This is a genomic window from Nitrospirillum pindoramense (assembly GCF_007827955.1).
GTDB classification, from domain to species: Bacteria; Pseudomonadota; Alphaproteobacteria; order Azospirillales; family Azospirillaceae; genus Nitrospirillum; species Nitrospirillum amazonense_B.
Window position 1 is genome coordinate 55,820 of the sequence record NZ_VITR01000013.1, and the last position, 166,813, is coordinate 222,632.

The 166,813-nt window shown below is 68.2% G+C and carries 154 protein-coding genes, 5 tRNA genes, 1 rRNA gene and 1 riboswitch (1 of these 161 only partly in view); of the genes, 104 read left to right on the forward strand and 56 right to left on the reverse strand.

Annotated elements, in window-relative coordinates:
• The 4 genes from dnaN to FBZ90_RS20310 all read left to right on the forward strand — a co-directional run.
• Positions 1-416, forward strand: the 3' end of a protein-coding gene (dnaN, locus tag FBZ90_RS20295) for a DNA polymerase III subunit beta (protein ID WP_145734815.1). 709 nt of this gene lie to the left of the window's left edge; the window shows 416 of its 1,125 coding nt (coding positions 710-1,125); its start codon lies beyond the left edge, outside the window; the stop codon is at positions 414-416.
• 57 nt (positions 417-473) lie between these two features.
• The gene (gene recF / locus FBZ90_RS20300) at positions 474-1,721 is read left to right on the forward strand and encodes a DNA replication/repair protein RecF (RefSeq protein WP_145734816.1); all 1,248 of its coding nucleotides are present in this window, start codon (positions 474-476) and stop codon (positions 1,719-1,721) included.
• Positions 1,722-1,850: 129 nt separating this feature from the next.
• The gene (gene gyrB / locus FBZ90_RS20305; RefSeq protein ID WP_145734817.1) at positions 1,851-4,373 is read left to right on the forward strand and encodes a DNA topoisomerase (ATP-hydrolyzing) subunit B; all 2,523 of its coding nucleotides are present in this window, start codon (positions 1,851-1,853) and stop codon (positions 4,371-4,373) included.
• A gap of 247 nt (positions 4,374-4,620) precedes the next feature.
• Entirely contained in the window at positions 4,621-4,953 is a 333-nt protein-coding gene (locus FBZ90_RS20310; protein WP_145734818.1) for a cupredoxin domain-containing protein, read from the forward strand.
• Between the two features lie 16 nt (positions 4,954-4,969).
• Here FBZ90_RS20310 and FBZ90_RS20315 read toward each other — a convergent pair whose 3' ends face one another.
• Together FBZ90_RS20315 and FBZ90_RS20320 are read right to left on the reverse strand one after the other, a co-directional pair.
• Positions 4,970-5,665, reverse strand: a complete 696-nt coding sequence (locus FBZ90_RS20315; protein ID WP_145734819.1) for an anti-sigma factor — start codon at positions 5,663-5,665, stop codon at positions 4,970-4,972.
• Positions 5,662-6,273: a sigma-70 family RNA polymerase sigma factor gene (locus tag FBZ90_RS20320; protein ID WP_246130581.1), complete on the reverse strand. Its 612-nt coding sequence runs from the start codon at positions 6,271-6,273 to the stop codon at positions 5,662-5,664. The genes FBZ90_RS20315 and FBZ90_RS20320 overlap by 4 nt, the downstream gene beginning before the upstream one ends.
• Positions 6,274-6,495: 222 nt before the next feature.
• Between FBZ90_RS20320 and FBZ90_RS20325 the strand changes: the two genes are divergently transcribed.
• The 3 genes from FBZ90_RS20325 (at position 6,496) to FBZ90_RS20335 (ending at position 8,488) form a co-directional block, all read left to right on the forward strand.
• Entirely contained in the window at positions 6,496-7,332 is an 837-nt protein-coding gene (locus FBZ90_RS20325) for a DUF3034 family protein (protein ID WP_211102215.1), read from the forward strand.
• Positions 7,333-7,360: 28 nt separating this feature from the next.
• On the forward strand, positions 7,361-7,810 hold the full coding sequence (locus FBZ90_RS20330) for a group I truncated hemoglobin (protein WP_211102216.1): 450 nt from the start codon (positions 7,361-7,363) through the stop codon (positions 7,808-7,810).
• Positions 7,811-7,933: 123 nt separating this feature from the next.
• Positions 7,934-8,488: a fasciclin domain-containing protein gene (locus FBZ90_RS20335; RefSeq protein WP_246130582.1), complete on the forward strand. Its 555-nt coding sequence runs from the start codon at positions 7,934-7,936 to the stop codon at positions 8,486-8,488.
• Between the two features lie 125 nt (positions 8,489-8,613).
• Here FBZ90_RS20335 and FBZ90_RS20340 read toward each other — a convergent pair whose 3' ends face one another.
• The gene (locus FBZ90_RS20340) at positions 8,614-9,162 is read right to left on the reverse strand and encodes a cupin domain-containing protein (RefSeq protein WP_145734822.1); all 549 of its coding nucleotides are present in this window, start codon (positions 9,160-9,162) and stop codon (positions 8,614-8,616) included.
• Entirely contained in the window at positions 9,159-9,722 is a 564-nt protein-coding gene (locus tag FBZ90_RS20345; RefSeq protein ID WP_145734823.1) for a sigma-70 family RNA polymerase sigma factor, read from the reverse strand. The genes FBZ90_RS20340 and FBZ90_RS20345 overlap by 4 nt, the downstream gene beginning before the upstream one ends.
• A gap of 232 nt (positions 9,723-9,954) precedes the next feature.
• Here FBZ90_RS20345 and FBZ90_RS20350 point away from each other — a divergent pair, with 232 nt between their 5' ends.
• The 3 genes from FBZ90_RS20350 (at position 9,955) to FBZ90_RS20360 (ending at position 11,701) form a co-directional block, all read left to right on the forward strand.
• Positions 9,955-10,260 carry a cupredoxin domain-containing protein gene (locus FBZ90_RS20350; RefSeq protein WP_186455956.1) on the forward strand — a complete coding sequence of 102 codons (306 nt, stop codon included), beginning with the start codon at positions 9,955-9,957 and terminating at the stop codon, positions 10,258-10,260.
• Between the two features lie 159 nt (positions 10,261-10,419).
• Positions 10,420-10,938, forward strand: coding sequence for an isoprenylcysteine carboxylmethyltransferase family protein (locus tag FBZ90_RS20355; protein ID WP_145734825.1), 519 nt, complete (start codon positions 10,420-10,422; stop codon positions 10,936-10,938).
• 109 nt (positions 10,939-11,047) lie between these two features.
• On the forward strand, positions 11,048-11,701 hold the full coding sequence (locus tag FBZ90_RS20360; RefSeq protein ID WP_145734826.1) for an exopolysaccharide biosynthesis protein: 654 nt from the start codon (positions 11,048-11,050) through the stop codon (positions 11,699-11,701).
• Positions 11,702-11,998: 297 nt separating this feature from the next.
• Here FBZ90_RS20360 and FBZ90_RS20365 read toward each other — a convergent pair whose 3' ends face one another.
• A complete protein-coding gene (locus tag FBZ90_RS20365) occupies positions 11,999-13,081 on the reverse strand; it encodes a hypothetical protein (RefSeq protein WP_246130584.1) in 1,083 nt (360 codons plus the stop codon).
• A gap of 310 nt (positions 13,082-13,391) precedes the next feature.
• On the opposite strand from FBZ90_RS20365, the gene FBZ90_RS28710 reads away from it, so the two are divergent.
• Positions 13,392-15,857 (forward strand): GAF domain-containing sensor histidine kinase, encoded by a 2,466-nt coding sequence (locus tag FBZ90_RS28710; protein ID WP_145734827.1) that lies wholly within the window; start codon positions 13,392-13,394, stop codon positions 15,855-15,857.
• 92 nt (positions 15,858-15,949) lie between these two features.
• Here the strand turns inward: FBZ90_RS28710 and FBZ90_RS20375 are convergent, their stop codons facing one another.
• Positions 15,950-17,080, reverse strand: coding sequence for a type III PLP-dependent enzyme (locus FBZ90_RS20375; protein WP_145734828.1), 1,131 nt, complete (start codon positions 17,078-17,080; stop codon positions 15,950-15,952).
• 997 nt (positions 17,081-18,077) lie between these two features.
• On the opposite strand from FBZ90_RS20375, the gene ccmA reads away from it, so the two are divergent.
• The 13 genes from ccmA (at position 18,078) to upp (ending at position 28,869) form a co-directional block, all read left to right on the forward strand.
• Entirely contained in the window at positions 18,078-18,767 is a 690-nt protein-coding gene (gene ccmA / locus FBZ90_RS20380) for a heme ABC exporter ATP-binding protein CcmA (protein ID WP_145734829.1), read from the forward strand.
• Positions 18,767-19,423, forward strand: coding sequence for a heme exporter protein CcmB (gene ccmB, locus FBZ90_RS20385; protein WP_145734830.1), 657 nt, complete (start codon positions 18,767-18,769; stop codon positions 19,421-19,423). Before ccmA ends, ccmB begins: the two co-directional genes overlap by 1 nt.
• 69 nt (positions 19,424-19,492) lie before the next feature.
• The gene (locus tag FBZ90_RS20390; RefSeq protein WP_211102217.1) at positions 19,493-19,774 is read left to right on the forward strand and encodes a type II toxin-antitoxin system TacA family antitoxin; all 282 of its coding nucleotides are present in this window, start codon (positions 19,493-19,495) and stop codon (positions 19,772-19,774) included.
• A 13-nt stretch (positions 19,775-19,787) separates the two neighbouring features.
• A complete protein-coding gene (locus tag FBZ90_RS20395) occupies positions 19,788-20,273 on the forward strand; it encodes a GNAT family N-acetyltransferase (protein WP_145734831.1) in 486 nt (161 codons plus the stop codon).
• Between the two features lie 99 nt (positions 20,274-20,372).
• Entirely contained in the window at positions 20,373-21,089 is a 717-nt protein-coding gene (locus tag FBZ90_RS20400) for a heme ABC transporter permease (protein WP_145734832.1), read from the forward strand.
• 156 nt (positions 21,090-21,245) lie between these two features.
• Complete coding sequence (ccmD, locus tag FBZ90_RS20405; RefSeq protein ID WP_145734833.1) at positions 21,246-21,482, forward strand: heme exporter protein CcmD; 237 nt, start codon at positions 21,246-21,248, stop codon at positions 21,480-21,482.
• The gene (gene ccmE / locus FBZ90_RS20410) at positions 21,479-21,985 is read left to right on the forward strand and encodes a cytochrome c maturation protein CcmE (RefSeq protein WP_145734834.1); all 507 of its coding nucleotides are present in this window, start codon (positions 21,479-21,481) and stop codon (positions 21,983-21,985) included. Before ccmD ends, ccmE begins: the two co-directional genes overlap by 4 nt.
• Positions 21,986-22,008: 23 nt before the next feature.
• Positions 22,009-24,006 carry a heme lyase CcmF/NrfE family subunit gene (locus FBZ90_RS20415; protein WP_145734835.1) on the forward strand — a complete coding sequence of 666 codons (1,998 nt, stop codon included), beginning with the start codon at positions 22,009-22,011 and terminating at the stop codon, positions 24,004-24,006.
• Between the two features lie 10 nt (positions 24,007-24,016).
• A complete protein-coding gene (locus FBZ90_RS20420) occupies positions 24,017-24,562 on the forward strand; it encodes a DsbE family thiol:disulfide interchange protein (RefSeq protein WP_145734836.1) in 546 nt (181 codons plus the stop codon).
• 182 nt (positions 24,563-24,744) lie between these two features.
• On the forward strand, positions 24,745-25,257 hold the full coding sequence (locus FBZ90_RS20425; RefSeq protein WP_246130586.1) for a cytochrome c-type biogenesis protein: 513 nt from the start codon (positions 24,745-24,747) through the stop codon (positions 25,255-25,257).
• A complete protein-coding gene (ccmI, locus tag FBZ90_RS20430; RefSeq protein ID WP_145734838.1) occupies positions 25,254-26,924 on the forward strand; it encodes a c-type cytochrome biogenesis protein CcmI in 1,671 nt (556 codons plus the stop codon). The genes FBZ90_RS20425 and ccmI overlap by 4 nt, the downstream gene beginning before the upstream one ends.
• Before the next feature lie 196 nt (positions 26,925-27,120).
• Entirely contained in the window at positions 27,121-28,002 is an 882-nt protein-coding gene (locus FBZ90_RS20435; protein ID WP_145734839.1) for a diguanylate cyclase, read from the forward strand.
• A 216-nt stretch (positions 28,003-28,218) separates the two neighbouring features.
• Positions 28,219-28,869: a uracil phosphoribosyltransferase gene (gene upp, locus FBZ90_RS20440; protein ID WP_145734840.1), complete on the forward strand. Its 651-nt coding sequence runs from the start codon at positions 28,219-28,221 to the stop codon at positions 28,867-28,869.
• A 74-nt stretch (positions 28,870-28,943) separates the two neighbouring features.
• On the opposite strand, the gene FBZ90_RS20445 is transcribed toward upp, so the two are convergent.
• A complete protein-coding gene (locus FBZ90_RS20445; RefSeq protein WP_145734841.1) occupies positions 28,944-30,323 on the reverse strand; it encodes a hypothetical protein in 1,380 nt (459 codons plus the stop codon).
• A 268-nt stretch (positions 30,324-30,591) separates the two neighbouring features.
• Between FBZ90_RS20445 and FBZ90_RS20450 the strand changes: the two genes are divergently transcribed.
• Positions 30,592-31,902, forward strand: a complete 1,311-nt coding sequence (locus tag FBZ90_RS20450; protein WP_145734842.1) for a hypothetical protein — start codon at positions 30,592-30,594, stop codon at positions 31,900-31,902.
• A gap of 47 nt (positions 31,903-31,949) precedes the next feature.
• On the opposite strand, the gene FBZ90_RS20455 is transcribed toward FBZ90_RS20450, so the two are convergent.
• Positions 31,950-33,239: a hemolysin family protein gene (locus FBZ90_RS20455; RefSeq protein WP_145734843.1), complete on the reverse strand. Its 1,290-nt coding sequence runs from the start codon at positions 33,237-33,239 to the stop codon at positions 31,950-31,952.
• 288 nt (positions 33,240-33,527) lie between these two features.
• On the opposite strand from FBZ90_RS20455, the gene groES reads away from it, so the two are divergent.
• Together groES and groL are read left to right on the forward strand one after the other, a co-directional pair.
• Entirely contained in the window at positions 33,528-33,815 is a 288-nt protein-coding gene (groES, locus tag FBZ90_RS20460; protein ID WP_040848135.1) for a co-chaperone GroES, read from the forward strand.
• A gap of 120 nt (positions 33,816-33,935) precedes the next feature.
• Positions 33,936-35,567, forward strand: a complete 1,632-nt coding sequence (gene groL / locus FBZ90_RS20465) for a chaperonin GroEL (protein WP_145734844.1) — start codon at positions 33,936-33,938, stop codon at positions 35,565-35,567.
• A 199-nt stretch (positions 35,568-35,766) separates the two neighbouring features.
• Here groL and FBZ90_RS20470 read toward each other — a convergent pair whose 3' ends face one another.
• Entirely contained in the window at positions 35,767-36,012 is a 246-nt protein-coding gene (locus FBZ90_RS20470) for a DUF1150 family protein (protein ID WP_145734845.1), read from the reverse strand.
• An 88-nt stretch (positions 36,013-36,100) separates the two neighbouring features.
• Entirely contained in the window at positions 36,101-36,571 is a 471-nt protein-coding gene (locus FBZ90_RS20475) for an Hsp20 family protein (RefSeq protein WP_145734846.1), read from the reverse strand.
• Positions 36,572-37,374: 803 nt separating this feature from the next.
• Here FBZ90_RS20475 and FBZ90_RS20480 point away from each other — a divergent pair.
• Positions 37,375-37,965 (forward strand): hypothetical protein, encoded by a 591-nt coding sequence (locus FBZ90_RS20480; RefSeq protein ID WP_145734847.1) that lies wholly within the window; start codon positions 37,375-37,377, stop codon positions 37,963-37,965.
• A gap of 139 nt (positions 37,966-38,104) precedes the next feature.
• Here the strand turns inward: FBZ90_RS20480 and folE are convergent, their stop codons facing one another.
• Both folE and apaG read right to left on the reverse strand, forming a co-directional pair.
• A complete protein-coding gene (folE, locus tag FBZ90_RS20485) occupies positions 38,105-38,740 on the reverse strand; it encodes a GTP cyclohydrolase I FolE (protein ID WP_246130621.1) in 636 nt (211 codons plus the stop codon).
• A gap of 190 nt (positions 38,741-38,930) precedes the next feature.
• Positions 38,931-39,323, reverse strand: a complete 393-nt coding sequence (gene apaG / locus FBZ90_RS20490) for a Co2+/Mg2+ efflux protein ApaG (protein WP_145734849.1) — start codon at positions 39,321-39,323, stop codon at positions 38,931-38,933.
• Positions 39,324-39,838: 515 nt separating this feature from the next.
• Here apaG and FBZ90_RS20495 point away from each other — a divergent pair.
• From FBZ90_RS20495 to FBZ90_RS20540, 10 genes are all read left to right on the forward strand, one after another.
• Positions 39,839-40,438 carry a GNAT family N-acetyltransferase gene (locus FBZ90_RS20495; protein WP_145734850.1) on the forward strand — a complete coding sequence of 200 codons (600 nt, stop codon included), beginning with the start codon at positions 39,839-39,841 and terminating at the stop codon, positions 40,436-40,438.
• A gap of 138 nt (positions 40,439-40,576) precedes the next feature.
• Positions 40,577-40,650 (forward strand) — tRNA-Gly (locus tag FBZ90_RS20500).
• Positions 40,651-41,111: 461 nt separating this feature from the next.
• Complete coding sequence (locus FBZ90_RS20505) at positions 41,112-42,194, forward strand: YeiH family protein (protein ID WP_145734851.1); 1,083 nt, start codon at positions 41,112-41,114, stop codon at positions 42,192-42,194.
• A 40-nt stretch (positions 42,195-42,234) separates the two neighbouring features.
• Complete coding sequence (locus FBZ90_RS20510; RefSeq protein WP_145734852.1) at positions 42,235-43,236, forward strand: MBL fold metallo-hydrolase; 1,002 nt, start codon at positions 42,235-42,237, stop codon at positions 43,234-43,236.
• A 19-nt stretch (positions 43,237-43,255) separates the two neighbouring features.
• Positions 43,256-43,549, forward strand: a complete 294-nt coding sequence (locus tag FBZ90_RS20515) for a hypothetical protein (protein ID WP_145734853.1) — start codon at positions 43,256-43,258, stop codon at positions 43,547-43,549.
• Positions 43,537-44,382, forward strand: coding sequence for an MbnB/TglH/ChrH family RiPP precursor modification enzyme (locus tag FBZ90_RS20520; RefSeq protein WP_145734854.1), 846 nt, complete (start codon positions 43,537-43,539; stop codon positions 44,380-44,382). Before FBZ90_RS20515 ends, FBZ90_RS20520 begins: the two co-directional genes overlap by 13 nt.
• Positions 44,369-45,076 carry an HvfC/BufC family peptide modification chaperone gene (locus FBZ90_RS20525; RefSeq protein ID WP_211102218.1) on the forward strand — a complete coding sequence of 236 codons (708 nt, stop codon included), beginning with the start codon at positions 44,369-44,371 and terminating at the stop codon, positions 45,074-45,076. The genes FBZ90_RS20520 and FBZ90_RS20525 overlap by 14 nt, the downstream gene beginning before the upstream one ends.
• Positions 45,073-45,681 (forward strand): HvfX family Cu-binding RiPP maturation protein, encoded by a 609-nt coding sequence (locus FBZ90_RS20530; protein ID WP_145734855.1) that lies wholly within the window; start codon positions 45,073-45,075, stop codon positions 45,679-45,681. Before FBZ90_RS20525 ends, FBZ90_RS20530 begins: the two co-directional genes overlap by 4 nt.
• Positions 45,682-45,927: 246 nt before the next feature.
• Complete coding sequence (locus tag FBZ90_RS20535; protein ID WP_145734856.1) at positions 45,928-46,650, forward strand: Bax inhibitor-1/YccA family protein; 723 nt, start codon at positions 45,928-45,930, stop codon at positions 46,648-46,650.
• Positions 46,651-46,731: 81 nt separating this feature from the next.
• Positions 46,732-47,640 carry an SAM hydrolase/SAM-dependent halogenase family protein gene (locus tag FBZ90_RS20540; RefSeq protein WP_246130594.1) on the forward strand — a complete coding sequence of 303 codons (909 nt, stop codon included), beginning with the start codon at positions 46,732-46,734 and terminating at the stop codon, positions 47,638-47,640.
• Between the two features lie 136 nt (positions 47,641-47,776).
• Here FBZ90_RS20540 and FBZ90_RS20545 read toward each other — a convergent pair whose 3' ends face one another.
• Positions 47,777-48,481 carry an HAD-IB family phosphatase gene (locus tag FBZ90_RS20545; protein ID WP_145734857.1) on the reverse strand — a complete coding sequence of 235 codons (705 nt, stop codon included), beginning with the start codon at positions 48,479-48,481 and terminating at the stop codon, positions 47,777-47,779.
• 128 nt (positions 48,482-48,609) lie between these two features.
• On the opposite strand from FBZ90_RS20545, the gene FBZ90_RS20550 reads away from it, so the two are divergent.
• The 3 genes from FBZ90_RS20550 (at position 48,610) to FBZ90_RS20560 (ending at position 51,082) form a co-directional block, all read left to right on the forward strand.
• The gene (locus tag FBZ90_RS20550; RefSeq protein WP_420872612.1) at positions 48,610-49,638 is read left to right on the forward strand and encodes a nucleoside hydrolase; all 1,029 of its coding nucleotides are present in this window, start codon (positions 48,610-48,612) and stop codon (positions 49,636-49,638) included.
• A gap of 104 nt (positions 49,639-49,742) precedes the next feature.
• Positions 49,743-50,288 carry a hypothetical protein gene (locus FBZ90_RS20555; RefSeq protein ID WP_145734858.1) on the forward strand — a complete coding sequence of 182 codons (546 nt, stop codon included), beginning with the start codon at positions 49,743-49,745 and terminating at the stop codon, positions 50,286-50,288.
• Between the two features lie 248 nt (positions 50,289-50,536).
• Entirely contained in the window at positions 50,537-51,082 is a 546-nt protein-coding gene (locus FBZ90_RS20560) for a hypothetical protein (RefSeq protein ID WP_145734859.1), read from the forward strand.
• A gap of 101 nt (positions 51,083-51,183) precedes the next feature.
• Here the strand turns inward: FBZ90_RS20560 and FBZ90_RS20565 are convergent, their stop codons facing one another.
• Positions 51,184-51,597: a bactofilin family protein gene (locus FBZ90_RS20565; RefSeq protein ID WP_145734860.1), complete on the reverse strand. Its 414-nt coding sequence runs from the start codon at positions 51,595-51,597 to the stop codon at positions 51,184-51,186.
• Positions 51,598-52,087: 490 nt separating this feature from the next.
• On the opposite strand from FBZ90_RS20565, the gene FBZ90_RS20570 reads away from it, so the two are divergent.
• The 4 genes from FBZ90_RS20570 to msrA all read left to right on the forward strand — a co-directional run bounded on the left by FBZ90_RS20570 (position 52,088) and on the right by msrA (position 55,881).
• A complete protein-coding gene (locus tag FBZ90_RS20570) occupies positions 52,088-53,260 on the forward strand; it encodes an aspartate aminotransferase family protein (RefSeq protein ID WP_145734861.1) in 1,173 nt (390 codons plus the stop codon).
• Between the two features lie 13 nt (positions 53,261-53,273).
• On the forward strand, positions 53,274-54,200 hold the full coding sequence (argF, locus tag FBZ90_RS20575) for an ornithine carbamoyltransferase (RefSeq protein WP_145734862.1): 927 nt from the start codon (positions 53,274-53,276) through the stop codon (positions 54,198-54,200).
• Positions 54,201-54,299: 99 nt separating this feature from the next.
• Positions 54,300-55,265 carry an Hsp33 family molecular chaperone HslO gene (hslO, locus tag FBZ90_RS20580; RefSeq protein WP_145734863.1) on the forward strand — a complete coding sequence of 322 codons (966 nt, stop codon included), beginning with the start codon at positions 54,300-54,302 and terminating at the stop codon, positions 55,263-55,265.
• A 103-nt stretch (positions 55,266-55,368) separates the two neighbouring features.
• A complete protein-coding gene (msrA, locus tag FBZ90_RS20585; RefSeq protein WP_477529317.1) occupies positions 55,369-55,881 on the forward strand; it encodes a peptide-methionine (S)-S-oxide reductase MsrA in 513 nt (170 codons plus the stop codon).
• A gap of 60 nt (positions 55,882-55,941) precedes the next feature.
• Here msrA and FBZ90_RS20590 read toward each other — a convergent pair whose 3' ends face one another.
• Positions 55,942-57,825 (reverse strand): M14 family metallopeptidase, encoded by a 1,884-nt coding sequence (locus FBZ90_RS20590; protein WP_246130595.1) that lies wholly within the window; start codon positions 57,823-57,825, stop codon positions 55,942-55,944.
• A gap of 216 nt (positions 57,826-58,041) precedes the next feature.
• Between FBZ90_RS20590 and FBZ90_RS20595 the strand changes: the two genes are divergently transcribed.
• Positions 58,042-59,373 carry an ATP-binding protein gene (locus FBZ90_RS20595; RefSeq protein WP_145734864.1) on the forward strand — a complete coding sequence of 444 codons (1,332 nt, stop codon included), beginning with the start codon at positions 58,042-58,044 and terminating at the stop codon, positions 59,371-59,373.
• On the forward strand, positions 59,370-61,640 hold the full coding sequence (locus FBZ90_RS20600; RefSeq protein WP_145734865.1) for a tetratricopeptide repeat protein: 2,271 nt from the start codon (positions 59,370-59,372) through the stop codon (positions 61,638-61,640). The genes FBZ90_RS20595 and FBZ90_RS20600 overlap by 4 nt, the downstream gene beginning before the upstream one ends.
• Positions 61,641-61,700: 60 nt before the next feature.
• Here the strand turns inward: FBZ90_RS20600 and FBZ90_RS20605 are convergent.
• The 3 genes from FBZ90_RS20605 to FBZ90_RS20615 all read right to left on the reverse strand — a co-directional run bounded on the left by FBZ90_RS20605 (position 61,701) and on the right by FBZ90_RS20615 (position 62,667).
• Positions 61,701-61,776: transfer RNA gene (locus FBZ90_RS20605), tRNA-Ala, on the reverse strand.
• Positions 61,777-62,038: 262 nt separating this feature from the next.
• A tRNA-Ala gene (locus tag FBZ90_RS20610) sits at positions 62,039-62,114 on the reverse strand.
• A gap of 148 nt (positions 62,115-62,262) precedes the next feature.
• The gene (locus tag FBZ90_RS20615) at positions 62,263-62,667 is read right to left on the reverse strand and encodes a TIGR02300 family protein (protein WP_145734866.1); all 405 of its coding nucleotides are present in this window, start codon (positions 62,665-62,667) and stop codon (positions 62,263-62,265) included.
• Between the two features lie 279 nt (positions 62,668-62,946).
• Here FBZ90_RS20615 and FBZ90_RS20620 point away from each other — a divergent pair, with 279 nt between their 5' ends.
• The 5 genes from FBZ90_RS20620 (at position 62,947) to FBZ90_RS20640 (ending at position 68,121) form a co-directional block, all read left to right on the forward strand.
• Entirely contained in the window at positions 62,947-64,284 is a 1,338-nt protein-coding gene (locus FBZ90_RS20620) for a 3-phosphoshikimate 1-carboxyvinyltransferase (RefSeq protein WP_186455957.1), read from the forward strand.
• 105 nt (positions 64,285-64,389) lie between these two features.
• Positions 64,390-65,097: a (d)CMP kinase gene (gene cmk, locus FBZ90_RS20625; RefSeq protein ID WP_420872613.1), complete on the forward strand. Its 708-nt coding sequence runs from the start codon at positions 64,390-64,392 to the stop codon at positions 65,095-65,097.
• A gap of 147 nt (positions 65,098-65,244) precedes the next feature.
• Complete coding sequence (gene rpsA / locus FBZ90_RS20630) at positions 65,245-66,969, forward strand: 30S ribosomal protein S1 (protein WP_145734868.1); 1,725 nt, start codon at positions 65,245-65,247, stop codon at positions 66,967-66,969.
• Between the two features lie 377 nt (positions 66,970-67,346).
• Complete coding sequence (ihfB, locus tag FBZ90_RS20635) at positions 67,347-67,628, forward strand: integration host factor subunit beta (RefSeq protein WP_044564159.1); 282 nt, start codon at positions 67,347-67,349, stop codon at positions 67,626-67,628.
• Between the two features lie 118 nt (positions 67,629-67,746).
• A complete protein-coding gene (locus tag FBZ90_RS20640; protein ID WP_186455958.1) occupies positions 67,747-68,121 on the forward strand; it encodes a lipopolysaccharide assembly protein LapA domain-containing protein in 375 nt (124 codons plus the stop codon).
• Positions 68,122-68,269: 148 nt separating this feature from the next.
• Here FBZ90_RS20640 and bla read toward each other — a convergent pair whose 3' ends face one another.
• Both bla and FBZ90_RS20650 read right to left on the reverse strand, forming a co-directional pair.
• Positions 68,270-69,196 (reverse strand): subclass B3 metallo-beta-lactamase, encoded by a 927-nt coding sequence (gene bla / locus FBZ90_RS20645; RefSeq protein ID WP_145734870.1) that lies wholly within the window; start codon positions 69,194-69,196, stop codon positions 68,270-68,272.
• Positions 69,197-69,307: 111 nt separating this feature from the next.
• The gene (locus tag FBZ90_RS20650) at positions 69,308-70,117 is read right to left on the reverse strand and encodes a tRNA-uridine aminocarboxypropyltransferase (RefSeq protein WP_145734871.1); all 810 of its coding nucleotides are present in this window, start codon (positions 70,115-70,117) and stop codon (positions 69,308-69,310) included.
• A gap of 218 nt (positions 70,118-70,335) precedes the next feature.
• Here FBZ90_RS20650 and FBZ90_RS20655 point away from each other — a divergent pair, with 218 nt between their 5' ends.
• On the forward strand, positions 70,336-70,755 hold the full coding sequence (locus FBZ90_RS20655; RefSeq protein ID WP_145734872.1) for a metallopeptidase family protein: 420 nt from the start codon (positions 70,336-70,338) through the stop codon (positions 70,753-70,755).
• Positions 70,756-70,831: 76 nt separating this feature from the next.
• Positions 70,832-71,227, forward strand: coding sequence for an MAPEG family protein (locus FBZ90_RS20660; protein WP_186455959.1), 396 nt, complete (start codon positions 70,832-70,834; stop codon positions 71,225-71,227).
• A gap of 1 nt (position 71,228) precedes the next feature.
• On the opposite strand, the gene FBZ90_RS20665 is transcribed toward FBZ90_RS20660, so the two are convergent.
• The 3 genes from FBZ90_RS20665 to FBZ90_RS20675 all read right to left on the reverse strand — a co-directional run bounded on the left by FBZ90_RS20665 (position 71,229) and on the right by FBZ90_RS20675 (position 73,841).
• Positions 71,229-71,774, reverse strand: a complete 546-nt coding sequence (locus tag FBZ90_RS20665) for a DUF3299 domain-containing protein (protein ID WP_145734874.1) — start codon at positions 71,772-71,774, stop codon at positions 71,229-71,231.
• Between the two features lie 145 nt (positions 71,775-71,919).
• Entirely contained in the window at positions 71,920-73,161 is a 1,242-nt protein-coding gene (locus tag FBZ90_RS20670) for an ABC transporter permease (protein ID WP_145734875.1), read from the reverse strand.
• Complete coding sequence (locus FBZ90_RS20675; RefSeq protein ID WP_145734876.1) at positions 73,158-73,841, reverse strand: ABC transporter ATP-binding protein; 684 nt, start codon at positions 73,839-73,841, stop codon at positions 73,158-73,160. The genes FBZ90_RS20670 and FBZ90_RS20675 overlap by 4 nt, the downstream gene beginning before the upstream one ends.
• Before the next feature lie 221 nt (positions 73,842-74,062).
• Between FBZ90_RS20675 and FBZ90_RS20680 the strand changes: the two genes are divergently transcribed.
• Together FBZ90_RS20680 and mutS are read left to right on the forward strand one after the other, a co-directional pair.
• On the forward strand, positions 74,063-74,563 hold the full coding sequence (locus tag FBZ90_RS20680) for a low molecular weight protein-tyrosine-phosphatase (protein ID WP_246130596.1): 501 nt from the start codon (positions 74,063-74,065) through the stop codon (positions 74,561-74,563).
• A 135-nt stretch (positions 74,564-74,698) separates the two neighbouring features.
• Positions 74,699-77,341, forward strand: a complete 2,643-nt coding sequence (gene mutS, locus FBZ90_RS20685; RefSeq protein WP_145734955.1) for a DNA mismatch repair protein MutS — start codon at positions 74,699-74,701, stop codon at positions 77,339-77,341.
• Between the two features lie 30 nt (positions 77,342-77,371).
• Here the strand turns inward: mutS and FBZ90_RS20690 are convergent, their stop codons facing one another.
• Positions 77,372-77,860 (reverse strand): FxsA family protein, encoded by a 489-nt coding sequence (locus tag FBZ90_RS20690; RefSeq protein WP_145734878.1) that lies wholly within the window; start codon positions 77,858-77,860, stop codon positions 77,372-77,374.
• A 157-nt stretch (positions 77,861-78,017) separates the two neighbouring features.
• Here FBZ90_RS20690 and FBZ90_RS20695 point away from each other — a divergent pair, with 157 nt between their 5' ends.
• The 7 genes from FBZ90_RS20695 to purB all read left to right on the forward strand — a co-directional run bounded on the left by FBZ90_RS20695 (position 78,018) and on the right by purB (position 83,321).
• Positions 78,018-78,746: a Tim44/TimA family putative adaptor protein gene (locus tag FBZ90_RS20695; protein ID WP_145734879.1), complete on the forward strand. Its 729-nt coding sequence runs from the start codon at positions 78,018-78,020 to the stop codon at positions 78,744-78,746.
• Positions 78,747-78,884: 138 nt separating this feature from the next.
• Positions 78,885-80,123, forward strand: a complete 1,239-nt coding sequence (gene mltA, locus FBZ90_RS20700) for a murein transglycosylase A (RefSeq protein WP_145734880.1) — start codon at positions 78,885-78,887, stop codon at positions 80,121-80,123.
• Positions 80,120-80,695 (forward strand): Smr/MutS family protein, encoded by a 576-nt coding sequence (locus FBZ90_RS28715; protein WP_145734881.1) that lies wholly within the window; start codon positions 80,120-80,122, stop codon positions 80,693-80,695. The genes mltA and FBZ90_RS28715 overlap by 4 nt, the downstream gene beginning before the upstream one ends.
• Positions 80,692-81,045 carry a helix-turn-helix domain-containing protein gene (locus tag FBZ90_RS20710; protein ID WP_145734882.1) on the forward strand — a complete coding sequence of 118 codons (354 nt, stop codon included), beginning with the start codon at positions 80,692-80,694 and terminating at the stop codon, positions 81,043-81,045. Before FBZ90_RS28715 ends, FBZ90_RS20710 begins: the two co-directional genes overlap by 4 nt.
• Positions 81,046-81,237: 192 nt before the next feature.
• Positions 81,238-81,660: a Fur family transcriptional regulator gene (locus FBZ90_RS20715; protein ID WP_044564144.1), complete on the forward strand. Its 423-nt coding sequence runs from the start codon at positions 81,238-81,240 to the stop codon at positions 81,658-81,660.
• 24 nt (positions 81,661-81,684) lie between these two features.
• Complete coding sequence (locus tag FBZ90_RS20720; protein WP_145734883.1) at positions 81,685-81,894, forward strand: hypothetical protein; 210 nt, start codon at positions 81,685-81,687, stop codon at positions 81,892-81,894.
• Between the two features lie 131 nt (positions 81,895-82,025).
• Entirely contained in the window at positions 82,026-83,321 is a 1,296-nt protein-coding gene (purB, locus tag FBZ90_RS20725; protein WP_145734884.1) for an adenylosuccinate lyase, read from the forward strand.
• Between the two features lie 207 nt (positions 83,322-83,528).
• On the opposite strand, the gene FBZ90_RS20730 is transcribed toward purB, so the two are convergent.
• The gene (locus tag FBZ90_RS20730; RefSeq protein WP_145734885.1) at positions 83,529-83,849 is read right to left on the reverse strand and encodes a DUF1476 domain-containing protein; all 321 of its coding nucleotides are present in this window, start codon (positions 83,847-83,849) and stop codon (positions 83,529-83,531) included.
• A gap of 173 nt (positions 83,850-84,022) precedes the next feature.
• Here FBZ90_RS20730 and FBZ90_RS20735 point away from each other — a divergent pair, with 173 nt between their 5' ends.
• The 3 genes from FBZ90_RS20735 (at position 84,023) to purS (ending at position 86,060) form a co-directional block, all read left to right on the forward strand.
• The gene (locus tag FBZ90_RS20735; RefSeq protein ID WP_145734886.1) at positions 84,023-84,808 is read left to right on the forward strand and encodes an NRDE family protein; all 786 of its coding nucleotides are present in this window, start codon (positions 84,023-84,025) and stop codon (positions 84,806-84,808) included.
• A gap of 174 nt (positions 84,809-84,982) precedes the next feature.
• A complete protein-coding gene (gene purC / locus FBZ90_RS20740; protein WP_145611017.1) occupies positions 84,983-85,741 on the forward strand; it encodes a phosphoribosylaminoimidazolesuccinocarboxamide synthase in 759 nt (252 codons plus the stop codon).
• Between the two features lie 79 nt (positions 85,742-85,820).
• A complete protein-coding gene (purS, locus tag FBZ90_RS20745; RefSeq protein WP_145734887.1) occupies positions 85,821-86,060 on the forward strand; it encodes a phosphoribosylformylglycinamidine synthase subunit PurS in 240 nt (79 codons plus the stop codon).
• A gap of 167 nt (positions 86,061-86,227) precedes the next feature.
• On the opposite strand, the gene FBZ90_RS20750 is transcribed toward purS, so the two are convergent.
• The gene (locus FBZ90_RS20750; protein ID WP_145734888.1) at positions 86,228-86,857 is read right to left on the reverse strand and encodes a TetR/AcrR family transcriptional regulator C-terminal domain-containing protein; all 630 of its coding nucleotides are present in this window, start codon (positions 86,855-86,857) and stop codon (positions 86,228-86,230) included.
• Positions 86,858-86,941: 84 nt separating this feature from the next.
• On the opposite strand from FBZ90_RS20750, the gene FBZ90_RS20755 reads away from it, so the two are divergent.
• Positions 86,942-88,159 (forward strand): TCR/Tet family MFS transporter, encoded by a 1,218-nt coding sequence (locus FBZ90_RS20755; protein ID WP_145734889.1) that lies wholly within the window; start codon positions 86,942-86,944, stop codon positions 88,157-88,159.
• A gap of 9 nt (positions 88,160-88,168) precedes the next feature.
• Here the strand turns inward: FBZ90_RS20755 and FBZ90_RS20760 are convergent, their stop codons facing one another.
• The gene (locus tag FBZ90_RS20760; RefSeq protein WP_145734890.1) at positions 88,169-88,666 is read right to left on the reverse strand and encodes a MarR family winged helix-turn-helix transcriptional regulator; all 498 of its coding nucleotides are present in this window, start codon (positions 88,664-88,666) and stop codon (positions 88,169-88,171) included.
• Between the two features lie 154 nt (positions 88,667-88,820).
• Here FBZ90_RS20760 and FBZ90_RS20765 point away from each other — a divergent pair, with 154 nt between their 5' ends.
• Together FBZ90_RS20765 and FBZ90_RS20770 are read left to right on the forward strand one after the other, a co-directional pair.
• Positions 88,821-90,608: a redoxin family protein gene (locus tag FBZ90_RS20765; RefSeq protein ID WP_145734891.1), complete on the forward strand. Its 1,788-nt coding sequence runs from the start codon at positions 88,821-88,823 to the stop codon at positions 90,606-90,608.
• 44 nt (positions 90,609-90,652) lie between these two features.
• The gene (locus FBZ90_RS20770) at positions 90,653-91,693 is read left to right on the forward strand and encodes an alpha/beta fold hydrolase (RefSeq protein ID WP_145734892.1); all 1,041 of its coding nucleotides are present in this window, start codon (positions 90,653-90,655) and stop codon (positions 91,691-91,693) included.
• Positions 91,694-91,788: 95 nt separating this feature from the next.
• Here the strand turns inward: FBZ90_RS20770 and radC are convergent, their stop codons facing one another.
• Positions 91,789-92,535, reverse strand: coding sequence for a RadC family protein (gene radC, locus FBZ90_RS20775; protein ID WP_145734893.1), 747 nt, complete (start codon positions 92,533-92,535; stop codon positions 91,789-91,791).
• A 254-nt stretch (positions 92,536-92,789) separates the two neighbouring features.
• On the opposite strand from radC, the gene FBZ90_RS20780 reads away from it, so the two are divergent.
• Positions 92,790-93,257: a hypothetical protein gene (locus FBZ90_RS20780; protein ID WP_145734894.1), complete on the forward strand. Its 468-nt coding sequence runs from the start codon at positions 92,790-92,792 to the stop codon at positions 93,255-93,257.
• A gap of 66 nt (positions 93,258-93,323) precedes the next feature.
• Here FBZ90_RS20780 and map read toward each other — a convergent pair whose 3' ends face one another.
• Positions 93,324-94,169 (reverse strand): type I methionyl aminopeptidase, encoded by an 846-nt coding sequence (map, locus tag FBZ90_RS20785; protein WP_145734895.1) that lies wholly within the window; start codon positions 94,167-94,169, stop codon positions 93,324-93,326.
• 253 nt (positions 94,170-94,422) lie between these two features.
• Here map and FBZ90_RS20790 point away from each other — a divergent pair, with 253 nt between their 5' ends.
• Positions 94,423-95,199 carry a competence/damage-inducible protein A gene (locus tag FBZ90_RS20790; RefSeq protein ID WP_145734896.1) on the forward strand — a complete coding sequence of 259 codons (777 nt, stop codon included), beginning with the start codon at positions 94,423-94,425 and terminating at the stop codon, positions 95,197-95,199.
• Positions 95,200-95,286: 87 nt separating this feature from the next.
• A tRNA-Leu gene (locus tag FBZ90_RS20795) sits at positions 95,287-95,373 on the forward strand.
• A 25-nt stretch (positions 95,374-95,398) separates the two neighbouring features.
• Here FBZ90_RS20795 and FBZ90_RS20800 read toward each other — a convergent pair.
• A complete protein-coding gene (locus FBZ90_RS20800) occupies positions 95,399-95,659 on the reverse strand; it encodes a hypothetical protein (protein ID WP_145734897.1) in 261 nt (86 codons plus the stop codon).
• 196 nt (positions 95,660-95,855) lie between these two features.
• On the opposite strand from FBZ90_RS20800, the gene FBZ90_RS20805 reads away from it, so the two are divergent.
• Entirely contained in the window at positions 95,856-96,956 is a 1,101-nt protein-coding gene (locus FBZ90_RS20805; RefSeq protein ID WP_186455960.1) for a patatin-like phospholipase family protein, read from the forward strand.
• 62 nt (positions 96,957-97,018) lie between these two features.
• Here the strand turns inward: FBZ90_RS20805 and FBZ90_RS20810 are convergent, their stop codons facing one another.
• Positions 97,019-97,441 carry a YccF domain-containing protein gene (locus FBZ90_RS20810; protein ID WP_145734899.1) on the reverse strand — a complete coding sequence of 141 codons (423 nt, stop codon included), beginning with the start codon at positions 97,439-97,441 and terminating at the stop codon, positions 97,019-97,021.
• Positions 97,442-97,665: 224 nt separating this feature from the next.
• On the opposite strand from FBZ90_RS20810, the gene FBZ90_RS20815 reads away from it, so the two are divergent.
• Together FBZ90_RS20815 and FBZ90_RS20820 are read left to right on the forward strand one after the other, a co-directional pair.
• Positions 97,666-98,949, forward strand: coding sequence for a PQQ-dependent sugar dehydrogenase (locus FBZ90_RS20815; RefSeq protein ID WP_145734900.1), 1,284 nt, complete (start codon positions 97,666-97,668; stop codon positions 98,947-98,949).
• Between the two features lie 145 nt (positions 98,950-99,094).
• On the forward strand, positions 99,095-99,379 hold the full coding sequence (locus tag FBZ90_RS20820) for a hypothetical protein (RefSeq protein ID WP_145734901.1): 285 nt from the start codon (positions 99,095-99,097) through the stop codon (positions 99,377-99,379).
• A 114-nt stretch (positions 99,380-99,493) separates the two neighbouring features.
• On the opposite strand, the gene FBZ90_RS20825 is transcribed toward FBZ90_RS20820, so the two are convergent.
• Entirely contained in the window at positions 99,494-100,228 is a 735-nt protein-coding gene (locus tag FBZ90_RS20825; RefSeq protein ID WP_246130597.1) for an HAD family hydrolase, read from the reverse strand.
• A gap of 165 nt (positions 100,229-100,393) precedes the next feature.
• Here FBZ90_RS20825 and FBZ90_RS20830 point away from each other — a divergent pair, with 165 nt between their 5' ends.
• The 3 genes from FBZ90_RS20830 to FBZ90_RS20840 all read left to right on the forward strand — a co-directional run bounded on the left by FBZ90_RS20830 (position 100,394) and on the right by FBZ90_RS20840 (position 104,108).
• On the forward strand, positions 100,394-102,499 hold the full coding sequence (locus FBZ90_RS20830) for a S9 family peptidase (protein WP_145734902.1): 2,106 nt from the start codon (positions 100,394-100,396) through the stop codon (positions 102,497-102,499).
• A gap of 96 nt (positions 102,500-102,595) precedes the next feature.
• The gene (locus FBZ90_RS20835) at positions 102,596-103,666 is read left to right on the forward strand and encodes a COX15/CtaA family protein (protein ID WP_246130599.1); all 1,071 of its coding nucleotides are present in this window, start codon (positions 102,596-102,598) and stop codon (positions 103,664-103,666) included.
• Positions 103,667-103,700: 34 nt separating this feature from the next.
• Complete coding sequence (locus FBZ90_RS20840) at positions 103,701-104,108, forward strand: hypothetical protein (RefSeq protein WP_145734903.1); 408 nt, start codon at positions 103,701-103,703, stop codon at positions 104,106-104,108.
• Positions 104,109-104,176: 68 nt separating this feature from the next.
• On the opposite strand, the gene FBZ90_RS20845 is transcribed toward FBZ90_RS20840, so the two are convergent.
• A complete protein-coding gene (locus FBZ90_RS20845; RefSeq protein WP_145734904.1) occupies positions 104,177-104,779 on the reverse strand; it encodes a DJ-1/PfpI family protein in 603 nt (200 codons plus the stop codon).
• A gap of 352 nt (positions 104,780-105,131) precedes the next feature.
• On the reverse strand, positions 105,132-105,992 hold the full coding sequence (gene motA, locus FBZ90_RS20850) for a flagellar motor stator protein MotA (protein ID WP_145734905.1): 861 nt from the start codon (positions 105,990-105,992) through the stop codon (positions 105,132-105,134).
• A 200-nt stretch (positions 105,993-106,192) separates the two neighbouring features.
• Positions 106,193-106,302: riboswitch (TPP riboswitch) on the forward strand.
• Positions 106,303-106,353: 51 nt separating this feature from the next.
• On the opposite strand from motA, the gene thiO reads away from it, so the two are divergent.
• Genes thiO through FBZ90_RS20870 form a run of 4 tightly spaced genes read left to right on the forward strand, consistent with a single transcriptional unit; the run spans position 106,354 to position 109,053 of the window.
• Complete coding sequence (gene thiO / locus FBZ90_RS20855; RefSeq protein ID WP_338121749.1) at positions 106,354-107,478, forward strand: glycine oxidase ThiO; 1,125 nt, start codon at positions 106,354-106,356, stop codon at positions 107,476-107,478.
• A 15-nt stretch (positions 107,479-107,493) separates the two neighbouring features.
• Positions 107,494-107,697 (forward strand): sulfur carrier protein ThiS, encoded by a 204-nt coding sequence (thiS, locus tag FBZ90_RS20860; RefSeq protein WP_145734906.1) that lies wholly within the window; start codon positions 107,494-107,496, stop codon positions 107,695-107,697.
• On the forward strand, positions 107,690-108,463 hold the full coding sequence (gene thiG, locus FBZ90_RS20865; protein WP_186455962.1) for a thiazole synthase: 774 nt from the start codon (positions 107,690-107,692) through the stop codon (positions 108,461-108,463). Before thiS ends, thiG begins: the two co-directional genes overlap by 8 nt.
• A gap of 2 nt (positions 108,464-108,465) precedes the next feature.
• Positions 108,466-109,053, forward strand: a complete 588-nt coding sequence (locus FBZ90_RS20870; RefSeq protein ID WP_145734907.1) for a thiamine phosphate synthase — start codon at positions 108,466-108,468, stop codon at positions 109,051-109,053.
• Positions 109,054-109,203: 150 nt separating this feature from the next.
• Here the strand turns inward: FBZ90_RS20870 and polA are convergent, their stop codons facing one another.
• From polA to FBZ90_RS20890, 4 genes are all read right to left on the reverse strand, one after another.
• The gene (gene polA, locus FBZ90_RS20875) at positions 109,204-112,230 is read right to left on the reverse strand and encodes a DNA polymerase I (protein WP_211102224.1); all 3,027 of its coding nucleotides are present in this window, start codon (positions 112,228-112,230) and stop codon (positions 109,204-109,206) included.
• A 180-nt stretch (positions 112,231-112,410) separates the two neighbouring features.
• Positions 112,411-112,487, reverse strand: a tRNA-Arg gene (locus FBZ90_RS20880).
• Positions 112,488-112,577: 90 nt separating this feature from the next.
• Positions 112,578-112,934, reverse strand: a complete 357-nt coding sequence (locus tag FBZ90_RS20885) for a hypothetical protein (RefSeq protein WP_145734909.1) — start codon at positions 112,932-112,934, stop codon at positions 112,578-112,580.
• Between the two features lie 261 nt (positions 112,935-113,195).
• Positions 113,196-116,003, reverse strand: a complete 2,808-nt coding sequence (locus tag FBZ90_RS20890; RefSeq protein WP_145734910.1) for a M1 family metallopeptidase — start codon at positions 116,001-116,003, stop codon at positions 113,196-113,198.
• 797 nt (positions 116,004-116,800) lie between these two features.
• Between FBZ90_RS20890 and FBZ90_RS20895 the strand changes: the two genes are divergently transcribed.
• Both FBZ90_RS20895 and greB read left to right on the forward strand, forming a co-directional pair.
• Positions 116,801-118,927, forward strand: coding sequence for a methyl-accepting chemotaxis protein (locus FBZ90_RS20895; protein ID WP_145734911.1), 2,127 nt, complete (start codon positions 116,801-116,803; stop codon positions 118,925-118,927).
• Positions 118,928-119,062: 135 nt separating this feature from the next.
• Entirely contained in the window at positions 119,063-119,602 is a 540-nt protein-coding gene (greB, locus tag FBZ90_RS20900; RefSeq protein WP_145734912.1) for a transcription elongation factor GreB, read from the forward strand.
• Between the two features lie 33 nt (positions 119,603-119,635).
• Here greB and FBZ90_RS20905 read toward each other — a convergent pair whose 3' ends face one another.
• Genes FBZ90_RS20905 through secA form a run of 3 tightly spaced genes read right to left on the reverse strand, consistent with a single transcriptional unit; the run spans position 119,636 to position 123,239 of the window.
• Complete coding sequence (locus FBZ90_RS20905; protein WP_145734913.1) at positions 119,636-120,172, reverse strand: hypothetical protein; 537 nt, start codon at positions 120,170-120,172, stop codon at positions 119,636-119,638.
• Positions 120,169-120,429, reverse strand: coding sequence for a hypothetical protein (locus tag FBZ90_RS20910; protein WP_145734914.1), 261 nt, complete (start codon positions 120,427-120,429; stop codon positions 120,169-120,171). The genes FBZ90_RS20905 and FBZ90_RS20910 overlap by 4 nt, the downstream gene beginning before the upstream one ends.
• 50 nt (positions 120,430-120,479) lie before the next feature.
• The gene (secA, locus tag FBZ90_RS20915; protein WP_145734915.1) at positions 120,480-123,239 is read right to left on the reverse strand and encodes a preprotein translocase subunit SecA; all 2,760 of its coding nucleotides are present in this window, start codon (positions 123,237-123,239) and stop codon (positions 120,480-120,482) included.
• A 495-nt stretch (positions 123,240-123,734) separates the two neighbouring features.
• Between secA and FBZ90_RS20920 the strand changes: the two genes are divergently transcribed.
• The 3 genes from FBZ90_RS20920 to FBZ90_RS20930 all read left to right on the forward strand — a co-directional run bounded on the left by FBZ90_RS20920 (position 123,735) and on the right by FBZ90_RS20930 (position 126,786).
• A complete protein-coding gene (locus FBZ90_RS20920; RefSeq protein ID WP_246130603.1) occupies positions 123,735-124,682 on the forward strand; it encodes a peptidylprolyl isomerase in 948 nt (315 codons plus the stop codon).
• 264 nt (positions 124,683-124,946) lie between these two features.
• Positions 124,947-126,179, forward strand: coding sequence for a bifunctional glutamate N-acetyltransferase/amino-acid acetyltransferase ArgJ (gene argJ, locus FBZ90_RS20925; RefSeq protein WP_145734916.1), 1,233 nt, complete (start codon positions 124,947-124,949; stop codon positions 126,177-126,179).
• Positions 126,180-126,345: 166 nt separating this feature from the next.
• Positions 126,346-126,786, forward strand: coding sequence for a (deoxy)nucleoside triphosphate pyrophosphohydrolase (locus FBZ90_RS20930; protein WP_145734917.1), 441 nt, complete (start codon positions 126,346-126,348; stop codon positions 126,784-126,786).
• 11 nt (positions 126,787-126,797) lie between these two features.
• On the opposite strand, the gene FBZ90_RS20935 is transcribed toward FBZ90_RS20930, so the two are convergent.
• Positions 126,798-128,477 carry a methyl-accepting chemotaxis protein gene (locus FBZ90_RS20935; RefSeq protein WP_145734918.1) on the reverse strand — a complete coding sequence of 560 codons (1,680 nt, stop codon included), beginning with the start codon at positions 128,475-128,477 and terminating at the stop codon, positions 126,798-126,800.
• A 158-nt stretch (positions 128,478-128,635) separates the two neighbouring features.
• Positions 128,636-129,559, reverse strand: coding sequence for a methyltransferase domain-containing protein (locus FBZ90_RS20940; RefSeq protein WP_145734919.1), 924 nt, complete (start codon positions 129,557-129,559; stop codon positions 128,636-128,638).
• A gap of 101 nt (positions 129,560-129,660) precedes the next feature.
• Here FBZ90_RS20940 and FBZ90_RS20945 point away from each other — a divergent pair, with 101 nt between their 5' ends.
• The 3 genes from FBZ90_RS20945 to FBZ90_RS20955 all read left to right on the forward strand — a co-directional run bounded on the left by FBZ90_RS20945 (position 129,661) and on the right by FBZ90_RS20955 (position 131,646).
• On the forward strand, positions 129,661-130,419 hold the full coding sequence (locus tag FBZ90_RS20945; RefSeq protein ID WP_246130605.1) for a ComF family protein: 759 nt from the start codon (positions 129,661-129,663) through the stop codon (positions 130,417-130,419).
• Between the two features lie 103 nt (positions 130,420-130,522).
• Positions 130,523-130,801, forward strand: a complete 279-nt coding sequence (grxC, locus tag FBZ90_RS20950; protein ID WP_145734920.1) for a glutaredoxin 3 — start codon at positions 130,523-130,525, stop codon at positions 130,799-130,801.
• 2 nt (positions 130,802-130,803) lie between these two features.
• On the forward strand, positions 130,804-131,646 hold the full coding sequence (locus tag FBZ90_RS20955) for a carbon-nitrogen hydrolase family protein (protein WP_145734921.1): 843 nt from the start codon (positions 130,804-130,806) through the stop codon (positions 131,644-131,646).
• Between the two features lie 6 nt (positions 131,647-131,652).
• Here FBZ90_RS20955 and mazF read toward each other — a convergent pair whose 3' ends face one another.
• The 3 genes from mazF to hppD form a co-directional block, all read right to left on the reverse strand.
• Positions 131,653-131,985 carry an endoribonuclease MazF gene (mazF, locus tag FBZ90_RS20960; RefSeq protein WP_145734922.1) on the reverse strand — a complete coding sequence of 111 codons (333 nt, stop codon included), beginning with the start codon at positions 131,983-131,985 and terminating at the stop codon, positions 131,653-131,655.
• The gene (locus FBZ90_RS20965) at positions 131,985-132,227 is read right to left on the reverse strand and encodes an AbrB/MazE/SpoVT family DNA-binding domain-containing protein (protein ID WP_145619310.1); all 243 of its coding nucleotides are present in this window, start codon (positions 132,225-132,227) and stop codon (positions 131,985-131,987) included. Before FBZ90_RS20965 ends, mazF begins: the two co-directional genes overlap by 1 nt.
• A 154-nt stretch (positions 132,228-132,381) precedes the next feature.
• Positions 132,382-133,530, reverse strand: a complete 1,149-nt coding sequence (gene hppD, locus FBZ90_RS20970; protein ID WP_246130607.1) for a 4-hydroxyphenylpyruvate dioxygenase — start codon at positions 133,528-133,530, stop codon at positions 132,382-132,384.
• A gap of 138 nt (positions 133,531-133,668) precedes the next feature.
• Here hppD and FBZ90_RS20975 point away from each other — a divergent pair, with 138 nt between their 5' ends.
• Both FBZ90_RS20975 and phhA read left to right on the forward strand, forming a co-directional pair.
• A complete protein-coding gene (locus tag FBZ90_RS20975; protein WP_145734923.1) occupies positions 133,669-134,160 on the forward strand; it encodes an Lrp/AsnC family transcriptional regulator in 492 nt (163 codons plus the stop codon).
• Between the two features lie 146 nt (positions 134,161-134,306).
• Positions 134,307-135,194 carry a phenylalanine 4-monooxygenase gene (phhA, locus tag FBZ90_RS20980; protein WP_145734924.1) on the forward strand — a complete coding sequence of 296 codons (888 nt, stop codon included), beginning with the start codon at positions 134,307-134,309 and terminating at the stop codon, positions 135,192-135,194.
• A gap of 9 nt (positions 135,195-135,203) precedes the next feature.
• Here phhA and FBZ90_RS20985 read toward each other — a convergent pair whose 3' ends face one another.
• On the reverse strand, positions 135,204-135,884 hold the full coding sequence (locus FBZ90_RS20985) for an SDR family NAD(P)-dependent oxidoreductase (RefSeq protein ID WP_186455963.1): 681 nt from the start codon (positions 135,882-135,884) through the stop codon (positions 135,204-135,206).
• Between the two features lie 71 nt (positions 135,885-135,955).
• On the reverse strand, positions 135,956-139,321 hold the full coding sequence (locus FBZ90_RS20990; RefSeq protein ID WP_211102225.1) for an SIS domain-containing protein: 3,366 nt from the start codon (positions 139,319-139,321) through the stop codon (positions 135,956-135,958).
• A gap of 246 nt (positions 139,322-139,567) precedes the next feature.
• On the opposite strand from FBZ90_RS20990, the gene FBZ90_RS20995 reads away from it, so the two are divergent.
• Positions 139,568-139,915 carry an ArsC/Spx/MgsR family protein gene (locus FBZ90_RS20995; protein WP_145734926.1) on the forward strand — a complete coding sequence of 116 codons (348 nt, stop codon included), beginning with the start codon at positions 139,568-139,570 and terminating at the stop codon, positions 139,913-139,915.
• Between the two features lie 57 nt (positions 139,916-139,972).
• Here the strand turns inward: FBZ90_RS20995 and FBZ90_RS21000 are convergent, their stop codons facing one another.
• Positions 139,973-141,913, reverse strand: coding sequence for an ATP-binding protein (locus FBZ90_RS21000; RefSeq protein ID WP_145734927.1), 1,941 nt, complete (start codon positions 141,911-141,913; stop codon positions 139,973-139,975).
• A 322-nt stretch (positions 141,914-142,235) separates the two neighbouring features.
• Between FBZ90_RS21000 and FBZ90_RS21005 the strand changes: the two genes are divergently transcribed.
• From FBZ90_RS21005 to FBZ90_RS21015, 3 genes are all read left to right on the forward strand, one after another.
• Positions 142,236-144,488 carry a sensor histidine kinase gene (locus FBZ90_RS21005; protein ID WP_145734928.1) on the forward strand — a complete coding sequence of 751 codons (2,253 nt, stop codon included), beginning with the start codon at positions 142,236-142,238 and terminating at the stop codon, positions 144,486-144,488.
• A gap of 37 nt (positions 144,489-144,525) precedes the next feature.
• Positions 144,526-145,044: a hypothetical protein gene (locus tag FBZ90_RS21010; RefSeq protein ID WP_145734929.1), complete on the forward strand. Its 519-nt coding sequence runs from the start codon at positions 144,526-144,528 to the stop codon at positions 145,042-145,044.
• Between the two features lie 238 nt (positions 145,045-145,282).
• Positions 145,283-146,557 carry a dicarboxylate/amino acid:cation symporter gene (locus tag FBZ90_RS21015; protein ID WP_145734930.1) on the forward strand — a complete coding sequence of 425 codons (1,275 nt, stop codon included), beginning with the start codon at positions 145,283-145,285 and terminating at the stop codon, positions 146,555-146,557.
• Positions 146,558-146,672: 115 nt separating this feature from the next.
• Here FBZ90_RS21015 and FBZ90_RS21020 read toward each other — a convergent pair whose 3' ends face one another.
• The 4 genes from FBZ90_RS21020 to htpG form a co-directional block, all read right to left on the reverse strand.
• Positions 146,673-147,110, reverse strand: a complete 438-nt coding sequence (locus tag FBZ90_RS21020; protein ID WP_145734931.1) for a hypothetical protein — start codon at positions 147,108-147,110, stop codon at positions 146,673-146,675.
• Positions 147,111-147,226: 116 nt separating this feature from the next.
• Positions 147,227-147,970, reverse strand: a complete 744-nt coding sequence (gene mepK, locus FBZ90_RS21025; RefSeq protein WP_246130613.1) for a peptidoglycan L,D-endopeptidase MepK — start codon at positions 147,968-147,970, stop codon at positions 147,227-147,229.
• A 204-nt stretch (positions 147,971-148,174) separates the two neighbouring features.
• Positions 148,175-150,133 (reverse strand): L,D-transpeptidase family protein, encoded by a 1,959-nt coding sequence (locus FBZ90_RS21030; protein WP_246130639.1) that lies wholly within the window; start codon positions 150,131-150,133, stop codon positions 148,175-148,177.
• A 371-nt stretch (positions 150,134-150,504) separates the two neighbouring features.
• Complete coding sequence (gene htpG / locus FBZ90_RS21035; RefSeq protein ID WP_145734933.1) at positions 150,505-152,397, reverse strand: molecular chaperone HtpG; 1,893 nt, start codon at positions 152,395-152,397, stop codon at positions 150,505-150,507.
• 199 nt (positions 152,398-152,596) lie between these two features.
• On the opposite strand from htpG, the gene FBZ90_RS21040 reads away from it, so the two are divergent.
• Positions 152,597-153,304 carry a protein-L-isoaspartate(D-aspartate) O-methyltransferase gene (locus FBZ90_RS21040; protein ID WP_211102227.1) on the forward strand — a complete coding sequence of 236 codons (708 nt, stop codon included), beginning with the start codon at positions 152,597-152,599 and terminating at the stop codon, positions 153,302-153,304.
• A gap of 53 nt (positions 153,305-153,357) precedes the next feature.
• On the opposite strand, the gene FBZ90_RS21045 is transcribed toward FBZ90_RS21040, so the two are convergent.
• Positions 153,358-154,746: a DUF2125 domain-containing protein gene (locus tag FBZ90_RS21045; protein ID WP_145734934.1), complete on the reverse strand. Its 1,389-nt coding sequence runs from the start codon at positions 154,744-154,746 to the stop codon at positions 153,358-153,360.
• A gap of 293 nt (positions 154,747-155,039) precedes the next feature.
• Between FBZ90_RS21045 and FBZ90_RS21050 the strand changes: the two genes are divergently transcribed.
• From FBZ90_RS21050 to FBZ90_RS21065, 4 genes are all read left to right on the forward strand, one after another.
• Entirely contained in the window at positions 155,040-157,676 is a 2,637-nt protein-coding gene (locus FBZ90_RS21050) for a helicase-related protein (protein WP_145734935.1), read from the forward strand.
• A gap of 12 nt (positions 157,677-157,688) precedes the next feature.
• On the forward strand, positions 157,689-158,045 hold the full coding sequence (locus FBZ90_RS21055; RefSeq protein WP_145734936.1) for an RNA-binding S4 domain-containing protein: 357 nt from the start codon (positions 157,689-157,691) through the stop codon (positions 158,043-158,045).
• A 128-nt stretch (positions 158,046-158,173) separates the two neighbouring features.
• Positions 158,174-159,505 (forward strand): M48 family metallopeptidase, encoded by a 1,332-nt coding sequence (locus FBZ90_RS21060; protein WP_145734937.1) that lies wholly within the window; start codon positions 158,174-158,176, stop codon positions 159,503-159,505.
• Positions 159,502-159,867 (forward strand): MmcQ/YjbR family DNA-binding protein, encoded by a 366-nt coding sequence (locus FBZ90_RS21065; protein ID WP_211102229.1) that lies wholly within the window; start codon positions 159,502-159,504, stop codon positions 159,865-159,867. The genes FBZ90_RS21060 and FBZ90_RS21065 overlap by 4 nt, the downstream gene beginning before the upstream one ends.
• Before the next feature lie 12 nt (positions 159,868-159,879).
• Here FBZ90_RS21065 and FBZ90_RS21070 read toward each other — a convergent pair whose 3' ends face one another.
• Entirely contained in the window at positions 159,880-160,644 is a 765-nt protein-coding gene (locus FBZ90_RS21070) for an MOSC domain-containing protein (RefSeq protein WP_145734938.1), read from the reverse strand.
• 216 nt (positions 160,645-160,860) lie between these two features.
• Here FBZ90_RS21070 and clpB point away from each other — a divergent pair, with 216 nt between their 5' ends.
• Positions 160,861-163,506, forward strand: coding sequence for an ATP-dependent chaperone ClpB (gene clpB / locus FBZ90_RS21075; RefSeq protein WP_145734939.1), 2,646 nt, complete (start codon positions 160,861-160,863; stop codon positions 163,504-163,506).
• Positions 163,507-164,131: 625 nt separating this feature from the next.
• On the opposite strand, the gene FBZ90_RS21080 is transcribed toward clpB, so the two are convergent.
• The gene (locus FBZ90_RS21080) at positions 164,132-165,565 is read right to left on the reverse strand and encodes a M23 family metallopeptidase (protein WP_145734940.1); all 1,434 of its coding nucleotides are present in this window, start codon (positions 165,563-165,565) and stop codon (positions 164,132-164,134) included.
• 600 nt (positions 165,566-166,165) lie between these two features.
• On the opposite strand from FBZ90_RS21080, the gene FBZ90_RS27950 reads away from it, so the two are divergent.
• On the forward strand, positions 166,166-166,384 hold the full coding sequence (locus FBZ90_RS27950) for a hypothetical protein (protein ID WP_186455964.1): 219 nt from the start codon (positions 166,166-166,168) through the stop codon (positions 166,382-166,384).
• Positions 166,385-166,726: 342 nt separating this feature from the next.
• Positions 166,727-166,813, forward strand: a 16S ribosomal RNA gene (locus FBZ90_RS21085); the annotation flags it as partial.

Sequence of the window (166,813 nt, forward strand, 5' to 3'; positions counted from 1 at the left end):
GCATCGTGCTGACCAGCAAGCTGATCGACGGCACCTTCCCGGACTATGAGCGCGTCATCCCCACGGGCAACGACAAGGTGATGGAGGTCAACGCCGGCCAGTTCGCCGCCGCCGTCGACCGCGTCGCCACCATCTCCACGGAAAAGAGCCGGGCGGTGAAGCTCAGCCTGGACCGCGGCATCCTGACCCTCTCGGCCTCCAGCCCCGAGGCCGGCTCGGCCACGGAAGAGATCGAGGTCAGCTACGACAACACGGCGCTCGAGATCGGCTTCAACAGCCGCTACCTGCTGGACATCACCCAGCAGATCGAGGGCGAGGGCGTGCGCTTCACCCTGGCCGACGCAGGCTCGCCCACCGTGGTGCGCGACGTGGCCGACGGCTCGGCCCTGTACGTCCTCATGCCGATGCGCGTCTGAGGCCGGGCGCACGTGATTGCGGGGCGGCGGTAGCGGTTGCTGGCCAATATGGGCGCCATGTCCACAGACGAGCCGCCCCTGACGGGGACGCCGGCGGGCCCCCTTGATGGGGCCGCGCCCTCGGTCCTTTCCGGGGGCGTGTCCGGGTCCGCTCCCCTTGCGGCCCTGGCCGTCACGCGCCTGACCGTCACCCGCTTCCGCTCCTACGCCCACGCCCGCCTGCTGCTGGACCGCCGCCCTGTGGCGCTGACGGGCCCCAACGGCGCCGGCAAGACCAATTTGCTGGAGGCGGTCAGCTTCCTCGCCCCCGGCCGCGGCCTGCGCCGGGCCAAGCTGGGCGATGTGGAGCGGATGCAGGCCCCGGACGAGTCCTGGGAGACGCGGGGCTGGGCCGTGGCGGCGGAGGTGGCGACGCCCCTGGGCACGGTGGAGATCGGTACCGGCCGCGACCCCGCCGGCGCGCCGGGCAGCGAACGTCGCGTGGTGCATATCGATGGCCGCCCGGCCAAAAGCCAGATGGCCCTGGCGCAATACGTTTCCTGCGTCTGGCTGACGCCGCAGATGGACCGCCTGTTCGTGGAGGGGGCCGCCGGCCGCCGCCGCTTCCTGGACCGGCTGGTGTTCGGCTTCGATCCGGACCATGCCGGCCGGCTCAGCCGCTTCGAACAGGCCATGCGTGACCGCATCCGCCTGCTGCGCGAGGGGGGCGACCCCGCCTGGCTGACGGTGCTGGAGGACCAGATGGCCACCAGCGGCGTCGCCGTGGCCGCCGCCCGCCGCGATGTCACCGCCCGCCTGGCCGCCGCCTGCCGGCGGGGCGTGGGCCCGTTTCCAGCACCCGGCCTGGCGCTCACCGGCACGGTGGACTCCTGGCTGGCCGACCGGCCGGCGCTGGAGGCGGAGGACACGCTGCGCCGGGCCCTGGCGGAGTCGCGGCGCCTCGACGCGCACGCCGGCACCACCACCGTGGGCCCGCACCGCAGCGACTTGGCCGTGACCTACCTGGCCAAGGGCATCCCGGCGGAACTGGGCTCCACGGGGGAGCAGAAGGCCCTGCTGATCGCCATCGTCCTGGCCAACGCCCGGCTGATGGCGGCGGAGGGGGCGGCACCGCCCCTGCTGCTGCTGGACGAGGTGGCGGCCCATCTGGACGCGGAGCGGCGCACCGCCCTGTTCCAGGAGGTGCTGGCCACCGGGTCCCAGGCGTGGATGACCGGCACCGACGCCGCCACCTTCGCCGAGCTGGGCACGGCGGCGACCCATGTGCGGGTCGCGGACGGCGGTGCCGTGGCGGGGGCGGGATAGCCCGCCCGGCCCTTCAGGACCCCTGTGGGGGATTCCCCCTGCGAGGGATTCAGCGGAGTGGGGGCAGTGTTCCCCCTTGGTAATGACGGTTTTGCCCCTGGGCGACGCGATATCTGGTAGAGTGTATCCATGGCACAAGAAGCTCTGACGACCCCCGACACCGCCGCCGAGGATTATGGCGCCAGCTCCATCAAAGTGCTGAAAGGCCTTGATGCGGTGCGCAAGCGTCCCGGCATGTACATTGGCGACACGGACGATGGTTCCGGCCTGCACCACATGGTGTACGAGGTCGTGGACAACGCCATCGACGAGGCGCTGGCCGGCTATTGCACGCGGGTGGACGTCATCCTGAATCCCGACGGCTCGTGCACCGTGCGCGACGACGGCCGCGGCATCCCGGTGGACATCCACGCGGAAGAGGGCGTGTCGGCGGCCGAGGTCATCATGACCCAGCTGCACGCCGGCGGTAAGTTCGACCAGAACAGCTACAAGGTCTCCGGCGGCCTGCACGGCGTGGGCGTCTCTGTCGTGAACGCCCTGTCGGAAATCCTGGACCTGCGCATCTGGCGCCAGGGCCGGGTGTGGGAGATGCGCTTCGCCCATGGCGAGGCGCAGGCGCCGCTGGCCAACACCGGCGCCGCGCCGCTGAAGGCCGATGGCCGCCCCCTGTCGGGGACGGAGGTGACCTTCCTGCCGTCCAAGGCCACCTTCACCAAGACCGAATTCGATTACCAGACCCTGGAACACCGCCTGCGCGAGCTGGCCTTCCTGAACTCCGGCGTCACCCTGTACCTGACCGACGCGCGGGGCGTGGAGCCCAAGTCGTGCGAGCTGCATTACGAGGGTGGGCTGGAGGCCTTCGTGCAGTGGCTGGACCGGTCCAAGACGCCGCTGCACAAGCCGGGCATCGCGCTCCGCGCCGAGCGGCAGAGCGACCTGGGCGGCACCATCGGCGTGGAAGTGGCGCTACAGTGGAACGACAGCTATCACGAGAGCACGCTGTGCTTCACCAACAACATCCCGCAGCGTGACGGCGGCACCCACCTGGCCGGCTTCCGCGCCGCGCTGACCCGCACGCTGAACAACTACGCCAACGAATCCGGCATCGCGAAGAGGGAGAAGGTGAACCTCTCCGGCGACGACATGCGCGAGGGGCTGACCTGCGTGCTGTCGGTGAAGGTGCCCGATCCCAAATTCTCCAGCCAGACCAAGGACAAGCTGGTCTCCTCCGAGGTCCGCCCGGTGGTCGAGGCGGTGGTGGCGGAGGCGCTGGCGATGTGGCTGGAGGAGCATCCGGCCGACGCCAAGCGCATCATCGGCAAGGTGGTCGAGGCCGCCGCCGCCCGCGAGGCGGCGCGCAAGGCGCGCGAGCTGACGCGGCGCAAGGGCGCCCTGGACATGGCCTCGCTGCCCGGCAAGCTGGCGGACTGTCAGGAACGGGACCCGGCCTTGAGCGAACTGTTCCTGGTGGAGGGTGACTCGGCCGGCGGCTCCGCCAAGCAGGGCCGCTCGCGCCAGTTCCAGGCCATCCTGCCCTTGCGCGGCAAGATCCTGAACGTGGAGCGCGCGCGCTTCGACAAGATGTTGTCCTCGGCCGAGATCGGCACCCTGATCGCGGCACTCGGCACCGGCATCGGGCGGGAGGAGTTCAACGCGGAAAAGGCGCGCTATCACAAGGTCATCATCATGACCGACGCCGACGTGGACGGCGCGCACATCCGTACCCTGCTGCTGACCTTCTTCTACCGCCAGATGCCCGAGCTGATCGAGCGCGGCTACCTCTACATCGCCCAGCCGCCGCTGTACCGCGTGAAGCGCGGCACGGCCAAGGAACGCTATCTGAAGGACGACCGGGCGCTGGACGATTACCTGATCGGCCAGGGGCTGGAGGACGTGACCCTCAAGGCGCAGGACGGCGCCGAGCGCCAGGGCGGTGAGCTGCGCGACGTGGTGGAGCAGGCCCGCGCCGCCCGCCACCAGCTGCAGGCCCTGGCCCGCAAGGTGGGCAACCCCGCCGTGGTGGAGCAGGCGGCCGTGGCCGGCGCCCTGTCCATGGCGCTGTTGACCGACGACGCCCGCGCCGATGAGCTGGCCCGCGTGGTCGCCGCCCGCCTGAACCGCATCGAGGCCGAGGCGGCGCAGGCGGCCGGCAACGCCGGCGAGGGCGCCACCGTGGGCGTGGGCGCCTGGCAGGGGGAACGGGCGCGCGAGGGCGGGCTGATGCTGTTCCGCACCAGCCGCGGCGTCACCCACCGCCACATCCTGGACGCCGACGTGCTGAAGAGTGTGGAGGCCCGGCGCCTGGACGCCATGGCCGACTTCCTGAAGACGGTCTTCACCGACGCCGCCACCCTGACCTACCGCGGCCGCACCACCCGCGCCATCGTCGGCCCCGTCGGCCTGATGGACGCGGTGCTGGAACAGGGCCGCCAGGGCCTGTCCATCCAGCGCTACAAGGGCCTGGGCGAGATGAACCCGGACCAGCTATGGGAAACCACCCTGGACCCCAAGATCCGCTCGCTGCTGCAGGTCAAGGTCAGCCACGTCGACGAGGCGGAAGAGGTGTTCTCCACCCTCATGGGCGACATCGTGGAACCCCGCCGCGACTTCATCCAGGCCAACGCGCTCAAGGTGGCGAACCTGGACGTGTGATCCGGTTCAGGTGTTGTGAGCTGACCCATAGCGGGAGAAACAGTGGTTTTCTCACGCTATGGGCCTTGGGTTTCAGGGCCGCTTTTTCGCCGCCGTCGCTGCGGCTGAAGGGCTAAGGAGGAGCGAGCCGGCTTCACCGGGGCCGGCCTCACGCGCATTTTTATCGGGCCGTCTGCATCCGCCCGGCCTGTCCAGACGTAAGGCGTAGGACGCCAATCCGTAGTGGGCAGATTCCGGGAGACATGCCATGCGCCACCTTGCCGCTGTTGTTGTGACGTTGACCCTGGGCTTGGGGACGGCCCAGGCGGCCACCGTCGTCGTCACACAGAAGAATCATGCCTTCGTGCCGAGCAAGATTGAGATCGCCACGGGCGACACCATCCTTTTCCGCAACGAGGATACGGTGCCGCACCAGGTCGTTTCCCACACGCCGATATTTCAATTCGACCTTGATCTTGAGCGCCCCGGCGAGGAGCGGTCCCAGGTTTTCACTCAGCCGGGGACGATCGTCGTCGGCTGCGACCTCCACAGCAATATGGAAGTGATCGTGACCGTCACGCCGGGCCCCGCAGGAAAGTAGGCGAGCCGCCGCCCCCTCAGGGGAGGCGGCGCATGGCGCCGGAATATAGGACGGGCCCGGTTGGGGCCCCGGTCGGCGAGCCGCCCTTGGGCTCCAGGCTGATGGCCAGCACCAGCTTGCCGCTGCCAGCCAGGGCCTTGTCGGCGACCGGAAGCACCCGCCCTGGTGCGATCACCCCCACCGCCCGCGGCGGGGCGCCATCGGCGATCAGCCACAATTCCAGATCCCGGTCGGCTGGTGTGGTCACACCCGCCAAGGCGACGGGCTCCAGCCACCGTCCCCTGCCTTCAACCAACCAGCCGACGCGGCCATCGCTGGCGGCGGTCAAGAGCGCCATGTAGCGGGGCCCATCCCCGCGTAGGGCGGCGGGCACGAGCAGCGTGACGGTGAGAAGTGCGGCGGCGGCACCCGCCGTCATCCACCGCCAGACGGGTGGGGCATTCCATTGCCGCCGCAGCCACGCCCGCCAGCCCGGTACAGCCGCCGGTGGAAGCTGCGCCTCGATCCTTCGCCACAGCGTCGCGGGCGGCGCCACCGCCGGCACCGCCGCCAGAAGGGGGGCCAGCCGTCTTTCCCAATCGGCCACCGCGTGTCGCAAGGCGCCATGGCCGGGCAGGGCGTCCGCCACCGCCTTGGCCTGCTGGGCGTTCAAGGTGCCCAGCACGTATTCGCCAGCCAGGAGATCCAGTTCCTCGAAATCGTCCGGAATCATGGCGCCAAACACTCCTTCAAGGAAGCGAGCCCGCGTCTTATCCATGACTTGACCGTGCCCAGGGGCGTGGCCAGGTGCTCGGCCACTTGCGCATGGGATAGGCCGTTGACGAAAGCCAGGGTGATGGCGCTGCGGCCCTTGTCATCCAATCGTTCCAGGCAGCGGCGCAGCCGGACGGCGTCGCGGGCGGTTTCCAGAAGCTCCAAGGGGCCGGGGCCGTCGTCGACGCCGTCCGGTATGGTATCAACCAGCGTTTCGCGCCCCAGACGCCGGGCCATGTCGAGTGCGCGGTAGCGCACGATGGATGCCATCCAGCCACCGCCTGAACCCATGGTCGGGCTGAAGCTGGCGGCGTTCCGCCAGATCTGCACAAAGGCGTCCTGAACGGCATCGGCCGCCGCATCCGGGCGGCGCACGATGCGGAGGGCCAGGCCGTACAGGCGCGGCGATTCCCGTTCATACAGGTGCCGCAGGGCGACGCGGTCGCCACCGGCGACCTGCCTGATCAGCGCGTCCAGCGTCCCCCCGGCCGCCAGGTCCTTCGGTGTCATGCCGCCCCCGTCACCGGGATTGGGGTGGCGGGATGCCGCCACCGCGTCGTTCCCCATCAGTCGGCCCCTTTGCGATCCGTCACTTCCTTGCCCGCCCTCCGGGATGCCTTCGGCGCCAGCAGGGCTCGTTCCATCCCCTTTACGGCGCGCTGAGACTTTTGGATGCGCACGCGCTGCATCCAATCAACCGGCACAGGCGTATGGGCAGGAAACCATCGCAACACCAGGGAGCCTGCTCCAATGAAGTCTCAATTATTAATCGCCTTGTTGGGGGGGCTGATGGCATGCAGCCTGCCAGCGGTGGCCGCGTCCGACATCGGTGCCGGCGGCAAGCTGACGGCAACGGGCGGTGTGACCCAGCTGGAAGGGGCGGCCGGCGGCGGCCTGACGCCGTGGGCCCTCATCGGTGGCTACGACACCGGCGATCAGATCCGGCCCAACGCCTTCTACACGCGGGTGCAATCGGGCAGCTACCACCTCAACGCCTATGGGGCCATGGTCGGATTGTATGACCGCGTGGAGTTGTCCTTCGCCCGTCAGTCCTTCGATACCGAGGACGTTGGCGGCCTGTTGGGTCTGGGCAAGGGGTACACCTTCAACCAGAACATTGTCGGCGCCAAGGTCCGCGTGGCCGGCGATGCCATTCTGGATCAGGACAGCTGGCTGCCGCAGATCGCCGTCGGTTTGCAGTACAAACATAATGACCGGGGCGCCGTTCTGCGGGCGATCGGCGCCCGCCACGACAGTGGTACGGACTTCTATATCTCCGCCACCAAACTTTTCCTGGCTCAAAGCCTGTTGGTGGACGGCACGGTGCGGTTCACCAAGGCCAACCAGATCGGCATTCTCGGCTTCGGCGGCAAGGACGACGACTACCACGTCGAGCCCGAAGGCAGCGTCGCCTACCTCCTGTCCCGCAACTTCCTGGTGGGCGCCGAATACCGCAAGAAGCCCGATAACCTGGCCATCGCCCATGAGGACGATTGGTACGACCTGTTCGTCGCCTGGGTTCCCACCAAGAACGTCTCGCTGACCCTGGCCTTCGCGCCGTTGGGCAACATCGTCATCCGTGACCATCAGAACGCGGCCTACCTGTCCCTTCAGGTCGGATTCTGAGCGCCATCACCCAAAAGGAAATGTTCCGATGAGCCATCTCTCGCGCCTGGCCAAGCCCATGGCCACCGTTTGTCTCGCCCTGTCCCTCGCCACCTTCCTCACGGGCCCCGCGGCCAAGGCTGATGAGGCCACCTTCCAGGCGTTCGGCGGCAAGGCCGGCTTGCAAAGCCTCATGGAGGACTTCATGACCAACCTGCTGGCGGATCCCCGGACGCGGCCCTTCTTTGAGAAGGCCAATCAAACCCGCGTCAAGGCGCAATTGGTCGACCAATTTTGCCAGGCTCTCGGCGGTCCGTGCCAATACAAGGGTTTGGACATGAAGTCCGCCCACCAGGGCTTGCCCTCCATCACGCGGGAGCATTTCAACGCCTTGGTGGAAGACCTGCAGGACGCCATGGACAAGCATAAGGTCCCGTTCAGCGCCCAGAACAAGCTGTTGGCGGAGCTGGCCCCCCTGCACCGGGATATTGAGCACTAAGTCCGCCCCGCGCGGTCGAGACGCCGGCCACCCCATCCGTGTGGGGTGATTCCCGGCAGGCTTTCTCAGCAATCCCGATTTTCTCAAGATTAGAATCAAGGAAAAATGAAGATGAATAGATCCATGATCGCGGTGATGGCGATATCTTTACTTGCCACCATGCCAACCGTTGCCGCTCCCGCCTTCGCCCAGGAAAAAGCGGTCGAGGTTGGCGGTGCCCCGATGTACCCGTCCAGGACCATTATCCAGAACGCGGTCAATTCCAAGGACCACACCACCCTGGTGACGGCGGTCAAGGCCGCCGGCCTCGTTGAAACCCTGGAAGGGGCCGGCCCATTCACCGTCTTTGCCCCAACCAACACGGCGTTCGAAAAGTTGCCGCGGGCGACAGTCGATGGCCTGTTGCAACCTGAGGCCAAGTCCACCTTGACCGGGCTGCTCACCTATCACGTGGTGTCCGGCAAGCTTTCCGCCGCGGACCTTATGGCCAAGGTGGCTGCCGGGCATGGCAAAGGGGTGTTGACCACTGTGCAGGGCGGTCAGTTGGTGGTCACCCAGAAGGGTAAGATGTTGATGTTGACCGATCAGCGGGGCGGCATGGCCACCATTTCCATCGCCGACGTGAACCAGTCCAACGGCGTCATCCACGTCATTGATGGCGTGCTGATGCCCGGCTGATCACGCGGCGCCCGCCGGCCCGGCCGGCCTCTCCTCCTCCGGCCGCGGGACGGCTTCCTTGCTGGGCGGCCTTGGCTGCCCAGCCTTTATGCCAGACCAGACTTTATGCCGGTGTGGGAAACGGATCAGCCGACGGACACCAGCAGCAGGCAGCCTTGCTGGCTGACGGCGGTGGCATGCCAGGTGGTGTGCCGGGCGACATGGAAATCACCCGCCTCCAGAAGCAGGTCGCCGAAACGCAAGTCACCTTCGATGACCAGGCATTCCTCATCGCCACCGGCATGGGCATGGGACTGATAGGGCGCGCCCGGTTCCATGCGGATAAGCATGGTGCGGCGTCCGGTGCGCCCGTCCACGCGCAGCAGCTTGGATCGCACCCCAGGGGATAGGGGCAGCCAGACGCCATCTTGGTGACGCACGGTGTCGGTTCCCGGCGCGGCCGCCAGGTCCGCCGCTTCACGGTCGATGCGGGCGAGAATGGGGCCCAGCAAACCGGCGGGCGGCGGCTCCGCCAAGGCCAAATCCAGCGCGCCCAGCTGTGCCTCGATCCGCGCCAGCTCCTGGTCCGTGTCGGGGGCCGCATCCGGGGCAGCGACCCGGTATTGGCGCGCCCGGCGGTCACCCCGCATCAGGCCTAACAGATAGTCGGCGATGTCGGCATCCGCGCTCTTCACGCCAAGCACTCCTTCAGCTTCAGCACGGCGCGGCGGACCCAGCTCTTGACCGATCCCAAGGGCGCGCCGACGCGCTCGGCCAATTCTTCAAAGGTCAAGCCCTGAAGATACGTCAAAAGCACCAGCCGCCGCGACCGTTCCGTCAGCAACCCCAGGCAACGCCGCAGATCCAAGGCCAGTCCGGGATCCGGCTGATGGGCCAGCCTGACGTCAACCGCTGCCAGGACGGCATCGTCGTCCAGGGACATGGTGGCGCCGACGGGTTTATCCAAGAGCGACAGGACATGGTTTCGGGTAAGCACCACCATCCAAGCGAAGGCGCTGCCCCGCGTGGGATCGAACAGCGGCGCCTTTTGCCAGATGCGGACGAACACGTCCTGAAGCAAGTCGGCAGCCCGGTCGCGGTCCCGCGCCAGACGCAGGCAAACGCTGTAGAGGGTCGGTGCCGCCGCCCGGTAAAGCGCCTCGAACGCGCCACGGTCGCCCTTGGCCGTCGCCAAAAGAAGGGCCGTCACGGCGGAGGTCTCGTCGATCGCTTGGGCGTCGGAGGGCAGGGGCATGGGAGGGGGGTTCCAGCGAAGCAGAGGATCGCCAATGATAATATATCTTCCCGGTTAGGCAATGGCGTGCCGGGTCCGGCCGATGGATATCATTGTTCTGGTGCTCATTTCGGGACGCGATCGTGCATCCAAATCTTTCCGTCATCAGTAATGTGTCTATGCGCCCTAATCACGGGTCGCGCATTTTGAACCAGGATGCATCATGCAAAGTCACAAAGTCTTGTTGACGGCTATGGCCGCTGCCGTGTTTGTCGTGGACTTCGCCCAGGCCGCCACCGTCGTGGTGATCGAGAAGGACCGCACCTTGGCTCCCGCCCATCTGCAAATCGCCCAAGGCGATACCGTCGTGTTTCGTAACGAGGACGGCATGCCGCACCGGTTGACCTTGCGCGCGGCTAGCCGGACCTGGAGCCTGGATACCCAACGCCAGGGGCAGGAAAGGACGCAGGACTTCACCGAGACCGGCCATATCGACGTGATGTGCGATTTCCATCCGCAAATGACCATGAGCATCGATGTCGCCAAAGGCCTCCCCTAAAGCACGCCAGGGGTATGGGCTCCACGCCACGCGCTCCGGGTCAGCTGGGCAATAAGCGGGGCCATTGCCATCCTATCGCGACGGTACAATGGGCCGGGGCGGCGGCGGCATGCTATTGATGCGCCGTCCGTTTTCGTCCTTTGGGGGGCCCCTGCCGCCATGACCGCGCTGATCCTGTTCGTCGTCCTTGCCCTCGCCTACCGCTTCGCCCTGCTGGCGGTGTCCGTCCGGCATGAAAAGGCGCTGCGCGCCGATGGGGCGGTGGAGCATGGGGCGCGCAACACCCTGGCGCTGACCATCGCCCATATCGCCTTCCACCTGTCGGCGACGGTGGAGGGGCTGGTGCGGGGGGCGCCCATCGACGCGGTCAGCGGCTTCGGCTTCGCCATCTATTTGTTCGGCGCCGTCATGCTGCTGGTGGTGGTGCGGCTGCTGGGGCGGCTGTGGACGGTGAAGTTGTTGATCGCCACCGACCACCAGTTGGTGACCCACCCGCTGTTCCGATTGGTGCGGCACCCCAATTACTTCCTGAACATCCTGCCGGAACTGGTGGGCTTCGCCCTGACGCTGCACGCCTATTACACCCTGGTCATCGGCTTGGCCGTCTACCTCGTCCCCCTGACCCTCCGCATCCGGCAGGAGGAGCGGGCCATGCGCGAGACCTTCGCCGCCTACTGATCCGGAAAAGTTGGCTGGGAAAAATCGCTGGACCGGAGGGCGGGGCGCCCCCACTTGAATGGCGGTCCCCTGTGGATGGGGGCATTAGGGACGGACGCAGAGGGACAGCATGACCGCGGGTGAGGCCACTGACAGTCACGCTGCCGCCACCGACCCCCGGCCCGCCAAGGTGTCCGACATCCTGCAGGCCCTGGCGGCGGAGGAGGGGCGGGAGCGCGTGGCCATCGGCGACCTGCTGACGGCGCTCAGCGACCGGGCGGTGGGTGCCCTCATCTTCGTCTTCGCCCTGCCCAACGCCCTGCCCATGCCACCCGGCACTTCCTCCGTCCTGGGCCTGCCGCTGCTGTTCCTGACGGCGCAGCTGGCGCTGGGGCGGCGCCCCTGGCTGCCGCGCTTCATCGCCGACCGCTCGCTGGCGCGCAAGGACTTCGCCGCCATGATGGCCAAGGTGGCCCCCTGGCTGGCCAAGGCGGAGCGCATGTTGCGGCCGCGCCTGGGCGTGGTGGCACGCCCACCGGCGGAAAACGCCGTGGGCGCCCTGTGCTTCCTGCTGGCCCTGATCCTGTTCCTGCCCATCCCCCTGGGCAACATGCTGCCCGCCGTGGCCATCAGCGTCGTGGCCCTGGGCGTGCTGGAGCGTGACGGGGTGTGGGTGCTGCTGGGCCTGGGCACCGGCATCGCCGCCGTGGCCGTGGTCTGGGGCGTGCTGCTGGCCCTGCTGAAAAGCGGGCTGTTCGTGCTGGAGCACGCGCTGGGGATGTGAGCCGGCGCCTCATACTAAGTAGCGATGATCCTGACCTATGGCCAGGCCCATCGCCCTCAATCGCCGGCGCCGCCATCCGGCGGCTTGGCTTCCGCGCCTTATGGCGCGCGGCGGCAGTCGCCGCCGATACCAAGGAGCGATGAATGGGAATTATCGCTCCTTGGTATCACTCAAGGTTCGCGGTAGCCCGTGACCGCGGGCGCCGGAGATTTCCGGGGAGCCAAAGGCGGACTGGAAATCGAGGTCAAGGCAAGGACGCGGATGCGTCCGCCCGCCGACTGAGGGACGCTCTGAACCTCACGAGGTGCCGGCGGCGGACTTCTCGATGCGGTTGATGTGGTCCAGGCCGGGTAGGATTTCGGAGCGCACGAACTCCACCCGCTTCATGGGGCCGCCGCCGCCATGGGGGAAGCGCGCCTTCCACAGGGCCATCTTCACCGCCAGCCCGCACAGCACGCCGCCGATGGTGACATGGTGGGCCGAGATCTGCGCGCGGACGGAGCGGAAGCTGTCGGCGTTGATGTCGTGCCAGAAATCCTTGCTGCGCCGGTCGAACGCCTCGAACCGCCCGGTGATGGAGGTGGTGATGCCCGTCAGCATGCGCATGACGTCGCCGATCATCTTCATCATCAGGCGGTCGCGGGTGACCATCTCGCTCTTGGTCGCCTCATTCACCCAGCCCATGAAGCGCTGCACCTCCGGCACCAGGCCGTCCAGGCAGCTGCGGAAATAGGCCAGCGACAGGAAGACGTCGCCATATTCTTCCAGGAAGCTGGGAATGTCCTGAAGCTGCACGTTCAGTTTCTGCGACAGCAGGGTCAGGTTGCGCAGCGCCTCTTCCCGGTCGGGGTTGGCCAGCAGCTCGAACAGGTCGGCGATGTCGTTGATGGGGCGCTGCTCCGACCCGTACACCTGCTGGATCAGGGGCAGGGTGAAGTCGCGCATGTAGGTGGTCAGTTCCAACCGCTTGCCCGCCGACAGGCGCAAGTAGGTCACATCCTCCACCGGGATGCCCAGGCGGCGCAGCTCGATGCGCAGGCTGTAGACGTCGTAGCTGTTCAGTTGCGTCAGCCGGTGGATCTGCGCCATGTCCACGCGCATTTCCTTGGGATGCGACGGGTACATCGTCGCCAAATGTTCCGGGTTGATCTGGCCGCTGCCGGCCGACCGGTCCTGAAACACCTCCACCACCGTCTCCAGCCGCGCGTTCTTGATCAGCCGCGCCCGTTTCAGGCCGGGCGTCTGCACCGGGATCATGCCCAGGGGCAGGATGTGCAGGGCGTCGCGGTCGTCGTCCGCGAACAGCACCTCAGCCTCGGCGGCCACCGGCACATCACCGGGGGCGACCTCATCATCGGAAGGGGCGGGCGAGGAGGTCAACGGCGGCGGGGTCCGGGGGCATGGGACAGGGGGTCGGGGCCGCGCGGCGGCGACCCCGACCCTGCGTCAGGTATAGACGATGGCCTGTGTGGTCAAGGGCGGTATTCGACGGGAGGGGGCGGCAGGGCGGCGGCCCCGTCGTCATGCCGGGGCGCGATGGCTGGCGGCGGACCCCACCCCCATGGACATTTGCGCCCCGCCGGCACGACGCCTACAGTTATGCACAGGCAGAGGGTGCGCGCCTTGGAATCACTTCGCCAATGAGATGCTTCGTGGGGATAACGGCCGGGTCTGGACCATGCGCCGGTCGATGATGGCTGCCCTCGCGGGCCTGGCGGTCCTGCAGCTGGGGCTGGCCGCCGCCGACATGCGCGCCGCCTGGGGGACGGCCCGCGACGCCCAATCGGCGCACCTGCTGGTGGTGGCCGCGCGGGACATGGCGGGGGCTATGGATGCCCAGTCGTCACAGTGGACCGCGGCCGCCCTGGCCCTGCGCGCGCCGGGTGCCGCCTTGGTGGAGGAGTTGGCGCAACGCCGGCGACAGGCGGACCGGGCGCTGGACGCGGCCTTGGATGCCCTGCCGCCCCTTCCGGCGTTGGAGGGCGCGCGCCAGCGGCTGGCCGGCGTGCGCCAGGAACTGGCGGGCCTGCGCCGGGCGGCGGACCAGTCCTTGAACCAGCCCTTCCCAGTTCCTGCAACTTCCAGAGCCCCCGATTCACCGCCGCTGCGCGACTGGCTGGCCGGGGAACGGGCCCTGGCCACGGCGGAAAGCCGCATGGTGCGCGAGCTGGTCGCCCTGGCCGCTCAGGATTTGCCCAATCCGGATGCGGATATCGCGGCGGACGCGCTGGCGGCCCGCCGTGACGCCGACCTCGCCTGGGCGGATGCGGTGACCGGCGCGTCCGCCGCCGCGTCCACCGCCCTGCTGCTGGATTGGCGCGGCGCCACCATGCCGGCGTCCGACGTCGGCGTGACGGCCGCCATGGCGCGCTTCGCCACCGCGCTTGCCGGGCAAGGGCCCAGCGGCCCAGAGGCGGTTCAACAGGCGGGTCAACAGGCGGCACCGGGGGCGGCTCAGGCGGCCCTGGCCGACATCGGGGCCGTGGCCACACGGGCGCTGGACCGCTGGGCGGCCGTGCCGCCCCCCGCACCCGCCTGGGCGGCGGTGGCGGCCGGCGCCCCCCTGGCCGGCGCCGCCCTGCTGACGCTGGTGATCCTGGTGGCCCTGCGGCAGGGCGTGTTCGGCGCCGTCTCGCGCACCGCGCGTCTGATGCGCGACCTGGCGGAGGGGCGGGTGGCCCCGTCGCCGGCCCCCGTGCCGGGCACAGGGCGGGACGAGACGGTGGCGGAACTGCACAGCGCCCTGGCCCTCTATTGGTCCCACGCCCGCCGCATCGAGCGCGAGACCCAGCGGCGGGAGCGGGCGGAGCGCCTGCTGACGGTGGAACGCAAGGTGTTGGGCATGACCGCCGGCCGCGCGCCCCTGTCGACGGTGCTGTCGGCCCTGTGTTCCGGCATGGAGGCGGATCTGGAGGGAGGGCTCTGCTCCATCGTGCTGGTCGACGCGGACGGGCGGCACATCCGCACCGGGGCGGCCCCCAGCCTGCCCGCGTCCTTCGCCCGCGCGGTCGACGGCGCGCCGGTGGGGCCGGTGGCCGGGTCCTGCGGCACCGCCATCCACCGGGGCGAGCCCGTCATCGTCACCGACATCGCCAACGATCCCCTATGGCAGGACTACCGCGCCGCCGCGGCGGAGGCCGACCTGGCCGCCTGCTGGTCCATCCCCATTCTGGCGGGCGACGGCCACGCGCTGGGCGCCTTCGCCATCTATTTCCGATCGCCCCGGTCACCGGAAGGCTGGATGCTGGACCTGGCGCGCCGCGCCAGCCGCCTGGCCACCGTGGCCATTTCGGCCGAACGCGGGGCGGAGGAGCTGGAGCGCGCCAAGGCCGCCGCCGAGTTGGGCAACCGCACCAAGACCGAGTTCCTGGCCAACATGAGCCACGAGCTGCGTACGCCCCTGAACGCCATCATCGGTTTCGCCGAGGTGCTGGAGGGGGATTTGCGCCGGGCCCCGGACCAGGTGACCAACGCCGGCTATGCCGGCGACATCGTGGCCAGCGGGCGCCACCTGCTGGCCATCATCAATGACATCCTGGACGTTTCGAAGATCGAGGCGGGCAAGGTCGAGTTGCGGGAACGGGTCTGCGATGTGGCCGCCCTGGTGGCCGGGTGTGAGCGGATCGCCCGGGGCCGTGCCCTGGAAAAGCGCATCGATCTGGTCACCACCATGGCCCCGGACCTGCCGCCGCTGCTGGCGGACGATGTTAAGATCAAGCAGATCCTGCTGAACCTGCTGTCCAACGCCGTGAAGTTCACCGAAGCCGGCGGCAGGGTGTCGCTGACCGCCACCATCAATGCCGAGGCGCAGATGGTCATCGCCGTCAGCGACACGGGCATCGGCATCGCGGATGCCGACCTGTCCAAGGTCTTCGTGCCCTTCCAGCAGATCGACAACGTCTACGCCCGCACCACACAGGGCACCGGCCTGGGTCTGTCCCTGTCCAAGGGGCTGGCCGAGCTGCATGGCGGCCGTCTGGACATCGTCTCGCGGCTAGGACAGGGGACCACCGTGTCCCTGGTCCTGCCCAGCCAGCGCCTGTTGACCGGCGGTGTCGGCGACACCGGCCGGGTCAACTCGGTCCCCGGTGCCGTGCCTTCCGCCGCCCTGGCGCCCGCTGTTTTGGCGGCCGCCTTGGGCGACAAGGGCGCCTGAAGTAAACGAAACCCCCGGAAGCGGGGCTTCCGGGGGTTCGAAACCAAACGCCTCATGGCCCAGCCAAAGGCCAGGGGCACCGCATCTGGGGATCAGATGTAGTAGGAGGCCAGCGGCGAGAAGCCGTTGAAGTTCACGGCCGAGTAGGTGGTGGTGTAGGCGCCCGTCGCCAGGATGTCGACCTTGTCGCCGATGCGCAGGTCCACCGGCAGCCGGTATTCGGCCTTCTCATACAGCACGTCGGCGCTGTCGCAGGTCGGGCCGGCCAGGATGACCGGCTCCGCATCGCCGCCGTCGTGGGGCGTCTGGATGGGATACTTGATGGCCTCGTCCATGGTCTCGGCCAAGCCGCCGAACTTGCCGATGTCCAGATAGACCCAGCGGCGGTCGTCGCGGTGCGACTTGCGCGAGATCAGCACCACTTCCGAGCGGATGACCCCGGCGTTGCCCACCATGCTGCGACCCGGTTCGATGATGGTTTCGGGCAGGCGGTTGCCGAAATGCTTGCGCAGCGAGGCCTCGATGGCGTTGCCGTACTCACCCTCGCTGGGAATGTCCTTCAGGTAGCGGGTGGCGAAGCCGCCGCCCAGGTTCACCATGCGCAGCATCACGCCCTGCTCTTCCAGGGTGCGGAAGATCTCGGCGGTCTGGGCCAGGGCCTTGTCCCACTGGGTCAGGTCGCGCTGCTGCGAGCCGACGTGGAAGGACACGCCATACGGCACGACGTTCAGGGTGGAGGCGGCCAGCAGCAGCTCCGCCGCCATGTCCGGCTCGCAGCCGAACTTGCGCGACAGCGGCCAGTCGGCACCTTCGCCTGAGGTCAGGATGCGGCAGAACACACGGGCGCCGGGGGCGTGCTCGGCGATCTTCTCCAGCTCTTCCCGGCTGTCGAAGGCGAACAGGCTGATGCCCAGGGCGTGGGCGCGGGCGATGTCCGACGCCTTCTTGATGGTGTTGCCGAAGCTGATGCGGTCGGCGGTGGCGCCGGCCTCCAGGCAATACTGGATTTCCGGCAGGCTGGCGGTGTCGAAGCAGGAGCCCTGCTCCACCAGCAGCTTCAGGATCTCCGGCGCCGGGTTGGCCTTCACGGCATAGAAGATGCGGGCCTCGGGCAGGGCGTCGCGCAGGTTGCCGTAGTTACCGGCCACGACGTCCAGGTCAACCACCAGGCAGGGGGTGGCGGGCGTGTTCTCAGCGAAAAAACGAGCGATCTTCTCGGTCATCGATGACTCCGAGGCCAAAAGGCATATCAGGGGATGGATCGGGAATGGGGGCTTGGCCGGGCAATGGCCCGGGTCCGTTCACTTAACCGGGCAGCGGCCCGGGTCCGTTCAAGCGTGCCGATGAAGCGGCCGGCCCGAACGGGTCAGATACTGGAGATATGCCCAGGCGGCGCGAGGAAAACGCAAAGCACCGGCCCGGTCTGACTGACGACCGCCTGATCATGGCCCACCCGACTCTGCATCAGAGCGGGGGCAGGGGATCGAGGAAAGGCGGGCGCGTGCCCACCGACAACAACATCAACCATCGTAGCCTCCAATTCGCCGCCTTGCTTAAGGGACGGACGAGGATACGCGTTACGTCGTTGCATAACCGACGGGGGGACCATTCCGCCCGGGGCCATAGGCACGTGCGCTGCGACTACGCGCTATATAAGATGGAAAGCCGGGGTTGCACAGCGATTTTTTTCGGGCGGCGGCGGGCCTGCGACGACATGGCCAGGCGGGCGTTTCGGTGGCGCGGGCGCCTTATCACAAATCTCAATTTCGCCACTTTTGCGGCCCAAATTGGCCATGTCGCGGTGGCCTTATGCGCATAGAGGACGACGCGACATTGACCCCCTGCCGGGGTCGGAAGCCCCTCCCGCCCGGTCTCCCCCGACCGGCCTACCGGAGGTGTCCTCTCCAGCCTGCCCCGGCTGGTCTATCAAACGGCCACCGCACCTGCCCCCCGCGGTGGCCGTTTTTCTTTTTATCGGTTCCCTCAGGCGCCGGGCGCGGGCATCCGCCCGCTGGGCTTGTCCTCCCTTTCCAGTTCACTACGTTCCCCGGAAAGGTCCGGCGGCCACGGTCGTGGCCTTGTCGCTGCGCTCCGTTTCGCGCCCCACAAAGGTTTGGCGACTCACGGGCCTCATCACCGGCGGGTATTGATCCAGCGCTTTGTGCCGCCGCCGCCTGCGGCCTATAGTCGGGGCCCTTTCGACTCCGGCGCCCAGGGCCCATGATCTCAACCGCTCTCTTCACCGGCCATGACCTGCTGTGCCTGCGCGGCGGGCGCCTGGTGTTCCAGGATCTGGACTTCCAATTGGCCGCGGGTGGCTGCCTCACCCTGGTCGGCCCCAACGGCAGCGGCAAGTCCACACTGCTGCGCCTGATGGCCGGTTTGCTGAAGCCCCTGCGCGGTATCATCGCCTGGGATGGCGTGTCCTTGGGCCAGGACCCGGAGGCGCACCGCGCCCGCCTGCACTATGTCGGCCACCTGGACGCGGTGAAGGCCAGCTTCACCTGCCGGGAGATGCTGGCCTTCTGGGCGGGCTTGCGCGGTGGGGGCGGCATGGGCGTGGCCGGGGTGGACGCGGCCCTGGCCGCCTTCGCCATCGATGCCATCGCCGACGTGCCGGGCCGTTTCCTATCCGCCGGGCAGCGCCGCCGCCTGTCCCTGGCGCGCCTGGTGGCGGCGCCGGCGCCCCTGTGGTTGCTGGATGAACCCACCGTGGGTCTGGACCGTGCCTCCGTCGCCCTGCTGGAGGACGCCATCGCCCGCCACCGCGCCCAGGGCGGGCGGGTCGTGCTGTCCACCCACATCGACCTGGCGACTCCGGGCGGGGACGTCCTGGACCTGGCCGCCTTCACGCCGGTCGAGGAGGACGAAAGCCTGGACGGCTGCGATGGGGCGGAGGACGCCGCCTGATGCTCCGTCTCATCCTGCGCGACCTGCGCCTGGTGTTGCGCCAGGGCAGCGACGCCACCGCCGCCCTGATGTTCTTCGTGCTGTGCGTGGTGCTGTTCCCCTTCGGCGTGGGGCCGGAACCCAACGTGCTGACCCGCATCGCCCCCGGCGTGCTGCTGATCGCGGCCCTGTTGGCGGCGCTGTTGTCCATGGAGCGGCTGTTCCAGGGGGACTTTGAAGACGGCAGCCTGGAACTGCTGCTGCTGTCGCCGCTGCCGGCGGAGGGGGTGGCCGTCGCCAAGGTGGCCGCCCACTGGCTGGTGACGGGCGTGCCCCTGATGCTGGTGGCGCCCCTGCTGGCCCTGTTGCTGCGCATGCCGGTGGATCAACTGGGCCTGCTGGTCGGCACCCTGGCCCTGGTCACGCCCCTGCTCAGCCTCATCGGCGCCGTTGGGGCCGCCCTGACCCTCGGTGCCCGGCGCAGCGGCGTGCTGCTGCCCCTGCTGGTGCTGCCGCTGTACATCCCCGTGCTGATCTTCGCCGCCGCCGGCCTGGACGCAGGCCTGTCCGGCCTCTCCCCCCGGCCGCACTTGCTGCTGCTGGGTGGCATGCTGTGCGGCGCGCTGGTCCTGGCCCCGCTGGCCATCGCCGCCGCGCTGCGGGCGGCGCATGAGTAAGCGCGACTGAAGCTAGATACACATTGTGTATCTTGGTGTGCTATGGTGGCCTCAATAGAAAGGGCCATCATGACCAAGCCATCCATGGAAACCCATGCGAAGCCGGTGAACCTGCGCATTCGTGAGGATGTTCGCCGGATGATAGACCGCGCGGCCGGCTTGCGCGGCAAAACCCGGTCGGACTTCATGATCGAGGCGGCCTATCGCGCCGCTGAAGACACGCTGCTGGACCAGGCGCTGGTGCGGGTCGACGTCGACAGCTATGGGCACTATCTCGCCATCCTGGACCAGCCACCCGGCGGTGAAGGGTTCGAGCGGCTGATGAAGGCGCCCAAGCCGTGGCGCGTGTGACGCCTGATCTCCCGTGACGCTCACGGCGCCAACGCCGCTTGGCGAGCTCCATGACCTCGACCAGTTCCAAAGCGGCCATGACACGCTGGATCATTGGCTGCGGCGGCGCGCTCGCGCCAATCAGGTCAGCGGCGCTTCCCGCACCTATGTCGTTGCCGAAGGCCGGCGGGTGGTCGGCTATTACTGCCTTGCGTCCGGGGCGCTGGATATATCCGACGCGCCGGGCGCTATCCGCCGCAACATGCCCGATCCCGTTCCCATGGCGGTACTCGGCCGCCTGGCGGTCGACCGGACCTGGCAGGGCAGGGGGCTGGGTGCCGCGTTGTTGCAGGACGCGGTGCTGCGCAGTTCGCACGCCGCGTCAATCCTGGGGATACGCGGCCTGCTCGTCCACGCGATCTCGGATGCGGCGAAGGCGTTTTATGAGCACTACGGCTTCCTCAGCACACCCAATCATCCGCTGACGCTCGTGCTGTCGCTCAAGGCCCACGATCCCTAAGAGGGGATCATTCGCCCCCTACATCATTGGGCGTGATCCATATCAATTTACGGCGTATCCCGATGGCAAAGGCCGGCGGGCGTGATACATAACGGGGCCATGCATCGCTTCGCCAACCCCGCCCGCTTTCTGAAGATCGCCAACGCCGTGCTGCCGTGGGTGGCCGGCCTGTCGGTGGTCTGTTTCGCGGCCGGGCTGTATCTGGGCCTGATCGCCTCGCCGCCGGACTACCAGCAGGGCGACACCGTCCGGATCATGTACATCCATGTGCCCGCCGCGTGGATGAGCATGTTCACCTACAGCACCATGGCCGTGGCCGCCGCCGCCGCCCTGGTGTGGAAGCATCCCCTGGCCGAGGTCTACGCCAAGGCGGCCGCCCCCCTGGGGGCTGGCTTCACCGCCCTGTGCCTGCTGACCGGGTCGCTGTGGGGGGCGCCCATGTGGGGCACATGGTGGGTGTGGGACGCGCGGCTGACCAGTGTGCTGGTGCTGTTCTTCCTCTACCTCGGCTACATGGCCCTGGTGGACGCCTTCGACGATCCGGCGCGGGGGAACAAGGCCGGCAACATCCTGTTGCTGGTGGGGGCCGTGAACGTGCCCATCATCAAGTTTTCGGTGGAGTGGTGGAACACCCTGCACCAGCCGGCCAGCGTGTTCCGCCTGGGCGGGCCCACCATCGCCGCCAGCATGCTGTGGCCCCTGTTGCTGTTGGCCGTGGCCTTCCAGAGCTATTTCTTCGCCGTCGTCATCCTGCGCATTCGGGCCGGGCTGGCCGCGCGCCGGGTCCAGACCCTGCGCCTGGGCCAGGCGGGCTGAGTCCTTGGACGATGCTCTCGGGATGGCCGGGCAACAGGATCGGCGGCGGTCGTTACGGCAGCGTGATGGTTTTGCGGCGTGGTGGTTTGACGGCTGTTCCGGCATTCCGGCCCCTCAAGCGGGCCTCTGGATGGCGGGCCTTTGGGTGAGAGTGTGATGGACGGGTTCCTGTCGATGGGCGGATACGCCGCCTATGTGTGGTCATCCTACGGGGCGGCCGCCGTGATCCTGGTGGGTCTGCTGGTGCTCAGCCTGTCCGGCCTGCGCCGGGTGGAGCGCACCCTGGCCACGCTGGAGGCGGCAAAGCCGCGGCGCCGGCGCGACGCCAAGACGGGCCCTGCCGCCACGGCCACCCCTGCCACCGGTACCCAAGCCGCCGAGACCACGCCATGACCCGCAAGCGCCGCCGCCTGATGATCCTGGTGCTGGCCCTGCTGGGCCTGGGCACCGCCACGGCCCTGACCCTGTCGGCCTTCCGCGACAACATCGTCTTCTTCTACAGCCCGTCCGACCTGGCGGCCAAGCCGCCGGGCGGACGCACGGTGCGCATCGGCGGGCTGGTCGAGGCGGGCAGCCTGAAGCGCGAGGGCGGGATGACCGTCACCTTCCAGGTGACCGACACCGCCAAGTCGCTGCCCGTCACCTACACCGGCATCCTGCCCGACCTGTTCCGCGAGGGGCAGGGCGTGGTGGCGGAGGGTAAGCTGGGCCCTGACGGCGTGTTCACCGCGACCGAGCTGCTGGCCAAGCATGATGAGAAATACATGCCGCCCGACGTGGCGGACGCCCTGAAACGGGCCGGCCATCCCGGCAAGCCCGGCGACACGTCCTCTGGTGGCGCCCCTGTCGCGGCGGGGGAGGAGCATCAGACCTCCACCCTGCGCACCCATCCCTGAACGCTCATTCCGGACGACGCCTCATGATCCCCGAGCTTGGACACTACGCGCTGATACTGGCGCTGGTCGTGGCCCTGGTGCAGTCCGTCATCCCGTTGTGGGGGGCGGCCCGCGGCGACCGGGGGATGATGGAGGTGGGGCGCACCGCCGCCTATTGCCAGTTCGCCGCCCTGGCGCTGGCCTTCGGTGCCCTGACCTATGCCCATGTCGTGTCGGACTTCAGCGTCCTGAACGTGGTGGAGAACAGCCACACCGACAAGCCGATGCTCTACAAGGTGGCCGGCGTCTGGGGCAACCATGAGGGCTCGCTGGTCCTGTGGGTGTTCATCCTGGCCCTGTTCGGCGCGATGGTGGCCGCCTTCGGCCGCAACCTGCCGGCATCGCTGCGGGCCCGCGTCCTGGCGGTCCAGGGCATGATCGGCGTCGGCTTCCTGTGGTTCATGGTCGCCACCAGCAATCCCTTCACCCGGGTTGATCCGGCGCCACTGAACGGCCACGACCTGAACCCCCTGCTGCAGGACCCGGGCCTGGCCTTCCACCCGCCCTTCCTCTACCTGGGCTATGTCGGCTTCAGCCTCTGCTTCTCCTTTGCCGCCGGCGCGCTGATCGAGGGGCGGGTGGACGCCGCCTGGGCCCGCTGGGTGCGGCCGTGGACGCTGATCGCCTGGTCGTCGCTGACGCTGGGCATCGCCATGGGGTCGTGGTGGTCCTATTATACACTGGGCTGGGGCGGCTGGTGGTTCTGGGACCCGGTGGAAAACGCCAGCCTCATGCCCTGGCTGGCCGGCACGGCGCTGCTGCATTCCGCCATCGTGGTGGAAAAGCGCGACACGCTGAAAAGCTGGACCATCCTGCTGGCCATCGTCACCTTCACCCTGTCGCTCATGGGCACCTTCCTGGTGCGCTCCGGCGTGCTGACCTCGGTCCACGCCTTCGCCTCCGACCCAGCGCGCGGCGTCTTCATCCTGGCGCTGCTGGTGGTGGCGACTGGCGGCGGCCTGCTGCTCTACGCCTTGCGGGCCCCCATCCTGAAGGCCGGCGGCCTGTTCGCCCCCATCAGCCGCGAGGGCGGGCTGGTGCTGAACAACCTGCTGCTGTCCACCGCCTGCGCCACCGTCTTCCTGGGCACCCTCTATCCCCTGTTCATGGACGCGGTCGGCGGGGGCAAGATTTCCATCGGCCCGCCCTTCTTCAACGCCACCTTCGTGCCCCTGATGGTGCCAGTGGTCGCGGTCATGGCGATGGGCCCCCTGCTGTCGTGGAAGCGGGCGGACCTGGCCGGCGTGCTGGGCCGGTTGAAGATCGCGGCGCTGGTGGGCGTGGTGGCCGCCTTGGCCGGGTTGTGGCTGGCGGGCACCAAGCCAGTGCTGGCCCTTCTGGCCCTGGGCCTGGCCGGCTGGGCCGCCATGGGCGCCGTGGTGGACGTGACCGACCGCATCCGTCTGTTCCGCATCCCCTTGGCCGACAGCTTCAGCCGTGCCCGCCATCTGCCGCGGGGCGCCTGGGGCACCGCCCTGGCGCATGCCGGGCTGGGCGTGGCGGTGGCCGGCATGGTCGGCACCTCCGCCTGGACGTCCGAGGCCATCCAGGTGCTGCACATCGGCCAGTCGGTGGACGTGGCCGGCTACAGCTTCCGCCTGGACAGCGTGGCGGAGGCCCCGGGCCCCAACTACACAGCGCGCCGCGCCGTGCTGACCGTCACCCGCCACGGCGACTTCGTGGCCACCCTGGCGCCGGAGCAGCGCTTCTACCCCGTCACGCGCATGACGACGACCGGCGCCGCCATCCACACCAATTTCTTCAGTGACCTCTACGCCGTGGTGGGCGAACCGGCGCCGGACGGCACCGGCTACAACACCCGCTTTTACCGCCACCCCCTGGTGCCGTGGATATGGGTGGGTTCCATCCTCATGATGGCCGGCGGGCTGGTCAGCCTGTCCGACCGCCGCCTGCGCGTGGGCGTGCCGCTGAAGCGCACCGTGCCCCGCACCGCCGCCCTGCCGCCGGCCCCCGCCGAATAAGGTCCCCCGCATGCGCCGCCTGATGTTCCTGATCCCCCTGGTGCTGTTCCTGGGCCTTGCCGGCTGGTTCGGCGTGCGCCTGAAGCAGATCGACCAGGGCGACACCCCCGACCGCCTGCCCTCCGTCATGATCGACAAGCCGGTCCCGGCCTTCGACCTGCCGCCCCTGGTGGAGGGACAGCCGGGCGTGGCATCCAAGGAACTGGCGGATGGCAAGGTCCGGTTGGTGAACTTCTGGGCCAGCTGGTGCGCCCCCTGCCGCGCCGAACATCCCATCCTCATGCGTCTGGCGGGGCAGGGGGTGGATATCCGCGGCATCGACTACAAGGATAAGGCGGCGGATGGCCAAGCCATCCTGGCCCGCGACGGCAACCCCTACGCCGCTGTGGCCCGGGACGAGAGTGGCCGTACGGCCATCGATTTCGGCGTCTATGGCGTGCCGGAAACCTATGTCATCGACCGCCAGGGCCGCATCCGCTACCGCCAGGTGGGCCCCATCACGCCGCAGGATTTGCAGAACCGCATCCTGCCCCTGATCAATGAGCTGTCGAAATGAGGCGGGCGCAAATGATACGCGCGGTGTTTGATCGTAACCGCTCAAACACCGTCCCTCATGCGCCGGGCGCCCGCATCCGCGGGCTTGGCTTGTCCTCAGTTTCCAGTCCACTGCGTTCCCCGGAAACTTCCGGCGGCCCCCCTGTTTACACGTCTAAGGGTCGGGGCCTACGGCGGCCCAAGTTGAAACTTCGGGCCGCTGATGTCCGGCGGGCATTGGCCGCGTTGGTCCTGGCGGCCACGCTGCTGTCGGGCCCCCTGGCCCGCGCCGTGCAGCCGGATGAGATGCTGGCCGACCCGGCGCTGGAGGCGCGGGCGCGTACCATTTCCAAGGACTTGCGCTGCCTGGTCTGCCAGAATCAGTCCATCGACGACAGCGACGCCCCCCTGGCGCGCGACCTGCGCCTGCTGTTGCGCGAACGGCTGGTGAAGGGCGACAGCGACGCCCAGGCCGTGGCCTTCCTGACCGACCGCTACGGCGACTATGTCCTGCTGCGTCCGCCGGTTCGGCCATCGACCTACCTGTTATGGTTCGGGCCCTTCGCCCTGCTGGTCGTGGGCGGTGGCATCCTGCTGTGGCGCGGCCGGCGCGGCACGGTGGGGGCCGAGGCGGTGGCGCCGCCCCTGTCGGCGGAGGAAAAGGCCCATCTGGCCCTGCTGATGGATGACAAGAACGAAGGGAAGGGGCGGCCATGATGGCGTTCTGGATCGCCGCCGCCCTGCTGACGGCGGGTGTGCTGCTGGCGCTGCTGCGTCCGCTGATGAGGCGTTCCGTGGGGGTGGAGGCGCCGGGTGCCGAAGGCATGCCGGAGGTCGCCATCTACAAGGACCAGTTGGCGGAGATCGAGCGCGATGTGGCGCGCGGCCTGCTGACCGATGACCAGGCCGCCGCCGCCCGGACGGAAGTCAGCCGCCGCCTGCTGGCCGCCGATGCCCGGGTCCAGGCCGCGCGCGCGGCCGGGGCGGCGACGCCCACCCCGCCGGCCAAACCATCGCGCCTGCTGGCCACGGCCCTGATGGCGGCGGTGCCGCTGCTGGCCATGGGCATCTACCTGCGTCTGGGCAGTCCGGATCTGCCGGGCCAGCCTGCGGCCAGCCGCACGGACCAGGGCGCGAACGCCCAGGCCCAGGCCGTGCTGCGCACCCTGCAGGCCCGGGTCGCGGACCATCCCAAGGATCTGGAGGCGTGGAAGGCCCTGGCCACCACCCAGGGCATGCTGGGCCAGAACGACAAGGCCGCCGCCTCCTGGGCCCAGGCCGTCGACTTGGCGCCGGATGATGCCAACCTGCAGGCGTCGCGCGCCGAGGCGCTGGTGCTGTCAGCCGATGGCGTGGTGGGCCCGGAGGCCAAGCAGGCCCTGGCCAAGGCCCTGGCGCTGAACCCCAAGGAGCCCCGCGCGCGCTATTACGACGGCTTGGCCGTGCGCCAGGCCGGCGACCTCAAGGGCGCCATCACCCGCTGGTCCGCCTTGCTGGCGGAAAGCCCGGCGGATGCGCCCTGGGTGCCCTTCCTGCGCGGCCAGTTGGGGGAGACGGCGACCGAGGCCGGCATGGACCCGGCGGCGGTGACGCCGCAGCCCCTGCCCCCTGCTGGTCCGCCCGCCACTTCCACGCCTGCCCCCGGTGCCACCGCGCCAGGTCCCACGGCTGACGACGTGGCCGCCGCCTCCACCATGTCCGGCGACGACCGCAACGCCATGATCCGGGGCATGGTGCAGCGCCTGGCCGACCGTCTGAAAGCGCAGCCCGACGATGGCGAGGGCTGGTCCCGCCTGGCCCGTGCCTATCGCGTGCTGGGGGAGAACGACAAGGCGGCGGAGGCCGAGGCCAACGCCAAGCGCTATGGCGCCGCCACCGCCGCCGCGCCGGGTACGACCGCCGGCGCCGTTCCGCCGGGCATGCCGGACCCGACCACCATGACGCCGGAACAGCGCTCGGCCACGGTGAAGTCGCTGCTGGCCCAGTTCCAGGCGGCGGCGGAGAAGGAACCGGACAAGCCCGAGGGCTGGGCGCGGCTGGCCCAGGCCTATGAGGCGACGGGTGACGTGGCCAAAACGCGGGAGGCTTGGGCCAAGGCCGTGGCCGCCGCCCCCGACGACGCCCAGATCAACCTGGCCTATGCCCGCGTGCTGCTGCCGGCCGACGGCGGCCATCCGCCGCCCGCCTTCTTCACGGCCCTCCGGGTGGTGCTGAAATCCTCGCCCAACAATCCCCAGGCCCTGTGGTACCTGGGATTGGACGCGGCGGAGAATGGCCGCAAGGCGGAGGCGAAAGACCTGTGGGGCCGCTTGCTGCCCCTGTTGCCGGAAGGGTCCGACGACCGCAAGGAACTGGAAGGCCGGCTGAAGGCCCTGGGGACCTGACCTTAACAACCGGGCTAAGCGGCAAGGGGGGGGCGGGCGGTAGGTGTTGCGCCGCCGCCACCCTATCCCTTGGTGTGAGGTCATGCCCGATGCAAACCATAGGTGAATGACCTAAAGTGCGGGTAATGTCCGCGTATGCCGCCGGTGCGCCTATCCTTGCGGCATATGCCCCCGTCACCAGGATCGTTTTTCCGCGATGAATGAGTCCCCCCTGCCTTCCGCCGCCGGTTTGGCCGGTGTGGTGGACGAGCATCTCCGGTGGATAGGCCAGTGGCACCGCGCGGCGTTCTTCAACCAGGGCGACGGCGTCGTCCTGCCCGTGCCGACGGCTTTTCCCGCCTGGGTGCGCGGCGCCTCGGGCAGCGAGCTGGCGGACCAGCCCGCCATCGACCGCCTGATCTCTCTGCATGACCAGATGCACCGCATGGCCCGCCTGGTGCACATGCGGGCCTGCGAGGGGCAGCCGCCGTCGCTGGCCGCCTATGAGGCGGTGATCGAGAAATTTGACGAGTTCATGGGCTTGCTGCGCCGGGTGGAGCGAGCGTTCAGCGTGGCCGGCAGCGGCATCGACCCGCTCACCGGCCTACGCAACCGCACCGGCCTGCGCGAGGAGATGGAGCGGGAGGCCAACCGCTACCGCCGCACCGGCCGCCCCTTCTGCGTGGCGCTGTGCGATCTCGACAAGTTCAAGTCGGTCAATGACACCTATGGGCACGAGGCGGGCGACCGTGTGCTGATGGCCGCGGCCGGCGCCATCAACCGGGGCATCCGCAGCTTTGACGAGGCCTTCCGCCTGGGTGGCGAGGAAATCCTGATCCTGCTGAAGGACGCCACCGTCATGGACGGCTATGCCGTGGTGGAGCGGCTGCGCCAGGATATGGAGGCGCTGCCGGTGGCCATCGGCGGCGGGCGCACCATCCACTTCACCGCCAGCTTCGGCTTGGCCGAGGCGCAGCCCGATGGCGACCCGGAGGATCTGGTGGCGGAGGCCGATGCCGCCCTGTACACGGCCAAGCATCAAGGCCGGAACCGGGTGGTCAGCGCGGGCGCGCCGCCCCGGGTCGCGGGGTTGCCGTGAGTCCAGGCTGCGGGGCAGCCATGAGTCCAGGCTGCGGGGCAGCCATGAGGCTTGACCAACTGGTCAGGATCATCCGGCCGGGGTAACCGATGACCTCTCCAGCCGGTGTTTTTGGTCACCCGTGTCGTTACCCCCTGTCGCGATGGTGGCGCCAAGGCGCGCCGTCCGCTAGCTTGGAACCAATTCCACCTTTGCCGATCCGTGGTTTAGCCGCCCATGCGCACCGTCCCCGAATTCCCCAACCTGTTCGTCGCCGACCACCCGCTGATCCAGCACAAGCTGTCGCACATGCGGGACAAGCGGCGCTCGACCATGGGCTTCCGCCAACTGCTGCGGGAGATCGCGCTGCTGATGGGGTATGAGCTGACGCGCGACCTGCCGTTGACCACGGAACGGATCGAGACGCCGCTGGTGGAGATGGACGCCCCGGTGATCGAAGGCAAGAAGGTCGCCGTCGTTCCCATCCTGCGCGCCGGTCTGGTGATGGCCGAGGGTCTGCTGGAGCTGATGCCCGGCGCCCGCGAGGGCCATATCGGCCTCTACCGCGACCATGACACCAAGCAGCCGGTGGAATACCTGGTGAAACTGCCGGCCGCGCAGGGCCGCACCTTCATCCTGGTCGATCCCATGCTTGCCACCGGCAATTCCGCCGTGCATGCGGTGGACGTGCTGAACCGCCATGGCGTGGCCGATGACCAGGTTCGCTTCATGGCCCTGGTGTCGGCACCGGAGGGGGTGCGCGTCTTCCACGACGCCCACCCGGACGTGAAGGTCTACACCGCCGCCCTGGACAGCCACCTGACCGACGACGCCTACATCGTCCCCGGCCTGGGCGATGCCGGGGATCGCTTGTTCGGCACCAAGTAGCGTCGAAACCGGGACCTTGGGAACCGGGCTGGGGAACCGGGGCTGGGCCCCGGTTCCCGTCTTGAGGGCAGGCGTCAGGCCTCGCGGATCATCACCATGCCCAGGGCGGTGGGGATGTAGACCGTGCCGTCTGGCCCGATGGACAGCGCGGAGTAGTGATTGTCGAACAGGACGCCGCTGCCCACCTTGGCGCTCCAGGCGATGGCCCCGGTTTCCGCGTAAACCGCCGTCAGGAACCAGTCGTGGCGGCCGTCCTCAATCTTGAGGCTGTAGGTGTAGAGCAGGCCGGTGACCAGCGACAGCTTGGACACCACGGAGGGCACCGTGACATGCCCGTTCTCCCAGGCCACCGTGCCGGGACAGGGCAGGTTGTCATACCGCACGCGGGCCATTCCGGGCACCACGGGCCGGGTGGACACACCGTTGCTGTACCCGTAGTTGTTTTCCACGAAGAAGCTGCCCGTGCAGCCGATCAGGGAATTCTCCGTATCGCTGTGCCCCTTGGGGAAGACAGGAACCTGGGCCACGATGCGGTTGCCCGGCACCTCCTTCTCCCGCCGATAGACGACGACATGCATTTGGGGATAGGCGTTGTCGGCGATGCCGCAATAGCTTTCCCCGGGGGCCGTCCCCACCAGGGTCGGCGTCGTGCCCGTGCCCCAGCTTTGCTGGCCGGGCTTCTGCGCCAGCCCGCGGTCGTAGCTATAGCACCATGTCACTTGCGGGCGGGTGCCGGTGGCCGGCACGTCGAAGCGGTAGAGCGCATAGTCGCTGGCGATGAACACGCCGCCCGTCTCGTCAACGGCGAAGGAGTTGCCGATGGTCTGCGGCGCGTCCAGCGTCAGGGTCCAGCAGGCGCCGGAGTCGGGGTCGACATAGCCGACGATGCCGCTGTCGGTGATCCACCACAACCGGCCGCTCCAGTCCGGCAGGGTGGACAGGATGCTGGCGGTGGAGTCGCCGATGCTGCTGGCCAGGTCATAGATGCGAACCACGCGGAAGCCTTCATTCCCCTCCGGCACGGCGACCACCCAGATTTGCTGGTTGGCGGTGGGCAGGACGGCCTGGTTGCGCTCGTTCAGATAGATATAGCCCCCGCCGCCGAAGCCAGTGCTGCCGCCCTTGCCCGAGGGCAGGTCCATGGCGGCCAGAACCTCCAGCGTGCCGGGGTCCAGCAGCAGCAGGCGCCGACTGTCCGGCCCGATGCAGACGGTGACCAGGCGGCCCTGAGGGTCATAGGTGATGGAGGCGCCTTCGCCACCCAGCGACTTGTAGGTCACCACCAGCTTGCCGCCCAGAGGCCCTGCCCAGCCGTAGGTGTCCGACATGAAGGCGTCGTTGTGCATGTTGCTACGGCCGTTGGGCGCCATATAGGGATTTTGCGGCGGCGGTTCCGCCGCGATGGGCAGGGGTTCCACACGCGGGACGACGACGGTGCTGACCTCGATGGACATGGGGCTGCTCCTGGCGGCTGGCGGGCGCATATCTCCCGCTGATAATCGAACTTAATGACGCGTTTACGTCATTAAGTTGCATCCTATGGCAGGACGCTATTTTTAATCCGGCCTATTGTCCAGTGGCATGGGCGCATATACAACCTTAAGGATACTATCGCGCCTGAATCACCACGCGCGCCTTAAGGGAGACTGTTCCATGTCAGACCCTTGTCCCGAGTCAGCCGCCTTCGTTCCTGGGCCAAGCGATGGCCCCTGGTATCGGACCATGATGCCGTTCGAGCATTTCGACTCGATCCGGAGCCAGCAATTCCCCCACAGCTGCGATGTGGCCCAGTTGACGGGCACGGCCCGCGCCAAGGTGGCGGTCCGCCTTGCCCCCGGCCACTACCCCAACCCCTACAACATCGTCACCCGTGAGCGGGGGGAGCTGTTCATCTACGGGGGCTATGTCGGCGATAAACCAGAGTCCGACGACGACAATGAGGAGGCCGGGTCCTATGTGGCGCGGCTGGATGCGGACACGCTGGAGGAGCGCTGGCGCGTCCACTTCAAGGTGCCCTTTGAGCATTATTTCGACTGGCCCGGGGTGTTGGGCGTCCACGGCAACGGCTTCCTGTACGTCGTCACCGGCGCCAAGCTGGCCAAGATCGACCCCGCGACGGGGGCCCACCGCACCATAGACCTGCCCGAACACCCCGGCGGTTTCGGGGCCGCCTACAACGGCTTCGTCATTTCCCGCAGCGGCGACATCATTGCCAAGTCGCTGGAACGGGGCCGCCCGCTGGTGAATTCCTTACCGGGGCTCTATGCGGTGAAGGACAGCGGTATCCCCGCCTTCCTGGTCTCGGTGGATGCCGACACCCTGGAAATAAAGGCCGTCGTCGAAACGCCGGAGCCGGTCCTGGGCCGGGTCATGGTGGATGGGCAGGCGCCCGACGAATTCGTCTACCTGCCGGGACTGACGCACGTGTGGCGCTATCGGCTGGGACCGGACAGCCTGACGCTCGATCCCAGCTGGAACCCGCAATATGTTTTCCCGGGTGAACAGCCCGGCCCGGCCTGCGGCATGCTGAACGGCTGGGTGGTGGTGCAGACGAATTTCCTGGAGGCGAAGAAGCCCCTGCGCATTTCCGCCTTTCACAGCGGCAACGCCGCCCTCAACCATCATCACGTGCCGTTTCCCCACGGCGCGCCCAGTGAGGAATACTCCAAACCCGCCCTGGATGCGGCCCATAACCGCATCTACACCAGCGATGAAAAAGTCGGGCTGGTGACGGCGCTGGATTTCAAGGCGGATGTGGGCTTCGTCCCGGTCTGGCAGCAGCCGCAAACCATGGACTCGTTTTGGGCGGTGGTGGGACCGCGACAGCGCCGCAACATCATCGGCACCGACTATCTGGACTGCCAGGACTATGTGGTGTGGCGCGATGCGGATACGGGCGTTGAACTGGCCCGCTCCGGTCCGCTGGATGCCCGGCTCAACGGCAATATCGTGGCCATCGGCTTCGATGGCCGCTTCTATTACCTGGGCGTCAATGATGGCACGGTGAACGAGCTGACCCTGAAGCCGGCCTGAGGCCGGCATCCGGTCGGGAGTAGGCCGGTGCGAGTGGCCCCGCCGGGTCACTCCGCCGGCGGGATCACCAGGATCTTGTCGATGCGGCGGCCGTCCATGTCCACCACCTCGAAGCGATAGCCCGCGTGGGCGACGCCCTCGCCCACGCGGGGCAGGTGGCCCAGCTTGAACAGCAGGAAGCCGGCCAGGGTCAGGTAGTCGCCCCCGTCGCGCAGGCCCGGCAGGTCCAGGACGTGCGCCGCCTCCTCGATGTCCATGCGACCGTCGATCAGCATGGAGCCATCCTCGCGCCGCACGAACTCGTCCTCGTCCACGTCGTGGGCCTCGGGCAGGTCGCCGGCGATGGATTCCAGGATGTCCGTGAGGGTGACGATGCCCTCGGCGCTGCCATACTCGTCCACCACCAGGGCCATCTGCTGGCCGGAGGAGCGGAACAGTTCCAGCAGGCGCATGACCTGGGTGCCGTCATGGACGATCAGCGCGGGGTTGGCCAGCTTGCCCAAGTCCGGCGTCTCGCCCGCCAGCACGGCGTCCAGCACCGCCTTGGCGTGCAGCACGCCCACCACCTCATCCAGGCTGCCGCGGCAGATGGGGAAGCGGCTGTGGTGGCTTTCCTGGATTTCCTTGGTCAACTGCGCCACGTCATCGTCCAGGTCCAGCCACATGACGTCCAGGCGCGGGGTCATGATGGCGCGCGCCGGCCGGTCGGACAGGCCCAGCACGCTTTCGATCATGCGGCGTTCCTCCGGCTCGAACACGCCGGCGGCCGTACCCTCGGCGATCAGGCTCTTGACCTCCTCCTCGGTGACGGCGTTCTCCGGCTTGCCGGCGGCGCCAAACAGCTTCAGCACCAGTTCGGTGGTGGCGCCCAGGAACCAGGCCACGGGGGAGGCGATGCGCGATAGTCCCTGCAGGAAAGGCGCGGTCAGCACGGCGATGCGTTCCGTGGCGAACAGGGCCAGGCGCTTGGGCACCAGTTCGCCCACGATCAGCGACAGCAGGGTGATGCACACCACCACCAAGGCCACGGCGATGCTGTCGGCGTGGGGGGCCAGCGCCGGCACGGCCGCCAGGCTTTCCGCCAGCGGGCCGGACAGCGTGGCGCTGCCGAACGCGCCCTCCACGATGGCGATCATGGTGATGCCGATCTGCACCGTGGACAGGAAGTGCGAGGGGCTCTCCTGCAGGGCCAGCGCCGTGCGGGCGCCGCGCTGGCCTTTTTCCGCCATGGCCGTCAGCCGGCTGCGCCGGGCGGATAGGACGGCCAGTTCGGACATGGCGAAAAAGCCGTTCAACAGAATCAGCAGAACCAGGATGGCGATTTGCAGGTAAAGCATCAGGGCGGCGTCGGGGCCTGTCGGGAGGGGATACACGCGGCACGATAGCATGGACGGACAGTCTGTCGCGTCCCCGCCATCACAGGGCAGCCAAGTTTTACGGCTTATGCCTTCAAAGCGGGCGCGTGACCACATCCGGGTCATGACGTTTTGACGATCGGCGGCCCCGTCCTGCGCAGCGCCCTTGATTCCCATCCGGACTCGTATTATCTCCGCTAGCACTCACCGGGGTTGAGTGCTAACAGCAGGCTCAGCCCCACAGCTTTTGCCTTTTAAGGGAGAGATCCTATGAAGTTCCGTCCGCTGCACGACCGCGTGGTGGTGCGCCGCGTCGAGAGTGAGCAGAAGACCGCCGGCGGCATCATCATCCCCGACACCGTCAAGGAAAAGCCCCAGGAGGGCGAGGTCGTCGCCGTGGGCCCCGGCGCCCGTGACGAGCAGGGCAAGCTGATCGCCCTGGACGTGAAGGCTGGTGATCGCGTGCTGTTCGGCAAGTGGTCGGGCACCGAGGTCAAGATCGATGGGGCCGAATACCTCATCATGAAGGAATCCGACATCCTGGGCATCGTCGCCTGATTGGATGACCGGGCTGGCTGACCGCCCCCAACAGTGTTTGGACGGGTCGCCGCCCTCTCGTGTTCCCCTCAAAGCCATCGCGGGCCTCATGAGGCCCCGGAAATTCAAGGAAGAGAGATTATGGCTGCCAAGGAAGTGAAGTTTGGCGTCGACGCCCGCAACCGCATGCTGCGCGGCGTGGACATCCTGGCCGACGCCGTGAAGGTGACCCTGGGCCCCAAGGGCCGCAACGTCGTCATCGAGAAGAGCTTCGGCGCTCCGCGTATCACCAAGGACGGCGTCAGCGTCGCCAAGGAGATCGAGCTGTCGGACAAGTTCGAGAACATGGGCGCCCAGATGGTGCGCGAAGTGGCCTCGAAGACCAACGACATCGCCGGTGACGGCACCACCACCGCCACCGTGCTGGCCCAGGCCATCGTCCGCGAAGGCGCCAAGGCCGTGGCCGCCGGCCTGAACCCGATGGACGTGAAGCGCGGCATCGACCTGGCCGTTACCGCCGTCATCAACGACATCAAGGGCCGTTCCAAGAAGATCTCGACCAACGCCGAGATCGCTCAGGTCGGCACCATCTCCGCCAATGGCGAGGCCGAAATCGGCGAGATGATCGCCCGCGCCATGGAGAAGGTGGGCAACGAGGGCGTCATCACGGTGGAAGAGGCCAAGAGCTTCGACACCGAACTGGAAGTCGTCGAGGGCATGCAGTTCGACCGCGGCTACCTGTCGCCGTACTTCGTGACCAACGCCGACAAGATGACGGCTGAGCTGGAAAGCCCGTACATCCTGCTGCACGAGAAGAAGCTGGGCAGCCTGCAGCCGCTGCTGCCGGTGCTGGAAGCCGTCGTGCAGTCCGGCCGTCCGCTGCTGATCGTGTCGGAAGACGTTGAAGGCGAGGCGCTGGCCACCCTGGTGGTGAACAAGCTGCGCGGCGGCCTGAAGATCGCCGCCGTGAAGGCCCCGGGCTTCGGCGACCGCCGCAAGGCGATGCTGGAAGACATGGCCATCCTGACCGGCGGCCAGGTCATCTCCGAAGACCTGGGCATCAAGCTTGAGAACGTGTCGCTGGACATGCTGGGCACCGCCAAGAAGGTGGTGATCACGAAGGACGCGACCACGATCGTGGACGGCGTCGGCGCCAAGGCTGACATCGAGGCCCGCATCGGCCAGATCAAGGCGCAGATCGAGGAGACCACCTCGGACTACGACCGTGAGAAGCTGCAGGAGCGTCTGGCGAAGCTGGCGGGCGGCGTTGCCGTCATCCGCGTCGGCGGCGCCACCGAGGTCGAGGTGAAGGAGCGCAAGGACCGCGTTGACGACGCCATGCACGCCACCCGCGCCGCGGTGGAAGAGGGCGTGGTCGCCGGCGGCGGCACCGCCCTGCTGTACGCGACCAAGGCCCTGGACGGCCTGAAGCCGGCCAACGACGACCAGCGCGTGGGCGTGGACATCATCCGCAAGGCCCTGCAGGCCCCGGTCCGTCAGATCGCCTTCAACGCCGGCACCGACGGTTCCATCGTCGTCGGCAAGCTGCTGGACCAGTCCAGCGCCGACTTCGGCTACAACGCCCAGACCGGTGAGTTCGGTGACATGTTCGCCTTCGGCGTCATCGACCCGACGAAGGTGGTCCGCACCGCCCTGCAGGACGCGGCCTCCGTGTCCGGCCTGCTGATCACCACCGAGGCGATGGTCGCCGAGAAGCCCGAGAAGAAGGCCGCTCCGGCCGGCGCCCCGGGCATGGGTGACATGGACTTCTAATTCGTCCCCAAGACGAATCGGAAATGCAGGGGCCGGCTTCCGCAAGGGGGCCGGCCCTTTTTCATAGGCGCGCGGCATGACGCACGGCGCGGCGCATATGAAACACGGGCGCATATGAAAAGAGCGCGTGCGGGGCGTCCCACACGCGCTCTGACCCTTAAAGGATGTCCAGCAGGACTAACCCCACATGGGGGGGCGCTCAATGCACGCGCTGGGGCTCCATGTCGTGCTGGCGGACCGAGGCCAGCGCCACGTCGGACGACGCGGCCATGGCCAGCGGCGTGCCATCGGCGGCGTGGATGGCATAGCCCAGGACCCCCTGGGTCACCACCGGCTTCACATAGGCCAGGACATTGACGCCGAAGGCGGCGAAGTCCTGGGCGGAGAGATGGCGCAGGGCGTCGGCGCTCAGCGCCTGGAATTCGGTGTCGAAGCTGTCGGTCATGATGATCACTCGCTTTTCGCAACGTGAAGAAAAGACAGGCTCTTTCAAGCCCTGTCAGGATAAGGGCGGAAAATGGCCCAATGACGGATCAAGCGGGGCTTTTATCGGGCGAAACGTCGATGGTCTGCGGCTGGGCCGCGCCGTCGGCGGCGCCGCTGATCTTGATGGTGCGGACCTTGGGTTCCGGGATGGGCCGGCGCAGGTCGATGTGCAGCAGGCCATTATCCAGGCTGGCGCCCAGCACCTCGATGCCGTCGGCCAGGACGAAGCTGCGCTGGAACTGCCGGGCGGCGATGCCGCGGTGCAGATAGATGCGCGATTTGTCGTCCTGCTGGCGGCCACGAATGATCAGCTGGTTATCTTCCGTCTGCACCTGCAGGTCGTCGAAGGTGAACCCGGCCACGGCCAGCGAGATGCGCAAACCGTCCTCGCCAATCTGTTCGATGTTGTAGGGCGGGTATCCCTCCGCGGCGGATTTGGAAATCCGGTCCAGCGTGCGCTCGAACTGGTCGAAGCCCAATAGGAAGGGGCTGTTCAGGAATGACACACGGGTATTCATGGTGGCGGCAACCTCCTCCAACGAGCGAGTATGCGGGGGCGGCCTCAGCGGGGCTCACCAGAGCCCGGCGCCTTCGGCCCGCTGCTCGGCGGCCCGGAACGGCACCGCCTGAGTGATACATGGGTACCGCCTCCCACGGTTCAAGACAAGCGTCCACGCGCGCTCCACCGGTGCGCGGGCGGTGGCGCGGCCGGGTGGCGACAGGGCGCGTCCCGAGGGGGGGCGGCGTCGTTCCCCCTCCTTGTGATGGCCCCCTGCTTGTGATGGCCCGCTGCTTGTGATGGCCCGCTGCTTGTGATGGCCCGCTGCTTGTGATGGCCCGCTGCTTGTGATGATTGTCATCGCGACCGGCGCATGTCTTTCGGTCAGGGCCGGGGCTGGGAGTCAGATACCCCCAGAAACTGTGGATAAGTCTGTGAGCGGGTGGTGCCGGGGCCAGGAGTCCTGGGCCTTCGCACCCTTTGCCTGGAAAATAGGCAATAAAATCAACTCATTGAAAATAAACACCTTTCGTGAAATTGCGGCTGCTCCTCCCGGGTTATTTCCTTCTAGTCGGTGGGTTCTGAGGACGCCGATTCGGCCTTGACAGGGATGTGGACCATCCGTGCCCCCGGCACGGCTGGGGCGGGCGGGAAGATCCTTGGGGTTAGGCCCCCCGTCAGGGCCCCGAGTCGCGTCGCCATCGCCCTTACCCTGACCTTGGTCGGGGGATATTCCGGGTGTGGCGCTTGATCGGCCGGCGGGCTCATGACACAAGCATTGCCATCTACAATTTCGGCTTACTGCCTTTTTCGAGGTGACCCATGCGTCGTCTGTTCGTGGCCCTTGTCCTCGGTCTGCTGGTGATGGCGCCCTCCGGCATGGGGGTGCGGTCCGCCTGGGCCCAGTCCGGCGGCTTCGGCTTCGCCGATGAGACGCCCATCACCCTGAACGTCGCCGAGATCGAGGTGGTGAACGACTATGTGTCGCCCATGAAGCCGCCCAACATCGAATACCAGCTACAGCTGACGCCGGCCGAGGTGGTGCGCCTGTGGGTGCAGGACCGGCTGAAGGCCGCCGGCTCCAGCGGCAAGGCCCGTGTCATCATCAAGAACGCCAGCATCGTCGAGGTGAACCTGCCCCGCACCACCGGCATCAAGGGCTGGTTCACCACCGACCAGTCGCAACGCTATGACGGCCGGCTCGACGTGGAAGTCCAGGTGGACATGCCCGCCAAGGGCTATGCCGGCAGCACGTCGGTGGTGGTCAGCGCCAGCCAGTCGGTGTCCGAGGATGTGACCCTGAACCAGCGGGAAAAGACCTGGTCGCAACTGGTGCGCGACATGGCGCACGACATGGACGCCCAGCTGGCCAAGGGCATCCGCGACAACCTGTTCTCGGCGATGATTCTTTAAGCCTTGTCCCGAACGCCGGGCGCCGGCTTTTACGGCCGTGCCCCGGGCCCGGGCGCGTGAACGAAAAAGGCCGGGGGCGGTGATGCCCCCGGCCTTTTTCATGAACGCCCTATGGAGGAGCGCCCTTTGGGCGGCTGCCTCAGAACATGCTCCCGGCCTGGCCCGGGGTGCCGATCATGGCCAGGAATTCGCGGCGGGTGCTGGGGTCGTTGCGGAAGGCGCCCAGCATGCGGCTGGTGACCATGGAGACGCCGGGCTTGTGGACGCCGCGGGTGGTCATGCACTGGTGCGACGCCTCGATCACCACGGCCACGCCCAGGGGCTGCAGCACCTCATCGATGGTGTTGGCGATCTGGGAGGTCATCTTCTCCTGGATCTGCAGGCGCTTGGCATAGACCTCGACCACCCGCGCCAGCTTCGAGATGCCGACGACGCGCGAGCGGGGCAGGTAGGCCACATGGGCGACGCCGATGATCGGCACCATGTGGTGCTCGCAATAGCTTTCGAAACGGATGTCGCGCAGCACGACCATCTCGTCGTAGCCGTCCGTCTCCTCGAAGGTGCGCGCCAGCAGCTCCATGGGATCGGAGGCATAGCCGGCGAAGAACTCCTCATAGCTGCGCACCACGCGGTCCGGGGTGCCCAGCAGACCCTCGCGGGTGGGATCGTCGCCCGCCCAGCGCAGCAGGGTGCGCACCGCCTCTTCCGCTTCCTCGCGGCTGGGGCGGCCTTGAGTGGTGGGGACGGAGCGGCGCCCGTGGACCGGCCCGGACACGACGGTGTCGGCGAGGGTTTTCTTGGCGTGGGACACGGTGTTTCTCCCTTGGACGGGCTGGCGTGGAGGCGAGGGGGCCGGACGAAAGGGCCGGTCCCCCGATGCAGGCATTCATGAAGGGTGCCGGCCGTGCCGTCTGTGACGGTTCTCGGACCCGGTATCCGCCTTTATCTACGGGCGAGGGGGCGTGTCAGTTCAGCGCCCCGCGCTCATGGGGGCTATCCAATGAAAAGGCGGGGATGCGCACGTCGAAGCGCGTCCCGTCCGTGCGCTCCATCTGATAGCTGCCGACCATGATGCCTGAGGGCGTGCCCAGGGGGGTGCCGCTGGTGTACTCGAAGGACTGGCCGGGGCTCAGCACCGGCTGTTCCCCCACCACGCCGGCGCCCCGCACCTCCTGCACCCGGCCGCGGGCGTCGGTGATGTGCCAGTAGCGGGTGCGCAGGCGCACCGTTTCGGCCCCGGTATTCTCGATTCGCACGGTGTAGGCCCAGACATAATGACCCTCGCGGGGCGAGGACTGGTCCTCCAGGAATTCCGGGCGCACGCTGACCCGGATGGCGTGGGTGGTTTCACTGTACATCGGACATGTCTTTCAGGGCGTTCCCAGGGCCTTTCCCGTGTCGCCGGCCCGCGCCTGGTGACGCCGGCGCCGGCCTGATCCGCGACAAATCTCCTGCTCCATCCTTCTTAGGCCTGTTCGTGACCAATCTCCAGACCCTTGGGGCACCGATGCCGCCGCGCTCGCCCCAGGTGGGCGACCAGGTGTCCCCCGCCATGTGCTTGAGCCAGGGGGCGGCCAGCATTGCGGGGCGCGGGATGCCGATCCCAGCGCAGCGATGGCCTGGGTGCAAAAACACGCTTGCGCCCGGGGGGGCTTGGCCTCATATAGGCCCTCAGGTGCAACTACCGACGGCGCGTTATATGTACGCCAGCCTCCTCCTTCGACGACGACCCTGCGGTCGCCTGCTGTGCGGGCGACAGGGTCGTATCACGGCCGGACGCTGACGCGTCGCCTCATCCTGGCGACGCCCCTCGGTTCCGGTCTCTAGGCGCCCACCGCGCCATCGTTTTAGAGAACCGGGACACCCCAATCGTATGATCCTGACGACTGAGCTGCCGGCGCACGCCGGCGCCATCGAACGCCTGCTCGACACCGCCTTCGGACCGAAGCGCAAAGCCAAGACCGTTTACCGCCTGCGCCGGGGCGTGGCCCCCGTGGCCGACCTGTGCATGGTCGCCCTGGATGAGACCGCCCCCGGCTATTCCGCTGCCCAGCCGCGCCTGGTGGCCTCCATCCGCTACTGGCCGGTGATGGCCGCCGACGGCACGATGACCCTGATGCTGGGCCCCATCGCCGTGGCCGAGGATTACCGGTCCGCCGGCCTGGGCGGTCAGCTCATCCGCGCCAGCCTGGCCCGGGCCCAGGCCCTGGGCTATCCCAGCGTGCTGCTGGTGGGCGACGCCCCCTATTACAACCGCTTCGGCTTCACCCGCCAGCCGGTGCTGGGCCTGAAGCTGCCGGGCCCGGTGGAACTGGAACGCTTCCTCGGCCTGGAATTCGTCCCCGGCGCGCTCAGCAACGCCCACGGCATGCTGGGCCGCGTCCCGACCCGCACGACGGCCGCCGCCGAAGCTGCAGCCGGTGAAACCGGCGTCACCAAGCTGGCCCGCCAGCGCCGGAGGGCGGTTCGCTGACCCATCCGGCCCCCCGGCCAATTGCAACGGCCGGGACCCGTGAGCGGGTTATCGCGCGTGCCAAGCGCCGTTTCAGCCTCTCAAGGCTTACTGCCGCTTGAACGCCGCCCCGGAAAGCCCTATAAGCTCCTTCCCGGCGCGGGTGTAGCTCAATGGTAGAGCAGAAGCTTCCCAAGCTTACGACGAGGGTTCGATTCCCTTCACCCGCTCCAACAACTTCCCTAGAAAATCAGTCCCTTAGCGCCCCGGCACTATGCCGGGTGGGGCCGCGTTGTGCCTGATTCTGCCCCCAAGCAGGCTTAACCGGCGCTTACACGATGGCGGTATAAGCGGGTTGGAAGCCATCTCCGCGAATCGCCTTTCTCGCACCGCCCCCTATAAGCGCCTTTGTGTAAGCAAGGGATGCCCCGCCATGGCCCGCGACCAAGACCCGTCGTGGATGTGCCGCGGTGGCCCCTGCTTGTTCTCCTCTGCAAGCGGCTGAAATGATCAGGCTGGTGTGCCGCCCCTCCCGCGCGTCCTCGATTCCGCGTCGCAAAGCCGGTATTCGGGGCCCTTATTCACGGCAGCCGGCTTCATTGAACGATCTATTTATAAGATCAAAATCATAACAATTAGCTGTTAGATAGATTGGTTCGACAGACGCACATGTGTCCCAACAAGGAGACACATCGTGACCAAGCAAAGCCCGTCCCTGTTCCACCGCCTTCCCGCCCTCAAGGTGCTGCCTGGCCTCGCGCTCTGTCTGGCGGTCACGGGGGCGGCTTTCGTCCTGCAGGAAATCGAAACGGCCTTGTTCGGGCGGGCCTGGCTTGAGGCGCTGGTGCTCGCCATCCTGATCGGCACCGTCGTCCGCACTGCCTGGACGCCGGACCGCCGCTGGTTTCCTGGCATCTCGTTCAGCGCCAAGTTCCTGCTGGAACTCGCCGTTATCCTGCTGGGCGCCTCGGTCAGTGCCGCCACGATCCTCGCCGCCGGGCCTGGACTGCTCCTGGGCATCGCCGGCGTGGTGGGGGCCGCCATCGCGGCGAGCTTCTTCATCGGCCGTCTGCTCCGCCTGCCTCCGCGCATGGCCCTACTGGTGGCCTGCGGCAATTCTATCTGTGGCAACTCGGCCATCGCCGCAGTGGCGCCGGTCATCGGCGCCGACGGCGACGATGTCGCGGCCTCAATCGGCTTCACCGCCGTCCTGGGTGTGGTGGTCGTACTGGGGCTGCCGCTGGTCGGCCTCGCGCTGCATCTGGACGGGCTGCAATACGGCACCCTGGCGGGCCTGACCGTCTATGCCGTGCCGCAGGTGATCGCGGCCGCGGCGCCCGCTGGCGCCACCGCCATCCAGATGGGCACGCTGGTCAAGCTGGTGCGCGTGCTGATGCTGGGCCCGGTGTGCCTGGCCCTGTCGCTGATCGCGCCGAAACTGCGTGAGGAAACCGACGAGATGCCGCCGCACGTCACCGCCGGCGAGCGCCCGGCGCGCGGCCGCACGCCCATCCATCACCTGGTGCCATGGTTCATCGTCGGCTTCCTGGCCCTGGTGGCGCTGCGTTCCTTCGGCTTGATCCCGCATGCCGTGCAAGCGCCGGCCAATGAGATGGCGACGCTGCTGACCGTCGTGTCCATGGCCGCCCTTGGCCTGGGCGTGGACATCCGCACGGTGGCGCAGGCCGGCGGGCGGGTCACGGCGGCGGTTGTGCTGTCACTTCTGGTGCTCGGAGGCATCAGCCTCGGCCTCATCCATCTGCTGGGGGTGGCCTGAACCAGGCCGCCCCTCCTTATCCACCGCAGCGGAGTTCATCATGACGCGGTCCCTTCCCCTTTTCTCCCTCGTCGCCGCCTTGGCCCTGGCCGCTGGGCCAAGCCTCGCCGCCCCGCCCGCCGGCAGCCCGGCACAGCCTGCCCAGGCTTCCGCGGCCGCCCAAGCGCCGGCCGCGGAAGCCCCGGTGACCTGCAAGAGCGGCATCGCCCTTCAGCTTCTCGGTTCGGGCGGTCCGATTTCCGATGACGGCCGCGCCTCGTCCGGGGCGGTGATCTGGATCGACGGCAAGGCGCGGCTGTTGATCGACGCCGGCGGCGGCACTTACCTGCGCTACGGCCAGTCGGGTGCGCGCCTTGAAGACCTGGATTTCATCGGTATCTCGCATTTCCACACCGATCACGTCGCCGATTTGCCGGCGATCCTCAAGGGCGCCTATTTCCTCAGCGGAAACCATGAGGTGCAGCTGGTCGGGCCGAGCGGCGACGCGAACTTCCCCAGCATGACCACCTTCTTCGATCGTGAGTTCGGCCGGGGGCATGGCGCGTTCGAATATCTGTCGGGGCTGTCAAACGCCTCGGACGGGCTGCAACTGGCGGTCCACCCAAGCGACGTGAATGTCGCCAGCCCCGGCGCCACCCGCGTCTGGCAGGGAGACGGCGTTACGGTTTACGCCTTCGGCATTCCGCATGGCGATGTTCCCGCCCTCGCCTTCCGCATTGAAACCCCGCAGGGCGTGATCGTGCTTTCCGCCGACCAGAATGGCAGCCGGAAGGAGTTCGTCGATTTCGCGCGCGGCGCCGACATCCTGATGATGCCAGCCGCGATCGACGACGACGCCGACGCGCAGTCCCGTTTCCTCCACGCGACGCCCACAATCGTCGGCAAGATCGCCGCGGCCGTGAACCCCAAGATGCTGGTCCTCGACCACTTCATGGGCCGGTCCCTGAGGGACAAGGACAAGAATGTCGGGGTCATCCGGCAGTTCTACACGGGCCCGGTCTATGCCGGCCGCGACCTTTCCTGTTTCCCCCTGTCCCATTGAGATCAAAGGAGAGCATGCCATGAAGCACGGAATCATCCTCGGTATTGCCGCCGCCTCGCTGCTGACCGCCCAGGCCTTCGCGGCGCCGCAGCCGCCCGTTCCCGCTTCGGCCAGCCAACCAGCCAAGGGCGGTGGCAAGTGCGCCAGCGGCAAGTGCGGAACCGAGAAGATCTATAGCCAGACCAAGCTGCAGCATGATCCGAACGGTGAGCTTGTCCGCGCCCGCGACGGCAAGTGCGGCCTGACCGGCAATGGCTATGACGTGACGGAGAACAGCCGCACCCGGCTGGCGGAGGGCGTATGCGGCCGATAACGCCCGGGCATCGCGGGCTCGGGCTTCGGCCCGAGTTCGTCGACACGCTCCTCGAGACGCCGGCAGTCGATGGGGTGGACTTCCTGGAAATCGCCCCTGAAAACTGGATGCACGTCGGCGGCCGCAAACGCGACCAACTGGACCGGATCGCTGGTCGCTACCCCCTGGTCGCGCATGGTCTGAGCCTATCGATCGGCGATACCCAGCCGCTCAATACCCCCTTCGTGCGCGAGGTTCGCCGTTTCCTCGACGACTATCACATTGATATCTATAGCGACCATCTCAGCGCCTCGCGGGACGGCACGGGATATCTCTATGATCTCCTGCCCATCCCCCGCCGGGCCGAAAATCTGGACTATCTCGCGGGCCGCATCCGGCAGGTGCAGGATATCACGGGTCGGCAACTGGTCCTGGAGAACATCTCCGCCTATCACGGCTATCCCGGGGAAATGCCCGAGGGCGCCTTCCTGGCCGAACTGGCTGGGCGATGCGGATGCGGCATCCTGCTGGACATCAACAACGCCTATGTCAACGCACGGAACCGGGGCACGGACGTTCGCGCCTTCCTCGCGGAGTTGCCGACGCAGGCGCTGGTCTACTACCACATCGCCGGCCATCTTGAGTTGGGCGACGGGATGCTGCTCGACACGCATGGAACACCCGTCGCCGACGCGGTCATGCGGCTCGCCCGCGAGGTTTGGGCAACGCATGGGCCGCGCCCCCTGCTGCTGGAGCGCGACAATTTTGTGCCGGCGCTGGATGTGTTGCTGGGCGACCTCGACGCCGTCGCGGCCGTCCTCCGGGAGGGGGAGGACCGCCATGTCCACGCCTGATGCCGGGCCGCCGCCGCTCATGGCCGAGGAACTGGCCGCGTTCTGCCAGGACGCGCGGCGCGGCCGCGTTCGACTGTACGGCCAATTGCTGCGTGAAAATATCGCCGAAGCGCTGCGCTCCAGCTTCCCGCTGTTCGTCCAGCGGTTCGGTAGCGTCGCGCTGGAGGACGCGATCGACGCCTTTATCACCCTGCACCCGGCGCTGCGTCCCCAATTCCACCATATAGCGACCGAGTTCGTTGTCTTCGCCCAACGCGGGCGCCTGCTGTCCCCCCGGCTGACGGCTTTGCTTGAATATGAGTGGGCGCTGTTGGCGGCGGAGATCGATCCGGCGCGGGTGTCGCCGGAGGGCGCCGCTGGCGCGTACATCCGGCTGAACCCCACCGCGCGGCTTGTCCTGCTTCCGTTCGACCCATCTGCAGCCGCTGAACCTGGTGTCGAGGGTGCGGGGGGCGACGAGCGTCCCTACGCCTTGTTCCGCACCGCCGACCACCGGGTGCTCATCCAGCCGCTGACATTCCAGGACTGCCTGGTGGTCGAACAGATCCGCGACGCGGGGGCGATGCTTCCGGAAACGCTGACCGATCTGCTGGTGGCCGATCTGTCCCCACCCGACCTTCAGACCAGTCTGGCACACGGTCTCGCGTGCGGCCTGTTCTGCGTGACGCCTGAGCCCATCGGAGAACCATCATGAAGCTGATCCCCCTTATCACCACCGCCTTGGACAAGGCGCGTACGCTGGATTTCCTCGCGCCGCTCGCCATCCGCCTGTATCTGCTGCCCACCTTCTATGAAGGGGCCCATGCGAAGATCACCGGCTTCGCGGGGCTGGTGCAGTGGTTCGGCTCCCCGGTGGCGCAGGGCGGCTTGAACCTGCCCGCGCCGCTGCTGATGGCCGTCTTCGCCACCGCGGCCGAAACCGCCGGCTGTGTCTGCCTGACGCTGGGGCTGTTCACGCGCCTGGTCTCGATCCCGCTGATGGTGACGATGACCGTCGCCGGGTTGTCGGTTCATTGGTCGCATGGCTGGGCGGCGATCGCGGGCAAGACTGCGGAATCGACCCTGCGGCTGCAAGGTTTCATGGAATGGCTGGCTCAGAACTTCCCTGGCCGATTCAACTACATTACCCAGCTTGGCGACCCGGTGATCCTGAACAACGGCATCGAATTCACGGCGACCTACGTCATTATGCTCGCGGCCTTGTTCTTCTACGGTGGCGGAAAGTACGTCAGCCTTGATTATTGGCTGGCCCGCACCTCCGCGAATCCGCGCACGGACTTGTCCCGCGCCGGCGCGTGAGCCAGCCCGGCCGGTGCGCCGACTGGATGGGACGGCCGCTTCCGGAACGCGGCCGTTTCCGCCCGCCGGGTCCTTGCCAGGATCCCACCGCCTCACTGCCGCCACGGTTCCTCCCCACATTACAAGTGTGTAACCCGTCCGGGGCTTGGTCGCTTTCCCGTTGAATCGCCGGGCCAGTGGGACAATATGGAAATCGCGGCCCATGGGGGTCGCCTGGGTTTAACCTGGGATCATTCGAGGAACGTCATGGCTATTGGACCCTACAATCGTTTTGCGTCGAGCACCGGCGCTTACGACCGGGCCCTGTTCGATGAGGGCCTGCGCCAGCACATGCTGCGCGTTTTCAACTACATGACCGTCGGCCTGATCGTCACCGGCCTTGTCGCCTTCTTCGGGGCCCAGTCCCCGGCCCTGGTGGCGGCCATCTTCGGCACCCCGCTGAAGTGGGTGGTTATGCTGGCGCCGATCGGCTTCGTGTTGGCGTTGTCGGCCGGCATCAACCGCATGTCGTCAGGCACGCTGCGCACCGTCTTCTTCGCCTACTGCGCCGTCATGGGCCTGTCGCTCATGAGCCTGTTCCTGGTGTTCACCGGCGCCAGCATCGCCCGTGTGTTCTTCATCTCCGCCGCCACCTTCGCCGGCGCCTCGCTGTACGGCTACACCGCCAAGCGCGACCTGACGCAGTTCGGCTCGTTCCTGATCATGGGCGTCATCGGCCTGGTCATCGCCAGCCTGGTCAACATCTTCCTGGCCTCCAGCGCGCTGCAGTTCGCGGTGTCGGTGCTGGGTGTGCTGATCTTCACGGGCCTGACCGCCTATGACAGCCAGCGCATCAAGGAGATGTATGCCGAGTCCTGGGGGGTCGAGGCCAACACCAAGCTGGCCGTCATGGGCGCGCTGAGCCTGTACCTGGACTTCATCAACATCTTCATCTCCCTGATGCAGCTGATGGGCGACCGCCGCAACTAAGCGGAACCCGCCAGCAACCAAAGGGTTGAGGGGCCGTCCGGGCAACCGGGCGGCCCTTTCCTTTGAGGGCCGCCGCCGGCCATGATGGGGCGCGTTCCGTCCGTCGCCGCCAAGAGGTCCGCCGCCATGATCTTCCTCTACACCGACTTCGGCTGGTCCGGCCCCTATGTCGGCCAGATGCGGGCGGCGCTGGTGGCGCGCGCGCCGGCGGGCACCCCCATCATCGACCTGATGCACGACGCCCCGGCCTTCGATCCCCTGGCCGCCGGTCGTCTGCTGGCCGCCATCCTGCCCGCCACCCTGGCGGCGTTGCCGCTCGTCACCATTCCCGCCGTCTTCCTGGCCGTGGTCGACCCCGGCGTGGGCACGCACCGCCGGCCGCTGGCCATACGCCTCTCGGGCAAGCTGGGGCGCCCCGTCTGGCTGGTGGGGCCGGACAACGGCCTGTTCCAGCCCGTGATCCATGACACCATCGCCACTGGCGGGTTGGCCGAGGCGTGGGAGATCACCTGGCGGCCCCCGGTCCTGTCCGTGTCCTTCCATGGCCGCGACCTGTTCGCGCCCGTGGCGGCTCGGGTGGCCGAGGGTCGGGATATGGGCGATTGGGCCCGTCCCCTGGCCGTGGACGACCTGGCGGACGACCTGGCGGGCGCGGCGCCCTCGGGGGAAAGAGGGGAGGGCGACACGGTCGGGAACGGCCGAATCCTCTATATCGACGGCTATGGCAACGGCTGGACCGGGTTGCGCCCCACCGGGGCGCTGGACGGCAGCGTGGCACCCGATGCCCGGCTGTGGGTGGGTGGTCCCGAGGGGGGCCGGGCGGTGGAACCCGCCCGCACCTTCGGCGCCGTGCCCCAGGGGGCCGCCTTCTGGTACGTCAATTCCAGCGGGTTGGTGGAGATCGCCGTGAATCAGGGCCGCGCCGATGAGGCGCTGGGCTTCACCCTGGGCTCCCCCGTCGGGGTGCGGGCCCCTTACATCAAGCTATAGGCGGCAAACGGTAGATGGCGATCCAAACGGAGGCCCCGACCGGGGCCGCCGGAGTTTTGTGGGGAGCGAAGCGGACCGCAAAACGAGGACGGGCCAAGCCAGCGGATGCTGGCGCCCGGCGCTTGAGGGCGAAAACCTAATGCGCCGTCGGCACCACGGTGGCCTCATCCATCAGGGCCAGGAAGGGCAGGTCGCTGGGCTGGTTGCCATAGCCCCAGCGGCGGCCATAGGGTCCCGTCTCCCGCATCCACAGCGCCAGGCGGCGCGCCTTCTCCGCCCGCACGCAGTTGCCGGCCACCATTTCCCCCGTCAGCAGACCGTCGTCGCCCACCGCCATTTCCGTGCCCAGCAGGTCATGCACCGGCAGGTCGGCCAGCAGGGTGGGCATGTACAGGGTCAGGGCCCCGGTCGCCACCAGCACGCGATGCCCCTGGTCGGCGTGCCGCAGCAGGGTGTCGCGCAACGGGGTGTTCCAACGCACCCAGGCCGCCATGTCCGCCGCCGCCGCCTGAGCCCGCGCCAGGGGCACCCCCGCCAGGCAGCGGCGCAACAGCCGGCGCTTGAACGCCGTTCTGAAATCATCGTCGGCATCGGCGGGGTGGCCCCCCTTCACCAGGGCGGCGCGGCCGGGCAGGCGGCGGGAGGCGGCACCCGCGGCGCTGCGGGCCAGGTGGCGGCGCAGCGTCTCGCCCCCCGCCACCCGCGCCAGGAAGGGCAGCAAGCTGTCGCCCCGCACCAGCGTGCCGTCGAAGTCGAACACCGCCAGGCCGGGCAGGCCCTCCGCCGGCGGGACGGCGCCCGCTGGGGCCTCAACGGTCGGACGGGCGATGGGCTGGGACATGGGGCGGCTCAAGGGACAAGGCGGGCACGAGGGGGCGCGGCGGGGGAGGGACGGTCTGTCGCACCCCCTGGGCACTCCGCGCCATAAAACGGGGTGGGCCGCTTCCTCTCAAGGGTTTTTCGCGCTAAGTGTCGGCCTTTCCGCCCAAGACCGACGGCAGTGCCATGATCACCACACCCACGGCCCCCACGACCCCTACCGCCGCCGAGGCGGCCAAGCCTTACAAGATCATCATCGACACGGACCCCGGCCAGGATGACGCCGTCGCCATCCTGCTGGCGCTGGCCAGCCCGGAGGATGTGGAGGTGCTGGGCATCACCGCCGTGGCCGGCAACGCGCCCCTGCCCTGGACGGAGAAGAACGCCCGCCGGGTGTGCGAACTGGCGGGCCGGCCCGATGTTAAGGTGTTCGCCGGGTGCGACCGGCCCCTGGTGCGCCTGCTGCACACGGCGCCGGAGGTGCATGGCGACACCGGCCTGGATGGCCCGGTGCTGCCCGAGCCCACCATGCCCCTGCAGGCGCAGCACGCCGTCGACTTCATCATCGAGACGGTGATGCGGGAGGAGCCGGGCAGCGTCACCCTCTGCCCCCTGGGGCCGCTGACCAACGTGGCCCGCGCCCTGGTGAAGGAGCCCGCGATCGCCACCCGGCTGCGCCAGATCGTGCTGATGGGCGGCGCACAGATGGAGGGCGGCAATTCCACCCCCTGCGCCGAGTTCAACATCTATGTCGACCCGCACGCTGCCGACATCGTTTTCAAGTCGGGCGTGCCCATCGTCATGTTTCCGCTGGACGTCACCCACCAGGTGCTGACGGCCCGCCGCCACATGGACCGCATCCAGGCCGTGGGCAACCGTGTGTCCCAGGCGACGTATGAGATGCTGGACTTCTACCAGCGCTATGACGAGCACAAGTACGGCACCGATGGCGGCCCGCTGCACGATCCCTGCGTCATCGCCTGGCTGATCCGGCCGGAGATTTTCCAGGGCAAGACGGTGAATGTGGAAATCGAGACGGCCAGCCCGCTGACCACCGGCCAGACGGTCATCGACCGCTGGAACACCACGGGCCGCCCGCGTAACGCCACCGTCATGCTGAAGGCCGACAGCGACGCCTTCTTCGACCTGCTGGTGGAACGCTTGACGCGCTTCGGCTGATACGGCGTCTCAGGCTTAGGGTGCAATCAGCAGCTGCACGATATTTGCAAGGTTGTCGTCCTGGGTGGGGGCCGCCCCCACCTCTTTTTGGTAAACAGGGGACGATGATGGCTGCAATGATCGTCGCGGAGGGGGGCTCCGCCGCCGCGGGCGGGACGGGGGCCGCCGCTGACAAGAAGACTCAGGACAAGAAGGCCGAGGACCAGAAGACGGACAGCGAGTTCGCCGCGTTGCTGAAGGGGGGGAAAGATGACCCGAAGGCGACGTTGGCGGAAATCACCACCGGGGGTGTGCCGGGCTACTGGGCTTGGCGGCTCAAGGAATTGAAGGCCGAGATCGCCAGCCGCGTCATGGGCCAGATGGGGGTCACCCGCCAAGGTCTGGCCGCCATGTCCGACGATGACAGGGCCGGGGTCGAGCGCCTCATCATGCGCGAAGTGGCGCGCGTCGTCAGGGAAATGACCACCGGGCAGACGCGCAAGGGACCGGGACTGGAGGATGCCCCACCCGACGCCGGCACCCTGTTGGAGGATACCGGCGGCCAGGCCAGTGGGGACGCGGGGGCTGCGGTCCAGCCCCGGACAGCCAGCCGTGGCCTGGACGAATCCACGCTGTCGGGGATGCTGGCGCAACAGGAAGTGGCCGGCTGAGCATGGCCGACAGATCGGCAATAGTTGCCGATCTGTCGGAATCCTTTGCCGGGGCGGACGGCGCTGCCTGCCTGGCTATTTGGGAGAAGGCGGCGGTTCTCCTGATTTTTCGGCTGGCCCGTCGCGGCCCGCAACTTGCTTGAAATCGTGGGCGGGCCGTAGGTTGCCGCCTGCCCCGTCGGGCAGGGGCTTGCACCCGGCCGAGGTCTATCCGCATCGTCATTTCATGGGACAGGAGGCTGAAGGCCATGTCGTTCCTGAACACCGGAAACCATACCCAGGCCAACGCCTATGGCGGATTCGGCGCCACGGGTGCCGGTGCCGCCGGTTCGACCGGGGCGCAGGGCGGTGGCCTGTCCGTCAGCCAGACCGATGGCGCCTTCGCCAACATGCTGAAGGGCGAAGACGACCCCCAGACCCTGCTGAAGGACATGACCAGCGGTGGTGTCCAAGGGTACTGGTCCTATCAGATCAAGCAGATGAAGCAGAAGATCGCGGAGGAGACGGTGCAGTCCAAGGGGCTGACCGCCCAGGGCATCGCCGCCCTGCCCGCCGATCAGCGCGCCGACCTGGAACGCCAGATCATGCGCGAGGTGGAGCAGAAGGTCCGCCAGATGACCGCCGGCGGCAAGGAGGGCCTGGACGAAGCATCCAAGGCGGGGGGCGGACAGATGAATGGCGGCGGGGCGCAGATGGCTGCCAACGGCAACCAGACCGGCGCCCGCAGCGGCGTGCCCATCGCCGGGGGCGACACGCTGCAGGGCATCCTGGCCACCCAGGAGGCTGTGGGTTAGGGGACCGGCACGGCCGGCCCAAAAGCGAAGGGGCGACCCGAAGGCCGCCCCCGAAACCCGCGCGCCGATCACGCCGGCGCGTCACCTGATCATGGAACCGTTCAGTGCGACTTGCCGCTCTGGATGGTGCCGGAGATCGAGCCGCCGTCGGCGATGCTGATGCGGCCATAGCGGATGGTGCCGTCGACCTGGCCGGTCTCACCGATGGACAGGGTGCCGGTCACCTCGATGGTGCCGGTGGCGTGGCCGGAAACCTTCATGCTTTCCACCACGGCGGTCCCTTCGAAATGGCCGCCCTCGGCCACTTCCAGGACCTTCACCTCATTCAGCGTCACATCGACGAGGCGACCGGCGACATGCAGGGTGTGGCAATGGGAAATCTTGGCGCCCTCGATCCGCGCCTCGGGCGAGATGGTGGTGACGCCGCCGCCCACGTCGGGCGCGCCGTCCGCCTGCGGTGCGCCGTTCAGGCCCGGCCGCAGAAAGCTGCGCGGATCGAGGATGTCACTGGCCATCGGTCCCCCTCATAGTCCGGCGCAGGCCGGCATCATATGAACCCAGCCGGCGCAGGCCGGCATCGTATCAAAACAGCCGGCGCAGGCCGGCATCGTATCAACGTTCCCGGCACAGGCCGGCATCCCAAGAACAACTCCGGCACGGGCCGGCGCCTGTTCCCCACACGGCACCGCCCCACCCGCGAAAACGGGCCGGACACCCGGAAACTCTTAAGCGTTTCTGAGGCTTTTCGCAACATCTCCCGGGCCATGGGCGGGCTATGGGCGGTGCATGCATGGGCGTGCCCTTTTGGGTCGTTACCGCCGTCGCCGGGCATCTGCATTCCGGGCGCATGGCAGGGCCGTCCAGGATAGGGCCGGTTGCGATTGACGAAGGGCTTGCGGCACACAATAGTCGGCGGTTCAAAACCCCCGTCGGCGCGCCGGGGGACCCCCACGCTTTGTTATAATTCCGTGTAACGCGCCTCAGAAAATAAAGGAGTGTCAGGCCGTGATTCCTGTCGTGATGCCGACCTATTCCCGGATCGACGTTGTGTTCGAGCGGGGTGAGGGCTGCTTCCTCTACGACACGACCGGCCGACGATTCCTGGATTTCACCAGCGGCATCGCGGTGAACGCCCTTGGCCATGCCCACCCCTACCTGGTGGAAAAGCTGACCGAGCAGGCGCACAAGCTGTGGCACACCTCCAACCTGTTCCGCGTGGCGGGGCAGGAGAAGCTGGCCGGCCGCCTCAAGGAACTCACCTTCGCCGACACCATGTTCTTCACCAATTCCGGTGTCGAGGCCTGGGAATGCGGCGTGAAGCTGGTCCGCAAGTACCACTATGAGACCGGCCATCCGGAGAAGACCCGCTTCATCGTCGCCGGCGGCAACTTCCACGGCCGCACCATGACGGCCATCGCCGCCAGCGGCCAGGACAAGATGGTGAAGGGCTTCGGGCCGCTGCTCGACAGTTTCGACCGCGTCGCCTACGACGACGTCGAGGCGGTGAAGGCCGCCGTGACGCCGCAGACCGCCGCCATCCTGGTGGAGCCCATTCTGGGCGAGGGCGGCATCCGCCCCGCCAGCCTGGGTTATCTGAAGGCCTTGCGCGCCATCGCCGATGAACATGGCCTGCTGTTGTTCTTCGATGAGATCCAGTGCGGCGTGGGCCGTACCGGCAAGCTGTTCGCCTATGAATGGGCGGGGGTGACCCCCGATGTCATGTGCATCGCCAAGGGCATCGGCGGCGGCTTCCCGCTGGGCGCCTGCCTGGCCACCGAAAAGGCGGCCCAGGGCATGGTGGCCGGCACCCACGGCAGCACCTTCGGCGGCAACCCCCTAGCCATGGCCGTGGGCAACGCGGTGCTGGACGTGGTGCTGCAGCCGGGCTTCCTGGACAACGTCATCGCCAAGGGCGCCCTGCTGGAGGGCAAGTTGGACGATCTCGTGAAGCGCCATCCCTCCGTGCTGGACAGCGTGCGCGGCAAGGGCCTGATCCTGGGCCTGAAGTGTGTCGTTCCCGCGGGCGACCTGGTCACCGCCCTGCGCGATAACGGCATGCTGGTGGTGTCCGCCGCCGACAACGTCATCCGCATCCTGCCACCGCTGATCGTGGGCGAGGCCGAGATCAACGAGGCCGTGGCCATCCTGGACCGCACCTGCGCGGCCCTGGCGGCCTGAGGGGAGCCCAATCATGACCGCGACGACCAAGAAGGTCCGGCATTTCCTGGATATCAGTGATTTCGACACGGCCACGCTGCGCGAAATCCTGAACCGGGGCCGGGACCTGAAGAAGACCAACGGCACGGCCCAGCATCCCCAGCCCTTCCGGGGCCTGACGCTGGCGACCATTTTCGAGAAGCCGTCCACCCGCACCCGCGTCTCGTTCGAGGTGGGGATGCGCCAGCTGGGGGGCGACGTCATCACCCTGACGGGGCGCGAAATCCAGCTGGGCCATGGCGAGACCATCGCCGACACCGCCCGGGTGCTGTCGCGCTTCGTCAGCGTCATCATGATCCGCACGGATCATGAGACCAAGGTGCACGAGATGGCGGGGGCGGCCAGCATCCCCGTCATCAACGGCCTGACCGACACTTCCCACCCCTGCCAGATCATGGCGGACATCATGACGTTCGAGGAGAAGCGCGGACCCATCGAGGGCCGCGTCGTCTGCTGGAGCGGCGATGCCAACAACGTCTGCCAAAGCTGGATTCATGCGGCCGCCCGTTTCGGCTTCGAAATGAGGGTTGCGGCGCCGAAAAGCCTGCAGCCCACGGCCGACACCATCGCCTGGGCGGCGCGCGAAGGCGCCCGCCTGGTGGTGACGGACGATCCCAAGGCCGCGGCCGAGGGGGCGGACATCGTGGTGACCGACACCTGGGTGTCCATGCATCACAAGGATGCGCCTGCGCGCACGGCAATGCTGGCCCCCTTCCAGGTCAATGACGGGCTGATGAAACTGGCATCCCCCGACGCCATATTCATGCATTGCCTGCCGGCCCATCGGGAGGAGGAGGTGACCACCTCCATCATCGACGGGCCGCAGTCCGTCGTCTGGGACGAGGCGGAGAACCGCCTGCACGCCCAGAAGGGCATCCTGGCCTGGTGCCTGAACGCCTGATCGTTCCGGTATCGAAGCAAGGTTGCCTGGCTTTGAGGTTCCATAAGGCCCCGATCGGTTGACCCCGGTCGGGCGCCTTTATTTTTGGGGTAAGCGACCATGACCACCGCCGCCGTTTCCACCCTTGAGTCCTCCCCCGTTGCGCGGGACACCGACGTGGTGCAGCCCTTCCAGCTGGACCGGTCCAACCTGCGCGGCCGCATGGTGCGCTTAGGATCCGTGCTGGACGAGATTCTGAGCCGCCACGCCTATCCGGGGCCTGTCGCGCAGATGCTGGCGGAGACGATCACGCTGGCGAGCACGCTGGCGGCGGCGTTGAAGTATGAGGGCGTGTTCACCCTGCAGACCAAAGGCGACGGGCCTATCAAGCTGATGGTGGCCGACGTCACCAGCGCCGGTGCCGTGCGCGGTTACGCCCAGTTCGACGAGGACGCGCTGAAGGCCGCCCTGACGGCGGATGTCGAGGCGGCGCCCGTGCCCGCCTTGCTGGGCAAAGGGTATCTGGCCTTCACCGTCGACCAGGGGGAGCACACCCAGCGCTACCAGGGTATCGTCGGTCTGGACGGTGCCCGCATGGATGACTGCGTGCGCCACTATTTCACCCAGTCGGAACAGCTGGCCACGGGCATTGTCGTCCATGCTGGCCGCAGCGACGACGGCAACTGGGCCGGCGGCGCCATCATGCTGCAGGCTCTGCCCGATGAGGATGCCGGCAGCGTGGCGTCGGACGCCAAGCCCAGCGATTTGGAGGACGATTGGCGGCGGGCCATGGCCCTGCTGTCCACCGTCACCCCGGGTGAGGTGCTGGACCCGGCCCTGTCGGTGAACGACGTGCTGTACCGCCTGTTCCATGAGGAGGAGGTGCGCGCCTACGACCCCCACGGCCTGAACGCCCAGTGCCGCTGCTCGCGTGAGCGGGTGGTGACGGTGCTGCAGTCCCTGCCGCGCGAGGAGGTGGCGGAGCTGAAGGTCGACGGCGCGGTGGATGTGGCGTGCGAGTTCTGCAGCACCCACTACCGCTTCGACGATGCGGAGATCGAGGCCATTTACGGCCCGGCCTCCTGAGTGGAACGCTTTCGGTTGGGGTTCGCTTCGGCATCGCCGTTGAAGCGGACCCCGCCAGCGCTTACCTGCAGTGCCTGACTGTTTGCCGATCCCAAGGATGAAGATGATGACGACCGAAACCGCGACGCTGGCTGGTGGCTGCTTCTGGGGTATGGAGGATCTGATCCGCAAGGTGCCGGGCGTGGTCGACACCCGCGTCGGCTATATCGGCGGCGCGCTGAGCAACCCGACCTATAAGGAAGTTAAGACCGGCACCACCGGCCATGCCGAGGCCATCGAGATCACCTTCGATCCGGCCAAGCTGACCTATCGCCGGCTGATCGAGTTCTTTTTCCAGATTCATGACCCGACGACCGCCAACCGCCAGGGCAACGACATCGGCAGCCAATACCGCAGCGCCATTTTCTATGCCTCGCCCGAGCAGAAGGCGGCGGCGGAGGAAGTGACGGCCGAGGTCGACGCCTCCGGCCGCTGGCCGGGCAAGGTCGTCACCCAGATCGTGCCGGCCGGCCCCTTCTGGGAGGCGGAGGACTACCACCAGGATTATCTGGAAAAGAACATCGGCGGCTACACCTGCCACTGGGTGCGGCCCGACTGGGTGCTGACCGGCAAGTAAGCCGCGTCCAGATGCTGGAATGAAAGGCCGCCCTCCTCATCGGGGGCGGCCTTTTCGCATTCAGCGCTCCATCTCCCGCCCCGCCATCTCCCGCCCCACGGGATAGCGCAGATAGGCGGTGTCGCTGTAAGGCGTGCGCTCGTAGAACCAGGTCAGGCGCTGGTCCGGGCTGCCGGCGAAGGCGGGGTCGGCCTTCAGCTTGGCCTCGAACTCCGCTTTCAGGGCGGGGCTGGCCGCCAGCATGCGCTCCGCCAGCGGGGCGATGGCGTAGGGCTCGATATACTCGGTGCGTTGCAGGATTTCGGGGAAGAAGCCCCAGGCCAGGAACGACTCGCTGCTTTCGGCCTCCAGCAGCGCCGCCGCCAAATCGCCCAGCGGCTGGTCCGTGGGCACGCGTACGCTGCCCTTGGGATAGCGCACCGTGCGCGTCTCATGCGCGTAACCGGCCTTCGCCAGCATGACATGGCCCTCGTTGGCTTCTATGGCCAGCGCGGGCTCCACCAGCCGCACGCTGTCGACGGCGACGTCGCGCGGCCGGTCCAGCGTTTCCAGGACCAGACCGTGCAGGCGCAGCCGCTCGATGATCTCGGGCTTGGTGGCCGGCACCCAATAGGCCCGCGGCCGGGCGACACTGACGCTGACGTGGTCGCCGTAGACAGGCATGCGCACGGTGGGGCCCGGCCGGCCCAGCCAGCGCACCTCCGTTCCGCCTGAGGCGGGGGACAGGTAATCCTCGTGCCGCATGGTCTTGAAATCGATATCGCCGGCGGGTGTCTTCTCCGCCTCGAACGCCACGGGAATGGGATCGGGACGCCGGGCCCGGTCGGATGCCGTGGCCTGGCGCAGGGCCGCACCCTGGTTCGCCAGCAGGGTCAGCGCCCGCTCGACCAGGATATAGGTGCCCAGCACGCGCTGGCGGTAGGGCTTCAGCGCATGGTTCTCCACCAGCACGGTGGGGATATGGGCCAGATTGCCGTAACCGACGGAGAAGCGCAGGGGCGTGGTGCCGCCGGTGATGCCGCCCTCCGGCTTGCGGCCGTCGGCTTCCATCACCAGCGGGCCGGGGATGTGCCCGGCCTTGGTCAGGGCCTCGGTCTCCGCTGCCTTGAACGGGCCGGCCAGCCAGCGGTCGATGGCCGGGGAGAACGGGGCCCCGGCGCCCATATCGTCGCCAGGGGCCTCGTCATTGCCGAAGGTGATGTCATAGGCATAGTCCATGCCGTCGGTGACATGGATGTCCAGGTACAGGTCGGGCTGGTACCTGATGATCAGGGCTATCATGGCCCGCATCTCCGGCGCGTCCAGCTTGCCGTAGTCGCGGTTCAGGTTCAGGTTCTGCGCCGTGGTGCGCCAGCCCTGGTTCATGGGGCCGCGCTGGTTGGGCCGGTTATAGGCGCCCGCGCGCTCATGCCCATCGACGTTGAAGATGGGCACGAACAGCAGGTTCACGCCGTCCAGCAGGCCGTCCTTGCCGCGCTGGGTGATGTCGCGCAGCAGCATCAGGCCCGCGTCCTTGCCGTCGATCTCACCGGCGTGGATGCCGGCCTGCACCAGCAACAGGGGCTTGGCCGGGTCCGGCTTGCCGTCCACCAGGCCCTTGGCCGCCAGCACCGCCACCATCTCCCGCCCCTCGGGTGAGACGCCGAACACCTCCTGCCGCAACAGGGGGGACGCCGCGACCAGTCGGTCGATGAAGGCGCGGGTCTCGTCATAGCTGGGCGTGGCCGTCAGGCCGGTCAGCTCTGCCGGCGTGGCCCAGGGATCGCCCGCCTTCACCACCAGCTTTTCCGAGGCGCCGCGCCAGGAGGGCACGGGCGGCAGGAAGTCGGTATCCCAGGGCGCGCGTCCACCGCCGGTCTCCCGCGCGGCCGGCGCGGCCAGGGCCGGCGCGGCGGCGGACAGCATCAGGACGGCGCAGAGCGCCAGGCGATGAGGGCGGGGCATGGGCGGGGACTCGAGGAAAGCGGGGAGAGGGACTGGCGGACGGGGCGCTTGACCATGGCCCGTCCACCGGCTGAGGTGCAAGGCGGAATGGAGGATGGCGCGGTACGGATAGCTTTTGAAAGGGGACGCGCTTAAAATCTTAAAGCTATCCAATGGGATTGCCCTCCAATGGGATTGCCCTCCAATGGGATTGCCCTCCAACGGGATTGAGAGTCCATGTCCGCCTATAAGCCGCCTCTCGATATCCTTGAAGTACTTCATCGTATCGAGTTTGAAGAAGCGCTTGAGCCCGACGACCCCCGCCGCGTCGACACGGCCGAGGCGCGCGGCAGCCAAAAGACCTTGACCCGCCTGGCGCGGAAGCTGGGCTTCCTGATGGACCAGGACCGTTTCCTGCCACCCCTGCAAAAGCATGTGCTGTTCTTCGGCCATGTCGGTACAGGCAAGACGACGGAGCTGAAGTTCTACGGCGCGCGCCTCAAGGACAGCCGGCGTTTCTTGCCGGTTGAGGTGGACGTCGCCAGCGTCCTGGACCGTAACAACCTCCAATACGCCGATCTGCTGATGGCCATGGCCAGCGCGCTGTTACAGGCGCTTGAGCGGGAGGGGATCTCGCTGCCGGACGGCGACGTGAGCGAGCTTGTGGATTGGTTCGCGGAGAAGGTCGAGAAACGCGAGGAGGTTCAGGAATTTACAACCGAGGTCAAGTCCGGCGCCGATGTCGAGGTCGGCGTGCCCCTGCTGACCAAGCTGTTCCTGAAATTCAGCGCGGCCTTCAAGGCGAACGCCACTTATAAGGAGGAACTGCGGCGCGTCATCCGCAATACCTTCACGCAGTTGGCCGGCGCCTTCAACCGCCTGATCCGCGGCGCGGAAGGGGCGCTGGCCAAGCGGTGGGGCAAGGACGCGGTGCGTGTCCTGTTCATCGTCGACGGCACCGACAAGTTGCGGGCCGAGGACAGGCGGCGCCTGTTCGTCGAGGATGCCGAATTGCTTTTGGCGGTGGAGGCGCTGGCGGTCTACACCGCCCCCATCGCCCTGAAATATGAGGACGCGATGGGGGGTCGGCTGGATGCCGATCTCGTGCTGCCCATGATCAAACTTCAGGACAAGGACGGCACCCGGTGCGAGCCCGGCTGGCGGGTGATGCGCGAACTGCTGCTGAAGCGCGCGGACCGATCCCTGTTCGTGGAGGAGGCCGATATCGAGCGCCTGATCGAGCACAGCGGTGGCCACCCGCGAGAGCTGCTGCGCCTGCTGCAACTGTGCTGCGAGTTCGCGGACGACAGGATAGACGCCGGCGTCGTGGCGCAGGCCGTGGCTCAGCTCGCCAGTGAATACCGCCGCCTGCTGGAGCCGGAGGATTACGCCCGGCTGGTTCTGGTCGATAGCCATCCCGTGGATGTCGGCAACGATGAACATGTCCGGCGCTTGCTCTATTGCCTCGCCCTGCTGGAATACAATGACGGATCATGGCGGCGCAGCCACCCGGTTATCCGGACGCTGGACGGTTATCACCGTGCGGCGGCCCGGCCGGCGGCGACATGAACGAGGACGCCGGATCACGGTCCGCCGATGCCCCGCGCGGCGTGGGGGATGGTTTGCCGCCGGCGTGCCAACTGGGCCTTGCCCGCCTCGCCAAGCTGATCCGGGCGCGTCCCGGAAAATTCCAGTTCCTGGTGCTGGATTGCCGCGATGAGCCCCTGCGGGACCGGGTGATCCAAGGTTTGGACGATATCCTTCGCATGATCGGCCAGCCCGCCGCGCGGCTGCGCCTGGACCATTCCGATGTCGCCGCCGTCGAGCGGGATTTGCTTGCCCTCGCCGGTACGCACGCCGTGATCCACGTCATCGGGGGCGCGTCCTGGTTCACCCCCGCCCGCTGGGATGATTTCAACATCCGGCGCGAGGCTGTGGCCCAGCGGGTCCGCGCCGCCCTGCTGTTCTGGCTGGACGAGAGCGCCATCGCCGACCTGGCCGAAACCGCCATCGATCTTTGGGCCTGGCGGGCGGCGGTGATCACCTTCACCGATGGGGCGCGGACGGCGGCCCTGGTCGACGCGGCCGGGCCGCCAAGCCCGCCTCTGCCGGACTTCAGGGAAATTGACAACCGCGCGCGCGCTGAACGCGTGGCCCGCATCGACTATTTGGGCACGGTCCTGCGCGAACCTGACCTTCCCAGCGATGTCCGCATCGGCCTGGCGGTGGAAAGGGGGGACTTGGCGCACAGCATCGGTGACATCGACACCGCCGAATCGGCGTATCGCGAGGCCGCGTCGGTGGCGACGGACGAGGGGAACCACGCCGCCGTCCAGGGCCGGGTTGCCGACATCCTGCAGATGCGGGGGGACTTGGACGAGGCGCTTCGCATCCGACGCGAGGAGCAACTCCCCGTCTATGAGCGCCTGGGCGACGTGCGCGAGCGCGCGGTGACCATGGGCAGGATCGCCGACATCCTCACCACCCGTGGTCAGACCGACGAGGCGCTTCGCATCCGACGCGAGGAGGAACTCCCCGTTTATGAGCGCCTGGGCGACGTGCGCTCGCGCGCGGTGACCATGGGCCAGATCGCCGACATCCTCACCACCCGCGGCCAGACCGACGAGGCCCTCCGCTTATGGCGCGAAGACGTTCTTCCAGCCTTTGATCGCCTGGCCGACGTGCGCTCGCGCGCGGTGACCATGGGCAAGATCGCCGACATCCTCACCACCCGCGGCCAGACCGACGAGGCCCTCCGCTTATGGCGCGAAGACGTTCTTCCCGCCTTTGACCGCCTGGGCGATGTGCGCTCGCGCGCGGTGACCATGGGCCAGATCGCCGACATCCTCACCACCCGCGGCCAGACCGACGAGGCGCTTCGCATCCGACGCGAGGAGGAACTCCCCGTTTATGAGCGCCTGGGCGACGTGGGCTCGCGCGCGGTGACCATGGGCAAGATCGCCGACATCCTCACCACCCGTGGTCAGACCGACGAGGCCCTCCGCTTATGGCGCGAAGACGTTCTTCCAGCCTTTGACCGCCTGGGCGACGTGCGCGAGCGCGCGGTGACCATGGGCAAGATCGCCGACATCCTCACCACCCGTGGTCAGACCGACGGGGCGCTTCGCATCCGACGCGAGGAGCAACTCCCCGTTTATGAGCGCCTGGGCGACGTGCGCTCGCGCGCGGTGACCATGGGCAAGATCGCCGACATCCTCACCACCCGCGGCCAGACCGACGAGGCGCTTCGCATCCGACGCGAGGAGGAACTACCCGTCTATGATCGCCTGGGCGACGTGCGCTCGCGCGCGGTGACCATGGGCAAGATCGCCGACATCCTCACCACCCGTGGTCAGACCGACGAGGCCCTCCGCTTATGGCGCGAAGACGTTCTTCCAGCCTTTGATCGCCTGGGCGACGTGCGCTCGCGCGCGGTGACCAAGGGCAGGATCGCCGACATCCTCACCACCCGCGGCCAGACCGACGAGGCGCTTCGCATCCGACGCGAGGAGGAACTCCCCGTCTATGAGCGCCTGGGCGACGTGCGCTCGCGCGCGGTGACCATGGGCAAGATCGCCGACATCCTCACCACCCGCGGCCAGACCGACGAGGCGCTTCGCATCCGACGTGAGGAGGAACTACCCGTCTATGAGCGCCTGGGCGCCAAGCGTGAGTGGGCAATGACGATGGGGCAGATCGCGGACATGCTGCAAGCGCGGGGCGAAATCGATGAGGCGCGCCGCGTCCGGCGGGAGATGGCGAGTCGCTCGAGCATTGGCCATCGGGAAGAGCGCCTACGGGCGGCGGGGGCGACAGGGGCGGATGGGGCCAGTTGATGGGGCCGCCCCGCAAACGCGAAAGCCCGGCTGGGCTTTCGCCAACCGGGCTTTCGGATTTGGTGGAGCTAAGCGGGATCGAACCGCTGACCTCTACAATGCCATTGTAGCGCTCTCCCAGCTGAGCTATAGCCCCGAACCTTTTAAGTCGGTCCCGCCATCTGGGCTCCCCGAGGGGAGGGCGGCGGTGAGGCCGGGAATATGCGCAGATGCGGGGCGGAGATCAAGCGTTCAATTTCGCCCGCGACCCTGGCATGTCTTTCAATCATGTGACAGCCGCTTCCGCGCCCAGGTCGCCCGCAAAAGCCATGACATCCAAGAAAAACGCCGACTGTCCCCAGTCGATGGCGTAGGAAAAACAAAAGGCCGGCTGAGTCGTCAGCCGGCCTTTTGAATTTTGGTGGAGCTAAGCGGGATCGAACCGCTGACCTCTACAATGCCATTGTAGCGCTCTCCCAGCTGAGCTATAGCCCCAAAACCATTTTTAACTCGTACCGCGCCGCCTGGGGGCTGGCGTGGTGTGGGCGGGAATATGCTCAGATGCGTCGGCCGGATCAAGGGAAAAATTCGGGAATTCGAACTTTTTTTGCTGCGCGGCCAACGCCCTGATTTTCCTCACACTTTAGCGGTCCTCGTCGCCACCTTCGACGTCGACCACCTCACCCACGTCATCCTCGTCGCCCAGTTCCTCGGCGTCCTCCAGCAGGACGTCCTCGTCATCGTCGCCGGGGACATCGTCGGCGACCTCGGCCTCTTCCAGGTCATCGACCTCCAGATCGACCTCGGCTTCCTCCAGGACTTCTTCCTTCTCCTCGTCCTCGACCTCGACGCCGGTGTCCTCGTCATCCAGGACGGGCTTCTTGGTGTCGTCGGCCAGGATCGGGCGCGCCCGGCGGGACTTCAGCAGCGCCTCCGGATCGAACACGGTCGAGCACGAGGGGCAGGTCGGCGGGTTCTTCCGCATGTCGTAATAGCGGGTGCCGCAGTTCGGGCAGATCCGCTTCGTGCCCCATTCCGGTTTCGCCACGGCAATCCTCCATGAAAACACGCGTGGCGACGGCCCGGGCCGGCCATATCCACGCCTCATATAAAAAGGTACAGGAGCGGGCGTTTGCCATGAAGCCCGGCCCCTGTCAAACGTGAATCCGCGAACACACCCCCAAGGGTGCGCTTTCGCCCCGTGCGATGGCGCGCGCGGCCCCCGCCGGCGGTCGCTGGCGCCTTGCGCCGCCGCCGGGGCGGGGCCATCCTTCCCGGTGTATCTCCTTCCAGCCCAGGGACTCCATTCCTCTCAATGGTCGCCCACATGTCCGCCTCCGCCCACCCTGACGCCATGCCCACCTGGACCTCCGCCCCGGTTTCCACAATCAGTGGTTATGCGGCGGTACCGGGCGATCCGGCCGTGGCCGTCCGCGCCCTGGTCCTGGCGGCCCTCACCGTGGGGGAAAGCCGGGTGGCTGGCGCGCCCCTGGCTGGGCTGGGGCCGCTGGTCCAGGCGTTGCGCACCCTGGGCGCGCGGGTCGAGGACGGCGGGGAGGGCGCCTGGCATGTGCGTGGCGTGGGCGTGGGGGGGCTGCGTCAGGCGGCGGGGCTGCTGGATCTGGAAGGTGACGGCCTGGCCTTCGCCCTGTTGTCCGGGGTGCTGGCGACGCAGGCGGGGGAAACCTTCCTCACCACCCGCCATCCCGGCGCGGCGGCCTTCCTGAAGGCGACCCTGCCGCCGCTGGCCCGCATGGGGGCGGCTTTCACCCCCGCCGGCGACGGCCTGGGCGGCGTCCGCCCGCCGCTGCTGCTGCGCGGCACGGCCCGCGCGGTGCCGGTGGACCACAGGCCGCTGGCGCCGGTGGCCTGCGATGCCAAGTCCGCCCTGCTGCTGGCGGCCCTCAACATCGCCGGCCGCACCACGGTGGTGGAGGAGACGCCCACCGCCGATCATACCGAACGCCTGCTGCGCCAGTTCGGCGCCGCCCTCGTCACCCGGCGCCAGCCGGATGGCGCCTGGGCCGTCAGCGTGGATGGCCAGCGGGAGCTGCGGCCCGCCGTGGTGGCCCTGCCGGGGGACGCTGCCTTGGCCGGTGCGGCCTTGGCGGCGGCGATGCTGCGGCCGGGCTCGGATGTCACCCTGACGGGCGTTGGCGTCGGGGAACATCGCGGCGCTCTGTTCCCGGTGCTGCGCGCCATGGGCGCCGACCTGACGATGCGCCCCACCGCCACCACCGGGGCGGGGGAACCCATGGCCGACCTGCGGCTGTCCGCATCCGGGCGGGCGATGCCCGGCGGTGAGGTCGAGGCCGGGGCCCTCACCCAAGGGGAACTGGCGCTCGCGGCGGTGGTGGCCGCGCGCACCCTGGGAACCACCACACTGCGCGGCTTGGCGCCTGGGGCGGTTCGCGCGGCGGCGGCGCTGGTCCCGGTTCTGGCCGCCTGCGGCGTCTCCGCGACGGCGGGCGCCGACGTCCTGGTCATCACCGGCGACGGTCAGCCCCCCACCGGCGGAGCCACGGTGACCGTGGGCGCCGAGATGGCGCCCGCCTTCCTGGCGCTGGGCGCCGCCGCGGCCCGCCCCATCGCCGTGCGCGCGGACACCGGCCCGGACGCCGCGCGCCTGTTGAACATGCTGGGCGCCGCGATCACGCCAGGATGACAGGGGCCGCCTGGGCCGCTCGCCCGCGCTTGCCAGGTGGGGGCGGGCGGTGTTAGCCACGCGCCAGTCCACCGGCGCCCCTCCCGACCAGCAGGCCCCCGTCCCATGACCACGCTGATGACCTCGTCCCCCTCCTTCATCGTCGCCATCGATGGCCCGGCCGCCAGCGGCAAGGGCACCCTGGCCCGCCGCTTGGCCGCCACCCTCGGGTTCGCCCATCTGGATACCGGCGCGCTGTACCGCGCGGTGGGGTTGTCGCTGCTGCGGGCCGGCCATGCGCCGGAGGACGGGGCGGCCGCCATCGCCGCCGCCCGCGGCCTGGACGCCGCCACCGTCCTGCCCCTGATGAATGACCCGGCGCTGCGCCAGGACGTGGTGGCGGTGGCCGCCTCCAAGGTCTCGGTGGTGCCCGAGGTGCGGGCCGCCCTGTTGGATTTCCAGCGGGATTTCGCCAACCACCCGCCCGGCGGCGCGCCCGGAACAGTGTCCCGGGGGGCGGTGCTGGACGGCCGCGACGTGGGCACGGTGGTCTGCCCCCAGGCGCCGGCCAAGCTGTTCGTGACCGCCGACGTTGAGGTGCGCGCCCGTCGCCGTTTGTCGGAGTTGCGCAATACTGGCGCGGAGGCTATATACGATGCCGTCCTGGAGGACATGAAAGTCCGTGATGCGCGTGACAGTCAACGGGCGGTGGCACCGCTGAAGCCCGCTGTCGACGCGTTTTTGCTTGATACGTCCATGATGGATGCCGACCAGGCGTTCATCGCCGCCATGGACTTCATCCGCTCCAGACCCGCGTTTCCCGACTTCCTTTAAAACGGACGGTTAGGCCGCGCGGCCCCCAACTCAACCCAAGTCGCCGGGCATGGTGTCCGACGCCATGGGCCAAGTTAACCTCCTGTCGGCCGGGCGTCTGCCGGGGGGTTGGAACGGGCCTGTGCTGGATCCACTCAAGGAGTTTAAATGGCCCAGGTTTCCGCCGCCAAGTCCCAAGACCGTGGGATGAAGGAAAGTTTCGCCGCCCTTCTGGAAGAGTCGCTCGGCACGAGCGAGAGCCTCGAAGGTACGGTGGTCAAGGGCACCGTTCTCAGCATCGAGAACGACATGGTGCTCATCGACGTTGGCCTGAAGTCCGAAGGCCGGGTCGCGCTGAAGGAATTCGCCGTCCCCGGTCAGCCGGTTGAGCTGAAGGTTGGCGACACGGTCGAGGTTTACCTCGAGCGCATGGAAGACAAGCACGGCGAAGCCATGCTGTCGCGCGAGAAGGCCAAGCGCGAAGAGGCCTGGACCCAGCTGGAGCGCGCGTTCACCGAACAGCAGCGCGTCACCGGCATCATCTTCGGCCGCGTCAAGGGCGGTTTCACGGTCGACCTGTCGGGCGCCGTGGCCTTCCTGCCGGGCAGCCAGGTGGACATCCGCCCGGTGCGCGACATCTCCCCGCTGATGGGCACCCCGCAGCCCTTCCAGATCCTGAAGATGGACCGCTCGCGCGGCAACATCGTCGTGTCGCGTCGCGCCGTTCTGGAAGAGAGCCGCGCCGAGGCCCGTTCGGAGCTGGTGGCCAACCTGAAGGAAGGCCAGGTTCTGCAGGGCGTGGTCAAGAACATCACCGACTACGGCGCGTTCGTGGATCTGGGTGGTGTCGACGGCCTGCTGCACGTCACCGACATCGCCTGGCGCCGCATCAACCATCCGTCGGAAGCCCTGCAGATCGGCCAGACCGTCACGGTCCAGGTCGTCCGCTTCAACTCCGAAACCCAGCGCATCAGCCTGGGCATGAAGCAGCTTGAGGCTGATCCGTGGGAAGGCGTGGAAGCCAAGTACCCGGTCGGCGCCAAGTTCAAGGGCCGCGTCACCAACATCACCGACTACGGCGCCTTCGTGGAGCTGGAGCCCGGCATCGAGGGTCTGGTGCACGTCTCCGAGATGTCCTGGACCAAGAAGAACGTCCACCCCGGCAAGATCGTCTCCACCTCTCAGGAGGTCGAGGTCATGGTGCTGGACGTGGATCCGCAGAAGCGCCGCATCTCCCTGGGCCTCAAGCAGTGCCTGGACAACCCGTGGGAGACGTTCGTCGACAAGTTCCCGGCTGGCACCGAGCTGGAAGGCGAGGTCAAGAACATCACCGAGTTCGGTCTGTTCGTTGGTCTGCCGGGCGACATCGACGGCATGGTCCACATGTCCGACCTCGACTGGAACAAGTCGGGTGAAGAAGCCATCCAGGACTACAAGAAGGGCGATCACGTCCGCGTGAAGGTCCTGGACGTCGACGTGGAAAAGGAACGCATCAGCCTGGGCATCAAGCAGCTGGCCAGCGATCCGTTCGAAGCCACCGTCGCCGGCGTCAAGAAGAACGACGTCGTCACCTGCACCGTCACCGCCATCACCGAGGGCGGCATCGAGGTGTCGGTCGTCGACGGCTTCACCGGCTTCATCCGCAAGTCCGACCTGTCGCGTGAGCGTTCCGAGCAGCGCCCGGACCGTTTCGCCGTCGGCGAGAAGGTCGACGCCAAGGTCACGCAGATCGATCGCGCCAGCCGCAAGATCGGCCTGTCGATCAAGGCGAAGGAAGTCGAGGAAGAGAAGCAGGCGATGGCCGAGTTCGGTTCGTCCGACTCGGGCGCCTCGCTGGGCGACATCCTGGGCGCCGCGCTCAAGCGCGCCCAGAAGGACAAGGACGAGGCCTGAGATTTGGTCCGTCAGGACTGAGTTTCAGGACCCAACCGGGTCTTGAGTAAGAAAGGGCCGTCCCTGGGCAACTGGGGACGGCCTTTTTCTTTGCCTGGATGCCGCATCCCCCTCCCACCGTCCCAAATGGCCGACGCCCCCTACGCCGGGCGCTAGAGGCGATCGAGCAGCGATAATGCAAGAGTATGAAGACCTTACCCTTGCCAGGACCGGTCCGCTCCGGCACAGTTGGGGCAGGATGGGCGGTGATGGAAAACCGTGACCGCCAGGCCAGGGTGGATGTACATCCCGGCCGTCATCCTGCCGGGAGGCACCAACGACACGATAAAGATAGCGGCCCCAAGGATCGGGACCGATTGCCCAAGGGGGAATTGCCGATGACCAAGTCGGAACTCATCATGCGGCTGGCGGAACTCAATCCGCACCTCTACCAGCGCGACGTGGAAAAGATCGTCACCACCATCTTTGACGAGATCACCGAAGCCCTTGCCCGGGGCGACCGGGTGGAACTGCGCGGTTTCGGCGCCTTTTCCGTGAAGCGGCGCGACGCCCGCACGGGCCGCAACCCGCGCACCGGCCAAGCGGTGGACGTGGAGGAGAAGTTCATTCCCTTCTTCAAGACGGGCAAGCAACTGCGGGAGCAGTTGAACACGGATTGATCGGCCCCATTTGTGGTGCCCGGCCCCGGCGATCGCCGGGGCCCTCGTACGCCGCCATCGGGCGGCCGTCTTGATTCCGGGACGGCCCCAAGGCGGCCTTAAGTCAGTGGAGCGGCAGGTGTTGCGCTACCTTTCCTGGATCGTGTCCATCCCCCTGGCCCTGGTCGCCATCGATTTCGCCATCGTGAATGAAGAGGTGGTGAGGCTGGCGCTGTGGCCGCTGGACGGGGCCGTCGTGGCGCCCTCTTTCGCCGTGGTGTTCGTGTCCATGCTGGTGGGCTTCCTGGCCGGTGGCCTGGTGTCCTGGCTGTCGGCAGGCAAGCACCGCCGCGCCCTGCGCAAGGAACGGGCGCGGGGCGACCAGCTGCAGCGCGACCTGGATGCCGCCCGCCTCCATGCCGCCGATTTGGAAAAGCGCATCGCGGCCGCCGACCGCGCCGCGGGGGTGGCGGCCGCCCCGTCGTCCGACGTGCGGGTGATGTCGCTGCGCTAGTTCGGTTTGCCCTCAAGCGCCGGGCGCGGCCATCCGGCCGCTTGGTTTCCTCGATTTCCAACCCGCTGTCGCTCCCCGGAAATCTCCGGCGGATGCGGTCGCATCTTACGGCGGCACGTCATGCCGCCGGTGCCAGGTACGGCGGTCCTCAGCGGGCCGCCTTTTCCTTTTCCGGCATGGCCTTCTCATCCGCCAGCCGCTTGTCCAGGCGGGCCGTCACCGCCTCGCCGTAGCGATGGCAGGCGGCCTCATCCACCAAGGGCAGGGTGGCGTTGGGGCCCAATCGCTTCCACATCTGCGAGGCGTCGGGGTGGGGCGTCAGCAGGATATCGCAGGGCAGGGCGGCCACGGTGGCGATGGCCTGGCGGAAGCGGGCCAGCACGCCGGGATGCGCCGCGTCGTCGGAATAGCGGTAGACGTCGTCGGTGTAGGCGCTGAGGCTGTCGGCGTAGACCATATGATGGCAGCGGCCATCCTGGCAGCTGTCCCAGGTCCAGGTGGTGGCACCCGGCGTGTGCCCCGGCGTGGCGTGGGCGGTCAGCCGGATTGGCCCCAGGCTCACCACCTCGCCATCCGCCAGCCGCTTCACCTGCGGGATGGCGGGGAAGCCGCCGATGCTCAGATATTGCGGATCGCCCCGGTCGCCCTTGCCATGCTCCAGCGCGTCGGCGGCCGCGGACAGCGCCATGACCGTGGCGCCCGAGTCGCGCCGCAACTGGTCGATACCGCCGGCATGGTCCAGATGCTCATGGCTGTTCAGGATGATGCGCACGTCCTTCATGCGGAAGCCCAGGGCGCGGATGTTGGCCTCGATCAGCGGGGCCGCCTTCTCCGTTGCGCCATCGATCAGCACATGGCCCTGGGGAGAGGTGATGAGGATGGAGGACAGGCCGCAGGTGCCGACGTACCAGGAGTCGGCATAGATGTGCAGCGGCGCCGCCGGCATGTTCCAGTCCGCCCCCTCCGGGCAGGCCGCCGCCGGGTGCGGGGGCGTCGTTCGGGCCGGCTCGGCCGCGAACGCGGGGGCAGCGGCGCCGCACAACAGAAGGGCGGCGACGGCGAGGCGCGGGGTCATTGGGGCGATCCAGAGGCTGGAGAGAGAAACTTTCGCGTGTGTGATCGCCAATTCTGGCTAAAAAAGGGCGGCCGGCCCCTCGGGCCTGGCGCCGGCCGCCCCCATTTACTGCTACCGGGGCCGGCGCTTGCGGCCGCGCCAGTCGGGCTTGCGCGCGCCATCGGTCGAGGGTCGGTTGGCGGCGGCCTTTGGCGGGCGGTTGCCGCGCACGGCGCGATAGCGGTCCACCAGGGCGATGAAGGGGGCCCGGAGCCGTTCCACCAGGGTGTCGTCGCCCTCCAGCTTGGCCAAGGCGAAGGCCCCGGCCTCCAGCGTCGACACGCTTTCCCGTCGGGGTTCGCGCCGCAGGTTGCCATAGGCGGAGACGAAATCCGGATGGACGATCAGGCGGCGCAGCTTCAGCAGCCAGGCGTTACGCCACCACAGGGCCTTGGCCTGCGACCATGACCCGTCCAGCAGGATGAGTCCCTCCAGGTCGGCCAGCGCGGTCGGGTCCTCCACCGTCTGGCCCTTCTTGTCCACCAGCCGCACGGTTCCGGGCGGCGTGGCCGTGGCATCATCGCCGGAGCCCATGTAGAGCACGGCCCAGCGGCGCGGGTCGGCCTCCGCTCCCGCCTTGTCCCGGCCGAGCGCCTTGGCCAGGTTGGGCCAGGACAGGCCCACCTTCAGCCGGCCGCGCGCCAGCCCCAGGGTCAGCAGGCGGGCGCTGCCCAGTTCCACGTCCTGCTCCTGGGGATGCTGCAGCACCAGCACCTCCAGCCGCGTCTGGATGGGCTCGATGCCCTGGCAGACGCAGAGGTCCAGGGGTTTGGCGCAGCGCGGGCAGACAGCCGCCCCGTCGGCCAGATCCTGGGTGGGGGCCGCCGGGGCTGGGGCCGGGGGCGCGGGTTGTTCCACGGGCGGCGGGGTGTCTTCGGTCATATCAACCAACAATCTCTTTCATGAATCCAACCCACGCCCACGCGTTCCTCCCCGACATCCTGCGGAAGGGGGCGGTGGGCCGCGGTGCATGGGCCGATTAGTGCCTGCGACGACGGGGCCTGCACGCGGGGCTTGACGGCGGGCCCGGCAGGCGTTGACCTGGACCGGACGGGCATCGCCCGTCAAGATGCCAGCACAGCCCCCTCCGGTATACAGCCATGGCCACCGTCACCGTTCTGCCCCGCCGCTTCACCTCCCCGCCCACGCTGGAGGAGATCGAACGCCTGGCGACCGACGCCATCGCGTCCATCCCGCCCGAACTGCGGGTTCACATGGGCAATATGATCGTGCGGGTCGAGGAATTTCCGGACGAGGAGACTGAGCGGGAGATGGCGCTGGAAACGCCGTTCGACATCCTGGGCCTCTATCGCGGCGTGTCCTTGCCCCAGCGGGGCGCCAACGACGCCAGCCACGGGCCGGACATGATCTTCCTCTATCGCCGGCCGCTGCTGGACTATTGGTGCGAGACGGGGGAGGATCTGGCGGACCTGGTGCTGAACGTCATGGTGCATGAGATCGGCCACCATTTCGGCTTCTCCGACGAGGATATGTACGGCATCGAAGCCAACGATCCCTGAGGCGAGGGCCGGCCGCTTATAAAAAACCGGGGGGCTGGCGGTACCTTGCCGCCGGCCGGAACATGGGGGTGGGGTGATGGCATTCGTGTGGACCGGTCTGGTCACACTGTTCGCGCTGTTCGTTTACTTCTGGACCATCGGCCAGGTCAGCCGGGCGCGGGGCAAGCATGGAATCGCGCCGCCCTCGGTGGATGGACCGCCGGACTTCCAGCGGGTCCTGCGCGTGCAGACCAATACGACGGAGCAGCTGGTGCTGTTCCTGCCGGCCCTGTGGCTGGCCGCCAATGTCTGGGGCGATCACACGGCCGCCTTGATCGGCGTGGTGTGGCCCATCGGCCGGGTGCTGTACGCCGTTGGCTATTATGCCGAGGCCAAGAAGCGCACCACCGGCTTCAGCCTGTCCATCTTCGCCACGCTGGTCCTGCTGGTCGGCAGCCTGATCGGCCTGGTGCGCTCCCTGTTGGGCATCTAGCTCAGCTGCCGGGCTGCAGCGTGGCGTCCGCCAGGCGGTAATACAGGCCGTTATCGTCATCGCCCACCATGTGCAGCGTGCCCGTCAGGGTGATGGGCTCGCTGGTCATGGCGATGGGGGCGCTGGTCCTCACCTCCATCAGGTCGGCGGGGCCGGGCGGCGGGCAGAAGGGGCAACTGGGCGCCATGGCGCTCAGCAGGAAATGACCCGACTTCTCCTTCTGCTCCAACGGGATGATGAAGCCGGCGATGGTCAGGGGCTTGCCCTCGAGCGCCTGCACCTCCGGGCCGAAGGCGGCGCGCACGCGCAGCAGGCCGTTGTCCATGCTGTGCACCTCCTTGACGTCGGCCAGCTTGTCCCAGCCCAGGGTCGCCTTGGGGATATTGGCCTGAACGGCGGCGGCCGTGCCCGGCGCCGGGGTCGCGGGCGCCGCCGCCTTCTTATCGGCCGCCAGGGCGGGCGTTCCGGCGGCTGTGATCCCGGCGGTGACAGCGGCGACCGCCATCATCAGGACGGCGGCGACCCTGCGCTTGGCCTGAAGCGTCATGACGAAATCCTTTCCTCGCAACAACTGCCTTGGTCTTCCTGGCCCCTAATCATGGCTGATCGAAGGCCGGTCTTCGCTGTTGGCGGCGCCATCCGGGGCGCGCCCGTTGCCGGCCTGGGATCCGAGGGGTGAGGACATCGCTGACTCACCCCCGCGACAGCACCGCCGACACGTCCGTGCGGTAGGCCTGGATGGCCGGCACCAGGGCGGCGAGGACCGACAGGCCGGCCGCCAGGATCAGAAGATAGGGTTCCGTGGCCGGAAACTGGAGTCCCGTGATGCCCATGTCGCGGGCCTGGGGCACCAAGCGACCCGCCAGTTCCACCGCGCTATGGCCCAGGACCAGGCCCAGGGCCGTGCCGGCGGTGCCCATGGCCAGCGCCTCCGCCAGCAACAGGCCCGAGATGCGGGTCCGGGTGGCGCCCAGCGCCCGCATGACCGCCAAATCGTAGCGCCGCGCCTGGGTGGCGTTGTAGAGCGCCACGAAGATGCTGAGCGCGGAGGATGCGACCAGGAGCAACCCGAAGCCCCGCACCGTGTCGGTGCCGATGCCCACCAGCGACAGCAGGCGCGTCATTTCCGCCGCCGGTGAGGCCGCCTGCAGGACGCTGCCGGTGTTGATGCGCCGGGGCAGCAGGGCGGCGGCGATGGGGGAACGGTAGCGCAGCAGGACGGAGGTCACCTCGCGCTCGGGCGCCTGCTGGGCCGGCTCGGCGCCGTCCGCCTGATGCTCGTGCGCGTCATGGTCATCGCCGTCATGGTGGTGATGGTGCGCGTCGTGCACCGCCCAGACGCTGTCGATGGGGGTCAGCACCAGGCGGTCGACCACGCCGCCGGTGGGGGCCAGGATGCCGACCACGGTGTAGGGCATGCCCTCGTGCACGGCGCCCCCGGCCGACAGGCCGTGGTTGCCGTTGAACTGGTCGCCCACCTTCAGGCCGGCGGCACGGGCCACCTGCGCGCCCACCGTCACCTCCATGGGCGCTTGCCACAACCGGCCCTCCGCCACCTGGGCGTGGCGCAGCGCCACGAAGGACGGGTCGGTGCCGACGATGCGGTACCCCCGGAAGCTGTCGCCCAGGGCCAGCGGTACCGCCTGGGCCACCAGCGGGTCGGCCGCCAGCGCCTGGGCCTGGGACAGCGGGATGTTCCCGGTGGGGATGTCGATCTGGTACAGCGCGGACAGGATCAGTTGCAGCGGGCTGCCCTTGGCGCCCACCACCAGATCCACCCCGGCCGCGTCCTTGGCCAGGCGGTCCTGCAGCTGCGTGCCCACCAGGATCAGCACGACGATGGTCCCCACCCCCAGGGCCAGCAGCGCCACGTTCAGGCAGGTGGTGAGGGCGGAGCGCTTCAGATAGGCCCAGGCCAAGCCAAGGGTGTTCATGCGGCGTGACCTTCCTTGGGGGCCCGCCCGACCGGGGCGCTCAGTTTCGGCAGCTCCAGCCGGTCGGTGATGCGGGCGCGGGTGCGTTCGTCATGGGTGGCGACCAGCAGGGTGGCGCCGCACACCGTCGCCTGTTCCAGCAGCAGGTCCAGCACCAGGCCGCAATTCTCGTCATCCAGGGCGGAGGTCGGCTCGTCCGCCAGGATCAGCTTCGGTGCGGTGACCACGGCGCGGGCGATGGCCACGCGCTGCTTTTCCCCCTGGCTCAGATGCTCCGGCTTGGCCGACAGGCGGGCGCCCAGCCCCACCCGGTCCAGCGCCTGCGCCACGGCGCGGGCATCGCGCGGCAACCCGGCCAGCCAGCGCGCCAGATGCAGATTCTGCCCCACGTCCAGGGCGGGCACCAGGTGCAGGGTCTGGAAAACGATGCCGATCAGGCGGCCGCGCAGGCGGTCTCGCCCGGCGGCGTTCAGGTCCCACATCGCCTGGCCGTCCAGCAGGATGCGGCCCTGGTCCGGCCGCTTCAGCCCCGCCAGCGCGTGGATCAGGGTGGTCTTGCCGCTGCCGCTGGGGCCCAGCAGCAGGCAATGCCGGCCGGCCTCGACCGACCAATGGGGAATGTCCAACACCGGCCGGCCCGCGATGGCGTGGCGCAGGCCGTCAACCTCAATCAGGGGCATGGGGAAACCTGTCCTGCCGCGTTGCCGACGCCCCGGGGCTGCCGTCCCGCAGGGTTGGCGCATCTTGGGCGGCGGCGGGGTGCCCCGCAAGCGGGAAGGGACGGCCGCGACGTCGCGCCCCCCTCCTTCCGATACAGCGCTTGGTCTGCGTTTGATTCCCGGGCCCGACGTTGCTACAGTCCCGCCAGATGTCCTTGTACTCCCGGAATAAGGGTAAGGCATTGGAAAGAAATCAAAAATTATCGATCCTGTTCGTCTGCACGGGCAATATCTGCCGCTCCCCCACCGCGGAGGGGGTGGTGCGTCGCCGCCTGGCGTTGGATGGCCTGGGCGACCAGGTGGCGGTGGCCAGCGCCGGCACCCACGGCTATCACGTGGGGGAGGCGCCCGACATCCGGGCGGTGGAGGCGGCGCGCCATCGCGGCGTGGACCTGTCCGCCCTGCGCGCCCGCCGGGTGGATGCCGATGATTTCCAGCGCTACGACATGGTGCTGGCCATGGACCGCGAGCATCTGGACTTCCTGCGCCGACTGGCGCCGCCCCAGCATCGGGACCGGGTGCAGCTGTTCCTGGACTACGCCCCCGACCATAAGGGCCATGACGTGCCCGACCCCTATTATGGCTCGGAAGACCAGTTCGACACGGTGCTGGACCTGATCGAGGCGGCGGCCGACGGCCTCCTGGACGAGGTTCACCGCCGGCTGGGGCGCAAAGCGGGCTAGGGAAACGGACTCGGCTTGGCGGGCCGGGGGCGCTATACCTAAGGGCCCCATCGTTCCCGCCCTACCGGATTTAGTGCCGTGCCCGACACCAACGATACCGCATCCCCGGCGTTCCCCGCCCAGGGCGTCACGCCCATGATGGCGCAGTACCTGGAGATCAAGGCCCAGCATCCGGGCGCCCTGCTGTTCTACCGCATGGGTGATTTCTACGAGATGTTCTTCGACGACGCGGTGGCCGCCGCCCGTGCGCTGGACATCACGCTGACCAAGCGCGGCCTGCATCTGGGGGAGGAGATCCCCATGTGCGGCGTGCCGGTGCACTCGCACGAGAACTATCTGTCACGCCTCATCCGCCTGGGCTTCCGCGTCGCCATCTGCGAGCAGACCGAGGACCCGGCGGAGGCGCGCAAGCGCGGTGGCAAGGCGGTGGTGCGGCGCGAGGTGGTGCGCGTCGTCACCCCCGGCACCATCACCGAGGATGGCCTGCTGGACGCCCGGTCCAACAACTACCTGGCCGCCTTGGCCGAGGTGGGTGGCGCGCTGGGCCTGGCCTGGTTGGACCTGTCCACCGGTGAGCTGACCCTGCAGCCGGTGGAGCGCGCGGCCCTGCCGGCGGCGTTGGCCCGGCTGGCCCCCGGTGAGCTGCTGGTGTCCGAACGCCTGACCCAGCAGCCGGAGCTGTTCGAGCTGTGGGCCGAATGGCGCGACCAGCTGACGGTGCAGCCCAATGCCCGGTTCGACAGCGAGAACGGCCGCCAGCGCCTGCTGGACCTTTACGGGGTGGGCACGCTGGACGCCTTCGGCAGCTTCAGCCGGGCGGAGGTGGCGGCCGCCGGCTCCCTGGTCGATTATGTGGAACTGACGCAGAAGGGCCGGGTGCCCCGCCTGGACCGGCCGCGCCGCCTGGCGCTGGGCGCAGTGATGGAGATCGACCCGGCCTCCCGCCGCAACCTGGAACTCAGCCGCACGCTGACGGGTGAGAAGCGCGGCAGCCTGTTGGGGGCCATCGACCGCACCGTCACCGGCGCCGGCGCCCGCCTGCTGGCGGCCCACCTGGCCTCCCCCCTCACCGATCCGGCCGCCATTGGCCGCCGTTTGGACACGGTGGCCTATTTCGTGGAGCAGGGCGGCTTACGGGCCGACATCCGCGCCCACCTGGGCCGGGCGCCGGACATCGAGCGCGCGCTGTCCCGCCTCAGCCTGGGCCGGGGCAGCCCGCGCGACCTCGCGGGCGTGCGTGACGGCCTGGGCCGCGCCCGCGACATCTGCGACACCTTCCCGGCCGAGGCGCTGCGCGGCGCCCTGGAACCGCCGCTCCCCCCCGGGCTGCTGGACGCCCTGCACGGCGTGAAGGTGCCGGCCGAGCTGGTGGCCAAGCTGGCGACGGCCCTGGGTCCGGACCTGCCGCTGAACGCCCGCGACGGCGGCTTCATCGCCCAGGGCTATTCGGCCCCCCTGGACGAGTTGAAGGAGTTGCGCGACGACTCGCGTCGTCTGATCGCCAACCTCCAGGCCCGCTATGCCGGGGATACGGGCATCAACACCCTGAAGATCCGGCACAACAACGTGCTGGGCTATTATATCGAGGTCACCGCCCAGCACGGCGACAAGCTGATGGCGGCGGAGCAGCGCGGCACCTACATCCACCGCCAGACCCTGGCCAACGCCATGCGCTTCACCACGGTGGAGCTGTCGGACCTGGAACGCCGCGTGGCGGAGGCGGGTGACAAGGCGCTTGCCCTGGAATTGGCCCTGTTCGAGGAGCTGACCCAGGCGGTGCTGGCCAAGGCAGACGACATCGCCTCGACCGCGCAGGCGCTGGCGTCGCTGGACGTGGCGACCTCGCTGGCCGACATCGCGGTGGAATGCCGCTGGTGCCGCCCTGTGGTGGACGACAGCCGGGAGTTCCGCATCGTGCGCGGCCGGCATCCGGTGGTGGAGGCGGCGCTGGTGGCCGCCGCCAGCGGGCCCTTCGTGGCCAACGACTGCGACCTGTCGGACGCCAACCGCCTCTGGCTTCTGACCGGCCCCAACATGGCCGGTAAGTCGACCTTCCTGCGCCAGAACGCCCTGGTGGCGGTGCTGGCGCAGATGGGCAGCTTCGTGCCCGCCGACGCCGCCCACATCGGCGCCGTCGACCGGCTGTTCAGCCGCGTGGGCGCCGCCGACGACCTGGCGCGCGGGCGTTCCACCTTCATGGTGGAAATGGTGGAGACGGCGGCCATCCTGAACCAGGCCACGGGCCGCAGCCTGGTCATCCTGGATGAGATCGGGCGCGGCACCGCCACCTTCGACGGCCTGTCCATCGCCTGGGCGGCGGTGGAGCACCTGCACGAGGTCACGCGCTGCCGCGCCCTGTTCGCCACGCATTACCATGAGCTGACGACCCTGTCGTCCAAGCTGCCGTCGCTGGCCTGCCACACCATGCGCATCAAGGAATGGCAGGGCGACGTGGTGTTCCTGCACGAGGTGGCCGCCGGCGCCGCCGACCGCAGCTACGGCATTCACGTCGCCCGTCTGGCCGGGCTGCCGGCCACGGTCATCAACCGGGCGGAAGAGGTGCTGGCCATCCTGGAAGCGGGCGACCAGGGCAGCGCCGTGACGCGGCTGGCCGACGACCTGCCCCTGTTCAGCGCGCCCGTGCGCCGGGCGCCAGAGCCCGCCGCCGCCCCGCCGCCGGAGTCGCCGGCGCTGGCGGCGCTCAAGGTCCTCAGCCCGGACGAGCTGACGCCGCGCCAGGCGCTGGAGGAACTGTACCGCTTGAAAGGGCTGGCGTAGCCCGCGCCCGCCCCCCCGCCAGGGTGGCCGTCACTCTTTCGGCAGTGGGGGGGGCGGCAGATGGGGCGCGTCTTCCGGCTTGGTCACGTCCACGAAGTCGCCGTCGATGACGGTGGTCGGCCGCGCCGGAGTGCCGGGTCCGGGGCCGGTGGACGTGGTGCGGACGGTGAAGGTGGCGCCCGACAGGCGCTGCGCCTGACCCAGCAGGGCACGGCGCACGGGCGGGATCAGCAGGGCGGCGCCCGCCAGGTCGCTGATGAAGCCCGGCACGGCGAATAGCACGCCGGCGGTGGCCAGGCATAGGCCATCCCACGCCTCCACCACCGGGGCCTGGCCCGGTCCCAGGCCGGCGGCCTTGCGCAGGGCGTCCAGCCCCTGGCGCTGCACCAGCCACAACCCGACGATGGTGGACAGCACCACCAGGGCCACGGTGCCCAGCACGCCCACCTTCTCCCCCACCCAGGCGAAGGCGGCGATTTCCGCCAGCAGATAAGCGATGAGCAGAAGGGGAAGGCGCATAAGCTTGCTCTTTCTCCAAGCGCCCCCTATCTACAGCAGGAGGGCCGGCGGTGATGACTGTCCGGTCTTAACATGGTGGGGCGAGGGCCCGCTATCCAGTCTCCGGCTTGAGGCTGATACGCGGGTTTATTCAAGCGCCGGAGGTTCGAAGTCTACGATGGGCGACAACTCCTACTTCTTCGAAATCATCATCTTCGCGATGATCGCCGTGTTCCTGGCCTATCAGCTGCACAAGGCGCTGGGCCGCAAGACCGGTGAGGAGCGTGAGCGCCCCAACCCGTTCACCGTGGTGCCGCCCCCGCAAGGCCCCTCCGCTCCTGGGACCGCGCCCGGATCGGCCCATGGCGCCCGTCCGCCGGCCTTCCAGGTGGGACCGGCCCCGGTGATCGAGGGAACGGCCCGCGACCTCACCCCGCCCGACTATGATGGCCCCCTGTCGCTGGAGGCTGGCCTTGCCCGCATCCACCAGGCCGATCCCAGCTTCGACGAACGCCATTTCCTGAAGGGGGCGGAAAGCGCCTTCGCCATCATCGTCGATGCCTTCGCCCGGGGCGACACGAATGCCTTGCGGCCCTTGCTGGCCGATGCCGTCTACAACGACTTTGCCAAGGCCATCCAGGCGCGCGCCCAGGCGGGCGAGACGCTGGAGGCGCACATCCAGGCCTTCGACGCCGTGGACATGGTGCAGGCCCGGTTGCTGCAGGGCCAGGCCCTGTGCACGGTCAAGTTCATCACGCACCAGACCAACGTCACCCGTGATGCCCAGGGCCGCGTGGTGGACGGCGACGCCAACACCCCGGCGGAGGTGGTGGATATCTGGACCTTCGCCCGCGACACCAAGTCGTCCGACCCGAACTGGCGCCTGGTCGAAACCCGGGTCGCCTGATAAGCGGCGTGCATCCAGCGGCGCGAGTCGCGGGGCAAATAGCGATGCGGTTCGCGCATCCGGTGTTTCCTTCGGGCGGCGATCCGTTTTAAGGTCCGGCTCGACCTGATCCAGCCGTCTCGCGAGGAACCTTTGCCCATGCCGTGCCGGCCTGTTCTCGCCCGCGTGGCGCGCGGGGTGATGGGTGCCCTGCTGTCGCTGACCGCCGCCTGTTCGCTGTTCACCACGGAAGAGCCCGCAGCCCCGCCGGTCCCGGCCCCGGGCGCCAAGCTGGTGTTGCAGCCCGCGACATACGCGGACCTGCCCGGCTGGCAGGCGGACCGGGTGTCCGAGGCGCTGCCCGCCCTGCTGCGATCCTGCGAGAAGATGCTGCGCCAGACCACGGGGGTGGCCGGCAAGCCGCAGGACTGGAACGCCCCCTGTTCCGCCCTGAAGAACCTGCCGCCGGCAAACGAGGCCATGGCGCGCGCCGCGCTGGAACGCTGGTTCCAGCCCTGGCGCGCCACCGACAACGGCAACCCGGACGGCCTGTTCACCGGCTATTACGAGGCGGAGCTGCGCGGCAGCCGCACGCGCCACGGCCGCTACACCGTTCCCCTGTACCGTCGCCCGCCCGACCTGGTGATGGTCGACCTGGGCGAGTTCCGGGACAGCCTGAAGGGCCAGCGCATCGCCGGCCGGGTCGCGGACGGCAAGCTGAAGCCCTATGAGGACCGCCGCCGCATCGACGCGGGCGCCCTGACCGGCAAGGGGCTGGAGCTGGTGTGGCTGGACGACGCCGTCGACGCCTTCTTCCTGCACATCCAGGGCTCCGGCCGGGTGGTGCTGGAGGGGGGCGGCGAGATGCGCGTGGCGTATGACGGCCAGAACGGCTGGCCCTATGTCGCCATCGGCCGCCAGATGGTGGCGGACGGCAAGCTGGACCGTGATGGCGTGACCATGCAATCCATCCGCGCCTGGCTGGCCGCCAATCCGGGCCAGGCCCAGGCCACCATGGAAGGCAACCCGTCCTATGTGTTCTTCAAGGCGCTGGAGGGGGACGGCCCCCTGGGCGCCGAGGGCGTGGCGTTGACGCCCGGCCGCTCGCTGGCGGTGGATCACACCCATGTCCCCTATGGCCTGCCCGTCTGGCTGGATGTCACTGACCCGGAGGACAGCGACAAGCGCCTGTCCCGCCTGATGGTGGCGCAGGACACGGGCGGCGCCATCCAGGGCCCCGTGCGCGGTGACGTCTTCTGGGGCCATGGCCCCCAGGCGGAGCAGCGCGCCGGCCTGATGAAAAGCCGGGGCGGCTATTGGCTGCTGCTGCCGCGCACGGTGACGCCGCCGGCGGTTACGGTCCCGGTTGCTGCGGTGCCGACTGGGCCGGCGTCATGACCCGGCAGCGGCGGGCGCCGACGTCGGATGAAATCCGCCTGTGGCGCGAGGTGATGCGCGACGCCGCCCCCTTGCGCCGGTCGGGCGCCTTGCCGCCGCCGCCACCGGCACCGCCCGTGGCCGAACCGCCTCCGACCCCATCCCCCGCCCCGGCATCCGTCAAACCGCCGGTAAAGCCGGTCCCGGCGCCCCTGGCCCATCCGCCCCTGGTCTTCGGCGCCCGCGCGGGCCTGGATCGCCGCACCGACGACCGCCTGCGCCGCGGGCAGCTGGTCATCGACGGCCGCCTGGACCTGCACGGCATGACCCAGGCGGAGGCGCACGGCGCCCTGAACGCCTTCGTCGTCCGCGCCCACCGCGAGGGCCGCCGCACCCTGTTGATCATCACCGGCAAGGGCTCCGGCGGCACGCACCTGGGGACGGACCGGGAAAAGGGCATCCTGCGGGTGGCCGTGCCCCGCTGGCTGGCGGAGGCGCCATTGCGCCCCCTGGTGCTGGCTATCCGCCACGCCCAGCCCCAGCATGGCGGAGGCGGCGCGCTCTATGTCCTGTTGAAGCGCCAGCGCCCATGACCCCGTTCGGTCAGCGGATGCGCGACCTGCGCGAGCGGCATGGCCTGTCGCTCAAGGACATGGCCGCCGCCCTGCACATTTCCTCCGCCTACCTGTCGGCCCTGGAGCATGGCCGCAAGGGCACGCCGTCGCCCATGCTGGTGCGCCAGATCTGCGGCTATTTCGGCATCATCTGGGATGAGGCGGAGGAGATGGAGCGCCTGGCTCAGCTGTCCGACCCGCGCGTGGTGGTGGACACCAGCGGCCTGCATCCCAAGGCCACGCTGGCCGCCAACCGCCTGGCCGAACGCATCGGCCGGATGGATGAGGCGACGCTGGACCGACTGCTGGCGCTGATCGGGGCCCCCTGACCCGATACCCCCTTTGCCGTCGCGCGGTTTCATGCGACGAAACAGACCCTGCGGTGAAACGGGGCAGCCCTGCGGTCGATTCCACTCGAACGCCGGCGGTCGCTCGGTTTAGAATGTTTATAGTTTCCCGCCCTCACCGGGGCCGGCCCACCCTTCCGTTTTTCCACCATTCCGATTTCTGGGAGCGTCCCCATGCCATCGCGTCTTGAACAGCTTTGCATCCAGAAGGGCCTCAAGATGACCGAGCAGCGGCGGGTGATCAGCCGCGTGCTGTCCGAGGCCATGGACCACCCGGATGTGGAGCAGGTGTACCGCCGCGCCGTGGAGATCGACCCCAACATCTCCATCGCCACGGTCTACCGCACCATGCGGCTGTTCGAGGAAGCCAACGTCATCGAGCGGCTGGACTTCGGTGACGGCCGCGCCCGGTACGAGGAAATCCGGGATGAGCACCACCACCACCTGATCGACCTGCAGTCGGGTGAGGTGATCGAGTTCCGCAGCGAGGAGCTGGAGCGCCTGAAGGAAAAGGTGGCGGCCGAGCTGGGGTATGAATTGATCGGCCACCGGCTGGAACTGTACGGCGTGCCCCTGAACCGCGCCAAGCGGTCCTGACGCGCGTCCGAAAGGTCCGGCCCCATGGTCTGCCGCGACAATCCCCCTGCCGACTGCTGCCGTCCCGCCGTGGTGCGGGCCTATCAGGAGATGCGCGGCCGGGGGCAGCCGGAAAAGTTCTGCCTTGAGGCGGCGATCACCGTCTATCGCTATCACCACCCCAGCCCGGACAACCTTCCGCCAGAGGTGATGGCCATGGTGACGGGCTGGGTGCACGACGGTCCCCGGCACTGACGGCGCCCGCCGCCGCCTCCCTTGTTGACGTTTGACAGCACCCTGCCCCTGCGCCCCTTGCACTGGTCAAGGCGTTCGGCCGCCCGTATGGTCCGGCGCCATCAGCAGCCCCCCAGCAGAGGCGACGCCCCATGATTCCGCGTTACAGCCGCCCCCAGATGGTCAAGATTTGGGAACCCGAGAATCGGTTCCGGATCTGGTTCGAGATCGAGGCCCATGCCTGCGACGCGCAGGCCGAGTTGGGCGTCATCCCCAAGGAGGCGGCCGCCGCGGTGTGGGAGCGCGCGAAGTGGGACGTGGCCCGCATCGATGAGATCGAGCGCGAGACCAAGCACGACGTCATCGCCTTCCTCACCAACCTGGCGGAGCATGTCGGCCCCGAGGCCCGCTTCGTCCACCAGGGCATGACCTCCAGCGACGTGCTGGACACCTGCCTGGCGGTGCAGCTGAAAGAGGCGACCGACCTGCTGCTGGCGGACATGGACGCCCTGCTGGCCGCCTTGGCGCGCCGGGCGCAGGAGCACAAGTACACCCCCAGCATCGGCCGCAGCCATGGAATCCATGCCGAGCCGGTGACCTTCGGCCTGAAGCTGGCCGGCCACTACGCCGCCTTCAAGCGCGGCCGTGACCGCCTGGCCGCCGCCCGGGATGAGATCGCCACCTGCGCCATCTCCGGCGCCGTCGGCACCTTCGCCAACATCGATCCCCGGGTCGAAGAGCATGTGGCGGCCAAGCTGGGCCTGACGGTGGAGCCGATGTCCACCCAGGTCATCCCGCGCGACCGCCATGCCATGTACTTCGCCGTGCTGGCGGTCATCGCCGCCAGCATCGACAACCTGGCGACCGAGGTCCGCCACCTGCAGCGCAGCGAAGTGCGCGAGGCCGAGGAATATTTCAGCCCAGGGCAGAAGGGCTCGTCGGCCATGCCGCACAAGCGCAACCCGGTGCTGTCGGAAAACCTGTCGGGCCTGTCCCGCCTGATCCGCAGCCACGTGGTGCCCGCGCTGGAGAACGTGACCCTGTGGCATGAGCGCGACATCAGCCATTCCTCGGTGGAGCGCGTCATCGCCCCCGATGCCACCATCGCGCTGGACTTCGCCCTGTCCCGCCTGACCGGCATGATCGACAAGCTGGTGGTCTATCCGGAAAACATGCAGCGCAACCTGGATATGCTGGGCGGCCTGCACAACAGCCAGCGCGTTCTGCTGGCCCTGACCCAGGCCGGCATGAGCCGCGAGGACGCCTATCGCGCCGTGCAGCGCAACGCCATGCCGGTGTGGCTGGAAGGCAAGGACTTCCGCACCCTGCTGAAGGCCGACGCCGACGTGGCCAAGCACCTGACGGCTGACCAGATCGACGGTGCCTTCGACCTGGACTACCACACCAAGCACGTCGACACGGTGTTCAAGCGCGTGTTCGGGGAGTAGTTTTTGGTATTCCCTCAGGCGGCGGGCGCGGGCGTCCGCCCGCTTGCCTTATCCTCGTTTTCCAGTCCTCTGATGGTTCCCGGAAAACTCCGGCGGACCCGGTCGCGTCCCACAGCGGCATGGAATGCCGCTGGTTAAACACAAACAAAAAAGGGGCGGTCCCGCGTGGGGACGCCCCTTTTTAATTCCTGTGATCCCTTGGGCGGATCAGGCGCTCATCATCTGCTGGCGGGCCACTTCCAGCGTGTGCTCCATCTCCTTCTCCACGCGGTGGGCGGAGATGTCGACGCCCTTGGCGGTGAAGTCGGCCATGATGCGGGCCAGGATGTCCTGGTGGCCAGGCTCCTTCAGGTCTTCCGACACCATTTCCTTGGCATAGGCGGCGGCCTCGTCGCCCGTCAGGCCCAATTGCTCGGCAGCCCATTCGCCGACCAGGCGGGCGCGGCGGACGTAGATGCGGAACAGCAGTTCCTCGTCATGCTTGAACTTGGCCTCGAAGGCCTGTTCGCGTTCGTCAAACGTCGTCATCGCTATTCCTCGAAGCGCAGCTCTGGGTGGTTTGGATTTCCCCCGGCAGCCTTATATATCGGGTGGTCGCTTTCGGTCTACATCCCCCGGGGCCACGCGTCGCACCCTGGCCCATTGCGCCTGGGAACATCGCCCCGTGGGAAGGCCCATACCCTGTCAGGTGCCATCATCCCATGTGCAGTGTCATCCTTCTCCGCCGTCCGGGTCACGCTTGGCCCCTGATCGTCGCCGCCAACCGCGATGAGATGAATGATCGCCCCTGGCTGCCCCCCGCCCGCCATTGGCCCGACCGGCCGGAGGTGGTGGCCGGCAAGGATGAGCTGGCCGACGGCAGTTGGTGCGGGCTGAACGATACCGGGGTGCTGGCCGCCATATTGAACCGCGAGGGCACGCTGGGCCCGGCGGCGGGCAAGCGGTCGCGCGGGGAGCTGGTGCTGGAGGCCCTGGATCATGCCGACGCCCCGATGGAGGCGCTGTCTGACCTGGACACCCGCGCCTACCGCCCCTTCAACCTGTTGCTGGCCGACAACCGCGACGCCTGGCTGTTGGAACACACGGGCGAGGCGGGACGCACCCGCGTGCGGGTGACCCCCATTCCCGAAGGGGTCTCCATGATCACGGCGCGGGGCCTGAACGCCGCCGACTGCCCTCGTACCCGGCGCTACCGTCCCCTGTTCGCCGCCGCCCCGGCGCCCGATCCCGAGACGGTCGCGTCTTCCGGTTCGTGGGGGCCGGAATGGGAAATGCTGCTGGCCAGCCGGATCAGCGGGGACGGTGATGACCCGCGGGAGGCTATGTGCATTGTCGTGCCGCCCATCGAGGGGAGGGGCAGCTTCCAGACCACCAGCAGTTCCCTCATTGCCCTGCCGGCCATGGACCGGCCCGGCGTGCCGCCCCGCTGGCGCTTCGCCGCCGGGCGGCCGGACCTGGTGCCCTTCCAGGACCTGGATTTGGGTTGATCGCCCTATCCGTATAGGCGCCCGGCGTGGGGCGTGGGGTGGCTGGCGTTGTACAGAACCCCATTGCTTGCTATATCCTCGCCATATCAGGGCCGGCCTTTGGGCGCGGGCGTTCCGCTATGCGCACGTTCGCCCGATGCCGCCCGCATCCGTTCGTTCGAAAGAAGTGATCCCATGTCTCGACGCCGGCGGATCTACGAAGGCAAGGCCAAAGACCTGTTTGAAGGGCCCGAGCCCGGCACGCTGGTTCAGTACTTCAAGGATGATACGTCCCATGAGCACAAGAAGGGCGTCATCACCGGCAAGGGCGTGCTGAACAACCGCATCTCCGAATACCTGATGACCCGCCTGGGTGAGATGGGTGTGCCCACCCACTTCGTCCGCCGCCTGAACATGCGCGAGCAGCTGGTGCGCGAGGTCGAGATCATCCCGGTCGAGGTAGTGGTGCGCAACGTCGCCGCCGGCTCGCTCAGCAAGCGCTTCGGCATTCCCGAGGGGACGCAGCTGCCCCGGTCCATCATCGAGTTCTATTACAAGTCCGACGAACTGGGCTGCCCCATGGTGTCGGAGGAGCACATCACCGCCTTCGGCTGGGCGGGCCCCCAGGATCTGGACGACATGCTGTCGCTCAGCCTGCGCATCAACGACTACCTGTCCGGTCTTTTCCTGGGCACGGGCCTGAAGCTGGTGGACTTCAAGGTGGAGTTCGGCCGGCTGTGGGACAATGACGAGATGCGCATCGTCCTGGCCGACGAGATCAGCCCGGACAATTGCCGCCTGTGGGACATCAAGACCAACGAGAAGCTGGACAAGGACCGCTTCCGCCAGGATCTGGGCAAGGTCGAGGAGGCCTATCAGGAGGTGGCGCGCCGCCTGGGCATCCTGCCCGAGGGCGGACCCGGCGACGTCAAGGCGCCCAAGCTGATGCAGTGAGTTCGGTCCGGGGGCGGTTTCGCCCCCGGGCTTTTTCATATCCCCGTTCGCGTAAAACTAGCCAGGAAGAGCATCGATCATGAAGGCCAAGGTTACCGTCACGCTGAAGCACGGCGTCCTCGATCCCCAGGGCAAGGCCATTGGCCACGCCCTGCAGACCCTGGGCTTCGACGGCGTGGGCGAAGTCCGTCAGGGCAAGCTGATCGAGCTGGAACTGGAAGAGACCGACGCCGCCAAGGCCAAGGCCGCGGTGGAGGCCATGTGCCAGCGCCTGTTGGCCAACACGGTCATCGAAAACTACGCCATCGAACTGGTGTGACCAGACCAGCGGCATGAGAGACAACTCATGCCGTAGGCTCCGACCGGAGCCGCCGCAGCATTCCGGGAAGCGTCAGCGGACCGGGATGCGAGGATAAGCCAAGGCGGACGGATGTCCGCCGCCCGGCGTCTGAGGGAGCCTTTGATCCGCCAAGGATCAGAGGCCCCTTAGCGGATGACAGCCGGCGTCAGTCCGGCGATGAAATAGCCCAGCGCCCGATCGAACGCGGCGTCGGCGCTTTCTCCCAGGATGCCGGCCAGGGCCGCCGCCATCAGCGGCGCCTCGGGGCCCACCTCCGGCGCGATGTCGCCGTTGCGGTCGGGCGCGTCCATGGCGCGCGCCTGTTCCTCCAGCACCCATCCCACGACGAAGCGCGACAGCGCCACCACGATGGACAGTGCGTCCGCCGGTGCGAAGCCGTGTCCGCATAACAGGCGCAGTTGCGCTTCCACCAAGGGGATCTGCTCCCGCGCGGGGCCCGTGCCGGCATGCACGCGGGCGCCGTCGCGATAAGCCAGCAGGGCGTGGCGGAAGCTGCGGGCGTTGAGGGTCAGCCAGGACCGCCAGTCGGCCTCCGCCTCGGGCGGCCAGATATGCTTGTGCCGCGCCAGCATGGCCACGGCCATGGCGTCCAACAGCGCGCGCTTGTTGCGGAAATGCCAGTACAGCGTGGGGGACTGCACGCCCAGGCGCGCCGCCAGCAGGCGGGTGCTGAGCCCGTCCATGCCCACCTCGTTCAACAAATCCAAAGCCGCGCGCACCACCGTATCGCGGGTCAACCTGCCTTCTGGCCGCATGCCGTCCTCCGTTCCCGCTTGACTCTCTATCATCGATAGGGAAAATGCAACCCTATCGGTGATAGAGAGTAAGGCGTGGCCGTCATGAACAAGGCGCTGTCTGTGGTTTTCCTGGCTGTGGCGCTGGATGCGGTGGGTATCGGCATCATCATGCCCATCTTGCCGGGGCTGTTGCGCGAGCTGGCGGGGACGGACGACGTGGCGCCGCTGTACGGCCTGCTGCTGGCGGCCTTCGCGCTCATGCAGTTTTTCTGCGCCCCGGTCCTGGGCGCCCTCAGCGACCGCTACGGACGGCGGCCCATCCTGCTGCTGTCGTTGGCCGGTGGGGCGCTGGACTATCTGGCCTTGGCTTGGTCGCCCAACCTCTGGGTCGTCGCCGCCGGGCGCATCCTGGCCGGCGTCACCTCCGCCAACATGGCGGTCATCACCGCCTATATCACCGACACGACGGAGGGGGCGGGGCGGGCCAAGCAGTACGGGCGCATGGGGGCCGCCTTCGGCATCGGCTTCATCGCCGGCCCGGCGCTGGGCGGGCTGCTGGGCATGGTGTCATTGCGGGCGCCCTTTCTGCTGGCGGCCGGCCTGACCGCCCTGAACTTCCTGCTGGCCTTGCTGGTGCTGCCGGAGTCGCGCCGGGCTTCGGCGGCGGAACGCAAGCCTATCACCCTGGGGGCGCTGAACGCGCTTGCGTCCCTGCGCTGGGTCGTCACCGTGCCGGTGCTGGCGCGGCTGCTGGTGGTCTACGTCCTGGCGGAGGCGGCGGGCCAGCTGGCCGGTTCCCTGTGGGTATTGAACGGCCAGGACCGTTTCGCCTGGGACGCGGCGGTGGTGGGATGGTCGCTGGCCGCCTACGGCCTGCTGCACGCCCTGGCGCAATCCTTCGTGACCGAGCCGGTGATCCGCCGGCTGGGGGAGAGGGGGGCCTTCATCCTGGCGGCGGTGGCCGACGCCGTCGCCTACATCGTCATGGCCTTCGCCACCCATGGCTTGGCCGTTTTCCTCATCATGCCGCTGTTCTCCCTGGGTGGCATTATCGAGCCCGCGCTGCAGGCGCTGATGTCCTTCCGGGTGGGCGCGAGCCGGCAGGGGGAGTTGCAGGGCACGCTGGCGGCGCTGGGCAGCCTGGTGGGAATCGGCGGTCCCCTGGCCTTCACCGCCGTCTATGGCGCCACCCGGACCAGCATGCCCGGTGCCGTCTGGCTGCTGGGCGTTCTGGCCTACGCCGTCGCCGTCCCGCTGCTGCCCAGTCGCAAGGCGTTGGCGCCAACAGAACCATCCGCTGAGGCGCCGTCGGGGGAATGAGGGCGGGCTTTACCGCTCCCCCTCCGCGTGCTTCAGCAGGTTGTCACGCAGGCGGCTCACGGTCTTTTGCACTGTCTTGAATTCCTCCGGCGTCAGGCCGCTGGCCTGCACCAGGGTGCGCTGGCCTCCTTTTTCCCGAAGGTTCCGGCCGGCGGGGGTCAGGCTGACCCGCACCTGGCGTTCGTCCGCTGGGTCGCGCTGGCGCTGCAGATAGCCCAGCGACTCCAGTTTTTTCAGGATGGGCGTCAGGGTGTTCGACTCCAGGAACAGCTTCTCGCCCAGGCCGCTGACCGTCTGGTCGTCCTGCTCCCACAGGGCGACGATTGTGATCCACTGGGTATAGGTGACGCCCAGTTCGTCCAGGATCGCCTTGTAGGCGCGGCCGTATGCCAGATTCGCGGAATAGACGGCGAAGCACAGGAAGTCCGCCAGCTTGGGCAGGGAGGCGGGGGGAGCCACCTCATCCGGTGGGGGGGCGGGGGGCTTGGGGGCATCCGGGTGGGTCATCGGTGTTCTTTCCAAAGGGGGGAACGGACGGCGTCCCGCCTCTGTCGTCGATATAGCACGGATGCGATTAAATCGGGAATTGACGGGCACTTGAAGACGATCTATTAAAGCGTATCCGATTAAAGCGGATACGCTCATCATAAGGATGATCCCCATGGCCTCCCTCATCCTGGCGTACCTGGCGGGTGTGCTGACCTTTGCCGCCCCCTGCATCCTGCCCCTGCTGCCCATCGTGGTCGCCCCTGTGGTTTCCTGCCGTCCGGGGCGCGGCTTTCACGCCCTGCCGCTGCTGCTCGGCCTGGCGGTGGCCTTCGCCGTTTCCGCCAGCTTGGCGGCCGCAGGTGGCTGGGCGGTGGCGGCCAACCAATATGGCCGGGCCGTGGGCTTGGCCCTGGTCACCCTGTTCGGCTTGGCCATGATCTGGCCGGCCCTGGCCGACCGCCTGGCCGCCCCGCTGGTGACGGTGGGCGCCCGTTTGGCCGCCCGGTTCAACACTGGCGCCGACCGCACGGTCGTCTCATCCCTGGTGCTGGGGCTGGCCACGGGCCTGGTGTGGGCGCCTTGCGCCGGGCCGGTGCTGGGCCTGATCCTCAGCGCCGCCGCCCTGCGCGGGCCGGGGCTGCACACCACCCTGCTGTTGTTCGTCTACGCCCTGGGTGCCGCCACGCCGCTGGCCATCGTGATGGCCGGGGGCGGGCGGCTGATCCGCGCGCTGCCCCCGGCCGCCTCCCGCTGGACGGAGGGTCTGCGCAGGCTGGTGGGCGGGGCGGTGGTGGCCACGGCGGTGATGGGCGCCGCCGGCCTGGACAGCCGCCTGTTCCTGGGCGTGCCGTCGCTGGCGACCGACAAGGTGGAACGGGCGCTGGTCAAAGTGCTGGGCTTCCACCCGTTCGGCGCCGCCCAGGCGGCGACCCTGGCCGCCACCCCGCCTCTGACCGGCCCCCTGGCCGACGTGCTGAAGGCCAAGGCCTGGGTCAACACCCCGGGCCTGACGGCGGACGCCCTGCGTGGCCATGTGGTGCTGGTGAACTTCTGGACCTATTCCTGCATCAACTGCCTGCGCGCCTTGCCCCATGTCCGCCAATGGGCGGCGCAGTACAAGGACCGGGGCCTGGTGGTCGTGGGTGTCCACACCCCGGAATTCGCCTTTGAGCGGGATGTCGACAACATCACCAGGGCCGCCGCCACCCTGGACGTGACCTACCCCGTGGCGGTGGACAGCGATTATCGCATCTGGCGCGCCTTCGACAACCAGGCCTGGCCGGCCCTGTACGTGGTGGGCGCCGATGGCCGCGTCCTCTACCAGGCCTTCGGGGAGGGCGACTACGACAAGACGGAACGCGTCATCCGCAAGGCGCTGGCGGATGCCCTGGCCGCACCCGTTACCCAAGACCCCGTTACCCAAGACCCCGCTGCCCAAGGCCCTGCCGGCCGGGCCCCCGTACCCGCGGTCCAGGGTGAGGGCACGCAGGCCGCCGCCGACCTCAACGACCTGGGCTCACCCGAAACCTATGTGGGGTATGGCGAAGGCCAGCGCTATTCCGGTGGCGATGACATCGTGGCCGATGCCCCCGCGCGTTATCGCCCCGCCGCCAACTTGCGCCTGAACCGCTGGACCCTGGCGGGCGATTGGACGGTGGGCCGGGAATTCGCCACCGTCGGCCAGGCCGGGGCCCGCATCGCCTACCGCTTCCATGCCCGCGATCTGCACCTGGTGCTGGCGCCGGGCGCCGATGGCCAGCCCATCCGCTTCCGGGTGCGCATCGACGGCGCCGTCCCTGGCGCCGACCACGGCACCGATGTGGACGCCGACGGCATGGGCACGGTGCGCGCCGCCAAGCTCTATCAGCTGGTCCGCCAGTCCGGCCCGGTGGCCGATCACACCTTCGAGATCGAGTTCCTGGACCCCGGTGCCCGTGCCTACGCCTTCACCTTCGGCTGATCCGCCCTATTCCCCGCCAATTTCCGTTACCGGAGACCCCTCCCATGTCCGCCCCTGTGGTCAATCTGGCCCGCCGCCGCCTGTTCGGGGCCGCTGCCGCCATCGCCGCCGCCCAGTTCGGCCTTCTCACCAGTGCCAAGGCGGCTGCCGCTGAAAAGGCCCCACCGGCCCCATCCGGACCCCTCAAGGTCTTCACGGGCCTGAGGCAGGTGGCCGCCGGCCCGCTGTCCATCGGCTATGTCGATGCCGGGCCGGCCCAGGGCCCTGTCGTCATCCTGCTGCACGGGTGGCCCTATGACATTCACGCCTTCATCGACGTGGTGCCGTTGCTGACGGCGGCGGGCCACCGCGTCATCGTGCCCCACCTGCGCGGCTTCGGCACAACCCGCTTCATTTCAGGCCAGACCTTGCGCAATGGCGAACCCGCGGCGCTGGCCGCCGACGTCATCGCCTTGATGGACGCGTTGGAGATCGACAAGGCCGTGATCGCCGGCTTCGACTGGGGCGCCCGCTCCGCCGACATCGTGGCCGCCCTGTGGCCGGAGCGGTGTCGCGCCCTGGTATCGGTCAGCGGTTATCTCATCGGCAGCCAGGAGGCGGGGCGCAAGCCGCTGCCGCCCCAGGCGGAACTGTCCTGGTGGTACCAGTTCTACTTCGCGACGGAGCGGGGCCGGCAGGGCTACGAGTCCAACCGTTTGGACTTCAATCGGCTGATCTGGCGACTGGCCTCCCCGAAATGGGGCTTTGATGAGGCCACGTACCAGCGCTCGGCCGCCGCCTTCGACAACCCGGACCATGTCGCCATTGTCATTCACAATTACCGCTGGCGCCTGGGCTTGGCGGAGGGCGAGGCGCACTACGCGGCGTTGGAGCGCCAGCTGGCCGCCGCCCCCGTCGTCGCTGTCCCCACCATCACGCTGGAGGGCGACGCCAACGGCGCTCCGCATCCCGAGCCCGCCGCCTATGCCGCCAAGTTCACCGGCCCCTACGCCCACCGGCTGGTCACGGGCGGCATCGGCCACAACCTGCCACAGGAGGCGCCGCAGGCCTTCGCGCAGGCGGTGCTGGATGTGGTGACGCTGTAGAGCGTGATCGCTTCAGGTGGCGTCACCTGAAGCGATCACACGACAAACCAAATGCTTAATGTCTTTCCGGCGATTCTATTCAAATCGGAAAGACATTAAATCAGCCCCTGCGCCCGAAAGCTGAAGTGCCGGCCCCGGCCGATGACCAGATGGTCGTGCACCGATATCTCCAGGGCCTTGGCGGCCTCCACGATGGCCTTGGTCATCTGGATGTCCGCCCGGCTGGGGCTGGGATCGCCGCTGGGGTGGTTGTGCACCAGGATGACGCCGCTGGCGCCCAGTTCCAGCGCGCGCTTCAACACCTCACGCGGGTAGGCCGCCGTCTGGTTGACCGTGCCGCGCTGCTGCACCTCGTCGCGCAGCAGCGCGTGCCGGCCGTCCAGGAACAGCACGCGGAACTGCTCCACCGGTTCGTGCGCCAGGGCGCCTTGGCAGTAGTCCAGCAACTTCTCCCATGACGACAGCACCGGCCGGTCCAGCAACTCCCGCCGCGCCATGCGCAGGGCGGCGGCGGCGACCACCTTGATGGCGCCGATGGCGGCGTCGCTCAGCTTGAATTCGTCGCGCAGGGTGGCCACTGGCGCCGACACCAAGCCCCAGAACGATCCGAAGCGGCCCAGCAGCTGCTTGGCCAGCGGCTTCACGTCACGCCGGGGTATGGCCTGGAACAACAGCAGCTCCACCAGCTCATAGTCCTGCAGGGCCTCCGGACCCTGGGTGAGGAAGCGGTCGCGCAGGCGGTCGCGATGGCCATGGTAGTGCGGGGGCGGCTCCTTCGCGGCCGGCGCCGCCAAATCGAGGTCCAATACGGCGTTGTTGTCCTGGTCGCGGCCCATGCCCATCCCCCCACTCTCGCGCCTTGGCAGTATAGGCGGTGGGCAGTTCGCCTGCCAGTGGCCGGCAGGAAACGAGGGGCGCGACCAACGCCCGGTAAATCCTGCCTGTCCACCGTGTCCGGACATGCCCGGACGGACAAGGCGGACACGGCGGACATAGGGGCGCGACTCGCCGGGAGCCGTCGTGGGGCAGCTTGGCGCCCATCTGGCACGTCTATTGCTTCGGAGGTACTCCGCCCGCCGAGAGGAGTTCCGCCGCGATGCACGACCCCATTCCCCTGTCCGCCGCCAAGACGCTCCGCGCTGAAAAATCGGCGGCTGTGGCGGAAGATCGTGGGTGGGAGCGCCTGCCCGGCATTCCCTTGGTGGAAGAAGAGCGCCTCAGCCGCTACGCCCTGTCCCTGGGGCATGGCCCGGTGTCGGAGATCCTGGTGCTTTATGCCGAATGCTTGGTGGATGCCGGTGCGGCGTTGGAACAAGCGTTGCAAGAGGCAGCACCGGAGGCCGTCCGTCATTACGCCTATCTGCTGACGGGGGCGGCGGCGGAGATGGGAAACCCCCGGCTGGCCCATATCAGCCGCTTCCTGGCGCGCCGCGCGACCCAGGGCGTGGCGGAGGCGGAGGCCCTGGGCTCGTTGCGCCAGGTGCTGGCCCATACCCAGGCCGCCGTGAGCGATTTTCTGGACCGGCACGTCCGGGGCGGGCAGGGGCAGGCGGTGCGCGCCTGAAACAGAAAACCCCGCCCGGTGGTGCCGGGCGGGGCTCTCGTCACACGCTGTCGCGGAACAGCGGTGTCAGGCCTTGGCCGCATAGGGCGGGCGGTGGAAGCCGGCAGGGGACAGGGTGAAAATCTCACAGCCGTCCTTGGTCACGCCCACGGTGTGCTCGAACTGCGCCGACAGGCTCTTGTCCTTGGTCACGGCGGTCCAGCCGTCGGATAGGATCTTCACGTCATAGCGGCCGATGTTGATCATGGGCTCGATGGTGAAGATCATGCCTTCCTTCAACTCCGTGCCCTGGCCGGGCTTGCCGAAATGCAGGACGGACGGGGCGGTGTGGAACACCTTGCCCACGCCGTGGCCGCAGAAGTCGCGCACGACGGAGAAGCGGTTAGCCTCGGCGAAGGTCTGGATGGCGTGGCCGATGTCGCCCAGGGTGGCGCCGGGGCGCACCGCCTGGATGCCGCGCATCATGGCCTCATACGTCACGTCCACCAGCTTGCGCGCCTTCAGGGGCACGTCGTCGCCCACGAAGAACATGCGGCTGGTGTCGCCGTACCAGCCGTCGACGATGACGGTGACGTCGATGTTGGCGATATCGCCCTTCTGCAGCCGCTTGTCGCTGGGAATGCCGTGGCAGACCACATGGTTGACGGAAATGCAGCAGGATTTGGGATAGCCGCGATAGCCCAGGGTGGCCGACGTGGCGCCATGGGCCTGCGTCCACTCCTCGCACAGCCGGTCGATCTCCTCCGTCGCCACGCCGGGCACGACGAACGGGGTCAGGTAGTCCAGCAGCGCGGCGGCCGTCTGGCCGGCCTTGCGCATGGCGGCGAAGCCGTCCGCGCCGTGAATGACGATGCCGCGGTCTTCCAGTTCGTACTCTTCATCCGCGGTGGCGGTCGCTTCGCCTCTGTTCATGCTCTCGAATCCATGCCTTCGGGGGCGGGCCTTGCCCAGCCTGACACCCCTCGCCAAACATACCCGGCTAAACACCGGGGCCCGGCCGCCGAACGGCGCCGGACATACGGTTCCGAACTTAGGCGCGCCAAGGCGGGACGGCAAGGCAATCCGGGGCAGGGCAGGCTCCCGAATCGGCGCCCCGCGCCGGTTGGCGGCGGGCGATTTCCCCCTATAATCGGGCCATGCCCCCCCGCGAGGAAAGCCTGCCCCCATGACCGACGTCGCCGCCAGCACCGTGCCCACCGCCTGCCTGATCATCATCGGCAATGAGATCCTGTCCGGGCGCACCCAGGACGTGAACCTGAACCATCTGGCCAAGGTGCTGGGTGGCCTGGGCGTGCGCCTGAAGGAGGCGCGGGTGGTGGCGGACGACGAGGCGGCGATCATCGAGGCGGTGAACCAGGCCCGCGCCCGCCACACCTACGTCTTCACCACCGGCGGCATCGGGCCCACCCATGACGACATCACGGCGGCCTGCGTGGCCAAGGCCTTCGGCGTGCCCCTGCTGCGCGATCCCGAGGCGGTGCGCCGGCTGGAGGCGCACTACGCCGGCACGGGCCGGGAATTGAACGAGGCGCGGCTGCGCATGGCCAACGTGCCCCAGGGCGGCATCCTGATCGACAACCCGGTGTCGGCGGCCCCCGGCTTCCAGATCGGCAACGTTTTCGTCATGGCGGGCGTCCCCTCCATCATGCAGGCCATGCTGGCCGGCCTGACGAACCGCCTGGTGGGCGGCCCGGTGGTGCTGGCCCGCACCGTGCGCTGCCTGGTGGGGGAGGGGGAGTTGGCCGGCGGCCTCAGCGCCATCCAGGACCGCTATGCCGACGTGGACATCGGCAGCTATCCCACCTATCGCGAGGGCCGCTTCGCCACCAGCCTGGTGCTGCGCAGCCCGGACGCGGCCCGCTTGGCCGCCGCCACCGACGAGGTCGCGGCCCTGGTGCGCGGCATGGGGGCGGATGCCGAGGTGGTGGAGGGGGCGGCCTGACGGGGACGTCCTCCTCCGCATGCGTAACCGGTCTTGCCCTGGCGGCCCCACCTCCGCTAGGGTCCCTCCCGGCCTCGACCCTGGAACGCCCGCTTGGCGGAATTGGTAGACGCAAGGGACTTAAAATCCCTCGCCCTCACGGGCGTGCCGGTTCGATCCCGGCAGCGGGCACCAGGGGTGGGGCCGTCTCTCCCTTAGGTCACTGCTCCCGGTCTTCCGCCATGTCCTCGGCCAGTTCGCTGGCCAGGTCGACGAACAGGCCGGGGTCGACGGTCAGGCCCTGAGCCTCGTTGATGCGCACGAAGATGCGCCAGGCATGCAGGATGGCCACGTCCAGGATGGTGTCGTCGGCCTCTTCCGAATGCTTGTCGGTGATCCCCCGTTCCTCCAGGGCCGCCTTGATATCGATATCGGCGGCTTCCAGCACGGCTTCCATGGCACGCTTATGGGGGGTGGACATGGTGGCAACTCCTTGAATAACAATCAGATGCTTAAGGGTGGTGCGCCCGGCCGCGCGCCATGGCGATGGCCGGTGCCGCCGCCATCATAGCGGATGGGGCGGGCGCCATGCCATGCGCGGGATTGCGTCCCGGTTCAAGCGGAATCCGGGGCCGAATCCAGTGACCGAGTCCGGTGCTGTGGAAAAGGGGGATGATGTGGCGCGTGCCTTGCGTTTCCTGGCTGGGCCCGAGGCCATGGCCCGCCTGCGCCGTGACGGCGTGTCGGATGAGCTGTTCGGCACCGTGGCGGGGGCGTCCGGCGGGCCGAAGTGGCTGGCGCTGACTCGCCTGGACCGGGCCATCCTGGCGCGCTGGTTCCGGGGGCGCACCCGGCCGCTGGCCATGGTGGGCAGCTCCATCGGCAGCTGGCGCTTCGCCGCCATGGCGCGGCAGGACCCGGCCACGGTGCTGCGCCGGTTCGAGGAAGCCTACCTGGCCTACGTCCCCTCCGACGCCACCATGCCCACCCTGACGCGGGAAAGCCGCGCCTTCCTGGACATCATCCTGGGCTCGCCGTCCGGCGCTCATGACGGTGACCGCAGGGGCGCGCGGGAAATCCTGTCCCACCCGGCCATGCGCCTCTCCGTCCTGGCGGTGCGGGGGCGGGGGCCGCTCAGCGCCCGCCATCCCGCCTGGGTGGGGGCGGGCATCGGCGCGGCGGGATTGGCCAACCTGGTCAGCCGCCGCAGCCTGTCCCTGTTCTTTCAGCGCACGCTCTTCGCCGACCCGCGCGCCGCCGACCCCTTCGACTTGGGGGCCGGCTTCCCCACCCGGCGCGTACCGCTGACCCCGGCCAACCTGGCCGATGCCCTGATGGCCTCGGGCGCCATCCCCTTCCTGTTCGAGCTGGTGCGCGACATCGGCGGGGCCAGGCCCGGCGCCTATATGGACGGCGGCATCATGGACTATCACCTGGATATTCCGTTCGTGGCGGAGACGCCGGGCAGCGACCTGGTGCTGTTCCCCCATTTCGGGGCCAAAGTGGTGCCGGGCTGGTTCGACAAGGCCCTGGCCTGGCGCCGCCCGGCGGCCACCTCGCTGTCCCGCACCCTGTTGCTGTGCCCGTCGGAGGAATTTCTGGCGTCCTTGCCCCATGGCAAGATTCCCGACCGGCGCGATTTCAAGGCGCTGCCCCCCGCCGAGCGCCAGCGCTACTGGCGCCAGGCCGTGGCCGAAACCGACCGCCTGGCCGACGAATTCCTGGACGCCGTCGACCGCGACCGCATCCCGGATTTGCTGGAGCCGTTGCAGCGCTGAATGGCTGCCGCCCCTTTTCCCAGGCCGCGACTGCCAGAGAGAGCCCCCGGCGCTTGAGGACCTTAATACCGGGGCATCCCCATGGTCTCCACCGGCACGATGGCCTTGCCGATGGGGGCCAGCGCCAGCACCGCGAACTTGAAGTGCTGGATGGCGAAGGGGATGCCGATGATGGTCACGAACCAGACGACGCCGGCCAGGATATGGTACAGCGCCAGCCACCAGCCGGCGAACACGAACCACACGACATTGCCCAGGAAGCCCAGCGGGCTGGTGCCGATATCCTCCCGCCCGGTCAGCACGCGGCGGTCCACCGCCATTTGGCCGAAGGGCCACAGCACGAACAGCCCCATGTTGAAGGCCGCGCGGGCCCAGGGGATGCCGACGATGCTGATCACCATCAGGATCGCGGCCATGAACCAGGCCAGCGCCCCGGTGAATCCGAACAGCACCACCCACAGGATGTTCATCAGCAGGCTGATCATGACGCCACGGCCTTGGTTGTTGTTTTCCTGCCGGTGATCATTCCTGAAGCGTGTCCTTTCGTCCAGGACCACACTGGCCCGAGCTGGTGGGGCCACAAGGGGACGTCCCCCGGCCCCGGGCCAGAGGGTCCCAGTCGCCATAGTCCATGTTGCGACCTTGCGAAGGCGGAGGAAGTCACCGACAGTGACAACGGTATCATCCCCCGCACATCCCGAGCGACCCCATGCGCCGCAGCAGCCTTGCCGTCCTGTCCCTTGTCAGCCTCAGCCTGGGGGCGCTGGCCCCCGTCTGGTCCGCCGCGACCGCGTCCCCCAAGGCCGAGCAGGCCAATCCCGAACAAAAGGTCGGCCAGCGCATCCAGGTCCGCCCGGCCGACCTGCCGGCGCCCTACGCCACGGACGGCGTGGGCAATGCGTCGGAAGAGGTGGCGCGCCCCGACGGGGCCAGTCTGAACGTGCCCAAGGGCTTCACCGTATCCATCTTCGCCACCGGCCTCAGCCGTGCGCGCAACCTGGCCGTTGCCCCCAATGGCGATGTCTTCCTGGCGCGCCAGGCCACGCCAGGGGAGATCACCCTGCTGCGCGACAGCAAGGGCACCGGGCAGGCCGACCAGATCATCACTTTCGCCGGCGGCTTCGACCGCCCCTACGGTATCGAGTTCCACGACGGCTACCTCTGGGTCGGCGATATCAAGGCGGTGTGGAAAATCCCCTACAAGGAGGGCGACACGAAGCCGGCCGGCGACCGCATCCAGGTCACGCCGGACGGCGCCCTGGGACAACCCAAGGGCCACCCCACCCGGTCCCTGGAATTCGCCCCGGACGGCAAGAGCTTCTTCGTCGGCATCGGGTCCATGAGCAACATCGCGGAGGACCCCAAGCCCCATGCCACCGTGACCGAATTCAACATGGACGGCACGGTGAAGCGCGTTTACGCCTCCGGCACCCGCAACCCGGTGGGCTTGCAGTTCTACCCCGGTACCGACGACCTCTACGCCGTGGTGAATGAGCGCGACGGCCTGGGCGATGGCCTGGTGCCCGACTATTTCACCCGGCTGCAGCCCGAGGGCTTTTATGGCTGGCCTTATTCCTACATCGGCAACCATCCGCAGCCGGACTACGCCGACAAGCGGCCGGACCTGGTGGCCAAGGCCATCGTGCCCGACCTGCTGTTTGACGCCCACTCCGCCCCCCTGGGGCTGCTGTTCTACACCGGCCACCAGTTCCCGGCGGATTACCAGGGCGGCGCCTTCGTCACCCTGCATGGCTCGTGGAACAAGGCGAAGCCCACAGGCTACAAGATCGTCTACGTCCCGTTCACCCATGGCCGCCCGGCGGGCCACTACGTGAACTTCGCCACCGGCTTCTGGCTGCCCGGCACCAACCCGGCCCAGGTCTGGGGCCGCCCCGTGGGCCTGGCCATGGCCCATGATGGCAGCGTCCTGGTGGCGGATGATGTCGGCGGCACGGTGTGGCGCATCAGCTATCACGCGAAGGGCAAGTCCTAAGCCGTTCTACTTGCAAGACTCGGGTGGCCGTTAGAGTCCAGGGTCAGGGAAAGGGCGGCCGCGCTGGGCAAATTCTGCCGTCGCCGCCCTTGTCCACCTTGCGTAATGCGCGTATATAAAGGGATGGTCAAAGGAGGCCAGTCCCATGTCCATCGGCGGCATCAACTTTTACAGCTCTGGTTACGGCGCGACGTTCCTGACGTCCGGTGTCGGTTCGACCACCGATGTCTCCAACTCGCAGGTCCAGTCCATCTCCCCGGTCAAGACCCAGGGAACCTCGGATCAGGGCACAGACCAGGCCAACACCGACAACAGCGCGTCCAACAACAGCAGCAGCTTCACGCAGAACTTCAGCCCGACGCAGGATCAGGTGAAGGCGGCGTCGGACACCGGCCGCACCCGTGGCGCGTTCGTGAACCTGACCGTCTGAGTTTCAGCTGACTGCGGGCCTCATTGAGGCCCGGTTCCGAGGGTCGACAGCATGCGCTGCCGGCCCTTTTTGTTATGCGCGCGGAGCCCTCGCTTCAGGCGCCCGCTTGAGGCGTCAGGCCACCCAGCGGCGAACCTCGTGCAGGTCGGCCGCCACCCGGCACAACGCCTCGATCTCCTCGGTGGGGGCCAGCAGGTCCGGCACCATCACCGCCATCATGCCGGCGGCGTGCGCGGCGCGGATGCCGTTGTGGCTGTCCTCCAGCGCGATGCAGTGGCGGGGGGCGATGTCCAGCGCGGCGGCGGCCTTGAGATAGGGCTCTGGATGCGGCTTGCCCTGGCTGACGTCGTCGCCGCCGATGACGGCGCGGAAGCGATGGGCGATACCGGCCTGGGTCAGGTGGTGCAGCGCCCGCTCCCGCTGGGTGCTGGTCGCCACCGCCATGGGGATGCCGGCCGCGTCCAGATGATCCAGCAGCTCGACCACACCGGCCATCAGGGCGATGCCGGCATCGAAATGCGCCTGGATGGCCGCGCGGTACAGCTCGGTGAAGCGGTCGAACACGACCTCACCCCCGAAATGGTCCACCAGCATCTGGCGCACCGCTGGATAGGGCCGGCCGATGAGGGTGCCGTAGAAAAGCTCCGTCATGGGCCGCTCCACCGTCACGGCGGCGGCCATCATGGCGCCGCGCAGCGGGCGCTCGCTATCGATCAACAGGCCGTCCATGTCAAAGATCGCGGCGTGGATGGCGTGGGGGAACGGCATGTCCGTGCCTTCATCGTGCGGTGAACCAGTGGTGGTGGGGATACCCCGGCCCACCGCCCGCCGCCAGTGCCGGGGCGGCATGGCAGCTTCCCCACCGATGGTTCCCCCGGGGCGACCTTGTGCTAGGCATGGCACCCCCTCGTTCGGGCCCGCTTGCCGCCCCCGGGGCGCCGACCCTATCGTTGCGGCTTCTGTTTCCGGCCGCCAGGCGTCCTTCCTGGCGCTCAACCAGTGGTATCATCGTCCATGCCCGCTTCCGACGCTTCCTTCCGCCAGTCCGCTTTTGCCAAGCCGCCCGTCGCGCGGGTTTGGCCGGTGGAAAAGACCGCGCATGGCGAGGTCCGGGTCGACCCCTACGATTGGTTGCGCGATCCCGCCTTCCCGGAGGTCAAGGACCCCGACATCCTGTCCTACCTTGAGGCCGAGAACGGCTATATCGAGCAGGTGCTGGGCGGGGAGGGCGATCTGCGCCCGGCCCTGACGGCCGAACTGCGCGCCCGCATCAAGGAGGACGACACCGGCGTGCCCTATCGCCGCGACGGCTATTTCTATCAGTCGCGCTTCGCCGCCGGGCAGAACTACCCCGTTTTCGTGCGCTGGGCCGCCGGCACTTCCGAAGAGGAGGTCGTGCTGGACGTGAATGTCCTGGCGGCGCAACACGACTTCATGCGCGTGGCGGATTTCGAGACGACACGCGACGGCCGTTACCTGGCCTACACCGCCGACACCGACGGTTCCGAACGCTATGGCGTGCGGGTGAAGGACCTGTCCACCGGCGCCATGGTGTTGGAAGGCGTCGCGGACGCCTCCCCCGGTGTCGCCTGGGCGGCGGATGGGCAGCACCTGTTCTATGTCCGGCAGGATGAGTTCCAGCGGCCCAAGACGGTGTGGCGCCACCGCCTGGGCACGGCGGTCGGCGAAGATGTCCTGGTCTATGGCGAGGCCGATCCCGCCTGGATGGTCAGCCTGGACCTGACCCTGTCCGGCCGGTTCATCCGCATCGTCGCCCACAACAACGTGTCGACCGAGGTGCGGCTGTTGGACGCCGCGCAGCCGGAGGGCGAGCCGCGTCTGGTCCTGCCCCGCCGTCAAGGCCACGAGTACAATGTCGAGGACCAGGGCGACACCGCCTGGATCATCACCAACGACATCCACCGCAACTTCCGCCTGGTGAAGGCCCCCTTGGCCGACACGGCCGAGTCCAATTGGGTGCAGGTCATCGCCCCGGCCGACCGCACCTATCTGACCGGCCACATGGCCTTCCGCGACTGGCTGGTCGTCTATGCCCGGGTGGAGGGCGCCCAATTGGTGCGCGTGCTGGACCCCAGGCAGGCGGATGGCCAGGGCGGCGCCCACGACATCGCCTTCCCCGACGCGGCGTTCGAGGTCGGGCCCGGCGCCAATTTCGATTATGACGGCGGCCTGCTGCGCCTGCGCTATCAGTCGCTGGTGACGCCGCCCACGGTCTATGACTACGACCTGAACGACCGCACCCTGGCCATCCGCAAGGTCCAGGAAATCCCCAGCGGTTACGACGCCGACCAGTATGTCAGCGCCCGCCTGCTGGCCCCGGCGCGCGACGGCACGCTGATCCCCGTGTCCATCGTCCATCGCCGCGACTTCCCCAAGGATGGGTCGGGGGTGTTGCACCTCTACGCCTATGGCGCCTATGGCAACGGCATCGATCCCTATTTCTCCGCCAACCGGCTGGGCCTGCTGGACCGGGGCTTCGCCTTCGCCATCGCCCATATCCGGGGCGGGGACGAACTGGGCCGCGGCTGGTACGAGGACGGCAAGCTGGAAAACAAGATCAACAGCTTCACCGACTTCATCGACGCCGCCCAGTTCCTGGCGACGCAAGGCTACGCCAAGGCCGGCAACATATCCGCCGAGGGCGGCAGCGCCGGCGGCCTGCTGATGGGGGCTGTGGCCAACATGGCGCCCGAGGGCCTGTTCCGCGCCATCGTGGCCCAGGTGCCCTTCGTCGACGTGGTCAATACCATGCTGGACGACAGCCTGCCCCTGACGGTCATCGAGTATGACGAGTGGGGCAACCCCAACGAGCCGGAGGTGTATGAGCGGCTGAAGTCCTACAGCCCCTATGACAACGTGGCGGCCAAGGCCTATCCTCACCTGTTGATCACCGCGGGCCTCAGCGACCCGCGCGTCACCTACTGGGAACCGGCCAAGTGGACGGCCAAGCTGCGCAGCCTCAAGACCGACGATCATGTCCTGCTGTCGCGCACCGAGATGGGGGCCGGCCACGCCGGCGCCGCCGGCCGCTTCGACAAGCTGAAGGAGGTGGCGTTGACCCAGGCCTTCCTGCTGCGGGCCTTCGGCAAGGGGCTGTAAGGACAATTCGTCCGGCGGCCGGCATTTGTAAGGGGGGCGGGGGCGGCCTATAATTCGGCCCAGTCCCTCTTCCTCTTCGCCTGGGAACCTGTCGCCGTGACCGTCACGCCTTTCCCCACCGCCCATGTCCGGTCCGCCGTCCGCCGGGTGCCCTACCGCGCCATCGGCCTCTGGCTGCTGGTCTGCGCCGGCATGGTCTTCGCCATGGCCGTCATCGGCGCCATCACCCGCCTAACGGAAAGCGGCCTGTCCATCACGGAATGGAAGCCGGTGACGGGCGCCCTGCCGCCCTTGTCGGACGCCGCCTGGGCGGAGGAATTCGCCAAGTACCAGGCCACGCCGGAATACGCGCTGAAGCACAGCGGCATGGATCTGGCGCAGTTCAAGGGCATCTTCTTCTGGGAATGGTTCCACCGCCTGGTGGGGCGCCTGATCGGCGTCGTCTTTCTGCTGCCCTTCCTGCTTTTCCTTTTCACCCGCCGCGTGCCGCGCAGCCTGGTGCCGCGCCTGATCGGCCTGTTCGTGCTGGGCGGGCTGCAGGGGGCCCTGGGTTGGTACATGGTGAAGAGCGGCCTGGTGAACCGGCCGGACGTCAGCCACTACCGCCTGGCGGCCCACCTGTCACTGGCGGTGCTGATCTACGTCGCCATGCTGGTCACCGCCCTGCCGCTGCTGTTCCCGGCCGCCAGCGGGGCGGCCCACCCGGCGCGCGGGGCCTTGCGCCGGCACGCCGGCATCGCCATGGCCCTGGTCGCCACCACCATGGTGTGGGGCGCCTTCACCGCCGGGCTGGACGCCGGCATGGCCTATAACACCTGGCCGCTGATGAACGGCACCTTCGCGCCGGAGGAGATGTGGAACCTCAGCCCCGCCTGGCTGAACATCCTGGAGAACACGGCCGCCGTGCAGTTCACCCACCGCTGGCTGGCCATCCTGACCGGCCTGGTGGTGTGGTCCTACGCCTTCCGCGCGCTCCGCGCCGGGGTGCAGGGCCGGGTGCGGGCCCTGGCCATCGCCGTGGCCGTGATGGTGCTGGCGCAGATCAGCCTGGGCATCACCACCCTGCTGCTGTTCGTGCCGGTGCACGTCGCCGCCACCCACCAGGCGGGCGCCCTGGTCCTCCTGGGTCTGTTCACCTGGACGGTGATGGAATACCGGCGGGGCTGAAGCCGGCACCTGGGTCAACCGTCAGGAGGGAAGCGTGGCCGCCATTACCCGCGCCCTGACCGCTTTCCTTGCCGAAAGGCTGGCGGAGTGCCTCTTAATCATAGCAACCCTGGCGGCGTTGATGGGGGGATTGGGGGGCCGTGGCCTGCCATTATCCCTGCATCTGGTGACCTCTTACTATCTTCTGTCCGGCTATCCCGTCGGGGCTTTGCTGGCCTGGGTGGTCCGCCGCCATAGGGCCGCCCACTGGCAGGCCCTGATCGCCTGCCTCGCTTTCGTGGCCCATGTCGGCATTTTCCTGGCGGTGCGCGGGCTGCTGCACAGCCGCATCGCCTGGGGCATGTCACTGTTTCTGGGGCTGCCGGCCCTGATGGTGGTGGCCTTCTGCGCCGTGCAGGGGGCTCGGATGCAAGCACGGGGCCCCACCTCATTCGGCGAATAGCGGCGCGCAAACAAAAAGGGCGCGAAGCCGGTGCCTCGCGCCCTTTCAATCCGATGCCGGTGCCCTGGTTAGGCGGCGGCGGCCTTCTCGGCCTGCAGCTGGCGGCGGTACTCGATGGCGTCGGCGAAGACGCGCAGCATGGTCTCGATGAACTCCGGCACCACTTCTTCCGGACCGCGGGCGGTCAGCAGCTGGCGGTCGATGTTCATGTTCTGGCCTTCCTCGGCCACCCAGGTGGCGCCGGCGGCCTCGACGGTCTCGCGGATGGCCTCGTTGCCGGTCACCGTGCGGCCCTTCAGGCGCTGCGCCACGGCCAGCAGCTGGACGCCGTGGTTGATGGCGGCGACGCCCTTGCCAGCGTCCATGAAGCTGCCGATGATGCGGCGGGTGTGCGGGTTGGCGGCCAGCTTGGCCACGCTGCGCTCACCACCCGGCAGGACCAGCAGGTCGAAGTCGGCGGCCAGCACTTCGCCAATCTGCTTGTCGGTGGGGAAGTAGTGGCCCCACGAGGTGCCGTGCCAGCCGTTCACCAGGCCCTGCTCCGGCGAGATGATCTTGGGCGCGGCGCCGGCGCGCAGCAGGGCGCGCTGGGCTTCGGTCATTTCCACTTCTTCGAAGCCATTGGCGATGAGAATGGCAACGGCTTTTCCAGCGAGCGGCTGATCGGTCAAATTACGTCTCCTATGTTGTTTCGGCGGCCCGACACCCGCCCGTCGCCGTTCCCCAGGGGACGGCGCCGTTGGCAAGGCGCGATGGATGCTGCCTCGTGAAAATGGCCACCCAGGAATGGGCGGCCATGGCAAAGCGTCAGGCGCGGGCGGCTGTCGTGATGCATGCCGGGCCGATGGGATGACGCTCTATTCGCATGGCACCGTAATTGGCCCCTCCCGCGCCTCAGGTCAATCGCATTAAGACCGATTCGGGATTGCGGTGCGGCATGGCTGAGTTGCGGGTGCGCCGCCGGCCCGTGGCACGGCCACGCCCGAGAAGAAACGGGGCCCGCCCGAGGCGCCTGATACCACCCTAGCTGATGGCTGACAGCGCCTCTTCCAACTCATTGAAATCGGGCATGTATTCGGTGGGGACTTTTTTTCGCGCCGCCTCGATGGAAACCTGGGGCGCATACCCGGCCAAGTGGGCCGTGATGGCCGCCCGGATGACGTGGTAGAACTGGTTCTCCTCCTCCGCCACGCCTTTCAGGCGCGAGGCGATGGGGGCCAGGATGCAGTAGGACAGGAAAATACCCATGAAGGTGCCCACCAGGGCGCCGCCGATCAGCTTGCCCAGCACCTCGGGCGGCTCGGTGATGGACGCCATGGTCTTGATGACGCCCAGCACGGCGGCGACGATACCCAGCGCTGGCATGGCGTCGGCCATGGTCTGGAAGGCGTGGCTGGAGTGCAGGTCCTCGTGCTTGGTCTTCTCGATCTCCTGCTCCATCAGCGCCTCCAGCTCATGGGGGTTGTCCACGCCGATGGAGAACATGCGCAGGTAATCCGCGATGAACTTGACGGTGAACGGGTCCTTCATGATCGCCGGATAGGCGTTGAAGATGTTGCTTTCCATGGGCTTTTCAATGTGCTGCTCAATGGCCAGCACGCCCTTGGTCTTCATCGTCTTCAGGATTTGATACAGCAGCGACAGCAGTTCCATGTATTCCTTCTTATGGAACCGCGCGCCCGGGAAGATGCGCTTCACGGCACCCAGGGACTGCTTGATGACATGCGTGCTGTTGGCGACCATGAAGCCGCAGATGGCGGCGCCGCCGATGGTCATGAACTCACCGGGCAGGGCCTCGATGATGATGCCGATCTTGCCGCCGAAGATCACGAACGACCCGAACACGCAGATGAACACGCCGAGCAGGCCGATGGCGGCAAACATGAGCAAACCTTGGTAGATGGACCCCTAAGATAGGCAGAGTCCAGACAATCGGCCTACTTGTCAAATCTCTGATGGGGTAGGGCGGCTGGCGCAACCGCGCCGCCGGACGGGGGATGTCAAGAAGGACCCCATCGCCCATGGCTGGGATCGGCCCCGCCACCAAGACCCTTGAATTCGGGCGTCCGGTCCGCCATCGTTCCGGCCATCGACTGGGGTGCCGCCCGCCTGCCCGTCAGGCCCGCGGCTGAGATCAGACCCATGGAACCTGCTCCGGATCATGCCGGCGAAGGGAGATCGCGAGACCGTGACCCATTTTCCGCCTTCGGGCCATTCTTCTGCCCATCCAACTGCCGCCCCCCGGGTGATCGTGATTGGCGCCGGCTGCATCGGCCTGTCCATCGCCTGGCGCCTGGCGTCCGCCGGCTGCGCCGTTGACGTCTATGACCGGGGCCGCGCCGGCCTGGGCGCCACCCATGCCGCCGCCGGCATGCTGGCCGCCGCCGTGGAGACGGAACCGGGGGAGCAGGCGCTGCTGCCCCTGACCCTGGACAGCCAGCGGCGCTGGCCCGCCTTCGCCGCCCAGTTGGAGGCCGCCAGCGGCCTGCCCGTGGATCTGCGCACCGAGGGCACCCTGCAGGTGGCGCTGACCCGCGATGACGTGGAGGTGCTGCGGGCGGGGTATGAATTCCAGCGCTCCCTGGACCTCAACGTCGCCTGGCTGAGCGGCGCGCAGGTGAAGGAGCGGGAGCCGTGGCTGAATCCCCGTGCCGCCGCCGGCGTGCTGGGCGCCGCCGACGGCCAGGTGGACAATCGCAAGCTGGCCGTGGCGCTCAAGGCTGCGGCATTGAAGGCTGGCGCCCGCCTGCATGAGGAGGTGGCCGTCGAAGCCCTCTCCGTCACAGGTGGGGCCAGCACGGGGGGGCGCGCCGAGGGCGTGGTGGTGGACGGCGCGCTGAAGGCCGCCGACGTGGTCGTGCTGGCCGCCGGCGCCTGGTCGCGCCTCCTGGCCGGCCTGCCGGACGGCGCCATTCCGCCGGTGCGGCCGGTGAAGGGCCAGATGCTGGCCCTGCGCATGGACCCAGCCCAGCCGCTGTTGCGCCATGTGGTGTGGCCGCCCAAATGCTACCTCGTGCCACGCCTGGACGGACGCCTGATCGTGGGCGCCACAACGGAGGACAAGGGCTGGGACGACAGCCTGACCGCCGGTGGCGTCCTGGCGCTGCTGGAGGCCGCGTGGCGGGCCCTGCCGGGGGTGGAGGAGCTGCCCATCGAGGAGATGTGGGTGGGCCACCGCCCCGGCAGCCGCGACGACGCCCCCATCCTGGGGCCCGTGCCCGGCGTGGCCGGCCTGGTCATGGCCACCGGCCACCACCGCAACGGCATCCTGTTGACCCCCGGCACCGCCGACCTGGTTGCGGACCATGTCCTGACCGGCCGGGTGGACCCGCTGCTGGAGCCCTTTGGCATTGGGCGGTTCCGTAAGTAATAGGGAAACACGCGCATGATCACCGTGAACGGCAAGACCCGCGACCATGCGGAGGGTCTGGACCTGCCGGCCCTGCTGGGCGAGGCGGGGTTGGCGCTCGAGGCTCGAGGCATCGCCGTGGCCATCAACGGCACCGTCGTGCCGCGGGCCCGCTGGGCCGAGCGCGCCGTCGCCGACGGCGACGCCATTGAAATCGTGAAGGTGCTGCAAGGTGGCTGAAGACCTGCTCCGCATCGCCGGCAAGGCGTTCACCTCCCGCCTGTTCCTGGGCACGGCGGGTTATCCCAACCAGCAGGTGTTCCTGGACAGCCTGGCCGCCTCGGGCGCGCAAGTGGTCACCGTCTCCATCCGCCGGGTGGATATGGAGGGCGGGGCCGAGGGCATCCTGGACCTGGTGCGGGACAAGGCCTGGCTGCTGCCCAACACCGCCGGCTGCGCCACGGTGAAGGACGCCGTGCTGACCGCCCAGCTGGCGCGTGAGGCGCTGGACACCAGCTGGATCAAGCTGGAACTGATCGGGGACCGTGAGACGCTGTACCCGGATGTGGAGCAGTTGGTGACGGCTGCCGCCCAACTGGTGGATGACGGTTTCACCGTCCTGCCCTATTGCACCGACGACCCCATCGTCTGCCGCCGCCTGGCCGATGTCGGTTGCGCCGCCGTCATGCCGCTGGGCGCCCCCATCGGCACGGGCCTGGGCATCCTCAATCCTTACAACATCGAAATGATCTGCGCCCGCAGCACGGTGCCGGTCATCCTGGATGCCGGCGTGGGCACGGCGTCGGACGCCGCCCTGGCCATGGAGCTGGGCTGTGACGCCGTGCTGCTGAACACCGCCGTGTCCAAGAGCACCGACCCGGTGCGCATGGCCGCCGCCATGGGCCACGCCGTGGCCGCCGGCCGCCTGGCCCGCCTCGCCGGCCGCATCCCGAAGCGCACCCGCGCCGAAGCCTCCAGCCCCGAGCTGGGGCTGATCGGGGGGTAGGGGTGGGGGTACCGTTTCCCCCGCTGCTGGTCATCACCGACCGGCGCCAGGCCACCCTGCCGCTGCCCCAGATGCTGGACCGGGTGTTCGCCGCCGGTTGCCGCTGGGCCAGCGTACGGGAGAAGGATCTGCCCGCCCAGGACCGGCTGGATCTGGTGCGCCAGTTGCTTCCCATCGCCCGCCATCATGGCGCCCGGCTGACGGTGCATGGCGACTTGGTGGCGGCGGCGCTGTGCGATGGCGTGCATCTGGGAGCCGGCGGCGATGTGGCGGCGGCCCGCGCCCGACTGGGGCCGCAAGCGCTGGTGGGCATTTCGCGCCATCATCCGGGCGAGGGCCTGGGTGGCGCCGACTACGCCACCCTCAGCCCCATTTTCGAGACCGCGTCCAAGCCCGGCTATGGCCCGGCGCTGGGACTCCAGGCCCTGTCCCGCCTGCCCGGCGCCCTGGCCCTGGGCGGCATCAGCCCCGCCAACGCGGCGCAGGCCAGGGCGGCCGGGGCCGCCGGCCTGGCCGTTATGGGCACCGTCATGCGCGCCAGCGATCCCGGCGCCGTGGTGCGGGATCTGCTGGCGGCGTGGGGTAGCTGATCGCTGCCCTTGGGCTTTCCGCAGGCCTTCTTTAATCCCTAGGCCGCGACTGCGGCCGCCGGAGGTTTGCGGGGAGCGGCAGCGGACTGGAAATCGAGGACAGCCAAAGGCGCGGATGCGCCTGCCGGCGCCTGAGGCGCACGAAACAGATCAGTGCGCCTCGCCCCAGCTCCGCCCCGTCCCGGCCTCGGCCACCAGGGGTACGCTCAAGGATGCAGCCCCTTCCATCACCTGGCGCACCACGGGGATGGTGGCGTCGACCTCCGCCACCGGCACCTCGAACAACAGTTCGTCGTGCACCTGCAGCAGCATGCGGCCGGTCAGCCCGGCGTTGGCCATCGCGGCCGGGATGCGGGCCATGGCGCGGCGGATGATGTCGGCGGCCGTCCCCTGGATGGGGGCGTTGATGGCCTGGCGCTCGGCGAAGGCGCGGCGGGCGGCGTTGCTTTCCTTGATGCCCTGGATCCAGCACTGGCGGCCGAACAGGGTGGTGACATAGCCCTTTTCCTTGGCCTCGGCCTTGGTCTTCTCGAAATAGCCGGCCAGTTCGGGGAAGCGCTCGAAATACTGCTTGATGAAGGCCCCGGCCTCCCCCGCGCCGATGCCCAGCTGCCGCCCCAGGCCGAAGCCGGAGATGCCGTAGATGATGCCGAAGTTGATGGCCTTGGCTTTGCGGCGGATTTCGCTGGTCATCTGGTCCAGGGGCACGCCGAACACTTGGCTCGCCGTCATGGCGTGAATGTCGATACCGTCGGTGAAGGCCTGCTTAAGGGCGGGCACGCCAGCGATCTCCGCCACCAGGCGCAGCTCGATCTGGCTGTAGTCCACGGACAGCAGGACATGGCCCTCCGGCGCCACGAAGGCGCGGCGGATCTTGCGTCCCTCCTCCGTGCGGATGGGGATGTTCTGCAGGTTGGGGTCGGTGGAGCTGAGGCGCCCGGTGGCGGTGGCCGCCAGGGCGAAGCTGGTGTGGACCCGGCCCGTGTCGGGGTTGATCTCCTGCTGCAGGGCGTCGGTGTAGGTGGACTTCAGCTTGGCCAGCTGGCGGTGGTCCAGCACCTTCTGCGCCACCTCCACGCCCTGTTCGGCCAGGGGTTCCAGCACACTGCTGTCGGTGGAATAGGCGCCGGTCTTGCCCTTCTTGCCGCCGGGCAGGCCCATCTCATCGAACAGCACCTCGCCCAACTGCTTGGGGCTGGCGACGTTGAAGGGATGGCCCACCAGGGTGTGGATTTCCTGTTCCAGCGCCGCCAGGCGGCCGGCGAAATCACGCGACAGCTCGGCCAGCATGGTCCGGTCCACCAGGATGCCGGCCTGCTCCATGGTCGCCACCACGGGCGTCAGCGGGCGGTCCAGCGTCTCGTACACCGTCATCAGGTGGTGGCGCAGCACGTCGGCCTTCAGCACCTGGTGCAGGCGCAGGGTGATGTCGGCGTCCTCCGCCGCGTAGGCGCAGGCGCGGTCCAGCGGCACCCGGTCGAAGGTGATGCGGTTCTTGCCGGTGCCCGTCACCTCATCGAAGCTGATGCAGGTGTGGCCCAGGTGGCGCTGCGCCAGCTCATCCATGCCGTGGCCGTGGGCGCCGGCGCCCAGGGCGTAGGAGAGCAGCATGGTGTCGTCCACGGGGGCGATGGTGGCCGGGCCGGGGGCGAAGCCATGGCGGGCCAGCACCCGGATGTCGAACTTCAGGTTATGGCCCACCTTCAGCACCGACGGGTCGGCCAGCAGCGGCGCCAGCAGGGCGCGGGCTTCCTCCAACGGGATTTGCGGCGGCGGGGGCGGGGCCTCGCCGAAATCGAAGCCGCCGGCCTGTGGGTTCGGGGCGTCCGGGTTGACGTGGGCCAGGGGCACGTAACAGGCGCGGCCCGGCGTGTGGGACAGGGAGAAGCCGACCAGCTTGGCGCGGTCGGGATACAGGCCGTCGGTCTCGGTGTCGATGGCCACCGTGCCGGCCAGCGTCGCCTCCTCGATCCAGCGCTTCAGCACGGCGGCGTCCTGCACCAGCTCGTACGCGATCTCGGTGGGCGCGGGGATCTTGGGCTCCCCGATGGGGGTGGCCTCGGTGTTGTAGAAGCGGCTGTTGTAGGCGGCGCGCACGGCGTCGGTGCGCTGCTCCGCCCCGCCGCCAGTGGCCGTCAGCGTCAGGGCCGGGGCGCCGGTGGCCCCCGCAGTGCCGCCACCATTGCCCCCACTGGCCTTCAGGATGTCGTTCTCGACCTTCTGGATGGCGGAGCGGAAGCCCTGCTCCCGCAGCCAGCCGATCAGGCGCTCGGGGTCGGGCTTGCGCGCCGTCAGGTTCTCCAGCGGCTCGGGCACCGGCACATGGGCCTCCAGCTTCACCAGCTGGCGGGAGATGCGGGCCATTTCCGCATGCACGGTCAGGGCCTCGCGCCGCTTGGGCTGCTTGATCTCATGCGCCCGTTCCAGCAGGGCGTCCAGCCCGCCATACTCGGTGATCAGCTGGGCGGCGGTCTTGATGCCGATGCCGGGCACGCCCGGCACGTTGTCGACGCTGTCGCCGGCCAGGGACTGCACGTCCACCACCAGTTCCGGCGCCACGCCGAACTTCTCCAGCACCTCGTTCCGGCCGATGCTCTTGTTCTTCATCGGGTCCAGCAGGCCGACGCCGTCGGTGATCAGCTGCATCAGGTCCTTGTCGGACGAGACGATGACGCAGTCGCGCCCCGCCTCCCGCGCCAGGCGGGCGTAGGTGGCGATCAGGTCGTCGGCCTCATACCCCTCCAGGTGCAGGCAGGGCAGGTTGAAGGCGTCCACCGCCTGGCGGATCAGATCGAACTGCGGGATTAGATCTTCCGGCGGCGGCGGCCGGTGGGCCTTGTAGTCCGGATAGATGGCGTTGCGGAAATTTTCCCGCTTGCTGTCGAAGATGACGGCGACGGAATGCACCTTCACGTCGGCCAGCAGCTTCATCAGCATGTTGGTGAAGCCCAGCACCGCGTTCACCGGCGTGCCGTCCGGCCGGTTCAGCGGCGGCAGGGCGTGATAGGCGCGGAAGATGAAGCCCGAGCCATCCACCAGGTACAGCGTGTCCTGCGCCGTGCCCGGCACGGCCGGGACGCCGGTCACGGGCGTGGGCGCGTCCGGCGCAACGGGGATGGAGTCGGTCGCGGCGGCGGCGGGCACGTCAGCAGCGGGCGCGGCGGGGGTATCGGCCATGGCGGGCATCTTCGGCATAACGGTCGGGGTGGGGCGGGCCCGTCAAACGCGGGCGCCCCGGGCCCGCACCATGGCCGATTTCGGGCTGGGCTGTCGAGGGTGGCGAGCCCAAGCATAACGCGGCGACGCGTGTCGGCGACGGCACTGCGCTTTTGATCGTGTCGATGATGTCAGGAAAGGTGGCGGACCCGATACGATTCGAACGTACGACCTCTGCCTTCGGAGGGCAGCGCTCTATCCAGCTGAGCTACGGGTCCATGCCGGGCGGCACGCCGGGTTTCCGGTGGCGCGGCGCGCACCATACAGGCAAGTTTCGGGCAATGCAAACCCTTATGGCGCCGGGAGGCTTATGGTTCCCGGTCCAGGCGGACATAGCGGCGCTCCATGCGCGCGGCGTTGTGATAGACGGCCACGGGGGCGCCGGTGGCGGGGTCGGTGAGGCGTTCGCCGGTGTCGTGCCAGCCGGGGCCGGGCATGCCGCTGATCGGCTTGTAGGCCACCCGCTCGATACAGGAGGCCAGGCACAGCACGCCGGTGCCGACCAGCAGGCCGATGGGGAAGACGCTGACCATGTCCGTCAGCCAGGCCGCCAGGATGGCCGCGAAGGCCAGCGCGCTGCCGATCAGCAGCCAGGTGCAGGCGGGTTGGCGGTGGTGCGTGGCATTGCCGGAAGCGCCGCCGAAATGGACATGCAGGACGGACATGGTGCGCGTCTCCTTCCCCGTTGATTGGCTTCATCCGGGGGCCTTGGCGACGGGCGTCCTGCTGGGCGTCCGGGGCGCGCGGGCCCCTCAGCATGGCGTTTGGTGATGGTTCTTACTGTCGGTCCGGTCCCTTTTCTTCCGGTCCATAAGCAAAGCTTACGCCCGTCGCGGGACCCGCGCCATAAGTGCGTTGGGTCAGGGTGGCGCCGCCCCGGCCCGGAAGGGGCGGGGCGGCTTCGGGGCAGTCAGTGCGTGGCCCCGTCAACGTGTCGTGGGCAGCGTGGCCAGCCAGGCGTCCACCTGGGGCAGGCGCTCCCGCGCCACCTTGGCGCGGTAGGCGATCGCCCCCACCGCCTTGGCGATGCCCTGGCGACCGCTGACCGGCACATGGGCCTCGGCATAGGCGTTCAGCTCATCGATGCGGGCGGGGTCGGCGGACCGGCGCGCCACGCCGGCGAAGAACTCATAGCGCTGCATCTGGTCCAGCGACGCCTCCACCGCGTCGACATGGCTGGTGATGAAGCGCCAGGCCAGGTCCGGGTTGGCGTCGGCCACGGCCAGGATCAGCTGCGGCGCCAGGGTGGTGCCGGCCTCGGGCGTCAGGCTGAGGTCCAGCACCTTCTGCGCCAGCACCGGGTCGCGCACCGCGCCCAGCGCGCCGTACAGCTGACGGCGGGCCAGTGGGTCGGTGGTGGAGGACGCCAGGGCGTGCAGCCGGTCGAAGGTGGCGGCGTCGGCATGCTGGGCCACGGTGGTGATCACCGCCAGGCGGATGGCCGGGGGCAGGGCCGTGGGGTCCGTCCCGTCCGAGGCCAATCGGTGCCGCGCCTCCGTCAGGGTGTTGGGGTCGTCGAAGCTGCCCAGGGCGCTGATCAGGGCCGTGCGCTCCAGCCCCACCTTGTCGCCCTGGCCCGGCTGCGGGTCCCAGCCGATGGCCGACAGCGCCGGAGCCAGCACGCCGCGGGCGAAGGCTCGGAACGCCGCCTGCGCCGGGCTGATGCCCCCCGCGCCCGTGCCCCCCGTGCTGGAACCGCCGGCGTAGAAGTCATCGACGTCGCGCAGGTAGTCGGCGGCCTGTTGCCACACGGCGGGGTCGGCGTTGACCGGCAGGGCGCGGATCAGCGCCAGGCTGTCGCTCATGGCCATCTGCCCCGCTTCGCCCAGGGCGGCGCTGTCATACATCAGGCCCAACTGGTCGATGGGCGCCAGCCGGTCGACATGGTCGACCAGGGCCTTGAACGCCGGTTCGGTGTAGGCGACGCGGAAATAGCCGGTCTGGCCGGCGTTGGCCAGCAGGGGGCCGCAGCCGGGCACGGCGGCCTTGCCCGTCAGGGCCGTCAGCAGGGTATGCGCCGGGGCGCCGTCCCCCACCGTGGCCAGGGGCACGGGGATGGCCCACAGCCGGTCGCTCAGGTGGTACTGGTCGGGGATGGTCACCGGCTCGGTGGCGAACCGGGACTGGCGCAGGCTCACCTGCGTGGTGCCGCCGGACGGGGCGGGGGCCGGCTCCGGCGCGCCCTTCCGCCCCTTGTGCGCCGGATGCGCCTTGGGGGCCGGCCCGCTGGCGCCGCAGGTGGCGCTGACCGACACCAGGGGGATGCCCGGCTTGGTGATGAAGTCGGTGGCGATGCGCAGCACATCCTTGCCGCCCGCCTCCTCCACCGCCTTCCACAGGTCGCGGGTGGTGGCGTTGCCATAGGCGTTGCGCTTCATGTAGCGGCGCACGCCGTCCCGGAACACCGTTTCGCCCACCGTCGCCTCCACCATGCGGATGACGGCCTGGCCCTTGTCATAGGTGATGTCGTCGAAGGCCTCGTCCGCCTCCGCCACGGAGTTGATGGGCTGCACCACCGGGTGGGTGGAGGCGCGGGCATCCAGGCGCTTGGCGCTTTCCATGGCCGGCATGGCCACCAGCCAGGGCGACCAGTCGGGGTGCAGGGCCTGCATGGCCTTGGTCTCCATCCAGGAGGCGAAGCCCTCGTTCAGCCAAAGATCGTCCCACCAGGCCATGGTCACCAGGTCGCCGAACCATTGGTGCGCCATTTCGTGGGCCACCACCTGGAACACCCGCTGGCGTGCCGCCTCCGTGGCCAGCGCCGGGTCCAGCAGCATGTCCTTCTCGAACGACATGATGGCGCCCCAGTTCTCCATGGCGCCGAAGCCGCCGGCGCCGGGGATGGCGACGAAGTCCAGCTTGGGCAGGGGATAGGGCGTGCCGAAATAGTCGTTGTAGCGGGCCAGGATGGCGGCGGCGGTTTCCAGGGCGAAGCGCGCCTTGTCCACCGACCCGCGCCGCACCACCGCGCCGATCTCCACATCGCCCGCCTTGGCCGTGGCCCGCTCCAGGTCGCCCACGCCCACGAACAGCAGATAGCTGGACATGCGCGGCGTCTGCTGGAAGTGCACCAGGTGGCGGCCGTCGGCCATGGCCTCGTCCGCCTTCACCGGCATGTTGGACACGGCCATCTGGCCCTGGGGCGCCATGATGGACAGGCTGAACGTGGCCTTGGCCGACGGCTCGTCCCAGCAGGGCAGGAAGCGGCGGGCGTCACCCGCCTCGAACTGGGTGGACAGCATATGGGCCGTCGCGGCGCCGGCCCCCGGCGCCCCGGCTGGCGCGTCCCCGCTGGCGTAATCCAGCTGGAACAGGCCGCGCGCCGTCTTCTCGATCACGCCGCGATAGGCGATGTCCACCGTGTGGTGGCCGGGCGCCAGGGGCGACGCCGCGGTCAGCGTGGCCGTCTGGCTGTCCTTGTCCTGGGTGACGCCGGTGGCGGGGGCGCCGTCGATGGTCACCCGGTCCAGGGTCAGGCTTTCCGTATTCAGCACCACCGTGGGGGTGGCGGTGGCCACGTCGATGTCGATATGCACCTCGCCGGCGAAGGTCGATGTCTCGATGGCCGGAATGACGGTCAGGTCATAATGCAGGGGTGATATATTTCCCGGCAGGCGGCCATTGGCCGCTAAAGAAACCGTGGGGCTGAGGCATAAGGCCGCAGTCGTTGCCAGAACAGTTTTAAGAAAATCCTTGAAATCACCCAAGGTAAAACCAGTCGAGGCCAGGGGCATATAGCCGCTCCTACGCTTGTATTGCGTGCCGCCACCCGGGGCGCCATACGCTTTGGTGGTGAGTGTGCCCGCGTCCACCCTACAGTTCAATTCAGGACTTCCATGTCGGACGCTATATGCCGAGGCGAAGGGGGCGGGCACTGAAGCCAGAGCGGACGCGTCGCCCCTCGTCAGCGCGTCAATCCCGGACGGCAGGGAAAGCGCTGTCCCCACCGATTTAGTAAAAACGCTTAATTAAAAACGGTTGTGTCCATTTCTCGATGGGCTGCGGCAGATGAACGCAGGGCGTGTCAGGTTTTCGCCGTCCGATGGCGAGCGTTTACAGGCGTTGGTTGAGCCCCGCCAGCGTGATTTTAATCGCCCCCGCAAGAGGACGAGTCAACGTCATCTTTGGCTCTTCGCAGGAATGAGGGGTTTTCATTTGGTAACCGAATCGATATTGGGCGAAATTTATCAAGTATAGGTGCCGTAATTCGGAATGGTTAGCTGTAGCTACGCTGCAGAAATGCGTAAAAATTAACCAATCGCCGAGGCGTTGGATAAGACCGTTAAACGGAAGTGGGTATAATGAACAGGGTTATGGCGCCGTTGGTGATGGGCTAGTCTTCAAAATTCGCATGGTGTTAACTATGGACTAACTAAGGGTCGGCCTATATTTAACAGGGCCTGCCAAACGACAGCTCCGCGGTGCGCGGGCCGCTCGAGGCTTTTTCGCCTGCATCACGTTTTCGCTGTCGTTATCGCCCGTGTGCGCCCTTGGCGCCCCCGTGGGCGCGCCGCATTTGGGAAGTATCGCCATGTTCCAAGCCCAGTCCTCGACGGCCCAGGCGGCCGCCGGCACCCTGTCCATTTCCGCATCCACGTCCACCCGCGCCCCTGGCAGCGCCGCTGGCAACGTCCCGGGCAAGGCCGCCGCCCCGCGCCGCCGGTTCGAAGTGTCCGTGGCGGCCCGCATCGCGCTGTTGATCGTCGGCGCCGTCACGCTGCTGACGGTGGTCAGCCTGGGCATCAGCCAGGTGTTGCTGGCGGGCTTCACCATGGAACTGGCCAAGGACCGGCAGAACGCCAACATGCAGGTGGCCTGGCATGTGCTGGAGGGCTACGGCAAGGGCTACAGCCTGAAGGACGGGCACCTTTACGCCGGTGACGCGGCGCTGGAGGACAACAACGCCGCCGTCGACACGGTCAAGCGTCTGGTGGGCGGCACCGCCACCATCTTCGCCGCGCGCAATGGCGAGATGGTGCGCGTCGCCACCAACGTCATGAAGCCCGAGGGTGGCCGGGCCGTTGGCACGGCGCTGGCCCATAACGCCGTGTTCGACACCGTCGTCGGCCGGGGTGAGGCCTATCGTGGCGAGGCCGACATCCTGGGCGTGCCCTTCTACACCGCCTATGACCCCATCAAGGACGCCAACGGCCACACCGTCGGCGTGCTCTACACCGGCATCCAGAAGCGCATCTTCGCCGAGGCTGTGGACCGCCTGAAGACCAGCATCCTGGTTGCCAGCGTCACCATCGCGGCGGTCCTGGGCCTGGTCGCCTGGTGGCTGGCCAGCCGTTGGGTCGGCCGTCCGGCCCTGCTGGTCGCCCGTGTGCTGGAACGCCTGGCCGCCAACGACACCACCGTGGACATGGGCGCCACCCAGCGCCGGGCCCAGAGCCAGGATGAGATCGGCCGCATGCTGCGCGCGGCGCACGCCCTGCGCGGCGTGGTGGCCGACGTGTTCCGCCTGAAGCAGATGGTGGACGACATGCCGCTGAACGTGTTGCTGGCCGACGCCGACCAGGGCTTCCGCATCACCTACGCCAACACCGCCAGCCTCACCACCCTGCGGACCTTGGGCGCCCCCCTGCCACGGCCGCTGGCTGGCGGCACCCCGGTGGGGGCCGGCATCGGCCTGTTCCATGAGGATCCCGCCGCGCTGCTCGACATTGTGCGCGACCCCGCCCGTCTGCCGTGGCAGGGCCGCCTGACGCTGAAGAACGCCAATGGCGGTAACGAGGAGCTGGAGCTGCGCGTGGCCGCCGTGCGCGATACCGACGGCCGCTATGTCGGTCCTATGATGACCTGGTCGGTCGTGACCCGTCAGGCTCGGCTGGCCGCTGCGTTCGAGACCGACGTCCATGGCGTCGCCACTGCTCTGACCGCCGCCGCCCACACCCTGGAAGGCGACGCCCGCGCCCTGACCGACAACACCGGCACGGCCAGCATGCAGGCCCAGGACGTGCAGGCCGCCGCCAGCCAGACGTCGTCCAACGTCCAGACGGTGGCCGCCGCCGCCCAGGAACTGGCGGCCTCCGTGGACGAGGTGGGGCGCCAGGTCGAACGGTCCAAGGCCATCGCCGCCCGCGCGGTGGCGGAGGTCACCACCACCGGGACCACCATCGGCGGCCTGGCCGAGGCGTCCGACCGCATCGGCGTGGTGGTGCAGATGATCAGCGACATCGCCGGGCAGACCAACCTGCTGGCCTTGAACGCCACCATCGAGGCGGCCCGCGCCGGCGAGGCGGGCAAGGGCTTCGCCGTCGTGGCCAGCGAGGTGAAGACACTGGCCGGCCAAACCGCCCGCGCGACGGAGGAGATCACCCGCTATGTCCAGGACATCGGGCAACGCACCGGCCTCAGCGTCGCCGCCATGGAACGCATCGGCAGCACCATCCATGAGGTGAACGAGGTCGCCGCCGCCATCGCCGCGGCGGTGGAGGAACAGGGCGCGGCCACGCGCGAGATCGCCCGCAATGTGGCGGAGGCCGCCGATGGCACCGACCATGTGTCGCGCACCTTGTCCTCCCTGGCCAATGCCACCGGCGTTGCCGGCAGCACGGCGGGCGAGGTGCTGGACACGGCGGGCGGCCTGACCCAGGAGGCCGGACGCTTGAACCAGGCGGTGCAGCGCTTCATGAAGGCCCTGCGCGAGATGTGAGGGATGGGGCGGGTGACGGGCCCGGGCGTCCGTACCCCGGCCCCCTTCACCTTGTCGCTGTTCTTGTCGCTATCCTTGTCGGGGGGCTCAGGGTGGGGTACAGGGCCGGGGTGCTCACCAGCGAAGTGACCCCCCATGAACACCACGCCTGATCTTGACGACGATGATGATGACGACGGCCTGCCGCCCCTGCCGGCGGGCGCCAAGAACTACATGACGCCGGAAGGCTTCAACCGCATGCGGGACGAACGCCACCAGTTGCTGCGGGTGGAACGGCCCAAGGTGGTGGAGGTGGTGTCCTGGGCCGCCGGCAACGGCGACCGGTCGGAGAATGGCGATTACCTCTACGGCAAGAAGCGGCTGCGCGAGATCGACCGGCGCATCCGCTTCCTGACCAAGCGCATCGAAAGCGCCGAGGTGGTGGACCCGCAGCTGCAGAAGAACCGCTCCCAGGTCTTCTTCGGCGCCACGGTCACCTACGCCGATGAGGACGACACCCGCATGACCGTCACCATCGTCGGCCGCGACGAGGTGGACATGGACCGTCACCGCATCAGCTGGGTATCGCCCGTGGCGCGCGCCCTGATGAAGGCGCGGGTGGGCGACGTCGTCACCGTGCGCACGCCCAAGGGCCCGGAAGAGGTGGAGATCCTGGAGATCCGCTACCCGGACTGAGGGGCCAGGGTAGCGCCAGGCGGACGATGGCCCTCAGCGGTGTTTCTTGGCCGCCGGCCCGTATTCCCGCGCCAGCGTGTCCTTCAACGACCAGGGCTGGTCGCTGGCCGCGGCGTCGTCCTTCAGGATGACCAGGTCATCGACCCGCCAGCGTCCGCCGGACATCACGAAATGATAGGCCAGGACGCGGGGGGTGCCGTTGGTGAAGCGCGCCGTCACCGTGGCCGTGTCGCCCGCAGACAGCGTCTCCAGGCCGAAGCCCGACAGGTTCCAGTCCTGGCCGTCAACGATGAGGTCGAAGTCCAAGGCGCAGAGGCCCTGGGTGCGGGCCTGGCAGGCCCGATCCGCGTCCAGCAGCCGGGCCAGCGCCGGAGTGGCGTGCCGGTGGATGCTGGCCACCGAGTCGGTCGCGATGTCTTTTTCGGCGTGGGGGTCGGCCAGATAGGGCCGGTACAGGGCCTCGACGATGGCCTGGGGCGTGGGCGGCGGCGCTTTCGCGCTGGCCGATGGGGGCATCGGCAGCGACGCTGCCAGGCTCAGGGCCAGCAGGACCGCCGCCGCGCGTTTCATAATTCCGGCCGCATGGCGGCCAGCGACCGCCGGGCGATGTCTTTCAGGGCGGCGCGCAGCCGCTCGATCTCCTGCGCCGCCGCCTCGTAATCCTCGATCAGGCCGCCGACCAGGGTGCCCGGATCCTCAGCATGGTCGGGATAACGGTCGCGGGCGCGTTCGGCACGGCGGCGCAACCGCTCAACGATGTCCTCGTTGACGGGCGGGGCCGGGCGGCGGCTGTCGTCGTCCGGCGTCATGTCCTCGGCATCCGGCATGGCCGTGGGCCTCCCTTGCAAGGGCGAAAGCGATCATCAGGACCGGCCCCTTACGGGGCGCGGCCGTGGCAATGCTTGTACTTCAGGCCGCTGCCACAGGGGCAGGGGGAATTCCGGGGGGTGTTCATCCAGGTGTCCTGGTCCTGGCCGCCCGCCTGGGTTGACTGCGGCATGTTCACCGCGCCATAGGCCAGGCCGGCGCTGGCGCGCGCCATGCCGGGGGGCAGGGGCTCGTCCGCCGGGATGCCCTGGCCGGGGGCGGCCAGCGCCGGATCGATGCGGGTCTCCTGCATCTCCTGCGGCGGGAAGTCGTTCGGGTCCAGCGCCGGCTGGGCCACCTGCAGCTGGACGCGCATCAGCACCTGGGTCACCTGCTCGCGCAGGCTGTCCAGCAGCTCCTCGAACAGGTTGAACGCCTCGCGCTTGTATTCGTTCAGCGGGTCGCGCTGGCCGTAGGCGCGCAGGTTGATGCCCTGGCGCAGATGGTCCAGCGACAGCAGGTGATCCTTCCACGACTGGTCCAGCAACTGCAGCAGCAGGCTGCGCTCGATGGAGCGCATGATTTCCGGCCCGTAGCTGGCCTCCTTGGCGGCATAGGCTTCCTCGGCCGCCTTCATCAGGCGCTGCTCGATCTCGACCTCGCCGATGCCTTCCTCCTTGGCCCAGTCCTGCACCGGCAGGTCCAGCGCCAGGATGCGCGCCACATCCTCCTGCAGCTGGTTCATGTCCCACTGCTCGGCATAGGAATTGGCGGGGATCGCCTTGGCCACCAGGGTGTTGATGGTGTCCTGGCGCATGTCCTCGACGGTTTCCTTGATGTCGTCGACGGCCATGATTTCACGGCGCTGCTCATAAACGACCTTGCGCTGGTCGTTCATGACGTTGTCGTACTTCAGCAGGTTCTTGCGGATTTCGAAGTTGTGCGCTTCCACCCGGCTCTGGGCCTTTTCCAGGGCGCGGTTGATCCAGCTGTGGATGATGGCCTCACCCTCCTGCAGGCCCAGGCGCTGCAGCATGGTGTCCATGCGCTGCGACCCGAAGATGCGCATGAGGTCATCTTCCAGCGACAGGAAGAACTTCGAGGCGCCGGGGTCACCCTGGCGGCCCGAACGGCCGCGCAGCTGGTTGTCGATGCGCCGGCTTTCGTGCCGCTCCGTGCCCACGACGTACAGGCCGCCGGCGGCCAGCGCCACCTCCTTGGCGGCCGCCACCTCCTGCTCGATCTGCTGGATGCGCCGTTCGCGCTCGGCGGGATCGGTCACCTCGCCCAGCTCGTACTCGATGCGCATCTCGACGTTGCCGCCCAGTTTGATGTCGGTGCCGCGGCCGGCCATGTTCGTTGCGATGGTGACGCCACCCGGCCGGCCGGCCTGGGAAACGATGTAGGCTTCCTGCTCATGGTAGCGGGCGTTCAGCACGTTGTGCGGGATGCCCTGCTTCTTCAGCAGGTCGGACAGCAGTTCCGACTTCTCGATGGAGATGGTGCCGACCAGGATGGGCTGCTGCCGCTCCTGGCACTCCTTCACCAGCTTGACGATGGCGTCATACTTCTCGCGCGCGGTGCGATAGACCTCGTCATCATAGTCGATGCGCTGGACGGGCAGGTTGGTCGGCATGTCGACCACGTCCAGGTTATAGATCTCCGCGAACTCCGCCGCCTCGGTCATGGCGGTGCCGGTCATGCCGGCCAGCTTGGGGTACAGGCGGAAATAGTTCTGGAAGGTGATGGACGCCAGCGTCTGGTTCTCGCGCTGGATGGTCACGTGCTCCTTGGCCTCCAGCGCCTGATGCAGGCCCTCGGAATAGCGGCGGCCGTCCATCATGCGGCCCGTGAACTCGTCGATGATGACGACCTTGTCGTCCTTGACGATGTAATCCACGTCGCGGGTGAACAGCTTGTGGGCGCGCAGGGCCTGGTTCACATGGTGGACCAGGGTGATGTTGTGGATGTCGTACAGGTCGCCCTGCTTCAGCAGGTCCATCTCCGTCAGGATCTGGGCGACCTTCTCCGTGCCCTCCTCCGTCAGGTTGACGGACTTGGCCTTCTCATCCTTTTCATAATCGGTGTCGGCCAGGCGCAGGATCACCGTGTCCACGGCGGCGTACAGTTCAGAGCCGTCGGTGGACGGGCCGGAGATGATCAGCGGGGTACGCGCCTCGTCGATCAGCACGCTGTCCACCTCGTCCACCACGGCGAAGTTGAAGGGCCGCTGGACCATGTCGTCCAGGCGGAACTTCATGTTGTCGCGCAGGTAGTCGAAGCCGAACTCGTTGTTGGTGCCGTAGGTGATGTCGGCGGCGTAGGCACGGCGGCGCTCGTCATCGTCCAGGCCGTGGACGATGCAGTCGGTGGTCAGGCCCAGGAAACCGTAGATGCGGCTCATCCAGCCGCTGTCGCGCTTGGCCAGGTAGTCGTTCACGGTGACGACATGCACGCCCTTGCCTTCCAGGGCGTTCAGGTACACCGCCAGGGTCGCCACCAGGGTCTTGCCTTCGCCGGTACGCATCTCGGCGATGCGGCCGCGGTGCAGGACCATGCCGCCCATCAGCTGCACGTCGAAATGGCGCTGGCCGATGGCGCGCTTGGCCGCCTCGCGCACGGTGGCGAAGGCGTCGGGCAGGATGTCGTCCAGCGTCTCGCCCTTGGCCAGCCGGTCGCGCAGCCAGTCGGTGCGCATGCGCAGCTCGTCGTCGGACAGCGATACCAGCTTCGGCTCCAGCGCGTTGATGGCGTCGACGTCCTTCCGCAAGCTTTTGACAACGCGCTCGTTGGCGCTGCCGAACAGTTTGCGGGCGATGGAACCGAACATGAAAACCTCGAAGGAAGCGAATAGGGGACGAGAACCGTCCGGGTCATCCGGCCCGGCCCTCCGGGTACTCTGGCGACGGGCGGGGCGGCAGCCCCTCGCGCGCGCTTTCTGAGATAAGGTGGCAGGCCCCGGCGGTCAATGAAGCCCCGCCGTTTCCGGTATCGCGATACCAGACCCGCCTGCCGCGACAGATCCCCCACACGCGCGGGTGGGGACCATAGCATGATCCGCCTGCTTTCCAACCGCTTTGATGGGGCTCGCGCCGGTGCCCTCGCGCGCGGTATCGGGAAACCGTCGACGGGGGCGCCGGGTGCGGCATCAGGACACGTGCAAGGTGGGGTTGGGGCGCTGTCCCACCTTGCGATGGGGGGCGGCCCCGTGTTTTATGGCGCGACAGCCGAAGAAGGGCCCGGCAGTGCTACGGCGTGGCCGTCCCTGGTCCCTGCCGTCGCGCCGTTTTTTGATGCAGCCCCAGTCCTCGAGGAATTCAGCTCCATGTATGTGAAGATGTTGCGTGCCGCGCTGCTGACCGCGGCTTTCGGGTCCCTGGCCGGCACCGCCCTGGCCGCTGACACCCCGGCCAAGGCTGCCGCCCCCGCCGCCGCTCCGGCCGCCGGCGCCCCGGCCCAGGCCGTGGACGATCCCGTCGTGGCCCGCGTCAACGGCAAGGAAATCCATCGGTCGGAAGTGCTGAACGAATACAGCCAGCTGCCCGCCCAGACCCAGCAGCAGATTCACCTGAACGAGGCTTACCCCCGCGTTCTGGAGAACCTGGTGACCGCCCGCCTGCTGGCGGACGCCGGTTACAAGGAGAAGCTGCAGGACAGCAAGGACGTGAAGGCCGAGATGAAGCGCGCGGAAGAGCGCTTTGTGCAGCAGGCCTACATCCGCAAGCAGGTCGACGCCCGCATGAACGAGGCGCTGCTGAAGAAGAAGTACGATGAGATGGTCAAGGCGCTGCCGGCGGAGGACGAGGTCCGCGCCCGCCACATCCTGGTCAAGACCAAGGAAGAAGCCGAAGCCCTGATCAAGCAGATCCAGGGCGGCGCCGACTTCAACAAGCTGGCTTCCGAGCAGCAGATCGACAAGAACTCCGCCGCTTCGGCCGGTGACCTGGGCTACTTCACGAAGGGCGACATGGTCGCGCCGTTCGCCGAGGCCGCCTTCGCCATGAAGCCGGGCGAGGTCAGCAAGACCCCCGTGAAGACCGACTTCGGCTGGCACGTGATCAAGGTTGAGGACCGCCGCAAGCGCCAGGCCCCGCCGTTCGAGCAGGTGAAGGGCCAGGTTGCCCAGGCCGAGGCCCAGGATCTGGCCGCCCAGGTCGTGGAAGACCTGCGCAAGGGTGCCAAGGTCGAGGCTTTCGACATCACCGGCAAGCAGCCCATCTCCCTGACCCCGCCGCCGGCCGCCGCTAAGCCGGCCGCCCCCGCCAAGCAGTAAGGCGGGCAGGTTTCCATGGGCGGGGTTCCCTCCGCCCATGGTATTGGGCCCATGCTATGGTCCCAGGGTGTGATAGCGATAGGGGCGCAAGCATTGCCAGCGGCGGTCTTGCGCCCCTTTTGCTGTCCGCGTCCCGCTTAAGCATTACAGGTCCGTTTTCGATTTTATTCGTCACGGATTTCGGCCTATTTTCTGCGCCGTTTGCCCGGGCTTCCTCCGGGCGGCCCCTTGTCCGAACCGTTCGCCTTCAACGGAGCGATCCCCATGGCCTCCAAGGTCTCCCCCCTGGCACCCGACGCTTTCCCCACCCTGTCCCCCGTGGCCGGCGTCCGCCTGGCGGCGTACAACTGCGGCATCCGCTACAAGGGCCGGGATGACCTGATGGTGGCCGAGCTGGCCCCCGGCACCACCGTTGCCGGTGTGCTGACCCGCTCGCTGACCGCCAGCGCGCCCGTGCATTGGTGCCGCCGTGGCCTGACGGGCGGCAGCGCCCGCGCCCTGGTGGTGAACTCCGGCAATTCCAACGCCTTCACCGGCGCCGCCGGCGAGTCGCTGGTGTCCGAGACGGTGGCCACCGCCGCCCAGCTGGTGGGCTGCAAGCCGGAAGAGGTCTTCGTCGCCTCCACCGGCGTCATCGGCCAGCCCCTGCCGGCCGACATGATCGCACAGCACCTGGGCGCCGCCTGGGCCAAGCTGGACGCCGGCAGCTGGGACGCTGCCGCCCGCGCCATCATGACCACCGATACCTTCCCCAAGGGGGCCGTGGCCACCTGCGTCATCGACGGCAAGACCGTGACCCTGAACGGCTTCGCCAAGGGCAGCGGCATGATCGCCCCCGACATGGCGACCATGCTGGGCTTCCTGTTCACCGACGCGGCCATCGCCGCCCCGGTGCTGCAGAAGCTGCTGTCGCGCTCGACTGACCGCAGCTTCAACTGCGTGACGGTGGACGGCGACACCTCCACCAGCGACACGGTGATCCTGGTCGCCACGGGCCAGGCCGGCAACGCCCCCATCACCGATGTCAACGACGCCCGCCTGCGCCCCTTCGCCAAGGCGCTGGACGCCGTCTGCCTGGACCTGGCCCAGCAGATCGTGCGCGACGGCGAGGGCGCCACCAAGTTCGTGACCCTGACCGTGACTGGCGCCACCAGCAACCAGGCGGCCAAGCGCATCGCGCTGACCGTCGCCAATTCGCCGCTGGTGAAGACCGCCGTGGCCGGTGAGGACGCCAACTGGGGCCGCATCGTCGCCGCCGTGGGCCGCGCCGGGGAAAAGGCCGACCGGGACAAGCTGGTCATCAGCATCGGCGGCGTGCAGATCTGCGCCAACGGGATGGAGGTCCCGGGCTATGACGAGGCGCCGGTGGCTGCCCACATGAAGGGGCAGGAGATCGACGTCCAGGTCGATTTGGGCCTGGGCCGGGGCAAGGCCACGGTTTGGACCTGCGACCTCACCCACGGCTACATCGACATCAATGGGAGTTACCGGAGTTAAGTGTTCCCTCAGGCGGCGGGCGCGGGCATCCGCCCGCTTGCCTTGTCCTCGATTTTCAGTCCACTGCGTTCCCCGAAAATCTCCGGCGGACGCGGTCGCGTCCTACGGCGGCATGAGAAGATCTCATGCCGCTGATTTATTTGGAGGAAGTGCTGTGGCGGATGAGATGACCCCGTGCTGGGACGGCCGGGCGGAGCCTACGGAGCCGGTCCGCACCGTCCTGGTCGCCGCCGTGGCGCTGGTCGATGCCGACGGGCGGGTGCTGCTGGCGCAGCGGCCCCCGGGCAAATCCCTGGCCGGGCTGTGGGAGTTTCCCGGCGGCAAGGTCGATCCCGGCGAAACGCCGGAGGTGGCCCTGGTGCGGGAACTGCGGGAAGAACTGGGCATCGACACCCGCACCAGCTGCCTGGCGCCCTTCACCTTCGCCAGCCACCGCTATGAAACCTTCCACCTGCTGATGCCGCTGTACGTCTGCCGCGTCTGGCAGGGCACGCCCACCCCCCTGGAGGGGCAGGTGCTGGCCTGGGCCCGTCCGGAGCGCATGGGCGACTACCCCATGCCGCCCGCGGACGTGCCCCTGGTGGCCATGCTGCGCGACCTGCTGTAGGCGCCGGACGCTCAGGCGGCGCGGATGCGGTGCAGGAACTGCTCCACCTCGTGGCGCAGCACCTCGCTTTGGCTGTTCAGCGCCTCGGACGATTCCAGCACCCGGCCGGCGGCATCGCCGGTCTGATGCGCCACGTCGCTCACCTGGCTGATGTTCTCGCTCACCCGCTGGGTACCGCTGGCGGCCGCCTGGACGTTGCGCGTGATCTCGCCGGTGGTGGCGCTCTGCTCCTCGATGGCGGCGGCGATGGCGGCCGAGATTTCGTTGATGGCGCCGATGGTGCTGCTGATGTCGCTCATGGCGGTCACCGTGCTGTGGGTGGCCTCCTGAACGGCGGCGATCTGGCGGGCGATGTCCTCCGTCGCCTTGGCTGTCTGGGTCGCCAGGGCCTTGACCTCGCCCGCCACGACGGCGAAGCCCTTGCCCGCCTCGCCGGCGCGCGCCGCCTCGATGGTCGCGTTCAGCGCCAGCAGGTTGGTCTGGCTGGCGATGTCTTGGATCATGGCGACGACCTCGCCAATGCGCTGCACCGCGTCCGACAGGCCGGCGATGGTGGCGCCCGTCTGCGCCGCCTGGGACACCGCGTCCGCCGTCACCCCGGCCGACCGGTTCACCTGGCGGCTGATCTCCTGGATGGAGGCGACCATTTCCTCGGTGGCGGCGGCGACCGTCTGCACATTGGCCGAGGTGTGGCCCGCAGCGGACGCGGTGGCGGCCGCCTGGCCGTTGGTTTCCTCCACCAGGCTGACCATTTCATGGGCCGTCACGCCCAGGCCCTGCGCCGCGGACGAGACGGTTCCGAGCGCGGCCGACGCCACCCGGTCGAAGTCGCGCAGCAGGGTTTCGATCAGGGCGGCGCGGCGCGCCTTTTCCGCCTGCTCCCGGCCCTGGGCCGCCGCGGCCTCGTCGGCGGCGATCAGGTTGCGGCGGAAGCCGTCGATGGCCCGCGCCATCTCGCCGATCTCATCGCGCTTGGCCTGGTACGGAATGTCCAGCGCCCGCTGCCCGGTCGCCATGCGGCCGGTGGCATCCACCAGGGCCAGCAGCGGCGTGCTGATCTGGCGGCCGGCGATCCACTGGCTGGCCAGAACCGTCAGCGCGATGCCGGCCAGCGCGACGCCGGCGATCAGCGCCAGGCTGAAGCTATAGGTGGCCTGCAGCGCGTCGTTGGTGTCGGACACCTCCTTGGCCGTCGCCGCGGTCAGCTTTTCGATGGCGGCGTTCAATTGCTGGCGCGTCTTGCGGTTGGCGTCGTTATCGCCGTACTCCCGCGCCTGCTCGGGTCCCGCCTCGCGGCCCAGTCGAATGGTCTCTTTGCGTACCCCCTGGAACACGGCCAATTGGGCATCCGCGTCATCCAGTTCCGCGCGCCGCGCGGCGGGCAGGGCTTGGCGCCATTCCGCCGCCAGTTGCGCCAGGCGGTCCAGGTTGGCCTGCATGGGCTTGGCGAACTTGTCCACGTCCTGCTGGGTGCGCGCCATGTAGACCCCGCGGGAATCCATGACGATGGCCAGGATGGTGGCGTTGATCTTTTCCGCCACCAGGGCGCGGGACGAGGCGTTGTCCATGGCCGCCAGCCGGTCGCGGAAATGGCTCAGCGACCAGGCGCCGATCGCCCCGACCGCGAGACTGACGCCGATCAGCATCGCCACCAGGATGAGTATTTTCTGACGGATGCCCAGGCGATCCATGACGTCTCTCTCCACATTGACCAAGGTTCGTGGTCGCCGTCGCGGAGGCCGATCGCTCAGGTATGCGGGAGGTCCGCGACGCCCTGCCAGGGTCGCGCCCTTTAGTTAATGCGTGGTTAGCAGCCTTGGTTCAAAAGGAGGGGGTGGGCCCGCCGGCGTCAGTTCCCGCCGCGCAGCGGGTTGATCTCTTCCGTGCCCAGCGCGTCGGCCAGCCGCAGTTTCGCGCTGCCCCGGCGCAGGGGCTTCTGCTGGCTTTCATCCGGGGCCCAGCCGGCCAAGTATAGCACCTGGAAGCTGGCCTCGATGCCACCGTCGCCATCGGGATAAAGCTCCTGATAGCGTTCCGCCGCCTGGGTGAACAGGCCGCTGGGGCTCATGGCCTTGCGGCTGGCCAGCACGGCGTTGGTTTCGCCCATGCCCCGCAGATCCTGGATCAGGCGGAAGGCGTGCGGATAGCTGACGGTCAGCATGTCGCTGTCCACCACCGGTAGGGCGAAGCCGGCGCGTTGCAGCAGGCCGCCGGCGTCGCGCACCTCCGCCATGGGGCTGATGCGGGGCGACAGGCCGCCCATCAGGCCCATCTCCGCCTCCATCAGGCTGCGGCGCAACTCGAACAGGGTTTCGCCGCCCAGGATGGCGCCTAGGAACAGGCCGTCAGGTTTCAGCGCCCGGCGAATCTGGATCAGGGCGCCCGGCAGGTCGTTCACCCAGTGCAGGCTGAGCGCGCTGACCACCAGGTCGAAGCTGCCCTCGGCGAAGGGCAGGAATTCCTCATCCGCCGCCACCGTGGGCAGGCCGGGCATGCGCTGGGCCGCCTCGGCCGCGAAGCGGGGGGACAGGTCGGTCGCCACCACCTGGGCGATGCTGGGCACGGCCGCCAAGGCCTGCGCCACCTCGCCGCCGTGACAGCCCAGGTCCAGGGCGATGCGGAAGTCGCGCTTGATGTCGGCCAGCCTGTCCACCAGCCGGCCGACCACCTCGGTCTTCAGGAAATCGAAGCCGGACCAGCCCGCGGCGGCCCGGTCGCGGTGGGCCCGCACGCGGCGGCGGTTGAAGACGGTCATGCTGTCGGCGTCGCTCATGGGGCCGGTATAGGCCCTTCGCGCGTGGGAGCAACAGGAATTTACGGGGTACGCGCGCCTTTGCGCTATCATGGCGCGTGCTTCTCCGGGGATATGCGCGCATGGGCGATTGGGGGCGGGGGATGGGGGCCAGGGTGCGCGGTGCCGGGGTGCGGCTGCTCGACCTGGTGCTGCCGCCGCGCTGTCTGGGCTGTGGTGAGGCGGTGGCCGCCGCCGGCACCTTGTGCGGCACCTGCTGGCGGGGCATCGGCTTCATCACCGCCCCCCAGTGCATGGCCTGCGGGCGGCCCTTTCCCCATGACATGGGGGCCGACGCCCTGTGCGCCGTCTGCGTCGCCGCCCCGCTGCCCTTCGGCCGCCTGCGGGCCGCCGTGCTGTACGACGACGCCAGCCGTCCCCTGATCCTGGGCTTCAAGCACGGCGACAGGACGGAGACAGCGCCCCTGCTGGCCGGATGGATGGCCCGGGCGGGCGCCGACATGCTGGCCGATGCCGATCTGATCGCGCCGGTGCCGCTGCACCGCTGGCGCCTGTTCGCCCGGCGCTACAACCAGGCGGCCCTGCTGGCGCTGCGTCTGGGGCGGCTCAGCGGCGTGCGGGCGGTGCCCGACCTGCTGACGCGCCGCCGCCGCACGCCCAGCCAGGGCAGCCTGTCGCGGGAGGGACGGGCCCGCAACGTCGCCGGCGCCTTCGCGCTCCGCCCCGGCCGCACGGTCCAGGGCTTGCGGGTGGTGCTGGTGGATGACGTCTACACCACCGGCGCCACGGCGGCGGAATGCGCCCGGGTCCTTACGCGGGCCGGTGCCGCGCGGGTGGATGTGTTGGCTCTGGCACGGGTGCTGAAGGGGGAGGTTATTTAGAAACACTCTAAAATCAGAGCTGGGTTGCGCACCCACCCTTGGCGCTTCGTTGCCATTGCGCCAATATCCTGGTGATGACGTTCCCCGCAGGAGTTTTGGGCCCATGCCCCGCGTTGAGATCTACACCAGCCCCTATTGCCCCTACTGCCACCGCGCCAAGCGGTTGCTGGATGCCAAGGGCGTGCAGTATGAGGAGATCGACGTCATCGCCAACCCGTCGCGCAAGCCGGAGATGATCCAGCGCGCCGATGGCCGCACCACCGTGCCGCAGATTTTCGTGGATGGCGAAGGGCTGGGCGGTTGCGATGACATCCATGCCCTGGACCGCGCCGGCGCGTTGAACGCCAAGCTGGGCCTCGGTTCCGCCGCCGGCGCCGCCTGAGCATGGCGCCCGGCCCCGTCACCGGCACCCTGCGCGCGGCGGTCCTGCAAATGACCGCCGGGCCGGAGATCGCGGCCAACATGGACGCGGCGGCCCGGCTGCTGCGCCAGGCCCGGGACCAGGGCGCGCAGTTCGCCACCCTGCCGGAGAATGTGGCCCGCATGGTCCAGGGGCGGGAGCGCGTGCTGGCCGGCGCTTATCAGGAAGAGGCGCACCCGGCGCTGGCCCGTTTCCGCGACCTGGCGGCCGAAACCGGGCTGTGGCTCATGACCGGCACCCTGGCTTGCCTGACCGACGACGGCCGGGCGGCCAACCGCTGCTTCGTCATCGACCCGGCCGGTCAGGTGCTGGCCCGCTATGACAAGCTGCACATGTTCGATGTGGAGCTGGCGAATGGCGAGCGCTACCGCGAAAGCGCCACCTTCCGTCCCGGCGACAGCGCCCGCGTGGTCGACACCCCCTGGGGCGGCCTGGGCCTGACCGTCTGCTACGACGTGCGTTTCCCCCAGCTGTTCCGCGCCCTGGCCAAGGCCGGCGCGCGCATCATCACCGTGCCGTCCGCCTTCACCGTGCCCACCGGCCGCGCCCATTGGCATGTGCTGTTGCGCGCCCGCGCCATCGAGACCGGCTGCTGGATCCTGGCGCCGGCCCAGGTGGGCATCCACGACGGCGGCCGCGCGACCTATGGCCACGCCCTGATCGTCAGCCCCTGGGGCGAGGTCGTGGCCGACGCCGGCGGCGAGGCGCCGGGCGTGCTGGTGGCCGATCTGGACCTGTCCAAGGTGGATGAGGCGCGCGGCATGGTGCCCAGCCTGCTGCACGACCGGGCGTTCGAGGGGCCGTGAGGGGCGTCAGGGCTTACCGATGAGGGCCGAGGCCTTCCGGCGAACCTCCGATAACTCCGCGTCGTCGATCCTGCCTTTGAACTCAGCCTGTCGGGCTTGCCAATCCAGGCTTTTCACCTGATCGGCCAAGACAGCCTGCTTCTTGTCTGGGCCGATCCGCACTTCGAAGGGATAACCCTTGATCTGTGTCGTCATCGGACAGCACAGCATTAAGCCGGCGCGTCGATTGTAGGCTGCCGGGCTTAAGACCACGGCTGGCCGGTGTCCGGCCTGCTCATACCCCGCCTGCGGGTTGAATTGCAGCCACACGATATCCCCGGCGTCCGGGATATAGCCCATTACGGGATTTCCTTGCCGACCGATGGTCCGTAGTCGACTTCGACATGGCGATTTTCCGGGGTTATGCCGGCAATCAAATCCGCCAGGTCGTAGTCGTCCTTGCGCACCGGCTCGATCACGATGCGGTTGCCCTCTTCCCGAATATCGACTGTGGCGTCGACCTCCAGCCCAACGGCCTCCATGATCGCCACGGGAATGCGGACCGAGGCGCTGTTTCCCCATTTCCGTACGGTCACGCGCATGCTCAGGCCCCCTCCGTGATGTCGAGACAATGTAGATACGTTAGCGTGGGTAGGGGCGTTGTCAACGTCACTGGACCTTGGGGGCAGCGGCGCGGCCCAAAAAAAGGGCGGCACCCTCGCGGATGCCGCCCTTCGTTTTGCTACCGGAACAACCTTATTCGGCGACCTTCAGCACGCCGCGGCGGATCTGGTCGCGCTCCATGCTGACGAACAGGGCGCGGAAGTTGCCTTCGCCGAAGCCCTCGTCGCCCTTGCGCTGGATGATCTCGAAGAAGATCGGGCCGATGGCCGTCTCGGTGAAGATCTGCAGCAGATAGCGGTTGTCCTTGCCGTCCAGCAGGATGCCGCGCTTCTTCAGTTCCTCCACCGGCTGGCCATGGCCGGGCAGGCGCTCTTCCAGCATCTCGTAGTAGGTGTCGGGCGGCGGCGTCATGAACTTCACGCCGGCGGCCTTCAGCTTGTCCCAGGTGTCGATGATGTCATCGGTCAGCAGGGCGATGTGCTGGATGCCCTCACCCTTGTAAGCCTCGATGAACTCCTGGATCTGGTCCAGCTTGTCGGCGCCCTGCTCGGACTTCGACTCGTTGATCGGGATGCGGATTTTGCCGCAGGGCGCGGTCAGCGCGCGGCTGGTCAGGCCGGTGTACTCACCCGTGATGTCGAAGTAGCGGATCTGGCGGAAGCCGAAGATCTTGCCATAGAACTCCGAGATCGGGTCCATGCGGCCCTTGCGGACGTTATGGGTCAGGTGGTCGATCAGCTTCAGGCCGGCGCCCACGGGGTTCTGATCGGCGCCCTCGATGGGCAGGAAGTCGATGTCGTAGATGCTGGGGCTGTTGTAGCGGTCCACCAGGTACAGCAGGCTGCCGCCGATGCCCTCGATGGCCGGGATGTTCAGCTCCATGGGGCCGACGGTGCCCTTCACTTCCTTCGCGCCCTGCGCCACGGCGTGCTTCAGGGCCTCCCCGGCGTCCTTCACGCGGAAGGCCATGGCGCAGGCGCTGGGGCCGTGCTCACGGGCGAAGCGCTGGGCCAGGCTGTCCGGCTCGGCGTTCACGATGAAGTTGATGTCGCCCTGGCGGTACAGCACCACGTTCTTGGAGCGGTGGCGGGCGACCTTGGTGAAGCCCATGGCCTCGAACAGGCGGCCCAGGGCCTCGGTGTCCTCCGCCGTGTATTCCACGAACTCGAAGCCATCGGTGCCCAGCGGGTTCTCCCACAGGTCGCCGCCGGCGACGGCTTCGGCGACGGGGCTGGAGGAGGGGGTGGACGTGGTCGGGGTGGGTGCCGTCGGGGTGGACATGGCGGGTCGCTCTCCCTGTTAGAAGCAACAATCCCCTCGATGATACGCTCCGTGGCTGGGCATTTCCTTGCGAAGTCTGCCGCGTTTGGCCAAGATTGGGCAATGTTGTGCTCAAGAAACTCTTAAGGCGGCATCACTATGGGTAAATCGACACTGGACGCGGCAGATCTGCGCATCCTGGACACGCTGCAGCGCAACGGGCGCCTGTCCAACGTCGATCTGGCGGAGGCGGTGGGGCTGTCGCCCTCGCCCTGCCTGCGCCGGGTGAAGGATCTGGAGGACCAGGGCTATATCCAGGGCTACGCCGCGATCCTGAACCGCCGCTTACTGGGCCTGGGCGTCGTCGCCTTCGTCGAGGTCAAGATCGACCAGAACGCGGAGGGGGACGCCGTGTTCCGTCGCCTGGTCAGCCAAATCCCCGAAGTGGTGTCCTGCTTTGTCATGACTGGCACCATGGACTATCTGGTGCAGGTGGTGGTCAGCAACCTGGAGGCCTTCGCCGAGGTGTCGATGAAAAAGCTGCTGCAGATCCCCGGGGTGAAGGACGTGCGCTCCAGCTTCGTGCTGGACGTGGTCAAGCATTCCACCGCCGTGCCCCTGCCGTCGGCGGCGGAACTGGCACGGGACTGAAAGTTCTTCAGGCACATCGTTGCCAAACGAACTTACAGAACGGCATGAAGTTGTTTTAGACCCGTGGCCCTTGGGCATGATCGCAAGAAAATGGTGCTGATCCAGCGATAAAATGGTTCCCACAAGCGCAGCAGGGAGAGGGAACCATGAGCAGCACCCCGGTCAAGGCCACGGGCCCGGTCGACACCACCGGCAAGTCCGATACCCCCCTGCGCGGCGATTACACCGCCATAGCGGCCGACTACACGATCCCCCAGGGCTGGGACGCCATCACGGCGGAGGAGCATGCCCGCTGGCGCACGCTGTATGACCGGCAGTCGGCCTTGCTGCCCCGCTACGCGGCGCCCGAGTTCATGGCCTGCCTGGCCCGGCTGGACGCCCGCGACGGCGTTCCCCACTTTGACCGCGCCAGCGACGTGCTGCGCCGGGCGACCGGTTGGACCCTGGTGGCGGTGCCGGGTCTGCTGCCCAACGATATCTTTTTCAACCACCTGGCGGAAAAGCGCTTTCCGGTGACGAACTGGATCCGGCGGGCGGATGAGATGGACTATCTGGTGGAACCGGACGTGTTCCACGACTTCTTCGGCCATGTGCCCCTGCTGATGCATCCGGTCTTCGCGGATTACCTCCAGGCCTACGGCAAGAAGGGGGCTGAGGCCGAGGCCCATGGCGGGCTGGAGCGGCTGGCGCGGCTGTACTGGTACATGGTGGAATTCGGCCTGATCAACACGCCGGCGGGCCTGCGCGCCTATGGCGCCGGCATGCTGTCCTCGCGGGGGGAGACGCAGTATTGCATCGAAAGCCCGCAGCCCAACCGCATCGGCTTCGACCTGGAACGGGTTATGCGCACCCGCTACCGCATCGATGACTATCAGGAAACCTACTTCGTGCTGGATAGCTTCGAGCAGTTGTTCCAGGCCACGGCGCGGGACTTCGCGCCGCTGTACGCCAAGCTGGCCGGCCTGCCGGACTTGCCCGCCGACGAAGTGCAGCCGGGTGACAAGGTGTTCACCGCGGGCCGTCAGGCGGCGTAGAGGGCTTCCTTAAGGGCTGGGCCTCAGGGTCTGGCCGATCATGGCGTAGGCGTCGTCGCTGGCCAGGAAGATGTAGGCCGGGGTGATGCCGGCCCAGTCTTCCTCCTGGTCGCCCGCGTCCGGCGGCAGATGGCCGGGGCAGACGCAATTGGCGGTGATGTCGTGCTCGCCGAACTCATGCACCAGGCTGCGGGTGAACCCCAGCAGGGCGGAGGCGGCGGCGCCATAGGCGGTCATGCCCCGTGCTCCCTCCATGGCGGTGCTGTCCACGGTGGTGACGATGCGGCCGTATCCCCGGGCCCGCATCAGGGGCAGCAGGTGGCGCACCATCAGAAAGGTGCCCCCCATGTTTGCGGCCATGGTCGCCTCGAACAGCTCCAGGGTCATGCCGTCGAACGGCTGCTTCAGGCGATAGCCGGCGTTGTTGATCAGGATGTCGACATGGTCGAAGGCGGCGATGGCTGCTTCCGCCACCGTATAGGCGCCTGCGGGTTGGGTGATGTCGGAATGAACGACGACGCCGGTGCGGCCCAGGGCCTGGACCTGCCGGGCGGTTTCGGTCGCCGCCGCCTGCTCCTCCGGCAGCAGGTGATGCAGCACGACATTGGCGCCTTCCCGCGCGATGGCCACGGCGATCGCCCGCCCCAGGCCGCTGGCAGCCCCCGTCACCACCGCCGTGCGGCCCGCCAAGCGTCCCGATCCATGCCTCGGCCCCTGCATCATCGCTCCCACTCTGGAAAACAGGCTCAAGGTCCCGGCGTTTAGAGCCGGCGCATCAGGTCCGCCGGCGTGGACAGGATCAGGTCCCGGGGGGACAGCTTCTCCAGGAAGGCGGCGAAGCCGCCGCCCGTGTCCGCCTGGTCACCCGACGCGTGCTGCCCGGCCTCGTGATAGGCGTCGAACAGATCCTCATACAGGCGCAAGTCCTTCAATATTGCAATCTTTTGCTGCAGCGAGGCTTGGCTGACCAGTGCCAGGTGCAGCAGCACCAGGCCGTCGGGCGTCCAGTTGGGCTCCCGCATCAGGGGCAGCAGCGCCAGGGTCTGGGCGCCGCTGGCCCCACCCGACAGCATGCCTCGGCCCAGGCGCAGGGCGCGACGCTTGCCGCCGGTGGCCGGCGCCGGCTGGTCATGGCGCGACGCGGCGCCCTTGGCCCGGCCGCTGCGCTCAACCGCCATCAGCAAGGGGGTGCCGTCGGCGCCCTCACTCCCAGGGCCGCCGGCCGGGTGATAGCGCACGCCGCCCTCCACACCGATGACCAGGGTGGACAGCGCGATCAGCAGCTGGCGCTCCGGCTCCGCCAGGTCGGCGGGGCTGGCGCCCAGGTCGGCCAGGGCGGACAACAGCAGGGGGCTGATCTCACGGCCGGGGCGGGAGATGCCCACGGTCACCGTCTTGGCCTGGTGGCGGATGGTGTCGATGGGGCGCGACGTCTCCTCGAACACCAGGCGCAGCAGATCCTGGCCCCGGGTGATGACGGCCGTGCGCTCCGGCTTGCCGCCGGGCGTGTCCAGCATGGGCAGCGCCGAGGTCAGCTTGGCCAGGCGGGCGGCATAGCTGGCGGGCAGGGCCGCGTCCAGTTGGCCCTCGGCGATGCGGTCGATGATGGCGGCAAGGCTGGTCGCCACCGGCGTCACCGGCCGGTCCGCCTCGGTCAGCGCCAGGTCCAGCGCCGCCGACACCTCACGGAAGGGGCGCGACTCCGCGTCGATGGCCAGGGCGGCATGGAAGCCCCACAGGTGCCCCGCCACCGTGGCCATGATGAAATCCAGGCCGGCGCCGGCCGAGGGCAGATGCACCACCGCCTCGGCATAGGGGGCGAAGCAGGTCTCGCCCTTGGCGGCGAAAACGATGGGCTTGCCGTTGTGCGCCTTGAAGATGGCCACTTCCTTGGCCGTGTCCTGGGCCAGCAGGGGGGCCAGGTCGTTGGCCACCACCAGGGTCAGGGGCTCGGTCGACAGGTCGATGTGCTTCTTGTCCTCGGTATAATCGACCGGGATGGACTTGTAGCAAAGCTCCGACAGCTTGATGCGGATCTCTTCGGCCGCCACCTTGTTGGCACCGTTGCCCACCACCGCCCAATAACGGTTGCGCGGGGCGTAGGCCTGGGCGCAGGCGGCGATGGCGCCCTCGTCGTCCAGCACCTCCTGGATGCGCTGGGGCAGGGCCTCCAGCGCCACCATCTCGTCATGGATCTGTTGGGCCGGCAGGGTGCCCAGGGCATCGGCCAGGCACAGGGCGGTCAGCTTGCCGGCCGCGACCTGGCTGTAGAACGCCTTGGTGGAGGCGACGGCCATCTCGATGTCGCGGCCGTCGCTGGTGAACAGGTGGCTGTCCGACTTGCGCACCAGGGGGCTGTTGCGGCGGTTGACGATGGCGTGGATCCAGGCGCCGGCGGCGCGGGCCAGATCCACCGTGCGGTTGGTGTCGGTGGTGGTGCCGCTCTGGCTGATGGCGATGACCAGGGCGTCGTCCAGGTTCTTGCCATCCAGGTTGGTCGACAGTTCCGACGCCTTGGCGCTGGTCACCGTCACCGGCGCCTTGTCCAGCGCCAGACGGATCAGGTGCTCGATGCCCATGGCGGCGATGGCGGCCGTGCCCTGGCCGGTTACCAGGATGCGGCGGATGGGGGGCTTGGACGGGTCGGCTAGGCGGGCGCGCAGGCCCGCCCACGGGCCGGTGCCGCCGCCCTGCGCGCCCAGGTCGAAGCTGACGCGCCGGTCCTGGCGGCGATAGCGGCCGGCTAGGGTCTTGCGCACGCTGGACGGGGCCTCATGCACCTCCTTCTCGAAGAAGTGGTCGTGGCGGCCGCGGAAGATGTCGCGGGAGAAGATCTCGATGGCGTCGGCCTTCAGGCTGGCCGGGGCGCCGTCGTCCACCGTCCGGGCCGACACCGCAGGTTCACCCGCCGCCACCGACAGGACGACGGCCAGGCCGCCGCGCTCCACCTGGGCCAGGGAGATGGAGCGGCGGGCGCGGGGCGCCAGGCCGTAATTCTCCGATGCGACGATCAGGCCGTCATTGACCTCGGCCACGAACAGGCTTTGCCCACTGCCCTTCTGGCCCAGCTGCAGGCGCTCCGGATCGGTCGGGTGCTGCAGGATGATGGCCATGGACCCGTCCAGCCGCCGGATGGTGGCCAGGAAGCGGTCGGCATTGCCGCCCCCGTTGCCCGTGGCGCCTTCCAGTCGGAACAGCACGGGAATGACCTTGGTGTCGGTCGTGGTGTCGGTGGGCAGGGCGTGGCCGGTGCCCTCGATCGCGCTTTCCGTCAGCGCCCGGTAATTGTCGATATCGCCGTTCAGGGCCACCATGGCGTCGGCATCGGCGCTGAGCGCCGTGGCCGCCTTGCCGGCGCCCGTCTCGTTCAACAGGCGGGCGTTCAGGGGGTGGCAGTTGGGCAGGCTGATGGCCCCGTGCGAGGCCCAGCGGGTGTGGGCGATGGCGCTGAAACCATCGGCGTGGCGGGCCACCGCCCACAGCACGGCGTCGGCGCGCATGCGGGCGCGCAGGAAGGCGCCGTTGTCGCCCAGGCGGCCAATCAGGGTGGCGACCTTATAGGTGAAGCGCACGGTGGTGCGGCCGTCGGGCAGGGCATGCAGCGCCAGGCCCTCATGCCGGTCACCCACGGCCAGCCGCTCGGCGGCACCGGCCCGCAGCTCCAGCGGCAGGTCGTCCAGGGTGTAGCGATGGTCGATGGTGATCTGCAGGGCGATGCCGGCGCTGTCGCGGCCCCGCACTTCCAGCCGGTCCAGGTTCTCCAGCACCTGCTCCGCGGCCCAGGCCACGGCGTGCTGCGGCCGGGCGGCGGCGGCCCCCTCCGGCAGCAGGGCCAGGGTACGGCCGATGTTGCCCAGCACCTCGGTCCGCAGCTGCCAGGAATAGTCGCGCAGGCGTTCCGCCACCCGCTCCACCGCGACGTCGCGGGCGGTCTCGCCCGAGCGCAGCGCCGATTCCAGCGCGTCGACGCGGTCGGCCAAGGCGGTCAGCAGGGCGGCGGCGGCGGGATCGGCCACGGCCGCCATATGGGTGGGAAACGCCATGAGGTCGGTGAAGCGCGTCGCCAGCCCATCCAGCGCGGTGTCGATGGTGTCAGGCGCGTTCGCCTCGGCCAAGTCGTCGGCCACGGCCCTCAGCCATGATAGGTCCGCGGTGCGGATCCAGTTGCGATTACCCAGGAAGCCGGCGATGCCGCACATCATACACCTCACTCAAGCAAGACCGCAGTCATAGTCCAGGCCGGGGCCGGCGTGGAAGGCGGAAAACGTGACGTTGCACAGTGGGAGGGCCCGCGCGCCGATGGAATGGCCTTCGGACACCTACAGGGCTATGGTGCCCGGCCGTGATCGACAGACAACCCGAGAGCCTTTCCCATGATCGTGACCCTCTGGCACAACCCCAAATGCTCCACCTCGCGCCGGGTGCTGGCCGACCTGCAGGCCGCCGGGCACGAGGTCCAGGTGGTTGAATATCTGAAGACCCCGCCCGACCGCGCCGCCCTGGCCGCCATGCTGGCCACCCTGAAGGCCCGGCCGGCCGACATCCTGCGCCGCCGGGGCAACGACGACCTGCTGGCGGCCGAACCCGCCGGCGGATTCGACGACGCGGCGCTGCTGGACCTGATGGCGCAGCACCCCATCCTGATCGAGCGACCCATCGCGCGCAGCCCCAAGGGCGCCGTGCTGTGCCGCCCGGCCGAGCGGCTGGCTGAAATCCTCTGATTTCCCCGATGTGCCAGTGAATTGGGGCGGAAGCGGGGCGGCTTGGGCGGGCCCGCCTTAACGCGGGGCGGCCGCCAGCGGCACGGTGAAGCTGACCGTGGTGCCGACGCCGGGCTGGCTGTCGATGGCCAGGACCCCGCCGTGGCGGGCCACCAGGTCGCGCACCAGGGTCAAGCCCAGGCCGGTTCCCACCTCGCCCAAGGTGCCGGGGCGGCTGTCCTGGGCCTCGCGCCGGTACAGCTGATCCAGCTGGTCCGGGTCCATGCCGATACCGCGGTCGGTCACGGCGATTTCCAGCCGGTCGCCCGCCGCGCGCGATGTCACCTGCACGCCCTGGTTGGGATGGCTGAACTTGATGGCGTTGGCCAGCAGGTTGCGCAGGATGGCCAGGACCATGGTGCGGTCCGCCAGGATATGGCGGTCGCCCGAAGCGTCCAGGATGCGGATGCCCTTCGCTTCCGCCGTGGGGCCCAGGTCGTGGGTGGCCGCGGCCACCACCTCGCCCAAGGCCATGACCGAGGGGGTGAAGGGCGTGCCCGACATCTGTACCCGCGACCAGTTCAACAGATTGTCCAGCAACGTGTGGGCGGCCACCGCGCTCTGATGTACCGACGCGGCGAAGTCGGCCACGTCGGCCGGCGACATGCGGGTGCCGTGGTCGGCCAGTTCCCTGGTCATCCCCAGCAGCACGTTGAACGGGCCGCGCAGGTCGTGGGAGATGAGAGAGAAGAAGCGGGTCTTTTCCCGGTTCAGGAAATCCAGCTCGTCATGGGCGGCCCGCAACTCCGCCAGCGCCCGCTCCGTGGCCGCGCGCGCCTCGCGTTCCGCGACGGCCGAGCGCTCCTGCGAGCGCACCATGCGCCGCACCACCATGTTGAACAGCAACACCACAGCCAGCAGCACGCCGGAAAATCCAGCCATGGATCCGGCGGTGCGCAGGACCAGCGACCAGGTGAGGGTGGAGCGTGGCGCCAGATGCACCAGGCGCCACGGGGCGTTGGCCAGCGGGCGGGAGGTGACGAGATAGCCCGCCCGCTCCACCGCGCCAGCCGTTCGGCCCATCGTCAGCGCCAGGCCGGCGGCGGTGGGACGCCCCTGCCGAAACAGGCCGGTGGGGGGCGTCGCCGTGGCTGACAGCAGCCCGCCATCCGATCCCAGCAGCAACACCATGCCCCCCGCATCGGCCGATGCGGGGGTGAGCACGCTGGGGTCCAGATCAAAGGCGATCACGCCCAGACGTTGGCTCCCATTGTCGACGGGGACGGCAACGGTCCCCACCGGACGGACTGGCGTGTCGGCGGTGGCGGGCGGGGGTGTCGTCTCGGTCCAGGTGACATGGCCGTCCGGGTTCGCCGCCGAGGTCAACAGGCGATAGGGGCCGTGGTCCAGCAAGGTGGCCATGAGCGTCGGGGCGCTGTCGGCGGGGTGCCAGGGGGCCACCGCCACCAGGCCGGAAGCACCGATGAAATACCCGCGCGCCACGCCGGGCTGTGTGCGAACGTCCAGCGCCAGCTGCTGGGCCAGTGCCACGGAGATGGCAAGGTCCACCCGCCAGCGGCCACCTTCAGGCCGCGACAGCCCTTCGTGCTGAGCCAGCGCCCGATTGGGCAGGGCCATCAGGGCGGCGGCCACGGGGCCGTCCAGCGGGTTGGCGCCGTCGGGGCCGACGCGATCCAGAACCGCTACCTCATCCACGCCGGTTCGCCCCACCTGCTCCAGGAAGGTGTTGAGATAGGGCGTGTCGTCCATGGGGGGCTGCGGCGTCCGCCGCACCCACTCCCGCAGGCGGGTCAGTCGGCCGGCGATGGCGGACAACGTGCCATCCAGGGCGATGGCCTGGGTCTCGAGATCCTGGCGGATCTCGGCGCGGCGCGAATTCAGCCCCCGGGTGAATTCGGCGTGGACGAACACCAGGGACAGCGCGATGCCGGCGGCCAGCGAGATGTTGATCAGGCGGCCCGGCCCGATGGATTTCATCCAATCCGCCAATCGCCTCATGATCCCCCGTCCCGATATGCCGTGCCCAAGGGCCCCCGCCTTGCTTATTCCACCAAATCTTTCCGCCGGCGCCGGTCTGTCCCGGCATGGTCGTGAGCGGACTGGTTTCGTCGCGACGCTTATCATGGGCGCGTGGGCCTGGCAATTGATGGCCGGGCAGCTTTTTCGCAACGGTTTACGTCCCGCTTGTCCGTTGAATGGCCGACCGGGCCAGGGACGCCGGATAGACGGGGCACGCGTGCGCCGTCTTGCCAGGACACGCAGGGCGTGCCTTTCCCGTTGGGATAGGGCATGGTTGCGCCATTCACGGCTTAGCGGACGAATGATGGATTTGCGGGGCGACGGTGCGGGGCGTGACGGGGTGGGTTTGCGCCGCTGGATGGCGCTGGCCGCCCTGCTGTTCCTCATCCTCGCGATTGGGGCGCCGGCGGCCCGCGCGGGCACGGGTGTGGCCAGCCCCTCGGTGACCAGCCCGGCGGCGGCCGGCCTCGTTGTCGTCGACGGTCCCGACCTGTCGCTGGGCGGCCATCTGGAATTGCTGGAGGATAAGGGGCGCAATCTGACCTTGGCCGATGTCATGTCCGGCCCGGCCGCCGACCGTTTCACCCCGGCCACTCGCGATACACCCGGCTTCGCCCGCACCCATTCCGCCTATTGGGCCCGCGTCACCCTGGACAATCCAACGGACGGTACGCTCAACCGGCTGCTCGTCTTCGCCTATCCCTATTACCGCGGCCTGGACCTTTATGTGTTTTCCCCCACGGGGGCGCCGGTGGAACAGCGACATGTGGCGGAGGGGGCGCAGGCGCGGGGCACGGACATTCCCCACCGCTATCCCGTCTTCACCTTGTCGCTGCCGCCCGGCCGCACCGTGCTGTACATGCGGGTGGAACACTACTTCGCCTCCTTCGCCCTCTACCTGCGGACCAGCGACGCTCAGGGCTTGGTGGACCGGCGGGACATCCTGCTGCACGGCCTGACCTTCGGCGTCCTCATCATCGCTGCCGCCTACCAGTTCGCGCTGGTGGTGATGGCGGGGGTGGAGGTGGGTGTGACCCTGCTGTTCTACGCGCTGATCACCCTGGCCTACATTTATGGCCAGCTGGGCTATCCCTGGGAGCATCTGCCGGCGGATTTCGCCAGCCATTATTACCGCGAGGTGGTGGGCACCCTGCCCGTGGCCGTGGGGCAGATCTTCGCGGTGCAGTTCCTGGACCTCAGGCGGCGACAGCCCTGGATCGCCCGGCTGCTGCTGCTGTCCACCGGCCTGCTGGTCCTGGACACGCCGCTGCATTACCTGGAGCCGGCCATCGGCTCCGGCATCGCCCAGGCGCTGGCGCTGCTGGGATCCATCCTGACGCTGACGGCGGCGGTGCGTGACCTGCGCCGCTCCGTCAACGCCCGCTTCTTCCTGCTGGGCTTCCTGCCCATCGTCGGGGTGGCGGTGGTGTGGTCGCTGCGCGCCGGCGGTGCCCTTCCCGCCGCCATCTGGACGGAGGCCGCACTCTACGCGCCCAATGCCATCGGCGTGGTGCTGCTGACCTTCGGCGTCGCCTACCGCATCGGCAAGGAGCGGGAGGAGCGTGAGCGCGCGCTGGAGGCGAGCGAGGCCGCCCTGCGCCGGGCCAATGACGAACTGGAAGACCGCGTGCGCACCCGCACCGCTGAACTGAGCGACAGCCTGGAAAAGCTGAAGCGGTCGCAGGACGCGCTGGTGCAGGCGGAGAAGCTGGCCTCGCTGGGCCAACTGGTGGCCGGTGTCGCGCACGAGATCAACACCCCCATCGGCGTCACGCTCACCACCGCCTCCCACGTGTCGGAACGGGTGACGGCCATCGACCATCTGGTGCGGGATGGCCGGCTGCGCCGCAGCGACCTGACCGATTTCATGGGGGAACTGGCGGAATCCTCCCGCCTGATGCTGTCCAACATCGGCCGTGCCGCCAGCCTGATCCAAAGCTTCAAGCAGGTCTCCGCCGACCAGAGTTCCGAGGAGCGGCGGCGGGTGGAGCTGTGCGCCTATATGGAGGAGGTGGTTTCCAGCCTGGGCCCCACCCTGCGCCGGGGCGGCCATACGGCGGAGATCATCTGCCCTTGCCCGGTGGAACTGGAAACCTATCCGGGCCTGCTGGCCCAGGTGCTGACCAATTTCGTCTCGAACTCCATCCTGCACGCCTATGAGCCGGGGGTGCGCGGCCACATCACCATCACCGCCCGCCGGCTGGGCCCCGGAGATTTCCCCGGCGAGGGCTATGCCGGCGGGGCGCAGATCGTCTACCAGGACGACGGCCGCGGCATTCCGGCGGCCATTCTGCCCCGCATCTTCGATCCCTTCTTCACCACGCGGCGCGGGGCGGGGGGCACCGGCCTGGGGCTCAACATCGTCTACAACCTCGTGACGCATCGATTGAAGGGCACTGTCACCGCCGCCAGCGAGGCGGGGGCCGGTACGCGCTTCACCCTGATCCTGCCCGACCTGCGGGGCCGCGAGGGGCAGGGCGAGGTACCGGAAGCCGCCGGCCAGGACCGACCCCATACACCCGATACCCTGGTGGCGGCGCGGATGCCGCGCTAAGCTGGGGTGTCGATCCGCTCACAGGGACTAGAACCCCATGCGTATGAAGAAGGAGGTCAATCACGGCGCCCTGCTGCGTGAGCTGGCGGGATCGCTGTCGTCCACCGTGACCTCTTTCGAGCAGATGTCGGCCCGGCCGGCACAGTCCTTCCCGGACTATAAGAAGGCGCGCGCCGTCTATCACGAAATCCAGGCCATGATCTTCACCATCGGGGACAAGGCCGACAGCCGGCCCAACGACGCCCCGCGCGAGCTGAAGTCCTGGCTGATCCGTATGCGCTTACGCTCCATCGCCGCCTTCACCCGCGTCAGCCTGGCCTTCTTCCGTAACCCGCCGCAATTGCTGGTCCACGCCCTGGGCGCCTATGAGATCCTGCAGCATGAACGCGAGGCCTTCACCAAGGTGCTGGCCGACTACGACATGATGCTGTTCGAGGCTGGCATCGACGACAAGACGGCCGATGAGTTGGACCGCGTGCGCGTGAACATGGAGGAGGTGGTCGAGCGGCTGGAAAACCTGCTGAAGACGGCACCGCCGCAACTGACCGTGTTTTAAAAAAAACGACTTGGCCCCCTCTGGAAGCGAACATCGCAACCGGTTGTTGTTCCTGCCGCACAGGTCGAAAAATTTCATGGATCCAGGCGTGCAAAACCACGCCTTAAGCCTTGATCTCCCCCGGCAATTGCTTTCTTGTCGCACCTAACGGCCTTGCTGTGGCCGCGGGTCCCCCGGGGCATCGGGGAAGGGGGCCCGGCAACACGCCTCGTGACAAGGGGCTTAGGGAGATGTGCCCATGGAACAAGTGAAAAAGCCCTGGTATTCGATCCTTTACATCCAAGTCCTGATCGCCATCGCCCTGGGCATTGTCGTCGGCTTCATCTGGCCCACCTTCGGCGCCTCGCTGAAGCCGCTGGGTGACGGCTTCATCAAGCTGGTGAAGATGATGATCGCGCCGGTCATCTTCTGCACCGTGGTCAGCGGCATCTCCGCCATGACCGACATGAAGAAGGTGGGCCGCGTGGGCGGCAAGGCCCTGATCTATTTCGAGGTCATCTCCACCTTCGCGCTGGTCATCGGCCTGCTGGTGGGCGAGGTGGTGCGGCCCGGCGACGGCATGAACGTCGACACCCACACGCTGGACGCCAAGGCGGTGGCGACCTATGTCGACAAGGCCGCCAAGGACAATGTGGCCGATCATATCCTGGGCATCATCCCCGATACCTATCTCGGCGCGCTGGGCGGCGGCGACCTGCTGCAGGTCCTGCTGATCGCCATGCTGACCGGTTTCGCCATCGCCCACCTGGGCGACTATGGCAAGCCGGCCACGGTGGTCATCGAGCGCATGTCGAAGATCTTCTTCCGCATCATCCACATGGTGGTGCGCCTGGCCCCCATCGGCGCCTTCGGCGCCATGGCCTTCACCGTCGGCAAATACGGCATCAGCGCCCTGCTGAACCTGGGCATGCTGATCGGCAGCTTCTACCTGACCAGCCTGCTGTTCGTGCTGGTGGTGCTGGGCGTCGTCGGTTGGCTGTGCGGCTTCTCCATCCTGCGCTTCATCAACTACATCAAGGCCGAACTGCTGATCGTCCTGGGCACCTCCTCTTCCGAGACGGTGCTGCCCCAGATGATGGAGAAGATGGAGCGTCTGGGCTGCGCCCGTCCCGTGGTGGGTCTGGTCATCCCATCGGGCTACAGCTTCAACCTGGACGGCACCAACATCTACATGACCCTGGCCACCCTGTTCCTGGCCCAGGCGACCAACACCCACCTGACCTTCGGGCACCTGATCACCATCCTGCTGGTGGCCATGCTGACGTCCAAGGGGGCCAGCGGCGTCACCGGCGCCGGCTTCATCACCCTGGCTGCCACCCTGGCCGTAGTGCCGGACATCCCCATCGCCTCCCTGACCCTGCTCATCGGCATCGACCGCTTCATGAGCGAATGCCGCGCCCTGACCAACCTGGTGGGCAATGGCGTGGCCACCATCGCGGTCAGCAAGTGGGAAAAGGAATTGGATACCGAGGTCCTGCACCGGGAACTGGCGAACGGACCCAGCGCTGCCTGAGCCTTGGAATTCGGCCGGCCCGACTTCAACCCGGCCGATAGCAAGACAGCATGCCATGAAACGCGACAGGCCCCGGATCGACTGATCCGGGGCCTGTTTGCTTATCGGGGACGCCTCAATTGCGCACGCAGCTTTCCGTGCCGGTGTTGCCGCCCTTGTAGGCCTCTTCGTAATAGAATTTGTCGAAGCGTACCTTGCCGTCCTGGGTGCGGGTCACCTTGGCGATGCCCGTTCCATAATCCTGGGTGGCCGGGTCGTCGTGCGCGAAGGTGATGGCCATGATGTCGCCGTCGGCGGTGGCGACGCCGCGATAGCTGCCGTAGCTCGGCACCTCCATCTTGAAATGATAGCCGGCCCGCGTTCCGTGCGACTGCGCCTTGTCCATCTCCAGCGTCACGGTGGAGGTGTAGGCGCCCTCATGCCCATCCACGCCGGTGCAGGCGTAGGTGCCGCTGAGGTCGTGGCCGGTGAAGGGCGCGGATGCGCTTTGCGCGACGGCCGCAGGGGCGGTGGCGATGAAAAGAGCGGCGGGTGCCGCCAGGCGCAGGCGCATGAAAAACCCCCTCAAGATGGCTTGAGGGGGCGTTATCTCACGCTGGTGATCAAGGGGGCCAGCCCGCCCTTAGGACGAGAGCCTGGAACGACGGGGCCCGCCCCACACCCGCGCCCTTACGCCCACTGGCGGACGCGGCCGGTGTCGACGTGGACGAAATGGGACTTGGGGTAATAGCCGACGCCGCCCTGCCTCAACTCCACCGCCACCTGGCGGATGCGGGCCAGGGGCTTGCTGGCCAGGTCCAGGTCGATGGCCTTGCCTTCCATGTGCATGCTGTGGGTGGCCACCCCTTCGGAATTGGCCGCCAGCATGGCGTTGGTCTTGGGGCAGCGATAGCCGCAGATGACCTGGATGGTCTCGTTGGTGCGCAGGCGGTGCTGCATCTGGAACATCAGATCCAGCAGCTTGGGGTCCATGGCGATGGTCTGGTTGGTCCGCCAGTCGCGCAAGATGGAATTGACGTCGTGCAGAGCGGTCGGCAGGTACTTGCCGTCGGCCCAATAGGTGACCTTCAGCTTCTCGCCGGTGTGCAGGTGATTGAAGGCCAGGACGCGGCGGTTATCCGATAGCGGCCGGGTGGCGGCGCGGGCATTGGACCAGTCGCCATGCATCAGGTTGCCATGGGCGGCGCTGTGGCCGTGGGTGGCGTCCCCGTGATGCTTTTTGACAGCTTTGGCCAGGGCCGGCAGCGGCGAGGCGACACCGCCCACCAGGGCAACACCGGTGGCCAGCTTGGCGAAGCCGGTCAGCAGGCCACGGCGGGTGGGAGCGGAAGTCGTAACCGGGGACGCGTCGGTGGAAGTGGTGGCGTCGCAGGCAATAGTGGACAGACGCGCTGCGTCATGCCGGTCGTGCATTCTGTGAGGTCCCCATTTCACTGGCCGGAGCCCCGCGTCACCGGCAGGGCTGGGCTGCAGTCTGTGACAACGGGGTGTGAATAAGCAAGCCTGAAATGAGGCAAAAATTTGATGAACGTGTGACCGCCACCCTACGGCGCCCAGGGCCCCCGCCTTTGCAACCGCCACCGAAACGGTCACAATTCGGACGGGGACCTTGCCTGGTCAGCGCACCGGGTTGGTGTTGGCCGGGACGGGGGCCGACGCCGGCACCGGGGTGACCGTGCGGGCGGACGGGGCGGCGGTACGCGGACCTGGCACCGAAGGCTTTGGAGTCTCAGGCGCTTTGGATGCCTCAGCCGCCGGTGCCGGCACAGTGTTGGGCGCCGCGTTGGGGGCGCTGCCGGGGGTGGGGGCGGCCGCCGGCGTCGCCGCCGGGACCACCGGCTTGCGCGGACGGGGGCCGTTCAGGGCCGCCAACACACGGGCGTCGCGGCCGTAGACGTCGGTGCGGAAGTCGATGCCGCCGTTCGGGTCGGTGACCGTGGTGATGTAGGTGATATGCACCGGCAGGCGATTCTTCAGGCGAATCGTCTGGTGCTTCAGGCTGTCGCCGCCGATCTCGGCCCGCAGTTTCTCCTCCGGCCAGCCGGGGGTGTCGGTCAGGGCCAGGATGGCCAGGGCCAGGGCCGGCGGGTCCTGCACCCGGATGCAGCCGTGGCTGAAGGAGCGCACGGCCCGGTCGAACAGCCGCTTGGACGGCGTGTCATGCAGGTAGATGTCGAACTTGTTGGGGAACATGAACTTGATGCGGCCCAGCGAATTGTCGTTGCCCGCGTCCTGCCGCACCCGCCAGTGGAAGTTATGCGGCGTCACCGTCGCCCAGTTGATGCTGCTGGGGTCCACCGGCACCGCGTTGGACGTCCAATCCGACAGCAGGGTGTAGTGGTTCTTGACGACGTAGCTGTGATCCTTCTTCTGCTTGGGCAGAATCTCTTCCTTGGTGATCTTGGTCGGCACGTACCAATAGGGGTTCAGCTCCATATAGCTCATGTTGCCGATGAAGACCGGCGTGCGGGTGAAGGGCGCGCCCACCACCACGCGCATGGTCATCTGCACGTCCATGCCCCGCATCAGCGACAGGGTGTAGTCGGCCAGGTTGACCACCAGATAGGGCTGGTCCGCCGGCTCCCGCTCCCACCGCCAGCGTTCCATGTTGACGATGATCTGGTTGATGCGCTGATCCACCGTGGCGTTCAGCTCAACCAGGGTGCGCCTGCCGATGGCGCCGTCGGGTTCCTGACCCTGGCGGCGCTGGAACTCCTTGACCGAGGCGGCCAGGGCGTCGTCGTACAGCTCGGGATTGGCGCCCTTGGGCAGCGGGGTGGGCAGGGGCTTGGCCTCGCCGGTGGCGACCAGGCGGGCGCGTAGCGCCGGCACGCGCGGGTCAACCATGCCGGGCTTCAGCGCGTCACCGGCCTTCTCCACCTTTGGCGCCGGTGCGCCCGGATTGGCCGGGTCCGCTGCCGGGCTTGGGGGCGGTGCGGGCGGCGCCTTGGGCGCGGGCGGAATGGTGGGCCAGCCGCCGGCGGCCTTCATCTGCCGGTAATGGGCCAAGGCCGCCTTCAGCGCGGCGTATTCCGGCCGGTGCGGCGGCAGGCCGGCCAGCAGGGCCGCCAGATCCGGCGCCGCGGCGACGGAGGCCAGGAACTGCGCGCGGTCGAAGGGCGGCCGGTCGATCACTAGCTCCGGATCGGCCAGGGTCGGGATGATGCGTCCCACCGACACGTCGCTGGCGTAGTGGACCAGCGCCAGGCTGAGGCCGGATTCAAAGCTGGCCTGGGCCTCTGGGCTGTCCAGGTGGCCTTGCTGGCCGGTCAGCGTGGCGGCGGAATAGTCGTTGGGGTTCAGCCCTTCCTCATCGGCGTGGGCCAGGACGGCCAAGGCCGTGCGCGCGGTGGCCGTGGCCTCGCCATGGTCCACCCATAGGGGCTTCAGCCCGCGGGCCCGGTAGAAGCGCGCCAGCACGGTCTGGTCACTGTCATCGGGCGTGGCGTCCCCTTGGGTCACGGGGAAGCGGTCCTTCATCAGGTCCGCCAGGTCGCGGGCCTGCGCCGTCCCCAGGGGGGCGAAGATCAATACGGTGGCCAGCAGCGTGGCGGTGGTGGCGGCACGGCCCCACATCACGGCCCGTGGCCCATTCCGGTCACTGGGGGCGTACGCCCCGGTCGACAACCCCATGCAAACCCCGCCCGGCTCACGCCCTTGCTGCCCCGGGGCCAGTCCCCGGGGAACCCTCGTCAACGACGGCAAGGGTGCCCCCCTGTGCAGCCGCGTGTCGACCCGACAACGATGCCTATCCGGTTCGCCCAGGGGCCCATCGTCTGATCGGTTGCGGACTATGCCAGCAGTTAGCGGCAAGAAAAGGGCGAAACCGTTCGGCCTGGCGTATTGGGTTCCGTGCGGCCACCGCCCGTTGCAAAAACGCCATGCCCCGCGACGGCGAACCGCGCGGGGCATGAACACGCTGTAAACGGGCGGGCTTGTGGCCTTGATCAGGCCAGGCCCTTCTCCACGAACGTCGCCAGGCGGCGGCCGAAAGCCACCGGGTCGGGCAGCGCCTCACCCTCCAGGATTCGCGCCTGGTCCAGCAGCAGCCAGGCCGCATCCGCCAGGGCCTCACCCTGGGCGCCGCCGGCGCCGTTGGCCTTGGCCAGTTCCGCCAGGCGGCGGATCAGCGGATGGCCGGGGTTGACCTCCAGGATGCGCTTGGACGTCTCGTCCAGGCGGCGGTGGGCCTTCAGCATGCGCTCCAGGTGGATGTCCATGTCGCCCTCGTCGGCCACCAGGCAGACGGCGCTCTCGCGCAGGCGTTCGGAGGTGCGGACGTCCTTGACCGCGTCGCCCAGGGTCAGCTTGGCCAGCGCCACCAGGTCGGCAACGCTGTCCTCCGGCGCCTTGGGCGTCTCCTCGGCCTTGTCCTCGGCCGTGACGTTGGCCAGGTCGGCGCCGCCGCGGGTCACGGACTTGAAGGCGTGGTCCTTGTACTGGGTGACGGACTGCAGCCAGAACTCGTCCACCGCGTCGGTCAGGAACAGCACCTCGACACCCTTGGCGCGGAAGCCTTCCAGGTGGGGGCTGCGGGCCAGCGCCGCCTTGTCCTCGCCGGTGATGTAGTAGATGGCGTCCTGGCCCGGCTTCATGCGGCCGACATAGTCTTCCAGGCTCACCAACTCATCGCCGTGGGTACTGTATGCGCGCAGCAGCTTCAGCAGGGTGTCGCGCTGCTCCCGCTCCTCATACAGGCCTTCCTTCAGCACGGCGCCGAAGTTCTCCCAGAAGCGGGCGTAGTCCGCCTTGGCGTCGGCATCGTCGGCCTTGCGGGCCAGGTCGCCCAGCACGCGCTTGGCGATGCCGGTGCGCATCTTGGCCAGCATGGGGTTGTGCTGCAGCATCTCGCGGCTGACGTTCAGCGGCAGGTCCTCGCTGTCCACGACGCCGCGCAGGAAGCGCAGATAGGCCGGGATCAGCCCCTCCGGCCCCTCGGTGATGAAGACGCGGCGGACGTACAGCTTCACCCGGTGCTTGCGCTCCGGTTCGAACAGGTCAAAGGGCTTGGATTCGGGGATGAACAGCAGGTTGGTGTATTCCAACACGCCTTCCGCCCGCCAGTGCAGGGTCAGCCACGGTTCGTCGAAGGCATGGCTGACGTGGTGGTAGAATTCCTTGTACTGCTCAGCCGTGATGTCGCTCTTGGACCGGGTCCACAGGGCGGAGGCGGCGTTGGCCGGCTTCTCGTCGTCGCCCACCAGCACGGGGATGCTGATGTGGTCGCTGTACTTCTTGACGATGCTCTGCAGGCGGTAGGTCTGCAGGTAGTCATCCTCGCCGTCGCGCAGGTGCAGGACGATGCGGCTGCCGCGCGCGGGCGCATCGTCGCTCTCGCCGACGGTGAACGAGCCCTTGCCGTCCGAGGCCCAGCGCCAGCCCTGGCTGTCGCCCGCCTTGCGGGAAAAGACCTCGACCTCGCCCGCCACCATGAAGGCGGAATAGAAGCCCACGCCGAACTGGCCGATCAGCGACAGGTCCTTCTCGCCGGCCTTTTCCGCCTCTGCCTTCTGCGACAGGGCGGCCATGAAGTTGGCGGTGCCGGACCGGGCGATGGTGCCCAGGTTCTCCACCAGCTCTTCCCGGTTCATGCCGATACCGTTGTCAGCGATGGTCAGCGTGCGGGCGGCGGTGTCGGGCGTCAGGGTGATGCGGAAATTGGCGTCCCCGGCCGTCAGGTCCGGCTGGGTCAGGGAGGCGTAGCGCAGCTTGTCGCAGGCGTCCGAGGCGTTGGAGATCAGTTCCCGCAGGAAAACCTCCTTTTCCGAGTACAGCGAATGCGCGACGATATCCAGCAGCCGGGAGACTTCGGCCTGGAAGCTGAGTTTCTCCTCACTCATGGGCGTGTTCCGTCCTCTTTTCTGGGCGGCCCTGTCGTGGCGCCGCCGGCGTGGTGAACCTGGTTCCGACGGCCCCCCAGGCATGGGCCGGCCGTCGCGCCCCGATATGAGGGGACGGCGGCTTGGACGCAAGCCCCTCCATCGGGGGCAGGACCTGATCCCGTGTATTTTTTGCCCGCACCGCCACCGGGGGTGTCAGATGTCGTGGTTCAAACGCACCGCTTCCCCCGTCACCCCGACCGTTGACCTGGAAGCCCGCCGCGCGGAGCGGGAGGCGCTGGTGTCCGCCATCGCCCGGCGCATGGCGCTGGACCGTTCCTTGGGCCTTCCGGCGCTGAGCGACCGGGTGGCCGATGCCCTTCGCGCCATCCCGCGTGAACTGTTCACCCCGCCGGGGGTGGCGGCACGCGCTTACCGCGATGACGTCCTGCCCCTCGCGGCCGGCCAGACCCTGTCGCAGCCGTCCCTGGTGGCCTTGATGACGGAACTGCTGCGCCTCCAGCCCGGCGACCGGGTGTTGGAGATCGGTGTCGGCTCCGGGTACCAGACGGCGCTGCTGGCCCACTTGGGTGCGACGGTCTTCGGGTTGGAGGTCATTGCCGACCTGGCGCAGGCGGCGGAGCGGCGGCTGGCGGCCTTGGGGCTGAAGGGGGTCACTGTGCGCGTCGGTGATGGCCACGCCGGCTGGCCGGAGGCGGCGCCCTTCGACGCCATCCTGGCCGCCTGCGCCGCCCCGATGGTGCCGCCGGCGCTGGTGGCGCAACTGCGGCCCGGCGGCCGGCTACTGCTGCCGGTGGGGCCGGCCCAGGGACCGCAGCAACTGTGCCTGGTGGAGAAGGGGCTAGACGGTGCCGTCCGCGAACGCCCCCTGCTGGCCGTGGCCTTCGTGCCCATGGTGACGCGCTAGGGCTCGACCGCCACCCTTACTCACCGGGCCTCAACCGTTCACCGCCCTGGTCATCAGGGCAGCTTGGCCAGGCCGGTCATCAGTAGGGTGACGTCGCTGCCGTTCAGCTTCACATGGCCGTCGGGCCGGAAGTCCAGGCTGAAGCGGCGGCCCTGGCCTTCCGGCGCGCCCAAGGATTGCAGGGCGAAGAAGCCCAGCATGGGGCCGTTGCCCACGCTGTTGGCCGGCAGGTGGTCCAGGCCGTGCATCAGCAGCGACAGGGTGCCGGTCAGGCCGCGCGGGTTGGTGGCGTCGAACACCAGGGCGGCGCTGCCCATCAGGGCCGCGTCGGGCGCCTGGAAGTCCAGCTTGTCGATGGTCAGGTGGCTGCCCGCCTGGCCCAGGGCGGCCAGGGTGCGTTCCTTGATGGCGCGGTTGCGGTGCTTGGTGTCGCCGGGCAGGGTGGTCCAGTCCGCCTCCGCCAGGGTGCGCGCCGGCAGGTCGCTGATCTTCAGGTGCAGGTCGCCCTTCTCGGGGATGGGGTCGGCCTGGCCGGCGGCGGCTGGCTTGACCAGGCCCCGGTGGCTGTAGTCCAGCGACAGCACGCCGTGGTCACCCTCCATATTGTCGGCGATGACGCTGGCGGTCAGGGTCTTCAGCGAATAGGGCCGGCCCTCGTCATCATGGCTGGCGTAACCGTCCAGGCTGAAGCTGCCCTTCATGCGCGACAACACGGCGCCGGCGGGCCCGGGCTCCGTCCCGCCGCCCACGCGCAGCAGGGCGCCCTGGGTCATGTTGAAATCCGTCAGGTCGATGGCCAGCAGGCCGCGCAGCAGCCGCGTCTCATCGGCACCGTCCGGTGTCTTGGTCTGCAGCTTGTTGACCTCCACCCGCACCGGGCCGCTCCACCGCCCGCGCGCCTCATCCTCGGGCATGAAGCGCACCGTCAGGGCGTCCATGGCCACGGCGCCGTGGCCGGGGCGGGGGATGAAGCGGATGTCGCCGGCCTTGGCGTCCAGCAGGTCCACCGTCTGGAAGTCGGGCGTCCAGCGGGCGCGCAGGCTTTGGCTGCCCAGCCGCACTTCGCCGATGCGCATGCCCTGGCCGTCGAACACGCCCATGGGGCTGGGCAGGGTGCCGGTGGCGTCCCAGTGGCCGTCGGCCGTGGGAGTCACGGCCAGGACCAGCGTGCCCAGGTCCAGCACGCTGTCGTCGCCCAGGTGCAATTGCGCCCCCGGCAGGCTCAGGCGGTAATGGTCCCCCTCTCGCGCGGCGCTGGCGTGGCCGGTCAGGGTCAGGCGCAGGCTGTCGCTCTTGTGCGGGTTGGCCGGCTTGGTCAATTGCTGTTCCGCCAGCCGGGCAAGCTTGTCCGCCCCCTCTTGCGTCACCGGGGTGGCCAGGGCGGTGGTGCCCAGAAGCAGGGAGAACAGCGACAGGGTGGCGATGCGGGCGCGAACGGACATGAACGGGTTCCCAAGGGGCCTGGATGGTGCGAGGTGATACGCTGGGCCGGGCGGAATCAAGCGGCGTGCCTGTTCGGCCGTCGCCCTGTATAAGGCGTCACCCAATATAAGGATGGCCCCGCATTATGTCCGCATTGCGGGGGGACTTTTTCCAGGGCCACTTTTCCCTGGGCCACTTGGCCGCATGGGGAGAAGGGCCAGCCCGGAACACCCACCCTCCATCAGCGTTCAAGAAGCGCCGGATCCGTGGGACCGACTTGTATTCAGGCGCCGCCGCCCCAACACTGAGTGCCATGAACGATCCGTCGCGCCCTTCCCTCCTTTCCCCCCTGCCGGTTCAGAGGCGGGCCGCCGACAGCGTGGGGGCGTTGCCGGGGGGCCGGGTGGTGGCGGTGCTGGGGCCCACCAACACCGGCAAGACCTACCTGGCCATGGAACGCATGCTGGCGCACGCCAGCGGCATGATGGGCTTTCCCCTGCGCCTGCTGGCGCGGGAAAACTACGACAAGGTGGTCAAGGCCAAGGGGGCGGGCCAGGTGGCCTTGGTGACGGGGGAGGAGAAGATCATTCCCCCCGGCGCCCGCTATTGGATCTGCACTGTCGAATCCATGCCGCTGGACCATGTGGCGCAGTTCCTGGCGGTGGACGAGATCCAACTGGCCGCCGATCCGGAGCGCGGGCACATCTTCACCGACCGCCTGTTGCACGCCCGCGGGACGGAAGAGACGATGTTCCTGGGCTCCGACACCATCAAGCCGCTGCTGCAAAAGCTGATCCCCAAGGCGGAGTTCGTGTCCCGGCCCCGCTTCTCCAGCCTGACTTACAGCGGGCACAAGAAGCTGACCAAGCTGCCGCCCCGCGCCGCCGTGGTCGCGTTCTCCGCCGCCGATGTCTATGGCCTGGCGGAGCTGCTGCGCCGGACGCGGGGCGGTACGGCGGTGGTGCTGGGCGCGCTCAGCCCCCGCACCCGTAACGCCCAGGTGCAGCTCTACCAGGAAGGGGCGGTGGACTACCTGGTGGCGACCGACGCCATCGGCATGGGCCTGAACATGGACGTCGACCATGTGGCCTTCGCCCGCCTGTCCAAGTTCGATGGCCAACAGCCGCGCCGCCTGCGGGCGCCGGAGGTGGCGCAGATCGCCGGCCGCGCCGGCCGACACCTGACCGATGGCACCTTCGGCACCACGGATGAGGCGCCGCCGCTGGATCCCGAGTTGATCGACGCGGTGGAGAACCACACGTTCGAGACGTTGAAGACCCTGATGTGGCGCAACGTCGACCTGGATTTCCGCAGCCCCCAGGCCCTCCTGCGCGCGCTGGAGGAACGGCCGCCGTCCCCCGTGCTGATCCGCGCGCGCGAGGCGGACGACCATCTGGCCCTGCAGGCGTTGTCGCAGGATGCCGACCTCATGCGTCTGGCCAACAACCCATCGGCCGTGCGGCTGTTGTGGGAGGTCTGCCAGATCCCGGACTTCCGCAAGGTGCTGTCCGACGCTCACACCCGCCTCCTGTCCCAGATCTTCAAATATCTGCGCGACGGCCCGGCCGGCACCTTGCCGCTGGACTGGGTGGCGGCCCAGGTCGCCCGCCTGGACCGGGGGGAGGGCGACATCGACACCCTGGTGTCGCGCATCGCCCATATCCGCACCTGGACCTACATCTCCCACCGTCCCGGTTGGCTGGACGACGCCGTCCATTGGCAGGAGCGCACCCGCGCCATCGAGGACCGGCTGTCCGACGCCCTGCATGAGCGCCTGACCCAGCGCTTCGTCGATAAGCGCTCCGCCGGCCTGGTGAAGCGCCTGGCCGACGGGCGGGACCTGATGGGGGCGGTGGATCGCGATGGCCGGGTGCTGGTGGAAGGGCACGCGGTGGGCCGCCTGCACGGCGTGGCCTTCCAGTTGGATGCCGACGTGCCGGCGGCGGACGCCAAGGCTATCACCACCGCCGCCCGCCGCGCCCTGGGCGACGTCATCAATCAGCGGGTGCGGGCGCTGGAGACGGCACCCGATGCCGCCATCACCTTGGACGGCGGGGGGGAACTCAGCTGGGACGGCGCCGTCATCGGCGTGCTGACGCCGGGCCCCACGCCGCTGGCCCCTCTGGTGCGCCTGGTGGGGGATGATTTCCTGCAGACCGGCCAGCGTGAGCCGGTGCGGCTGCGCCTGGCCCATTGGGTGGAGGCGCATATCGCCCGCATCCTGGCGCCGCTGACGGCGCTGGCCGCCGCCGCTCTCGGCAAGGAGGGGCAGCGCAAGGAGGGGCAGGGGACAGAATTGTCCGGCGCCGGCCGGGGCATCGCTTTCCAGGTGGCGGAGGCGCTGGGCGGCCTGCCGCGCGCCGCGCTGGAGCCGTTGATCGCCTCCCTGACCAAGGAAGACCGGCGGCGTCTGGCCGCCCTGGGCTTGCGCCTCGGCTTCAGCCAGGTGTTCCTGGCGGCGCTGACGCGGCCGGCGGCGGTGGCCTTGCGCGGCCTGCTGTGGTCGGTGGCGCGGGGCATGCCGGTGGCCGTGCCGGCGCCCGGCCGTGTGACGTTGCCGGTGGGTGATCTGCCGCCGGACTTCCTAGCCGCCATCGGCTACATCCCCTTGGGCGCCCGGGCCATTCGGGTGGACATGGTGGATCGGTTGGAGAAGTCGTTGGCCGACCGGGCGAAGGCCGGGCCGCTGACGGTGGTGGACGATCTGGTGCTCAGTCTGGGCGTGCCCCGGGCGGAGGTGCCGTCCCTCATGTCCGCGCTGGGGTATCGTCTGGGCCAGCCCAAGGCGGAGGGGGAGCCGGCCCCCTGGCTGCGCCGCCGGCCCAAGACCACCCGCGTGCCAGCTCCTGCCAAGGCGGTGCGTGGCAAGGCGGGTGCCGCGCCGGCCCAGCCGGTGCCGGCCAGCGACAACCCTTTCAGCATCCTGCGAACGTTGGTGGAGGCGCCCTGATGGCGGCGGGTGATGTCTAAGGTGAACGGCAAGGGTGACAGCGGCGGGGAGGATGAGGACGCCGCCGATCTGGCCCAGGGACGGCTGCGGCTGGACAAATGGCTATGGTATGCCCGCTTCCTGAAGTCCCGCAGCCTGGCGGCCAAGCTCTGCGGATCCGGCGCCATCCGCTGCGGCGGCGCCACCATCACCAAGGCGCACCACACCGTGCGGCCGGGCGACGTGCTGACCTTCCCCTTGGGCAACCATATCCGCGTCATCAAGGTGCTGGCCTTGGGGACCCGCCGGGGGCCGGCGCCGGAGGCCCAGGCCCTGTATGAGGATTTGTCCCCGCCCACGCCGGAGTCCCGCCTGCCCAGGGCGCCATAGGTTTCCGACCGCCCAGGCACCGCGGATTTTGGGTGAAGCGGTTCTATCCGGCCCTGGTCCACCGGCCTACACTGCCGGCCAATGAGCGCCGCCCAGGGGGGCTTGGGCGCGAAATTCGGGGTTGGCTTATGACAGGTTGGGTAAACAACAGGGGTGTGGTGACGGCGGCCTTGGCCGTGGGCTTTGCCGGTGCGGTGCTGGGCACCTGCCTGGCGCCCGATATGGCGCACGCCGCCGCCGCGTTCGATCCGGCGGCGGCGGCCCAGGCCTACATGGATACCGTCCCGGCGGATGTGCGGGCCAAGTCGGACGCGTATTTCGAGGGCGGCTATTGGCTGCAGCTGTGGCGCTTCCTGGTGTCGCTGGCGGTGGCGGCGGTGTTCCTGGCCGGTGGCCTGGCGCGGCGGCTGCGCGACCGGCTGGCCGGTCTTGGACGCTTCGCCACGCCGGTGTTCTTCATCGCCTACACCGTCATCGACTACGCCCTCAGCCTGCCCTACGTCGCCTATTCCGACTGGTATCGGGAGCGGCAGTACGGCCTGATGAACCAGACCTTCGGCGGCTGGCTCGGCGACCAGATGATCCAGCTCGCCATTTCCAGCCTGAGCGGCGCCCTGGTCATCTGGGTGCTCTACGCCATCGTCCGCCGCCTGGGCCGCAGCTGGTGGGTATGGGCCAGCGCCTTCGGCGTGGTGGTGGTGGCCCTCATGGTCGTGGTGACGCCGGTCTTCGTGGCGCCGCTGTTCAACAAATACGAACCGATGAAGCCCGGTCCGGTGCGCGAGGCCCTGTTGTCCATGGCCCGCTCAAACGAGGTGCCGGCCACCGACGTCTATGAGTTCAACGCCTCCCGCCAGTCCAACAAGATCAGCGCCAATGTCAGCGGCCTGTTCGGCACCACCCGCATCTCCCTGACCGACACCCTGCTGCAGCGCTGCACCCCGGCGGAGATCAAGGCGGTGATGGGGCATGAGATGGGGCATTACGTCCTGAACCATGTCTTTGTCATCCTGCTCTATCTCTCCATCCTGGTGTGCTTCGGCTATCTGTTCGTGGACCGGGTCTTTGGCCGGCTGACGCGCGGTGGGCGCTGGGGCATCACCGGCCTGGGCGACGTGGCTGGCCTGCCCTTGGTCGTCATCCTGTTCACCGCCTATTTCTTCGTGCTGACGCCCGTGCTCAACACCATCATCCGCACGCAGGAGGCGGAGGCCGACGCCTTCGGCCTGAACCTGGCGCGCGAGCCGGACGGCTTCGCCACCGTGGCGCTGAAGCTGGCGGAATACCGCAAGCTGGCCCCCGGCCCGTGGGAGGAGATCCTGTTCTACGACCACCCGTCGGGCTACAACCGCGTCCTGCGCGCCATGCGCTGGAAGGCGGAGAACCTGCCGGCGGCGCCGGCTGAGGCCGCACCCACCGAACACGCGCCCGCTCAGGCCCCGGCGGAGCCAAAGCCGTGACCGACGCGCCCTCGCCCCCCGTTTCCCCCTTGGCCGAGCTGCTGGCCCACGCCCTCTCCTATCCCGAGGCGTGGGAGGATCATCCCTGGGGGGAGACGGTGGTGAAGGTGCGCCGGAAGATTTTTGTCTTCCTGGGGCGGGATAGGGAGGCGGGCTGCCATGTCACGGTAAAGCTGCCCCGCTCCGCCCCTTTCGCGCTGGATATGGCCAACTGCGCGCCCACCGGCTACGGCCTGGGGCGCGCGGGTTGGATCACCGCCACATTCGGCGTGGGCGACGACGTGCCGCTGGATCTGCTGCGGGCCTGGATCAAGGAGAGCTACCAAGCCGTGGCGCCCAAGACGCTGGTGGCCCGGCTTTAGTCGATCCCAGCTTTAGTCGATCACCGTCACGGTGTCGCCCGGCCGCACCGTCCCGCCCTCGATCACGCGGGCGTAGACGCCGCAATTGACGTGGCCGTAGCCGTTCATCAGGGACTTCAGCACGGGCATGTCACGCTCTCCCGTCACCGGGTTCACCTCGGTTGCGGCGCAGCGGCGGATGTTTTTGAAGACCTCAAGCAGGGTTTCACCCATGCGCAGGCGCTTGCCCACCCACTGCGCCTCCGCCCAGGGGGCGAGGTCGGCCAGCAGCAGGTTGCCCCGAAACCGGCGCGGGTCCACCGGCGCCTGGGTCACCCGTTCCAGATCCTTGCAGCTAGCCAGGTTGATCAGCGACACGGCCTTTTCCTCGATGTCGCTGAACATATGGCCCGCCGCCTCGATGATCTTGTAGGGCGGCGGCACCGCCGCGTCCCTCATGTAGGCGGCCAGGAACTGTTCGATCAGCAGGCGGCCGGTGGGGGTGTCGATGCGGCCGCGGGCCACCGGCTTGCCGTTGCGCGCCAGCACCAGCATGCAGCTGTCGGCGTCATAGCGCGCGTCGAGGGTGGCCAGCCGCTCGTCCCGCATCAGGGCCAGGAAGTTGCTCTTGGGCCGCCAGGCGGGGGCCAGCACGTCGAAGGTGGTGGCGCCGTGGGTGATGGCGAACCGGCGGTCCTGCGGCAGCCCCTGGCCAGGGGTCAGCGTCACCGCCGGCAAGGTCTGGGCGGATAACCCCTTGACAGGGAAATAGTGCAGAATGGAAACGGTCGTCATCATGGGCCCACTTTAAGGGGGGCCCCCCGCCCCTTGTCAACGCAAGGGGCAAGACGGAATGACGACAATTAGATGTAGGAACAGGGCCTGAACAACCTTGCGGCCGCCAACCGCAAGCCCCATATCGCAGGTGCATCCTTCGGATCGCACAATTGTCGTGGATCATGGCTGGAACGGGCTGCCTGGCGGACGCTCTGGCCGACATCGGGAGCTATCGAGATGGACTTCGAAAAGTTCACAGAGCGCAGCCGTGGCTTCGTGCAGGCGGCGCAGACGCTGGCGTTACGCGGCGGACACCAAACCCTGAACCCTGAACACCTGCTGAAGGTGCTGCTGGACGACAGCGAAGGCCTGGCGGCCAACCTGCTGCGCTCCTCCGGCGCCGATCCCGCCCGCGCCCTGGCGGGGGTGGAGGCGGCGCTGGCCAAGGTGCCGGTGGTGTCCGGCCCCGGCGCCGGGCAGATCAGCCTCAGCCGCGAACTGGCCAAGGTGTTCGACAACGCCCTGCAACTGGCGCAGAAGGCGGGCGACAGCTTCGTGACGGCGGAGCGCCTGCTGCTGGCCCTGGCCATGGCCGAGGGTACGGCGGCCGCCAAGGTGCTGGCCGAGGCCGGCGCCAAGCCGCAGGCCCTGAACCAGGCCATCAACGCCCTGCGCAAGGGCCGCACCGCCGACAGCGCGTCGGCGGAGCAGAGCTACGACGCGCTCAATAAATACGCCCGCGACCTGACCCAGGCCGCCCGCGACGGCAAGTTGGACCCCGTCATCGGCCGTGACGAGGAAATCCGCCGCACCATCCAGGTGCTGGCCCGCCGCACCAAGAACAACCCCGTCCTGATCGGCGAGCCCGGCGTGGGCAAGACCGCCATCGTGGAAGGCCTGGCCCTGCGCATCGTCAACGGCGACGTGCCGGAGGGGCTGAAGAACAAGCGCCTGATGGCGCTGGACCTGGCCGGCCTGGTGGCGGGCGCCAAGTTCCGCGGCGAGTTCGAGGAACGGCTGAAGGCCGTGCTGCAGGAAATCCAGTCCGCAGCGGGTGAGGTCATCGTCTTCGTGGACGAGCTGCACACCCTGGTGGGGGCGGGCAAGGCCGACGGTGCCATGGACGCCTCCAACATGCTGAAGCCCGCCTTGGCGCGCGGCGAACTGCACTGCGTCGGCGCGACGACCCTGGATGAATACCGCAAGTACATTGAGAAGGACGCGGCCCTGGCCCGTCGCTTCCAGCCCGTCTTCGTGGCCGAGCCGACGGTGGAGGACACCATCTCCATCCTGCGCGGCCTGAAGGAGAAGTATGAACTGCACCACGGGGTGCGCATCACCGATGGCGCCATCGTGGCCGCCGCCACCCTGTCCAACCGCTACATCACCGACCGCTTCCTGCCCGACAAGGCCATCGACCTGGTGGACGAGGCCGCCAGCCGGCTGCGCATGGTGGTGGACAGCAAGCCCGAGCAGATCGATGAGCTGGACCGCCAGATCATCCGCCTGAAGATCGAGCGCGAGGCGCTGAAGCGCGAGACCGACCAGGGCTCCAAGGACCGGCTGGTCAAGCTGGAGACGGAACTGGCCGAGCTGGAGGAGCAGTCGGGCAACCTCACCGCCCAGTGGCAGGCGGAGAAGGACACCCTGTCCAGCGCCCAGAAGCTGAAGGAACAGCTGGAACAGGCCCGGGCGGAGCTGGAAAACGCCCAGCGCACCGGCAACTGGGCGCGGGCGGGCGAGCTGACCTACGGCGTCATCCCGGAGACGGAGCGCCGCCTGCGCGAGGCGGAAGAGGCCGGCGGCAACCGCATGCTGAACGAGGAGGTGCGCGACGGTGACATCGCCGCCGTGGTCAGCCGCTGGACCGGCATCCCCGTGGACAAGATGCTGACGGGCGAGCGGGAAAAGCTGCTGCGCATGGAGGAGAAGCTGCACAGCCGCGTGGTGGGCCAGGACGAGGCTGTGGTGGCGGTGTCCAACGCCGTGCGCCGCGCCCGCGCCGGCCTGCAGGACCCCAACCGTCCCATCGGCAGCTTCCTGTTCCTTGGCCCAACGGGCGTGGGCAAGACGGAGCTGACCAAGGCGCTGGCCGAATTCCTGTTCGATGACGAGACGGCCATGGTTCGCCTCGACATGTCGGAATACATGGAGAAGCATTCCGTCGCCCGCATGATCGGCGCCCCTCCCGGCTATGTCGGGTATGAGGAGGGGGGGGCCCTGACCGAGGCGGTGCGCCGCCGGCCCTACCAGGTCGTGCTGTTCGATGAGGTGGAGAAGGCCCACCCCGACGTGTTCAACGTGCTGCTGCAGGTGCTGGACGACGGCCGCCTGACCGACGGCCAGGGCCGCACCGTGGACTTCCGCAACACGCTCATCATCATGACGTCCAACCTGGGGTCGGAGGCGCTGGCCTCGCTGGCCGACGGGGCGGATGCGGCGGCGGTGGCCACGGCGCATGCCCATGTGCTGGAGGTCGTGCGCGGCTCCTTCCGGCCGGAGTTCCTGAACCGGCTGGATGAGATCCTCATCTTCAACCGCCTGTCGCGGCCGCACATGGCCGGCATCGTCAACATCCAGCTGGGCCGCCTGCGGCGCATGCTGGCCGACCGCAACATGACCCTGGAAATGGACGATGCGGCCCTGCGCTGGCTGGCCGACGCCGGCTACGACCCGGCCTACGGCGCCCGGCCGCTGAAGCGGGTCATACAGCGGGAACTGCAGAACCCGCTGGCCACCCGCATCCTGGAAGGGCGTATCGCCGACGGCCAGACCATTACCGTCTCGGCCGGGCCGGAAGGGCTGGTGCTGAACGGGGAGTCCCTGAAGGCGCCGCCGGCCTCTGGTGAAAGCCTGTGGGGCCAGCCGCCCACGGTGCATTGATACTCCAATGATAAGGGCTGGCTCCTGCGGGGTCAGCCCTTTTTGATACCGCACCCAGGGCAAGGGCCATTGGGGATGGCTGCCTTAATAAACCTACGATCGGCGCTAGAATTCCAAAATGGTAGCTATGCACATTCCATTTTGGAGATTGTAATCAATGCGCGATAGGGGGGAATTGGTTGTTTTCGCGGTAAGAGCCATAGAATAAACGGATCTTCCGGCATCGGTGGTGATGTCGATATAAATGAGGCCCCAGGAACAAGATAATGATGGTGCTGTCGTGAAGGACATGTAGGCCCAGCCGTTGCTCTGTGCCCCTACATGAGCAATTATTTTATTGTTCTCGGTTGTAACAGCAAGAGCGTTTGCTGAGAGCATGGTGAACAAGAAGACAAGCGCAATCTTTATTGTCGACCTCATGGCACAGCCTTTTGTTCTTGTGGAATTCCCAATGACGCAAGCCAATCTTGTCAGACGGCCCCAAAGTGGCAATTTGCCCGGTATAGTCATCGCCCCGCCGGCGGATGTTTCAGGCAACTGACGATCTCGCCCTCAAGTGCCCAGCCGCTGAAACTAGCCTTTCCGCCAAGTTCAGTCTTACAAGTTCAGTCTTGGGGCTCTGCACTTAGTGCCTTTTAACCGCAGCCTGGACCACATGACCGGCACCCGGCTTGCCGGCCACCATGGTCATGCCTTCCTGCATGTCGCGGAAGGTGTCCTGGTCCTGGGCGACAATGGCCTGGAACTGCTTCAGATCCTTGCCGTCCAGCTTGCGGCCGGCCTCGATTTTGGCCTCCTTGCTGTCGGGGTTGATCTGCTGGCCGCCGCGCAGCACCTCAAAGTGCAGGTGCGGGCCGGTGGCGCGGCCGGTGGCGCCGACATAGCCGATGACGTCCCCCTGGGCCACCCGCAGGCCGGCCCGCATGCCCTTGGCGATGCGGCTCATATGGCCGTAGGCGGTTTCCATCTGGTTGCCATGGCGCAGCTTGACGTAGTTGCCATAGCTGCTGAACGGCCCGGCCTGCTCCACCACGCCGTCACCGGCGGCATAGATGGGGGTACCCACCGGGGCGCCGAAGTCCTTGCCCTTGTGCATCTTGCTGTAGCCCAGCACCGGATGCATACGCATGCCGAAGCCGGAGGTGACGCGGGCCCCGTCGATGGGCGTGCGCAGGATGGCGCGGCGGATGCTTTCGCCCAGGGCGTTGTAATAGTCGGCCGTCCCGCCGGCGGCCTGATAGCGATAGATGGCCTTCTCCTTGCCCGACAAGGTCAGGGAGGCGAACTGAATTTCGCCATCGCGGGCGGCTTGGCCATCCTCGGTGTAATAGCGCTCGAACAGGATTTCGAAGGTATCGCCCGGCTGCAGGTCGCGCTGGAAGTCGACATCGTAGGCGTAGCGCTTGATGAAGGCGTCCAACACGGGGTAGGGGACGCCAGCGGCGCTGGCCGCTTCCGACAGGCTGCTGGTGATGCGGCCACGGGCGGCCACCAGCTTCTTCTCCAGCGGCTTGTCGATCTGCCGCGCCTGATAGCGCCCGCCATTGAAGGCGACGGACACGGCGCGCTCGGCCGCCGGCTGGAACTCCAGCCCGATGAACTTGTCACCCTCGCTGTGGTCGAACAGCACGGTGATGCCCTGGCCCGCCTTCATGCGGCGGACGTCATACACGCCGCTCAGGGCGCTGATGGCGTTGTGGGCGCTGTCGGCGGGGACGCCGCCGTCCATCAGCACCTGCATCAGGGTACTGCCACGGCCGACATTGACATGGCGGCGTTCCACCGGATCGACGGACAGCTGGGCGCCCGCCTGGGGTGTGCCGGCCTGCGGCGGCGCGGCGGTGGCCACGGTGGTCTGCTGGGGAACCTGCTGGTCCTTGGGCGCGGCCGCGGCGGCTGCGGCCAGGTCGGGGTCCACATCGGACGGCGGCGCCGGCGGCAGGGCCTGCGGGGCCACGGCCACGGTGCCCGTGTCGTCCAGCGACGCCAGGGAAACGATGCCACCCAAGGTCAGGGCGACGGCCGATGTCACGGCGATCCGTTTCAGCAAGGCCCCCACTCCCCCAATCCAAACCGCATCGTCAAAATCCTCTGACCTCAAAGCTACACAGGGGCCCCATCGGGCGCAGTTTTCCGGGATGCCGTTGCCGGTCCCCGGGCACAGTGTCGACGGGCCGCCCTGCCGAACGGCCTTGCCATGGCGCCAAGCGCGCCACGGAAATCCCCACACCGAACTCCGTCCCCGAAAGGGGAGCCCGGCCTGGGGGAGAGGAACTGACGACTGGAAACGCCGACCCCGGTGCGTGCGCCCCGGAGGCTCGGCAGGTCGTAACGCCCCAGCTTCTTCTCATTCTCATCCGTTGGGTCCAGGACAACCGCTCAAAAAGGCAGGAAATGCCTGGCCATCGGTTGGGCCAATCCTCGCGTGACGTGATTGTCACTGTCAACGGGAACATCCTACGTACGGCACGTTAATAAGACTTGAAAGACAGCGAGGTTTGAGTCCGTGCGGCCGGCCCGCGACATAGACCCGGGTCGTGGCGAAATTGAGGCGAAGCACGGCGCCTCCTTCGCTGGTCGCGCCGGCAGGCGAAAGCGCCGGCCTATGGACCTGTGCTGTGCCTGTGCACGCGCGCGCGATCATATATAGGGATCGTCTATGGATTGGCCTTGGCGTCTGGCCTTTTTGCCGCTTGGTTCGGGGGCTTGGACAAAAATCGTCATGGTGCTGCAAGATTTCTGTAGACAGGCCCCGGGTGGGGTCTCTATAACCCCGTTCACCGACGCGGCGGGCGACAACGAACGGCGCGACGGCGAAGCGATCCCTGAGTTCTGGCGGTTGACGCTGGTGGTTGAGGGGTGGCGGTTCTGGCGGTAACGCCGCTGGACGAAACGGAATTTGCCCTTCCTGTCCGGGTATGGGCTGATCCTCCTGGGGATCGGTCAAGGATGGGGTTGTGGTTTGAGCGCGTTTTTGCGTTTGGGTCACGGGTTCTTGAACAAGTGAACGTCTTGAGAAGGGATGCGCAGACGGCGGTTCCGATGATGGGCCCGGTACGGGCAGCAACATGGAAACGACCAGAACGCATCTTGAATACATGCTCTGAAATTGACCCCTGAGGGATCGGGGGTTCAGGAACGGACTTGGGTTTAGGTGCCGACGAAGGTTGGTTTCCGTCGAGGTCGTCATCGAGCTTCATGCTTGAGGATGAACCGCATTGAACCTGAGAGTTTGATCCTGGCTCAGAACGAACGCTGGCGGCATGCCTAACACATGCAAGTCGAACGAAGGCTTCGGCCTTAGTGG

What these genes read in the sequence shown, in the direction of transcription:
- recF (WP_145734816.1), top strand. Translation starts at nt 474, where the DNA reads ATGTCCACAGACGAGCCGCCCCTGACGGGGACGCCGGCGGGCCCCCTT.
- gyrB (WP_145734817.1), top strand. Translation starts at nt 1,851, where the DNA reads ATGGCACAAGAAGCTCTGACGACCCCCGACACCGCCGCCGAGGATTAT.
- FBZ90_RS20310 (WP_145734818.1), top strand. Translation starts at nt 4,621, where the DNA reads ATGCGCCACCTTGCCGCTGTTGTTGTGACGTTGACCCTGGGCTTGGGG.
- FBZ90_RS20315 (WP_145734819.1), bottom strand. Translation starts at nt 5,665, where the DNA reads ATGATTCCGGACGATTTCGAGGAACTGGATCTCCTGGCTGGCGAATAC.
- FBZ90_RS20320 (WP_246130581.1), bottom strand. Translation starts at nt 6,273, where the DNA reads ATGGGGAACGACGCGGTGGCGGCATCCCGCCACCCCAATCCCGGTGAC.
- FBZ90_RS20325 (WP_211102215.1), top strand. Translation starts at nt 6,496, where the DNA reads ATGGCATGCAGCCTGCCAGCGGTGGCCGCGTCCGACATCGGTGCCGGC.
- FBZ90_RS20330 (WP_211102216.1), top strand. Translation starts at nt 7,361, where the DNA reads ATGAGCCATCTCTCGCGCCTGGCCAAGCCCATGGCCACCGTTTGTCTC.
- FBZ90_RS20335 (WP_246130582.1), top strand. Translation starts at nt 7,934, where the DNA reads ATGATCGCGGTGATGGCGATATCTTTACTTGCCACCATGCCAACCGTT.
- FBZ90_RS20345 (WP_145734823.1), bottom strand. Translation starts at nt 9,722, where the DNA reads ATGCCCCTGCCCTCCGACGCCCAAGCGATCGACGAGACCTCCGCCGTG.
- FBZ90_RS20350 (WP_186455956.1), top strand. Translation starts at nt 9,955, where the DNA reads ATGGCCGCTGCCGTGTTTGTCGTGGACTTCGCCCAGGCCGCCACCGTC.
- FBZ90_RS20355 (WP_145734825.1), top strand. Translation starts at nt 10,420, where the DNA reads ATGACCGCGCTGATCCTGTTCGTCGTCCTTGCCCTCGCCTACCGCTTC.
- FBZ90_RS20360 (WP_145734826.1), top strand. Translation starts at nt 11,048, where the DNA reads ATGACCGCGGGTGAGGCCACTGACAGTCACGCTGCCGCCACCGACCCC.
- FBZ90_RS28710 (WP_145734827.1), top strand. Translation starts at nt 13,392, where the DNA reads ATGATGGCTGCCCTCGCGGGCCTGGCGGTCCTGCAGCTGGGGCTGGCC.
- FBZ90_RS20375 (WP_145734828.1), bottom strand. Translation starts at nt 17,080, where the DNA reads ATGACCGAGAAGATCGCTCGTTTTTTCGCTGAGAACACGCCCGCCACC.
- ccmA (WP_145734829.1), top strand. Translation starts at nt 18,078, where the DNA reads ATGATCTCAACCGCTCTCTTCACCGGCCATGACCTGCTGTGCCTGCGC.
- ccmB (WP_145734830.1), top strand. Translation starts at nt 18,767, where the DNA reads ATGCTCCGTCTCATCCTGCGCGACCTGCGCCTGGTGTTGCGCCAGGGC.
- FBZ90_RS20390 (WP_211102217.1), top strand. Translation starts at nt 19,493, where the DNA reads ATGACCAAGCCATCCATGGAAACCCATGCGAAGCCGGTGAACCTGCGC.
- FBZ90_RS20400 (WP_145734832.1), top strand. Translation starts at nt 20,373, where the DNA reads ATGCATCGCTTCGCCAACCCCGCCCGCTTTCTGAAGATCGCCAACGCC.
- ccmD (WP_145734833.1), top strand. Translation starts at nt 21,246, where the DNA reads ATGGACGGGTTCCTGTCGATGGGCGGATACGCCGCCTATGTGTGGTCA.
- ccmE (WP_145734834.1), top strand. Translation starts at nt 21,479, where the DNA reads ATGACCCGCAAGCGCCGCCGCCTGATGATCCTGGTGCTGGCCCTGCTG.
- FBZ90_RS20415 (WP_145734835.1), top strand. Translation starts at nt 22,009, where the DNA reads ATGATCCCCGAGCTTGGACACTACGCGCTGATACTGGCGCTGGTCGTG.
- FBZ90_RS20420 (WP_145734836.1), top strand. Translation starts at nt 24,017, where the DNA reads ATGCGCCGCCTGATGTTCCTGATCCCCCTGGTGCTGTTCCTGGGCCTT.
- ccmI (WP_145734838.1), top strand. Translation starts at nt 25,254, where the DNA reads ATGATGGCGTTCTGGATCGCCGCCGCCCTGCTGACGGCGGGTGTGCTG.
- FBZ90_RS20435 (WP_145734839.1), top strand. Translation starts at nt 27,121, where the DNA reads ATGAATGAGTCCCCCCTGCCTTCCGCCGCCGGTTTGGCCGGTGTGGTG.
- upp (WP_145734840.1), top strand. Translation starts at nt 28,219, where the DNA reads ATGCGCACCGTCCCCGAATTCCCCAACCTGTTCGTCGCCGACCACCCG.
- FBZ90_RS20445 (WP_145734841.1), bottom strand. Translation starts at nt 30,323, where the DNA reads ATGTCCATCGAGGTCAGCACCGTCGTCGTCCCGCGTGTGGAACCCCTG.
- FBZ90_RS20450 (WP_145734842.1), top strand. Translation starts at nt 30,592, where the DNA reads ATGATGCCGTTCGAGCATTTCGACTCGATCCGGAGCCAGCAATTCCCC.
- FBZ90_RS20455 (WP_145734843.1), bottom strand. Translation starts at nt 33,239, where the DNA reads ATGCTTTACCTGCAAATCGCCATCCTGGTTCTGCTGATTCTGTTGAAC.
- groES (WP_040848135.1), top strand. Translation starts at nt 33,528, where the DNA reads ATGAAGTTCCGTCCGCTGCACGACCGCGTGGTGGTGCGCCGCGTCGAG.
- groL (WP_145734844.1), top strand. Translation starts at nt 33,936, where the DNA reads ATGGCTGCCAAGGAAGTGAAGTTTGGCGTCGACGCCCGCAACCGCATG.
- FBZ90_RS20470 (WP_145734845.1), bottom strand. Translation starts at nt 36,012, where the DNA reads ATGACCGACAGCTTCGACACCGAATTCCAGGCGCTGAGCGCCGACGCC.
- FBZ90_RS20475 (WP_145734846.1), bottom strand. Translation starts at nt 36,571, where the DNA reads ATGAATACCCGTGTGTCATTCCTGAACAGCCCCTTCCTATTGGGCTTC.
- FBZ90_RS20480 (WP_145734847.1), top strand. Translation starts at nt 37,375, where the DNA reads ATGCGTCGTCTGTTCGTGGCCCTTGTCCTCGGTCTGCTGGTGATGGCG.
- apaG (WP_145734849.1), bottom strand. Translation starts at nt 39,323, where the DNA reads ATGTACAGTGAAACCACCCACGCCATCCGGGTCAGCGTGCGCCCGGAA.
- FBZ90_RS20495 (WP_145734850.1), top strand. Translation starts at nt 39,839, where the DNA reads ATGATCCTGACGACTGAGCTGCCGGCGCACGCCGGCGCCATCGAACGC.
- FBZ90_RS20510 (WP_145734852.1), top strand. Translation starts at nt 42,235, where the DNA reads ATGACGCGGTCCCTTCCCCTTTTCTCCCTCGTCGCCGCCTTGGCCCTG.
- FBZ90_RS20515 (WP_145734853.1), top strand. Translation starts at nt 43,256, where the DNA reads ATGAAGCACGGAATCATCCTCGGTATTGCCGCCGCCTCGCTGCTGACC.
- FBZ90_RS20520 (WP_145734854.1), top strand. Translation starts at nt 43,537, where the DNA reads ATGCGGCCGATAACGCCCGGGCATCGCGGGCTCGGGCTTCGGCCCGAG.
- FBZ90_RS20525 (WP_211102218.1), top strand. Translation starts at nt 44,369, where the DNA reads ATGTCCACGCCTGATGCCGGGCCGCCGCCGCTCATGGCCGAGGAACTG.
- FBZ90_RS20530 (WP_145734855.1), top strand. Translation starts at nt 45,073, where the DNA reads ATGAAGCTGATCCCCCTTATCACCACCGCCTTGGACAAGGCGCGTACG.
- FBZ90_RS20535 (WP_145734856.1), top strand. Translation starts at nt 45,928, where the DNA reads ATGGCTATTGGACCCTACAATCGTTTTGCGTCGAGCACCGGCGCTTAC.
- FBZ90_RS20540 (WP_246130594.1), top strand. Translation starts at nt 46,732, where the DNA reads ATGATGGGGCGCGTTCCGTCCGTCGCCGCCAAGAGGTCCGCCGCCATG.
- FBZ90_RS20545 (WP_145734857.1), bottom strand. Translation starts at nt 48,481, where the DNA reads ATGTCCCAGCCCATCGCCCGTCCGACCGTTGAGGCCCCAGCGGGCGCC.
- FBZ90_RS20555 (WP_145734858.1), top strand. Translation starts at nt 49,743, where the DNA reads ATGATGGCTGCAATGATCGTCGCGGAGGGGGGCTCCGCCGCCGCGGGC.
- FBZ90_RS20560 (WP_145734859.1), top strand. Translation starts at nt 50,537, where the DNA reads ATGTCGTTCCTGAACACCGGAAACCATACCCAGGCCAACGCCTATGGC.
- FBZ90_RS20565 (WP_145734860.1), bottom strand. Translation starts at nt 51,597, where the DNA reads ATGGCCAGTGACATCCTCGATCCGCGCAGCTTTCTGCGGCCGGGCCTG.
- argF (WP_145734862.1), top strand. Translation starts at nt 53,274, where the DNA reads ATGACCGCGACGACCAAGAAGGTCCGGCATTTCCTGGATATCAGTGAT.
- hslO (WP_145734863.1), top strand. Translation starts at nt 54,300, where the DNA reads ATGACCACCGCCGCCGTTTCCACCCTTGAGTCCTCCCCCGTTGCGCGG.
- msrA (WP_477529317.1), top strand. Translation starts at nt 55,369, where the DNA reads ATGATGACGACCGAAACCGCGACGCTGGCTGGTGGCTGCTTCTGGGGT.
- FBZ90_RS20590 (WP_246130595.1), bottom strand. Translation starts at nt 57,825, where the DNA reads ATGCCCCGCCCTCATCGCCTGGCGCTCTGCGCCGTCCTGATGCTGTCC.
- FBZ90_RS20595 (WP_145734864.1), top strand. Translation starts at nt 58,042, where the DNA reads ATGTCCGCCTATAAGCCGCCTCTCGATATCCTTGAAGTACTTCATCGT.
- FBZ90_RS20600 (WP_145734865.1), top strand. Translation starts at nt 59,370, where the DNA reads ATGAACGAGGACGCCGGATCACGGTCCGCCGATGCCCCGCGCGGCGTG.
- FBZ90_RS20620 (WP_186455957.1), top strand. Translation starts at nt 62,947, where the DNA reads ATGTCCGCCTCCGCCCACCCTGACGCCATGCCCACCTGGACCTCCGCC.
- cmk (WP_420872613.1), top strand. Translation starts at nt 64,390, where the DNA reads ATGACCACGCTGATGACCTCGTCCCCCTCCTTCATCGTCGCCATCGAT.
- rpsA (WP_145734868.1), top strand. Translation starts at nt 65,245, where the DNA reads ATGGCCCAGGTTTCCGCCGCCAAGTCCCAAGACCGTGGGATGAAGGAA.
- ihfB (WP_044564159.1), top strand. Translation starts at nt 67,347, where the DNA reads ATGACCAAGTCGGAACTCATCATGCGGCTGGCGGAACTCAATCCGCAC.
- bla (WP_145734870.1), bottom strand. Translation starts at nt 69,196, where the DNA reads ATGACCCCGCGCCTCGCCGTCGCCGCCCTTCTGTTGTGCGGCGCCGCT.
- FBZ90_RS20650 (WP_145734871.1), bottom strand. Translation starts at nt 70,117, where the DNA reads ATGACCGAAGACACCCCGCCGCCCGTGGAACAACCCGCGCCCCCGGCC.
- FBZ90_RS20655 (WP_145734872.1), top strand. Translation starts at nt 70,336, where the DNA reads ATGGCCACCGTCACCGTTCTGCCCCGCCGCTTCACCTCCCCGCCCACG.
- FBZ90_RS20660 (WP_186455959.1), top strand. Translation starts at nt 70,832, where the DNA reads ATGGCATTCGTGTGGACCGGTCTGGTCACACTGTTCGCGCTGTTCGTT.
- FBZ90_RS20665 (WP_145734874.1), bottom strand. Translation starts at nt 71,774, where the DNA reads ATGACGCTTCAGGCCAAGCGCAGGGTCGCCGCCGTCCTGATGATGGCG.
- FBZ90_RS20670 (WP_145734875.1), bottom strand. Translation starts at nt 73,161, where the DNA reads ATGAACACCCTTGGCTTGGCCTGGGCCTATCTGAAGCGCTCCGCCCTC.
- FBZ90_RS20675 (WP_145734876.1), bottom strand. Translation starts at nt 73,841, where the DNA reads ATGCCCCTGATTGAGGTTGACGGCCTGCGCCACGCCATCGCGGGCCGG.
- mutS (WP_145734955.1), top strand. Translation starts at nt 74,699, where the DNA reads ATGATGGCGCAGTACCTGGAGATCAAGGCCCAGCATCCGGGCGCCCTG.
- FBZ90_RS20690 (WP_145734878.1), bottom strand. Translation starts at nt 77,860, where the DNA reads ATGCGCCTTCCCCTTCTGCTCATCGCTTATCTGCTGGCGGAAATCGCC.
- FBZ90_RS20695 (WP_145734879.1), top strand. Translation starts at nt 78,018, where the DNA reads ATGGGCGACAACTCCTACTTCTTCGAAATCATCATCTTCGCGATGATC.
- mltA (WP_145734880.1), top strand. Translation starts at nt 78,885, where the DNA reads ATGCCGTGCCGGCCTGTTCTCGCCCGCGTGGCGCGCGGGGTGATGGGT.
- FBZ90_RS28715 (WP_145734881.1), top strand. Translation starts at nt 80,120, where the DNA reads ATGACCCGGCAGCGGCGGGCGCCGACGTCGGATGAAATCCGCCTGTGG.
- FBZ90_RS20710 (WP_145734882.1), top strand. Translation starts at nt 80,692, where the DNA reads ATGACCCCGTTCGGTCAGCGGATGCGCGACCTGCGCGAGCGGCATGGC.
- FBZ90_RS20715 (WP_044564144.1), top strand. Translation starts at nt 81,238, where the DNA reads ATGCCATCGCGTCTTGAACAGCTTTGCATCCAGAAGGGCCTCAAGATG.
- FBZ90_RS20720 (WP_145734883.1), top strand. Translation starts at nt 81,685, where the DNA reads ATGGTCTGCCGCGACAATCCCCCTGCCGACTGCTGCCGTCCCGCCGTG.
- purB (WP_145734884.1), top strand. Translation starts at nt 82,026, where the DNA reads ATGATTCCGCGTTACAGCCGCCCCCAGATGGTCAAGATTTGGGAACCC.
- FBZ90_RS20730 (WP_145734885.1), bottom strand. Translation starts at nt 83,849, where the DNA reads ATGACGACGTTTGACGAACGCGAACAGGCCTTCGAGGCCAAGTTCAAG.
- FBZ90_RS20735 (WP_145734886.1), top strand. Translation starts at nt 84,023, where the DNA reads ATGTGCAGTGTCATCCTTCTCCGCCGTCCGGGTCACGCTTGGCCCCTG.
- purC (WP_145611017.1), top strand. Translation starts at nt 84,983, where the DNA reads ATGTCTCGACGCCGGCGGATCTACGAAGGCAAGGCCAAAGACCTGTTT.
- purS (WP_145734887.1), top strand. Translation starts at nt 85,821, where the DNA reads ATGAAGGCCAAGGTTACCGTCACGCTGAAGCACGGCGTCCTCGATCCC.
- FBZ90_RS20750 (WP_145734888.1), bottom strand. Translation starts at nt 86,857, where the DNA reads ATGCGGCCAGAAGGCAGGTTGACCCGCGATACGGTGGTGCGCGCGGCT.
- FBZ90_RS20755 (WP_145734889.1), top strand. Translation starts at nt 86,942, where the DNA reads ATGAACAAGGCGCTGTCTGTGGTTTTCCTGGCTGTGGCGCTGGATGCG.
- FBZ90_RS20760 (WP_145734890.1), bottom strand. Translation starts at nt 88,666, where the DNA reads ATGACCCACCCGGATGCCCCCAAGCCCCCCGCCCCCCCACCGGATGAG.
- FBZ90_RS20765 (WP_145734891.1), top strand. Translation starts at nt 88,821, where the DNA reads ATGGCCTCCCTCATCCTGGCGTACCTGGCGGGTGTGCTGACCTTTGCC.
- FBZ90_RS20770 (WP_145734892.1), top strand. Translation starts at nt 90,653, where the DNA reads ATGTCCGCCCCTGTGGTCAATCTGGCCCGCCGCCGCCTGTTCGGGGCC.
- radC (WP_145734893.1), bottom strand. Translation starts at nt 92,535, where the DNA reads ATGGGCATGGGCCGCGACCAGGACAACAACGCCGTATTGGACCTCGAT.
- FBZ90_RS20780 (WP_145734894.1), top strand. Translation starts at nt 92,790, where the DNA reads ATGCACGACCCCATTCCCCTGTCCGCCGCCAAGACGCTCCGCGCTGAA.
- map (WP_145734895.1), bottom strand. Translation starts at nt 94,169, where the DNA reads ATGAACAGAGGCGAAGCGACCGCCACCGCGGATGAAGAGTACGAACTG.
- FBZ90_RS20790 (WP_145734896.1), top strand. Translation starts at nt 94,423, where the DNA reads ATGACCGACGTCGCCGCCAGCACCGTGCCCACCGCCTGCCTGATCATC.
- FBZ90_RS20800 (WP_145734897.1), bottom strand. Translation starts at nt 95,659, where the DNA reads ATGTCCACCCCCCATAAGCGTGCCATGGAAGCCGTGCTGGAAGCCGCC.
- FBZ90_RS20810 (WP_145734899.1), bottom strand. Translation starts at nt 97,441, where the DNA reads ATGATCAGCCTGCTGATGAACATCCTGTGGGTGGTGCTGTTCGGATTC.
- FBZ90_RS20815 (WP_145734900.1), top strand. Translation starts at nt 97,666, where the DNA reads ATGCGCCGCAGCAGCCTTGCCGTCCTGTCCCTTGTCAGCCTCAGCCTG.
- FBZ90_RS20820 (WP_145734901.1), top strand. Translation starts at nt 99,095, where the DNA reads ATGTCCATCGGCGGCATCAACTTTTACAGCTCTGGTTACGGCGCGACG.
- FBZ90_RS20825 (WP_246130597.1), bottom strand. Translation starts at nt 100,228, where the DNA reads ATGCCGCCCCGGCACTGGCGGCGGGCGGTGGGCCGGGGTATCCCCACC.
- FBZ90_RS20830 (WP_145734902.1), top strand. Translation starts at nt 100,394, where the DNA reads ATGCCCGCTTCCGACGCTTCCTTCCGCCAGTCCGCTTTTGCCAAGCCG.
- motA (WP_145734905.1), bottom strand. Translation starts at nt 105,992, where the DNA reads ATGTTTGCCGCCATCGGCCTGCTCGGCGTGTTCATCTGCGTGTTCGGG.
- thiS (WP_145734906.1), top strand. Translation starts at nt 107,494, where the DNA reads ATGATCACCGTGAACGGCAAGACCCGCGACCATGCGGAGGGTCTGGAC.
- polA (WP_211102224.1), bottom strand. Translation starts at nt 112,230, where the DNA reads ATGGCCGATACCCCCGCCGCGCCCGCTGCTGACGTGCCCGCCGCCGCC.
- FBZ90_RS20885 (WP_145734909.1), bottom strand. Translation starts at nt 112,934, where the DNA reads ATGTCCGTCCTGCATGTCCATTTCGGCGGCGCTTCCGGCAATGCCACG.
- FBZ90_RS20890 (WP_145734910.1), bottom strand. Translation starts at nt 116,003, where the DNA reads ATGCCCCTGGCCTCGACTGGTTTTACCTTGGGTGATTTCAAGGATTTT.
- FBZ90_RS20895 (WP_145734911.1), top strand. Translation starts at nt 116,801, where the DNA reads ATGTTCCAAGCCCAGTCCTCGACGGCCCAGGCGGCCGCCGGCACCCTG.
- greB (WP_145734912.1), top strand. Translation starts at nt 119,063, where the DNA reads ATGAACACCACGCCTGATCTTGACGACGATGATGATGACGACGGCCTG.
- FBZ90_RS20905 (WP_145734913.1), bottom strand. Translation starts at nt 120,172, where the DNA reads ATGAAACGCGCGGCGGCGGTCCTGCTGGCCCTGAGCCTGGCAGCGTCG.
- FBZ90_RS20910 (WP_145734914.1), bottom strand. Translation starts at nt 120,429, where the DNA reads ATGCCGGATGCCGAGGACATGACGCCGGACGACGACAGCCGCCGCCCG.
- secA (WP_145734915.1), bottom strand. Translation starts at nt 123,239, where the DNA reads ATGTTCGGTTCCATCGCCCGCAAACTGTTCGGCAGCGCCAACGAGCGC.
- FBZ90_RS20920 (WP_246130603.1), top strand. Translation starts at nt 123,735, where the DNA reads ATGTATGTGAAGATGTTGCGTGCCGCGCTGCTGACCGCGGCTTTCGGG.
- argJ (WP_145734916.1), top strand. Translation starts at nt 124,947, where the DNA reads ATGGCCTCCAAGGTCTCCCCCCTGGCACCCGACGCTTTCCCCACCCTG.
- FBZ90_RS20930 (WP_145734917.1), top strand. Translation starts at nt 126,346, where the DNA reads ATGACCCCGTGCTGGGACGGCCGGGCGGAGCCTACGGAGCCGGTCCGC.
- FBZ90_RS20935 (WP_145734918.1), bottom strand. Translation starts at nt 128,477, where the DNA reads ATGGATCGCCTGGGCATCCGTCAGAAAATACTCATCCTGGTGGCGATG.
- FBZ90_RS20940 (WP_145734919.1), bottom strand. Translation starts at nt 129,559, where the DNA reads ATGAGCGACGCCGACAGCATGACCGTCTTCAACCGCCGCCGCGTGCGG.
- FBZ90_RS20945 (WP_246130605.1), top strand. Translation starts at nt 129,661, where the DNA reads ATGGGCGATTGGGGGCGGGGGATGGGGGCCAGGGTGCGCGGTGCCGGG.
- grxC (WP_145734920.1), top strand. Translation starts at nt 130,523, where the DNA reads ATGCCCCGCGTTGAGATCTACACCAGCCCCTATTGCCCCTACTGCCAC.
- FBZ90_RS20955 (WP_145734921.1), top strand. Translation starts at nt 130,804, where the DNA reads ATGGCGCCCGGCCCCGTCACCGGCACCCTGCGCGCGGCGGTCCTGCAA.
- mazF (WP_145734922.1), bottom strand. Translation starts at nt 131,985, where the DNA reads ATGGGCTATATCCCGGACGCCGGGGATATCGTGTGGCTGCAATTCAAC.
- FBZ90_RS20965 (WP_145619310.1), bottom strand. Translation starts at nt 132,227, where the DNA reads ATGCGCGTGACCGTACGGAAATGGGGAAACAGCGCCTCGGTCCGCATT.
- hppD (WP_246130607.1), bottom strand. Translation starts at nt 133,530, where the DNA reads ATGTCCACCCCGACGGCACCCACCCCGACCACGTCCACCCCCTCCTCC.
- FBZ90_RS20975 (WP_145734923.1), top strand. Translation starts at nt 133,669, where the DNA reads ATGGGTAAATCGACACTGGACGCGGCAGATCTGCGCATCCTGGACACG.
- phhA (WP_145734924.1), top strand. Translation starts at nt 134,307, where the DNA reads ATGAGCAGCACCCCGGTCAAGGCCACGGGCCCGGTCGACACCACCGGC.
- FBZ90_RS20995 (WP_145734926.1), top strand. Translation starts at nt 139,568, where the DNA reads ATGATCGTGACCCTCTGGCACAACCCCAAATGCTCCACCTCGCGCCGG.
- FBZ90_RS21000 (WP_145734927.1), bottom strand. Translation starts at nt 141,913, where the DNA reads ATGAGGCGATTGGCGGATTGGATGAAATCCATCGGGCCGGGCCGCCTG.
- FBZ90_RS21005 (WP_145734928.1), top strand. Translation starts at nt 142,236, where the DNA reads ATGATGGATTTGCGGGGCGACGGTGCGGGGCGTGACGGGGTGGGTTTG.
- FBZ90_RS21010 (WP_145734929.1), top strand. Translation starts at nt 144,526, where the DNA reads ATGCGTATGAAGAAGGAGGTCAATCACGGCGCCCTGCTGCGTGAGCTG.
- FBZ90_RS21015 (WP_145734930.1), top strand. Translation starts at nt 145,283, where the DNA reads ATGGAACAAGTGAAAAAGCCCTGGTATTCGATCCTTTACATCCAAGTC.
- FBZ90_RS21020 (WP_145734931.1), bottom strand. Translation starts at nt 147,110, where the DNA reads ATGCGCCTGCGCCTGGCGGCACCCGCCGCTCTTTTCATCGCCACCGCC.
- mepK (WP_246130613.1), bottom strand. Translation starts at nt 147,970, where the DNA reads ATGCACGACCGGCATGACGCAGCGCGTCTGTCCACTATTGCCTGCGAC.
- FBZ90_RS21030 (WP_246130639.1), bottom strand. Translation starts at nt 150,133, where the DNA reads ATGTGGGGCCGTGCCGCCACCACCGCCACGCTGCTGGCCACCGTATTG.
- htpG (WP_145734933.1), bottom strand. Translation starts at nt 152,397, where the DNA reads ATGAGTGAGGAGAAACTCAGCTTCCAGGCCGAAGTCTCCCGGCTGCTG.
- FBZ90_RS21040 (WP_211102227.1), top strand. Translation starts at nt 152,597, where the DNA reads ATGTCGTGGTTCAAACGCACCGCTTCCCCCGTCACCCCGACCGTTGAC.
- FBZ90_RS21045 (WP_145734934.1), bottom strand. Translation starts at nt 154,746, where the DNA reads ATGTCCGTTCGCGCCCGCATCGCCACCCTGTCGCTGTTCTCCCTGCTT.
- FBZ90_RS21050 (WP_145734935.1), top strand. Translation starts at nt 155,040, where the DNA reads ATGAACGATCCGTCGCGCCCTTCCCTCCTTTCCCCCCTGCCGGTTCAG.
- FBZ90_RS21055 (WP_145734936.1), top strand. Translation starts at nt 157,689, where the DNA reads ATGTCTAAGGTGAACGGCAAGGGTGACAGCGGCGGGGAGGATGAGGAC.
- FBZ90_RS21060 (WP_145734937.1), top strand. Translation starts at nt 158,174, where the DNA reads ATGACAGGTTGGGTAAACAACAGGGGTGTGGTGACGGCGGCCTTGGCC.
- FBZ90_RS21070 (WP_145734938.1), bottom strand. Translation starts at nt 160,644, where the DNA reads ATGATGACGACCGTTTCCATTCTGCACTATTTCCCTGTCAAGGGGTTA.
- clpB (WP_145734939.1), top strand. Translation starts at nt 160,861, where the DNA reads ATGGACTTCGAAAAGTTCACAGAGCGCAGCCGTGGCTTCGTGCAGGCG.
- FBZ90_RS27950 (WP_186455964.1), top strand. Translation starts at nt 166,166, where the DNA reads ATGGATTGGCCTTGGCGTCTGGCCTTTTTGCCGCTTGGTTCGGGGGCT.